207 protein-coding genes, 6 tRNA genes, 3 pseudogenes and 1 riboswitch (2 of these 217 cut by a window edge) are annotated in these 230686 nt (G+C 37.1%); of the genes and pseudogenes, 130 read left to right on the top strand and 86 right to left on the bottom strand.

What is annotated here, in order from left to right:
- Positions 1–658, bottom strand: partial view of an acyl-CoA dehydrogenase FadE gene (fadE, locus tag QUD79_RS10050; protein ID WP_184423164.1) — the 5' end (the start) only. It extends 1781 nt beyond the left edge of the window; 658 of the gene's 2439 nt are visible here — the first part of the coding sequence; its start codon is at positions 656–658; the stop codon falls past the left edge of the window.
- Between the two features lie 215 nt (positions 659–873).
- On the opposite strand from fadE, the gene QUD79_RS10045 reads away from it, so the two are divergent.
- Entirely contained in the window at positions 874–1656 is a 783-nt protein-coding gene (locus QUD79_RS10045) for a class II glutamine amidotransferase (RefSeq protein WP_184423166.1), read from the top strand.
- Between the two features lie 59 nt (positions 1657–1715).
- Here QUD79_RS10045 and QUD79_RS10040 read toward each other — a convergent pair whose 3' ends face one another.
- The 3 genes from QUD79_RS10040 to purM are packed head-to-tail and all read right to left on the bottom strand — an operon-like array spanning position 1716 to position 4160.
- A complete protein-coding gene (locus QUD79_RS10040) occupies positions 1716–2450 on the bottom strand; it encodes a DUF3108 domain-containing protein (RefSeq protein ID WP_184423168.1) in 735 nt (244 codons plus the stop codon).
- Positions 2451–2465: 15 nt separating this feature from the next.
- The gene (gene purN, locus QUD79_RS10035; RefSeq protein ID WP_184423170.1) at positions 2466–3107 is read right to left on the bottom strand and encodes a phosphoribosylglycinamide formyltransferase; all 642 of its coding nucleotides are present in this window, start codon (positions 3105–3107) and stop codon (positions 2466–2468) included.
- 6 nt (positions 3108–3113) lie between these two features.
- On the bottom strand, positions 3114–4160 hold the full coding sequence (gene purM, locus QUD79_RS10030) for a phosphoribosylformylglycinamidine cyclo-ligase (RefSeq protein WP_184423172.1): 1047 nt from the start codon (positions 4158–4160) through the stop codon (positions 3114–3116).
- Between the two features lie 470 nt (positions 4161–4630).
- On the opposite strand from purM, the gene QUD79_RS10025 reads away from it, so the two are divergent.
- Together QUD79_RS10025 and hda are read left to right on the top strand one after the other, a co-directional pair.
- Positions 4631–5728: a DUF2066 domain-containing protein gene (locus tag QUD79_RS10025; RefSeq protein WP_184423174.1), complete on the top strand. Its 1098-nt coding sequence runs from the start codon at positions 4631–4633 to the stop codon at positions 5726–5728.
- Complete coding sequence (gene hda, locus QUD79_RS10020; protein WP_184423176.1) at positions 5729–6448, top strand: DnaA regulatory inactivator Hda; 720 nt, start codon at positions 5729–5731, stop codon at positions 6446–6448.
- Positions 6449–6460: 12 nt separating this feature from the next.
- Here hda and QUD79_RS10015 read toward each other — a convergent pair whose 3' ends face one another.
- From QUD79_RS10015 to QUD79_RS09995, 5 genes are read right to left on the bottom strand one after another with little or no spacing between them, the layout of a single operon-like run.
- Positions 6461–8386, bottom strand: coding sequence for a hypothetical protein (locus QUD79_RS10015; protein WP_184423178.1), 1926 nt, complete (start codon positions 8384–8386; stop codon positions 6461–6463).
- A gap of 43 nt (positions 8387–8429) precedes the next feature.
- The gene (locus tag QUD79_RS10010; RefSeq protein ID WP_184423180.1) at positions 8430–8822 is read right to left on the bottom strand and encodes a DUF2069 domain-containing protein; all 393 of its coding nucleotides are present in this window, start codon (positions 8820–8822) and stop codon (positions 8430–8432) included.
- Between the two features lie 19 nt (positions 8823–8841).
- Positions 8842–9183, bottom strand: a complete 342-nt coding sequence (gene arsC / locus QUD79_RS10005; RefSeq protein WP_184423182.1) for an arsenate reductase (glutaredoxin) — start codon at positions 9181–9183, stop codon at positions 8842–8844.
- Between the two features lie 42 nt (positions 9184–9225).
- Positions 9226–10683, bottom strand: a complete 1458-nt coding sequence (gene bepA, locus QUD79_RS10000) for a beta-barrel assembly-enhancing protease (protein WP_246454892.1) — start codon at positions 10681–10683, stop codon at positions 9226–9228.
- 1 nt (position 10684) lies between these two features.
- The gene (locus QUD79_RS09995; RefSeq protein ID WP_184423184.1) at positions 10685–11323 is read right to left on the bottom strand and encodes a hypothetical protein; all 639 of its coding nucleotides are present in this window, start codon (positions 11321–11323) and stop codon (positions 10685–10687) included.
- A 160-nt stretch (positions 11324–11483) separates the two neighbouring features.
- On the opposite strand from QUD79_RS09995, the gene QUD79_RS09990 reads away from it, so the two are divergent.
- The gene (locus QUD79_RS09990) at positions 11484–11708 is read left to right on the top strand and encodes a sulfurtransferase TusA family protein (RefSeq protein ID WP_281401804.1); all 225 of its coding nucleotides are present in this window, start codon (positions 11484–11486) and stop codon (positions 11706–11708) included.
- Between the two features lie 4 nt (positions 11709–11712).
- Positions 11713–12792: an AI-2E family transporter gene (locus QUD79_RS09985; protein WP_184423187.1), complete on the top strand. Its 1080-nt coding sequence runs from the start codon at positions 11713–11715 to the stop codon at positions 12790–12792.
- Positions 12793–13191: 399 nt separating this feature from the next.
- On the opposite strand, the gene bcp is transcribed toward QUD79_RS09985, so the two are convergent.
- Positions 13192–13662, bottom strand: coding sequence for a thioredoxin-dependent thiol peroxidase (gene bcp / locus QUD79_RS09980; protein ID WP_184423189.1), 471 nt, complete (start codon positions 13660–13662; stop codon positions 13192–13194).
- Positions 13663–13685: 23 nt separating this feature from the next.
- Positions 13686–14225: a glycine cleavage system transcriptional repressor gene (locus QUD79_RS09975; protein WP_184423191.1), complete on the bottom strand. Its 540-nt coding sequence runs from the start codon at positions 14223–14225 to the stop codon at positions 13686–13688.
- A 257-nt stretch (positions 14226–14482) separates the two neighbouring features.
- On the opposite strand from QUD79_RS09975, the gene bamC reads away from it, so the two are divergent.
- Positions 14483–15565 (top strand): NlpB/DapX family lipoprotein, encoded by a 1083-nt coding sequence (gene bamC / locus QUD79_RS09970; RefSeq protein WP_184423193.1) that lies wholly within the window; start codon positions 14483–14485, stop codon positions 15563–15565.
- Between the two features lie 96 nt (positions 15566–15661).
- Here bamC and QUD79_RS09965 read toward each other — a convergent pair whose 3' ends face one another.
- The 6 genes from QUD79_RS09965 to QUD79_RS09940 all read right to left on the bottom strand — a co-directional run bounded on the left by QUD79_RS09965 (position 15662) and on the right by QUD79_RS09940 (position 22637).
- Positions 15662–16189 carry a DUF1697 domain-containing protein gene (locus tag QUD79_RS09965; RefSeq protein ID WP_184423195.1) on the bottom strand — a complete coding sequence of 176 codons (528 nt, stop codon included), beginning with the start codon at positions 16187–16189 and terminating at the stop codon, positions 15662–15664.
- Between the two features lie 17 nt (positions 16190–16206).
- Complete coding sequence (locus QUD79_RS09960) at positions 16207–17259, bottom strand: aldo/keto reductase (protein ID WP_184423197.1); 1053 nt, start codon at positions 17257–17259, stop codon at positions 16207–16209.
- Positions 17260–17278: 19 nt separating this feature from the next.
- Positions 17279–19582: an FdhF/YdeP family oxidoreductase gene (locus QUD79_RS09955; RefSeq protein ID WP_184423199.1), complete on the bottom strand. Its 2304-nt coding sequence runs from the start codon at positions 19580–19582 to the stop codon at positions 17279–17281.
- A 313-nt stretch (positions 19583–19895) separates the two neighbouring features.
- Positions 19896–20318, bottom strand: a complete 423-nt coding sequence (locus tag QUD79_RS09950) for a GNAT family N-acetyltransferase (RefSeq protein ID WP_184423201.1) — start codon at positions 20316–20318, stop codon at positions 19896–19898.
- Positions 20319–20415: 97 nt separating this feature from the next.
- Complete coding sequence (gene ilvN / locus QUD79_RS09945) at positions 20416–20913, bottom strand: acetolactate synthase small subunit (protein WP_184423209.1); 498 nt, start codon at positions 20911–20913, stop codon at positions 20416–20418.
- Positions 20913–22637, bottom strand: coding sequence for an acetolactate synthase 3 large subunit (locus QUD79_RS09940; protein WP_184423210.1), 1725 nt, complete (start codon positions 22635–22637; stop codon positions 20913–20915). Before QUD79_RS09940 ends, ilvN begins: the two co-directional genes overlap by 1 nt.
- Positions 22638–23063: 426 nt before the next feature.
- Here QUD79_RS09940 and QUD79_RS09935 point away from each other — a divergent pair, with 426 nt between their 5' ends.
- Positions 23064–23462, top strand: a complete 399-nt coding sequence (locus tag QUD79_RS09935; RefSeq protein WP_184423212.1) for a DNA-binding transcriptional response regulator — start codon at positions 23064–23066, stop codon at positions 23460–23462.
- 292 nt (positions 23463–23754) lie between these two features.
- Positions 23755–24870 (top strand): HD domain-containing phosphohydrolase, encoded by a 1116-nt coding sequence (locus QUD79_RS09925; protein ID WP_184423214.1) that lies wholly within the window; start codon positions 23755–23757, stop codon positions 24868–24870.
- An 84-nt stretch (positions 24871–24954) separates the two neighbouring features.
- Here the strand turns inward: QUD79_RS09925 and QUD79_RS09920 are convergent, their stop codons facing one another.
- The 3 genes from QUD79_RS09920 to QUD79_RS09910 form a co-directional block, all read right to left on the bottom strand.
- Entirely contained in the window at positions 24955–25335 is a 381-nt protein-coding gene (locus tag QUD79_RS09920; RefSeq protein WP_184423216.1) for a VOC family protein, read from the bottom strand.
- 356 nt (positions 25336–25691) lie between these two features.
- The gene (yfbR, locus tag QUD79_RS09915) at positions 25692–26300 is read right to left on the bottom strand and encodes a 5'-deoxynucleotidase (protein ID WP_184423218.1); all 609 of its coding nucleotides are present in this window, start codon (positions 26298–26300) and stop codon (positions 25692–25694) included.
- A 199-nt stretch (positions 26301–26499) separates the two neighbouring features.
- On the bottom strand, positions 26500–27714 hold the full coding sequence (locus tag QUD79_RS09910) for a pyridoxal phosphate-dependent aminotransferase (protein ID WP_184423220.1): 1215 nt from the start codon (positions 27712–27714) through the stop codon (positions 26500–26502).
- A gap of 185 nt (positions 27715–27899) precedes the next feature.
- Between QUD79_RS09910 and QUD79_RS09905 the strand changes: the two genes are divergently transcribed.
- Positions 27900–28496, top strand: a complete 597-nt coding sequence (locus QUD79_RS09905) for a C40 family peptidase (protein WP_184423228.1) — start codon at positions 27900–27902, stop codon at positions 28494–28496.
- 105 nt (positions 28497–28601) lie between these two features.
- Positions 28602–29921: a hypothetical protein gene (locus QUD79_RS09900; protein WP_184423230.1), complete on the top strand. Its 1320-nt coding sequence runs from the start codon at positions 28602–28604 to the stop codon at positions 29919–29921.
- Between the two features lie 270 nt (positions 29922–30191).
- Here QUD79_RS09900 and QUD79_RS09895 read toward each other — a convergent pair whose 3' ends face one another.
- Positions 30192–31895 (bottom strand): proline--tRNA ligase, encoded by a 1704-nt coding sequence (locus tag QUD79_RS09895; protein ID WP_184423232.1) that lies wholly within the window; start codon positions 31893–31895, stop codon positions 30192–30194.
- 533 nt (positions 31896–32428) lie between these two features.
- The gene (locus tag QUD79_RS09890; RefSeq protein WP_184423234.1) at positions 32429–32830 is read right to left on the bottom strand and encodes an RNA-binding S4 domain-containing protein; all 402 of its coding nucleotides are present in this window, start codon (positions 32828–32830) and stop codon (positions 32429–32431) included.
- Between the two features lie 204 nt (positions 32831–33034).
- Here QUD79_RS09890 and QUD79_RS09885 point away from each other — a divergent pair, with 204 nt between their 5' ends.
- The 8 genes from QUD79_RS09885 to QUD79_RS09850 all read left to right on the top strand — a co-directional run bounded on the left by QUD79_RS09885 (position 33035) and on the right by QUD79_RS09850 (position 42308).
- Positions 33035–33316: a YcgL domain-containing protein gene (locus QUD79_RS09885; RefSeq protein ID WP_184423236.1), complete on the top strand. Its 282-nt coding sequence runs from the start codon at positions 33035–33037 to the stop codon at positions 33314–33316.
- Positions 33317–33338: 22 nt separating this feature from the next.
- The gene (locus QUD79_RS09880; RefSeq protein ID WP_184423238.1) at positions 33339–34436 is read left to right on the top strand and encodes a lytic murein transglycosylase; all 1098 of its coding nucleotides are present in this window, start codon (positions 33339–33341) and stop codon (positions 34434–34436) included.
- Positions 34437–34588: 152 nt separating this feature from the next.
- On the top strand, positions 34589–35107 hold the full coding sequence (locus tag QUD79_RS09875; RefSeq protein ID WP_281401806.1) for a YcgN family cysteine cluster protein: 519 nt from the start codon (positions 34589–34591) through the stop codon (positions 35105–35107).
- A 320-nt stretch (positions 35108–35427) separates the two neighbouring features.
- Positions 35428–36963, top strand: coding sequence for a Re/Si-specific NAD(P)(+) transhydrogenase subunit alpha (locus QUD79_RS09870; RefSeq protein WP_184423240.1), 1536 nt, complete (start codon positions 35428–35430; stop codon positions 36961–36963).
- Between the two features lie 15 nt (positions 36964–36978).
- The gene (gene pntB / locus QUD79_RS09865; RefSeq protein WP_184423286.1) at positions 36979–38376 is read left to right on the top strand and encodes a Re/Si-specific NAD(P)(+) transhydrogenase subunit beta; all 1398 of its coding nucleotides are present in this window, start codon (positions 36979–36981) and stop codon (positions 38374–38376) included.
- Positions 38377–38509: 133 nt separating this feature from the next.
- Positions 38510–39928: an alanine/glycine:cation symporter family protein gene (locus tag QUD79_RS09860; RefSeq protein WP_184423242.1), complete on the top strand. Its 1419-nt coding sequence runs from the start codon at positions 38510–38512 to the stop codon at positions 39926–39928.
- 372 nt (positions 39929–40300) lie between these two features.
- The gene (locus QUD79_RS09855) at positions 40301–41620 is read left to right on the top strand and encodes a DEAD/DEAH box helicase (protein WP_184423245.1); all 1320 of its coding nucleotides are present in this window, start codon (positions 40301–40303) and stop codon (positions 41618–41620) included.
- A gap of 37 nt (positions 41621–41657) precedes the next feature.
- The gene (locus QUD79_RS09850) at positions 41658–42308 is read left to right on the top strand and encodes a hypothetical protein (RefSeq protein WP_184423247.1); all 651 of its coding nucleotides are present in this window, start codon (positions 41658–41660) and stop codon (positions 42306–42308) included.
- Positions 42309–42352: 44 nt separating this feature from the next.
- Here QUD79_RS09850 and QUD79_RS09845 read toward each other — a convergent pair whose 3' ends face one another.
- Entirely contained in the window at positions 42353–43243 is an 891-nt protein-coding gene (locus tag QUD79_RS09845; protein WP_246454894.1) for a GGDEF domain-containing protein, read from the bottom strand.
- A 365-nt stretch (positions 43244–43608) separates the two neighbouring features.
- On the opposite strand from QUD79_RS09845, the gene QUD79_RS09840 reads away from it, so the two are divergent.
- Positions 43609–45576 carry a monovalent cation:proton antiporter family protein gene (locus QUD79_RS09840; protein ID WP_286287925.1) on the top strand — a complete coding sequence of 656 codons (1968 nt, stop codon included), beginning with the start codon at positions 43609–43611 and terminating at the stop codon, positions 45574–45576.
- A gap of 3 nt (positions 45577–45579) precedes the next feature.
- The gene (locus tag QUD79_RS09835; RefSeq protein WP_184423250.1) at positions 45580–46413 is read left to right on the top strand and encodes a class I SAM-dependent methyltransferase; all 834 of its coding nucleotides are present in this window, start codon (positions 45580–45582) and stop codon (positions 46411–46413) included.
- On the opposite strand, the gene QUD79_RS09830 is transcribed toward QUD79_RS09835, so the two are convergent.
- Entirely contained in the window at positions 46414–47568 is a 1155-nt protein-coding gene (locus QUD79_RS09830; RefSeq protein WP_184423252.1) for a patatin-like phospholipase family protein, read from the bottom strand.
- A 213-nt stretch (positions 47569–47781) separates the two neighbouring features.
- A riboswitch (cyclic di-GMP riboswitch) is annotated at positions 47782–47865 on the top strand.
- Between the two features lie 94 nt (positions 47866–47959).
- Here QUD79_RS09830 and QUD79_RS09825 point away from each other — a divergent pair.
- From QUD79_RS09825 to QUD79_RS09810, 4 genes are all read left to right on the top strand, one after another.
- Positions 47960–48313, top strand: a complete 354-nt coding sequence (locus tag QUD79_RS09825) for a DUF3718 domain-containing protein (protein WP_184423254.1) — start codon at positions 47960–47962, stop codon at positions 48311–48313.
- Positions 48314–48626: 313 nt separating this feature from the next.
- Positions 48627–49313 (top strand): c-type cytochrome, encoded by a 687-nt coding sequence (locus QUD79_RS09820; protein WP_184423255.1) that lies wholly within the window; start codon positions 48627–48629, stop codon positions 49311–49313.
- A 6-nt stretch (positions 49314–49319) separates the two neighbouring features.
- Entirely contained in the window at positions 49320–50597 is a 1278-nt protein-coding gene (locus QUD79_RS09815; RefSeq protein ID WP_184423258.1) for a cytochrome-c peroxidase, read from the top strand.
- Between the two features lies 1 nt (position 50598).
- On the top strand, positions 50599–52122 hold the full coding sequence (locus tag QUD79_RS09810; protein ID WP_184423261.1) for a parallel beta-helix domain-containing protein: 1524 nt from the start codon (positions 50599–50601) through the stop codon (positions 52120–52122).
- Positions 52123–52622: 500 nt separating this feature from the next.
- Here QUD79_RS09810 and QUD79_RS09805 read toward each other — a convergent pair whose 3' ends face one another.
- On the bottom strand, positions 52623–52823 hold the full coding sequence (locus QUD79_RS09805; protein WP_184423263.1) for a hypothetical protein: 201 nt from the start codon (positions 52821–52823) through the stop codon (positions 52623–52625).
- Between the two features lie 1379 nt (positions 52824–54202).
- Positions 54203–55371, bottom strand: a protein-coding gene (locus tag QUD79_RS09800) for an IS3 family transposase (RefSeq protein WP_425506909.1) whose coding sequence is annotated in 2 segments (ribosomal slippage) — positions 54203–55122 and positions 55122–55371 — 1170 coding nt in all. Because the reading frame shifts where the segments join, the coding sequence is not laid out codon by codon here.
- Between the two features lie 159 nt (positions 55372–55530).
- Between QUD79_RS09800 and QUD79_RS17460 the strand changes: the two genes are divergently transcribed.
- From QUD79_RS17460 to QUD79_RS09785, 4 genes and pseudogenes are all read left to right on the top strand, one after another.
- Positions 55531–55779, top strand: a complete 249-nt coding sequence (locus QUD79_RS17460) for a DUF6868 family protein (RefSeq protein WP_350226568.1) — start codon at positions 55531–55533, stop codon at positions 55777–55779.
- 77 nt (positions 55780–55856) lie between these two features.
- Positions 55857–56160, top strand: a pseudogene (locus QUD79_RS17455) (DUF6404 family protein).
- 73 nt (positions 56161–56233) lie between these two features.
- Positions 56234–56587 (top strand): hypothetical protein, encoded by a 354-nt coding sequence (locus QUD79_RS09790; RefSeq protein ID WP_184422745.1) that lies wholly within the window; start codon positions 56234–56236, stop codon positions 56585–56587.
- 29 nt (positions 56588–56616) lie between these two features.
- Complete coding sequence (locus QUD79_RS09785; RefSeq protein WP_184422743.1) at positions 56617–57291, top strand: YoaK family protein; 675 nt, start codon at positions 56617–56619, stop codon at positions 57289–57291.
- 104 nt (positions 57292–57395) lie between these two features.
- Here QUD79_RS09785 and QUD79_RS09780 read toward each other — a convergent pair whose 3' ends face one another.
- A complete protein-coding gene (locus QUD79_RS09780; protein ID WP_184422741.1) occupies positions 57396–58850 on the bottom strand; it encodes an NAD-dependent succinate-semialdehyde dehydrogenase in 1455 nt (484 codons plus the stop codon).
- Between the two features lie 193 nt (positions 58851–59043).
- On the opposite strand from QUD79_RS09780, the gene QUD79_RS09775 reads away from it, so the two are divergent.
- The 3 genes from QUD79_RS09775 (at position 59044) to QUD79_RS09765 (ending at position 63952) form a co-directional block, all read left to right on the top strand.
- Positions 59044–60258, top strand: a complete 1215-nt coding sequence (locus tag QUD79_RS09775) for a CaiB/BaiF CoA transferase family protein (protein WP_184422739.1) — start codon at positions 59044–59046, stop codon at positions 60256–60258.
- 419 nt (positions 60259–60677) lie between these two features.
- The gene (locus QUD79_RS09770) at positions 60678–62396 is read left to right on the top strand and encodes a potassium/proton antiporter (protein ID WP_184422737.1); all 1719 of its coding nucleotides are present in this window, start codon (positions 60678–60680) and stop codon (positions 62394–62396) included.
- 74 nt (positions 62397–62470) lie between these two features.
- Entirely contained in the window at positions 62471–63952 is a 1482-nt protein-coding gene (locus tag QUD79_RS09765; protein ID WP_184422735.1) for an SLC13 family permease, read from the top strand.
- 34 nt (positions 63953–63986) lie between these two features.
- On the opposite strand, the gene QUD79_RS09760 is transcribed toward QUD79_RS09765, so the two are convergent.
- Together QUD79_RS09760 and QUD79_RS09755 are read right to left on the bottom strand one after the other, a co-directional pair.
- Positions 63987–65258 (bottom strand): alanine racemase, encoded by a 1272-nt coding sequence (locus QUD79_RS09760; protein WP_184422727.1) that lies wholly within the window; start codon positions 65256–65258, stop codon positions 63987–63989.
- 21 nt (positions 65259–65279) lie between these two features.
- The gene (locus QUD79_RS09755; RefSeq protein WP_184422725.1) at positions 65280–66713 is read right to left on the bottom strand and encodes a D-arabinono-1,4-lactone oxidase; all 1434 of its coding nucleotides are present in this window, start codon (positions 66711–66713) and stop codon (positions 65280–65282) included.
- Between the two features lie 153 nt (positions 66714–66866).
- On the opposite strand from QUD79_RS09755, the gene QUD79_RS09750 reads away from it, so the two are divergent.
- Positions 66867–67517, top strand: coding sequence for a TetR/AcrR family transcriptional regulator (locus QUD79_RS09750; RefSeq protein ID WP_184422723.1), 651 nt, complete (start codon positions 66867–66869; stop codon positions 67515–67517).
- 188 nt (positions 67518–67705) lie between these two features.
- On the opposite strand, the gene QUD79_RS09745 is transcribed toward QUD79_RS09750, so the two are convergent.
- The 3 genes from QUD79_RS09745 to QUD79_RS09735 form a co-directional block, all read right to left on the bottom strand.
- Positions 67706–67781, bottom strand: a tRNA-Val gene (locus tag QUD79_RS09745).
- A 40-nt stretch (positions 67782–67821) separates the two neighbouring features.
- Positions 67822–67897 (bottom strand) — tRNA-Val (locus QUD79_RS09740).
- A gap of 164 nt (positions 67898–68061) precedes the next feature.
- A tRNA-Val gene (locus QUD79_RS09735) sits at positions 68062–68137 on the bottom strand.
- A gap of 554 nt (positions 68138–68691) precedes the next feature.
- On the opposite strand from QUD79_RS09735, the gene gltX reads away from it, so the two are divergent.
- Positions 68692–70104, top strand: a complete 1413-nt coding sequence (gene gltX, locus QUD79_RS09730) for a glutamate--tRNA ligase (RefSeq protein ID WP_184422721.1) — start codon at positions 68692–68694, stop codon at positions 70102–70104.
- 348 nt (positions 70105–70452) lie between these two features.
- On the opposite strand, the gene cysZ is transcribed toward gltX, so the two are convergent.
- A complete protein-coding gene (cysZ, locus tag QUD79_RS09725) occupies positions 70453–71178 on the bottom strand; it encodes a sulfate transporter CysZ (protein WP_184422719.1) in 726 nt (241 codons plus the stop codon).
- Between the two features lie 211 nt (positions 71179–71389).
- Here cysZ and smc point away from each other — a divergent pair, with 211 nt between their 5' ends.
- The 4 genes from smc to QUD79_RS09705 all read left to right on the top strand — a co-directional run bounded on the left by smc (position 71390) and on the right by QUD79_RS09705 (position 78585).
- Entirely contained in the window at positions 71390–74935 is a 3546-nt protein-coding gene (smc, locus tag QUD79_RS09720; RefSeq protein WP_184422717.1) for a chromosome segregation protein SMC, read from the top strand.
- 29 nt (positions 74936–74964) lie between these two features.
- On the top strand, positions 74965–76134 hold the full coding sequence (gene zipA, locus QUD79_RS09715; protein WP_184422708.1) for a cell division protein ZipA: 1170 nt from the start codon (positions 74965–74967) through the stop codon (positions 76132–76134).
- A 79-nt stretch (positions 76135–76213) separates the two neighbouring features.
- Positions 76214–78262 (top strand): NAD-dependent DNA ligase LigA, encoded by a 2049-nt coding sequence (gene ligA / locus QUD79_RS09710; protein ID WP_184422705.1) that lies wholly within the window; start codon positions 76214–76216, stop codon positions 78260–78262.
- Positions 78262–78585, top strand: a complete 324-nt coding sequence (locus tag QUD79_RS09705; RefSeq protein WP_184422703.1) for a DUF3392 domain-containing protein — start codon at positions 78262–78264, stop codon at positions 78583–78585. The genes ligA and QUD79_RS09705 overlap by 1 nt, the downstream gene beginning before the upstream one ends.
- Here QUD79_RS09705 and QUD79_RS09700 read toward each other — a convergent pair.
- Both QUD79_RS09700 and QUD79_RS09695 read right to left on the bottom strand, forming a co-directional pair.
- Positions 78582–79286, bottom strand: a complete 705-nt coding sequence (locus tag QUD79_RS09700; RefSeq protein WP_184422701.1) for a Rossmann-fold NAD(P)-binding domain-containing protein — start codon at positions 79284–79286, stop codon at positions 78582–78584. The genes QUD79_RS09705 and QUD79_RS09700 overlap by 4 nt on opposite strands.
- A gap of 1 nt (position 79287) precedes the next feature.
- A complete protein-coding gene (locus QUD79_RS09695) occupies positions 79288–79650 on the bottom strand; it encodes a hypothetical protein (RefSeq protein WP_184422699.1) in 363 nt (120 codons plus the stop codon).
- Between the two features lie 106 nt (positions 79651–79756).
- Here QUD79_RS09695 and QUD79_RS09690 point away from each other — a divergent pair, with 106 nt between their 5' ends.
- On the top strand, positions 79757–80383 hold the full coding sequence (locus QUD79_RS09690) for a hypothetical protein (RefSeq protein WP_184422697.1): 627 nt from the start codon (positions 79757–79759) through the stop codon (positions 80381–80383).
- Between the two features lie 13 nt (positions 80384–80396).
- Here QUD79_RS09690 and QUD79_RS09685 read toward each other — a convergent pair whose 3' ends face one another.
- Positions 80397–80534 carry a hypothetical protein gene (locus QUD79_RS09685; RefSeq protein WP_184422695.1) on the bottom strand — a complete coding sequence of 46 codons (138 nt, stop codon included), beginning with the start codon at positions 80532–80534 and terminating at the stop codon, positions 80397–80399.
- 709 nt (positions 80535–81243) lie between these two features.
- Here QUD79_RS09685 and QUD79_RS09680 point away from each other — a divergent pair.
- Positions 81244–83172: a methyl-accepting chemotaxis protein gene (locus QUD79_RS09680; protein ID WP_281401794.1), complete on the top strand. Its 1929-nt coding sequence runs from the start codon at positions 81244–81246 to the stop codon at positions 83170–83172.
- Between the two features lie 194 nt (positions 83173–83366).
- Complete coding sequence (locus tag QUD79_RS09675; protein ID WP_286287883.1) at positions 83367–84161, top strand: M48 family metallopeptidase; 795 nt, start codon at positions 83367–83369, stop codon at positions 84159–84161.
- 11 nt (positions 84162–84172) lie between these two features.
- Here the strand turns inward: QUD79_RS09675 and QUD79_RS09670 are convergent, their stop codons facing one another.
- Positions 84173–85528, bottom strand: coding sequence for a Na+/H+ antiporter NhaC family protein (locus QUD79_RS09670; RefSeq protein ID WP_184422691.1), 1356 nt, complete (start codon positions 85526–85528; stop codon positions 84173–84175).
- Positions 85529–85632: 104 nt separating this feature from the next.
- Between QUD79_RS09670 and QUD79_RS09665 the strand changes: the two genes are divergently transcribed.
- The 8 genes from QUD79_RS09665 (at position 85633) to QUD79_RS09630 (ending at position 94150) form a co-directional block, all read left to right on the top strand.
- Complete coding sequence (locus tag QUD79_RS09665; RefSeq protein ID WP_184422689.1) at positions 85633–86598, top strand: ketopantoate reductase family protein; 966 nt, start codon at positions 85633–85635, stop codon at positions 86596–86598.
- A gap of 106 nt (positions 86599–86704) precedes the next feature.
- A complete protein-coding gene (gene bamJ / locus QUD79_RS09660) occupies positions 86705–87328 on the top strand; it encodes a BamJ family beta-barrel-assembly machinery protein (RefSeq protein ID WP_184422686.1) in 624 nt (207 codons plus the stop codon).
- Positions 87329–87410: 82 nt separating this feature from the next.
- Positions 87411–87899: a DUF6841 family protein gene (locus QUD79_RS09655; protein WP_184422684.1), complete on the top strand. Its 489-nt coding sequence runs from the start codon at positions 87411–87413 to the stop codon at positions 87897–87899.
- A gap of 1 nt (position 87900) precedes the next feature.
- Positions 87901–88707, top strand: coding sequence for a 4-hydroxy-tetrahydrodipicolinate reductase (dapB, locus tag QUD79_RS09650; protein ID WP_184422682.1), 807 nt, complete (start codon positions 87901–87903; stop codon positions 88705–88707).
- A gap of 240 nt (positions 88708–88947) precedes the next feature.
- Positions 88948–90093 (top strand): glutamine-hydrolyzing carbamoyl-phosphate synthase small subunit, encoded by a 1146-nt coding sequence (gene carA, locus QUD79_RS09645; protein WP_184422680.1) that lies wholly within the window; start codon positions 88948–88950, stop codon positions 90091–90093.
- Positions 90094–90121: 28 nt separating this feature from the next.
- Positions 90122–93340 (top strand): carbamoyl-phosphate synthase large subunit, encoded by a 3219-nt coding sequence (gene carB / locus QUD79_RS09640; RefSeq protein WP_184422670.1) that lies wholly within the window; start codon positions 90122–90124, stop codon positions 93338–93340.
- A 115-nt stretch (positions 93341–93455) separates the two neighbouring features.
- Positions 93456–93932: a transcription elongation factor GreA gene (gene greA, locus QUD79_RS09635; RefSeq protein ID WP_184422663.1), complete on the top strand. Its 477-nt coding sequence runs from the start codon at positions 93456–93458 to the stop codon at positions 93930–93932.
- A 95-nt stretch (positions 93933–94027) separates the two neighbouring features.
- Complete coding sequence (locus QUD79_RS09630; protein ID WP_281401792.1) at positions 94028–94150, top strand: hypothetical protein; 123 nt, start codon at positions 94028–94030, stop codon at positions 94148–94150.
- A 186-nt stretch (positions 94151–94336) separates the two neighbouring features.
- On the opposite strand, the gene QUD79_RS09625 is transcribed toward QUD79_RS09630, so the two are convergent.
- Both QUD79_RS09625 and yhbY read right to left on the bottom strand, forming a co-directional pair.
- The gene (locus tag QUD79_RS09625) at positions 94337–94690 is read right to left on the bottom strand and encodes a rhodanese-like domain-containing protein (protein WP_184422661.1); all 354 of its coding nucleotides are present in this window, start codon (positions 94688–94690) and stop codon (positions 94337–94339) included.
- A gap of 142 nt (positions 94691–94832) precedes the next feature.
- Positions 94833–95126 (bottom strand): ribosome assembly RNA-binding protein YhbY, encoded by a 294-nt coding sequence (gene yhbY, locus QUD79_RS09620; protein ID WP_184422659.1) that lies wholly within the window; start codon positions 95124–95126, stop codon positions 94833–94835.
- Positions 95127–95292: 166 nt separating this feature from the next.
- On the opposite strand from yhbY, the gene rlmE reads away from it, so the two are divergent.
- From rlmE to QUD79_RS09585, 7 genes are all read left to right on the top strand, one after another.
- Entirely contained in the window at positions 95293–95922 is a 630-nt protein-coding gene (gene rlmE, locus QUD79_RS09615; RefSeq protein WP_184422657.1) for a 23S rRNA (uridine(2552)-2'-O)-methyltransferase RlmE, read from the top strand.
- Between the two features lie 80 nt (positions 95923–96002).
- Positions 96003–97919, top strand: coding sequence for an ATP-dependent zinc metalloprotease FtsH (gene ftsH / locus QUD79_RS09610; protein ID WP_184422656.1), 1917 nt, complete (start codon positions 96003–96005; stop codon positions 97917–97919).
- Positions 97920–98034: 115 nt separating this feature from the next.
- Positions 98035–98883 (top strand): dihydropteroate synthase, encoded by an 849-nt coding sequence (gene folP / locus QUD79_RS09605; RefSeq protein WP_184422653.1) that lies wholly within the window; start codon positions 98035–98037, stop codon positions 98881–98883.
- 17 nt (positions 98884–98900) lie between these two features.
- Positions 98901–100238, top strand: a complete 1338-nt coding sequence (gene glmM, locus QUD79_RS09600; RefSeq protein ID WP_184422651.1) for a phosphoglucosamine mutase — start codon at positions 98901–98903, stop codon at positions 100236–100238.
- A gap of 125 nt (positions 100239–100363) precedes the next feature.
- The gene (gene tpiA, locus QUD79_RS09595; protein ID WP_184422649.1) at positions 100364–101134 is read left to right on the top strand and encodes a triose-phosphate isomerase; all 771 of its coding nucleotides are present in this window, start codon (positions 100364–100366) and stop codon (positions 101132–101134) included.
- Between the two features lie 4 nt (positions 101135–101138).
- Complete coding sequence (secG, locus tag QUD79_RS09590) at positions 101139–101528, top strand: preprotein translocase subunit SecG (RefSeq protein WP_184422767.1); 390 nt, start codon at positions 101139–101141, stop codon at positions 101526–101528.
- Positions 101529–101545: 17 nt separating this feature from the next.
- Positions 101546–101630: transfer RNA gene (locus QUD79_RS09585), tRNA-Leu, on the top strand.
- Positions 101631–102042: 412 nt separating this feature from the next.
- On the opposite strand, the gene QUD79_RS09580 is transcribed toward QUD79_RS09585, so the two are convergent.
- Positions 102043–103986, bottom strand: coding sequence for a methyl-accepting chemotaxis protein (locus tag QUD79_RS09580; protein WP_184422647.1), 1944 nt, complete (start codon positions 103984–103986; stop codon positions 102043–102045).
- A gap of 546 nt (positions 103987–104532) precedes the next feature.
- On the opposite strand from QUD79_RS09580, the gene QUD79_RS09575 reads away from it, so the two are divergent.
- From QUD79_RS09575 to lhpI, 4 genes are all read left to right on the top strand, one after another.
- The gene (locus QUD79_RS09575) at positions 104533–106311 is read left to right on the top strand and encodes an MFS transporter (protein WP_184422646.1); all 1779 of its coding nucleotides are present in this window, start codon (positions 104533–104535) and stop codon (positions 106309–106311) included.
- Between the two features lie 14 nt (positions 106312–106325).
- Positions 106326–107429: a proline racemase family protein gene (locus tag QUD79_RS09570; protein ID WP_184422643.1), complete on the top strand. Its 1104-nt coding sequence runs from the start codon at positions 106326–106328 to the stop codon at positions 107427–107429.
- Positions 107430–107507: 78 nt separating this feature from the next.
- A complete protein-coding gene (locus QUD79_RS09565) occupies positions 107508–108590 on the top strand; it encodes a M24 family metallopeptidase (RefSeq protein ID WP_184422641.1) in 1083 nt (360 codons plus the stop codon).
- Positions 108591–108626: 36 nt separating this feature from the next.
- Entirely contained in the window at positions 108627–109574 is a 948-nt protein-coding gene (lhpI, locus tag QUD79_RS09560; protein ID WP_184422638.1) for a bifunctional Delta(1)-pyrroline-2-carboxylate/Delta(1)-piperideine-2-carboxylate reductase, read from the top strand.
- 118 nt (positions 109575–109692) lie between these two features.
- Here the strand turns inward: lhpI and pgi are convergent, their stop codons facing one another.
- From pgi to QUD79_RS09535, 5 genes are all read right to left on the bottom strand, one after another.
- On the bottom strand, positions 109693–111336 hold the full coding sequence (gene pgi, locus QUD79_RS09555; protein WP_184422636.1) for a glucose-6-phosphate isomerase: 1644 nt from the start codon (positions 111334–111336) through the stop codon (positions 109693–109695).
- A gap of 403 nt (positions 111337–111739) precedes the next feature.
- The gene (locus QUD79_RS09550) at positions 111740–112270 is read right to left on the bottom strand and encodes a YgjV family protein (protein WP_184422634.1); all 531 of its coding nucleotides are present in this window, start codon (positions 112268–112270) and stop codon (positions 111740–111742) included.
- Positions 112271–112340: 70 nt separating this feature from the next.
- Entirely contained in the window at positions 112341–112748 is a 408-nt protein-coding gene (locus QUD79_RS09545; RefSeq protein WP_184422632.1) for a GFA family protein, read from the bottom strand.
- Positions 112749–112915: 167 nt separating this feature from the next.
- Positions 112916–113704, bottom strand: a complete 789-nt coding sequence (locus tag QUD79_RS09540) for a glutathione S-transferase family protein (protein ID WP_184422629.1) — start codon at positions 113702–113704, stop codon at positions 112916–112918.
- A 48-nt stretch (positions 113705–113752) separates the two neighbouring features.
- Positions 113753–113938: a hypothetical protein gene (locus tag QUD79_RS09535; protein ID WP_184422627.1), complete on the bottom strand. Its 186-nt coding sequence runs from the start codon at positions 113936–113938 to the stop codon at positions 113753–113755.
- Positions 113939–114406: 468 nt separating this feature from the next.
- Here QUD79_RS09535 and fdhD point away from each other — a divergent pair, with 468 nt between their 5' ends.
- The 7 genes from fdhD (at position 114407) to QUD79_RS09500 (ending at position 119795) form a co-directional block, all read left to right on the top strand.
- Positions 114407–115258 carry a formate dehydrogenase accessory sulfurtransferase FdhD gene (gene fdhD / locus QUD79_RS09530; RefSeq protein WP_184422625.1) on the top strand — a complete coding sequence of 284 codons (852 nt, stop codon included), beginning with the start codon at positions 114407–114409 and terminating at the stop codon, positions 115256–115258.
- A gap of 89 nt (positions 115259–115347) precedes the next feature.
- Positions 115348–116406 (top strand): zinc-binding dehydrogenase, encoded by a 1059-nt coding sequence (locus QUD79_RS09525; protein ID WP_184422623.1) that lies wholly within the window; start codon positions 115348–115350, stop codon positions 116404–116406.
- Between the two features lie 91 nt (positions 116407–116497).
- Positions 116498–117058, top strand: a complete 561-nt coding sequence (locus QUD79_RS09520; protein WP_246454873.1) for an EamA family transporter — start codon at positions 116498–116500, stop codon at positions 117056–117058.
- On the top strand, positions 117039–117323 hold the full coding sequence (locus tag QUD79_RS09515; RefSeq protein ID WP_246454872.1) for a hypothetical protein: 285 nt from the start codon (positions 117039–117041) through the stop codon (positions 117321–117323). The genes QUD79_RS09520 and QUD79_RS09515 overlap by 20 nt, the downstream gene beginning before the upstream one ends.
- A gap of 309 nt (positions 117324–117632) precedes the next feature.
- The gene (locus QUD79_RS09510) at positions 117633–118115 is read left to right on the top strand and encodes an FKBP-type peptidyl-prolyl cis-trans isomerase (protein ID WP_184422621.1); all 483 of its coding nucleotides are present in this window, start codon (positions 117633–117635) and stop codon (positions 118113–118115) included.
- A 103-nt stretch (positions 118116–118218) separates the two neighbouring features.
- Positions 118219–118371 (top strand): hypothetical protein, encoded by a 153-nt coding sequence (locus tag QUD79_RS09505; RefSeq protein ID WP_184422619.1) that lies wholly within the window; start codon positions 118219–118221, stop codon positions 118369–118371.
- Positions 118372–118484: 113 nt separating this feature from the next.
- Positions 118485–119795, top strand: coding sequence for an amidohydrolase family protein (locus QUD79_RS09500; RefSeq protein ID WP_184422617.1), 1311 nt, complete (start codon positions 118485–118487; stop codon positions 119793–119795).
- A gap of 55 nt (positions 119796–119850) precedes the next feature.
- On the opposite strand, the gene QUD79_RS09495 is transcribed toward QUD79_RS09500, so the two are convergent.
- Entirely contained in the window at positions 119851–120348 is a 498-nt protein-coding gene (locus tag QUD79_RS09495) for a helix-turn-helix transcriptional regulator (RefSeq protein ID WP_184422615.1), read from the bottom strand.
- A 105-nt stretch (positions 120349–120453) separates the two neighbouring features.
- Between QUD79_RS09495 and QUD79_RS09490 the strand changes: the two genes are divergently transcribed.
- Genes QUD79_RS09490 through QUD79_RS09480 form a run of 3 tightly spaced genes read left to right on the top strand, consistent with a single transcriptional unit; the run spans position 120454 to position 124945 of the window.
- Complete coding sequence (locus QUD79_RS09490) at positions 120454–121575, top strand: efflux RND transporter periplasmic adaptor subunit (RefSeq protein ID WP_189379410.1); 1122 nt, start codon at positions 120454–120456, stop codon at positions 121573–121575.
- Positions 121576–124653 (top strand): efflux RND transporter permease subunit, encoded by a 3078-nt coding sequence (locus QUD79_RS09485; RefSeq protein WP_184422612.1) that lies wholly within the window; start codon positions 121576–121578, stop codon positions 124651–124653.
- Positions 124643–124945 carry a DUF3240 family protein gene (locus tag QUD79_RS09480; RefSeq protein WP_184422610.1) on the top strand — a complete coding sequence of 101 codons (303 nt, stop codon included), beginning with the start codon at positions 124643–124645 and terminating at the stop codon, positions 124943–124945. Before QUD79_RS09485 ends, QUD79_RS09480 begins: the two co-directional genes overlap by 11 nt.
- Before the next feature lie 84 nt (positions 124946–125029).
- Here the strand turns inward: QUD79_RS09480 and tsaA are convergent, their stop codons facing one another.
- The 3 genes from tsaA to metG all read right to left on the bottom strand — a co-directional run bounded on the left by tsaA (position 125030) and on the right by metG (position 128335).
- Complete coding sequence (gene tsaA, locus QUD79_RS09475; RefSeq protein ID WP_184422608.1) at positions 125030–125749, bottom strand: tRNA (N6-threonylcarbamoyladenosine(37)-N6)-methyltransferase TrmO; 720 nt, start codon at positions 125747–125749, stop codon at positions 125030–125032.
- 16 nt (positions 125750–125765) lie between these two features.
- On the bottom strand, positions 125766–126140 hold the full coding sequence (rcsF, locus tag QUD79_RS09470; RefSeq protein ID WP_184422606.1) for an Rcs stress response system protein RcsF: 375 nt from the start codon (positions 126138–126140) through the stop codon (positions 125766–125768).
- A gap of 158 nt (positions 126141–126298) precedes the next feature.
- Entirely contained in the window at positions 126299–128335 is a 2037-nt protein-coding gene (metG, locus tag QUD79_RS09465) for a methionine--tRNA ligase (RefSeq protein ID WP_184422604.1), read from the bottom strand.
- Positions 128336–128474: 139 nt separating this feature from the next.
- On the opposite strand from metG, the gene apbC reads away from it, so the two are divergent.
- Together apbC and dcd are read left to right on the top strand one after the other, a co-directional pair.
- Complete coding sequence (gene apbC, locus QUD79_RS09460; RefSeq protein ID WP_184422594.1) at positions 128475–129575, top strand: iron-sulfur cluster carrier protein ApbC; 1101 nt, start codon at positions 128475–128477, stop codon at positions 129573–129575.
- A 70-nt stretch (positions 129576–129645) separates the two neighbouring features.
- Complete coding sequence (dcd, locus tag QUD79_RS09455; RefSeq protein WP_184422592.1) at positions 129646–130239, top strand: dCTP deaminase; 594 nt, start codon at positions 129646–129648, stop codon at positions 130237–130239.
- Between the two features lie 26 nt (positions 130240–130265).
- Here the strand turns inward: dcd and QUD79_RS09450 are convergent, their stop codons facing one another.
- From QUD79_RS09450 to QUD79_RS09440, 3 genes are all read right to left on the bottom strand, one after another.
- Positions 130266–130472 (bottom strand): SRPBCC family protein, encoded by a 207-nt coding sequence (locus tag QUD79_RS09450; protein ID WP_184422590.1) that lies wholly within the window; start codon positions 130470–130472, stop codon positions 130266–130268.
- 11 nt (positions 130473–130483) lie between these two features.
- Positions 130484–130783, bottom strand: a complete 300-nt coding sequence (locus QUD79_RS09445) for an SRPBCC family protein (RefSeq protein WP_184422588.1) — start codon at positions 130781–130783, stop codon at positions 130484–130486.
- A 133-nt stretch (positions 130784–130916) separates the two neighbouring features.
- Entirely contained in the window at positions 130917–131144 is a 228-nt protein-coding gene (locus tag QUD79_RS09440; protein WP_184422586.1) for a hypothetical protein, read from the bottom strand.
- A 197-nt stretch (positions 131145–131341) separates the two neighbouring features.
- Here QUD79_RS09440 and thrS point away from each other — a divergent pair, with 197 nt between their 5' ends.
- The 8 genes from thrS to QUD79_RS09400 all read left to right on the top strand — a co-directional run bounded on the left by thrS (position 131342) and on the right by QUD79_RS09400 (position 140201).
- Positions 131342–133252, top strand: a complete 1911-nt coding sequence (gene thrS, locus QUD79_RS09435; protein ID WP_184422584.1) for a threonine--tRNA ligase — start codon at positions 131342–131344, stop codon at positions 133250–133252.
- A gap of 39 nt (positions 133253–133291) precedes the next feature.
- Complete coding sequence (gene infC / locus QUD79_RS09430; RefSeq protein WP_221435127.1) at positions 133292–133855, top strand: translation initiation factor IF-3; 564 nt, start codon at positions 133292–133294, stop codon at positions 133853–133855.
- 189 nt (positions 133856–134044) lie between these two features.
- Positions 134045–134239: a 50S ribosomal protein L35 gene (rpmI, locus tag QUD79_RS09425; RefSeq protein ID WP_184422582.1), complete on the top strand. Its 195-nt coding sequence runs from the start codon at positions 134045–134047 to the stop codon at positions 134237–134239.
- 15 nt (positions 134240–134254) lie between these two features.
- On the top strand, positions 134255–134611 hold the full coding sequence (gene rplT, locus QUD79_RS09420; RefSeq protein ID WP_184422580.1) for a 50S ribosomal protein L20: 357 nt from the start codon (positions 134255–134257) through the stop codon (positions 134609–134611).
- 353 nt (positions 134612–134964) lie between these two features.
- Positions 134965–136068: a phosphoribosylaminoimidazolesuccinocarboxamide synthase gene (locus tag QUD79_RS09415; RefSeq protein ID WP_184422578.1), complete on the top strand. Its 1104-nt coding sequence runs from the start codon at positions 134965–134967 to the stop codon at positions 136066–136068.
- A 434-nt stretch (positions 136069–136502) separates the two neighbouring features.
- Positions 136503–137483, top strand: a complete 981-nt coding sequence (gene pheS / locus QUD79_RS09410) for a phenylalanine--tRNA ligase subunit alpha (protein ID WP_184422577.1) — start codon at positions 136503–136505, stop codon at positions 137481–137483.
- Between the two features lie 12 nt (positions 137484–137495).
- Positions 137496–139907 (top strand): phenylalanine--tRNA ligase subunit beta, encoded by a 2412-nt coding sequence (gene pheT / locus QUD79_RS09405; RefSeq protein WP_184422575.1) that lies wholly within the window; start codon positions 137496–137498, stop codon positions 139905–139907.
- Positions 139908–139910: 3 nt separating this feature from the next.
- Positions 139911–140201 (top strand): integration host factor subunit alpha, encoded by a 291-nt coding sequence (locus tag QUD79_RS09400; protein WP_184422572.1) that lies wholly within the window; start codon positions 139911–139913, stop codon positions 140199–140201.
- A 94-nt stretch (positions 140202–140295) separates the two neighbouring features.
- Here QUD79_RS09400 and QUD79_RS09395 read toward each other — a convergent pair whose 3' ends face one another.
- Both QUD79_RS09395 and QUD79_RS09390 read right to left on the bottom strand, forming a co-directional pair.
- The gene (locus tag QUD79_RS09395; protein WP_184422570.1) at positions 140296–140838 is read right to left on the bottom strand and encodes a DUF2937 family protein; all 543 of its coding nucleotides are present in this window, start codon (positions 140836–140838) and stop codon (positions 140296–140298) included.
- A gap of 230 nt (positions 140839–141068) precedes the next feature.
- Entirely contained in the window at positions 141069–142457 is a 1389-nt protein-coding gene (locus tag QUD79_RS09390) for a sensor domain-containing diguanylate cyclase (RefSeq protein ID WP_184422568.1), read from the bottom strand.
- A 518-nt stretch (positions 142458–142975) separates the two neighbouring features.
- On the opposite strand from QUD79_RS09390, the gene QUD79_RS09385 reads away from it, so the two are divergent.
- The 4 genes from QUD79_RS09385 (at position 142976) to QUD79_RS09370 (ending at position 147384) form a co-directional block, all read left to right on the top strand.
- Entirely contained in the window at positions 142976–144769 is a 1794-nt protein-coding gene (locus QUD79_RS09385; RefSeq protein WP_385957609.1) for an ABCB family ABC transporter ATP-binding protein/permease, read from the top strand.
- Complete coding sequence (locus QUD79_RS09380; protein ID WP_184422566.1) at positions 144762–145334, top strand: DUF1415 domain-containing protein; 573 nt, start codon at positions 144762–144764, stop codon at positions 145332–145334. Before QUD79_RS09385 ends, QUD79_RS09380 begins: the two co-directional genes overlap by 8 nt.
- Before the next feature lie 416 nt (positions 145335–145750).
- Positions 145751–146539 (top strand): hypothetical protein, encoded by a 789-nt coding sequence (locus tag QUD79_RS09375; protein WP_184422564.1) that lies wholly within the window; start codon positions 145751–145753, stop codon positions 146537–146539.
- Between the two features lie 17 nt (positions 146540–146556).
- Entirely contained in the window at positions 146557–147384 is an 828-nt protein-coding gene (locus QUD79_RS09370) for a glucosaminidase domain-containing protein (RefSeq protein ID WP_184422562.1), read from the top strand.
- 48 nt (positions 147385–147432) lie between these two features.
- Here QUD79_RS09370 and ttcA read toward each other — a convergent pair whose 3' ends face one another.
- The 4 genes from ttcA to QUD79_RS09350 all read right to left on the bottom strand — a co-directional run bounded on the left by ttcA (position 147433) and on the right by QUD79_RS09350 (position 151662).
- Positions 147433–148344: a tRNA 2-thiocytidine(32) synthetase TtcA gene (ttcA, locus tag QUD79_RS09365; protein WP_221435126.1), complete on the bottom strand. Its 912-nt coding sequence runs from the start codon at positions 148342–148344 to the stop codon at positions 147433–147435.
- 739 nt (positions 148345–149083) lie between these two features.
- Entirely contained in the window at positions 149084–150013 is a 930-nt protein-coding gene (uspE, locus tag QUD79_RS09360) for a universal stress protein UspE (protein ID WP_184422560.1), read from the bottom strand.
- Between the two features lie 209 nt (positions 150014–150222).
- A complete protein-coding gene (fnr, locus tag QUD79_RS09355) occupies positions 150223–150942 on the bottom strand; it encodes a fumarate/nitrate reduction transcriptional regulator Fnr (RefSeq protein ID WP_184422558.1) in 720 nt (239 codons plus the stop codon).
- Positions 150943–150987: 45 nt separating this feature from the next.
- The gene (locus QUD79_RS09350; protein ID WP_184422556.1) at positions 150988–151662 is read right to left on the bottom strand and encodes a sulfite exporter TauE/SafE family protein; all 675 of its coding nucleotides are present in this window, start codon (positions 151660–151662) and stop codon (positions 150988–150990) included.
- Positions 151663–151886: 224 nt separating this feature from the next.
- On the opposite strand from QUD79_RS09350, the gene QUD79_RS09345 reads away from it, so the two are divergent.
- Positions 151887–154094: a TonB-dependent hemoglobin/transferrin/lactoferrin family receptor gene (locus QUD79_RS09345; RefSeq protein ID WP_184422554.1), complete on the top strand. Its 2208-nt coding sequence runs from the start codon at positions 151887–151889 to the stop codon at positions 154092–154094.
- A gap of 350 nt (positions 154095–154444) precedes the next feature.
- Here the strand turns inward: QUD79_RS09345 and QUD79_RS09340 are convergent, their stop codons facing one another.
- Complete coding sequence (locus QUD79_RS09340) at positions 154445–155014, bottom strand: bacteriohemerythrin (protein WP_184422552.1); 570 nt, start codon at positions 155012–155014, stop codon at positions 154445–154447.
- Positions 155015–155386: 372 nt separating this feature from the next.
- Here QUD79_RS09340 and QUD79_RS09335 point away from each other — a divergent pair, with 372 nt between their 5' ends.
- From QUD79_RS09335 to QUD79_RS09280, 13 genes and pseudogenes are all read left to right on the top strand, one after another.
- Positions 155387–157015, top strand: a complete 1629-nt coding sequence (locus QUD79_RS09335) for a nitrite reductase (RefSeq protein WP_184422549.1) — start codon at positions 155387–155389, stop codon at positions 157013–157015.
- Positions 157016–157054: 39 nt separating this feature from the next.
- Positions 157055–157647: pseudogene (locus tag QUD79_RS17520) on the top strand (NapC/NirT family cytochrome c); the annotation flags it as partial.
- A gap of 3 nt (positions 157648–157650) precedes the next feature.
- Complete coding sequence (locus QUD79_RS09330; protein WP_385957667.1) at positions 157651–158883, top strand: ethylbenzene dehydrogenase-related protein; 1233 nt, start codon at positions 157651–157653, stop codon at positions 158881–158883.
- A gap of 217 nt (positions 158884–159100) precedes the next feature.
- Positions 159101–160075: a 4Fe-4S binding protein gene (locus QUD79_RS09325; RefSeq protein WP_184422545.1), complete on the top strand. Its 975-nt coding sequence runs from the start codon at positions 159101–159103 to the stop codon at positions 160073–160075.
- A 2-nt stretch (positions 160076–160077) separates the two neighbouring features.
- Positions 160078–160398: a cupredoxin domain-containing protein gene (locus QUD79_RS09320; RefSeq protein ID WP_184422543.1), complete on the top strand. Its 321-nt coding sequence runs from the start codon at positions 160078–160080 to the stop codon at positions 160396–160398.
- Positions 160399–160566: 168 nt separating this feature from the next.
- Positions 160567–161385, top strand: a complete 819-nt coding sequence (locus QUD79_RS09315) for a CbbQ/NirQ/NorQ/GpvN family protein (protein ID WP_184422541.1) — start codon at positions 160567–160569, stop codon at positions 161383–161385.
- A complete protein-coding gene (locus QUD79_RS09310; RefSeq protein ID WP_246454871.1) occupies positions 161354–161965 on the top strand; it encodes a cytochrome c oxidase subunit 3 family protein in 612 nt (203 codons plus the stop codon). The genes QUD79_RS09315 and QUD79_RS09310 overlap by 32 nt, the downstream gene beginning before the upstream one ends.
- A gap of 15 nt (positions 161966–161980) precedes the next feature.
- On the top strand, positions 161981–162232 hold the full coding sequence (locus tag QUD79_RS09305) for a cytochrome C oxidase subunit IV family protein (RefSeq protein WP_184422540.1): 252 nt from the start codon (positions 161981–161983) through the stop codon (positions 162230–162232).
- A gap of 56 nt (positions 162233–162288) precedes the next feature.
- Positions 162289–162642, top strand: coding sequence for a hypothetical protein (locus QUD79_RS09300; protein ID WP_184422539.1), 354 nt, complete (start codon positions 162289–162291; stop codon positions 162640–162642).
- 134 nt (positions 162643–162776) lie between these two features.
- Complete coding sequence (locus tag QUD79_RS09295) at positions 162777–163217, top strand: c-type cytochrome (protein ID WP_184422538.1); 441 nt, start codon at positions 162777–162779, stop codon at positions 163215–163217.
- Between the two features lie 4 nt (positions 163218–163221).
- The gene (locus QUD79_RS09290; protein WP_184422537.1) at positions 163222–164610 is read left to right on the top strand and encodes a cbb3-type cytochrome c oxidase subunit I; all 1389 of its coding nucleotides are present in this window, start codon (positions 163222–163224) and stop codon (positions 164608–164610) included.
- A gap of 70 nt (positions 164611–164680) precedes the next feature.
- The gene (locus QUD79_RS09285) at positions 164681–164917 is read left to right on the top strand and encodes a hypothetical protein (protein WP_184422536.1); all 237 of its coding nucleotides are present in this window, start codon (positions 164681–164683) and stop codon (positions 164915–164917) included.
- A 105-nt stretch (positions 164918–165022) separates the two neighbouring features.
- The gene (locus QUD79_RS09280; RefSeq protein ID WP_184422535.1) at positions 165023–166867 is read left to right on the top strand and encodes a nitric oxide reductase activation protein NorD; all 1845 of its coding nucleotides are present in this window, start codon (positions 165023–165025) and stop codon (positions 166865–166867) included.
- Positions 166868–167377: 510 nt separating this feature from the next.
- Here QUD79_RS09280 and ccoS read toward each other — a convergent pair.
- From ccoS to ccoN, 7 genes are all read right to left on the bottom strand, one after another.
- Positions 167378–167602: a cbb3-type cytochrome oxidase assembly protein CcoS gene (ccoS, locus tag QUD79_RS09275; RefSeq protein WP_184422534.1), complete on the bottom strand. Its 225-nt coding sequence runs from the start codon at positions 167600–167602 to the stop codon at positions 167378–167380.
- Between the two features lie 2 nt (positions 167603–167604).
- Positions 167605–169995 carry a heavy metal translocating P-type ATPase gene (locus QUD79_RS09270; protein ID WP_184422533.1) on the bottom strand — a complete coding sequence of 797 codons (2391 nt, stop codon included), beginning with the start codon at positions 169993–169995 and terminating at the stop codon, positions 167605–167607.
- Positions 169995–170489: a FixH family protein gene (locus QUD79_RS09265; protein ID WP_184422532.1), complete on the bottom strand. Its 495-nt coding sequence runs from the start codon at positions 170487–170489 to the stop codon at positions 169995–169997. Before QUD79_RS09265 ends, QUD79_RS09270 begins: the two co-directional genes overlap by 1 nt.
- A 232-nt stretch (positions 170490–170721) precedes the next feature.
- Positions 170722–171705 carry a cytochrome-c oxidase, cbb3-type subunit III gene (gene ccoP, locus QUD79_RS09260; RefSeq protein ID WP_184422531.1) on the bottom strand — a complete coding sequence of 328 codons (984 nt, stop codon included), beginning with the start codon at positions 171703–171705 and terminating at the stop codon, positions 170722–170724.
- Complete coding sequence (locus QUD79_RS09255) at positions 171698–171877, bottom strand: cbb3-type cytochrome oxidase subunit 3 (RefSeq protein WP_184422530.1); 180 nt, start codon at positions 171875–171877, stop codon at positions 171698–171700. Before QUD79_RS09255 ends, ccoP begins: the two co-directional genes overlap by 8 nt.
- A gap of 1 nt (position 171878) precedes the next feature.
- A complete protein-coding gene (gene ccoO / locus QUD79_RS09250) occupies positions 171879–172523 on the bottom strand; it encodes a cytochrome-c oxidase, cbb3-type subunit II (RefSeq protein ID WP_184422529.1) in 645 nt (214 codons plus the stop codon).
- A 12-nt stretch (positions 172524–172535) separates the two neighbouring features.
- Positions 172536–173960, bottom strand: a complete 1425-nt coding sequence (ccoN, locus tag QUD79_RS09245) for a cytochrome-c oxidase, cbb3-type subunit I (protein WP_184422528.1) — start codon at positions 173958–173960, stop codon at positions 172536–172538.
- Between the two features lie 248 nt (positions 173961–174208).
- Here ccoN and QUD79_RS09240 point away from each other — a divergent pair, with 248 nt between their 5' ends.
- Positions 174209–174670: a hypothetical protein gene (locus tag QUD79_RS09240; protein WP_184422527.1), complete on the top strand. Its 462-nt coding sequence runs from the start codon at positions 174209–174211 to the stop codon at positions 174668–174670.
- A 71-nt stretch (positions 174671–174741) separates the two neighbouring features.
- Here QUD79_RS09240 and QUD79_RS09235 read toward each other — a convergent pair whose 3' ends face one another.
- Positions 174742–175365, bottom strand: coding sequence for a LysE family translocator (locus QUD79_RS09235; protein ID WP_184422526.1), 624 nt, complete (start codon positions 175363–175365; stop codon positions 174742–174744).
- A gap of 270 nt (positions 175366–175635) precedes the next feature.
- Between QUD79_RS09235 and QUD79_RS09230 the strand changes: the two genes are divergently transcribed.
- A complete protein-coding gene (locus QUD79_RS09230) occupies positions 175636–177279 on the top strand; it encodes a M28 family metallopeptidase (RefSeq protein ID WP_184422525.1) in 1644 nt (547 codons plus the stop codon).
- 710 nt (positions 177280–177989) lie between these two features.
- On the opposite strand, the gene QUD79_RS09225 is transcribed toward QUD79_RS09230, so the two are convergent.
- Together QUD79_RS09225 and QUD79_RS09220 are read right to left on the bottom strand one after the other, a co-directional pair.
- Positions 177990–178065: transfer RNA gene (locus QUD79_RS09225), tRNA-Asn, on the bottom strand.
- Positions 178066–178139: 74 nt separating this feature from the next.
- Positions 178140–178215 (bottom strand) — tRNA-Asn (locus QUD79_RS09220).
- A 558-nt stretch (positions 178216–178773) separates the two neighbouring features.
- Between QUD79_RS09220 and QUD79_RS09215 the strand changes: the two genes are divergently transcribed.
- Both QUD79_RS09215 and uvrB read left to right on the top strand, forming a co-directional pair.
- On the top strand, positions 178774–180147 hold the full coding sequence (locus QUD79_RS09215) for an MATE family efflux transporter (protein WP_184422757.1): 1374 nt from the start codon (positions 178774–178776) through the stop codon (positions 180145–180147).
- The gene (gene uvrB, locus QUD79_RS09210) at positions 180147–182135 is read left to right on the top strand and encodes an excinuclease ABC subunit UvrB (RefSeq protein ID WP_184422522.1); all 1989 of its coding nucleotides are present in this window, start codon (positions 180147–180149) and stop codon (positions 182133–182135) included. Before QUD79_RS09215 ends, uvrB begins: the two co-directional genes overlap by 1 nt.
- 3 nt (positions 182136–182138) lie before the next feature.
- On the opposite strand, the gene QUD79_RS09205 is transcribed toward uvrB, so the two are convergent.
- The 3 genes from QUD79_RS09205 to QUD79_RS09195 all read right to left on the bottom strand — a co-directional run bounded on the left by QUD79_RS09205 (position 182139) and on the right by QUD79_RS09195 (position 183407).
- A complete protein-coding gene (locus tag QUD79_RS09205; protein ID WP_184422520.1) occupies positions 182139–182351 on the bottom strand; it encodes a hypothetical protein in 213 nt (70 codons plus the stop codon).
- Positions 182352–182487: 136 nt separating this feature from the next.
- The gene (locus tag QUD79_RS09200; protein ID WP_184422518.1) at positions 182488–182928 is read right to left on the bottom strand and encodes a MarR family winged helix-turn-helix transcriptional regulator; all 441 of its coding nucleotides are present in this window, start codon (positions 182926–182928) and stop codon (positions 182488–182490) included.
- Complete coding sequence (locus QUD79_RS09195) at positions 182925–183407, bottom strand: glutathione peroxidase (RefSeq protein WP_184422516.1); 483 nt, start codon at positions 183405–183407, stop codon at positions 182925–182927. Before QUD79_RS09195 ends, QUD79_RS09200 begins: the two co-directional genes overlap by 4 nt.
- A 98-nt stretch (positions 183408–183505) precedes the next feature.
- Between QUD79_RS09195 and QUD79_RS09190 the strand changes: the two genes are divergently transcribed.
- Complete coding sequence (locus tag QUD79_RS09190; RefSeq protein WP_286290790.1) at positions 183506–184387, top strand: NAD(P)-dependent oxidoreductase; 882 nt, start codon at positions 183506–183508, stop codon at positions 184385–184387.
- Positions 184388–184566: 179 nt separating this feature from the next.
- Here QUD79_RS09190 and sbcB read toward each other — a convergent pair whose 3' ends face one another.
- Positions 184567–186012 carry an exodeoxyribonuclease I gene (gene sbcB / locus QUD79_RS09185; RefSeq protein WP_184422512.1) on the bottom strand — a complete coding sequence of 482 codons (1446 nt, stop codon included), beginning with the start codon at positions 186010–186012 and terminating at the stop codon, positions 184567–184569.
- A gap of 434 nt (positions 186013–186446) precedes the next feature.
- On the opposite strand from sbcB, the pseudogene QUD79_RS17515 reads away from it, so the two are divergent.
- The 3 genes and pseudogenes from QUD79_RS17515 to QUD79_RS09175 all read left to right on the top strand — a co-directional run.
- Positions 186447–187202: pseudogene (locus tag QUD79_RS17515) on the top strand (PAS domain-containing protein); the annotation flags it as partial.
- A gap of 9 nt (positions 187203–187211) precedes the next feature.
- On the top strand, positions 187212–187751 hold the full coding sequence (locus tag QUD79_RS17510; RefSeq protein ID WP_385957663.1) for a methyl-accepting chemotaxis protein: 540 nt from the start codon (positions 187212–187214) through the stop codon (positions 187749–187751).
- A 26-nt stretch (positions 187752–187777) separates the two neighbouring features.
- A complete protein-coding gene (locus QUD79_RS09175; RefSeq protein WP_184422508.1) occupies positions 187778–188497 on the top strand; it encodes an SIMPL domain-containing protein in 720 nt (239 codons plus the stop codon).
- 293 nt (positions 188498–188790) lie between these two features.
- On the opposite strand, the gene ybaK is transcribed toward QUD79_RS09175, so the two are convergent.
- A complete protein-coding gene (gene ybaK, locus QUD79_RS09170) occupies positions 188791–189252 on the bottom strand; it encodes a Cys-tRNA(Pro) deacylase (RefSeq protein WP_184422506.1) in 462 nt (153 codons plus the stop codon).
- A 495-nt stretch (positions 189253–189747) separates the two neighbouring features.
- Between ybaK and sbcD the strand changes: the two genes are divergently transcribed.
- The 3 genes from sbcD to QUD79_RS09155 all read left to right on the top strand — a co-directional run bounded on the left by sbcD (position 189748) and on the right by QUD79_RS09155 (position 195373).
- Positions 189748–191016 carry an exonuclease subunit SbcD gene (gene sbcD, locus QUD79_RS09165; RefSeq protein ID WP_184422504.1) on the top strand — a complete coding sequence of 423 codons (1269 nt, stop codon included), beginning with the start codon at positions 189748–189750 and terminating at the stop codon, positions 191014–191016.
- On the top strand, positions 191013–194840 hold the full coding sequence (locus QUD79_RS09160) for an AAA family ATPase (RefSeq protein ID WP_184422502.1): 3828 nt from the start codon (positions 191013–191015) through the stop codon (positions 194838–194840). Before sbcD ends, QUD79_RS09160 begins: the two co-directional genes overlap by 4 nt.
- A gap of 251 nt (positions 194841–195091) precedes the next feature.
- On the top strand, positions 195092–195373 hold the full coding sequence (locus tag QUD79_RS09155; RefSeq protein ID WP_184422500.1) for a hypothetical protein: 282 nt from the start codon (positions 195092–195094) through the stop codon (positions 195371–195373).
- 466 nt (positions 195374–195839) lie between these two features.
- Here QUD79_RS09155 and QUD79_RS09150 read toward each other — a convergent pair whose 3' ends face one another.
- Positions 195840–196268, bottom strand: a complete 429-nt coding sequence (locus QUD79_RS09150; protein ID WP_184422498.1) for a hypothetical protein — start codon at positions 196266–196268, stop codon at positions 195840–195842.
- Positions 196269–196603: 335 nt separating this feature from the next.
- On the opposite strand from QUD79_RS09150, the gene QUD79_RS09145 reads away from it, so the two are divergent.
- Positions 196604–196993, top strand: coding sequence for an OsmC family protein (locus QUD79_RS09145; protein ID WP_184422496.1), 390 nt, complete (start codon positions 196604–196606; stop codon positions 196991–196993).
- A 56-nt stretch (positions 196994–197049) separates the two neighbouring features.
- Here the strand turns inward: QUD79_RS09145 and QUD79_RS09140 are convergent, their stop codons facing one another.
- The 4 genes from QUD79_RS09140 to QUD79_RS09125 form a co-directional block, all read right to left on the bottom strand.
- Positions 197050–197466, bottom strand: coding sequence for a lysozyme inhibitor LprI family protein (locus tag QUD79_RS09140; RefSeq protein WP_184422494.1), 417 nt, complete (start codon positions 197464–197466; stop codon positions 197050–197052).
- Positions 197463–197765, bottom strand: coding sequence for a YciI family protein (locus QUD79_RS09135; RefSeq protein ID WP_184422492.1), 303 nt, complete (start codon positions 197763–197765; stop codon positions 197463–197465). The genes QUD79_RS09140 and QUD79_RS09135 overlap by 4 nt, the downstream gene beginning before the upstream one ends.
- 10 nt (positions 197766–197775) lie before the next feature.
- Complete coding sequence (locus QUD79_RS09130; protein ID WP_184422490.1) at positions 197776–198351, bottom strand: septation protein A; 576 nt, start codon at positions 198349–198351, stop codon at positions 197776–197778.
- A gap of 133 nt (positions 198352–198484) precedes the next feature.
- Complete coding sequence (locus QUD79_RS09125; RefSeq protein ID WP_184422755.1) at positions 198485–199705, bottom strand: M24 family metallopeptidase; 1221 nt, start codon at positions 199703–199705, stop codon at positions 198485–198487.
- A gap of 407 nt (positions 199706–200112) precedes the next feature.
- Between QUD79_RS09125 and QUD79_RS09120 the strand changes: the two genes are divergently transcribed.
- Entirely contained in the window at positions 200113–201453 is a 1341-nt protein-coding gene (locus tag QUD79_RS09120) for a diguanylate cyclase (RefSeq protein WP_184422488.1), read from the top strand.
- 31 nt (positions 201454–201484) lie between these two features.
- Here QUD79_RS09120 and yfaE read toward each other — a convergent pair whose 3' ends face one another.
- The 5 genes from yfaE to ubiG form a co-directional block, all read right to left on the bottom strand.
- A complete protein-coding gene (gene yfaE / locus QUD79_RS09115) occupies positions 201485–201784 on the bottom strand; it encodes a class I ribonucleotide reductase maintenance protein YfaE (protein WP_184422480.1) in 300 nt (99 codons plus the stop codon).
- A 52-nt stretch (positions 201785–201836) separates the two neighbouring features.
- Positions 201837–202967, bottom strand: coding sequence for a class Ia ribonucleoside-diphosphate reductase subunit beta (gene nrdB / locus QUD79_RS09110; RefSeq protein WP_184422478.1), 1131 nt, complete (start codon positions 202965–202967; stop codon positions 201837–201839).
- Positions 202968–203093: 126 nt separating this feature from the next.
- Positions 203094–205367 (bottom strand): class 1a ribonucleoside-diphosphate reductase subunit alpha, encoded by a 2274-nt coding sequence (nrdA, locus tag QUD79_RS09105; RefSeq protein WP_184422476.1) that lies wholly within the window; start codon positions 205365–205367, stop codon positions 203094–203096.
- A gap of 390 nt (positions 205368–205757) precedes the next feature.
- Positions 205758–206423 carry an HAD family hydrolase gene (locus QUD79_RS09100; RefSeq protein WP_286287781.1) on the bottom strand — a complete coding sequence of 222 codons (666 nt, stop codon included), beginning with the start codon at positions 206421–206423 and terminating at the stop codon, positions 205758–205760.
- Positions 206424–206425: 2 nt separating this feature from the next.
- The gene (gene ubiG, locus QUD79_RS09095) at positions 206426–207133 is read right to left on the bottom strand and encodes a bifunctional 2-polyprenyl-6-hydroxyphenol methylase/3-demethylubiquinol 3-O-methyltransferase UbiG (RefSeq protein ID WP_184422471.1); all 708 of its coding nucleotides are present in this window, start codon (positions 207131–207133) and stop codon (positions 206426–206428) included.
- A 537-nt stretch (positions 207134–207670) separates the two neighbouring features.
- On the opposite strand from ubiG, the gene gyrA reads away from it, so the two are divergent.
- From gyrA to QUD79_RS09045, 10 genes are all read left to right on the top strand, one after another.
- Positions 207671–210379 (top strand): DNA topoisomerase (ATP-hydrolyzing) subunit A, encoded by a 2709-nt coding sequence (gene gyrA, locus QUD79_RS09090; RefSeq protein WP_184422469.1) that lies wholly within the window; start codon positions 207671–207673, stop codon positions 210377–210379.
- Positions 210380–210459: 80 nt separating this feature from the next.
- Positions 210460–211545 (top strand): 3-phosphoserine/phosphohydroxythreonine transaminase, encoded by a 1086-nt coding sequence (serC, locus tag QUD79_RS09085; protein WP_184422467.1) that lies wholly within the window; start codon positions 210460–210462, stop codon positions 211543–211545.
- Between the two features lies 1 nt (position 211546).
- Complete coding sequence (gene aroA / locus QUD79_RS09080) at positions 211547–212827, top strand: 3-phosphoshikimate 1-carboxyvinyltransferase (RefSeq protein WP_184422465.1); 1281 nt, start codon at positions 211547–211549, stop codon at positions 212825–212827.
- 85 nt (positions 212828–212912) lie between these two features.
- Positions 212913–213608 (top strand): (d)CMP kinase, encoded by a 696-nt coding sequence (cmk, locus tag QUD79_RS09075; protein ID WP_184422463.1) that lies wholly within the window; start codon positions 212913–212915, stop codon positions 213606–213608.
- Between the two features lie 115 nt (positions 213609–213723).
- Positions 213724–215385: a 30S ribosomal protein S1 gene (gene rpsA / locus QUD79_RS09070; RefSeq protein ID WP_184422461.1), complete on the top strand. Its 1662-nt coding sequence runs from the start codon at positions 213724–213726 to the stop codon at positions 215383–215385.
- A gap of 88 nt (positions 215386–215473) precedes the next feature.
- Positions 215474–215761 (top strand): integration host factor subunit beta, encoded by a 288-nt coding sequence (ihfB, locus tag QUD79_RS09065; RefSeq protein ID WP_184422459.1) that lies wholly within the window; start codon positions 215474–215476, stop codon positions 215759–215761.
- A gap of 71 nt (positions 215762–215832) precedes the next feature.
- Positions 215833–216069 (top strand): lipopolysaccharide assembly protein LapA domain-containing protein, encoded by a 237-nt coding sequence (locus tag QUD79_RS09060; RefSeq protein ID WP_286287772.1) that lies wholly within the window; start codon positions 215833–215835, stop codon positions 216067–216069.
- 15 nt (positions 216070–216084) lie between these two features.
- Positions 216085–217254 carry a lipopolysaccharide assembly protein LapB gene (lapB, locus tag QUD79_RS09055; protein WP_184422457.1) on the top strand — a complete coding sequence of 390 codons (1170 nt, stop codon included), beginning with the start codon at positions 216085–216087 and terminating at the stop codon, positions 217252–217254.
- 79 nt (positions 217255–217333) lie between these two features.
- A complete protein-coding gene (gene pyrF, locus QUD79_RS09050; protein WP_184422454.1) occupies positions 217334–218029 on the top strand; it encodes an orotidine-5'-phosphate decarboxylase in 696 nt (231 codons plus the stop codon).
- A 103-nt stretch (positions 218030–218132) separates the two neighbouring features.
- Positions 218133–218441 carry a ComEA family DNA-binding protein gene (locus QUD79_RS09045; RefSeq protein ID WP_184422452.1) on the top strand — a complete coding sequence of 103 codons (309 nt, stop codon included), beginning with the start codon at positions 218133–218135 and terminating at the stop codon, positions 218439–218441.
- Positions 218442–218529: 88 nt separating this feature from the next.
- On the opposite strand, the gene rne is transcribed toward QUD79_RS09045, so the two are convergent.
- A complete protein-coding gene (rne, locus tag QUD79_RS09040) occupies positions 218530–221559 on the bottom strand; it encodes a ribonuclease E (RefSeq protein ID WP_184422450.1) in 3030 nt (1009 codons plus the stop codon).
- A gap of 600 nt (positions 221560–222159) precedes the next feature.
- Between rne and rluC the strand changes: the two genes are divergently transcribed.
- Together rluC and QUD79_RS09030 are read left to right on the top strand one after the other, a co-directional pair.
- Positions 222160–223116, top strand: coding sequence for a 23S rRNA pseudouridine(955/2504/2580) synthase RluC (gene rluC / locus QUD79_RS09035; RefSeq protein ID WP_184422448.1), 957 nt, complete (start codon positions 222160–222162; stop codon positions 223114–223116).
- Positions 223117–223142: 26 nt separating this feature from the next.
- Positions 223143–223406, top strand: a complete 264-nt coding sequence (locus tag QUD79_RS09030) for an HAD hydrolase-like protein (protein ID WP_343043920.1) — start codon at positions 223143–223145, stop codon at positions 223404–223406.
- Between the two features lie 612 nt (positions 223407–224018).
- Here QUD79_RS09030 and QUD79_RS09025 read toward each other — a convergent pair.
- Positions 224019–224621 carry a Maf family protein gene (locus tag QUD79_RS09025; protein WP_184422444.1) on the bottom strand — a complete coding sequence of 201 codons (603 nt, stop codon included), beginning with the start codon at positions 224619–224621 and terminating at the stop codon, positions 224019–224021.
- Positions 224622–224740: 119 nt separating this feature from the next.
- Here QUD79_RS09025 and yceD point away from each other — a divergent pair, with 119 nt between their 5' ends.
- From yceD to pabC, 8 genes are all read left to right on the top strand, one after another.
- Positions 224741–225253: a 23S rRNA accumulation protein YceD gene (gene yceD / locus QUD79_RS09020; protein WP_184422442.1), complete on the top strand. Its 513-nt coding sequence runs from the start codon at positions 224741–224743 to the stop codon at positions 225251–225253.
- A gap of 24 nt (positions 225254–225277) precedes the next feature.
- Positions 225278–225448 (top strand): 50S ribosomal protein L32, encoded by a 171-nt coding sequence (gene rpmF, locus QUD79_RS09015; protein WP_184422440.1) that lies wholly within the window; start codon positions 225278–225280, stop codon positions 225446–225448.
- A 5-nt stretch (positions 225449–225453) separates the two neighbouring features.
- Entirely contained in the window at positions 225454–226497 is a 1044-nt protein-coding gene (gene plsX, locus QUD79_RS09010; RefSeq protein ID WP_184422751.1) for a phosphate acyltransferase PlsX, read from the top strand.
- Between the two features lie 80 nt (positions 226498–226577).
- Positions 226578–227516, top strand: a complete 939-nt coding sequence (gene fabD / locus QUD79_RS09005) for an ACP S-malonyltransferase (protein ID WP_184422438.1) — start codon at positions 226578–226580, stop codon at positions 227514–227516.
- Between the two features lie 2 nt (positions 227517–227518).
- Positions 227519–228253, top strand: coding sequence for a 3-oxoacyl-ACP reductase FabG (gene fabG, locus QUD79_RS09000; protein ID WP_184422435.1), 735 nt, complete (start codon positions 227519–227521; stop codon positions 228251–228253).
- A 169-nt stretch (positions 228254–228422) separates the two neighbouring features.
- Entirely contained in the window at positions 228423–228656 is a 234-nt protein-coding gene (gene acpP, locus QUD79_RS08995) for an acyl carrier protein (protein ID WP_184422433.1), read from the top strand.
- Between the two features lie 101 nt (positions 228657–228757).
- Positions 228758–229990 carry a beta-ketoacyl-ACP synthase II gene (gene fabF / locus QUD79_RS08990; RefSeq protein ID WP_184422431.1) on the top strand — a complete coding sequence of 411 codons (1233 nt, stop codon included), beginning with the start codon at positions 228758–228760 and terminating at the stop codon, positions 229988–229990.
- A gap of 104 nt (positions 229991–230094) precedes the next feature.
- On the top strand, positions 230095–230686 hold the 5' portion of the coding sequence (pabC, locus tag QUD79_RS08985) for an aminodeoxychorismate lyase (RefSeq protein WP_184422429.1). Its footprint extends 209 nt past the window's final position; the window shows 592 of its 801 coding nt (coding positions 1–592); the start codon lies at positions 230095–230097; its stop codon lies off the right edge, out of view.

Below are 230686 nucleotides of genomic sequence, written 5' to 3'. Positions count from 1 at the left end.
TAGTACCGTAATGTTGTAATAATTCACCAGGGCCTAACGAATTCGGCACACCTACAGTACTTGCTAGTACTGTGCTTGCACCCGATAGTTTTTGTAAAACACGAGATTGTGCAAAAGCAGTAAAGTCTAAGCCACCATATTGTTTCTTAATGATCATGGCAAAAAACTTATTGTCTTTTAAAAACTGCCAAACTTCTGGAGACATGTCTGTACGATCATGTGTGGTTTCCCAGTCATTAATCATTTTACAAACTTGCTCAACAGGGCCGTCAAGAAACGCTTGTTCCTCAACACTTAAGCTAGGCTGAGGGTAGCTATGGAGCTTGTTCCAATCTGGAGCTCCTCGAAACAGATCAGCTTCAAACCATGTTGTTCCTGCATCAATAGCTTCTTGTTCAGTGCGTGACATTTCAGGCATTATTTTTTTGAACATAGCCAATAATGGTTGGCTAATATATTTTTTACGAATATCACTAACGTTTAACGGAACAATGATCACCGCAAATAACAGCCAAGAAAAAAACGAAATAACATCTATGAAGGTGCCAAGTGCCATTATGGCAGTAAAGCCTAATGTAAAAGTAGATAGTGATGCACGGCTATAAGCAGTAAAACCACTAAATGCGATTGCAACTAGAATCCAAGTAAAAGCGTCCAAAGTAACTCCTTAAAGTGTAAAATACAGGTCAGACCACTAAGCTAAAGCTTAATTCTAAGTGTAAAAAATAGCAACGTGTTTTTAAAAATTTAGTATAGTACATTTCGCCTACTTAATTTCTACTTTAATCGTTATGATGCTAAATAAGTAAACAGGCTATAAATAGTGTAAAACGAATATCCCTAAATACAATCAGTGAAGTGGTAAATCTTTCTATGTGTGAATTACTTGCAATGAGCGCTAATGTGCCTACAGATATATGTTTTAGCTTTAGTGGACTCATGCAAAGAGGTGGTAACACTGGGCCACATAAAGACGGTTGGGGCATTACTTTTTACGAAGGAAAAGGATGCCGAAGCTTTAAAGATCCTTTGCCTAGCGCTAAATCAGCAATAGCAAAACTGGTCACAGAGTACCCTATTAAAAGTGAGGCGGTTATATGCCACATCAGACAGGCAAACTCTGGTGCGGTTTGCTTAGAAAATACTCACCCATTTATTCGGCAAATGTGGGGCAAAAACTGGACCTACGCACACAATGGGCAGCTGAAAGATTTTGCTGAAAACTTACCCGTAAAATTACATATTCCGATAGGAACTACTGATAGTGAGCATGCTTTTTGTTGGCTGTTAGATCAACTACAGAATAAGTTTGGCACTAAAGAGCCTGAGCCAATTGAGCTTTTTACTTATGTAGCAACGCTATCTTCACAAATTAATGTATTAGGTGTATTTAATTTATTATTAAGCAACGGAGATTGTTTGTTTGCATTTTGCTCAAATAATTTACATTGGATAACCCGAAAGGCACCTTTTGGTGAGGCTACGTTAATTGATGCAGAAGTGAAAATAAACTTTCATCATGAGACTACCGATAAAGATATTGTGACAGTGATAGCTACACAACCACTTACCCAAGACGAATGTTGGCATAAAATGACAAGTGGACAATGGCAACTTTTTTGTTTAGGCGAGTCACTAGCAAGTGGCGAGGCTTAATAATAATGATTTAGAACCTTATATTACTAAGGTCCTAAAAGAGGGCATGCTGCAACTTATTATTCAGTTACGGTTACTGTATTGAGTTGAGCTTCAAATTGTTCAACACCGCCTTTAGCTTGGTATAGTTTTACCAGTAAATAATCTAGCTCTGGAGCAAACCATGCATAGGTTACACGTTTTTTTTCTACTACTTCTCGTTTGAGCTTAATGGTTTTAACTAAGCCGTATGGTAGCATTAATTCTTCTTCACCATCATATTGATAAACATAGTTTTTGATTTGATCTTCATTTTTAATCACGGGATAAACAAAAAGCTTTTGCTCCGGATGTTTTATTAAGTTGAACCTATGCTGTAAATGATAACTCAAAGAGTCTTGCACGTTTGAAGGAAACTCAATAGTGAAACTTTTGTTCTTTTCTACATTAGTTGCAGTTGACGCATCAATATCAAATTGCCAGTGAGATGATTTATCTCTACCAGTGCCTTCCCGAGTATAGTGATAATCTACTGGTGTAACATGATCACCACTTATTTCGACTAATGAAGTTTCTTTGCGATCATCATTGAATATTAACCATTCAATGCTTGTTTGGTAGCTATATTCGAACAACCCGTTATCGAGCTTTTTTAACTCTCTAGTGGCAGTGCCTACGGACTTTGATTTATGAATAATTGTGTAGTTAGCAATAAAAGGTTTAACCATGATTGGAGCTGTTGTTTTTTCTTCGCCATGAACTGTTGTCACCAGTAGACCATAAAAAACACTTAAACAAAGTAACTTCTTCAACATAATCAACCTTTTTATTTAATCGCTAGCGTAGCCAGAAATAGGCAATATCTTACCGTCTAATACGGCTTTCTCGTTAATCATTTTTACTCGACCACTGCAAAACCACTTTACCACTAATGGGTAAATACGGTGTTCCTGATCATGAACTCTACTCGCTAACTCGTCAATGGTATCGCCTTCAAAGATAGGGACCTTAGCTTGTAAAATAACAGGGCCACCATCTAGTTCCTCTGTAACAAAATGAACACTTACACCATGTTCGTTGTCTTTTGCGTCAATGGCACGTTGATGGGTATTTAGTCCTTGATACTTAGGCAACAAAGATGGATGAATGTTCAATAACTTTCCAGAAAAATGTTGAACAAACTTAGGGGTTAATATTCTCATAAACCCTGCAAGAACAACTAAATCAGGTTTGAGGTGATCTATTTGCTTAATTAACGCTTGATCGTAGCTTTCTCTACTATCATAGTCTTTATGAGAGATTGCATGGGTTGCAATACTGTTTTCTTGGGCTCTAATTAAACCATAAGCGTCGGCTTTATTAGAAATAACACCAACAACTTCACCAGGATAGCTAGGTGTTTTGCAAGCATCAATTAATGCTTGCAAATTAGTACCACTGCCCGATATTAATACCACAATGCGGCTAGGCATAGATACTTATCCTTTGTTAATAATCACTTGCTCTTGATCCGCTGCTAATGGTTTGATTTCACCAATATGCCAAGCGTTTTCGCCATTTTTAGTTAAAATGTCAAGGCTTTGATCTACTTTGTCGGCGGGAACAACAAGGATCATTCCAACACCACAGTTAAATGTACGGTACATTTCATGTGTAGTGATATTACCTTTTTCTTGTAACCAGTTAAAAATAATTGGCCATTCCCAGCTCGATTCATTAACTACTGCTTGGGCATTGTCAGGTAATACGCGAGGGATATTTTCCCAAAAACCGCCACCAGTAATGTGTGATAACGCGTGTACATCCACTTCTTTAAGTAATGCTAATACTGATTTTACATAAATTTTAGTAGGTTCCATTAAGCGGTCAGCAATTGAATTCCCGTCAAGCATTTCTGAGGTATCTGTATTATTAACTTCTAGTACTTTACGAATTAAAGAATAACCGTTTGAATGTGCTCCAGATGAACCTAAAGCGATTAATTGATCGCCTGCTGCTACTTTACTACCGTCTAATAAACGAGATTTTTCTGCAACACCGACACAAAAGCCAGCAATATCATAGTCGCCTTTGTGATACATCCCCGGCATTTCTGCGGTTTCACCACCTACTAATGCACAACCGGCTTGAACACAACCTTCGGCAATACCTTCGACAACGGCAGAGGCTACTGCTACATCTAGCTTTGCAGTAGCATAATAGTCTAAGAAAAATAAAGGCTCAGCACCTTGTACGATTAAATCATTCACACACATCGCTACAAGATCAATACCAACGGTATCATGTTTAGCCAAGTCTATTGCTAAACGTAGTTTTGTGCCAACACCGTCAGTTCCTGCTACAAGTACTGGTTCTTTATACCCTGTGGGTAATTGACAAACTGAACCAAAGCCACCAAGGCCACCCATTACTTCAGGTCGAGTTGTGCGTTTTACCGCGCCTTTAATGTTTTCTACAAGTGCATTACCTGCATCTATATCTACACCAGCATCTTTGTAGCTTAAAGACTGTTTTTGTTCGCTCACAGGGGAAACCTCTATTTGTTGCCATTTAGTCGTAATTGCGCATATTCTATCAGCGCAAGCGCGCGGTGAAAATCTTTATGATAAATTATTTTTTCCATGAATTTTTTTCAATACTTTGTGATAAGATTAAACTTATGAAAATAGCCTACGTTGTTAAGCATAGTTACTCATTCGATTTAGCCACTATCTTAGTGCATTTCAATTAAATAAGCTGAAACAATGTAACTAGTTCGCTTTAATTAAAGTATGCCTAATAATGTGAGTTAAATGTGTACCTAAAATCAAAGTTACTTTATTAACAGCGACAGCGCTATAAACTCAAATTCAATTTGCTCTAACTACCCAAACATTTGACATTCAAAGGTAGCAGGGTGTAACAATGTTAGTTGTTTTTAACTGAAAATATAATGTATTAAATACCTCTTTTGCGTTTATTGAGATGCTACAGAGATAGAGATAAAAGACCCTATATGATTAGATATTTGTTATTGTTTTTTTTACTGAATTATAGTGCCTTAAGTGCTGCGATAGAAGTAACAGACTTGTATGTTGCTAAAATTGAAGTAAGCTCGCAAAATAATAAAGAACGAATACAGGCACTTAAAGCAGCTTTGACCTCAGTGTTTTTAAAAGTAGGTGGCCAAAAAGAAGTGTTATCGTTAACAGAGATTCGGTCTGCATTAACGCGCTACAATCAGTATCTTTCAAAATATCATTACGCAAAAAACGCTGGTAAAAATTACTTGGTTGCTACTTTCGATGAAGTAAAAGTTAATCAGCTTTTTATCAATGCTAATATTCCTATATGGGGTAGCTTACGACCACAAGTGCTGTTTTGGGTGGTAAATGAAGACGGTTTATCACGTGAAATTGTTTCTGGCTCATCAAATTCAGACATTGGGCAACAGTTATTTGAGTTTTCTGAGCAACGGGGCTTACCTATTTTAATGCCTTTGATGGATTTAACAGACGCTAGTATTGTGTCAATCTCAGATGTTTGGGGACGTTTTCCGCAACCTATTATACAAGCATCTAATCGATACTCAGCTGAAACTATTATCGCAATACGCGTTTCTAATAGAAGCTTACTTTCTGAACAAGAATTACAAACCTTAGAGTCTTGCCCTTTATGTAGGCCTTCGTTAGTACTTGACTGGCATCTAATCTCTGATGTTAATAACGTTGCAAGGTTTAATATTGGTAAGTCATATCAAGGATTAGATAAATTAGCATTACTAAAAGAAGCGCTTTCAGATATCACTGATGAGATATATAAAAACTACGCGTTCAGTAGTGATGAAAATAACGACTATATTATTGATATTGCCAACGTTAGCTCTTTGTCTATTTATTCAGAAGTAACTAACTTTTTAACGCAGCTCTCAGCGGTTCAATCTGTTCAATTGATTAATGCGCAGGGTGAAAATCGTCGTTTTAAGTTAAAACTAATAGGCTCTAAACAAGCATTGTTGTCATCATTAAAACTTAACCAGTTACTGAAACAAGAATATGATCCACTTGCTCCGGTTGTTGAAAATGCTGTCCCGGTTTTTTATTGGAGCAAGTAAGTGAGTAAACAAACCCAATTAGCTTTACAAGTTCAACTTCCTGATGACGAAACTTTTATAAGTTTTCGCGGAGAAAGTCATCAAGTACTAATTGATACATTAAAAGACTATATTTCAGCTAATGTTTCAAATGAGAGTGAAGATAAGACCATTCCTGGTTATTACTTGTTTGGTTTGTCTGGTGCAGGTAAATCTCATTTATTACATGCAAGCTGCAGTTACGCAGCAGAATTAAAATTAAGCTCTGTTTGTTTATCGTTAGGGGAAGTACAGCAATATCCTGTTAATATACTCGATGGACTCGAGCAGATGGATTTGGTCTGCTTAGATGATGTTCAGTTAATTTCAGAATCTACTATTTGGCAGCAAGCTGTTTTTGATTTGTATAATCGCATAGGTGAGCAAGGTAAAAAAATAATAATTTCTGGCGATAAAAGCATAAAAGCACTTAACTTAACTTTACCTGATCTCGCATCAAGATTGTCTTGGGGTTATGTTGAACAAGTAAAGTTATTAAGTGATGAAGAAAAACTATTAGCTCTTCAGTTTAGGGCACGACAAAGAGGGCTGGTTATCAGCTATGAAGTCGCCCACTTTTTAGTGACTCGGTTGTCGCGCGATATGAACAGTTTAACTCAGGCATTAGAAACACTAGACCAAGCTTCCATAAGGGAACAGCGTAAAATTACCATTCCCTTTATTAAAGATATCTTGTTATAACGTGTTCTGTTTTTATTTTAGGCTGTTAAGGACCGGTAGCTGAACAGTCGTATACTCTCGACCAATAACTGGGGTATAGCGTATATCTTCTTGTCGGCTTTGCTTTAGTAATTCATGAGCAATAGTGTGGTTAGCTGCGTCTGTATTAATAACTAAAGTATCTCTAAAGTTACTTCCAACAGGAAAGTTAACGGGTACGGGCATGGCTGCAAGTGCTGTTATTAAATCTTCAAACTCTGGTAACACGCGCTCTACAACAAACTCTATGCGGGGCATAATATTTGCTTCGCCTTCACGGCCTCTTTGGCCCCATGCGCTATTTTCAAGGGCCTGATCAGTTATCATTACATCACGTTGAACAGCATAACGAGTTTGCATCATAAAGCCGTCAAATAACATTGCATAGTCTTCTCTCGTGCTTGAGTAACTATAAAATTGTGGTGCTGTTTCGCTTTTAAAGAAGTAGGCAATATCTTCAGGAGTATAAGCTTTTTGAGTACTATTAGCCGGAGGATCATTATGAAACCTTACACGAGCAAGCTTCCACATTTCATCACCATTTAAAGGCATAACTCGTTGTAATTGATCTGATTGAATTGCTTGTTGAGTTATTCGCCCATACGCAATTGATTCTATTTTTTCAGATCGACTTACATTGTTCCAAACAGCACTTGGGAAGTAGTCATTTGCATGAGCAAGCTCATGGTAAAGCAATGAAGCAAAACTATAGAGGGTATCTTCAATATTGCGAGAAAGACGATATCTTATGTTTGGAAAGAAGCTCGCGTAATTATTATTTTTAACATAGCGCCAAGGCATTTCAAATTGTAAATCGCTGCCAAACGATGCACGGTAATCAGGGGCTTGGTTTATGGTATCTCGCTCTTCTGGTGTAAGCCATAAATCATCAGGATCTAAATAAATAGCCCCCGTATACGATTGATAAAAAGACGGGCGTATATCATAGGAAATTACTATGGCTGTTGTAGCACGTAATAAGTTTTTAAAATCGTTGTGTTCATTATCAAACCTTTCTAAGAATGCTTTAAAGCGATCACCCATCCACTGATGTGAAACGAGGACATGATCCATTATATCGTCTACGGTAGGTGTTCTGGTAACATGAGCAATTAACGGCGACTGTGTAAAATTACAGGCGTTATTGTTCACTTTTAATTTATTTGAATAAACACAATCAGCTAATACGTTAGCTACTGGAGAATTAGGGTTATAAGGGAAGACTGTTGCTAAACGGTTGTTTTTAAAATAAGCATCGTTTGTTGAAAGTACTGGTATTTCGCTACTTTCAACGAGCACGGCAACTTTATCTGAATAGTGCTGATTGTTATGCGTAAGAGTTACTTCAAACGTGAGTAGTGTGTCTTTATTTACCGCAGGAGCGTCAAAAAATACGGCATACTTACCTTGGGTATTAGCTTCAGTAAACGTTACTGTTGGTCCAGCAACTTGCGCCCACGTTATTGTGTCGGTATCAACATCTTCATCAAAATAAGTCCGTAATGACACTGAATTTTGCTCAACTACCGCATGGCTTAACCTTAATGACATCGGGCTTAATTCGCTAGTTACGGTAATGGTTTTGTCTAATGTGCGGTAGCTTCCATTGTTGTCTTTAAAAGTAACACTAAAACCATAGTCTCCGCTTAGTGTTGTGGAAAAAGAGACCACTTTGCTTTGTTTAGCTAATAATATAACGGGTTCGCCCGAAGTTTGCGCCCAAGAGATATCAGAAATACGCTCATTAGGTGTAAATAACACTAAATCTGCACTTTGACCAAGTTTAACCTGATCTTCCATAACCACAATCGCAGCGCTCGTATTATCGCCAGGCACAAGTGTAGTGGTATCTGTAGAGTTTTTGGAGCCTCCGCAGGCAGATAAAAAGCATGCAATTAATAATGCGTATACTCTATTCATATTAGTTTAAACTCCTTTTATAATATTTATTAAGATTTAACCTTTAAGACTTATCGCTTTTCTTTTTTAAACCCAAGCCTAATTCTTGACCACGATATTTTGCATAGTATGTGCCCGAAATAAACATAGCTGAAGCAAAAATCAGCTCTAAACTAGCCCATAGGTAGTCTTCTTTAGAAACCCATAAAGTAGTTAAACTATGCAAAAAGTACAACATTACGATAAAGTTAGACCACGCATAAGTATAAGGATTGCCTTGTACTAATCCTTTTAAAGGAAACAACAAGGGTAATGTAAACATTACTAAGGTTAGTATGGGTGATAACCCTTCAGACGGGTTAATTACTAACAACCATATTGGTAAATATATTAATAAAGAGAAATAAGCAGTTAAAGCTATCTTTTTATGTGTTTGTGTTGATATATAGCGTTTCATTCCTATTATTTGATCCCAACTAGTTTATAAGTGTAAGCACGTTTTCTGGTGGGCGGCCAATAATAGCTGCGTTGTCTTTTACTACAATAGGGCGCTCTATTAATTTTGGCGTATTAACCATGGCATTAATGAGGGTTTCGTCGCTTGCACCTTTCAAGTTTTGCTCACTAAATTCAGACTCTTTAACTCGCATAATTTCAATAGGCGTTTTGTTGAGCTTTGCCAGAAGTGATAGAATTTCTGGTGCGGTTAATGGGTTTTTTAAATACTCTACCACGGTAATATCAACATTATTTTCTTCTAAAAGAGCAAGGGTTTGTCTGCTCTTTGAACAGCGCGGGTTATGATAGATTGTGTACATGTTATTTCCTGTTTTTTTTAAATTGTTACAGTGTGCAAATGGTTAATTTAACCGTCTAAGCTTATCTTGCTGGTCTTGTAATTGTAATATTCTGCCCTTTATGCGTTTTCGCACAATGGGCAAATCATCAGCATAATTCATCGCTGTTTGTAATTCGTCAATTGCTTGAGGGTAGGCACCAACAAGCGCCATTACTTCAGCTTTGCTTACATGCATTAGGGCTTTTTTATCTTGCTTGCGGTAAACGGTTGTTAATAAGTCATAAGCAATAAAGCTATCGGGATGCATTAGGAGAAAGTCTTGTAGTACTTGAGCTGATTTATCTAACTTACCCATTTCAAGAAGTACATTAGCGTAGTTTAAGGCTGCCACTTGGTTGTTAGGCATTAACAAGTTGATATCGGCAAGCATTTTCTCTGCTTGTTCAAATTTTCTTAATTCAATTAGCACATCCGATAAGGCATCAATATAAAAGAGATTGTTCGCATCACTTTTTAGAAGAGTCATTAACAATGTATATGCTTTATCATACGATTTATCTTCAAAGTACGATAAAGCTAAGCCATATTGCGCTGCGGCTAAAAATGCATAACGATTTTTATTTATCGCATGAGTAAAGTGTTCGATATTATACTTTTTATCACCTTCATACCTTGCTTTGATACGAGCTTTTGCAAGTTCGAATTCGAGTTTAGGGGGCACGCTGCGTAACGGAAAGTTTTGCGCTCGTATTCTAGCCTCAGAAACACGTGATTCTGGTAAAGGGTGAGTAAGTAAAATAGCGGGTGGCTTACTAGAATAACGATACCTCTCTAACATTTTACCAAAAAAGTTAGGCGCTCCTAGCGGATCAAAACCACTATTAGCCAAAAGAGTTATGCCTACTCGGTCAGCCTCTTGTTCATTGCCTCGGGTATAATTTATGCCCATTTGTTGGCTTGCTGCCATACTTGTACTTAATGCGGCCATACCCACAGCAGGGTTTATCATTGTAAGCAAAATACCAGACACTATCCCGGCCATTGTTAATGGCTGATTTCTGCTTTGCGCTTCAATTCTACGAGCTAAGTGTCGTTGGGTAACATGCGATATTTCATGAGCTATAACCGAAGCCAGTTCACTCTCTGTATCAGCAGTAGTAATTAGACCACTATGAATACCAATATGCCCACCAAAAAAGGCAAATGCGTTAAGCTCCTGATTGTTAACGATAAAAAATTCAAAACGATAGTTTACATCTTGAGCGTTTTTAACAAGGGTGTTGCCTAAATCATTAATGTATTCAATGAGTACAGGATCGTTAACAATAGTGCCACTACCACGCACTTGTTGCATCATCGCTTGGCCTATTTGGCGTTCTTTATCAATTGATAATACGCTAAAGCCAGAGGTGCCAATTTGCGGTAATTTGTTTTTATCCGTTGTTGCCGCCCAACTATATGAGCTCGCAAGTAATAAGCCAATAATCAATGCACAGCTTAAGCTTTTAATTTTTAGCAAGTTAGTTTTCCAAGAGTCCGTTAGGGTCATCAAGCAATTGGTTAATTTCAAGTGCGCTTTTACTTTCATTAATTGCTTGGCAAAATTTTGCAATACTAAAACCTCTGACATCAATTATCTCGAAGGATTCACTTAAAGTTGTCATTAATTCGCTTACTCTTCGATTTGCGTATTTGATTAATGCCATATCTGCCTCATCACCGTTTCTAAACGCATAAACAATAAATGATACTAAATTACTTAATCTAAATAAAACGCGCATAGATTCTGGATGCCATTGTTTAAAAGCACAATGTTCATGATCAACTAGTGTTCTGTTAATACGTTCACCTTGAACAACAGGGAAACAATGCAATTCGTAATGTTGCTCACTATAAATGTGCCTTAACGCTATTTTAGGTTTATGGGTAATGTGAATGTCACCGGCGATATCTATATGGCCACCTAAGTGAGCTAAATTTAAGTTTGAACGATTAAAAATAGTTTTATAGCCACTTTCAAACCCGTCGGTGAGAATGCTGTCTAAGTCGCCGATTGAAATAGCCGCCATGTGATATATTGTTGGTATCTCACCCCAATTAAGCTTTTTTTTAAAACTGTTCACATCTTTAAGTGTTGGGTTTATTGGTAATTCTTTCATGTAATGATAATTTAAGTCCGAATGTAAAAAAAAGAACGGTAATCGTGTTAATAATCTACCGCTACCATAAAGATTTAACTGTTAAAAATCAAAAGTACTATTGTAATCAATTGTCGCAAATTAGATAATCAAGCGAAAGAGTATCAACAATAAATATCAGATGATTTATCAATATAACGGGGTAGAAGACAAATGTCCTTTGCCACTTGTTAAAATGCGTGTCATTTTGAACAAAATGAAAAAGGATGATATTTGTATTATGCAAATATCTGATAAAGGATCGTTAACTGATATTCCTAATTATTTAACACAAAAAGGTTATCATTTTTCTCAACAGCAATTAAGTAACTCAGTAATTGAGCTGCATATCAAACAGGTAAGCTAATTTTATGGTGTCTTTTTTCACTCAATGGTATAAGCGTAAATTTTCAGACCCCCACGCTGTAACCTTATTGGTTATTTTGTTATCAATATTTTTATTTATCTATTTCTTTAGTAGTTTACTTATGCCTGTTTTTGTTGCGATTGCTATTGCATTTTTATTGGACTTACCAGTAAATCGCTTAAGTAATATGGGCTTGTCGAGATCACTGTCTAGCACTATTGTTGTTATGTTGTTTGTGGGTATAACACTCATTGCAAGTTTTGGTTTAATGCCCGTTATGTGGCAGCAAGGCAGTAACTTAATTCAAGAAATACCTCATATGGTAACAGAAGGGCAAAGTTATTTATTAACCTTGCCTGAAAAGTACCCTGAAATGGTTAAGGCAGAGCAAATAGAGTCAGTACTAGGGTTTGTTAAAAGTAACTTTATCGAATGGGGACAACTCGTATTAAAGGCGTCGCTAAATTCAATTTCAGATATAGTAGCTTTGCTTATTTATTTAATTTTAGTGCCCTTGATGGTTTTCTTCTTCCTAAAAGATAAACAACAGTTTTTACAAAGCTTTGCTGCTTTGTTACCTAAAGATCGTGAAATGGCGGTGCAGGTCGGTAACGAAATGAACCAGCAGATCATGAACTATATTCGTGGCAAAGTAATTGAAATAATCATAATTGGTGCTGCATCTACCATTACTTTCGCGCTTTTAGGCTTAAATTACGCACTCTTACTAGGTGTTCTTGTTGGTTTATCTGTACTTGTACCTTACGTGGGCGCAACCATTGTCACATTACCTGTGTTATTAGTGGCTTTATTTCAGTGGGGGCCAGGTGCAGAGTTTGGCTATGTAATGTTAGCCTATGCAATTATTCAAGCATTAGACGGTAATTTACTCGTACCAATACTTTTTTCTGAAGCGGTTAACCTTCATCCTGTTGTTATTATTATCGCGGTAATTTTATTCGGTGGCTTGTGGGGATTTTGGGGAGTGTTTTTTGCCATTCCGTTAGCAACCTTAGTTAAAGCAGTTATTACTGCTTGGTCTAACCCTAAATTTCAATTGTCAGATATAACGCCCCCTGAATAAGGCAAGCTTAAAGTCTTTGTAAACGAGATGCATATATAAGTGGTATTAATAAAAAGCTCGGCTAATGCCGAGTTTTTATTTTTACTAAATAACCTGAGTTCTGGATAAGCTAAGCACGTCAATGTCACGATTTTTGAGCGTATCTGCGTTGCCTGCATGGACGTAGGTTCTTGGTTTTTGTCTGGAACTAAAAAACCGTTAATTTGCTACTAATAGCTGGCTATTAGGTACGCAAACTTGCCTTGATTCACTCAACACTTATAACATTGATATATAACTACATAAGCAATACGATTGTTCTATAATAAGCAATTGAAAAAATATAGCTTTATCGGTGTTGCTCGTACGTCCGTTATCCAGAACTCAGGTTAAATAAAGTCTGTTTTATTAATTTTTTGCTTAAATACTTTTTAGCACTTCTAACACAACTTCATGATGAGTTTTAGTTTTGAATTTGTTAAATACATGGCTAATTTTACCGTCTAGGCCAATTAAAAAGCTTAATCGATGAATGCCATCATATTCACGCCCCATAAATTTCTTTAATCCCCAAACACCAAAGTCATCAGCAACTTTATGATCAACATCAGATAATAATGTGAAGTTTAATTCATCACGTTGGCAAAACTTTAACAAGCGTTTAGGCTCATCAGGGCTGATCCCAAATACTACTGTGTTGTGCTCGGCTAATTGCTTTTGTACATCTCTTAACCCTTGTGCTTGAACCGTACAGCCAGGTGTCATTGCTTTTGGATAAAAGTAAACCAGCACTTGTTTTTTACCAATGTAATCAGCAAGGGACACTAACTGATTGTTTTCATCAGGTAGGCTAAATAGTGGTGCCGACTCACCGACAGTAATTGTTTTCATTTTGTTTTCCCTAATGTTGAAGGTTAATCTAACTCTGAAATTTGATTGGTAGCTACTGGTTTTATACAGCCTTGAACGTCGATTTGTTCACAAAGCTCAATGTATTCAGCCTCAAGCTTTTCAATACTACTCTCTTCAGGTAAAGCGATAAGAATAGTTGCTTTTGTTTGATGGTGTTGATGATTGTATTCAGATTTTAACGATGATATATCGATATTGCGTTTAGCAAAAAAAGCCGTTACTGCTTTTAACACACCTGATTGGTCTATACCTGCATATTCAACTTGAAAGTGCTGAGTGAAATCGCAGCGTTTATAGCCAGATGTTCGTTTCATCATGGTAATTAATTCAAGTTGATGAGCAATTTGCGGGAGCTTTAGTTCAAGTTGGTTAATGGCTTTAATCGTGCCACTTAGTAACATGATCATTGTAAACTCTAAACCAAACCTTGCCATGCGACTGTCAATAATATTACAACCACAATCACTAGCGAGTTTAGTTAATTCGCTTACACTGCCTGTTCGGTCAGCGCCCATGGCTGTTAATACAAGATACTGAGACATTTTAAACCTAGGTAAACTGAAAGGGCGGTATTGTAACGCAAATTAATTATTCGGGCTAATGTAAACTAGCGCTTGTGTTTGTTAAATCAGATAAGTACCATGGAACGCTTGAATTATATTTGGGGAACTTATTGAATAAAAGTGACTCAAAATCGCGTAATTTACAAATTTACTGGTGGTTGGTTATTACTTTTCTTGCCCCAAAACATAAATGAAGAGCATCCTCGTATAAAGGTTTATTTTCGTCAGGAGTTTTGATGAACCGAAACATAATTTCACTGTCTTTGATCTGCCTAGCAGTCACGGGTTGTAGTACTGTTAGTAAAAAAAGCGCAATGGGTGATTTTGACTACGCAAGTAAAGAAGAAGCCCCCGCGTTAGTTATTCCCGCCAATTTAAGTGAGCCACAGTACAAAAACGAATATCAGATCAATAATAAGATTAACCATAATGGGCCAATAGGTAAACAAGTTGATGTTAGGGCACCTTCACTGGTATTGCCCGTAGCAACTGCATCGCGTGTTGAAAACAGCAGTGGTCAAGCAAAAATTTGGTTTGATAAGGTACTTGAAGATAAGGACCTACAAGAATTTATTTATCAAGCTGTTGTTGATGAGTTAGCCTCTGAAGGCGTTACGTTATCAGAGTTAAATGCTGATAAGCTGCTCTATCAGTCAAGTTGGTTTGTTAACGACAAAGAAACAGGCTGGTTGTTTTCTTCAATTGAAGAAACCGTTCGCATGAAGTTTAATTACCAATTTGAAACCAAGCCCCATGGGCGAAGCGTTGCTATAGTTGTTGAGCTAACAGGCTTTGAAAAAGTTAATGAGTCAGGTCAAACGACAGAGATCGACTTAATCGATAAAGAACGTGTTGAAATGAAAATGCTTAACGAAATTGTTGCACAAGTTGATTTAAAATATCGACAATTACAGCGCGACAATCAATTGTTAAAAGCCAATCAACAACTCGTTTCTTTAGGGCAAAATAGTAAAGGTGAAGCCGCCTATATTGTTGAAATGGAAAATGACATGTTGTGGTCTAACATGCCTATTCTCTTTTCTAAATATGGTTTCACAGTTAATGACTTAAATGAGTCGAAGCAAACTTACTTTGTTACTTACACAAAGCCTGAAACAACCATTTGGGATAGTCTTTGGGGTAATACCGCACCTTCAGTTGACTTAGCTAATGGACGTTATCAGTTTAACTTAGAAGCAATAGAAAATAGTACAGCAGTTACTATTTTAGATGATAAAGCACAAGCACTTTCTAAAGATAAATTAGACAGTATGTTTGACGTTATGAACTTAGCGTTATCGTTTAGAGATTCTTTATAAAGCGATTATTAACAATGTTTTACTTATAAAAAATGCTGCTATCAGCGGCATTTTTTTTATTAAACTTTTATCGACTTTGTTTAATAGGAGCCTGTCCTAACCCTCTAAATTACTTGTTAACATAGCGCTAATTTTGTTAATCGTATTTAAATTTCGCCCTGTAGCAGGCGAGCCTAAACAAGATTCAATGTGTGTAACAAACTTCGAGCGGCCAATTCCTTCGGGTGCATGTAAATAGAATATATTATTGATGAAGGCATATTGCTCGCTTTCAGCCAAGTATTTATCTAGCTTATCAAGCACTAAGCTAGCCTGATGTTTACAAAAATAAAAGTGTATAAACTTACCGTTAGTGTCGCTGAAAGGGCTTTGCTGATGTGCTTTTAGAAAGTCTTCTGCTCTCAACGAGATTACTTCGGGTGTAAAGTTAAAGTGCTGTGTAACCAATGCTTGTACAGCGGCTGTTGGGTTCTCTTTACTCTGTAAAATAACATTTCCTGTTTGTAGGTAATGGTGTATTTGTGTAAAACCTTCTTTTGCTAATAATGGCACAAGCACTTTCATTGGTAATTTATTATTACCACCAACATTAATTGCTCTAAATAAAATTACAAAAGTTTGCATTAATTATCAATTGTCCTTTAAAAAGCGGCTGGATATTGCTTCATAATAACTTCAATCTGTGAAAATAGTTCATCAGATACTGGTTTTGTAAAAGCGTTAATATTTTCTTTAAGTTGTGCCATATTTGTTGCACCAATAATCGTTGAAGTAACACCATCTATTTTATTACACCAAGCCAACGCTAATTCAGCTGGCGTAAAGTTATGATCTTGTGCCAATTGACAATATTGTTTAATGGCTTGGTTGGCAATAGGCGTGTCTCTAAAAAGCCCGTTTCGTTGCATTAACGTCCATCGGCTTCCTTGTGGGCGGGCACCATTGATATATTTACCACTTAATGCTCCGCTTGCTAAAGGCGACCAAGGTAAGTAAGCAATGTCTTCATGTACGCAGTTTTCAATTAAATAAGGCCAGTCTTTACTGTGTAATAAATTAAACTCATTTTGAATAGATACCATTCTTGGTAAGTTGTGCTCTTGGGCGAGTTTAAGGTAGGTATTAATTCCCCAAGGTGTGTCGTCAGATAAACCACAGAAACGAATTTTTCCGTCGTTAACACATTGGCTTAACCCGCTTAATATGTCGTGCATTTGGTCAACTTGCTCTGCACTATTTACGTCAGTTAACGGGATTTGATTAGGCCATTGCTTACCAAAATGTGGTGATACTCGGTTGGGCCAATGTAATTGATATAAGTCTATATAGTCGGTCTGTAAACGTTTTAAGGAATTATTAACCGCTTGTATTACTGATGATCCGGTTATGTTGCTTCCTTCTCGTATCCATTGTAAACCTGGGCCTGCAACTTTAGTGGCTACCACTAAATCTTTACGTTTTTTATTATTTTCGCTTAACCAGTTTCCTAGAATAACTTCTGTTTGGCCTGAAGTCTCTTGGTTGGGAGGGATAGGATACATTTCTGCTGTATCAATAAAGTTAATACCTTGGTTAGTTGCGTAATCTAATTGCTGATCAGCTTCGCTTTGAGTGTTTTGAATCCCCCAAGTCATTGTGCCTAAACACACACGTGAAACAGATATCTTACTTGCTCCTAAAGGAGAAAATTCCATTATAAACCTACCTTAAATTTTATATTATTCTATTGCTAACCGATTTTTCTAGCATTACCGCGATTGCTTTAGATGTTGGCGTAAACGACCTATCACCGACACTATCTAACGGTACTAGCGGATTGGTTTCTGGATAGTAAGCCGCTAGGTTACCTTGTGGTATATCATAAAATTTTATTTTAAAACCATCTACCGAGCGTACGCGGTTATCTGACCAAATAGAGGTAATAGTGACTAGGTCATCTTCAAGAAGTTTTAACCTTCTCGCGTCTTTTATATTAATAAAAACGACATTGCGTTCATTTTTAATACCTCTATAGCGATCATTCATACCATAAACGGTGGTGTTGTATTGGTCGTGTGATCTCAACGTTTGTAGCGTAAATAATTTCACTTTTTGGTTTTCTTGAAAATGCTCAGCAACGAGTTTATCAGGTAGAGGATCAACCCCAAACGATGCTTTTTCTGGTTGATTTTTCCATTGTAGTTTTGCAGCGCTATTTCCTAAATAAAAACCACCAGGGGTTTTAAGCCGACTATTAAAATTTGAAAATTCGGGTAAGGCTTGAGCTATCATCTCTCTAATTAAGTCATAATTGTCGGTTAAGCTTTGCCAGTTTATCTGTTTATTACCCAGCGTAGCCTGTGCAATACCGGCAACAATGGCGATTTCAGATTTTTGTTCTGTCGATAAAGGTGGCACACTGCCTTGTGAAGCATGCACCATGCTAAAAGTGTCTTCTACAGTAATATACTGGGGTCCACTTGCTTGAAGGTCTACTTCAGTTCTTCCTAAACAAGGTAAAATTAGCGCATCTTTTCCTACCGCCAAATGGCTGCGATTTAGCTTTGTGCTTATTTGTACATTTAATTCACTATTGCAAAGCGCTTCAAACGTTTGCTGTGTATCAGGGGCTGCTGCGGCAATATTTCCACCTAAACAGATGATTACCTTACTTGATTTATCTAGTAGTGCTTTTATTGCGTAATAAACGTTATGCCCACCATCAAACGGTAAAGGCTTATTAACTAACTTTGTTAGCGCAGTAATAAATTCTGCACTTGGCTTCTCATTAATGCCAACGGTTCTATTACCTTGTACATTAGAATGTCCACGAACGGGGCATAACCCAGCGCCCGCTTTACCAATGTTGCCTTTAAGTAGCTGTAAGTTCACAATTTCTTGAATGGTGGCAACAGAGTGTTTATGTTGTGTAATTCCCATTGCCCAAGTACAAATAACACGGTTAGATTGTAAATAGATTTCTGCTACTTGGGTTAGTTCTGTTTGTGTTAAGCCCGATTGTTGTTCAATTTTATCCCAAGGGGTGGTTATAACTTGTTGTTGGTAGTCTTTAAAATTAACTGTGTGCTCAGCGATAAAGTTAATATCGATTATTGCGGGTTTACCTTGCTTAATCGCCGTTTCGTTTTTTTCTAAAATATATTTACAAATACCACGAACAGCAGCCATATCACCGCCTAGCTTTGGTGATAGATACAAATGGCTAATCGTTGTTGCGCTTGGAGTTAATAGCTCAACAGGGTCTTGTGGGCTTGCAAATCGCTCTAACGCCACTTCTTTTAGATTATTAAATGACACTATTTTGCAGCCTGCACGAGCAGACTTTCGCAAGGTGTTCATCATTCTTGGGTGGTTAGTGCCGGGGTTTTGACCAAAAACAAAAATAGCATCAGCATGCTCAAAGTCGGCTAATGTTACTGTGCCTTTACCGATACCTATACTTTCATTAAGGGCAACGCCACTTGCTTCATGGCACATGTTTGAGCAGTCGGGAAAATTATTAGTACCAAACATGCGGCCAAATAACTGATAGAGAAAAGCGGCTTCATTACTGGCTCTTCCTGAGGTATAAAATTCAGCTTGATCTGGCGAGGTTAACTGAGTTAAATGTGTTGAGATTAAACTGAATGCATCTTGCCAACTAATACGTTCATAATGGTCAGTAGCTGAATTATAGCGTAATGGTTCAGTTAAGCGTCCTTGATACTCTAACCAGTAATCACTTTGTTTTTTTAGGTAGCTAACGGAATGAGACTTGAAAAACCTAGCATCAGCCTTTTTGCTGGTTGACTCCCACGATATTGCTTTAGCACCATTTTCACAAAATTGTAATAAACCTTCTTTTTCGTCCCCCCATGCGCAACCGGGGCAGTCAAAACCTTTATCTTGATTAGCGTTAAGTAAATTTTTAATGTTTGTGTGTGGTTGTTGGCTGTCAATAATATGCTTAATAGTAGATTTAAGGGAAGAAATACCACCCGCTTTTAAGGGCTTATTAGTTAAAGATGATTTTGTCACAGCAACCTACTTTATAATTTAACTCAGTCTAGGGTCTTTAATATATAGGGTTTCAGTAAAAGGTAAAATGCCTTAATGGCTTATTTTTACAAAGCGCTTGTTAAAAATCATAAATATCCTGAACTCGGGATAATGGATGTACGTTTAACGCATATAAAAGTTATACTTTGCAATATTTTAGAGTATTTCTTCCTTAGTACTAAGTGCAAGTTTACTACCAATGCTATAAGTTTTGTGTGAATAAGGCTTATTTGTGTACTTAACTTATCCCGAATTTAGGTTAAATAATAAAGCTATTGCATTTAATCATGGCCTAATAATGGATAAAACAACGAAGTTTGTTATTTTTTTGATGATAAATGCGATAACGTTGTTGGAGCACTTGAGATATTTGTGTTTCTGGAATAAGTGAAAAAGAATTTTTAAAATAGAGTAATGCTAATGCATCTGTTGAAAAACAAACGAGGGCAGGGTGTTGGCTGATACAATGCTGTAACAGGGTTGTTGCCAGCTTTTGCCTTGAATATTGTTTATCGACCACAAGTGCATGAAGCAACATTTGAGGATTGCTTTCTACTATTTTAGAAAGGATAACAGATGCAATTATTTGAGCGTTTTTTTGAATATAGTAGGTATGATCAAACCCTAAAAAACCTGCTGAATAATGCTGTTGCTTATAAAATCGCAATATTGCTTTTTTATCGTTGTTGCTGGCTTTTACTACAGTTGTTGTCATCTGAGCACCATAAGGGTTAGTAAAGCTAAAACCAAGCACTTAGCTTAGTTTTAGTTTAATGTTCAAACGTTTATATTACAAAGTGGCTACTTTGCAGCTACACCCTTAAGGCTTTTTCACCACGGCCTATGCCAACGCAACCTGAACGTACCGATTCTATAATTTCAGTTTCATTGCCCATGGTTTCAATAAAGGCATTAAGCTTTTCAGCGTCCCCAGTAAGTTGAACCGTATAAATTTGTTTACCAATATCAACAATAGAGCCTCTAAAAATATCGGTAATACGTTTAACCTCGGTGCGCGACTTTTCATTCATCGCTAACACTTTAATTAATAACAACTCTCGTTCAATATGACTTCTCTCGGTTAAGTCTGTTATTTTAATTACATCTATCAGCTTGTTAACTTGCTTCACTATTTGCTCAAGCACTCTATCGTCGCCACTGGTGGCGATAGTAATACGTGATAAACTGGCATCTTCTGTAGGAGCCACGGTTAAGCTTTCAATGTTAAACGCTCGTTGTGAAAACAAGCCAACAATACGAGATAATGACCCTGGTTCGTTTTCCAATAAAATAGCTAAAATACGACGCATTATGCTTTCTCTCCTTTTCTGATCCACATATCATCAATAGCACCAAGGCGTATTTGCATAGGATAAACATGTTCAAGTTCGTCAACTAACACATCAACAAATACTAAACGGTTTTTAATTTCAAAAGCTTGTGTTAATTTTTCATCAAGCTCATCTAAGTTATTAATTTGCATACCTATATGGCCGTATGACTCGGCTAGTTTAACGAAATCTGGTAGCGACTCCATATAAGATGAAGCATGCCTGCCGCCATAAATCATATCTTGCCACTGGCGTACCATGCCTAAAGAGCGATTGTTTAGTGAGATAATAACCACAGACAAGTTATACTGTAAGCAAGTTGATAATTCTTGAATATTCATTTGAATAGAGCCATCACCAGTAATGCAGATAACATGGCTGTCTGGAAAAGCTAACTTAACCCCCATTGCGGCAGGCAAACCAAAACCCATTGTTCCTAAGCCGCCAGAGTTAATCCATTGACGAGGCTTAGCAAAAGGGTAATGTTGGGCCGCAAACATTTGATGTTGTCCAACATCAGAGCAAACATACGCTTTACCATTGGTGATTTTGTACATTGACTCTATTACTCGCTGAGGCTTTATTTTGCCATCATCTTGCACATAACTCGCACTATTTAGAGCCCGCCACGCATTAATTTGTTGCCACCAGCTATCATTGGCTTGTTGGTTTATATGGTAATTACTTTCTTTTAACTCATCTAATAGTTGTTGTAGAACGATATCAATTAAACCAACTACTGGGATATGCGCATTGATCGTTTTAGAAATAGACGTAGGGTCAATATCAACATGAATGATAGTGGCGTCAGGGCAAAACTTTTTAACATTGTTGGTAACGCGATCATCAAATCGAGCACCAAGCGCTAAAATAACATCGGCATTTGCCATGGTTTTGTTAGCTTCTACACTACCGTGCATACCTAACATACCAATAAAGTTTTTATGAGTGCCCGATATACCGCCTAAGCCCATTAATGTGTTTGTACAAGGTGCGTTTAATGTTTCAACCAACTCGGTTAGTAACTCTGCAGCATCAGCTAACACTATGCCGCCACCTGAATAAACCACAAGTCTTTTGGCTGAGTTAATCGTTTTTACTGCTTTGCGAATTTGCTTAGGGTGACCTTTTTTAGTGGGGTTGTATGAACGCATTTTAACATCAGTTTCAATGTGGAACTCCCCTTTGTTGTGCGGCATTAAAATGTCTTTGGGAAGCTCTACAACCACCGGGCCAGGGCGGCCTGTTTTCGCAATATAAAATGCTTTAGCAATAGTGTTTGGAATGTCTTCTAACGTTCTGCAATTAAAGCTATGTTTTACAATAGGGCGTGAGCAGCCAACAATATCAGTTTCTTGAAAAGCATCATCGCCAATTAAGTTGGTTGGTACTTGGCCTGCAAGTACTACCATAGGAATAGAGTCCATGTAAGCTGTTGCAATACCTGTAACACAGTTAGTTGCGCCAGGGCCAGAGGTTGCCAGTACAACACCTACTTTCCCTGTCGCACGTGAGTAACCATCAGCCATGTGAGTAGCTGCTTGTTCATGGCGTACAAGAATATGCTCAAAATCAGACTGCTGGAAAATTGCATCATAAATATCTAACACCGAACCACCAGGGTAACCAAAAATGTATTTTACTTCTAACGCTGCAAGTGCTTTTACCACCATTTCAGCGCCCGTGAACGCGTTTTTTTTCATGAGTTAACCCTTTAAAATTATTAGAAAAAATCTATAAAAAAACCCTCGGTCTTTTCAGAGCGAGGGTTCAGTATTTGTTAAATTACTTACATTATTTACACAATACACAATCCCCGCGCTGGTTTAATAACCACCACGACTAAGAGGACGACGTTGAGTAAATTTGAAAAATTCATTTGTTTATATTAAATACTATAAGTTTTGTGCCTATATTTTTAAGGGGTTTGTCTATCAGTGTCAACCTAAAATTACAATTTATTTGTTTTTAGATATAATTAATTGCTATGTAGGGGTTTGACTCTTAGAAAAAATCACCTTTTCTAATTACCTTTTAACTTTAATCTTGTTATGTTTTATCGATAGTTAGTAAAATTTTCTAACTGGTCTACACTCAAACTATTATGTGTATTTTTGAGGCTTAAGTGTATGTCTATGTTCGTTTTTAAGGATGAAGAATCAGTCGAACCTACAGATACAAATAAAAAAAATAAAAAAGTGTGGCGTATTCTCGTTGTTGATGACGATAAAGCCGTTCATGAAATTACTCAACTGGTATTGTCTGATGCGATTATTGAAAATCGTTCATTAGAGATTGTCTCAGTATTTTCTTCACAAGAAGCGCAAAAAATTTTAAAAAATGATGATACTTTCTGTATGGCATTCGTAGACGTAGTGATGGAAACTGACCATGCAGGACTTGAGTTAGTTGATTGGATAAGAAACGATCTTAAAAATCAATCAATACGATTAATATTGAGAACAGGGCAAGCGGGTTCTGCACCAGAAGCTAAAGTCATTAAAGAATTTGATATTAGGGCGTGTTGAACTTTGCTGTACATTTTTGCAGCGATTTATTTGGTGTTTATACAAGGCTGAACTTATGTAATGGGGTTGTTCCCCATAAATAAGTGAAAACGCCGTAGAAAAACCAAAGAGGCGCTGTCCTACGGATACGTTTAAACATGATTTACTTTTCGTTCTAGCGCATTTATGTAGAATACTACACTGTATTCGCTACGCCTCAATTAAATCATGTTTAATTCGTACAAAATTTGTACTCGAAAGATCAACACGCCCTAATGACTATAAAGAAAAAACAGACTTTACTGCGAATAAAATGATCACAACAGTATACGCAGCAATCAGAGCTTATCGCGATATTATGATCATCAAGAGAAGCTTAGACGCCTTTAAACAACTCATTAAATCTACGCATGATCTTCTTAAAATAAATCAATTTAAATCTTTTGGCTCGGCGGCATTAAATAATTTACTTACCCTAATGGATCTAGACAGCTCTGCACTTTATATTGCCCGAAATCAGATAGATTATGACCAAAAAAGTACCAACTATATTCTTGCATGCACCGGGAAGTACGTGAGTGAATCTGATGACTTAGACCGGTCAGAAATATCAGATGATATTAAACAGTTAATACGAGAAGCCTTTGATAATAAAGCGCACTATACGGATGACCATTGCTTTATTGGCTATTACGAAACAGCAAGTAACGTGTCTTCTGTGCTCTATATTGAATTTGAAGATGATAATGAGCATTTTCGCTCTAGTTTGGTTGAATTGTTCGCCACTAATATTGCTTTGATCTTAGAAAACTTAACTAAGCAACATGAGATAGAGAGGACACAAAAAGAGCTACTTTACATAGTTGGCGATGCTATCGAAGCGCGCTGTAAAGAAACCGGACAACATGTTCATCGTGTGGCGCTTGTTTGTGAACTGCTCGCACTTAAATTAGGCTTAGCTGATGACCATGCTCGAGCTATTCGTTTAGCGGCACCTTTGCACGATATTGGTAAAATTATCGTACCTGAATCAGTCATACAGAAAACTGGAAAGCTTAACGATGCTGAATGGTTGCTAATGAAACAGCATGCTGAGATAGGCAGTGAATTATTGTCAAAATCCCAAGCGAGTATTTCTAAGTTGGGTGCAAAAATGGCACTATCTCATCATGAAAACTGGGATGGAAGTGGTTACCCTGAAGGGTTAAAAGGCCTAGCTATACCGTTAGAAGCTCGTATCATGGCACTTGCTGATGTTTATGATAGTTTACGTTCAGCGAGAAGTTACAAAGCTGCATGGGATGATGAGCAGATAAAGGCATTTTTTATTCAGCAAAAAGGAATTAAATTTGATCCTGACTTAGTTGATGTTTTTCTTGAGCATTATGAAGAGTTAAGCGAAATAAAGGCCGATTGGGCTGCTCAATAAAGCAACCAGCCAATATGCCTTGATAGCTAAGGTAATTGAATCAAGCAGCGACTTGATTTCAATAACTGTAAAGTTACTTTAGTATTACTTTAAAGAGTGAAGCCCAAATAAATTACCTTCTGTATCTTCAGCTAGGCTAATAAAACCATACTCGCCAATAGACATTTTAGGCTTTTGAATAGCACCACCCGCTAAATTAACTCTAGACTCTTCTATCGAGCAATCTTCACAGGAAAAATAAATTAATGTACCGTTTCCACTAGTTGAATATCCATCCATTTTTACGAGTGCACCGGTCGCGCCGTATTTGTCCATATTTGCTGGGAATGCTAACATTTTGATACTGTCATCAGTGGGATCACCCAACGACTCTAGCTTTACCTCAAATACCGTTTGATAAAAAGTTTTTGCTCTTGAGAGGTCTGATACATATATTTCAAACCAGCCTACAGGGTTGTTAGTCATAAATTTTCTCCATGGTAACTTAGTGTTTTAGTGGTAAACGGTAATCAACTAATAAGGTATAGCTAACACGAGTGAAGAGCGCAAGTGTGGCACAATTTAATGAGGTAACAGTGGTGTTGGTTTTGTTAAAAGCCCATATTTGCACAGCAAACTTGATTGGATTCTTGCAATAACTTATTTATGTGACACTTCCACAATATTCAAGTTAGGAGCATTCAGTAAAGTGGGATATGAATTCAACTGTGTATATCAATTAAACTAGGCATATCAATTAAACTAGGCCAACTCACATTTATTACTTATTGTAAGTCAGCGCATTGCTTTGTCTGTTAATTGTGCTAGAGGTTTAAAAAAGATTAATTGTTACTTTTGGTTAAATGATCAACCGTGGATGAGCAAGAAGCTAAAAATATATCTAAAAAGTAGGCAACCTCAGGCATTTCTTCCTTCATGCTGTTAAGTTTTTTATCTAAACGTTCTTCTACGTGTGTAAACTCGTGGTTATTATGCGCGAGTTCGTCAATAGCTTTTATATAAGCAACGAGGATATCGGCAGCTTTTACAATTATTTTGTACTCTTCATCAACGTTATCTTGCACGATGATATCAGTAAATAATTCTTGAAACTCAACAGGTAATGATGCTAAACATTCTTTTTCTGCTAAGCTTTCAATCTTTTTAAATTCACGGGCTATTTCAGGGTTAGCATATTTTGTTGGGCTTACTATGTCCCCATAACGCGTCTCAGATGCTTCATGGTAAAGGGCAATTGTAGCAACACGATCGGCATTGATAGTGCCGCCAAATTTTTTATTACGAATAACAGCGAGTAAATGGGCAACAACGGCTACTTGATGTGAGTGCTCAGCAACATTTTCAGGTTTTACACAAAACATTAATGCCCAACGTTTAATTAACGGCATTCTAAACATCCATGCGAGAAAAGTGCTTTGAGATTCAGCCATTAATATATTCCTGTTTGTTGATGGTATTTAATAAGAGTGTGTTGTCGTTTACTGCATATTAGTTGCAACAAGCTGTATGTTAGTTATACAGACCATTTTACTGTGCCATTATACCTGATTTACCCTAAGGCATGTTGATCTTTTAGCTACAAATATTTGTGGTAAGATGAAGTGAAACTATCTGCAAAGATCACCATTTTTATTGTTTATAGCGGCTAAAAAAGTTTTTTAGCCTTTCTAGTGCTGGCCTTAGTTCATCAACATGAGGTAAGAATACTAACCTGAAGTAGTTGTACTCTTTAATATTGAATGCACGTCCATGAACTAATAGAATTTTCTCTTGTTTTAGCAGATCGAGGATCATTTTCTCGTCGTCTGTAATATTAAACTTTTCTTTGTCTACTTTTACAAAAAAGTAAAGGGCACCCATTGCTTGATTGCAAGATAAACCGTCTATTTCATTGATGAGTTTATGAGCTAAATTGCGTTGTTTTACTAGTCTACCGTCGCCACTGATCAGTGCATTAATACTTTGATAACCACCTAAAGCGGTTTGTATGGCATGTTGGCAAGGCACGTTAGAGCACAATCGCATAGAAGACAACATGACTAAGCCTTCTAGGTAATCTTCAGCATGTATTTTAGGGCCTGATATAACCATCCATCCGGCACGAAAACCTGCAATACGGTAATTTTTAGATAAACCGCCCATAGTGATCACCAATACATCGTTGGTAAGTCTAGCTGTGGGTATATGAACCGAATTGTCGTAAAGAATTTTGTCGTATATTTCGTCACTAAAAATAATTAAGTTGTGTTTTCGGGCTAAATCAATAATTCCTTGTAGCACCTCTTCTGTATAAACCGCGCCTGTTGGGTTGTTTGGGTTAATTAACACGATAGCTTTGGTTTTATTGCTAATGTTAGCTTCGATATTTTTAATATTTGGAAACCAGTTATTGTCTTCATCGCATTGGTAATGAACGGGGTTACCACCAGATAAAGATACAGCAGCAGTCCATAGGGGGTAGTCTGGAGCAGGTATAAGCACTTCATCGTCATTATTAAGTAGTGCCTGCATTGCCATTACAATTAATTCACTTACGCCATTACCAATAAAAATATCATCGACACAAATGTCTAAAATACCTTGCTGTTGAAAATACTGCATAACTGCAACGCGTGCCGAATAAATGCCCTGAGAGTCGCTATAGCCTTGCGAGCTTGGTAAGTTGTGAATAACATCTTTTAGTATGTCGTCTGGTGCTTCAAAACCAAAAGGGGCAGGGTTACCGATATTGAGTTTTAAAATTTTATGCCCTTCATCTTCTAAGCGCTTGGCCTCTGCTGCAATTTGTCCTCTAATTTCATAACAGACATTGTTGAGTTTGGTCGATTTTTTTACGCTTTTCATAACTTACTTCTTAATTGTTCGATGAGTGGTAGGCTTAGTTTTAGGTTTTACTAAATAATGATGTTACTTAAGCCATTAAAACGAATTATATTGAATAATGAAACAGTTACTTTCATTTTTTTTATAGCAAATATGTTAAAAGTAATTAATCTAGTTATTAAAGACTGACTTTATGGAGATTCACTATGCCTTTACCCTTGTTTTGGTTGGGTGCTGCATCACTGTCTGCTTTAACGGTAAAAGCCTTGGCTGATGACAGAAAGTTACAGCAACAAAAAAGACGTCGTTATGCGTCGGTACAAACATTAAAACATTTAGCGCGTTACGAGTCGCCTATTGCTACGTATCCGAGCGAGATGCTTTCAACCACTGAAAGGACCTCTCCTAAAGTGGGAGCTATTGTCTGCTGTGGTGTTGGTGGTGTGTTAGAGCATACTGGGATTTGGACCGAAGATAATATGATCATAGAGTTTGATGGTAATGGTTTAATAAAACCTATTTCGCCAACGCGTTTTATTAAAGAAAGATCAGGAAAAAATATTTTCATTGCCTGCGACTCTAATGCAGATCCACTATGTTGTGAAACGGCTGCTTCAAGAGCGACAGAGCAATTATTTACCAGTCGGCCATATCATTTAATTGATAATAACTGTCATCAATTTATTTGGCAGTGCTTTAAACCTAACGATACTCCATTATCAACTTTTAAAGCCCTTAACTTACGTTTAGCCCATTATTTTAATCGTAAAATTTATTGGGACTTATGTGATACACAAACATAGGTTAATAAAGGTAGCTATTTTTACTATACATTTTCTGTGAACTCGATAATATTGCGGCCATTAATTTTAATGTATTTCTGTATAACTAACCAAGACGAGTAACACTTGTTTAAACGTATTGTAAAATGGCTTTTATTGCTTATTCTTTTAGTGGTAATTTCTTTAGGTATTACGCTGTTTTTAGCAATAGACGCTCAGCCAAGTGTAATCCAAAATAATCAATTAGACAGCGCTTTAGCACAAAAAAGTAAGCAATTATTAAAACGCACTTTGTCCGTTTTAAAGCAACAGCAAGATGCCTCAATAATTACTATGTCGCAAGGTGAACTTAACGGTTTATCTGCTTTGCTGCATCGTGCTATTCCTAATGTAGCGAGTAACATAACGCTATCTAATAAGAATATGAATGTAGCCGTTAGTGTTAGTTTACCTATTATTAACCGCTACATAAATATTGAAACACAAATTTTACCCTCACAAGATAGGCTAGTGTTAAATACTATTAGTATCGGTAGTTTATCCCTCTCGGGTACCTTTACATTAAGAATGGTCCGTTGGGCGCTTAATAACCTTGTGCAAGTCAACTTGGGTGACTCGCTATTAACAATGATAGGTGAAGTTCGTATTAATAAAGCATATTGTACTTTTACGCTGTCTTTACCGAAAAACTTAGCAAGCCTCAACAAAGAGGGCTCTTTACTCTTTGCCTTAAGAGACGAGCTAAGTTTATTTGGTGACCCTGCGATTATTAGCGCATATTATCAAGAACTTGTTCATGTATCAGCGCTGGCGCCAAATAAAGCGTCTTTAGCCTATTACTTTCGTCATCTATTTCAGTTTGCTGAGCAGCGCACCTTAGCTTTTGGTCAAACTGCTGCTATTAATGAAAATAAAGCGGCTTTACTGGCCTTGGGGCTCTACTTTGGTGCAGATAAATTTGAATTATTAGTGGGAGATATCTCTCAACTTGATATGAACAATAAAAAATTGCGAAGGAAACTACAGAGTTACACGTTATTGCAAGGCCGCGCAGATTTACAAAAACATTTTATTTATTCTGTAGCATTACAGCTTTTTTCTTCAGTAAGTGCTAGTGATGCTATTGGTGAATTTAAAGAGTTTATCGACAGTAATAAAGGGGGCTCAGGCTTTTCTTTTGCTGATCTAATGGCTGACAGAGCAGGTACACGCCTAGCCGAGCTAGCGACAACTTCACAACCAAATGCGATTAAAGTACAAGGCTTATTGGCGCATATAACTGATGAAACCTTATTACCGAGTATTGATGGCTTGCCAGAAGGGCTATCATCAAAGCGATTTGAAGCTAAATATGAAGCCATTCATTCGCAGGCATACCAAGCGCTACTGTTAGATATTGATCAGCGCTTGAGTGAGCTAGCTTTGTATGATTTAAAGTCACTATAAAGAAAAAACTCAATGGCTAAACACCATTGAGCTTGTTTATATACCTTTGAGCATACGCCCTAGTGACTAATTAACCTTAGCTCGGGTTAAGAGATAAGTTAATGCCCTGAAATTACTAGACTTGTGGTTGTAGCAACTCACTAGCTTGATAGTTCTTCTTAATTCAAGGCAAACTCATTAAAAATAGTTATTCTATTGTTTATGAATTTAACACACAAGTAAGGAAAAATAGCTGCTAGAGAGCTATTTATTATCCCGAGTTGAGGTTAATTAACGGGCAAATAAGTTCATTATGTCGCTAATATCCATTAAAGACTTTTCACCGCTAATTCTATTTTTTACTTCAATTTGTTGATTATCTAAGTTTCTTTCACCAACAATTAGTAAAAATGGCGTGCCAATAAGCTCATGATCAGCAAACATAACCCCTGGACGTTCTTTTCTGTCGTCAAATATAACTTCTATACCGGCTTGCTGTAATTGAGAGTACAATTTCTCAGCAGTTTCTTTAACGCGTGCAGATTTAGCCATGTTCATAGGTACAATAGCTACTTGAAACGGTGCAATAGCACTTGGCCATTTAATACCATATTGGTCATGATTTTGCTCAATAGCTGCAGCAACAATACGAGACACACCAATACCGTAACATCCCATAGTTAATATTTGATTTTTTCCTGCTTCTGTTAGTACGCCGCAGTTCATTGCTTGTGCGTATTTGGCTCCTAATTGGAATATATGACCAACCTCGATACCACGCTTAATAACAATGTTTCCTTGGCCACAAGGGCTAGGGTCGCCTTCAACTACGTTGCGTATATCTTCAACGCTGTAGTTTTGAAAGTCTCTATCCCAGTTAGCACCAGTAAAGTGCATATCGTTAATATTCGCTCCACAAACAAAGTCAGCAAGGTGTGCTGCACTGCGATCAACAATCACGGGGATACTTAAATTAATAGGGCCAATTGAGCCTGCATTACAATTAACAGCAGTTTGAATTTCTTCATCGCTAGCAAAGGTTAATGGTGTGGCAATACCGCTAATCTTTTCGGCTTTTATATCATTTAATTGATGATCGCCACGAAGTACTAATGCAACTACAGGTGCTATTTCATCGTCACCTTTTACTAATAATGTTTTAACGGTTTGTTTTACATTAACAGATAAAAAAGCTGCGACTTCTTCAATGGTTTTTACATTTGGTGTAGCGACCTTAGTTAATTGCTCAGTTGCTTCTGGTTTAGTACCTTGAGGTGCTAACGCTTCAGCTTTTTCTATATTGGCTGCAAAATCGCTAGTGTCACTAAAGGCAATATCATCTTCACCAGAATCTGCCAAGACGTGAAATTCATGGGAAGCATCGCCACCAATTGACCCTGTATCTGCAATAACTGGCCTATAATCTAAACCTAGGCGTTCAAATATTCTGCAATAAGCGTCATACATTTTTTGATAAGTATTTTTTAAACAGCTTTCGTCTAAATGAAATGAGTAGGCATCTTTCATTAAGAATTCGCGACCACGCATTACGCCAAATCTCGGACGTATTTCATCTCTAAACTTGGTTTGTACTTGAAACACGTTTAACGGTAATTGTTTATAGCTACTTATTTCATTAGCAACTAATTTAGTAATCACTTCTTCATGTGTTGGGCCAAGTACAAACGGGCGGTTATGGCGATCGTTCAAACGTAGTAGCTCAGGACCGTAATCTTCCCATCTACCAGACTCTTCCCATAAATCTGCAGGCTGCACCATTGGCATTAGTACTTCAATAGCACCAGCTCTTTCCATTTCTTCACGAACGATGGCCTCTACTTTTCTCAGCACTTTTAAGCCAGTGGGTAACCAAGTATATAAGCCCGATGCAACGTTACGTACTAAACCTGCACGTAGCATTAATTGATGACTAATGACCTCTGCACTTGCAGGGGTTTCTTTTAGTGTTGATAGTAAATATTGGCTCGTGCGCATGAATGCAAAATTCCGTAAGTAACATGAGGTAAATTTTTAGTGTGTTTATTCTAGCAGGGCAATAGACTTGGCAAAAGCAGAAAGTGATCTCTACCACACAATAATTATTTATCACTAATGGGACATTTAACTTTTTAGTTATATTTCCTTTAGGGCGCGTTGAACTTTTAAGTACAAATTTTGTACGAATTAAACATAATTTAATTGAGGCGTAGCGAATAAAGTGTAGTTACTCTACATAAATGAGCTAGATAGCTTCCGCGTTCTGTTCACGCTAAGTACCTACTTCCGTGTAAGCAACGAAAAGTAAATCATCTTTAAACGTATCCGCAGGACAGCGCCTCTTTGGTTTTTCTACGGTGTTTTCACTTATTTATGGGCAACAACCCCATTACATAAGTTCAGCCTTGTATAAACACCAAATAAATCGCTGCAAAAATGTACAGCAAAGATCAACACGCCCTAATCGCTTTCCTAATTTTTTACTTCAAGACGTTAGTAAATTAGGATGAACAGCGCGTAACAGATAAAAGCTAGAAGTTAATGGGTTTTCTGTTACCGCTTATATCGGTAACTGGTTTATTTGTATTTTCTACGTTAGTGCTTTGGTTCTTGCGTGAAGCGTTTTTGTTTTTTGCGTTCGCCGCTTTTTTATTTTCAGATGCGCGTTTTTTAGTTTTTTCTATTTTTATTGGTTTTACATCAACAGGGGCATGACATATCACTATTATACATTCGCCATTAAACTCAATGCGGTCGTTATGGTAAATTTTTTTACGCTTTTGGGTTTCTAACACGCCATTAAGATAGACATAGCCTTCGCTGATCACCATTTTAGCTTCGCCGCCACCACTAACTAGGTCAACCGCTTTAAGTAATTTGCATAATTCAATGGGCTGGGTAGCTAATTCAATTTCTAGGGTTGGGTTATCCAAAGTTCAATCCATTAATATTGTTAGTAAAGGTAAGCGTATTGCTTAAGATAGTGCTGATTTTACCACGGAGAAAAGTAGAGTACACCTGTTAATAAAATGAATATTCATCGCGTTATAGGTTCAATAAAAAATAGGGCATGATATATTGTGTTATATCCAACATTGGTATCATCAATCTGTTATCTACAATCAAGGTTCTTATTTATGTTATGCGCGGTTTATAAAAGCCCCAAAAAAGCACAAACTTATCTTTTTGTTAAAAAACGCAATGACTTTACAGCAGTGCCTGAAGCGTTAAAAGAAATGTTTGGTACGCCAACACTAGTCACTATTATTAATTTAGCGACTAAAACAAAGCTGGGTTTAGCTGATCTTGACAAAGTACAAGAAAATTTACTTTCTCAAGGGTTTTATTTGCAGCTTCCACCTCCTGAAGAAGACTTATTAAAAACACATAGAGCAGAATTAAAGCTCGATCAGTTATAACGTTAATTAAACTAGTAAATATATGAATTCTATTAAAAACATTAAACTTATTTCATCACATTCATTCGTTGTAATATTACTGACTTTATTTAGTGGTATTTTTAGTGTGCAAGCGTTTGCACAAGCTGAGCCAGAAGGTAAGCCACCATTAAACGAGGCTAATTTTTTACTTTATGTGGAACAATTAAAAACTGAAGCTCAAGCGCAAGGCTTTACTGCTGAATTTATTGATCAAGCATTTGCTAATGCTAAATTTTATAAACGCGCAGTTAAAGCAGATAGAAGCCAGCCTGAAGTAGTAGAAACATTAGATACCTACCTACCCAAGCGTGTACCAGACTGGAAAATTAAACAGGCTAGACACCAATATAAAACTCATAAAATTTTACTTGATACCATTGCCGAAAAATACGGTGTTCAACCTCGCTTTATTGTTGCTTTGTGGGGATTAGAAACAAACTTTGGCAAGATCATGGGAAATTACAATGTAGTTTCTGCTTTAGCAACTTTGGCCTATGAAGGACGCAGAGAAGCTTTTTTCAAAAAACAGCTATGGGCAGCATTAACAATTGTAAATGAAGGGCATATTGACGTTGAAAATATGAAAGGCTCTTGGGCCGGAGCAATGGGCCAAAATCAGTTTATGCCAACGTCGTTTGTTGCTTATGCGGTAGACGGTGATGGCGATGGAAAGAAAGATATTTGGGGAAATCAAGCAGATGTCTTCGCTTCTATGGCGAATTATCTTAAAAAAGAAGGTTGGAATAGTGATATAACATGGGGCCGCCAAGTTAAATTACCTAAAGGTTTTGATAACTCTTTGGCTATTCCACAGAAAACAGGAGGGCGTAAGCAATGGTTGGCTGCTTGGAAAAATACCGAAAAAACACTAGCTCAGTGGCAAACACTTGGTGTTAGAAGAGTTGACGGTACAGACTTGCCAAAAGTTGATATTACAGCTGCGTTGGTTTTTCCAGACGGCGAAAAAGGCAGAGCGTATTTAGCTTATGATAATTATAAAAGCTTAATGCATTGGAATTTATCTTATTACTTTGTTAGCTCGGTAGGGCATTTGTCTGACCGAATTAAGTTTCCACCAATTAACTATTCTACTCATTAATTATTTAAGTGCTGTTTTCAAGCTAACAGCGCTTAAGCTAGTTAAAATGGAATACTACATAGTGCTACTTTTAACTTGTTATTGTAAGAAAAAGTCTATGTAGAGGCTAAAATCAAAGGTCAACACTCCCTATAAACCTTAGGAATAAAGCATTGAGTACAACTATAAAAGAAATACCTTTTTGGGAAAGTAAAAGCTTAGAGCAAATGTCGCGTAACGAATGGGAATCATTGTGCGATGGATGTGCTAAGTGCTGCTTACATAAGTTTATTGATGATGAAGACAATGATGATGACTCAGAGTTAATGCCAACAACGTACATTGAAGAAGGTGAGCAAATGAATTACAGCAATATTGCCTGTTATTTGCTTAATGATAAAACATGTCAATGTACCCAATACGATAAGCGTACAACACTAGTACCTGATTGTGTTCAGCTTACACAAGATAATATTGACAGTGTGTTTTTTATGCCACCTAGCTGCACTTATCGTCGTTTAAAAGAGGGGCGAGGTATACCGTCTTGGCATCCTTTGTTGCATAAAGGAAAAAAATCAGCAATGCATAAAGCGGGCATGTCGGTGCGCGGCAAAATTGTGAAAGATAACGAGGTCGATCTTGACTTTTTTGAAGATTACATTGTGCTCTGGCCGCTAAACGATATTGATTAACAGGTAATCTAGTTGATTAAATACGCGCCACTAAACCGTGATGTTGGCGCATTTCCCCCTCATAACTATAAAAATTTAAGTTAAGCAAAGCTTTTATCCCTCTAAAATATCTCAAACCTGTATCACTAAAATTTATAATCAATATATAGAGTATTTAACCTATTTAGCCTTCTTTTTTGTATGAATAATCATCAATTAATGATACAACAATCGATACTAATTAACGCACAGATAGCTTGCGCTACCTACCAATTGGTAAAGTTTACTGTTGAAATTACTGATAATTTCTTATTCATAATAATAAATAAAATAGGTGATTTATGATCATTGGAATCCCCAAGGAAACTCTCAAAGGTGAAAACCGTGTGGCTTGTGCACCTAGCGCAGTTACATCATTAATAAAACTTGGTTTTACGGTTCAAATACAAAAAGGTGCTGGTACCAAAGCGAGTTTTTATGATGATGAATTTATCGCTGCCCATGCTGAAGTTGTTGCTAAAAAAGCATGTTGGCAAGCAGATATCATCTTAAAGGTTAATCCGCCAACCCTAGATGAAGTTGAGCAAATGAAAGTAGGAGCAACATTGATCAGCTTTCTAGCACCTGCAACGAACCCTGACCTGCTTAACCTGTTAAAAGCTAAATCGATCACGAGTTTAGCAATGGAAATGGTGCCAAGAATGACACGCTCTCAGTCAATGGATGCATTAAGTTCAATGGCAAATATTGCAGGTTATCGTGCGGTAATTGAAGCAACTCATCAGTTTGGTCGTTTTTTAACAGGGCAAATTACAGCTGCAGGTAAAATGCCCCCTGCTAAAGTTATGATAATTGGTGCGGGTGTTGCAGGTTTAGCTGCAATAGGTACGGCAGGTAGTTTAGGTGCTATTGTACGCGCTTTTGATACAAGGCCTGAAGTAAAAGAGCAAATTGAAAGTATGGGAGCAGAATTTCTTGAACTTGATTATGAAGAGCCAGAAGATACAGGTGCTGGCGACGGTTATGCTAAAGAAATGAGTAAAGCCTTTATTGACGCTGAAATGGCATTATTTGCAGAGCAAGCTAAAGACGTTGATATTATTATTACCACCGCGATGATACCAGGCAAACCTGCACCTAAATTGATCACGGCTGAGATGGTTGCTTCAATGAAAACAGGCAGTGTAATTGTTGACTTAGCAGCAGCTGGCGGAGGTAATTGTGAGTTAACCGTTGCAGGCAAAGTAACGAATGCAAACGGCGTTCATATTATTGGTTATACCGACTTAGTGTCGCGCTTACCTAATCAATCATCACAACTTTATGCTAATAATTTAGTTAATTTATTAGCGTTACTTTGCAAAGACAAAAATGGTCAATTAATTATTGATTTTGATGATCAAGTTATACGTAATATGACGGTTGTTAAAGACGATGAAATTACTTTTCCACCGCCGCCTATTCAAGTAAGCGCCGCGCCAGTAAAATCAAAGGCAACAACTAAACCGGCAATAGTCGAGGAAGACACTGCCGCCCCAAGTAATAAGAAGTATGTGTTTATGGGCGCAGGTGCTTTACTTTTTGCATGGGTGGCAAGTGTTGCCCCAGCTGACTTTTTATCTCACTTTACAGTATTTGTATTGGCCTGCGTTATTGGTTATTACGTGGTGTGGAACGTTAGTCATTCACTTCATACCCCGTTAATGAGTGTCACTAATGCAATTTCTGGCATCATTATTGTGGGCGCACTACTGCAAATTGGAAGTAGTAATATTGTTATACAAGTATTGGCAGCAATAGCTGTTTTAATTGCAACCATTAACATCGTGGGTGGCTTTGTAGTCACTAAACGTATGTTAAAAATGTTTAGAAAGTAAGGGGCTGACATGGAAATTTCACAAGGTTTTATCTCGGCCGCATACATCATTGCCGCTTTATTATTTATTTTTTCATTATCTGGACTAAGTAAGCAAAAAACAGCTGAAACCGGTAACTGGTTTGGTATTGTCGGTATGGCTATTGCTTTACTGGCTACAATTGCAGACCCTCGTGTTGATAATGTATTAATGATTATTATTGCCATGATTATTGGTAGTGTTATTGGTTTACGCTTAGCAAATAAAGTAGAAATGACACAAATGCCAGAGCTTGTGGCTATTTTACATAGTTTTGTTGGTTTAGCCGCGGTGTTAGTGGGATTTAACAGCTATTTTGGTATTCACCCCGCCGCACAGATAATGCTAACCGATAGCCAAGAAGTCGCGCATAACATTCATTTAACCGAAGTGTTTTTAGGCGTCTTTATTGGTGCGGTTACTTTTACGGGCTCGATAGTTGCTTATGCAAAACTTAGTGGCTTACTCAGTTCGTCAGCGTTAATGTTACCGCATCGTCATAAACTTAATTTACTTGCTGGGGTTGTTTCGTTTGCACTGATGATAGCGTTTGTAAAAGCGGGGGGCTCAGATAATGCACTTTACTTTATGACGGCGATCGCCTTAGTGTTTGGTTGGCATTTAGTTGCCTCTATTGGTGGTGCAGATATGCCCGTAGTGGTTTCTATGCTTAACTCTTATTCTGGTTGGGCTGCAGCGGCAGCAGGTTTTATGCTAAGTAACGACTTATTAATAGTGACAGGTGCCCTTGTGGGATCATCTGGCGCAATTTTATCTTATATTATGTGTAAAGCGATGAATCGATCGTTTATCAGTGTTATCGCTGGTGGTTTTGGCACAGATGTGGTTATTGATACTGATACAGACTATGGTGAGCATGTTGAAGTACAAGCAGAAGCTGTTGCTGAAATGTTGACTAATGCTAAGTCTGTCATTATTACACCAGGTTATGGAATGGCAGTTGCTCAAGCACAATACCCCGTGTATGAATTAACTCAAAAATTAATTGAAAAAGGCATAAAAGTGCGTTTTGGAATTCATCCTGTAGCAGGGCGTTTACCAGGTCACATGAATGTGTTACTTGCTGAGGCAAAGGTCCCATATGATATTGTGTTAGGTATGGAAGAAATTAATGATGACTTTGCACAAACTGATGTCGTTCTAGTAATAGGAGCAAATGATACTGTTAACCCAGCTGCAACAGAAGACCCAACAAGTCCGATTGCTGGAATGCCTGTATTAGAGGTTTGGCATGCTAAAAATGTGGTTGTTTTTAAACGTTCTATGAGTACTGGTTATGCTGGTGTGCAGAATCCGTTATTTTTTAAAGACAATAGTCAGATGCTTTTTGGTGATGCGAAAGATTCAGTTGAAAAAATTTCAAAAGCACTTTAGATAAATTGTTAGTCGTTATAGACTCTTATACATAAAGGAATTAGACAAGTTATTTGGTATTTCATCAAATATAAACCAGTGGTTGCAATACCACTGGTTTTTTTATGTAAATAATTAACAACATGAGCATTTTATGACATTTATCGAGCAGTGGGTTGGTACAGTAAACGGATATTTATGGGGCAGTGTTTTAATTTATTTACTTACCGGTTGTGGTATTTGGTTTACCTTTCGCCTAAAAGCAATTCAGTTAACAAAGTTTTTCCATATGTTTACTTTGTTAAAGTCGAGTAGAAAGTCAAACGCACATGGTATTTCTTCATTTCAGGCGTTATGCACCTCGCTTGCGGCTCGTGTTGGCACAGGTAACTTGATGGGAGTTGCTGTTGCTATTTCGTTAGGTGGAGCAGGTGCTGTTTTTTGGATGTGGTTAATAGCGATAGTAGGAATGGCTACTGCATTTGCTGAAAGCACTCTTGGGCAATTGTATAAAGAGAAAGACAGTAATGGTAACTTTAGAGGTGGACCCGCTTACTACATGAGTAAGGGGTTAAAAAACCGTCATTTAGCGATGGTTTTCTCCTTATGTTTATTTTTTGGTTACGGTTTTGTTTTTAGTTCAGTGCAAGCAAACTCTATTACAGATGCCTTTAACGGCTCCTTTGGTATTAATCCTGTGATAACGGGCGTTATTATCACTTTAGCCACGGCCTATATTATTATGGGGGGCTTAAAAAATATTGCCCGCTTTGCTGAACTTACTGTTCCTTTTATGGGGTTAGCTTATTTTATTGTCTGTATTGTTGTTATTGGCCAAAACATTGAATTAATACCTGCAATTATTATGGATATTATTAATTCGGCATTAGGGTTAAAAGAAGCTGGAAGTGGCTTAGTTGGAGCCGCTATTGTGCAAGGGGTTAAGCGGGGTCTGTATTCCAATGAAGCCGGAATGGGCAGTGCACCTAATGCTGCAGCTGCGGCTGTACCGTATCCTCCACACCCTGTTTCTCAGGGGTATATTCAAATGTTAGCTGTGTTTTTCGACACAATAGTAATATGTTCATGCACCGCCTTTTTAATATTACTTTTTGATGGTCATGGTACCGAGATAAAAGGCATACAATTAACTCAGCAAGCGTTGGCATTTCAAGTGGGAGACTGGGGCAGTGATTTCATCACTGTGGCCATATTGCTCTTTGGTTTTACTTCGATAGTGGCTAACTTTGCATACGCAGAAAATAACTTGAAGTATTTAAATTTAGATAATTTACTTGGACATTGGTTTTTACGTGTTGGCTTTTTGGCAATGTTAGTGTTTGGTTCGGTGGCTAGCTTGCCTGAAGTTATTGCGTTGGCAGATCTTTCAACGGGTTTAATGACGGTAGTTAACGTTACCGCATTGTTTTTACTTACTAAAGTAGTAGTTGCTGTTACTAAAGATTATCATCAGCAATTGGCTAAAGGACAGTTACCAACATACAAACCTAATGCTCAGCAGCATAAATCATTACATTTAAGTAAGGATGTTTGGGGTGACAATGTTAAGTAACCTGAATTCGGGATAAGCTAAGTACACCAAAACTAAGATTTTTACGCGTATCTGCGTTACCTGCATGGACGTAGGTACTTGGCTTTTGTCTGAAACTAAAAAACCGTTAATTTGCTACTAGTAGCAGGCTATTAGGTAGAAAAATCAGCCTTGATTTACACAAAACTTATAGCATTGCTAGTAAAAATGCACTTAGAACTTGTGAAGAAACAACTTAAAGCATTGTGTAATATTACTTTTTCTGTTTTTTCGCACATTCATTATCCCGAGCTCAGGTTAAGTAAGGAGCAACAAGGCATAATTATTATGTCACCTGTAATGTGAATACTGTTATAATCGCTTTTTGTTATTGTTTTTAATAAAGGTAGTTGAATGAGTGTAGATGCCATTGGTTTGTCGGAAAATTTACTTAAAGCGGTAAAGAATTGCGGTTATAAAAACCTAACCCCGATACAACAACAAGCCATTCCTGCCATTCGTTCAGGTGTCGATATTCTTGCCAGTGCGCAAACAGGAACAGGTAAAACGGCCGCGTTTAGTTTGCCAATTCTTGATGCTGTTTCTGGTTCGAGTAATACCCTGCAAGCATTAATATTAACACCAACTCGTGAGCTTGCTCAGCAAGTAGGCGAAAATATTACGACGTATAGTGAGTTTTTATCAATCTCATCGGGCACCATTTATGGCGGTGTAAATATGCCGGCACAAACTAAAATGCTAAAAACAGGTGTGAATGTTTTAGTGGCAACACCGGGCAGGCTTTTAGAGCATATGGCTTTGCGTCATGTTGATTTATCACATGTTAAATTTTTAGTTCTTGATGAAGCTGATCGTATGCTTGATATGGGCTTTTTAACTGAACTTGAGCGTATTCTTGCCGCTATCAAGCAAAAACATCAAACTTTAATGTTTTCTGCCACGTTTTCTAACAAAGTAAAACTATTAGCCAAACAAGTACTTCATACACCTAAAACGATTGAAGTATCTAAGCAGAATGCTACATCAGGTAAAGTTAAACAGTCTGTATACTGGGTTGCCGAAGCAAGAAAACGAGAACTACTTTCAGAGCTAATAGGTGTAAATAACTGGAAACAAGTACTTGTTTTTGCTGGCACTAAAGAAAGTGCAAATATACTTGCTAAAGAACTTAAACTTGATGGGATTAAAGCAGCATTATGTCATGGAGATATCTCTCAAGGCGGAAGAAATAAAGCCCTAGAGCAGTTTTCTGAAGGTAAAATAAGGGTGTTGGTTGCTACTGATGTCGCTGCTCGAGGCCTAGATATTGAAGATCTTCCATATGTTATTAACTTTCATTTACCCTTTTTAGCTGAAGATTACGTTCACCGTATTGGCCGAACAGGTCGAGCGGGTAAATCAGGCACTGCAATTTCGTTGGTTAGTCCAAAAGACGAAAAGTTTTTAGACAACATTGAACAATTAATTGGGCGAACTTTTGAGCGTATTATTGTGCCCGGTTATGAGCTAAATAAGTCAACACCAATTATTCATCAACAAGAAGCACAGTCTGAAGTTGTGGAGAAGAAAAGTCGCTATCAAGTAACCCAAGATAAGAATCAAGCACTCGCTAAAAAACGTAGTGATAGTTCAAATACACCTAAAAAAGCTGCTAAAAAGCCATTAAGATCGCCGAAAAATGCTAAAGGTACTATAAAGCAAAAGCGAAGATAACACTGATAAATTACACTTTAGCTTGATTTGGTCTAACATGAATAACTCCCTAGAATATATTGTTGTAGAAGCCCCTTTTAAATACCGGCATTCGTGCTGGTTTTGTGGCGAACCGTCTGCAAGAGTTTTTGCATTTCCTCATCGTTATCATTTAGTGCTTAATTGCCAACACCCAAAATTAAAACTAAACGCGTGTAAAGAATGTGCCCAAGCTGGGCATAAGTCTAAAGCTGATGATATTTGGCAGGTTGCGCACGATGTAAAAGTGTTTTTACTTAATACTTACCGTAAAGATCTGGCGATAGGCTTAAATTGGACAAAGGATGAGTTAGAAAATAGTGAGTTTGAAGGTGGTAACTTTGAGTCATTTAAACGAAGTGCTTGGTTTATGTATGAAGTTGCTCAAGCTCGTGTAAATTTTATTCAATGGCCTTTAGTGATCAACGGTGTTGTTATTGATAGTAGCGAGTGCACACCAGAACCGTTTACTTTTGACGGTACGACTTACCCTTCTATCGAACAAGCTATAGAGCACTATAGTTTAGTGTTTAAATTAAATAGTGACTACTTAGCACAAGCAGTAGCTAGGGTAGGTAATAAGAGATTTTCTACAGCGATACGGTTCTGCCGAGTAATGGTGGACGCATCAACTCACGAGCGTAATATAGCGCTTAAAGAATTAACTTAACTTCTGGTTATCTTAATCTAGTGCTCATTTTACCTAGCACTAGTTTATACAACTGTTAATGTTTTTGGCATATTCATTTTACGCGTATAAAGCATATTATCTGCACGTTCAAATAGGCTTTTCTCATTATCGGCACGATTCATAAAAGTATAACCTAAGCTACAAGTTACTTTGTACTGATGAAGTAGCGCATTGTTGCTAATGGCTTGCTCAATTCTACGCTCAATAATGTGTAATGACTGCTCACTAGCATCTTCAACAATAATAGCAAACTCGTCACCACCGAAGCGAAATAAACTATCAGAGTCACGTGTACTTTTGCGTAATGCATTTGCAAACTCAACTAGCACATCATCACCTATGTTATGTCCATAGGTATCGTTGATAGCTTTGAACTTATTGAGATCACTCACAACAATACCTAAGCGAGACTTTTGACGGTTTGAATGGTGCATAGCTCGTTTTAATTGTTGATCAAAATAACGTCGATTACCTAAGCCTGTTAAGCCGTCTTCCATTGCTAGCTTTAATGCTTGTTGGTATTTAATCGCATTATTAATGGGGTGTACCAATAATTTATGCAACTGCTTTAGCACAGTATGATTAGTGATGCTAATTGGAGAATTAATCGCATAAGTTAATGTACCTAAATAGCGGTTATTGAGTTTAAGCTCAAAAATACGCTCTTTTTTACCAGCTTTACTCCCACGGGCAGATGCTCTTACATCAGCTTGTTTGAAGTACAATCCTGAAAAATCGACAAATTTTGCAGCTTCCATGGCAAAAATATTTAGTAAATGATCAAGCTCTAACGTAGTTTGAAGTTGTTCAGCTAACGCTAATTTACGATAGTTATTTTTATGATCTCGTGTATCAAATAGCTTAAACGCATTAAAATCAACATTACTATTTTCGACTAAGTTTAATGTTTGCATATGGTCACCTATCAACATGGATAGTTGTTAAATGCAATTAGCGTACCTATAATTTTTATTTTTTTAGATTTACATTTTACTTACTTTTCAGTTGCTTAATGTTTATTTTTTGTTTGGGAATATACTGTCATTAGCTTGACGGCAATATCTTGCCGACTACCTTTGCCATTCATGCCTTTCTTATTCGGGACATTACCAAGCTAAACCTATGGCTTATAACATAGTAAAAGAAGGAGAAAAAAAGAGATATATTTATAATGCTACAAAAAATAGCGTTATACTTATTACGCACTAGTATTATTAAGATCTTCTTCCTGCTTATTTTAATTAAGCATTTTCGTACCAAAATTTTAAAAAGGTGAATAGTGTCAAGTCATATTGAAATACTTGCAATTTTGATGAGTGCCGTTGTGATTGTTTGGCTATTTAGACGGTTACATTTGCCAGCTATTCTTGCTTATTTAGTAGCAGGGATGCTAGTGGGTGAGCATGGCTTTGCCTTTGCACATGAGCATGTTGACTATGACAAATTTGCTGAGCTTGGCATTGTATTTTTATTATTTACGCTTGGGTTAGAGTTTTCATTGCCTAAGCTACTTGCAATGCGAAACCTTGTAATTGCTGTTGGTAGTTTGCAAGTCGCTATTTCGTTAGTGGTGTTTATTATTATTGCATTATTAACTGGGCAGAGCTTTGCCAGTGCTTTTGTTATTGGTAGTGTTTTAGCATTATCTTCAACCGCTATTGTCATAAGGCAATTGAGTGAAACTGGCTCGATGAAGCGAAAATCGGGCCAAATATCTGTAGCTGTTTTGCTGTTTCAAGATGTTGCTGTTGTGCCGCTACTTATTATTATTCCAATGTTTGCACAAGATTCAGATACCTCAATGCTGTTAGCTTTACTCATTGCGCTGGTTAAAGGTGTTGTTGTTGTTACCGTTTTATTAATGACCGGCAAGTGGCTGTTACCAAAGTTGTTTACCTTAGTGGCGCAAGTACGAACTGATGAGCTTTTTGTTTTAACAACGCTGCTGGTTACGCTAGTAGCATCGGCATTAACACAGTGGTTTGGTTTGTCTATGGCGTTAGGGGCATTTCTTGCGGGTATTATGTTGGGTGAAAGTCAATATAAACATCAGTTAGAAGCTGATATTCGTCCATATAGAGACATTTTATTGGGTTTGTTTTTTGTTACTGTAGGTATGAAATTCAATATAGATGTGCTTATTGAGTCTCCTTTTCAAATATTAGCGATATTAGTTGGCTTTATGGCTGTTAAGGTTTTTGTTATTCAAAAACTTTCGGTCATGGCAGGCGCTCAGCAAAAAGATGCGTGGGCTTCAGGCCTAATGTTGGCACAAATGGGAGAATTTGGCTTTGTGTTAATTGCTTTAGCAAATCAAACACAGATATTACCAACAAATGTTTCTTCAATATTGCTTGGTGTTGGAATTATTAGTATGGCGATTACCCCGTTTATGATCGAACATGCACGTACATTAGGAGTGTGGCTAAGCAACGATAAAGTAGCTAATACTGAGCATCTAGAGCAGTTGCCTGAAAATACGCAATTAAAAGATCATGTGATAATTTGTGGCTTTGGGCGAATTGGACAAACAGTTAGCCGCTTTTTGAAACAAGAAAATATTGAATTTATTGCAATTGATATGGACCCCCTTAGAGCGAGTAAAGCTAGAGATGCGGGAGAGAACATTTTATTTGGCTCTTCACGTAAAAAAGAGCTATTGGAAGCGGCAAATTTAAGTGAGGCTAAATTAGTTGTTATTGCTTTTGGAGAAGACAAACAATCGTTAGAAGTTATTCGTAAAGTACGAACTTTATCACCAAATGTACCTATATTGGTTCGTACTCGAAACGATGATCAACTGGTTGCTTTGCAGTCTGCAGGGGCAAATCAAGTGGTTCCTGAAAGTTTAGAGGGCAGTTTAATGTTAGTCTCGCAGGTATTGTCGTTAACTGGTGTTCCATTTTCTAGAATTTATAGACGCGTGCAAACTGAACGTAAAAATCATTACAATCATTTACATGGTTTTTACCAAGGTGAAAATACCAACCTTAGCCCTGATGCTATTGACAGAATAGAGTTTGCTCATGCTATTCATTTGAATGATGACTCATTCGCCTGTGGTCAGTCGATAAAAGCATTAAACTTTGATCCGCGTAGAATTGTTATTGTTGCCTTACACCGCGGTGATACTGAAACTGAAAATCCAGATGACAATACAATACTTTGCTCACAGGACACTTTAATAGTAAGAGGTAAGCCTCGTAGAGTTGAGCTTATAGAACGTTTTTTACAGGAAGGGAGTTAACAAGTGATTAGTGAAGTTAACATTGCCAATCACTATACTCATGGTAACTTGTTAAATGCCATTAAAATAGCGTTAAGTAAAGCAGGACACACGCTCGATTCAGTTTCAGCTGAACAATTAACTGCAATAGATGAGTTTCATATTGGTGGAAGAGAAGCTACCACTCAACTATTGAATGGCATTACGTTTGCAGCTGAAGCACAGTTATTAGACATAGGCTGCGGGCTTGGTGGTACTACTCGTTACCTTGCGTCACACTATACTAGTTATGTTACAGGGATAGATTTAACTGCCGAATATATTAAGGTTGCTCAGGTACTTAATCAAAAACTTGGCATTGCTGAGCGTATCAACTTACTGCAAGCAAGTGCGACAAGCCTTCCTTTTGCTGATGATAGCTTTGATGGTGTGACTATGCTCCATGTCGGAATGAATGTTGCTGATAAACAGGCATTATTTGCGGATGTGTTTCGTTGTTTACGGGAAAATTCGTTATTTTTAATTTATGATGTAATGAAAACTAATAAAGATACAGTCAATTACCCTTTACCTTGGGCTTCAACTAGTGACACTAGCTATTTATCAAGTCTTGATTCATATCAAAGAAAGCTTAAAGCGGTAGGATTTAATGTTGTAGCAATTAACTCTCGTAAAGATTTTGCGCTTGATTACTTTAAGCGACAATCGGGAAAGATAGCAACTAACGGAGTAAAGCCCTTATTAAGTCTACACACTTTAATACAAGATAATGCTAAGCTAAAATTTAGCCATTTAATTGATCAAATTAGCAGTAACGCATTAACACCGATTGAAATTATTGTTAAAAAGCCAGGCTAATTATTTTAAATTAAGAAATTCGCGGATCTGAGTTTCTTGTTCCATGGCATCTTCAAAGCCTAATTTTATTAATCGCTTGCAGTAGTTTTTTTCAAATAATATATAGCTAATTAAACTTGATTCAGAGTCATTGCTTATACCTATACTACGTAATAGTATACGTAGTGAAAGCGGTAGTTCCGCAAAGTGCTCAACAGCCAGGGCGTTAAAATCTTGGCTAGGATTAATGAGCATTGAGTCAATATTTTTTAAGCCTTTGTTTTGGGTTCTAACTTCTTTTGGAATTAATGATACTGTTTTATTAATGCGCTTCATCCTTTCTAAGTCACTTTGAAGAGTGTCAGAAAAAATACCATCGAGTAAATGGCCTGCGATCGTAGCTGTTGTTGGAGGATGTGGATTGTTTTCTTTTGAATGTAGTGGTTCTTGGGGTTGCTCTACACCAACAATAAACAACTTTTCACCGCCAAGGTGAATAGCAGGGCTTAATGGCGAAAGCTGATGAATAGAGCCATCACCATAATGTTCTTTTTTAATTTTTATTGATGGAAAGACTAAGGGTATAGCTGCGGAAGCCATTAAATGCTCAGCACTCAATTGGGTAGGCTTTCCATATCGCTTTTCTCTATACCATGGCGCTATACTTGATTGTGACTGGTAAAAACTAACGGAATCACCACTTGAATAGCTTGAAGCTGTAACAGAAATCCCTTTTAGATAGCCTTTCATAATGTTGACATCAATTCGTCTGAAGTCGATAACTTCATCTAATAAATTTCGTAACGGGGTACTGTTTAATAAACTATGGGCTTTTTTATTAGCATAGTCGGCTTGAAAGTTCGCCAAAGCACCATTAATTAAATGGCCGAAAACGCGTACCGGATCGCTATAATAAATTCTATTGGTACTTAGGTTGTTCCATACCCATTCAAGCTTTTTTATTGCTAGATGAAAGCACGATGCATAACATGCTAATGCAGTACTATTAATTGCGCCAGCTGAAGTTCCGCAAATAATAGGGAAGGGGCTAGCATGATGGCGCGGTACATACTTTGCAATCGCACTTAATACGCCAACTTGATATGCAGCTCTTGCGCCACCACCGGTTAATACTAGGGCATTTTTAGACTGTTGGTAACTTGGTTTAGCAATCATACAACTTAAGTTTATATTCCGATGAGTACGCAAGCTAATTTATCTTCCTGTTTGTGTAACGTTTTGGATAAAAGAGCAATATTTACGTGTATTTTTATATTTATGGCTCAGTGTAATGACTTTTTTATCATTGCTCTAGTGAATTTATCATTAAATAAAAAAGCGTGTGAAATAAATGATTGACTCGTTATTTTTTAAACGTATAATGCGCGCAGCTAGAAACGGCAAGGTGCTTGAAAGAGTGCTACGCAAAACTACCGGTCTAAGGGCAAAGCCTACGACAGCGGAGTTACCTCGGCAAGTAACCACTTCTCTTTTGATGTGGGCACAGGTAAAAATTGTAACCGTTTCTTTTACTATATTTTATAGATTTATTTTAAAGGGTTATTTAATGAAAAACTTACTTGTTGCTACATTTATCGCTGCATTATCTTTAACTACTATCGTAACTGCTCCAAAAGCTTCTGCTTCTAACATTGCACAAACTATGTGCGACTATGTTGCAGCAGACGACAAGCAACGTTTACGTTCTTTCTTAAAAACAAACAAATTAAAAATTCGTTCAGTTTTTAGCGGTGTTCAGTGTAATGGCATGAACTTAGTTGCATTTGCAGCAAACCAAAATGCTAACGACACTGGTGCGATGATTATCAGTAAGTTACCTAAGCAAGTAGTTGCTGAAGTTATTTCTTCAATTACTTCATCTGAATTAACTGCAATTGCAGAAACTCGCGTTAATAGCTAATTTAAAAAAATTATACCAGTTTCATTTATTAAGTGACCAATTTTACCCAGTAGAAATGATCACATAGTTAGTGAGATTGGTATTACAATAAAACGAGCTTTTATAGCTCGTTTTTTTTTGCCCAAAACTTTGTGCTAATTTAATTTTCAACACAGTAATTATTTAAAATTATTTGATTTTATATTTTTTAATATACTTTAATGCCTTATTTATTAGGTTTTTAGCAGAATTCGTCAGCTATTTTTTATAATTCGTCAGCTATTTTACTTTTCTCTCTTTATAGTGGTTACTTCATTTATAGGGTGACTTCTGTATGAATAGCTATATTTTTTCTATTAATAATTCATTAATAAATATTTTGACTGGTAAAAAAAATAACAGGTATAACCGACACTTATCTCTCACTACAATAGTATTTATATTGAGTGCGCTCAGCCAAGTTGCAGTTGCTAATAAAATGCCAGAGTCTTATGGGCAATGTATAGCTTGTCACGGAGATAAAGCGCAAGGTAATGCACAGCTTAATTCACCTTCACTTGCTGGTAAGTCAGCAAGTTATATTACGCGTCAATTACACAATTTTGCTAATGGTCTTCGCGGCTCTCACAATAAAGATACTTTAGGTATGCAAATGGTAGCCATTAGTAAACAACTCAACTTTAACAAGGATGTTCCCGAACTTAGTGCTTATTTAGCGGCGCTACCTGCTATATCACAGGTACAGAATACTACAGGGGATTTAAAAAATGGTAGTCGATACTACCAAGGTAAATGCGGGGCATGTCATGGCGGGCAGGCGCAAGGTAATGAAATAATGAATGCGCCTAAGTTATCTGGCCAGAGTGTCGAGTATTTAAAGCGCCAAATGCTTAATTTTACTCAGGGTATTAGAGGAACTCACCCCGAGGATAAGTTCGGTCGTCAAATGGCGATGATGGCTAAAACAACGTCGGGCCAAGAACTTGAAGATATTTTGCATTATATTGCTAATCAAGAGTAGGTACTTATGAAGGTCATTAAAAGTCTAGTTATTGTTTTTACTATTCATGTATTACTGGCTAATAATGTTGTTAGTGCAAAGCAATGGCAGGGTGAAAATAATAACACCCTTAGCAAAAGTGAGTTTACTTTAGCCAAGCATTGCCCGCCGAGCTTTGAGTTAACCCCGCAAGGTGTATGTCGCTTGTTAACGCAATACCAATTCTATACCTCGGTTCAAAATAAAGGGTTAGGTGGCACCCAAACAAATTTACCGCCCCATAGAGATGGCTTTACTCCTGCACAAATTGATTTAGGAAGGTATTTGTTTTTTGATCCTGCACTGTCAAAAGATGGTTCTATTTCATGTGCTAGTTGTCATCAACCTGACAAAGGTTTTAGTGATAATTTAGATAGAAGCATTGGCATTACGGGCGAAAAAATAGCTCGCTCGGCCCCTACTTTATGGAACGTAGCTTTTGTCGACAAATTCTTTTGGGATGCTAGAGCTAAAAGTTTAGAAGAACAAGCCTTAGGGCCGCTTTATGACCCGCTTGAAATGGGTAATACTCCTGAAAAACTACTTGCTACAATTAGGTCAACGCCAACCTATGTGAAGCTGTTTGCACAAGCATATCCTGACATGCAAGAAATAGGACTTGAGCAAATCTATACCTCGCTAACTGCATTTCAAACATCATTAATCTCATTAAATAGCCGTTATGATCGCTATGCGCATGGTTATCATCAAGCACTAACTAAAGATGAAATTGCTGGTTTGAACGTATTTCGCTCGTTTGTTGCTCGGTGCGCCGAATGTCATCAACCGCCATTATTTACGAATAATGAAATTGCGGTTATAGGTAGTCCTGAACCAGAAGGTCGTAAATTAGATATAGGGGCAGAAAAAACCTATAACGCACCTAAATTAAAAGGGGCATTTAAAGTGCCTACACTGAGAAATATTACTCAATCAGGGCCTTATATGCACTCTGGACGTTATAAAGATCTTAGAGAGGCTGTTAAATTTTATAATGATGGTAGAGGTAACTCGATTCCTGAAGGCGAAGAAATGCTAATACATTGGCATATATCTGAGCCTAACCTAACAGATGATGAATTAGATTTAATCGTTACCTTTTTAGGCACGTTAACCGATGAAAGTTTAACACCACGCATACCTCAACAGGTTCCTTCAGGTTTACCTGTAATAGATGAAAAATATCAAGAAAGATCAAAAGCAGCACGTACACAACAAAAATTAAATCATAATAATGAAAATGCTATAACGCAAAGTGGGGAATAATATGAGCTCAGGAAAAATAATAGGTGCAATACTCGTCGCAGGTGCTTTTGCCGGCGGTATGTATTTTGGTAGTATCCAAAATTCAACCCCAGTGATCACAAGCAGTACAGGTGGAGCAAGCTATGAAGGTGGCTACGATAAGTCAGCTGATGCTGATGCACTGCAAGGTGTCAATAAAGGCGCTGCAGCCGAAAGAACCGTTGTTGGACAAGTGCATGTTGTAAATGACGGCGAGACGATTATGGATGCAGTGATTGCCGCAAAACCTGGAGATACTATTCAGGTTATGCCTGGCACGTACCATGAAACCGTATATGTTGATAAAGATGATATTAGAATTATTGGCGTAATCAAAGAAGGTAAACGTCCAACCCTTGATGGTGAAGGTATATTAAATGACGCATTTTTATATTCAGGTAATAACTTTGTCATAGAAAATTTTGTTATTACCAAATATAAAGGTAATGGCATTATGGGGCAGGCAGGTAATAATTTTGAGATCCGTAATAACATAATCGTTGATACTGGGGTGTATGGCATTTTCCCTCAACTTGGCAAAAATGGTATTGTCGAATTTAATATCATTTCTGGTATTGAAGACGCCGCTATTTATGTTGGCATGAGTGACAATATTCATGTTTCGCATAACGAGGTGTTTGCAAGTGTTGCTGGAATTGAAATTGAAAACTCTCGCCATGCCATCGTTGAAAATAACAATGTTTATAATAACACAGGTGGTATTTTAGCCTTTATTACACCAGGCTTACCGATTAAAACCACTTTTGATGTGATTATTCGTAACAATTTTATTTTAAATAATAATCATAAAAACTTTGGTGCGCCTGGTTCTACAGTTGGTGGTATCCCAGCAGGAACAGGTATTTTAATAATGGCTGCAGACGATGTTGTAGTTGAAAATAATATAATTTCTGGAAACAAAACAGCGGGTATACTGATTACTGATCATGGCAATGCGCCGAATGTAACGATTGATCCTGAATCTGATCCATCTCCAGATGGCGTTAAGTTATTAAATAACCTTATGTATAACAATGGTTACGATACTATTGATGAAGTTAAAGCGTTAATGTTAACTGAGTTTAAACGCGGTAATCCTGATATTGTTCGAGTAGGTAAAAGTACTGATAGTTGTATTATTAACCGCCATCAATATGTAAGTGTAGGGGTTAATAGTTGGAAAGAATGTGAATTTACTAATACAGATTCAATTGATACCTACTTGTTAGATGAGCCTGTTCCACCACGTATTATCGATCCATCTGAGCGAGGGAAAGTGGTTTATAACGGTGTTTGTGCTGGCTGTCATACTTATACAGGACGTATGATTGGTCCTCCAATTCAAATTATTCAAGCGCTATATATGGATAACCCACAAGGTATTTCAGACTTTATTGCTAGTCCAACCAAAAAACGAGAAGACTACCCTGAGATGCCACCACAAAACTATCTAGACGAAGAAACGCGTTTAGCAGTAGCTAAATATTTGCTAACGCTAACACGTTAATTGCTGTAAAGGAGGTATCAAGCTTTTGATGCCTCTTTTATTATGTTTATATCAAAGCTACCTCAAGATGCAGAGTTCAGCGTTTCAAAGGTACTTAATATCAAAGCATTACTTTGCAAGAATAGTCTCTTTTAAGAAATAATAACGATGAGAGTAACTGCTTGTGAAAAGCCCAAAGGGCTGGTTTAAAAGCGATTATACTGCGTTATAGATTTTAATAATAGAATCTCTATTACTTGCAATCAATGGCTTGCTTAAATTGCTTAAATTGCTTTTAATGCCAACTGAAATTCGCATTTTGAGGTGGTTTGGGTAAAATTTAAAATTATAGAATGCCGAGAACGACTAATATAACGGTAATAATACCAGTGTCATTAATTAAGTGATCTATTTTATACGCAGGGAAAACAGTCAAATACAAGGCATTTATTTTCATAACTAGTTATTCTAATTATAAAATAAATAACACAGTAGTTGATTGTTTTAACCAGTAGAAAAGATCACATAGTTAGTGGGATTGGTATAACAATAGCCCAAAAAATAAGAACGCCACTTTCAGCTTGATGCTTTTTATGCTCTTGCTTTGCATCTTTAGAGAAAACTGAAAATTTAGTGTCAGCCTTTTTATTGTGAGTATTTTGCTTATTTAGCAGATATAAAAATACCAAAATCACACCAAAAGCGATTATAAAGTAATTCATGTTTTCCTTTCAGACCTACCCATAACGATTACAGGCACTTTAGTTTTACCCTTTTGAAGTACAAGATAATGCCAAGTACCAATAATACTGTATAAGCAAAAATATTGATTTCGCTTTCTGGATAATTACTTTGAATAAGCATTAACAACAAGCCAGGCAGTATACATAAAAATGCTAACACTAGGGGGTGTTGAGCTTTCGAGTACATTTTTGCAGCGATTTATTTGGTGTTTATACTAGGCTGAACTTATGTAATGGGGTTGTTCCCCATAAATAAGTGAAAACGCCGTAGAAAAACCAAAGAGGCGCTGTCCTACGGATACGTTTAAACATGATTTACTTTTCGTTCTAGCTCATTTATGTAGAATACTACACTTTATTCGCTATGCCTCAATTAAATCATGTTTAATTCGTACAAAATTTGTACTCGAAAGCTCAACACGCCCTCGTTGTTTAGGGTGATCAAGAATTATAGTTGCGCTACAGACTTTACATACAATAGGAGATGTTCTGGATATTGTTATAATTTTTTTCCATTGGATAACCTGCTTACAATTGGGGCATAATCTCAATGTAACTTCCTTAATTTTTATTGATTGTTAGCATAAGCTAAAATATCACAATAGTAAGGGCTCCAATATACCTAATTATAATATAAAATGAACATTCAAATATTCTTCGTGTTAACTTGATACTAACCCGTATAATACCAGTTTCATTAAGTAAGTGATCTATTTTATACGCAGTGAAAACAGTCAAATACAAGGCATTTATTTTCATAACTAGTTGTTCTAATTATAAAATAAATAACGCAGTAGTTGATTGTTTTAACCAGTAGAAATGATCACATAATTAGTGAGATTGGTATAATAAAGTGTTCGCTTAGTGAGAGTTTAAAGGCTGATAGATAAGGCACAGATAAAGGAGTTAACAATGTCGGCAGGTATGAGCGCTGCTTGGAGAGCTAAGCAACAGAAACCAAAGCGCTGTCAGAGGTGTGAACTATACTACTCAGCATCATTAGATACCTGTGATCAATGTGCTACGTTAAGCGAAGCTCAATTAACCCTATTTAAAATTAAACGCCAGAAAATACTACAAAAAATGCGACTTTCGGTAAATATTTACTAGGTGGGGCGTTTATCATAGGCTTACTTTTACTGGTTAGTTTTTTATAGTATTGATTAACGGCTTTACTCTAATTAACCTGAATTTGGGATAAGCTAAGCACACAAATAAGCCTTATTCACACAAAACTTATAGCATTGGTAGCAAACTTGCACTTAGTACTAAGGTAGAGATAATTTACAATATTGCAAAGTATAACTTTTATATGCGTTAAACGTAATGACCTGGTCAACTAAATTCAGTCACCTCAGTTAAGCAACCATTTCTAAGTCTTCTGTCGCCCGTTCAAAATCACTCGGACTTTGGTAACCCAGGTAAGAATGCAAACGACGACTGTTGTACCACATCGTTATGTAATTCAAGACATCTTGCTGTGCACCATAGCGTGTTTCATAGTTACGCCAATGAACTCGCTCTTGCTTCAAACTGCCAAAGAAGCTTTCAGCAACAGCATTATCCCAACAGCACCCCTTTTTGCTCATACTGCCAATAAAGCTATGGTCCTTTAATAACCGCCGATATTGGTGGCTTGCATATTGAACGCCTTGATCTGAATGCACGATTAACCCAGCCTTCGGCTGACGTTGCCAAATGGCCATGGTCAATGCATCACAAACCAGCTGAGCCTTCATTCTCGACCCCATACTCCAGCCCACGACTTTACGAGAGTATAAATCAATGACAACCGCTAAATATAACCAGCCTTCAGATGTCCAAATATAGCTGATGTCTTGCACCCAAACTTGGTTCGGTGCTGCTACGGTAAAATCTTGTTGAAGCTCATTGTCGTAAACGGGCTTATTATGATCACTATTCGTTGTTACTTTGTATTTCTTTTTATAGCGAACCCACACGCCCGCTTCTTTCATAAGCTTCGCTGTTTTTTGTCGACTTACAGGATAGCTAAGCGCATTAAGCACTTTTTGAATACGACGTTCGCCATAAGTATTATCGCTGAACTTTGCTATATCTTTGACCCAATCAAGCATTTCTTCATGCGTCGGATCTTCCTGTTTGTCGAGGTTACGTTTTTGATAACTATAATAATTATTGCTTTTAACACCCAGTACGTGGCACATGAGCACCACTGGCCAGATCTTCTTATGTAGGGCGATAAACGAATATTTTACTTCGTTTCTTTGGCAAAGAAGACCGTCGCTTTTTTTAACACTTCTCGCTCCATTTCGAGGCGTTTTACTTGTGCTTTTAACTGACGAATTTCTTCTTGCTCAGGTGTTAATTTACCGTTTCCTCTGAAAGCCTGACCATCATCATTTTCAGCTTCCTTGATCCACCGGCCAAGCATGTTGGGATTAATGCCCAAATTTCTCGAAGCTTCCGCCTGACTATAGTTTTGTTCAATAACTAATGCGATAGCATCGAGTTTAAATTCTTTAGAATACTTTTTACGTTTTGTCATGTTGATCTCCAGTTAAGTTTATTATCTCTTAACTGGGGTAGTCGAATCCATTAAACCACGTCATACATCCATTATCCGACTTCAGGTTATTTATAGGCGAATAAATACTGATACAAGAGTAGGACTACTAAAATACTAATTAAATTTAAGAGGTAAACTATGATATCACTTGTTCAATTAACTGAAGTACTTGGATGGATTTCGATTATAAATATTGTTTTTTTAGTTGTCGCATCGCTATTAGTTATTACAATGAAGTCTTTCTTGATTTCAATCCACGGTAAAATGTTTGATATTTCAGAGAAGGATTTAACATTAATATATTTTAAATATATTGCACAACATAAAGCATTGTCTTTTGTTTTTATTTTTTCACCCTATATTGCACTTAAAATATTGGGATATTAATAAGCATTTTATTAAAAATAGGGAGCTACATAGTGTCATTTCAGGATAAATTAAATGCGGCCAACAAAGAGCTTAGCATGTCGAAAATGTCGAAATATAGTTACAACTCACCAATTTGCTTTTTACTTAACGCTATTGGTTTTAATGCACGCCCGCTGCATTACAATACTTTTTTAAGCAACTTCATTATATTGTCAGTTTGGTTTAGTTCGGCTTGGGGGGGGGATATTGTGGTTTACTCAATGGAGTGAACAAAATATGTCAATAGTAACTGCAATTGTATCCAGTCTAGTTTCAGGCATATTATTTGGACTTATTATGGCATGGTATTATCAATATAGTGCGAAGGAGAATAACTTGAGCGACTGGCAGCAGCTATAAATTTAAAGCTCAACAGAGGCTAATATATTATAAAATTTAATGCTTGTTTGATAATAATGATTGATGGAATCTTATGAATAGAAGCGATTTGGTTAAATTATTTACTAGTGTGCTTGTACTACCTGTTTCTTATTGGTTAATTGCTTATTATTTTGAAGAGAGTAGCTTATCACTCGCTAACTTATTTTTCTTTACATTATTGGCGTTAATTGGCGGTGCTGTCGGAGCGCTATACGCGTACTATGGATATACACTTTTCTTTAAAAACACTTGGCTTGCGGGTTTAATCCCATCAGTGAGTTTAATTTATATTACGATTAATATGGAATTAGATAATTTTCTGCCTCTTGGTGATTTATGCTTAGTTATTTCATGCTGGATGGTAGCATCTGAAGTTACTAAGATTAAAATTAAAAGGACTAACTAACCTTGTATATCGAGAGATAAAGAAAGCCTATGATTTCAAAGTTACCCCGTTGGGTAGAATATGGAGCGTTTGTGCTTGCTTTAGTCGCAGGCCTAGTTAACGCGATTGGGTTATTAGGTTTTAAGCATCAGTCTATTTCACATTTGTCAGGATTAGCCACCCAGCTAGGCACCAGTGTTATCAATTCAACCTTTAGTGATATTTCACACTTATCTATTATTATTTTAAGCTTCATGATGGGGGCAGCCATCTCAGGTTACTTTTTAAGAAGTGGGGCATTAAAGTTAGGGCGAAATTATAGTGGACTGCTGACAATAGAGTCGGTTTTTCTATTTGGGGCGATCTACTTTCTAACACAAGACTCTTTATACGGCCATTATTTAGCTTCAGCGGCGTGTGGATTACAAAATGCGTTAGCTACGACTTATAGTGGTGCTGTAGTACGAACAACACATTTAACAGGAATATTTACTGATTTAGGTATTATGTTAGGCGCTAAATTTAGAGGAGAACCCTTTGATAGCCGTAAAGCATTACTTTTTATGCTTATTGTCTTGGGGTTTGTTCTAGGTGGTACGTTAGGAGCCTATTTGTTTACGTTATATAGTATTTATGCTCTTTTTGTACCCGCCGCTATTTGCTTACTATTGGCACTTTCTTATTCGATTTATAATGCTAAATTTGCTCGGTTAACTCGTAGTTAGTTTGTAAGTGACTGGCTTCATCAAAGTAGCTGAATTAAGGTGTTTCACTGAACACCTTAACCTTGGTACATTAACCTTTTTATTTGGCTAATGCTTTGTGTTACTTATCTAATCCCCCCCATACATAAGTATTTTATTTCCAAGTAATCGTCTAGGCCATATTTAGAACCTTCTCGACCATTACCTGATTGTTTTACCCCACCGAACGGGGCGGCAGCATTTGAAATAATACCTTCATTTATACCTATCATGCCAAACTCTAAGCCTTCAGCAATGCGCCAAATAAGGCCAATATCGCGAGCATAAAAATAGGCTGCTAAGCCATATTCGGTGTCATTAGCTATCGCCAATGCTTCTTCTTCGTTTGCAAACGAAATTAGCGGCGACACTGGCCCAAAAATTTCATTGGCGGCAATCGGCATGTCGTTACTGACATTGGCTAAAATAGTGGGTTGATAAAAGCACGAGCCTTCCTGAACGATTTTTCCACCTAACACAAGCTTTGCTCCCATTTCAACGGAATCATCAACAAGCTTCTGTACATCGCTAACCGCTTGCTTGTTTATCATCGGGCCAACGGTTACTCCTTCAGTTAAGCCGTTACCTGTAGATAACTCACTAACAGCAGCAACAAATTTTTCGCTGAACTGCGCCATTACATCTTTGTGAACTAAAATTCGGTTAGTACACACACAAGTTTGGCCTGCATTACGATACTTTGATGCTAATGCACCTTGTACTGCCGCATCGATATCTGCATCAGAAAATACGATAAAAGGAGCGTTTCCACCTAATTCCATTGAAACTTTTTTCACCGTAGAGGCGCATTGACTAATAAGAGATTTGCCCACTGATGTTGAGCCAGTGAAAGTAAATTTAGCTACGTCAGGGTGTTCAGTTAACACTTTACCCATACCACGAGCATCATCTCCAACCACTACATTGAATACCCCAGCAGGAATACCAGCACGCTCAGCTAATTCTGCCATTGCGAGTGCTGATAAAGGCGTCTGGGTTGCAGGGCGCACAACAAAAGTACAGCCAGCGGCTAACGCGGCAGCCGCTTTACGAGCTATCATAGCGTTAGGAAAGTTCCATGGCGTAATAGCAGCAACAACACCTACAGGCTGTTTTATTACTACAATACGCTTATCGTTAGAAGGCGCAGGGATGGTATCACCATAAATACGTTTGCCTTCTTCAGCAAACCAATCAATAAACGCTGCACCGTAGGCTATTTCACCTTTTGCTTCAGCAAGTGGCTTACCCTGTTCTAAAGTGAGGATGCGACCTAAGTCATCTTGATGTTCCATCATTAAATTAAACCAATTACGCATTAACCCAGCGCGTTCATTGGCTGACTTTTTAGACCACATGGTAAACGCATCCTTAGCAGATTCTATAGCCAGTTCTACTTCTGCAATGCCAGCATTACTGACATTAGCGACTAATTCGCCAGTTGCAGGATTAGTAACAGCCAAACTTTTTACACTACTATGCCAACTACCATTAATATAAGAAGAGTGTTTAATTAATTGAATGTCTTTAAGTGCGTGCATAATAACCTCTTATAGATTTTTTGCGTTACTGTACAACTAAATAGGATTTGTTTTTTATTATTGGTAGAGTATCACAAAGAATTATCCTTATTATAGTAATCAAGGCGTACACTTTTAAGACGCCCTAAACTAGAAGAACAGAATATAAGACTGTTTACTATGTATAAAAGTAACCGAAAAGGGCGGTTTATCAATGGTTAGTGCATTAAATAATATTAAAGTGATTGACTTAAGCCGTATATTAGCCGGTCCTTGGGCTTCACAAATGCTGGCTGATATGGGGGCTGAAGTAATAAAAGTTGAGCGTCCAATAAAAGGGGATGATACTCGTTTCTGGGGACCTCCATTTGTTAAAGCCGCAACGGCAAATCAACCACCCCAAGCCGCTTATTTTCACTGTGTAAACCGAAATAAACAATCAATAGCCATTGATATCTCAAAAGCGCAAGGTCAGCAGGTGATCAAAGATTTAATTATGCAGGCTGATGTATTGATTGAAAACTATAAAGTGGGAGGGCTTAAACAATATGGACTTGATTATGAAAGTGTTAAAAAGCTAAACCCTCAGCTTGTGTATTGCTCTATTACAGGGTTTGGACAACATGGACCTAGTGCAAATAAACCTGGTTATGATGCTATGATTCAAGGGGAAGGTGGTTTGATGAGCATCACGGGAGAGCCTGAAGGTATGCCTATGAAAGTGGGTGTAGCTTTAGTGGACGTGATGACAGGTTTATATTGTTCTAATGCCATATTAGCGGCATTAATGGCACGGCATCATACTAATGAGGGGCAACACATCGATATTGCTTTACTTGATGTGCAAGTTGCAGCGTTAGCTAACCAAGGTATGAATTACCTTGCGACAGGTGAAAATCCAGACCGGTTAGGCAATGGTCATCCTAATATTGTGCCTTATCAAACCTTTGCTACTCAAAACGGCAGTATTATTTTGGCTGTAGGAAATGACAATCAATTTAGAAAGTTTTGTCAGGTAGCTCAATGCCCTGAAATTGCTGATGAACCAGAATTTGCGACCAACGAACAACGTGTAATTAATCGCAATACGCTTATTCCTATAATAGCGGGCAAACTTGTTTTACATACAACTCAATGGTGGGTTGAACAACTTGAGCATGTTGATGTGCCTTGTGGCCCTGTTAATACTCTAGATCAAGTATTTAATCACCCACAAGTTAAGCATCGCAAAATGGTAAGGCAAGTGAGCAATAAACAGGGTGATCTTATCGATACTGTTTCTTCGCCTATCAATCTTTCGGCAACGCCTTTGCAATATCACAGCGCATCACCTGATTTAGGGCAACATAGCAAACAAGTATTGTCACAATGGTTGAATTATAGTGATGAAAAAATTACGCAATTGTATTTAAGCTCTATTGTTAGCTAAAATTAATTAGTTAGAGAGCCTTGAAGCGTGTAAGAGAATATAGTTGTTCAATATGGCCGCAATAAATCTTTAACCTGATTTAATTACTCTTCATCTAGATGTCTGTTTTTCTGAGTGCAAAAGATTATTGCAGCTAGTTTAGCGCTACTTTAGTTATCTTTATTTCAGTTAACTCTTTTTGAATTAACACAGCACTCTGATTTTTATAAATTATATTTCAAGATTTGTGTATAATCAGTGGTATTGTAGTAGCTGCTGAGTTTTCAGTTACAGTAGTTAATGTAAATTTACTACTCTACTTATCTTATTGTAATTTATGAGGTTAATATTTAAGCCATGAAGTTAATAGTTTAGTTTATAAATTTTGGCTCGAAAAGCCAGTTAGCTAACCTCTGCTCGACTTTTAATGAGAATAATATATGTTTTTGATTGATCAAATAATATTGCTTGGAGCTGTACTTATTTTACTTGGGATTATTTCAAGTCAATTATCAGCTCGTTTAGGCCTACCTGTGTTAGTACTTTTTTTGCTTGTGGGGATGCTAGCAGGGGAAGATGGTCCTGGCGGAATATTTTTTGACAATGCCGAGGTTGCGCACTCATTAGGTACGTTAGCATTAGCGATGATCTTATTTGATGGTGGCTTACAAACGCCCTTTAAAGCCATCAAGCAAGTGTGGTTGCCGGCATCAACTTTAGCAACACTTGGTGTACTTATTACAGGTGCAGTAACAGGCCTTGCTGCTACATATATTCTTGATATACCGTTGTTACAAGGCATGTTACTTGGTGCTATTGTCGGCTCAACTGATGCCGCAGCAGTATTTGCATTATTACGTAATGCGGGTATTCATTTGAATAAAAAGCTAAAGGCGACATTAGAGATAGAAAGTGCTTCTAACGATCCAATGGCAATATTTCTTACTGTGGGTTTACTTGAAGTATTAGTTAACGACATGGAGCCAGGAACTGGTTTATTAATCATGTTCTTGTCCCAAATGGGCTTGGGGGCTGCAGTTGGTCTTGGTGTCGGTTGGTTGTCTGTTAAATTAATTAATCGCGTTCAACTTGTTGCTGCAGGGCTTTATCCTGTATTGGTAGCTGCATGCGGGCTGTTGTCTTTCGGTATAACCGCGAACATTGGCGGTAGTGGATTTTTAGCTGTGTTTATTACTGGTGTCGTCATTGGTAATAGTCGCTTTGTTTTTCAGCGTAGTACCTTCTTATTTCATGACGGTTTAGCATGGTTAAGTCAAATTACCATGTTCGTTGTATTAGGTTTGTTGATCACCCCGTCATCGTTATTAGATGTTTGGTTTGAAGGTCTTATTATCGCGCTAGTTTTAATTTTTGTTGCAAGACCTATCGCTGTAGCTCCTGTTTTAGCGCTGTTTGGCTTTAACATTCGTGAAATAACGTTAGTTTCTTGGGTCGGTTTACGTGGCTCTGTGCCAATTATTTTAGCTATTTTTCCATTAATTTTTGGTTTGCCTGGTGCAGCACTTATATTTAATGTTGTATTCTTTGTGGTGTTAATATCCGCTACGCTTCAAGGTTCCACTTTGTCTTGGATGGCAAGAAAGTTAAAACTTACCCTTCCGCCGCCTGTTACTCCCGCAGCTACGCTTGAAATTACCGCTTTAGCTGATGTTGATGCAGATATTGTTGAATACACACTCGGACGCACTTCACGCTCTATTGGCCGACGAATATCTCAACTAGCATTGCCTGAAAGCACTATAATGGCGATGATCAGTCGTGATAGTAATGTAATAGCTCCAAGAGGATCAACGCTATTACAAGCGAAAGATCAGTTGTTTATAATACTTAACCCCAATGCTAGAGAATTTGTTGACTGTGTTTTTTCTGGCACTATTGATGAAGAAAAAAACGAACTTTCAGCTAAAGAGCTTAGAGTAAAAGCCAATACAAAAATTGCTGATATAGCGCACTCATATGACATTTTTATTGCCGGACAGCCACAACATACATTAGAGGAGTTGATAAGTTCAACACTTAATTCTAAAGCTTATGTAAATGCTTACATTGAACTTGAAGGTGTACGGCTATATGTTCGTGAGATGGTTGAAGAGCGAATTATTACCGTTGGTATTATTTTCAAGGCCGATGACAGCTAATTGTGAAATCACTATAGCCATTAATAAATTTAATCTTGCCAATAGCGACTGATACAAGCGAAAGTTTCGGAGATATGATGGATAATGAACTAGAAGAAGAAAAACAATTATTACTGAGTTCATCTAATGATTTTCGCTTATTTGCGTTTATTTTAGGCCCACTTGTAGCTCTAGTGCTAATGTACTTACCTGTACCTAATGGCATGACAAAAGAAGCTTGGGCTTTAGTTGCATTAATTCTTTGGATGGCTATTTGGTGGTTATCTGAAGCGATACCAATTCCAGCTACCGCATTACTTCCTATTCCATTGATGCCAATATTAGGTATTGGCGAAATGACACCTGTTGCCAGTCAGTACGGTAATCCTATTATTTTTTTATTTTTGGGTGGGTTTTTAATGGCTGTCGCCATGCAAAGGTGGGGGCTGCATAAGCGAATAGCATTAAGAATAGTTTCTGTAGTTGGCACAAATCCGTCGAGTGTTATTGGCGGCTTTATGTTGGCAACCGCATTCTTATCGATGTGGATATCTAATACCTCATCCACTATTATGATGTATGCGGTAGCTTTATCTGTGATTGACTTTGTTGCTCGTAGAACAACTGATGAAAAGGTGTTACACAATTTTGGAGTAGCACTAATGTTAGGTATTGCCTATAGCGCAACAATTGGCGGTGTAGGTACTTTAATTGGTACGCCACCCAATGCACTTTTAGCAAGTTTTCTAACCAGTAGTTATAACATTCAAATAGACTTTTTTACTTGGATGCAATTTGGTCTTCCTATTGTTTTATTTATGTTACCTATTGCTTGGTTACTGTTAACCAAATTAATATTTCCAGCTAAAAGTATTCGAGTCGGAAATATTCAACAGCTCATTAAAGCAGAACTTGATGAATTAGGTCCAATAACTCAACCTGAGAAGGTGGTAGCGGGCGTATTTATTTGTGCTGCCTTAGGCTGGATATTTCGTACACCTTTGGTAAATTTAACGGGTTTACCCATTAACGATACCAGTATTGCATTAGTTGCTGCTTTGTTATTATTTGCTTGGCCTGCGTCTAAAAACAGTGGCCAATTTATATTAGACTGGAGTATGACAAGAGAATTACCGTGGGGCATACTTTTTCTTTTTGGTGGTGGTCTTGCGTTATCATTTGGCTTTAATAATACAGGGTTAGCGTTATGGATAGGAGAATTAGTTTCAGGTTTAGATGTTAGTACCTGGCTGCTAATAATTACGGTTGTAATTGCCGTGATTTATTTAACCGAAATAACGTCTAATACGGCTTCAACGGCAACATTTCTTCCTATTTTAGGTGCTGTAGCAATTGGGTTAGAGCTTGATCCTCGCACACTAGCAGTACCTGCAGCTGTTGCTGCGTCAATGGCATTTATGATGCCTATAGCAACACCACCCAATGCCATAGTATTTTCCTATGAAAAAATGCGCTTATTTGACATGATCAAAGCAGGCTTCTTACTCAATATAATCGCAGTTATCGTCACTTGTTTAATGATGTACCTTCTTTCAGGTTTAGTTTTTGGTATTTAGTGATAACTAGATTTAGCTGATGCCTTCTCTAGCGTTACTCCTGCTTTAAGATAGGCCATTGTTCATTCACTTTGTGGTCTCGCAGGGTAATTAAACTACCAAATTGTAGAAAAACAAACTCGCTCTGCTTTGGTCTCAAAAATATATGGTCATCAACAGCTAAATTAACATTATCAGCGGCATTCACTATTTCTTGGTTAGTACTTGTGCCAAATAGCGCATTACCTTGAAGTCCTTGAGGGGACTCAAAGTTAGCAAGCCACTTTCCACCATAAATAAAATAGGTCTCCTGCATATTAGGATCCCACAATGGAAATATATGTTGTGCAAACTCTACACCTGGTAGAAGAGTGCCTTTCATCTTTTTTAAGATTGGAGTGGCGATAAAAGCAGCTGGTGTAAATGATGCGAGCGAGGGAATATCAAAATCAACTGGTTTAACAAAACAAGAGCCAGCAGAAAGCTCGTTAGCTACTGTATTATTTTTATGTAGAGCAATACTTGGGCTACCCGCGCCATTAAAGCATAGCGGCTGAGCTTTGTATTTATTATTTAATGTATAAAGACGTTCAATAAAGCGTTGATAAATTGTTTGTGACTCTTGGTAAGCCTGCTCTGCAGACTTAATAATGCTTGGAATTTTAACTACATGTGGGTCATATCCCATAAAGCCAGAAAATGTTAAATATTCAGGGTTAGCGTCTATTATCTCTAACAGTGAATCTAGCTGCTCAGGCTGCTGCAAGCCACCACGGTGTAGCCCCACGTCGAGTTCAATATTGATTTTAAGTGACAACTCTAATGACTTTGCTAATGCCAAATATTGCTTAAGCCTAGCTTTAGTATCGATTAGCCATTGAAGCTGTATGCTTGGGTTAAATTGACTACTAGTATCTAAGTGTTGATAGAAAGTTTTAGCAGACTTTACCGGTAATGGTTTGCCCATTAGTACATCACTTGCTGGATAAGTATTAGCAATATGGTTGAGGAAGGGCTGATGAAAAACCATTAGTTTATTAGTTTGCGTTTTTTCCATTAAATACGCTAATAGTTTAGGGCTAGGAACCGACTTTGTTACTATGCGTAAGTCAACTTTAGGGTTCATTATGCTCGATAGTGCTTTAATATTATTATCAACAATATCAAGATCAACCAACATACTAGGTAAATAGGTACCAGAGTGTTTTAGCGATTGGTTGATTTGTGAAAAGTAATCGTTATAAGGCATCCCGTTATTCGTCGGTTTTAGCATGTAGCCTGAAACGCCTAAGGCTGCTCCGGCTAAAATAAATGTTCTTCTATCCATTTTAATCTCCAAAAAACATGATCAGCTTAAACCTAGCACTTTATTGATATGCTCGTTAGTAAAAATATTTTTAGGATCCATTGCTTTTCTAACCTTTAAGAATTGATCAAACATTGGGTATCTAGCACGTTGCTCTTTTGCAGCTAAAGTGTGTATTTTCCCCCAATGTGGTCGTCCATCATACTTCCAAAAAATTGGCTCAATAGCAGCGAAATATTTTTTGTAATCTTTATCGTGAAAATTATGACAGCTAATAGCGCAACTATCACGCTGATAAAAGGGGCTGAGCCAAATATCATCTGCTTTAATATAGCGATATTCCATTGGAAAAATTACATCAATATCAAGCTTTTTAATGGTTGATAATATTTCTCTTAAACAAGCAACGCCGTATTCAGCAGGAATTGAATATTCCATTTCGTTGAAACGAATATCGCGAACATTACCAAATACCTCATAATTTCGGCCGGTTCTTTCTTCTTTTTCAACCGTACTGGCGCCAGTGTTGATAATAAAACTTCTTAAGTAAGGTAGTGTGTCTATTACTTTTGACATTGTTTTGAATGTTTCATAAGCATCACCAGTATTAGGTGTACTTGAAAGTAACTCTTTGCGCTCAATCTTATCTAGTGTTATGCCTAAAATATAATCTGCGTGTGGTAGGGCATATAATTCAAAATGTCTGTGTTCATCTCTCAACTGTTCTGTTTTTGCCAAGCCTTCTTCAAGATCCATCATCCAGCTAGTTTCTTTTAAGTAATATTTGTCTTGGGCCTGAATTTTTAGGGTTGTTACGGCGCCAAGTGTGCCCAAGTTTGTTCTAGCAGCATTAAAAACCTCAGCATTTTCATCTACATTACAGTTTATTTCTTCGCCTAAACCATTAACCAATACAATATTTTTGACCGTTGAAGACATTGAACCATAATTGATGCCAGTACCGTGGGTTGATGTTGCAATTGAACCGCCAAATGTTTGGGTATTTATGTCAGGCATGTTTTCCAAGCTTAAACCATTTTGCCAAAGCTCTTCACCAACACCGGCTAAAAATGTATTACTGGCAACATCAAATTGCTTTTTTTCTTTATCAATATTAGAGATACCGTAAAAATATGCTAATGACATTAAGGTTTCATTTGTTGGAACAAGGCCAGAGAAAGAATGACCAGCACCTACCAATCTTATGCGTTGGTTAGTGTTTTTGATCATTGACGATAATTCATCTGTAGATTTTGGTACTAAACGTTCATTAGGCGTTGAAGTTTGATTTCCAGACCAATTAGTCCATGGTGTCACCTCATTCCCGTCTTTGTCATAGGCTCCTTTAAGTGCTTGAGTTGGGGCTGTACTTTCTTCTTTACTGCAAGCGGTTAAACCAAAGGTACTTGCAACACCAAATGCTGTCATCGTTTTTAACATAGTTCTGCGGTTTAAGTTAAGACGATTAACCTTCATAAATAGGACTCTCAAATTAGTAAATTTAATTTTATATTATGTAAAAAAACAATTACTGTACTATAGTACGACTATTTTTTGTCTGACGAAAGACCTTTTTTTATTAAGAGCTAGCGGTATAATTTAAAAATATTATTTATGGATTAAACTATAATGCCCAAAACTTCAAAAGCTAAGCAAAATGCTAAGGAACGAATATTACTTGCAACACTTGAAGTGATAAAAAAAAGTGGTATGAGAGGGGTAAGGCACAGAGCTGTAGCTGCGGAAGCTGTTGTTTCTTTAGGTTCGACTACTTATCACTTCAAAAGTATTGAAGATCTAATAAGTTCAACTTTTGTCTATTGGCACAAAAAAATAGATGTCAGAAAAAATCCACACTTTGCTTCAATTGAAGCTGATGTAGCACACTTTACAAAAGAAAAAATCCCCTCTAATGAACTCGCTAATAAACTATACCTAGACGCTGAAATTTACCTAAGAAATCAAATCTTTGATAACTCTGAAGATAGAAAAATTGAATTAGCTTTTCATAACGAGGCATTAAGAAGTCTGCAATTAAGTAGTTTGTTATTAAAAACTTGGCAAGATGAAGTAGACAAAATTGTCGAGTTGTTCGAGGCTATTGGTGCGCCAACACCGATAGAAAGTGCAGAACTTACTTTTGCACTAGTTTTACAGTTAGAAAAAAAAGCAATGCTGATACATGACAAGTCTGAGTTAGTGCTAGCGTTTGAACAAATGAAACGAGTATTAAAGCATCATATCTATTCAATCGTAGCAGGTATCTCTAATCCACTATAAAAGTGAGAGGTCGAAAGTTAAAGGGCAGAAGGTGCTCGACCTTATTAATTTAATTTTAAAATTTTTTATATGAATAAGGAGTGGTGGACGATACTGGGCTTGAAATAGTGATACGGCGCGGGTGGTAAAGGGTAGAAGGTGCTCGACCTTATTAATTTAATTTTAAAATTTTTTATATGAATAAGGAGTGGTGGACGATACTGGGCTTGAACCAGTGACCCCCGCCTTGTAAGGGCGGTGCTCTCCCAACTGAGCTAATCGTCCAATCATTGTGATAAATAATAATTTATAAAAAAACAAAAATTGGTGGACGATACTGGGCTTGAACCAGTGACCCCCGCCTTGTAAGGGCGGTGCTCTCCCAACTGAGCTAATCGTCCAATCATTTTGATAGAGAATAATTTTTAAAAAAATAAAAATTGGTGGACGATACTGGGCTTGAACCAGTGATTCGGCGTGGGTGGTAAAGAGTAGAAGGTATTCGACCTTTTATTCATTCCACAATCGCTAAATTGTCTACCTACACTTAAGTTATTAACAGAAGTGGTGGACGATACTGGGCTTGAACCAGTGACCCCCGCCTTGTAAGGGCGGTGCTCTCCCAACTGAGCTAATCGTCCGTCTCTATATCACTAAATATTCTCTGTAGTAGAGTGTTATTCAGTGGGGCGTATTATAGGGGGAACGAAAAAGCTGTCAACCAAAACAATGACTTTTTTGATGTTTTTTATCGTTATTATGTTCGACTGCTTTATTTTTCAACATCCTGATTGTTTTGTAATCTTTTTCTCTTATTAATTAATTCAAAGGATGTATTCAATTCGATAGCCTGATAAAATAGTGCGCAATTTTATTCCCTAATTTATTTGATCTGTTTCTAGGCGTTGTTGATCTTTCCTTTTAGGCTCTGTTATAGGTTATTTTTAAGATAACGAGGAAAAATAGTGAGGTGTAGTTATTTTACCTTAACTATTTTTAACGTAGTTAGGTTGAAAAATAGCCATAGACCTTTGGGTTGCCTTGAAAAGTGGCACTCTTTGTTGCTTAATGTGTATTTGGGCCAACCAAATATTACTTTAAGCGCTTCGATTGCCCCTTATTCTTGAGCAACAAAGCTATAAAATGAAAGAGCAACAGCCCCTAACAGGTCGCCTCTATTTATTGAGAGAGTTATATGAGTTTAACAACGCGATTTGCACCTAGCCCAACGGGATATTTACATGTAGGTGGTGCTCGCACCGCACTTTATAGTTGGTTATATGCACAGAAAAACAAAGGCCAATTTATTTTAAGAATTGAAGACACAGATATAGAGCGCTCTACCCAAGCGTCTGTAGATGCGATAATGGACGGTATGAACTGGTTAAACCTTGAATGGACACAAGGACCATTCTTTCAAACGGAACGATTCGACCGTTATAAAGAGGTTATTGCACAACTGGTTGAGTCAGGGCATGCTTATCGTTGTTACAGTACTGCTGAAGAAGTAGAGGCAATGCGTGAAGAAGCACGTGCTAAAGGCGAAAAAGAAAAATACAATGGTTATTGGCGTGATCGCACTGATTATCCGAGCGACAAACCTTATGTAATTCGCTTTAAAAACCCACTTGACGGCGATGTGGTTATTCACGATGTAGTTAAGGGTGACATTACTATTTCAAATGAAGAATTAGATGATTTAATTATTGCTCGCTCAGATGGCACACCAACTTATAATTTAACCGTAGTTGTTGATGACTGGGATATGGAAGTGACACATGTAGTGCGTGGTGATGACCATGTAAGTAACACCCCCAAGCAAATTAACATTTTAGCTGCACTAGGTGCAGAAATTCCGCAATATGCTCATATTCCAATGATTTTAGGTGATGATGGTAAGCGTTTGTCAAAACGTCATGGTGCGGTTAGTGTTATGCAGTATCGTGATGATGGTTATTTACCAGAAGCACTTCTAAATTATTTAGTACGTTTAGGTTGGTCACATGGCGATCAAGAAATTTTCTCTCGTGAAGAAATGATTGAGCTATTCGATTTAAAAGATTGCAATCGTGCACCATCAGGCTTTAATACTGAAAAATTAATCTGGGTAAACCAGCATTACATGAAAACATTAGCACCGAGTTACGTGGCTGAACATTTGGCGTGGCATATGGCTGAACAAGGTATTAATACTGAAACTGGCCCGTCGCTTGAAGCGATTGTGCAAGTACAGGCAGACCGCGTAAAAACATTAAAAGAAATGGCTGAAATATCACGCTACTTTTTTGAAGATTTTACTGAGTTTGACGCCAACGCACTGAAAAAACACTTACGTCCGGTGGCACAACAACCACTAGAAGTTGTTAAAGTTAAATTAGCTGAACTTACTGAATGGAAAGCAGAGGCTATTCACGCGGCAATTAATGCGACTGCTGAAGAGTTATCGCTTGGTATGGGTAAAGTAGGTATGCCATTACGAGTTGCTACAACTGGTGCTGGTAATTCTCCTTCACTCGATATAACACTTGAACTATTACCAAAAGAGAAAGTATTAGCTCGAATCGATATGGCACTTGCGGCTATCGCTGAACGTGTTGCTAATAGTTAACCTGAATTCGGGATAAGCTAAGTACACCAAAGCTATGATTTTTATGGGTATCTGCGTTGCCTGCATGGACGTAGGTACTTGGTTTTGTCTGAAACTAAAAACCGTTAATTTGCTACTAATAGCCGGCTATTAGGTACACAAATCAGCCTTGATTCACACAAAACTTATAGCCTTGGTAGTAAACATGCACTTAGTATTTATAAAGAAGCAATTTACAGTATTGTAACAAATGACATTTATATGTTTTTTACTTACATCCATTATCCAAAGTTCAGGTTAGTTAATTACACATCGCTTGAATAAACATTAAAGGGAGCTAGTTAAGCTCCCTTTTTTATCGTTAATAAATTAGCGATAATGACTTCGGTAGTGATCTACCCAAAGGGCAGTAGCGCCACAAATGGCAACAGGCATAACAACTAAGTTCACAATGGGTAACATTGAAAACAACGCAGTAATAATACCAAAACTATAACTTAAGCCTTTACGTTCTTGCAGCGCATTTTTCATTTCATCAAAGTTAACTTTATGATTATCAAAAGGGTAATCTTTATATTGAATAGCCATCATCCAGGCTAAAAATAAAAACCATAAAATTTGTCCAATGACAGGCAATATCCAATACAGCAGCAAAAAGCCAATTGCTCTAGGTATATAATAACGAAATTTACACCATTCTCTGCTTAAGGTTCTTGGAATATCTTTAACTATCTCAAATGCATTTCCTGATGGTGGTTGTTCATTTGTTAAGAGAGCTTCCATTTTTTCAGACAATAAACCGTTAAAAGGTGCTGCTAACCAGTTTGCAACGGAACTAAAAATAAATGAGAACATCACTAAGATAAATAATACGGCGACTGGCCATATCACTACACTTAACCAAGAAAGCCATTCTGGTAACCAAGCTTCAATAGCGTCCATGTAGGTTTGTAACTCTAAAAAGAGATAATAAAAAGCAACTGAAAATAACACTAAATTAATAATTAATGGAATAAACACAAAGCGTCTTATTCCTTTCATCCTTATTAGTTCAAAGCCTTTAAAAAAATAACCGGCACCACTGTTTGCAAGCATTGTTTACTATTTCTCCATGATAATCGTGATAAGCAAGGGTGTGTTGAATATTGATTGCAGTATCTAAGTTAGACAGCAATATCAACCTAACTTGATTATAAAAACATTGAGCGCTATTGAACAGCGACTTATTGTTACAAAGCCCTATTATTTCTGCTAGAGTGATGTTTCTTTTCACTATTTACCATTTAAGCGAGAGTTATCTAATTTTATGCGACTGAAGCATATTAAATTAGCGGGATTTAAATCATTTGTTGATCAAACTAAAGTATCGTTTGAACATGATATGACTGCTATTGTTGGCCCTAATGGTTGTGGAAAATCTAATATAATCGATGCTGTGCGGTGGGTGTTGGGCGAAAGCTCGGCTAAAAACTTGCGTGGCGATGCTATGACTGATGTTATATTTAATGGTGCTAATACACGTAAAGCTGTGGGCCAAGCAAGTGTTGAACTTGTTTTTGATAACATATCTGGCCGGCTAGATGGCAGTATGGCTGATCGCAATGAAGTTTCAATTAGACGAGTAGTTAATCGAGACAGCCAAAACACCTACTACCTCAATGGTACTAAATGTCGCCGTCGTGATATCACAGATATATTTTTAGGGACGGGTTTAGGACCTAGAAGCTATGCGATAATTGAACAAGGTACTATTTCTCGCTTAATTGAGTCAAAACCACACGAACTTCGAGTTTTTATTGAAGAAGCTGCGGGTATTTCCAAATATAAAGAACGACGAAGAGACACTGAAAATAGAATTCGACATACACGCGAAAACTTAGAAAGATTAACCGATATTCGTTTCGAATTAGGTCAACAAATTGAACATTTGCACCAGCAAGCAGAAGCAGCAACTCGATTTAAAACACTGAAAACGCAAGAGCGTAAATATAAAGCTGAATTAGCTTTTATAAAGTGGGAAAAGTTTAATCAACAATGCATAGACACTCAACAGGAGCATCAGAAAGTTGCAGAAAAAATTTGCCAAGTTGAGCAACATCAACAAGACCAACACTTTGGCTTAGTTGCTATTAAACAACAACTAAAGTCTGTTAATGAACAATTACAAAATTATCAACAAGAAAAACTTCATTTAGCACAAAAAGTTGCCGCGGCAGAGCAGCGTATTAAACACTTTCAGCAACAGCAACAAAAAATAAAAATTGATCAGGGGTTAAACCAGCAGCAGCTTACTAATGCGCAATCGGCATTAACGGCAGCGCAAAGTAATCTTGAGCAATACCGCGAGCAATTAAACCAAAACCAGCCAGAACATGCACAAATAATTGAAAAATTACAAGCAGCGCAAATCAACCTAGACATTGTCAGTAAAGAGCAGCAACAAGTTCAAACACAATGGCAATTAACACTAAGTGCTCAGCAAGTACATAATGAAAAGCGCTTGGCTGATAGTAAAAAACTGCAGCAGCATGAGTCTCGTATTGAGCATCTTCAAGCGCAAATAACGGTGTTAAATTCGCGTTTAACTAAACTTGAACAGCAAAATGTAAACTTAGACAGTTCAGAAGCTATAGAGTTATCCACTTTGCTAGATACTGCGCATTTATTACAAGAAAAAATCGAACAGCATAAACAAGAGCTCAGTGAACTGCAGCACAATACTCATTCAGGAAGTATTGAACACGGACAGTTGCAAGGTGTAATTGAGTTACTTAAACAGAATATTAACGAACTTGAAGTTCAACAAGCCCATAAACAACAATGGCAAAAAATACAACAGGATTGGTTGCAAGCGTTACAGCAAGGGCAACAGTCATTGAGTAGTCGTATTAGTGTAACAGCGGGTTGGGAACACGCGGTTGAAACAGTGTTAGCTGAAGCGTTAAAGGCCGATATGTTGATTGGCAACCTCAATGAATGGCCAATTAGCTTGGTTACCGAGAATACAGAAAGCACCCCTGAGATTATTAGGTTAATTAAGTACGCTGAACCAAAAAATGAAAGTAAAACTAATAGTGATGTTGGTAATACACTTGCGACGAAAGTTAGCCTTAAAAACGAAGATAATTCCGTTCTTTATTCAATTCTGAGTCAGGTCTATTTAGCAGAAAATTATAGTGAAGCAAAAGAACGTATAGCAAGCTTGAAACCGCACCAAAGTGTTGTTTGTTCAGATGGTACTTGGATAGGACACGACTTTTTATACAAAGGAGCGCTCTCAACAGAGCAGGGCTTCTTTCAACAGCAAGAAAAGCTTTTACAACTTAAAAAGAAGCTGTCAGAGCAAGAGTCGTCGCTTGAAGGACTATTGTTAATACAGCAAGTACAAACAGATACTATCACCCAAACGAAATCGACAATTACGAAAGATGAAGTAAAACTAAAATCTTTACAACAACAAATTACAGATCAAGAGCAGCAGCAGGCGTTAACACTTCAGCGTCAACAACAAGTAAGCAAACAACAAGATGAGTTAATACAAGAGCGTTTATCTTTAACGTTACTCTTAAATAAAGAACAACAGCTATTAGCAGAACATTTACAAGAACAAAGCCAGAGTGATCAATTTAATAACGCTAAATACGACGAAAGATTAACTGACGATAAAGCACTTGCAGAAAAAAATGAGCAGTTACAAATACAAGTAAAAGAGTTGCAGCAAACTGTGCAGTTGTTTCAACAAAAAAAACACGCATTAGAGCTGTTAATAGAACAATCTAAGCAACAGTATCAACATGGTCAAATTAACGTTGAACGCTACCACGACACTATTAATCAGCTTACTGAGCAACAGCAAGCTAATCATCAGTTATTAGAAGATAATACAGCGCCATTTATTGAAGATGAACATCAATTGCAATCTTGGTTAACAGAACTAGGAAGCGTTGAAGAAAAGATAACGGCACTGCATCAACAAGTGATAACGTTAGAGCAGCAACTGGAGCAGAATGAACAGCTACAACAACAAAAGTTAAAGCAACTAGAGCAATTGAATGTAGCATTAAATCAATTGAACTTAAATCATGAAAGTGCTCGATTAAAAGCTGAAAATGCACACGAGCAAATAATAGAAATGGGTCAGCATTTAGAGAGTGTAAAACAGAATATTCCGCAAAATGCTACAGAAAGTCAATGGCAGGCACAAATTATTCGCTTAGCAAAAGATATAGGGCAACTAGGACCGATTAATTTAGCAGCAATTGATGAATATAATAGCCAACTAACACGCAAAAATTACTTAGATCAGCAAGATGAGGATTTAAATCTTGCCATTTCAACGTTAGAATCAGCGATAGCAAAAATTGATCGAGAAAGCCGTCAGAAGTTTAAAGCAACCTTCGATCAAGTAAACATAGACTTACAGCAATTGTTTCCTAAGGTGTTTGGAGGAGGGCAAGCATATTTAACCCTCACCGGAGAAGACTTACTAGAAACAGGTGTAACAATAATGGCAAGACCTCCGGGTAAAAAAAATAGTACAATTCATTTATTATCTGGTGGAGAAAAAGCGTTAACCGCTTTATCATTGGTGTTTGCAATATTTCGTTTAAACCCTGCGCCCTTTTGCATGTTAGATGAAGTTGATGCACCACTCGATGATGCAAATGTGGGACGGTTTTGTAATCTAGTAAGAGAAATGTCACAAACAGTACAATTTGTTTATATTAGTCATAATAAGATTGCGATGGAAATGGCGAGTCACTTAACTGGCGTTACTATGTTTGAAGCGGGTGTATCGCGAATAGTGTCGGTGGACATAGACGAAGCTATTGCAATGGCAGAAGTATCATAGCAAAAAATATTATAATCATAGGCTAGGTAATGGAAGATAATTTCAGAAACGTATTAATTATTCTTAGTGCTGTCATCATAGCAGCTATTTTTATTCATGGATTTTGGACCATTAGAAAGAACAAAAATCCTTATAAGCTCAAAGCAAAAGTGGCAAAGGGTGAAAAGTTTGAGTCAGCCGAGCGTGGTTTTGATGGTGCAGGTTTTGATCAAGATGGCATAGGTCGTGTGCGTGTTGTTGGTGAAACCGTATTAAATCAAAATGAAATACCACAAGAAGCAGCACCAGCACCTACTTATGATGAAGAGCCTCTTCCGCAAGACATAGAAAAACGTTCACATAATAAACCAACACTCGAACCAACATTGGGTGACTTATCAGATATTACGGGGACTCCTCCACAAAATACGCCTCCGCCAGCTCAAATGCATACTGAATCGTGCAATGTCGAAGAAATATCTTTATCAACGGCCTCAATGCAAAGAGATAATGTATCGACACATTCAGTGCTTGATGAAAAAGTTCAAGATCATGTACAAGCTGCTAAGCCTGTTTATCAAGCGCCTGTTTCACAACCCAAGCAAACAACAATTAGAAATGAAGAGCCAAAAAAACGGTCAGAGCGCAAAGCTGCAATTAAGCGTAATCAAATGGAAATAAACTTTGGTGATGAATTGCCTGTAGAGCCAAATAATGAACCGGTACCAAGTGTATCTACAACTGATAATGCTGATCTTAACGCACAGAGAAAAGCAAACGTTGAAATTACGCCAGAAGTGATCGTTGTTTCTGTTGTTATGAATGAAGACAACACAATAAGCGGTGCCGCTTTACTACCTGCTTTATTAACATTAGGGTTGCGATATGGTGATATGGATATATTTCATCGCCATCAAGATAATGCCGGTAATGGTAAGGTTACTTTTAGTTTAGCTAATATGATGAATCCAGGTACATTTAACTTAGATGAAATAGAGAGCTTTACTACACAAGGCATTAGCTTATTCATGACACTGCCTAATGCCGGGGATCCATTTGAAGTATTTGAACAAATGATGTCTGCAGCAAAACAGCTCGCAATGGAATTTAACGGACAATTGCTTGATGATAAGCGCAGTGTTATGACTAAACAAACTGAACAACATTACACGAGTAAGATCCGAGAGTTTGAACGTAAAAGCCGAATTGCACAGGCGTAACTACAACTCCCTTATAAAGCGTGAGTTATTTTGAGATAACTTACGCCTTACACTACTAATTAAAAGCTAAAATACACTTATGTCTGAAACTTCAAGCCAAGATCGCATTATTCAACTTCATCAACTGCTTAATCAATATAACCACCAATATTACGTACTGGATCAGCCAACAGTGCCAGATGCAGAATATGATAGGTTAATGAGGGAGCTAATCGCGCTTGAAAATAAATACCCTAAACTGAAATCAATCGATTCACCTTCGCAACGTGTTGGCGGTGAAGCGTTAAAGGTGTTTTCGCAAGTCACTCATCAACTGCCAATGTTATCACTTGATAATGTGTTTTCAGCACAAGAATGGCAGTCGTTCGTTACTCGTATTTCAGATCGACTTGGTACTAGCAATAATATTGAGTTTTGTGCTGAGCCTAAACTTGATGGACTTGCAGTAAGCCTTCGTTATGAACAAGGTGTTTTTGTGCAGGCAGCCACTCGCGGTGATGGTAGCGTTGGAGAAAACATAACAGAAAATGTGCGAACAATTAAGTCAATACCTCTTAGACTTTCAGGTGAAGATTACCCTGAAGTGATTGAAGTTCGCGGCGAAGTTTTTATGCCTAAAGCGAGTTTTGAAAAACTTAATGCTACCGCAATCGCTAAAAATGAAAAAACTTTTGCAAATCCCCGCAATGCAGCAGCGGGTAGTTTACGACAGTTAGACTCTAAAATTACTGCAAAGCGTAATTTAGCTTTTTATGCTTATGGCTTAGGTTATGTAGAACATCAACAAAGCACTGAAAAAGCACAGCAATGGTTAGCAAAATCGCACTACCAACGCTTATGCCAATTAAAAACACTCGGCTTTGCGATGTGTCCTGAAGTTAAGCTGCTAAAAAGTACGGAGCAGGTCGATAGCTTTTATCGAGATATTTTAGCTAAACGTGATCAGCTTTCATACGAAATAGATGGCACCGTATTTAAAGTAGATAGTATTGAACAGCAAAAACGGTTGGGCTTTGTTGCTAGGGCACCTCGATGGGCTACTGCTTATAAATTTCCAGCACAAGAAGAGTTAACTTTGCTACAAGGTGTTGAGTTTCAAGTTGGGCGTACAGGAGCAATAACACCTGTTGCTCGTTTGCAGCCTGTATCCGTTGGAGGTGTTACTGTTAGTAATGCAACTTTGCATAATCAAGATGAAATTACCCGACTAGGAATAAAAGTCGGAGATACCGTTATTATTCGTCGTGCAGGTGATGTTATCCCCCAAATAGTGAGTGTCGTTCTTGAAAGACGACCAGAAGATGCTAAAGAGATTACTTTCCCTACAGAATGTCCCGTTTGTCAATCATCAGCTATTAAAGTTGAAGGTGAAGCTGTGCTGCGTTGTAGTGGTGGTCTGTTTTGCGGTGCACAGAGAAAAGAAGCGATAAAGCACTTTTCGTCACGTAAAGCACTCGATATTGACGGTTTGGGTGATAAACTTGTTGAACAGATGGTTGATGAAGGTTTAATACAGACACCAGCTGATTTATTCAGCTTAACAGAGTTAAGCATTAGCACTATGGAACGTATGGGGCAAAAATCAGCAAGTAATTTAATTAACGCTATCGAAAAGTCAAAAGAAACTACATTAGCTAAGTTTATTTATGCGCTAGGTATTCGAGAAGTGGGGGAAGCAACGGCAAATAATTTAGCCACACACTTTTTAACATTAGCTAAAATAAAGTCTGCTAATGAAGATGAATTACAAAAAGTGAGTGATGTTGGGGTAATTGTTGCTAAAAATATTTATAACTTCTTTAAACAACCTCACAATATAGAAGTAGTTGAGCAGCTTGAAAGTATTCTGACATGGCCTGAAATAAATAATAAATCAGCGGATGAACAACCTTTATTAGGCAAAACCTTTGTACTAACTGGCACATTAAACCAGATGGGGCGAAATGATGCCAAAGCAAAATTACAAACGTTAGGGGCAAAAGTGTCGGGGAGTGTTTCAGCTAATACCCATTACCTAGTTGCAGGCGAGAAAGCAGGATCTAAATTAACCAAAGCACAAGACCTTGGTATTAACATTATGACCGAAGACGATTTAGTCGCCTTATTAGCCAATCATGGGGTCAGCTAATGAGTGAATGGTTAATTGAGTTAGGGCAAGGGTTCCGTCAGTACCAATATCAAACAGCGTTGGCAATTATTGCAACGCTATTGGTGATTTTTGGTAACGATATTAATAATGCCCTGCGACAACTAGTAAGGAATCAACATTTTATTGTGCGAAGCTTAATTTTTGTTGTGGTGTGTGCTTTTGGTTACGGCTTATTAACGGTTTACTTAACCAGTTTGTTAAATCAGCAGCTAAATAAAATTCCGAGTTTGTATATTGTACCTAGTGTTATAAGTATATTTTTATTGTTAGGAATGTACGCTCAAAAACAACGCCATATTTAATGTTTTTTACTTAAATGATGCAAAGTTTGGTTGTTAATAAACATAACCTTATCGCTTGTTTGCCTTTGTGCAAGCACTATCATCCCTTTAGCTAACTGTTGTGCAGAGATCGGCTTAAAGCGTTTCATAAAACCATACCAAACAAAACTTAACAACTGACTTATTTGAGCGCTAAATGATTCTGCAGTTCGCTTTTCTTGCCGCTCACCTGTTAGCAGACTAGGCTGACAAAATAATACTTGCGTCTGGTTTGAAGCGCAAACTTCTATTACTTTGTTTTGCATTTCACCCTTACACTTATTATAAAAAAACCAAGAATTACTATTGGCACCTAAAGCGCTAACTACAATTAACTTACTGCTATTACCACTTGCTAATTGCGCACATTTTTTTACAAGATCGATATCTATCGCTTTGAAGTTTTCCTTAGTTTTCGCTTTGCGAAGGGTTGTGCCTAAGCAGCAAAATACCACATCACATTGAAACAAGTATTCAAATATTTGGATATTATTAAAGTCGATAATATGTTGATAAATATTATCGGCAGTTAGTGTTGGAAGCTTTTGTCGAAGCAGTAAGTGTATTTCTGTATTTGTTTGATCTACAGACAGCTCTTTAAGTAATGCTTGGCCAGTTAAACCACTAGCACCAATAATTAATACTTTTTTTAATGGGGTGAATTCTGCTACCAATGCTGTCATATTATATAACCCATAATGCGTAGATAAAGAGGAGTAATGGCAGAGGTAACAATAGTGCAAAAAGTAGCGCCTCACACCATTCAATTATTCGGTAAAATCGATGTAAACTATTATTTTGATTTATGTTTGAAGGTAATCGATGAAAAAAGAAGATAAAGGCAGAAATCACTAAAGACTGTAAAGCTAAAAACAATAAAAATAATGTTATAAATAGTAAAGACAATGGTGCTTTTGAGTGCAGTTGCTGTTGCAGCACAAAAGATAAAATAAAGGAGCAAATGCCCCAAATTAAAATTCGCCAGCGAAAATCAAATAAGGTGATAGCAAGGTTATTAAATAACTCAGGCGTAATAATAAATTTCATAAGTACAATGTATGTCTTTAGTAATAAAATGCATAATAACACACAAACATGCTATAGCTTTGGCAACATTTGCTGTTTTAAATCACTAGAAAGGAACTATATTAAATTGAAATTTACATTTTTTTACATGGGTATAATGTTCGGGTTGTGTGTATTACCACTCGAAGCTTTACTTGCTAAAAGCATAACACCAACTTTTGCCGAGTCTGTCATGAATACCTCAAAAAACCCTAAAATACTGCCACATCAAGCAAAAGCCCTTAAGCAAATTGTTCCTAGCGATAGCCTATCTAAAACGATAGAAATATCAGTAGTTGAATTAACTGATAATCAAGGTTTAGTTTATCTTGGCGGAGTTGTTAATAAAGCCACAGTAGCTATTTATTTAGCACAATTAAAAAACGTATTAAATGACGAGTTTGTTCATTATCGTCAAAATCAAATGTTAAGAGATCATGGTAAACTACATTTAACCTTAATCAACCCTTATGAATATCAAAATATTAATAAGGAACAGCTAGTGTTAGATCAACGCTTTACTGTGAACTTGCACGGTCTTGGGCGAGTAGAGAAAGATAAAAGCGCAACTTATTTTGTTGTGGCTAGCTCTGAACAGGGTCAACGTTTTAGGCAAGGATTTCTATTAAAGCAAAAAGATTTTCATATTACTTTAGGTTTTAAACCTTCGGATATCTATAGTGAAAGCAAAGACATAAATACCTTAATAAAGTGATAAAACGGACTGTTTAACCTAGCGTACATTGAGTAATACCAGTTTCATTAATTAAGTGATCTATTTTATACGCAGTAAAAACAGCCAAATACAAGGCGTTTATTTTCATAACTAGTTGTTCAGGGCAATTATGCTCCAGCATTGCCCACATAAGCTACATCCTTGTAGCGATAATTATAAAATAAATAACGCAGTAGTTGACTGTTTTAGCCAGTAGAAATGATCACATAGTTAGTGAGATTGGTATAGTATCAATAATGACTGTAAATACGCTTAATTATTAAGGCTATGCTGTAGAAGTAAGTGCTATTTACTAATCTTAACTAATGTTTACAAATTCAAAAAATTATTGAATTAATACGATTAATTCACTGCAGTCTAGTGTGTTATTTATACAGTTTGTAGCGATTTTAATACAGGTTAGTCACTATTTTACTCTCTAGTTATACTTTTTATGTGTTTTATCGTACTTAAAATCATTTTTGTCGTATGTTTACTGAATAGAGTGAAATTATAACGTATTGTTAAAAAAGAATTTAGTTGCACTGCATGTAACTGGACAGCCTAGTAATTACAAGTATTAGCTGGGTGGCTTTTTACAATTGTTATTGAAAGTAATTTAACGCCATAATACTATTTTCAACTTGCTAGTTGCGAATTTAGCTTACTAAGCTATTAACGCTCAGCCTAATAATAATAAATAACGCTTTTTATATTGATAACAGCGTTAAACAGCGGAGAATTAAGATGCGCTTTTTTAAACAAGCAACCATTAGACAGAAGCTACTCATCAGTATAGGCGGAGCAGTAGCAATACTTCTACTCTTAACGTCGCTCTTAGTTGTTAATCATTTAAAAAATTGACTCAAAATGAGGTCAATAATAATGTTGCATCGTTAATGCAACAAGAAGCTCAGGGTGTCAGTAGTTTTTTTGTGCAGTACGCTCAGGTTGCTCGAACATTTCTAGAAACACCTTACTTTATTGAGTGGTTTGAAAAATATCCAAGTCGAGGGGCAAACTTACAGCAAATTGAAGGTTATAACGCCGTTAATAATAGTTTGGTCACTGTGAGTAGCCGTGATCCTAATATTCTTTCAGCGTTTTTCGCTTTAAATCGTACAGGAGAGTACTTTAAAGAGAATGGCCGTACCGGTGTTGATACCTCAGGGGCTGATGCTGGTGTTGTTGATAAAGGTTATTTTGCCACTAAGCGCCCTTGGTATAACGCTGCTTTAAAGAAAAATCGTTATTTTGTAAACTCTCCGTCTGCAGATTTAAATACAGGCATTATTTCAACTGTTGTGCAAAGTCCAATTTATACCTCTGACGGAAGTTTATTAGGAATAGGTGGGATTGATTTACACATCAATAAAGTAGGGGATAAAATTGAAACTATACGCTATCAAGGCCAAGGTCTGCCGGTTTTATTAGATGAACAAGGCAATATTGTTCACTTTTCTAGTCAAGCGGGTTTGGCGTACGTGCCGAATGATCCGTTAACAAATTTTGATAATGCGAGCGATGGTAACAAAGGGTTTGCAGAGCTTGCTGAAGCGGCAAAGTCTAACCAAGCACAACGTATAGAAGTTCACCTAAATGGCGACGTTTATTACGCCTATACACAACCTGTTAGTTTAGAATTCCCTCAGATGAATTGGTTAGTGGCATTGTTAGTACCGGTTGAATTAATCGATGGGCCGGTACAAAGCGCGGTAAATTGGGCTGTGGCATTAACTGTTATTATTTTAGCCATTATTTTACTTGTTGTATGGTTAATGACTGCAATGATCATTCAGCCACTACAGCAACTAATAAATCGCATGCGCGACATCGCTAGCGGTAATGGTGACCTAACTCAAGAAATACATATAGACAGCCAAGACGAAGTAGGCGCTCTAGCTCAATACTTTAACCAGTTTACAGCTAAGCTTCGACATTTGTTTTTACAAATATCAGAGCAAGCGCATTCTGTTAATAATAGCAGTGAAACATTATCAAGTATTACCGAGTCAACCAACGAAGAAATTCAACAAGGGAATGTTCAATTAGAGAATGTATCTTCGGCAGTACATGAAATGACAGCCACTACTCAAGAAATTAGTAATAATGCTGCTCATGCAAGTAGTGCAGCTAATGATGCTGAAGAACACGCTTTGCATGGTCAAAAGTTATCAGTAGATGGGTTAAACGATATGCAGTTGCTCGCTGATAATATGGAACAAGCACTTTCTGTTGTAGTGGGTTTGGCAAAGGAGTCAGAGAATATAGGCGCTGTTGTTGATGTGATTAAAGCAATTGCAGACCAAACCAATTTTCTTGCACTGAATGCTGCAATAGAAGCGGCTCGTGCTGGTGAACAAGGGCGAGGCTTTGCGGTAGTTGCAGATGAAGTGCGATCTTTAGCTGCTAGAACTCAAGATAGTACTAAAGATATTCGAGACATGGTTGAAAAATTACAACTTATCGCGCGTGAAGCTGAAGCGAGCATGCAAAAAGGGCAAGCACAAACACAAACTAGTACTGAACGTGCTCAAACTATGCAAAATGCATTAGCTGATATTAGTACCGCAATTAACAATGTGAAGCAGCAAAATAACCAAATAGCTTCAGCGACAGGGCAGCAAACGACTACTACTGAAGAAATTAGCCATAATTTAATTTCAATTACCGAATTAATGAATCGTTCAGCAACACAAGCGGAAGAGTTAGCTAATGAAGCATCTACATTGAATAGTGCAGCTCAAGGGCTTAATACTGTTGTAGCTGAGTTCAAAATAAAGCAATAATTCATCAACCAGTCTTCGTCTTAAGTAAAGTGGCATCAGTCTTTTAAATTGCAACCGTTGATTTAATAGACTTTTGCCCTTATTTTTATAAGTACGAAACTTATTGCTTTGATACTTTAGTCATGTTTAATCTTAATTGTACATAAGCTATCAAACTACTCTCTCTAAGACATATAAGCTTTAAAGGATGCCTTGTGAAAATTAAACTATTATGTTGTTTGGCTGTATTAACACTTTCTGCATGCACAAAGTCGTCAACTGGTCGCAATCAAATTATGCTTTTCTCTGACAACGAGCTCAATAAAATGGGCGCACAGTCTTTTGATGAAATGAAGCAAAGTCAGAAAATATCGCAAGATACTTTACTGAATAACTATGTGTATTGTGTTGCGGATAAAATTACCGCTAATGTTCCAGCCGATGTACACAAAGGGGCTTGGGAAGTTATCGTTTTTGATTCTAAACAGGTGAATGCATTTGCTCTACCTGGCGGTAAAATTGGTGTTTATACGGGTATTTTGAATGTTGCTGAAAATCAACATCAATTAGCCGCAATTATTGGTCATGAAGTTGGGCATGTTATTGAACATCACTCGAATGAACGAATGTCGGCAAATTTTGCAAGTCAGATTGCAGTATCGAGTGCACAGGTTTTATTAGCCGCCAATAATGTTGAGAATAAAGGCTTATGGATGGCAGGTTTAGGCTTGGGTGTACAATATGGTTTGATTATGCCTTATAGCCGTTCACATGAAAGTGAAGCTGATATTATTGGACAAAACCTTATGGCTAAATCAGGCTTTTTACCTAAAGGAGCTATTACTCTGTGGGAAAATATGGCGAAAGTAAGTAAAGGTGCACCGCCTGAATTTCTGTCTACTCACCCATCAAATTCAACTAGAATTTCTGACTTAACGCGTAACTTACCTAAGGCTCAACAATATTATTCGTCTAGCAATACGCCAAATTGTGTTAAGCCTAACAAGTAGGCGTTTGATTTTTATATCATGGCTTTTTTAGGTTTTTTTGTTAATCGCCAGAATGTAAATGAAGCAACGAAAAGTAGGATCATCGGGTAAAAAGCACTTACCACTACTTCTACAGGTGATAACCCTAATGTAGCGCCAAGTAACAAAGCTTGCGCGCCATAGGGTAATAAACCTTGGTTAATACAAGCAAAAATATCAAGTAAACTTGCTGATTGAGCGGGTGTTATGTCACCATCGGTTGCTAAATCTTTAGCAGTATCACCAGTAATAATAATTGAAACAGTATTGTTAGCAGTAAAAAAGTTACAGCTAAAAGCAAGGGCGGCTATGCCTATTCCAGAGGCACGTTTATTGTTGTTAGGGCTAAGCTTTTTAGCTAGTCGTTTTACCAGATCTGTAAGTGCTGCAAGACCTCCTTGACGCCGTGCTAATTCACTTAAACCACCAATAAATAATGCAAGAATAAATATGTCCTGCATATTAGCAAAGCCTTGGTTAATATCATTCACCCAAGCACCTAATTGATAACCGTTCGCTAGCATACCAATAAAAGCGGCAAGTATAATACCAACAATTAATACCACAAATACATTCACTCCCATAAGCGCCAATACTAATATTGTAACGTATGGGATCAAGCCAACCACGGATACATCAGCGCTTAATTGGTGAGGAATGCTAGTGCCAATCAACCCATAAATTACAATACAAATAAGTGCTGCAGGAATAGCAAATTTGAAGTTAACTTTAAATTTATCCTTCATTTGCGCACCTTGACTGCGGGTAGAGGCAATGGTGGTGTCTGAAATAAACGATAAGTTATCGCCAAATATAGCGCCAGAAATTATACAGCCTGCAACTATACTTGCATCTAAATTCGCACTTTCGATAAAGCCCAAAGCAATAGGGGCAATTGCTGCAATGGTACCCATTGAGGTGCCCATCGCCGTTGATAAAAATGCAGCCACAATAAATAAGCCAGGTAAAAGTAAATAATCTGGAAAAATAGACAAGCCAAGTTGAACACTCGCATCAACGCTACCAGTAGCCTTAGCAACCGTAGCAAATGCCCCTGCCAATAAATAGATAATACACATGGTTATAATGTTTTGATGACCAGCACCTTCAATGAACTGCGCAACCTTGTCATTTAAACTTTCTTTACCTAAATATATTGCGAACAATACCGCAGGAATTATCGCAATACTGGCGGGTAATTGATAAAAGGCAAACTCTTCACCTTGTAATGTTAAAACAATGCCAGTACCTAAGAATAAAAGCAGAAAAAGTACAAACGGAAGTAAACTGGTTAAACGTTTTTCAATAAGAGGGGTAATTGCGATATTTTCAGCGTCTTCACTAGCCATTAAGGGTCTCATCTTGGTATTGTTATTTTTAGACAGCAGACTATAACAAAAAATTTAATTGATCGGCTAATTTTGTATTAGTTGTTTGGAATTAAGGGATTCTTGTGCGTTATTTAATATTTGGAACCGGTGCTATTGGTGGTTATTTTGGTGGTCGTTTACTTCAACATAAAACGCATCAACAGGTAGATTTTATTGCTAGGGGAAAACAACTGTCAGCAATTAAGAGTAATGGACTTGCGCTGAAAAGTATTAATGGCAATACATTATTAAGTACTATTAACGTTAGTGAAAAAATAAACGACAACATACAGTACGATGTTATTTTTATCGCTGTTAAGTCATATCAGCTAAAACAGGCTGTTGCAGAAATTATACGTGCATGCGGTAAAAAGACAGTGGTTATTCCGTTACTTAATGGTATAGATATTGACAATAAGTTAATTGCCTATGGTTTAACGTCGAAGCAAATTGTTAATGGTTTTGCCAATATTATTTGTAACGTAAATGATTACGGTATAATTGAACATATTGGTGGTGATCCTCATATTACGCTTGGTGTTAAAAAAGGTCTTCACAATCAACAAGCGATTAATCGGTTGACTCCTATCATTGAAAACGTTGCACAAGATTTAAAACGTGCACAAGTCAATGTGAGTATTAAAGACGATATAAGCGATGCTGTTTGGGCAAAATATTTGTTTGTTTCTCCTTGGGCTGCTATCTCTAGTTTAGTAGAGCAACCGTTAAGTCAAATTAGATCAAATCCCCAATGTTATTTACTTTTACAACAGTTGTTAGATGAATATGTATTAATTGCTAAAGCCGATGGTGTTACTGTAGCGCCACGTTTGCTTGAAAATATTAAGAAAGGACTTGAACACTTGCCCCCTGAAAGTACAACATCTATGCAAAACGATGTAGAGCAAGGTAGAGCAACTGAGTTTGACACTTTAGTTGCTAGTGCCTTTCACTTGTCGGAAAAACATAAACTCAGTAGCCCGATTTTAACTTGGTGTTATAGCTGTTTGGCGGTAAAAGTAAACGCGGGTTACAATAATTATAAATAATTCCTAAATTAAACAGTAAAACGTTTGTTTCACCCTACAGAATAGCTGAACTTTATGTTACTATTTCGCGAATTTTTTATCGCAAACTCAAACAAAAGTGAATTACATGTCTGAAAATACATTCGAAACTATTGAACAACGCGTAAGTTACGGCGTAGGTCGCCAACTAGGTGACCAATTACGTAATAACCCTTTTAAAGACTTTGACGTATCAGCAGTACAAGCTGGCCTAGCAGATGCTATTGCAAATGTTGCTAGTCAAGTTTCAGACGAAGATTTAAATGAAGCTTTTTCTGTTGTTTCTCAGAAGCTTCAAGAATTAGAACAAGCAGCAGCTAAAGAAAAATCAGCTGAAGGCGAAGCTTTCCTTGCAGAAAATGCAAAACGTGATGAAGTTACTGTAACTGAATCAGGTTTACAATATGAAGTACTAGCAACGGGTGAAGGTGCAACTCCTACTGCGCAAAGCACAGTACGTACGCATTACCACGGTACTTTCATTAACGGCGATGTATTTGATAGCTCTTATGATCGCGGTCAACCAGCCGAATTCCCTGTTGGTGGTGTTATTGCTGGTTGGACTGAAGCATTACAATTAATGACTGAAGGTTCAAAGTGGCGTTTATACGTACCTTATAACTTAGCTTACGGTGAGCGCGGTTCACAAGGTGCTATTCCTCCTTATGCAACCTTAGTATTTGACGTTGAGCTATTAGCCGTCGTCAGCTAATTGTTGAATATATTTGAAGCCCTCTATTGAGGGCTTTTTTATACGCGGATGTATTTGTTTTAACACAATATCGATTCTAGTAGTGAAACCTAATGAGATATTACAAGTGAACATTGAAGAGAAGTTAGCGGTGTTTTTTCAGGGTTATATTACCTGCTTTAAAGATTATGATATCGATAACCTTAAAAAATATTATCAATTACCTTGTACCTTAAGTACGCCAGACAAGTTAATACTAGTTCAATCTACTGAAGCGTTTATGCAAGAGTTCTCTGAAATATTCATGCAGTTAAAGAATGCTAATACCAATGACTTCAATTTTAGCCAAATTACCTATACCGAGGTTAATAATGCGCTAACTGTAGTAGGTGGGCAATGGACTTTTATAAATGACCAACAAGAGGTGTTTGCAGCATTTTTTGCTTGTTATCATATACTCGCAGAAAACAACAGCTTTAAAATAGTCAATGTAATGTCACATGAAGTTGAAAACAGCGTAACTTTTGCTGAAAAGCTAACGTTATCCGAAGAACAGAATAATCCGTTAAATTTGAACAAGAGTAACCAATAACATGAAAGTAAAAGTAGCAATACTCGGTTGCAGTGGCCGCATGGGGCGCAACTTAATACAAGCGGCACATGAGCATGAATCAATTGAACTCGTTGGAGGTAGTGTGCGAAATACCTCCTCGTTTGCTGGTTTTGACCTGGGCGAACTTGCTGGTATTGGTGGTATTGGAATAAAAGCGGTAACAGATAATGAGCAATTAACTGATGCTGATGTGTTTATTGACTTTACCTCAATAGAAACTACGCTTGAAAATTTAATTTGGTGCCAAACACATAATAAGGCGTTAGTTATTGGCACAACAGGTTTTAACGATGAACAGGTTGCTACGATAGAAAGTGCGGGTAAAAAAATGCCGGTACTATTAGCGCCTAATACTAGTGTTGGGGTTAATTTACTCTTTAAGTTATTGGAAATAACTGCAAAAGCAATTGGCGAGCATACCGATATAGAAATTTTTGAGGCTCATCATCGATTCAAAAAAGATGCTCCTTCGGGTACTGCGGTTAAAATGGGACAGGTAATTGCTGATACCCTTGGTAGAGACCTTGCAACATGTGCTGTTTATGGCCGAGAGGGTATAACGGATGAACGAGATAAAGACACCATTGGCTTTGCAACAGTTCGAGCTGGCGATATTGTTGGCGAGCACACTGCATTTTTTGCAGATATTGGTGAACGGTTAGAAATAACACATAAGGCCAGTTCGCGTATGACTTTTGCTTTAGGCGCAATGCGGGCAGCATTTTGGTTAAATAATGCGCCCAATGGATACTACGATATGCAAGACGTACTAGGGTTAAAAAACTAGTACTGGAAATATAACAAAATTACTTTTTATCAGCTTTTTTTAAGGTTGATATTACAACGCTTTTTACATTTTATACTAGACGAAAGAGCCGCTTTAGCGTAGAATAAGTGGATTTTGTCAAAAATTTACCAAGTGGTTGTTTTTGGCATTTTTTATGCGCTTTTATCGAAAGCTTTTGTACTGGGTGGGGGGGTTAGTTGTTCCTTTACTTTGTTTCTTTCTTCTTTACCGGAGGTTAAATTGACTAAATCTGCCATTTTAGTGCTTGAAGACGGCACTGTATTTAAGGGCACCGCTATTGGTGCAGAAGGGGCGGCTGTTGGTGAGGTAGTGTTTAATACTGCCATGACAGGTTACCAAGAAATTCTTACAGATCCTTCTTATGCAGAACAAATAGTAACCCTTACTTATCCTCATATAGGTAATACAGGAACAAACAGTGAAGACGAAGAATCGTCAACTGTTTGGGCAAAAGGTTTAGTTATTCGTGATTTACCTTTATTAGCAAGTAACTTTCGCAATGAACAAAGTTTAAGTGATTATTTAAAAAGTAAGAATATCTTAGGAATTGCAGATATTGATACGCGTAAATTAACACGAATATTGAGCGAAAAGGGCAGTCAAAACGGTTGTATTTTGGCCGGAAAAGCACTTGAAGGTACAAGTGATGATGAAACGGCAGCATTAGGACAAGCAAAAGCGTTTCCTGGCTTAAAAGGAATGGATCTAGCTAAAGTTGTATCAACGAAAGAAAGCTATCAGTGGACTGAAGGTAGTTGGGAGCTTGGTAAAGGCCATGTAACACCTACAACGTCTGAGTTTCATGTGGTCGCCTATGATTTTGGTGCCAAACGTAATATTTTACGTATGTTAGTTGACCGTGGTTGTAAGTTAACGGTAGTGCCAGCTCAAACTTCAGCAGCAGAAGTATTAGCCATGAATCCTGATGGTATATTTTTATCAAATGGCCCAGGTGACCCTGAACCATGCGACTATGCTATAAATGCAATTAAAGAATTTTTAACTACAGAGATACCTGTTTTTGGTATTTGTTTGGGCCATCAATTACTCGGTTTAGCCAGTGGCGCTAAAACAGTGAAAATGAAGTTTGGTCATCATGGTGCTAACCACCCAGTCAAAGACTTTGATCGTAATGTTGTGATGATTACTTCACAAAACCATGGTTTTGCAGTAGATGAAACTGATTTGCCGAATAATTTAAAGGTTACGCATAAATCATTATTTGATGGTTCACTTCAAGGTATTCACCGCACTGATAAGCCTGCATTTAGTTTTCAAGGCCACCCAGAAGCAAGTCCAGGTCCACATGATGCAGCGCCATTGTTTGACCATTTCATTGATTTAATAAAAGCCGCAAAAGCTTAAGCACTAGATAAGAGAGAGAATTGAAAAAATGCCAAAACGTTCCGATTTAAAAAGTATCTTGATCTTAGGCGCCGGCCCAATCGTTATTGGTCAAGCTTGTGAGTTTGATTATTCGGGTGCACAAGCCTGTAAAGCATTACGCGAAGAAGGTTATCGAGTTATATTAGTTAACTCAAACCCCGCAACAATTATGACTGACCCTGAAATGGCCGATGCAACGTATATTGAGCCAATTCACTGGGAAGTTGTACGTAAAATTATAGAAAAAGAACGCCCTTGTGCTGTATTGCCAACAATGGGTGGTCAAACTGCATTGAACTGTGCTTTAGAACTTGAAGCTAAAGGCGTTTTAAAAGAGTTTAATGTGGAAATGATTGGCGCAACGGCTGATGCAATCGATAAAGCTGAAAACCGTGAGCGTTTCGACCAAGCAATGAAAAATATTGGGCTTGAATGTCCACGAGCAGAAATTGTACACACTATTGAAGAAGCGCACGCTGCAAGTAAAAGTTTAGGCTTTCCATGTATCATCCGACCATCTTTTACAATGGGTGGCTCTGGTGGTGGTATTGCATACAACATTGAAGAATTTGATGAAATTTGCACACGCGGTTTAGATCTTTCTCCAACTTCAGAGTTATTGATTGATGAATCATTAATCGGTTGGAAAGAATACGAAATGGAAGTTGTTCGTGATAAAAATGACAACTGTATTATCATTTGTTCAATTGAGAACTTCGACCCTATGGGGATTCATACGGGAGACTCTATCACTGTTGCTCCTGCACAAACACTGACCGATAAAGAATATCAAATGATGCGTAATGCATCGATTGCCGTATTGCGTGAAATAGGTGTTGAAACGGGTGGTTCAAATGTTCAGTTTGGTATTTGCCCGAATACAGGCCGTATGGTTATTATCGAAATGAACCCACGAGTGTCACGTTCTTCAGCTTTAGCATCAAAAGCAACGGGTTTCCCTATTGCTAAAATTGCAGCAAAGCTTGCTGTAGGTTATACACTCGATGAATTAAGCAATGATATTACTGGTGGTGCTACTCCTGCATCGTTTGAACCAACTATTGATTATGTAGTTACAAAAATCCCACGTTTTAACTTTGAAAAATTTGCCGGTTCAGAGGATCGCTTAACGACACAAATGAAATCTGTTGGTGAAGTGATGGCTATTGGTCGTAATCAACAAGAATCTATGCAAAAAGCGTTACGTGGTTTAGAAGTTGGCGTGAATGGTTTCGACCCTAAAGTTGATGTGACTAAACCAGGTGCTAAAACAACCATTATGCATGAGTTACAAGAAGCTGGTGCAGAGCGTATTTGGTATGTAGCTGATGCGTTTCGATTAGGTTTAACACTTGATGATGTATTTAATGCAACCAAAATTGACCGTTGGTTTTTAGTACAAATTGAAGACTTGGTTAAAGAAGAAAAAACGGTTTCCGATGGCGGTATGGCAAGTTTAACCCCTGATTACCTCAGACAATTAAAGCGTAAAGGTTTTTCTGACGCACGTTTAGCCGATGTTATTGGTGTATCTGAGACTGAAATTCGTAAAAAACGCCATAATGCTGAAATTTTTCCTGTATTTAAACGTGTTGATACTTGTGCGGCAGAATTTAGTTCTGATACGGCTTATATGTACTCAACTTACGATGAAGAGTGTGAAGCTAACCCCACTGCAAACGATAAAATAATGATCTTAGGTGGCGGTCCAAACCGTATTGGCCAAGGGATTGAATTTGATTATTGTTGTGTACATGCCGCGTTAGCATTACGTGAAGATGGCTATGAAACCATCATGGTTAACTGTAATCCAGAAACTGTGTCAACAGATTACGATACCTCTGATCGTTTATATTTTGAATCAATTACCTTTGAAGACGTACTTGAAATTGTCCGAATTGAGAAGCCTAAGGGTGTTATTGTGCAATACGGTGGTCAAACACCTCTTAAGTTAGCGCGTGCTCTAGAAGCGGCTGGCGTACCGATTATAGGTACATCACCAGACGCTATTGATCGTGCAGAAGACAGAGAGCGTTTTCAACAAGCAGTAGAGCGTTTAGGTTTATTACAACCAGAAAATGCCACGGTAACTTCGTTAGATGAAGCGATGGCAAAAGCCGAAGCTATTGGTTTTCCATTGGTAGTACGACCCTCTTATGTACTTGGCGGTCGCGCAATGGAAATTGTATATGATTTGGAAGACTTACGTCGTTACATGACAGAAGCTGTTAGTGTATCGAATGACTCACCAGTATTACTTGATCACTTCTTAGATGATGCTATTGAAGTAGACATCGATGTTGTTTGTGACGGTACTGATGTAGTTGTTGGTGGCATAATGCAACATATCGAGCAAGCAGGTGTTCACTCTGGTGACTCTGCGTGCTCATTACCCGCTTATAGCTTGAGCCAAAGTGTACAAGATGTTATACGTCAGCAAGTAACAGACTTAGCGTTTGAGCTAGGAGTTGTAGGTTTGATGAATACACAAATGGCAGTGAAAGATGGCAAAGTGTATTTAATAGAAGTGAACCCAAGAGCAGCGCGTACAGTTCCGTTTGTTTCAAAAGCAACAGGTGTTCAATTAGCTAAAGTTGGGGCACGCGTAATGGCAGGAAAAACGTTAGCTGAACTTGGTATTACTAAAGAAATTATTCCTCCTTATTTCTCAGTTAAAGAAGTGGTTATTCCTTTTAATAAGTTTCATGGAAGTGACCCGCTGGTTGGCCCTGAAATGCGCTCTACTGGTGAAGTAATGGGAGTAGGTAAAACATTCGAAGAAGCTTATGCTAAAGCGAGTTTAGGTGCTGGCGTATCTGTACCTAAGTCAGGTAGGGCACTTATTTCTGTTCGAAATAGCGATAAAGTACGAGTGCTAGAGCTAGCTAAGAAAATGGTTGCATTAGGGTACGAACTTGATGCTACTCATGGTACTGAAATTATTTTACGCGAAGGCGGTGTGCCAGTACGTAGAGTAAATAAGGTACATGAAGGGCGACCACACATTCTTGATAGAATTAAAAATAGTGAATATAGTTACATTATAAACACTACCGAAGGTCGCAAAGCTATTGAAGACTCAAAAGTGTTAAGAGGTGGAGCATTACGTTATAAAGTTGCTTACACTACCACTATGAACGGCGCATTTGCTGTTTGCCAAGCGCATTCAGCTGATGATAGAAATACAGTAACCTCTATTCAAGAGCTTCACAAACTATGTAGTTAAGTTACAATAGAGTATTTAGATCAACACACTCTATGCATAAAGTGGTTTTTTCGCTTGAAAAAACCACTTTTTAATTAACGTATATGAAAAATTCATTGAAATAAGAAGATAAAGAATGACCCAATACCCAATGACAGTGCAAGGTGCAGATGCGCTTCGTGAAGAACTTAACCACCTTAAAACAGTTAAGCGCCCAAGAATAGTAAGTGATATTGCAGATGCTCGTGAACATGGCGATTTAAAAGAGAATGCTGAGTACCACGCAGCACGTGAAGAGCAAGGTTTCTGTGAAGGACGTATTCAAGAGATTGAAGGTAAACTTAGTAATGCTCAAATTATAGATGTTGCTTCTATACCTAACCGCGGTAAAGTAATATTTGGTGTGACGGTTACCTTATTAAATATTGCGACGGATGAAGAAGTAAAATATCAAATTGTTGGTGATGATGAAGCAGATATCAAAAATAATCGAATCTCTATTAGCTCACCAATTGCTAGAGGACTAATTGGTAAAGAAGTTGACTCTGAAATAGAGATAACAACACCAGGCGGTGTAGTTGAATATGAAATAATTGCGGTTGAGCATATATAATACCAATCTCACTAACTATGTGATCATTTCTACTGGCTAAAACAGTCAACTACTGCGTTATTTATTTTATAATTATCGCTACAAGGATGTAGCTTATGTGGGCAATGCTGGAGCATCATTACGCTGAACAACTAGTTATGAAAATAAACGCCTTATATTTGGCTGTTTTCACTGCGTATAAAATAAATCACTTAATTAATGAAACTGGTATAATTTGAATTAATTCAAATTAACCTATATTTAAAAGCCCTTTAATATTAAAGGGCTTTTTATTATTTATAGCACAGTATATAACGACTAATAATAAAGCTAACCTGAACTCGGGATAATGGATGTGCGTTTAAAGCATATAAAAATCGCAGCTTTGGGGTATTAGCTTATCCAGAATTCAGATTAACTAGGTGTTAGCACTGGTTAAAATGTTCACACATTTCTTGATGAGTGGCAGTTATTGCTTTAACGTTTTTATATCCCATCTTTAATAATTGCTCTGCAGCTAAGCAAGCACGGCCACCTGATTGACAATGCACTAAAATTTGCATTTGAGGATCATTGCATTTTGAAGTGATTTGCATTTCTAGCACACCACGAGGTATTGCTAGTGAGTCGCTGACAGCACTGCTCGCAACTTCAGATGCCTCGCGTACATCTAACAGTAAACATGGAGTTTCTTCCATTAATTGCTTTGCTTGCGCTACTGAAATAATATCGATGTTCTTTTTTGCTTCTTTTACAAGTTCGGTAATAGGGGAGATCATAATAGATAACCATTAGTAAATGATCTTTTTATATTAATGTTTACTAATATACTAAGCAAATAGTTTTTATTTAAGAGAGGAATAGATAATATAGCCGCAGTGTTAAACAGAGGTGATAACAGCAACGGCTATAAAATTATAATTATTTAGGTAAGCGAATTTTCTTTTCTGGAGATTCGCGGTAAAGTATCAGTGTTTTACCAATTACTTGTACCTTAGTGCCTTTGGTTTCACGTACAATAGCATCAATAATTAATGACTTATTTTCGCGATCATCCGTTGGAATTTTAATTTTAATCAATTCATGGTGATTTAGCGCGTAGTCGATTTCTGCAACAACAGCTTCGGTAAGACCGTTATTACCGAGTAAAACGACTGGTTTTAGCGAATGCGCTAAACCTTTTAAATGTTGAATTTGTTTATTATTTAGGCTCATTAACAATTTTCGTTACAAGTTAGCTTGAATTAAAGCTATTTTACCCTCATCTAGTTTGTAATACTAGGTCAACACGTCCTTATATTACTTCAATAAAGTGTGTGAGTTTTATTAGCCTGATCAATTAAACAGTTTTAGACTGATAAAATATTTATTTGAGAGTTAAATGAGTAAGAAAAAATTAACCAATAGCAGCCAACGTTGGATGCAAGAACATTTTGATGACGAATATGTAAAGAAAGCGCAAAAGTTAGGGCTGCGCTCTCGAGCATATTTTAAAATTGAAGAAATTAATAGCAAGGATAAGCTGATCAAGCCTAGTATGAAAGTGGTGGATCTTGGCGCAGCTCCTGGTGGTTGGTCGGAATATGCTGTTAAAGCAGTTGGAGATTCGGGGCAGGTAGTTGCTTGTGATATTTTACCGATTGACCCCATTGCTGGTGTAGACTTTCTTCAAGGTGACTTTCGTGAAGAAGTGGTATTAGATGCATTGTTAACAAAAATTAATGGTAAAAATATCGATGTTGTAATGTCTGATATGGCCGCTAATTTTACTGGTAATGACGCAGCAGATGCAGCAAGAAGTATGTATTTAGTAGAGCTTGCGTTAGATATGTGTCACCAAGTATTAAAGAAAAATGGCGCTTTTGTAGTTAAAGTATTTCAAGGCCAAGGCTTTGAACAGTTTATGAAAGAAGTTAAAAATGTCTTTAATACAGTTAAAACTCGTAAACCTGATTCGTCCAGAGCTCGCTCTCGTGAGGTATATATTGTGGCGACAGGGTTTAAATTGTAGTAAATTATTCTGAATTTTTCTGAATTATGTAGTTACATCAGTTAGAATACTGATGTTAATTTTATCAAGAGGTCATTAAGTTGAGCGATATGGCAAAAAATCTTATTTTGTGGTTAGTAATAGCCGTTGTATTAATGTCGGTGTTTCAGAGTTTCACGCCTAATAGTGGAAACGACGCACAAATTGACTACACCCGCTTTGTGCAAGATGTTCGTCAAGGGCAAGTACGTGAAGCAAGTGTCGATAGAAACGGTGTTGTTAAAGGAGTTAAACGTAGCGGTGAAAATTTCGTTACCGTAATTCCTGGTGGTTACGACCGAGACTTAATTAATGACCTAGTTAAGCAAGGTGTTAATGCGTCAGGTGAATTACCTGAAGAACCAAGTATGTTAACCACTATCTTTATTTCGTGGTTTCCAATGATCCTGCTAATTGGTGTTTGGATATTCTTCATGCGTCAAATGCAAGGCGGTGGTGGTAAAGGTGCCATGTCTTTTGGTAAAAGCAAGGCGCGTTTACTGAGTGAAGATCAAATAAAAACTACATTTGCTGATGTTGCTGGTTGTGACGAAGCTAAAGAAGAAGTGTCAGAGTTAGTTGATTACTTAAGAGAACCAACAAGATTCCAAAAGCTAGGTGGACGTATTCCTTCAGGTGTTTTAATGGTTGGTCAACCTGGTACAGGTAAAACGTTGTTAGCGAAAGCAATAGCGGGTGAAGCAAAAGTACCATTCTTTACTATTTCAGGCTCAGACTTTGTTGAAATGTTTGTTGGTGTTGGTGCATCGCGTGTTCGAGATATGTTTGAACAAGCGAAAAAATCGGCACCTTGTATTATCTTTATCGATGAAATCGATGCTGTAGGTCGCCAACGTGGCGCAGGTATGGGCGGTGGACACGATGAACGAGAGCAAACGCTTAACCAAATGCTGGTAGAAATGGATGGCTTTGAAGGTAATGAAGGTGTAATCGTTATTGCGGCAACTAACCGTCCTGACGTATTAGACCCTGCATTACTTAGACCAGGTCGTTTTGACCGTCAAGTTACGGTAGGTTTACCAGATATTCGTGGCCGTGAACAAATATTAAAAGTACATATGCGCAAAGTACCATTAGGTGACGATGTAAAAGCCTCGGTTATTGCTCGTGGTACACCTGGTTTCTCTGGTGCGGACTTAGCTAACTTAGTTAATGAAGCCGCGCTATTTGCAGCACGCTCAGACCGTCGTACAGTGTCAATGGATGAGTTTGAAAAAGCAAAAGATAAAATATTAATGGGTGCAGAGCGCCGTTCGATGGTGATGTCTGAAAGTGAAAAAGAAATGACAGCTTACCATGAAGCAGGGCACGCTATTGTTGGTCGATTAATGCCTGATCATGACCCTGTTTACAAAGTAAGTATTATTCCACGTGGCCGTGCGTTAGGTGTAACTATGTATTTACCTGAGCAAGATCGTTTCAGCCACAGCAAGCAACATTTAGAAAGTAATATTTCTTCTTTATATGGTGGCCGTATCGCTGAAGAAATGATTTACGGTTTTGACAAAGTATCGACTGGCGCTTCAAATGATATTGAGCGAGCAACTCAGTTAGCGCGTAAAATGGTAACTCAATGGGGCTTTTCAGAAAAAATGGGTCCGATGTTATTTGCTGAAGAAGAAGGTGAAGTTTTCTTAGGTCGTACTTCTGCTAAGTCATTACATATGTCAGATGAAACAGCAAAAGCGATTGATGCAGAAATTAAAGATTTCGTTAATCGTAACTATGCCCGTGCAGAAAAAGTACTTAAAGAAAACATCGATATTCTACATGCGATGAAAGATGCCTTAATGCATTATGAAACCATTGATGCAGGTCAAATAGATGACTTGATGGAACGCCGTGAAGTGCGTAAACCCGCAGCCGAGTGGGATGACCATTCAGACTCTGATGAGCCGCCGGTAGCTAAAAGCAAGGTTCAACCTGACTTAAATACCCCGTCAGACGCTCCTAGCTAAACGCAATTAGTATTAACAAAGCCTCGAATTTCGAGGCTTTGTTTTATTAAAACTAATACACTAGCCTTACTATTCAAAATCAAAAAAATCACAAAAATACAAACAACCAAACGCTATGACATTTTCCCAAACTAAAGTACTAACGTGTTCAACTTTTCAGCTTAACCTTGCTCAACCACAGGTGATGGGGATTGTTAACGTTACACCCGATTCTTTCTCTGATGGTGGCTTATTTAACCGTATCGATCTTGCCTTAAATCAAGTAGAGAAAATGGTTGAAGCTGGTGCTAAAATTATAGATGTTGGTGGTGAGTCAACCAGACCTGGTGCCGAAGAAGTTAACGAACAAGATGAGTTACAACGGACTATTCCATTACTAAAAGCAATCAAGTCACGCTTCAATATTTTAGTGTCAATTGATACGAGTAAAGCAAGTGTTATGGCAGAGGCGTTAACTTATGGTGTGGACATCATCAACGATGTTAGAGCCTTACAGAATAAAGGTTGTATTGAAGTTGCCGCACAGTCTGATATTCCTGTTTGCTTAATGCATATGCAGGGCAAACCAATAACGATGCAGTCAGCTCCTAATTACAACAATGTTATTGATGATATTAAAGCCTTCTTTACACATCGAATCACACAATGTGAGCAAGCGGGCATAAACAGAGAGCGAATAATTATAGATCCTGGTTTTGGTTTTGGTAAAACACTTGAACAAAATTATAAACTGTTAGCAAATCTGGAAGAATTTACTTGTTTTGATTTACCCATATTGTCGGGAACGTCAAGAAAGTCTATGATCGGCACTTTATTGAATTGCTCACCCCAACAAAGACTAGCGGGTAGTTTAGCTACCGCGCTTTTAGCCGCGCAGAACGGCGCTAATATTATTCGTGTGCATGATGTAAAAGAAACCGTTGATACATTACTTGTATTAGCCGCAGCACAAGACAACAAATAATGACACAGGAGACAAGTATGTCAGAAAGAAAATATTTTGGGACCGATGGGATCAGAGGGCTAGTTGGACAATATCCTATTACACCTGAATTTGTTATGAAGCTTGGTTATGCTGCAGGTAAAGTTATGGCGGCGCAAGGCACTAAAAAAGTATTAATTGGAAAAGATACCCGCATTTCAGGATATATGCTTGAGTCAGCTTTAGAAGCAGGATTTTCTGCAGCAGGCGTAGATATTGGTTTATTAGGTCCTATGCCTACACCAGGCATAGCGTATCTAACGAAAACTTTTCGTGCAGAAGCAGGTATAGTGATCAGTGCCTCACATAATCCATTTTACGATAACGGCATTAAGTTTTTCTCTCAAGATGGACAAAAACTTCCTGATGAAGTTGAATTAGCCATTGAAGCCGAACTTGATAAAGCTATGGTGTGTGTTGAATCTAGCCATTTGGGTAAAGCTAATCGAATTGATGATGCTGCAGGGCGTTATATTGAGTTTTGTAAAAGCAATTTCCCTAGTCACTATTCACTTTCAGGTATGAAAATTGTAGTAGATTGTGCCAATGGAGCTACCTATCATATTGCGCCAAATGTATTTAGAGAACTTGGAGCAGAAGTCGTTGTTATTGGTGCAACACCTAATGGTATTAATATTAATGACGGCTGTGGTGCAACGTCAATGGATGCAATTAGTGCCGCGGTAGTAGAGCATAAAGCTGACTTAGGAATAGCATTAGACGGTGATGGTGACCGCTTAATGATGGTAGATCATACTGGTTATGTTGTTGATGGAGATGAGTCTGTATTTGTTATTGCGTGTAATGATTTAAAATCAGGCAGTATTCAAGGTGGTGTTGTCGGAACTTTGATGAGCAATATGGGCTTAGAGTTAGCATTAGCTGAAATGGGAGTTCCCTTTGCGCGTAGTAATGTTGGTGACCGCCACGTTATGGAAATGTTAAAAGAAAACGGTTGGCAACTTGGTGCTGAAAATTCAGGTCATGTTATTAATTTAAAACATACTTCCACGGGTGATGGTATCATTGCAGCACTTAACGTATTAACAGCAATATGTAATAGCAAAAAGTCGCTTTATGAATTACGCCAAGGAATGACAAAGTTACCACAGGTTTTAGTGAATGTTCGCTTTGTGGGAGATAACGACCCGCTTACTGCTGATGGTGTAATGAGTGCGGTCCATACAGTAAATGAAAAACTCACTGGCCGAGGACGTGTATTATTAAGAAAGTCCGGTACAGAGCCGCTTATAAGAGTAATGGTTGAAGGGCCTGATCATGATGAAGTTACTCAACTAGCAAATGAAATTGCCGACGCTGTTAAAAAAGCATGTTAATGCTAAGGCGTATTAATTAGGCTAATGGGTTGAATTATGAGCAAATGAACAAGATATTAAGCTAAAAGCTTGTATCTTGAGGCGAGGTTAGTTAATATCTCGCCGCTTAAAATTAGGAAAGATAAATGACAAGACAAGCAATTGTAGCAGCCAATTGGAAAATGAATGGCAACCTTTCTTTGGTAAAAGAAATGGTTAGCGGATTAAAGCAAGTTACACTTGCCTCAAACGTAAATGTTGTAGTTTGTCCTAGCTTTCCTTATTTAGCGGCATTTTCTGCTGAAAGTGCAGAGCAGAGCTTATCTGCAACCATTTGTTTGGGGGCTCAAAATATGAGTGAACAACAAAGTGGTGCCTTTACAGGTGAAGTTTCTTCAGAAATGCTTACCGAAGTATCGGCAAAATATGTTATTTTAGGGCATTCTGAACGCAGAACGTTATACAAAGAATCAAGTACTCTAGTAGCAAGTAAAGTGACTAAAGCACTTGAAGCAGGCTTAATACCTATATTATGTATAGGTGAAAGTGAAGAAGAACGAATCTCAGATCAAACTGAAACAGTTTTAGCATCACAAATTCAGCCTGTTATTGATGCAATCGGTATAGAAAAATTTTCAGGAGTTGTTATAGCTTATGAACCTGTATGGGCAATAGGCACCGGAAAAACAGCTTCGCCAGAAATGGCACAAGAAACACATGCTTTTATTCGTCAATATCTAGCGAATGAAAGCCAAAAAATCGCACAAAAAGTACCTTTGTTATACGGTGGTAGTGTAAACAGAGGGAATTTTGAACAATTATTTGCACAAACTGATATTGACGGTGGTCTTATTGGTGGCGCTAGTTTAAACGTCGACGAATTCAGTGTAATTTGCTCGGCAGCTAAAGGACAATAACATGTTGTATCAAATTTTGATCGTAGTTTATCTAATCGTTGCACTTTGCTTAATTGGCTTAGTTCTAATCCAACAAGGTAAAGGCGCTGATATGGGCGCATCTTTTGGTGCTGGTTCATCAGCCACTATTTTTGGATCAAGTGGTTCAGGTAACTTTTTAACAAAAACAACTACATGGTTAGCCGTAGCATTCTTCATTATTAGTTTAGTGTTAGGTAACTTAACAGCTAACAGAGTAAAAGCGACAGATGAATGGGATGATCTTGCTAACCCTGCTGTAGAACAAACAGTTGACGGTATCCCTAGCTTAGAGCCACAAGTAGAAAACACAGATGTTCCAGCAGCTACACTAAATGCAGCAGATAAGAAAAAAGATAACGATATACCTGATTAGTCGTTAACAATTAATTTGCAGATATGGCGGAATTGGTAGACGCGCTACCTTGAGGGGGTAGTGTCTTAGGACGTGAGAGTTCGAGTCTCTCTATCTGCACCACATACAAAAAAGGCTTACAGTGAGGTAAGCCTTTTTTTTGCTTGTGGCTCCAATTATTTTTGAATGTAAATTTCAAATAGTTGAATGCAATGTGCCATTGGAAGAGGGAATTATACTAATCTCACATAGTTAGTGAGATTGGTATAACTTGTTAAAGTAAAATACGACGGATTACAAGTTAACTGTCATTTTGGTATTAGCCGTTAAGTGTTAACACCAAAGTGGATCAATAGTTTCAATAACTGATGGTAGTAGCCAGCGAAAGTAGGAATACAGTAGCTTGCTTAGAAGCATTGCTTATGCCTAACCGAGTCTATTTAATCAACTTTGTACTTAATAATAAAAAAGACCAGTAGTGAAGCTATTGGTCTTTTTAATATAAATTACTTTATTGTAGAGCAAACCTGGTCTATCAAACTTTAAATTGGCTGACGATCTGTTTCATATGTTCAGCTTGCTCTTGTAGATTCAAGATTTCTTGTTTTTCGTTTTCGGCATTGGTATGTACCATTGCTGCGGTATCAGCAATACTTTGAGCAGATTGATTAATATGCTCTACAACAGAAGATTGTTCTTCGGTTGCAGATGCTACCTGATGATTACCATCACTAATGCTATCAAACTTAGCTCTAATCGATGCTAATGCTTGTGTCGCGTCTTGTGCTCTTTTAGCAAGCTCCGTACTACTTTTTGCGCCTTCGCGAATAGCATTTAGTGACTGAGAAGCGGCTTCTTGTAATTGCTCAATTTGGCTTCTGATCTCTGTTGTGGAGTCTTGTGTTCTGCTAGCAAGGGTTCGAACTTCATCTGCTACAACTGCAAAGCCACGACCTTGCTCTCCAGCACGAGCTGCTTCAATAGCGGCATTAAGTGCTAATAAGTTTGTTTGTTGAGAAATACTACTAATAGCTTCAACAACAGAGTTGATGGACTCGGCCTGGCTGGCTAAGTCTGCGATAGCTTGTTCTGTTTGTCCCATAGAGCTGGCAAGTATCCCCATGGTGGTTGAAACCTGATCAATAACTTCATTAGTTTCGTGAGTGTCGGCCATAGCTGACTCGGTATCTGTTGCAGTTTTATGAGCAACGGAAGACACTTCGCTTATTGTATGCCCCATTTCAGTCATCGCAGTAGCAACTTGTTCAGTTTGTCCACGTTGGTTTTGTGCATATTCTACTGATTTACCCGAAAAACCATTTAATTGTATTACGCCCTGATTAATTGCTTGTTCAGCAGTTTTAATTTCAACTACCAAATCAGCAAAACGAGACATAATCGCATTAAACCCTGTAGCTAAATGGCCAACTTCGTTGTTGTAGCTGTCATCGAGTCGGCTTGTTAAGTCGCCGCCATTACCAGACATAGTTAATAATTTATCCCCAACATCTTGTACTGAGCGACTTACTTGTTTAGCCACCATAAAAGAAAGCCCAATAAATATCACTGCAATTAAAAGGCTTACACCTATTGATAGCCAAACTACACTACTCACTTTATTGTCAATTTCAGCTTTAGGTAAAATAGCCACTAGTTTCCAATCCATTTCAGATAATTCGGTGACAGCTACATACATATCCTTATTTTCTATTTTACTTTCTATCAAGTTAAAATCACCTTTGGCAGAGATAACTTGTTGAAGAATATTTTGATAAATTGAAATGCTGCTCATCTGCTTATCAATTAAACTGCTATCATGGTGAGCAGTGATATTGCCTTCATTGCCGACTAAAAACATATAACCAGTTTCACCGACTTTAGTACTTTTAACCAGCTCGGTAATCGTTGATACATCGTAGCCAAGGCCGGCCACTCCTAATGGTTCACCGGCAAGTGTTTTAGCTATTACATTAACAAATAATGTTAATTTACCACTTTTTTCATCAACATCGATAGACAGTCCAAGATCTTGTTTTTTTGCTAATATATCGAAAAACCAGTCATCTCTTGGCACGCTGGTTGAAACTGTTTTAAATAAGCCAGCTTCGGTATAGTACTTATTGGTTTTTGATGACACCCAAAATACTTGTAAAGCCCCATTCTCTTGGATGAAACGGTTAAAATAACCCGTTATATCGTTCAGTTGCTCAGTACTCTCGCCATTTTGTAGCCAACTTTGCAAAAGTGTATTTTGGGCAATTCCTTGTGACAGAGTGATAGGTACTTGTAGTTCGGCACGAATTTGCTCTTTTGCACGACTTACCACATTAGGGAGATGTTCGTTCTCTGTTACATCATAAAACATCGACGAAAATTGATTGATATTAATCATTGACGAAAATAAGGTGGTAAAAAATAGAGCTAAGACCATGGTACCGGCAACAGCGGTTTTAATTTGTAGTTTGGCTAAGTTAATCATTTAAATTTTTGATCCTAAGTATCTATTTAATATTTAATATAGTTTTCCTTTGTGATAATGCCAGATATAAAACACCTTTCATTGTGTGTTATTTAGACATGTTGCTGATTTATTTATCATTTATTTCAAAAGTTGATAAATTATCATATAAAGGCTTTTAGTATGAGACCCTTAACTTTATTGGGGTGTTGTATTCAGACTTAAGCTTATGAATGAATTACTTGGCTTGACAGGCTCTCAGCACATTATTGTACAACTTATAATGCCATCCGTTATAGTAGCTACTGTGACTACTATAAAGCCAACATAGTCTGAAATATATAGCACTAATGTGTATTAACGCATGCTGAGAGCATCTATCTAATTCTCGTAATAACATTTTCCTATTCTATACAGCAATTTTCTACAATACCGTTATTTTTCACTCATCTAAAATGGCTAAACCTCTCTTCAATACCTAAGTTTTCGTAACTTGTGATTGTCAGATATACTGTATACAATAGTCAATAATTGTTCAGTTAAAATAAAAATAAACAGCAGGCACTGATGAATAAAAATAGTATTACACCCTTTCCCGCAGCTTTTTATGTTGCCAATACAATGGAAATTTTTGAGCGCTTAGCTTGGTATGGCATGTATACATTACTTGCTAGCTATATTATGACGCCAAGTGCTCAAGGTGGCTTAGGTTTGGGTAATAGTGAGCGTGGCTTGATCATGGGCATAGTTCCATTTTTTCTTTACCTATTTCCAGTTGTTTCAGGTGCATTGGCGGATAGGTTTGGCTACCGAAAAATGTTTATGCTTTCTTTCGTTTTAATGGCTCCTAGCTATTACTTCTTAGGTTATGCAGAAAGTCTGACTAGTTTTATTGGTATATTCATGTTGATCGCCTTAGGAGCTGGCATATTTAAACCTGTAGTTATCGCTACAATTAGTCGTAGTACTGATAATTCCAACCGCGGTTTAGGTTTTGGTATTTTCTATATGATGGTTAATATAGGTGGTTTTTTAGGTCCATTACTCGCACCTATTATTCAGAAAAATTATGGTTGGGAATGGGTTTTTACCTTTGCAGCTCTTTGGATTTCAGTTAACTTTATTCCTTTATTACTTTTTTATAAAGAGCCTAAGCGCCATGCAAAAACAGGTGGCATGAAGCAGGTTTTTAAAGAAATGCAGGAGGTTTTAGGGAATACCCGTTTAGCGCTTTTAGTAGTGCCGTTACTAATACTGTTAGTTTCTTTTTATGCAGGTATTGTCCAAAGTGGTCAAGTGACGAGTTTGATAGCCGTTGCTTTAATTACTCTTTCTATTTTTTGGGATTTATGGGCTACTAAAGCTTCACGCCAAAATAACAATACAAGCAATACTCAAATACCTTGGTATAAACAAACTATGCAGGTTGGTAATAAAGCCTTTATGGTTTATTTGTTAATTCTTACTGGTTTTTGGGTTGTTTATTTACAAATATTTATTACTTTACCTGTGTTCATTCGCGATTTTGTTGATACTTCAGATCTAGTGCGTTTGTTATATCGTCTTAGCCCTTGGTTACACGATATGTTAACCACGGTTAATATTGATAGCTTAACCAGCGAAATAGTACGTTTGAGTACTAATTTTACGCATATAGACTTAAATAAAAACGCAATTAGCTTAAAAGAGATATCGGCAACATTAGCTTCGCTAGATGTGCGTGTGCCTAACAACGAACTTGTTCATGCCTTTGCGGTGTTAGCACAATCAGGTGACCAATTAGGTCAAAACAGTACTGAATTTGCAATAAAGTGGTCTGAAAATTACCGTCAGATCAACCCTGCTACTATTTTAAGTATTGACTTCTTAATGATTATTCTTTTTCAAATAGTGATCAGTCGCTTTATTCAAAGGTATAAAGCGCTGCCAACATTAATAGCAGGCACAGCCATTTTATCAATAGCCATGTTTGTAGGTGGCCTAGCGAGTGGAGTTGTTTTTGGTGGCTTAATGATAGCCGTGTCGATCGTTATATTTGCAGTTGGAGAAATGACAGCTTCGCCTAAAAGCCAAGAGTATGTTGCCTCTTTTGCTCCACCAGATAAAGCCGCCATGTTTATGGGCTATTACTTTGTTTCAATGGCATTGGGTAATCTCTTTGGTGGCTTGTTATCTGGTTGGTTATATCAGTCTCTTGCGGTAGATTTATCAAACCCGTTATTAATGTGGTTTATTATCGCTTTACTAGGTTTTTTAACTTGTATTGCCTTGTATATTTTTAACCGAACACTGGTCAATGACATTGAGAAACAACAAGACTTTCAATCAGCCCAAAGTAATGAGTAATTAGAGTTTTCCTTATGAATAGAATTAACAATGTATTAAAAACGCTAGAACAATGGCAGCCTAAGGCAAGCAATAACGATTTTTTAACAATCAACACCCTTGAGTGTCATACCGGTGGTGAACCGTTAAGAATTATTACTAGCGGCTTTCCTTTGCTTAAAGGCGATACTATTTTAGCCATGAGAAGAGACTGCCAAAAAAATTATGATGATTTACGTTGCGCATTAATGTTTGAACCTCGAGGCCATGCTGATATGTATGGCGCGATTATTACCAAAGCTGAGCGAGAAAATAGTCATCTTGGTGCAATTTTTATCCATAATGAAGGTTATAGCACCATGTGTGGTCATGCCGTAATTGCATTAGCTAAATGCGCGGTAGAGTCGGGTGCAGTAATACAGACAGGTAACACCACAAAAGTTATCATTGATGTGCCTTGTGGCCAAATACATGCAGAGGCTCATGCTCAAGGCTATCCACAAGATACAACTATTACCCAAGTGAGTTTTAATTCAGTTCCTTCATTTGTTTTTGCAAAAGGTCAATGCGTTGATGTTGAGGGGATCGGTAAAGTTGAGTTTGATATTGCTTTTGGTGGTGCTTTTTATGCGTATGTTCAAGCACAAAGCTTAGGGTTAATTTTAACACCAGAGCATCAAGGGAAAATTACTGACTATGGAAAAAGAATTAAAAAAGCGATTATCGACAAAGTTGCCGTAAAACATCCGTTTGAACCCGATTTAAGCTTTTTATATGGTATTATTTTTGTTCAAAATAATGAAGATAATACGTTTGATAATAATACAGTGCATAGCCGCAATGTATGTGTATTTGCTGATGGTGAGCTAGATAGAAGCCCTACAGGTAGTGGTGTTAGCGGCCGTATTGCGTTGCATGTTGCTAAAGGCGAAGTACCATTACAGCAAAACATTATTATTGAGAGTATTTTGGGTAGTCAGTTTGTTGTTAAAGCCATTGAAAGTATTAGTTATGGCAATAATGAACATTATTATGATGCAGTGATTGCAAATGTAACAGGCGAAGCCTTTGTAAGTGGAAAAGCACAATGGCTTTTTGACCCCAAAGATCCGCTTAAAAATGGTTTTTTATTGCGCTAAATACACACCGGTCTATTCATACAGTTAAAACCAGATTAAGGCTATTAAATAGCAGTACATAACAAATGAGATCTACACATGAAAATTAAAAAGTTACGCCAGCAATTGTTAACCGCTCCACAGTGTGGAGTACTTATATTTAGTGAAATTAATATTCGCTATATCTCTGGGTTTTCTGGGCATGCTGCAACACTATTAATCACTGAAGATACAAATTATTTAATTACTGATTATCGCTATTTCGAACAAGCAAAGCAGGAGGCTGTTGGCTTTAGTGTTATTTGTCGTGACCGTGCAAACCAAACACTTACAGCCCTAATTATCGAATTATTAAATCAGAATAAGTGCCAAACATTACTTTTTGAAAGTGCCCACATTAATGTCGAACAGTGGCAAGGTATGAATGCACAGATAATGCAACAAACGAAAGTATTAGCCATTAATGCTGTCGTTGGTGTGATTGAAAAATTGCGCATGATCAAAAGTGCTGATGAATTATCCTTTATAAAACAAGCAGCCAAAATTGCAGACCAAGCTTTAGCAAATATCCTTCCATTGGTGAAAGAAGGTATTACTGAGCGTGAATTGGCTATCGAGCTAGACTATCAAATGTCAGTATTGGGCTCAGAGGAAGTCTCTTTTGCGACTATTTTACTTTTTGGCGAGCGTAGTGCACTTCCTCATGGTATACCCTCGAATAGACAACTTAAAAGAGGAGATATCATTTTAATAGACTTTGGTGCTGTGATTAATGGGTATCGCTCTGATATGACCCGAACCTTTATTTTTGGTAAGGCTGATAATAAACAGAAACAGATATATCAATTAGTGCAAACGGCTCAACAAGCAGCACTTGATAAAATAATACCGGGTGTTAGTGGGAAAGCACTATACGAAGAATCTGACAACGTATTAGCCCGCAGTGAATATAAAGATTATGCAGGCGAGGGCTTAGGTCATGGCGTTGGCTTACAGTTGCACGAACAACCTTTTCTTGGACCTGATTGCACTATAAAAATCGAGCAGGGCTGTGTTATTACCATTGAACCAGGAATTTATATACCTAATTGGGGCGGTGTTCGTATTGAAGATGACGTGGTCTTAACTGAACAAGGCCTAGAAATAATTACACAAGCACCAAAACAATTACAGGAACTTTAAGCGCTGATAAATGCCTAATTTTAAAATGAGTAAAAAATGAAAGTTATTAGTACAGAGCAAGTACAACAAAGTTTAAACTTTGCTGAGTTGATCCCGCTACTTAAGCAAAGCTTTAGTAAGCCATTTCATATGCCGCAAAGACAAGTTTATTTGTTGGATCCTGAAGATCAAAACAATCATGATGGCTTTGCTTTACTGCCGTCGTGGAATGAGGACGTTATTGGCAATAAGATGTTTACTTATTTCCCAAATAATAATGCCAAGCATGACATTCCCGGTTTATTCTCGAAAATTATGCTATTTCGTCGTGAAACTGGTGAGCCATTAGCACTGGTCGACGGTACCAGTGTAACTTATTGGCGTACTGCGGCGATTTCAGCTTTAGCTAGCCAATTATTGTCTCGAGAAAACTCTCAACACTTTATGTTATTTGGAACTGGTAATTTAGCTGCTTATTTACTGCATGCGCATATCAGTGTTCGTGATCTTAAAAAAATTACTATCTGGGGCAGAAGTGCGAATAAAGTACAAAAGCTCATTAACGAATTTAGCCTGTTATATCCAAATATTAGTTTTCATACTAGCTTAGATGTTGAACAAGAAGTGCCCTATGTAGATATTATTTGTTGTGCGACAGGTTCAAAAACGCCACTGTTTGATGGTGAATTAGTTGCCAAAGGCTCACATATTGATTGTTTAGGCAATCACCTCGCTGAGGCTAGGGAAGTTGATAGTAAATTAATGATAAAGGCGCGGGTTTATGTTGACAGCTTAACCAATACTTTACATGAAGCAGGTGAGTTGCTTATACCTATTTCCGAAGGCACTTTTAAGGCTGAAAGTATTCAGGGAGAGTTAGCCGATATGTGTAAAAAACCAAATGTTCTGAGACAATCAGCCGAAGAAATAACGTTATTTAAGTCGGTTGGTACTGCGGTGAGTGATTTAATTGCTGCTTATCTGGTTTATCAAAAAGTAAGCTAAAACGCTTGGCTAAGCTAGTTGATACTAAAGCGAAGTACAAGTTGCAGTGTTCGTGCTTCGCTGTATTAGTAACCTAACCTAATACAGCGAATAATGCATAACAATTAATGACAGCTTATTAACTTAAATTTGCTTTATAAAAATTAATTAATCCAGCTGTAGAGCTATCTAATGAGGGATTAGTTTCAGTAGATTCTAATTCTTTTTCAATATCATGGGCTAGGCTTTTACCTAGTTCAACTCCCCATTGATCAAACGAACAGATCTGCAAAATAATGCCTTGCACAAATATTTTGTGCTCATAAAGGGCAATTAAACTACCGATAGAGCGAGGTGAAATACGTTTCATTAAAATACTGTTGGTCGGACGGTTACCCTTATGTACCTTATGGGGGGCAACATTATCAATATAATCTGGTTGACGTCCTTTTGCTTTTAGATCTGCTCGTACTTGTTCTTCATTTACCCCTTGCATTAATGCTTGGGTTTGAGCAAAGTAGTTGGCAATTAATGTTTGATGATGCCCTTGTACCGGCGTTACACTTTCTACTGAGCCGATAAAGTCGGCAGGTACCACATTATTACTTTGGTGTAAGTATTGATAAAATGCATGCTGGCCATTTATTCCAACCTCACCCCAAATTGTAGGTACAGTAGGGTAGTCAATTTCAATACCATCCCACGATACTGATTTACCGTTGCTTTCCATTTCGGCTTGTTGCATATAGGCTGACAGCATATGCAACGATTGATCGTAAGGTAAAATTGCTTGTGATTGCGCACCTAAAAAAGTGCAGTTCCAAACGCTAAGTAGCGCTAAAATTACTGGTGCATTATCTTCAAGCGGCGTATTAGTAAAATGCATATCCATTTCGTGTGCACCTTCAAGCAGCTCAATAAACTTCTCGAAGCCTAGGTCTAAGGCAATTGGTAAGCCTATAGCAGACCATAAAGAAAAACGTCCTCCAACCCAGTCCCACATATCGAAGATGTTTTCTTCATCAATACCAAATGCCATCGCATTTTCTTTGTTAGCGCTAACGGCTACAAAATGTTTAGCGATTGCTTTATCGTCAAACGATGCAGAAGTTAGCCATTTTACGGCTGTTCTAGCGTTGGTCATTGTTTCAGTTGTTGTAAATGTTTTACTTGAAATAATAAACATGACATTTTCGGGGTTTAATGGGCGGAGTACATTCGCTATTTGTGTACCATCAACATTTGATACGTAATGCACATTTAAGCTTTGATCACTGTACTGTTTTAACGCTTCTGTGACCATTTGCGGGCCTAAATTCGAACCACCAACACCAATACTAACAATATCGGTAATACGCTTGCCTGAATAGCCTAACCATTGTCCTTGTCGAACTTGTTCACTAAAGGCTTTCATCTTTATCAGTGCGCTTTCTACTTGCTCAGTCACATTTTTGCCTTCAACTACCATAGTGGTTAAGCTACGATTTCTTAACGCAGTATGAAGTACGGCTCTATCTTCAGTTCTATTAATATGTTCACCGCGAAGCATTTTCTCTCGCCATTGCTCAAGCTCACAATCTTTCGCAAGCGTAATTAATTTATTAAAGGTTTCTTCGGTGATTAAGTTTTTAGAATAGTCGAGTAAAAAAGCAGGCAGCGTTATCGAAAATTTATCAAAACGATGCTTGTCTGCGGCAAACAAGTCGTTCATATGTTGTTTTTTCATTTCTTTGGCGTGTTCAATTAATGCATGCCAACTAGAAAGTGTGGTTCTGGATGTCATAGTTAACCCTATTTCCTATGCTAATTCATACCAATCTCACTCACTATGTGATCATTCTTACTAGCTAAAACAACCAACTACTGCGTATTTTATTTAATAATTATCGCTACAAGGATGCAGCCTATGTGGACAACGCTGGAGCATAACTGCCCTGAATAACTCGTTATAAAAACACCTTGTATTTGACTGTTCTTCTTGCCTATAAAATAGATCACCTAGTTAATGAAACGGGAATTACTACCTTGCGCCGTAGCTTTTACAAGGTGTTGATAATAAAACAACTATACTCATATTTTACTCTGATTTGCAAAGAACAAATTAGTTATAAATGCTCGTAATTAGCATAAACAGTCAAATAATGAGGTGTCTGAAACTCTATTTTAAAATAATTACTGTATTTAGTTTAATTATCTTTATAGGTTGGAGGCAAAGGCTTAATTGGCTTGTTCGTTAAATAGTAGCGATAGTAACCAATAAAGCTACTACTGACAAAAATAGCCTCAACTAATATACCAACAGGTGTCCACAATATAAGGTTGTGGACAAACCATAATGTACCCCCAGCTATCATCATTAAACGCAAAAATTTATCGTTATGGCTAAAAGATCCAACAGTAACAAAAACGGTTGCAACAAAGCCGATAATGCTTAAAAGGCCAATATAGGTTGTAATAGTAATAACTAAGCTAATACATAGCGATGCTATAGATACCCATTGAAACTTCCACTTAATAGATACTAAAAAGCGAATACTCGAAAATAAAAAAATAAGACCTGCAGTAGGTTGGTCAAGCAATAAATAATGAATTCCATTAAAAAAACAACTAACAGAGAGTGCTGCCAAAATATAATTTTTATTTTTTAACTGCATTGCAAAGAACTCTATAATAAGAGTTATGGTAACTAAAATTTGAGATATTAAAAAATCAGACATATATAATTAACTAATGTATCGCTAAGTGTTTTAACAGTTGCTTTGTTAATTTATTGAGCAGTATAAATGCTTACTTTCGACTCGGTTCAAAGGTATCATACTTTGGTAAGTTTGCATCTAAGTCTTCCCAAGTCGCTTTCGATGCGACAAAATTATGAGAAAGCGGACGCTCACTAATCTTTGAATCAATTACGCCTAACCTAATTCTTAGGCGGGTGGGGTCTTGGTCATTCGAACTATAAATAGGAGAGCCACATGTACGACAAAAGTGTCTATTTCGACCAGGTTTGAAAGAAAATGTCGTTAAATTATCCTTGCCTGAGACAATAGTAAAGTCAGCGGTATTGATGAAACCATTTGTAGCAAAAGCAGTACCGCTATTTTTTCTACATAGCGAACAATGACAGTGAATAATATCACTGATCTTACCTTTGATGATGACGTTAACTTCGCCACACAAACATTTGCCATGGTACATAACGCTAAGTAACCCTATTTTATATGGTGTAATGCTAACAATGCTTTAAGTAACACCGAGTTGAACTGTGTGAATTATATTCTGAATATGCTCTTTATGCACGTGTTTAGTTTTATCTTTGTGGTTAATATTTAGGTTTTAGAGGGATTTGTTGTTTTAATATTAAATTAACTGCGTTTTAAGTTGAGTAGTTTTTCTTTGGCTATTTCACCATAACCTAACCAGCGTTGCTTAAAGCCAGGAGGATAGCTTTCATGAAAGCAAATTTGATAGCCTTTGAGTTTTGTCATTCTTTGATGCCATTGGCAAATTTCGGGATATTCCTGCCACATTGGCGTAAAAGATAGTAAAGTTAAACGCTCAATGTAAGGGAGAGTAACAATATCTAAGATACTAACGTTATCACTCAATATATAATTATTCTGCGCTAGAAGACGAGCCATTTTAGTTAAAAGTACTTTAAAGGTTGATAGTGCAGACGAAAGTTCGGGTAAGTTCAAACCAAGTTTAAGGGCTTTTGTTCTATCGTGCTGTTGTTTCTCACAAGGAATTGCATTTAAATGCTGCTTTATCTGAAGTTCAGTTTTCTTCAACATTTCAGGGCGAATTGCAATACACCAACTGAGTAAACTGCATGCGGTGTGTATTTCATGGTCAATAAAATGCAACCACTCTTTAGCTGTGTCGCTTTGGTGCTCGAGATCAGAGAAATGTGTCCTATTGTTAAATTTACTATCTAGGTATGTGCAAATTTCTGTTGATTCACATATTGGAAGATCGCCATCTAGTAGCACAGGAACTTGACCATTAGGATTGAGCTTTAAAAACCAAGCGCTATGTTGTTCACTGTCTCTTAAGTTAACTGGGTAAACCGTATATGCTAATGACAACTCATCGAGCATCAATTGTACTTTTTGACCACAAACGGCATTAAAATGTGTAAATAAAGTAAGCATTTTGCTAAGTAGAGATAAAATATAACACGATTATGCCATAAAATAACGCTAGATAAGAATAATTTCTATCGTTTTGTCTTTTAACTGCTCAATATATAAATGAGCTAATTCACTATTGCCAAAGTTTTGTTTAATATGCTTAGCAGCGAGTGCTTTTGACTTAGTTAATTTGGGGTCTTCACTTTTAATGAGAAATAACCAAGTATTGATTAATGAGGTTGGAATGTTTTTCATGATAGCTTCCTTGCGCTTACTATTGGTTGTTATTATAGCGCAAAGTCGAAATTAATATAAATAGTTAGGGCGTGTTGATCTTTGCTGTACATTTTTGCAGCGATTTATTTGGTGTTTATACAAGGCTGAACTTATGTAATGGGGTTGTTCCCCATAAATAAGTGAAAACGCCGTAGAAAAACCAAAGAGGAGCTGTCCTACGGATACGTTTAAACATGATTTACTTTTCGTTGCCTACACGGAAGTAGGTACTTAGCGTGAGCAGGACGCGGAAGCTGTGCCTACACGGAAGTAGGTACTTAGCGTGAGCAGGACGCGGAAGCTGTCTAGCTCATTTATGTAGAATACTACACTTTATTCGCTACGCCTCAATTAAATCATGTTTAATTCGTACAAAATTTGTACTCGAAAGATCAACACGCCCTAGTTAACTTTTATGTAATTATTTAACCCTTTAAAGAGTCTTTTTTGAAAAAAAACATTGAGCAAGTCAATAAAAAGGTACACACACTAAATTCCAACACTTTAGACAGTGATAAGGTGATCTGTGAGCAACCTTTGCAAATAAAACTGACATTTATATCTAAAGGAGTCATTTTAGACTCCTTAATTTATACAGTAACAATGAGAACGCCGGGTGATGAATCAGCACATATTACCGGATTGTTATTAGCAGATGGCGTTATTACAGATACAACTCAAATGATTAAGTTAATGCCAGAGAATGATGAAAACAATCAAAGCAATAGCTGGGAAGTTGAATTAGACAGCTCTCGCAAGGCAAGCTTAAAGTCAATTAATAAATACCAGCCAGCGTATAGTAGTTGTGGCCTCTGTGGTAACACATCGCTTCAATCACTTGAAATGAAAGTACTAACGCGACTACCTTCAAATAGACATTGGCTTAATAAGCGATTTATATTTACGGCTGAAAATGCTTTACTAAAAGAGCAATATTTACAAAAAATAACTGGAGGAGCACATAGTGCCGCGTTATTTGATCAAAACGGCCACATGATTGAAATTAAAGAAGATATAGGTCGTCATAATGCATTAGATAAATTAATTGGCCAAATAGCACTTACCAATACTGCTTTTAATTACAGTGAAAGTTACGTTGTTATTTCAAGCAGAGTAAGCTTTGAAATGATTCAAAAAGTATTAGTTGCGGGTATTCCTGTTCTTGTGGCTTTAGGTGCGCCTTCAGGGCTTGCAATAAAAGCAGCCAAACGTTTCAATTTAACCTTAATTGCTTTTTTAAAAGCTGATAGTTTTAATGTTTACCATGGAGAGTGGCGGCTAAAGTCTGACGATAAATAACTATTGCTGCTATCACGATGAAACCTAAATAAGCCGCTATTGTATTCATTATCAAGCAATACAACAAAACAATAATATGACCAAATAATATGACACAACAACAATTGACAGTTAACAATAAAGGCTTTGCGCTAGTACTTAGTGAAGATGAAAGTTTAACCTCTTCGCAGCGTCTTAATTTAATAGAGAAAGAAATACCGCCATTACAAATAGGCCAAGTATTGATAAAAATGTTAGCTAGCCCTGTAAACCCTTCGGATCTTGTTTATTTATTAGGTAAATATGGTTTAGCTCCACAAAACAATGCTTACTGTGGCTTTGAAGGGGTAGGAATTGTTATTGACGCTAATGCTGGTTTTTATGGTAAATGGTTAACAGGAAAGCGAGTTGCCATTTCTGCACAACCAGGTATAGATGGTGTCTGGGCAAAATATGCAATAACAAAAGCTAACTTTTGTTTACCAGTGAGAAAAGAAATTTCTGATGAGCAAGCTGCAACTTTAATTGTAAACCCTTGTACATCAGTATGTATGGTTGAACGAGCACAAGCGTTGGGCGCTAAGTCTATTGTTATAAATGCGGCAGCAAGCCAAGTAGGTAAAGGTGCTATTCGTTACGCAAAATTAGTGGGGATAAAAACAATTGCGACAGTAAGAAGCCAGACTAATGTTGATGTACTAACGGAGCTTGGTGCTGATCATGTGTTAAATACTGTTGATGAAGACTTCGACGAAAAACTTAACGCCTTAGCAACAGCGATTAATGCAACTGTTTTACTTGATGCCGTTGCAGCTGACGATACACCAAGAACGTTAAAAGGTATGCCAAAAGGTTCAACTGCAATAGTTTATGGTCGATTAACCGATACACATGATCCTATCGGTGGTCGATTTTCGGTTGCAGATGTTATTTTCAGAGATATTAAAATTGAAGGTTTTTGGTTAGCTACATACATAGGAAAAGCTAAACCTTGGCAGGTGCTAGCATTAAGCAATAAAGTTCAAAAGCTCTTTGCTTCTGGCGTGTTTAAAACTGATATTTATGCATCGGTTGGTTTTTCTGGTTTTGCAAAAGCGATAGATCATTACGCGGTTCACAAAAGTGATGGTAAAGTAATATTACGTCCTCATTTAGATGAAACAGTATAATCAAAAAATTTGGGGCGTAGTTTATTTAGCCCACAGTTAATAAACTAAAATATTATTCCCTATCGGCTCATTATTATTTAATAGCTGTTTAATGTTAACTGCACATACTAGACGCTCATTGGAAATTTGGATTGGATTTACCTTGCTTGCTGCTTTTATGCAGGCCGTACGTACCGCTGGTCAAAAAAAGTTATCAGTGCATTTAAATGCCATGGCAACAACGGGCGTACGTTATTTATATGCATTGCCTTTTGCAGTGCTCTATTTAGTATTTTTATTGGAGTATCGTCAACAATCTATTCCTGAACTTAATCCTCAATTTTTACAATATGCGCTAATTGCCTGTGTTATGCAGATTATAGGCATAGCGTGTTTAGTGGCAGCGTTTAAATATGGAAACTTTGCGGTGGCAACAAGTTTAGCGAAAACAGAAGCAATTCAAGTGGCAATTGTGGCGGCTTTAGTTTTTTCAGTTTCAATGAGCTTTTTAGGCTGGTTGTCGGTTGTCGGTTGTTATTGGCGTTGTCGGCGTTATTATTTTATCAAAGGTCAAGTTTACTACAAAAGATTTATTGCAAAACCCAGGTGCTGGTTTTGGCTTAGTCTCTGGTTTAGCATTAGCAATAACAACATTGCTTATTCGACAGTCTAGCTTAGCGCTTAATATCGACTTAATGGTTAGTGCTGCGGTAACTTTAGTTTTTATGATCACCGTACAATCTTTAATTTCAGTGGTTTATGTTTGGTTTCAAGACAAAAAACAATTATTACTGATGTTCATCCATTGGCGTTTGTGCTTATTTATTGGTATTACGAGTGTGCTGGGGTCAATTGGTTGGTTTACAGGGGCAAGTTATCAAAATGCGGCTTGCGTTAAAGCGCTTGGTCAAATTGAGTTTTTTTCACCTTGTTTTTAACCGATCGAATTTTTAAAGAAAAAATTACTGCGATGGAATATGTTAGGTATGGCGTTAATTATTGCGAGTGTCGTTATTTTATTACTTTAGGCGTAATTCTACTAGGGCGTGTTGTTCTTTTCTGTACGTTTTTGCAGCGATTTATTGGGTGATTATACAAGGCTGAACTTATGTAATGGGGTTATTCCCCATAAATAAGTGAAAATGCCGTAGAAAAACGCACAGTAGCCATTAATTACTTTGGCAGTGATAACATCTTTGCTAAACTTGCCGCATTAACCACTTATAGACAAGTAAATTGGATATTTAATGAAAATTACAGATAACAAAGTAGTGCAATTTCATTACAGGCTAAAAGATGAAGCAGGTACAGAAATAGAAAATTCCTACGAAAGTGAGCCATTAGCATATTTGCATGGTCATAAAAATATGATTGTTGGTGTAGAAAAAGCCTTAGCAGAAAAAGCTGCCGGCGATAAATTTTCGGTAACATTACAACCTGAAGATGCTTATGGTGAACGCCAAGAAGATGCAGTTCAACGTGTACCTGTTAAACATTTAATGGGCGCAACTAAGTGGAAACCGGGTATGACTGCGGTAATTAATACAGAGCAAGGCCAGCGCCAAGTAACCATTATTAAAGCGGGACGCTTTATGGTAACTGTTGATATCAACCCACCTTTGGCAGGAAAAGTGTTAACGTTTGACTTAGATGTTGTTGATGTTAGAGATGCCACAGAAGAAGAAATAGAGCATGGTCACGCACATGGCGTTGGTGGTCATCATCACTAAAAGTTTTATGTGGTAAAACCAATCTCACTAATTATGTGATCATTTCTACTGGTTAAAACAATCAACTACTGCGTTATTTATTTTATAATTAGAGCAGCTAGTTATGAAAATAAATGCCTTGTATTTGACTGTTTTCACTGCGTATAAAATAGATCACTTATTTAATGAAACTGGTATAACACTTATTTTCAAAGGCCAGTTTTTACTGGCCTTTTTTGTTTCTGCATCTGCTTCAATCGATAGCTTTTACCGTTAATTTATCTTCAATTGCTTAATAACTTTGATAGTGCATCAGTAATTGCTACTGTATTGTAAGTGGAATCGATACTGTGCAGATCAACAGACCCTAATAATAAAAAGTGAGGTTATATGAAGTTACTAAAGAATAATAAATTAAAAATTTCAGCTGCGTTAACATTAATGGCGTTAGCGGTTAATGCGTGGGCTGATACAAAAGTGATTCATGCGGGGGAGTTACTAACAGTTCCCGGCAGTAAGGCACTCTCAAAGCAAACATTAGTGATAAAAGATGGAAAAATATTACAAGTAAAGTCAGGCTTTATTAACCCGAAAGAAATAGCTGAAGATGCAACACTCATTGATTTATCTTCAAGTTTTGTTATGCCAGGCTTAATGGATATGCATGTGCATTTGCAAGGTGAACTTGGCCCAAGAAATGATAGTGAAACGTTAAAAATGTCATCGCAATTGATGCAAATGCGATCGCATATGTTTGCTATGCGTACACTCAATGCGGGCTTTACAACGGTACGTGATGTTGGTTCAAGTCCTCAAGAAATGTATGCTATGCGCGATGCAATAGATAATGGTTGGATGCAAGGGCCAACCATTATTGCAGCTGGTGGTGTTGGTATTACGGGAGGCCATGCAGATGTAAGTGGTGTAAGCCCTGAGTTGATGGAATTTCATGATGAAAGTAATAAAACAATTTGTAATGGGCCTTTTGATTGTCGCCGTGCCGCTCGTCATTCAATTAAGTATGGCGCAGACTTAATTAAAATTACTTCTACTGGCGGTGTATTAACAGATCGAGCAACGGGTACGGGCCAGCAAATGGAAATGGACGAGCTCAAAGAAGTTGTTTTAGCGGCTAAACGCATGGGAAGTAAGGTTGCAAGTCATGCACATCAGGAAGATGGTATTATTGCAGCACTTGAAGCAGGTGTAGCAAGCATTGAACATGGCACTTATGCTGGCAAAAAAGCCTATAAGCTTTTTAAAGAAACAGGCGCCTACCTTGTTCCTACCTTACTTGCTGGCGAAACAGTGCTACAAATGGCAAAAAATACCAATGTGTTATCTGAGTCACAAAAAGTAAAAGCGATTAAAGTTGGTACGGATATGAAAGGTAACTTTGCTAAAGCATATAAAGCCGGTGTTAAAATAGCGTTTGGCACCGACAGTGGCGTGTCTCAACATGGCACAAATGCACAAGAAGCCGTACTGATGTTTAACGCTGGCATGCCGGCAGCCGATATTATTAAATCAGCGACGGTAAATGCTGCTGATTTAATCGATAGAAGTAGTAGCCTAGGTACACTTGAGGTAGGGAAAATGGCTGATATTATTGCCACACATGGTAGCCCACTTAACAATATTGAAGAATTACTTGATGTTGATTTTGTAATGAAAGCTGGTGAGGTTATTAAGAGCAAATAAGTCTACTTTGACTTTAAAGGGTAGTAAAAACTATCTAAGCTTTATTTGCTGCCCTTTAATTTGTCACCATAAAATCTTCTAAAAACCAAGCTGCAAATTCATGACGACCTTGAACACTGGCTTTACTGTAAATAAGAGAAGCTTGTTGGCGAACTGTTTTTTCTTTAGTATTTCGTAAACCGCTTATTTCTTTAAAACTTAAGCCTTTCAATAATAGCATAGCCACTTCTTGTTCGCTTTTAGTTAATCCCCAACGTTCAAATTGCGAGTGAATTACTTCTGCATATTGAGTACGTGCATTGATCATTTCTGTTGAAATATTTTTAAGCTTGTCGTCTGAGATCATCAATTCATTTTTTAATTTGGCAACATTCGATGATTTTGCATAGATATCTTTAATTAAAAAGATAGCGCCAATACCAGAGACAATAACAATCAAGCTTTCAGAAAAAATATGCCAGGCAGGAACACCTAATGATATATCTGTTAATACATCAAAAAAATTAAGTACCATAATTATCATTAATATGGCAGCGATTACTCTGTCGTTCATTTTATTCTCTTTATTTCAAATGCTTATAATTACAATGGGCAAATGTACCATAGCAAAAATATTGACACATGTCTGATGAATTACCAAAAATAAAGGGTAAGATGGATGCATCTACCGTTAAAAGTTATCGATGTATTAACTATGTTAAATCTTATATTTAGTTGGAAATTTGTCACTACTACTCTTAGCACTACTGTCAATACGGCTTTATTAATTGTGTTATCACTTTTATTGAGTGTACATAATGTTAAAGCTAACGAAAATATACCTACAGTTTCTCTGTCCAGTCTTGGAGACTTTCAAACAGAGTTTACAACTATTGAGCCTGCAAATTTTCTTAACGGTCAAAGTTTAACAGGAAAAGTAACTTTTAGAACCGGTGAAAATTATTCAGTATCACTTCCTTTTGGCATACAAAAAATTAGTTATTTAGTAAAAAATGGTTCAACTGTCGGTAGAGGAGAAAAAATTGCCAAAATTGAAGGATATGAGGTACATCATTTCCTTGATGAATATGAATCTGTTAAAGCTATCTTCTCAGCATCAGAGTTGCATTATTTAACGAATAAACGTCATTTTAATGATAAAACTCTTAAAAGTTCAGAATGGCTAGCTATATCTCAAAGCTACTTTGATGCTAAACTCCAACTAGAGCACTTTAACCATCAATTGTCATTTTTAACAGTTGATGAAAATGAAAATGTGTATTTTATTAGCCCTGAAAATGGCATTGTTAGTTTAAAAAATGTAGAAAATAGTAAGTCTGTAAATGATTTAGCATTTGAAATTATTAATCCTGAATCTGTTAAGGTAGAAATACTTATCCCAATAAGCCAACAACAAAACCTTTCGCATTTTGTTGTGTCTTCAAATTGCCAATTAGTGATTAAAAACGTTGAGATGTTGGCCAATAAATACCACAGCAGGGTATGGGCAAGCCCAGCAACAAATAACTGTAATTTCAGGTTAGGACAAACGCTTACAGTATCACCCGTCTATCACTTTGCTGGATACAAAGTTCCTTCGTCATCAATATTCGAGTTTGAAAACCGTGATTTTATTGCGGTAAAAATAGTGGACAAATTACGCTTTTATCCACTAACTATTGCCAGCACTGATCAAGAAAATACGTATATTATTACTAATGAAGATATCAGCAATAAAGAAGTGCTAGCAAGCTCAGTAAGCATAGTTCAGGGCATTTTGCTCAAGTTAGGAGCAGAGTAAATGTTGAATCTCTTAATTAAGTTCTCCCTTACTCAGCGACTTTTTGTCAGCATATTTCTATTCATTGCTTTGTTTTTTGGTGCTAAGGCATGGTTGAGTATTCCAGTAGATGCATTTCCTGAAATTTCGCCTACTCAGGTTAAAATTGTACTGAAATTACCCGGAATGAATGCGGTAGAAATAGAGTCACAAGTTACTAGAATTATAGAAACCGAACTACTCGGTATTCCCTCGCAGGAAATGCTGCGCTCTACCACAAAATACTCGATTACTGATATTACCATTGACTTTAAAGAAGGCACTGATATTTATTGGGCTCGACAACAGGTTAATGAACGTTTAATGAGTGTGATGCCACTTTTACCTGCGAATATCAGTGGCGGAATCGCACCTATGAGCACGCCATTAAGTGAAGTATTTATGTTTACCGTTGATAACGATGATTTATCGTTAACAGCTAAGCGCGAAATACTTGATTGGCATATTCGCCCATTATTAAGGACTGTTGAGGGCGTTGCAGACGTTAATAGCTTAGGTGGCTTTGTGAAAACGTATGAGATAAAACCTGACGTGTTAGCAATGCAACAATACGGAATTAGTTTTGAAGAGATTGAGACCGCGGTTATTCAATCTAATAAAAATGGGGGGATAGGGCGCTTAATTAAAGGTAATGATGCCTTGATACTTCGTACTCAAGGTAAGTTTGAAAACATAGAATCAATTGGGCAAACCGTTATTAAAAGCGTTGATGGCAAGTTCATACAATTAAAAGATATTGCCTCTGTAGGTATTGGTGCTTTAACGCGTTATGGCGCTGTAACTAAAAACTCAGAAGAAGCAACTCAAGGGCTTATTATTGCGCTTAAAAACAGTAATACGGCTCAAGTTATTGACGATGTAAAAGTAAAATTAAAAGAAATTGAGTTATCTTTACCTGCGGGTACCACTATCAATGTATTTTATGACCGTTCAACATTAATTGACACTGCTATAACAACCATTACTAGTGCATTAGCACAAGCGGTAATTTTAGTGATTGTTTTACTGGCAATATTTTTAGGAGATATTCGTTCATCGCTTGTTGTGTCGCTGTCTTTACCTATGTCAGCGCTACTGACTTTTATTTTGATGAAGTACTTTAACCTGTCAGCCAATTTAATGAGTTTAGGAGGCTTAGTTATCGCAATAGGTATGTTAGTTGACGCTTCAGTTGTTATTGTTGAAAATATTTTAAATCGACTTGCCTTAAATCAAAATTCGCCTCGTTTGCATGTAATTTATCGTGCTTGTAAAGAGGTTGCTACACCTGTATTTTCAGGTACGCTAATTATTATTATTGTATTTTCTCCTTTACTTACCTTGTCAGGTTTAGAAGGTAAATTATTTACCCCTGTCGCATTAACGATTGTTTTTGCAATGATCAGTGCTTTGTTATTGTCGTTAACAATTATACCTATACTCGCCTCATTTTTATTAAAAGCGGGTCCGGTAGCACAGCCCCGACTCGTGCTATTTCTTCAGAAAATTTACGGTAAAACGCTCGAAAGTGCGATACAAAAACCTAAAATGTTAATCATGGTTGGGGTTTTGTTTCTTGTTGTTAGTATTTTTCTGGTTCAGCAATTAGGCAAAAGTTTCATGCCGGTTCTAGATGAGGGCGATATTATTGTGCAGCTTGAAAAGTCACCTAGTATTTCATTGCCTGCATCTATCGATATCGATAAACAAATTGAAAAAGCTTTATTAGCTCAAACACCAGAACTTGTTCAGATTGTTGCACGAACGGGTTCTGATGAACTTGGACTTGACCCTATGGGATTAAACGAAACAGATGTTTTTATGGAACTCGCTCCGAAAGAGCAGTGGCGATTTAATACTAAAGCAGAGTTAATTGAAGATATTCGTCAAACCTTAAAGCGCTTCCCAGGGATAAATGTTGGTTTTACACAACCCATACAGATGCGAGTTTCTGAAATGCTAACAGGAGGTACAGGTGATATATCAATAAAAATTATCGGTAACGATATCAGTGTACTAGCGGACCTTGCGAAGAAGGTGTCAGCACTAGCTGAAAAAACTAGGGGCGGCACTGATGTACAAATGGCAATTATTGAAGGCGGTAAATTTGTTAATATAACGCTTATTCCGGAAGTGGCTAGCCAATTTGGTTTAACTATCGAGACATTAAGTCATTACTTAACGTCACAAATTGAAGGGTTACAAGTATCAAGCTTACTCGAAGGCAATAAATCAATACCTATTATGTTCAATGGCCTTAAGCAGAGTACTGAAAATACTAATACAATTAACTCTATAAATGCGTTGAAGTCGCAGTTAATTTTAATGCCTAACAATCAATTAATACCACTTGAAGAAGTTGCACAAGTAAGCTTTCAAACGGGGCCTTTATTAATAGAACGAGAGAAAGGAAATAGATTCGCCTCCGTGAGTGTTAACGTGATTAATCGTGACGTGGTGGGTTACGTTGAAGATCTTAGTAACCAAATTAAAAATACAATTAACTTACCCACCGGTTATTCGCTTTCATTTGGTGGAGAGTTTGAAAGCCAGCAAAGAGCCACTAATAACCTATTATTACTGATACCTATCGCGTTAGGGCTGATTTTTATTATTCTATTTACTACCTTCAATTCAATAGCTAAGTCAGGTTTGATTATAGCTAATATTCCTTTTGCTTTAGTTGGCGGTATTATTGGTTTATACATTACAGATGAATATTTATCAGTACCTGCCTCTGTTGGTTTTATTGCGCTATTGGGAATTGCTGTTCTTAACGGTATTGTAATGATAAGTTACTTTGAACAAACTAAAATGTTTGCCACTGACATTACACGTCGAGTAATTGATGGAGCCATACGTCGCTTAAGGCCTGTACTGATGACTGCCACAACTGCAATGTTTGGCTTATTACCTCTCGTTTTTGCAACTGGCCCAGGTGCAGAAATTCAAAAGCCATTGGCCATTGTTGTGATCGGTGGCTTAGTCACCTCTACGTTTACCACACTGTACTTATTACCAATTTTTTATTGTTGGTTGGAGCAAAGAAATGCCAGATAATATAATTTTTTTTCTTAATGCACCTAAAAGCCTAGAAGATGAGGTTATTGATATACTTATGAGCTTTTCAGATATATCAGGCTTCAATTTGAAGGAAATTAATGGCTATAGTAAAAAACATAGCCTGTTTGATATTGCTGAGCAAGTTGAAGGCTTTCGCTCATTTTGCCAATTTGAAGTTTTGCTCCCTAGTCACCTATTACCAGAATTAAAAAGGCTACTTACTCCTATTTGCCAACCTGCGAGGTTAAAATATTGGACCACAGCTGTGGTTGAAAAAGGTCATTTTTAGTATTGTTAACTGCCACTAGTACATTATTAATGTGCTTTATTAAATGAACTATTTTATACACAGAAAAAGCAGCTATATAGCCTGTTAGATTGGAATGATATCAGTTACTTGAATTTGGTTGTTAGAATCTACATGCCACAAAATATTAAACTGATACAGTGCAATACCATACACTTTACTGTCTATTTGTTGTTTTTTATAAGCTGGGCGAGGATCTTGAGCTAACACTTGGCTAATTAACAGCTCAAGCTGAGGATACAAGCTTTGCTGTTGCTCAATTACCTGTTGTGCTTGCTCGCTAAAGCGTACATTTAACAACTCTGTAGGCGCGGTGTGAGCAAAGCCAGCATCTGCTGAACTTATAGCGTCTGAGTAGGGGATATAGGGTTTTATATCGAGTATTGGTGTTTGATCTAATAAGTCTAAGCCCGAAATATGTAGTATTACTTGTTGCTGCTTAACGGTTATTTCGTTTAAAGCAACCACCGACATACCAATAGGGTTAGGCCTGAAGGTGGATCGAGTTGCCAACACCCCCATTTTTTTATTACCGCCTAGCCTTGGTGGTCTAACTAAGGGCTTCCACCCTTGAGTTTGTGTACCGTGAAACACGAAAATCAGCCAAATATGACTAAACTGCGCTAAACCTCTCACTAAGTCTTGGTGGTTGGCATCGTTGAGTAAGGTTATAGTACCTTGAGCAGCACTTACTAGCCCTGGCTGGCGAGGAATGGCAAACTTTTCTTTATAGGGTGAATTGACTAATCCAATTGGTGCAAAATTGAAAGAAGATGGCTCTGTCATTATCAGTTGCTACTAACTACTTAGGCTGTTGAATAATGTAAGCTTTTGCATAACAAACTCTTGTTGCGATACATTGCTTATCTGCTTCGTTATTGGTGATCAAAGTGCAAGAAGTGAAAAGTACGGCATTAGCATTCATTGTTATAGCATTCTTTCTGGTATCTGTTCTCGCGTCTATTTCATTAGGGAGTTCATGGTGAGCTTTTAGTTGGCAAGACTGACCTTCAACAAGACCAATATATTTATAAGGCTTTGGCAACTCAGACTCATCTTTTATAATGCTAACTTTACCTACTGAAAAATACTCTCGAAAGTTTTCAGGATCAAGATTGCTATTAACGGTTATATTTTGAGAACAACTACTAATGGCTAAAATTAATAGCCCAATCATGGTTAGTTTCTTTGTGATGCACATTATCATTAATTAGTACCAAACTTATTGTTAAGATAAAAAAGGCAATGAATATCATTGCCTTTTTTAATTGTTAATGACAGTAGGGCATGTTGACCCTAATCGTTAAATATAATGAAGCTTAACCAGAATTCAGGTTATTTAACTCGCATACCAGGCTGTGCGCCTTCATCAGGATTGAGTATCCACAAGTCTTTACCGCCAGGTCCAGCAGCTAATACCATACCTTCTGACATACCAAAGCGCATTTTACGAGGGGCAAGGTTAGCTACCATTACCGTATGCTTACCAATTAAGTCTTCAGGTTGATAGGCCGATTTTATACCAGCAAATACTTGGCGAGTTTCTCCACCAAGGTCTAATTCAAGTCTTAATAGTTTGTCGGCTTTTTCAACATGCTCAGCATTAATGATTTTGGCAATGCGTAAATCAATTTTAGCAAAATCATCAAACTGAATTTCTTCGCTGATAGGATCGTCAGCCAATGGTCCTGTTGCGACTGTTTTACTGTCAGTTTCTAACAAGTTTTCTTTTGAGTCTTCGATCATCGCATTTACTTTATCCATGTCAACTCGTTGTAATAATGCTTTAAACTTATTAATTTTATGGTTGGTTAATAGTGTTTTATGGCCATCCCATAATAACTCATCGTTAAGAAATTCTTCTGTACTCTTTGCTAGCTGAGGAATAACTGGCTTTAAGTAAATCATGATTATACGAAATAAATTAATACCAAGAGAGCAAATATCTTGTACTTCTTGCTGCTTAGTTTCATCTTTTACTAATTGCCATGGTTCTTTCACTGCAATGTATTCATTTACTTTATCAGCAAGCGCCATTACTTCACGCATTGCGCGAGAAAACTCGCGGGCTTCGTAATATGATGCAATGGTGTCACCCGCATTCATTACTTCATCAGCTAATGCTTGATTTTCAATGGTTGTTGATAACATGCCATCAAAACGTTTGGTAATAAAACTGGCACAACGTGAAGCAATATTAACAACCTTACCAACAAGATCAGAGTTTACGCGTTGCGCAAAATCCTCTAGGTTTAAATCTAGATCGTCAATACGGCTTGTTAACTTAGCGGCGTAGTAGTAACGTAAATATTCAGGGTTTAGATGATCTAAGTAGGTACGCCCTTTTATAAACGTTCCTTTAGACTTAGACATTTTCGCACCATTAACGGTAACAAAGCCGTGAGCGAAAACAGATGTTGGTTTTCTAAAACCTGCGCCTTCAAGCACTGCTGGCCAAAACAAGCTATGGAAATAAATAATGTCTTTACCAATAAAGTGATAAAGCTCAGCGTCAGAGTTTTCATTCCAAAAACTGTCAAAATCTATGCTACTGTTTTTATTGCATAGGTTTTTAAAACTACCAATGTAACCAATAGGAGCATCTAACCAAACATAGAAAAATTTGCCAGGAGCACCTGGAATTTCAAAACCAAAATAAGGCGCGTCTCGGCTAATATCCCACTGTTTTAAACCTTGCTCAAACCATTCTGAAAGCTTATTTGCCATTTCTTCTTGTAATGCGCCACTGCGTATCCAGTCTTTTAGCATGCCTTCAAAGGCCGGAAGGTCAAAAAAGTAATGCTCTGAATCTTTAAGTATTGGTGTGGCACCTGAAACTACTGAACGAGGGTTAATCACTTCTGTTGGCGAATAAGTAGCACCACAATTGTCACAGCTATCACCATTTTCGTCTTCACTTTTACATTTTGGACAAGTGCCTTTTACGAAGCGGTCGGGTAGAAACATACCTTTTTCAGGATCATAAAGCTGAGAAATGGTACGTGTTTTAATATGCCCTTTGTCATGTAAACGCTTGTATATCTCTTCTGAAAACGCTTTGTTCTCTTCGCTGTGTGTAGAATGATAGTTATCAAAGCTGATGAGAAAGTCACTAAAGTCAGCCATGTGCTCTTCACGTACACCCGCGATCATATCTTCGGGTGTTACACCTAGCTCTTGTGCTTTAAGCATAATTGGCGTGCCATGTGCGTCATCAGCACAAACGAAGTAGGTTTCATGGCCACGCATTCGCTGAAAGCGTACCCAAATATCTGTTTGAATATGCTCTAATAAATGACCCAAATGAATTGAACCATTGGCATAAGGAAGGGCGCATGTAACTAAGATTTTACGTTTATCTACTGATTGCATACAAGTCTCTAACGCTGACTAAAAATTAAGGTGGTAATTATGGGGGGAATGGTACAGAATTTATGATAACTTTTCATTAATAATTGTTGGCTTTTAGTGGCAATTAGTAATTTAACTCGATAACCGATGTTTTAAAATTATGTTTTCCAAATTATTTTCAAGTAAATCTCCATCTGACGAGCACAGCAAAACAATTCGCGACTTTTATCAAACGTATCAAAGCGACATTTTTCCTAAGGGTATTGCTGCAGTAACTGAATTAACCAAATTATCCGTTAAAAATAGTAATATTGTTTTATCAATTACAGTACCTTTTCCTTGTTTGGGCGAGTTAGCTATTTTTGCAGAGCAACTTTTAGCAAAGCATGAAATCTCGGTATTGATTGATGCAGAAGTAAAAATGATAAAAGTAAAAGAGCATGCAATTGAAGGTATTACCAATATAATTGCTATTTCTTCTGGAAAAGGAGGTGTAGGCAAGTCAACAACTGCGGTTAATCTTGCTTATGCATTACAAGAAGAAGGCGCGAATGTTGGTATTTTAGATGCCGATATTTACGGCCCATCTATCCCTAAAATGCTTGGTCTTGCAGGGCAGCGACTATCATCAATCGACGGTAAAAAAATGCAACCACTTGAGTCTGGTGGCCTAGCGGCTATGTCGATAGGTTTTTTAACCGATGAAAATGACGCTACCATTTGGCGAGGCCCTATGGCTAGTCGTGCATTTGGACAGTTATTAAATGAAACTGCATGGCCTGATCTTGATTATTTAATTGTTGATATGCCTCCAGGCACAGGTGATATTCAATTAACCTTAGCCCAACAAGTACCTGTTGCAGCAGCAATAGTGATAACTACGCCGCAAGATATTGCATTAAACGATGCAGTAAAAGGCTTAGCCATGTTTAAAGAAGTTAACGTACCTGTATTAGGTATTATTGAAAATATGAGCTATCACATTTGTAAAAATTGCGGAGATAAAAGCCATTTATTTGGCCAAAATGGCGGTGAAAAAATTGCAAATCAATTTAACAGTCAGTTACTAGGACAGTTACCGCTCGATATTAGTATTTGCGAGAGCGCGGAGCAGGGCAATTCACAAGTACTAGAAAATAGCACTGGCGAAGTAGCACTTCAATACCGTAGAATAGCTGCAAAAGTAGCCTCGGGGTTATTTCATCAGTTTGATAAACGCAGCCCTTTAACCAGTGAAATATTGATAAAAACTGTCGATTAGTCGCTAGGACTGTTTTAGCAATAACTTTATTAAAAAAGTTATTAGTAATAATGAGATAAGAAGAACAACAATGAGATTGTGTGATAAAGACATTGAGAGTTTACTTGAACAGGGTAAAATAATTATTGACCCAAAGCCTGATAGCTCAATGATTTCAGGGGTTAGTGTTGATATTCGTTTAGGTAACGAATTTCGAGTATTTCAAGACCATACAGCACCCTATATAGATCTTAGTGGCCCTAAAGAAGAGATGCAAAAAGCGATGGACTCAGTAATGAGTGATGAAATAGTCATTCCTGATGGCGAAGCATTCTTTTTACACCCTGGGGAGTTAGCATTAGCTGTTACTTATGAGTCTGTTACTTTGCCCGACGATATTGTTGGCTGGTTAGACGGTCGTTCATCTTTAGCGCGCTTAGGCTTAATGGTACACGTTACCGCTCATAGAATAGATCCAGGTTGGTCAGGACAAATTGTTTTAGAATTTTATAACAGTGGTAAATTACCACTTGCACTAAGGCCTAAAATGAAAATAGCAGCGCTTAACTTTGAAACAATGTCTTCAAGTGCTTTACGCCCATATAACAAACGTAACGACGCAAAATACAAAGGACAAATGGGAGCGGTTGCAAGTCGTATTAGTGAAGACGATAGGTCTAATTAACCTAAACTGCTAGAACAGCATAACGCTTAATGTGGTTTGTCTAAGACACCCGAAAATTTAGCATTAATATTTTGTAATGTGTTTAACGTGCTTTTTAATAAATATTTATTGGCTAACCACATAGGGAAACGACTTTTAGGATCAATAACAAATTGATAAGTCACATTGATTTTATCGTTGGTATTATCGTCGGTAGTATTCTCTATTAACCAGTGGGCTTTATGTACATTCATTAATGTTGTGTTTAAAACAATAAAGTTGGGTCAAGTTGCTCTCCTTGATCAATAATGGTGATCAGTGTTTTATCAGCATTTAGTTTTATTGTTTTATACTTAACCACCATTTGTCTTCTTTTACTAATAAAAACTGATTTAAACTGAAACATAATAATAGCATCGCCTTTCGAACTCGTACTCTGTTTAATCTGCTGAGTATTATCAAACCAGCTCGTCATCTGCTGTGTATCATTTAAAAAAGCTAAAAACTCTTTATCGGTTGTGTTAACAGAAATTTCCGCTTTAACCTCAATTAATACCAGTTTCATTAATTAAGTGATCTATTTTATGCGCAGAGAAAACAGTCAAATACAAGGCATTTATTTTTATAACTAGTTGTTCTAATTATAAAATAAATAACGCAGTAGTTGATTGTTTTAACCAGTAGAAATGATCACATAGTTAGTGAGATTGGTATAAATCCTTAAACATAGCAGGTCGTTGGCTAACTTTGATAGTTGGTGTTTCATACCAAGTTTGCCATTGCGCTTGATTGAAAGATTTTTCATACAAATGCTTTTCTTTTAATGCTTGTTCAGCAGTTACTGTTTGAGCATTAGCACTGGCGGTCACGCCTAAAATTAATGAAAAGAAAATAGCTGATAAAGTTAATGCTAATATAGTTGTCATAATTCTCTAGTTGATAATAAATAATGCAAGTTAGTTGATTGCAATTTTACTGATTTTACCCTATATTCTCTCGCCATTATATTATTTGATAAGTTACTTTGTTTTCCCTTTAGTAATCATTATTAAAATCTGACTCAATAAACGAAAAAATAACAAGCGTCGCTTGGTATGCGCTGCCACTGTTTAAAGGAAAAATCATGCCTGTAATTACTCTCCCTGACGGAAGTCAACGTTCTTTTGAAAATGCCATTTCTGTGATGGATGTTGCGCTAGACATAGGTCCAGGCTTAGCCAAGGCGACCATCGCTGGTCGTATTAATGGCGAGCTTGTTGATGCCTGTGAACTAATCACTGCTGATGCTAATTTGCAATTAATTACAAGTAAAGACAGTGAAGGCTTAGAAATTATTCGTCATTCTTGTGCGCATTTATTAGGGCATGCGATTAAGCAACTTTACCCCAATGTGAAAATGGCAATTGGTCCAACGATTGAAAATGGTTTTTATTATGACGTTGATCTAGACGAAGCTATTTCAGAAGATGACTTAGTTAAACTTGAAAAACGCATGACAGAGTTAGCACGTACAGGATACGAAGTTGTTAAGAAAACAGGCTCTTGGCAAGATGCTTACGACGCTTTTAGTGAACGTGGCGAAACCTACAAATTAGAGATTCTTGACCAAAACATAGAAAAATCTGATACCCCAGCGTTGTATCATCATCAAGAATATATTGATATGTGTCGTGGGCCTCATGTACCGAGCATGAGACATTGCCACCATTTTAAATTAATGAAAGTAGCTGGCGCTTATTGGCGTGGTAAATCAGATAATAAAATGTTGCAGCGTATTTACGGCACAGCATGGGCTGATAAAAAGCAACTTAAAGCCTATATCGTTCGCTTAGCAGAAGCTGAAAAGCGCGATCATCGTAAAATTGGAAAAACATTAGACTTGTTTCATTGGCAAGAAGAAGCACCCGGTATGGTGTTTTGGCATAACGATGGCTGGACAATTTATACTGAATTAGAAAAGTTCGTTCGTGAAAAATTGCGTGAATATGATTACGACGAAGTTAAAGCGCCAATGATGATGGATAGAACGCTTTGGGAAAAATCAGGACATTGGGACAAATATGCAGACGGCATGTTTACCACTGAATCTGAAAAGCGTGAATACGCAATAAAACCAATGAACTGTCCAGGCCATGTACAAATATTTAACCAAGGCTTAAAATCGTACCGCGATTTACCCCTACGTATTGCTGAATTTGGTTGTTGTCATCGTAATGAGCCGTCAGGTTCATTACATGGCTTAATGCGTGTACGTGGTTTTACCCAAGATGATGCACATATTTTCTGCATGGAATCACAAGTGCAGGCGGAAGTAACCAAATGCATTGAAATGGTTTACGACGTATATGGCTCATTTGGTTTTGAAGATATTATTGTTAAGCTTTCAACACGCCCAGAAAATCGCATTGGTAGTGACGAAATATGGGATAAAGCCGAAGCTGGGCTTGCTCAGGCGCTAACTGACAGCGACATTAAATTTGAATATCTTCCAGGTGAAGGCGCTTTCTATGGTCCTAAAATTGAATTTACTTTAATGGATTGTTTAGGAAGAGCGTGGCAATGTGGTACAGTACAACTAGATTTTGCATTACCAGAGCGTTTAGGTGCAACTTATGTTGGTGAAGATAACGAACGTTACATTCCAGTAATGATCCATAGAGCCATTTTAGGTTCACTTGAACGTTTTATCGGCATTTTGATTGAAGAATATTCAGGGAAATTTCCAACTTGGTTGTCACCAGTTCAAGCAACGGTAATGAATATTACTGATAAACAGGGTGAATATTGTGAAAAAGTTGTTAAAAAACTAAAAGAAAATGGATTTAGAGCAAAACTAGACTTGAGAAATGAGAAAATAGGCTTTAAAATCCGCGAGCACACATTAAAGCGTGTTCCATATTTGTTAGTTGTAGGCGACAAAGAAATGGAAAGTGGTGAAATTGCAGTTCGCACACGCGGTGGTGAAGATTTAGGTAAAATGTCGGTTGAAGACTTTATCGCGAAATTAGGCGAAGAGGTTAGCTCTCGTAGCTAAGTTCTTGTTCAAGTAACGGGCGTTAGTAATTTTAGTTCTTTGGAGGAACAGACTATTAAGAATGGTCAAAAAGGCGGGCAATCAGAGCCAGCACATCGTTTAAATGAGTTAATCACAGGAATTCCTGGTAACGAAGTACGTTTAATTAAGTTTGACGGCGAACCAGGTGGTGTAGTTACATTAAATGAAGCTATGGACCAAGCAGAGGAAGCAGGAGTTGATCTTGTAGAAATTAGCCCAACAGCTAAGCCTCCTGTTTGTCGTGTTATGGACTATGGCAAGTTTCTTTACGAAAAAAGTAAAGAACAAAAAGAACAACGCAAAAAGCAGAAACAAATACAGGTCAAGGAAATAAAATTCCGTCCTGGTACAGATGAAGGCGATTATCAAGTGAAATTACGTAGCTTGAAACGCTTTTTAGAGGATGGCGATAAAGTTAAAGTGACTTTACGCTTCCGTGGTCGCGAAATGGCCCACCAAGAACTCGGTTTAGAGCTTTTGACTCGTGTTAAAAACGATTTAGAAGAACTAACAGTAGTTGAGTTTTTCCCTCGTAGAGCGGAAGGGCGTCAAATGGTGATGGTTTTAGCGCCAAAAAAATAATCAATAATTGGTATATGCAAGTAGTTAACAGCTTAGGCTGTTAACTCACCATTATTGTTTTTAACCGGTAATTTTAGGCTTGAAAGTAAAATCTCTTTATTATTAAGCTGATTTTCGCCTAAATTGCTAAATTTCAATGGCAACACTCAACTAATTTATTAGTTAAGTGTGAATGTGGAGTAATATTCAATGCCTAAAATGAAAACTAACAAAGGTGCTGCAAAGCGCTTTAAAAAGACAGCCTCTGGCTACAAATATAAACAAGCTGGCCTTCGTCATATTTTGACTAAGCGCCGTACTAAAGTTAAGCGTCATCTTCGTGCTAAAAGCATGATCGCCGCAGCTGACATTAAGTCAGTTAAAAAACTTTTACGTCACGGTTAATAGGAGAGATATACAATGGCAAGAGTAAAACGCGGTGTTGTAGCACGCGCACGTCATAAAAAAGTTCTAAAGCAAGCTAAAGGTTACTACGGTGCCCGTAGTCGCGTTTATCGCGTTGCTTTTCAAGCTGTAACTAAAGCTGGCCAATATGCTTACCGTGACCGTCGTCAACGTAAGCGTCAATTCCGTCAACTTTGGATTGCTCGTATAAATGCGGCAGCTCGTCAAAATGGTTTATCTTACAGCCGTTTCATTAATGGTCTTAAAAAGGCTTCTATTGAAATCGATCGTAAGATCCTAGCTGATATCGCAGTATATGATAAAGCAGCTTTCTCTGTATTAGTTGAAAAAGCGCAAGCTTCTTTAGCATAATCGAGATGACTAATTGAGAAAAGGACGCCTAGGCGTCCTTTTCTGCTTTAATTTTTAATTAAAGTCGCTTTAAAAAGTGATTTTAGTTAAATAACCTGAGTTCTGGATAACGGATGTACGAGTAACACCGGAAAAACTATATTTTTCAATTGCTTGTTATAAATTAATCGTATTGCTTATGTAGTTATATATCAATGTTATAAGTTTTGAGTGAATCAAGGCAAGTTTGCGTACCTAATAGCGAGCTATTAGTAGCAAATTTAACGCAGATACGCGCAAAAATCGTGACATTGACGTGTATAGCTTATCCAGAATTCAGGTTAAATAATAAACTTAACTATAGAGTATAACTTATGAGCCTTGCTGATAAAGTGCTTGCAGTAAATAATGATCTTCCAATCCGTACAAATAAACCTGTACACAGTGGTAAAGTTCGCTCTGTCTATTGGCTAACTGAAGAAGATAGTCGTCGCTTAATTGAAGAAAAAAAATACAATGTACCTACGAACACGCCATTAGCAATTATGGTGATAAGTGATCGTATTTCTGCTTTCGATTGTATTTGGAAAGGCGAAGGCGGTATGCGTGGTGTGCCAGGGAAAGGGGCAGCACTTAATGCTATTTCTAACCACTGGTTTAAGCTCTTTAAAGCGCAAGGATTAGCTGATAGTCATATTCTTGACATCCCACATCCATTTGTTTGGATAGTTCAAAAAGCTCAACCGGTAATGATCGAAGCAATTTGTCGGCAATATATTACGGGATCAATGTGGCGTTCTTATGTGAAAGGTGAAAGAAACTTTTGTGGAATAGAGTTACCAGAAGGACTTAAGAAAGATAGTAAGTTGCCTCAATTACTGCAAACACCTTCCACTAAAGGTATTTTAGAGGGTATTCCTGGCGTGCCAGCAGTTGATGATGTAAATATTACTCGTAAAAACATAGAAGATAATTATCAAGCATTTAATTTTAAGGCAAAAGACGACATAGCCTTATATGAAAAGCTATTAACAGAAGGCTTTAATGTTATTGCTAATGCGCTGGACCAGTTAGATCAAATTTTTGTTGATACTAAGTTTGAGTTTGGTTACGTAAAAGATAAAGCCGGAAACGACAAACTTATTTATATGGATGAAGTGGGTACGCCAGATTCATCGCGTATTTGGGACGGCGAACAATACCGTAATGGTAACGTTGTAGAAAATTCTAAAGAAGGTTTCCGTCAGTTATTACTTAATCATTTTCCTGATCCAGATATTCTGTTAAATAAAGACAGAATGGATGAGCGTAATGCCTTAGCTACCAATAATGAATTGCCATCGGAAGTATTAATGCAAGTGTCTAAAACTTACATTAATATAGCGGAAAAAATTACCGGTGAAAAAATTGTGTTAAGCGAAAACCCTAAAGCTGAAATTATAGAAATACTTAAAACACAATTCCAATTAATAAAGTAAATATTACAGCGACAGTTAATTTTTAGGTTATTTACTGTATTTTTTGCTTAGCAGTTGTATTTAAGGCTAATAGATAAGCCTTAAAACTAATATTGCCCAAATAAACCCTGCTTAAAAGCGGGGTTTGTTATGTTAAGGTCCCCAGTGTTAATCGGTAATTTCATCACGTAGTAGATCATCGCTTCGCCAGTAAAAATTAGCATCTAGTGAGTAATATTAATATTACATTGTTTGTAAAATTGGTTTAAAAGTTCAAAGTACGCCTACTTTCATCTAAATTGATACTTACAGTAGTATTAATAGCACTAACCCCTTAAAAAATCGCAATTTAACCCTACTTTTTATCCTCGTTTTTGTGTAGAATCAGTGTCCATTTTTGTTGATAGATAAGTCTACCCAAAGCGTTGACATAAACGATCGCTTCAGAGGAACTCATGAATTTAGACGATATAATTTTGCAGGCAGAAAAAGACATAGCTGCTGCAACCGATCCTGCTGAGCTTGATCAAGTTCGCATTAATTATTTAGGTAAAAAAGGTTTGTTCACAGAACAAATGAAAGGCTTAAGCCAATTACCTAAGGAAGAAAAGCCAAAAGCTGGCCAAGTGATTAATATTGCCAAGCAGCAAGTGCAAAAATTGTTAACCGCTCGTGGTGAATTATTGCGTGCTGAAGTAGTAAAAAAACAATTAGCTGCTGAATCTATCGATGTGACTTTACCGGGTAGAGCAAGCGATATGGGCGGCTTACACCCTGTAACTCGTACTATAGAGCGTATCGAAAGCTTTTTTGGTGACTTAGGCTTTTCTGTAAAACAAGGTCCTGAAGTTGAAGATGACTTTCATAACTTCGATGCGTTAAACATTCCTGAACATCACCCTGCACGTCAAGATCACGATACGTTTTACTTTAATCCAAAGCTGGTATTGCGCACGCAAACTTCAGGCGTACAAATTCGTACGATGGAAAAAGAACAGCCGCCGCTGCGAATTATTTCGCCGGGTAAAGTTTATCGTAACGACTACGATCAAACCCACACGCCAATGTTTCATCAGGTTGAAGGCTTAATGGTAGATAAAGAGGTAAGTTTCACCCATCTAAAAGGCATTTTGCATGACTTCTTACATCACTTTTTTGAAGAAGAAGTAGAAATCCGTTTCCGTCCTTCATATTTCCCATTTACTGAACCATCAGCTGAAGTTGATATTATGGGTAAAAATGGTAAATGGCTTGAAGTACTAGGCTGTGGCATGGTGCATCCTAACGTACTTAAATCAGTGGGCATTGATCCGGAAGTTTATACGGGTTTTGCTTTTGGTATGGGAGTAGAGCGTTTAACAATGTTGCGCTACGGGGTGAATGACTTACGTGCATTCTTTGAAAATGATCTTCGCTTCTTAAAACAATTTAAGTAGGAAAGCCAAATAATGAAATTTAGTGAATCTTGGTTAAGAGAGTGGGTTAATCCTGCAATATCTTCAGATGAGTTAGCTCATCAAATTACAATGGCCGGCCTAGAAGTTGATGCAGTAGAACCTGTAGCAGGTGAATTTACAGGGGTTTTAATTGGTGAAGTTGTAGAATGCGGGCCTCATCCTGATGCTGACAAATTACAAGTTACAAAAATCAATTTAGGACCTAATTACAATAACGGTGAATTAGCCGATATTGTATGTGGTGCAAAAAACTGCCGTTTAGGGTTAAAAGTAGCTGTTGCTACTGTTGGCGCAATATTACCCGGTAACTTTAAAATTAAAAAAGCAAAGTTACGAGGTGTACCTTCACACGGCATGTTGTGCAGCGAATCAGAAATTGGTTTAGCTGAAAATTCAGATGGCATAATGGAACTTGCACAAGATGCACCAATTGGCATGTGTGTGAGAGAATACTTAGACTTAAACGACGTTACCATTGATGTTGACTTAACGGCGAATCGTGGCGACTGTTTAGGATTAAAAGGGCTAGCACGAGAAGTAGGTGTATTAAATAGTCTTTCAGTGACAGAGCCTACGATCACAGTTGTTAAGCCAACTATTGACGATAGCCTTGACATTACCATTACGGCGGCCGAAGCTTGTCCGCGTTACTTAGGTCGAGTAATTAAAAATATTAATGCGAATGCACAAACACCGTTATGGATGGTAGAAAAATTACGCCGCTGTGGCACGCGTTCAATTGACCCCGTTGTCGATGTGACCAACTTTGTGTTATTGGAGCAAGGTCACCCAATGCACGCTTTCGATTTATCTAAAATTGAAGGTGGCATTAATGTACGTTTTGCAAAAGAAGGTGAAAAACTGGTATTGCTTGATGAAAATGAAGTAAGCCTTACACCTCAAACATTAGTTATTGCTGATGGTGATACTAACAATGGCAAAGCTTTAGCAATGGCAGGTATTTTTGGTGGGTTAACTTCAGGTGTAACTACTGAGACTAAAGATATCTTTTTAGAAAGCGCATTTTTTGCGCCATTAGCTATTTTAGGTAAAGCGCGCCAGTACGGCTTACATACAGATGCCTCTCACCGTTACGAGCGTGGTGTAGACCCACAAATGCAACGTGATGCAATGGAGCGCGCTACACAGCTACTACTTGATATAGTTGGTGGCGAAGCAGGGCCAATTGTTGAAGCAGTACATGAACAACATATTCCACAAGCGAAAAAAGTTACACTACGTCGTGAAAAACTAGACAGTCGAATTGGTCATCATATTGAAGATAACAATGTGAATGATATTTTAACGCGTTTAGGCTTTACTGTTAGCTTTAACGATAACGTATGGAGCGTAAATGTTCCTGCTTATCGTTTTGATATTTCGATTGAAGTTGATTTAATTGAAGAAGTCGCACGCATTTACGGATATAACAATATTCCTAATGTGTCGCCAAAAGCAACATTAGCCATGCGCGAACAAAAAGAAGCGATATTGCCGTTATCTCAAATGCGCCAAACGTTGGTTAATTGTGGCTATCAAGAAGCAATTACTTACAGCTTTGTTGATCCTAAAATACAACGTTTAATTCATCCTGACCAAGAGGTAATGACATTACCACACCCAATTTCATCAGAAATGTCAGAGATGCGCGTGAGTTTATGGACAGGTTTATTACAGTCGGTAGTTTATAACCAAAATCGCCAACAATCTCGTGTACGTTTATTTGAAACAGGTTTGCGCTTTATTCCTGACGCTAGCGCTGAAAATGGTGTACGCCAAGAAGCTTTATTATCAGGTGTAATTAGTGGCTCTCGTAATGATGAACACTGGTCTATGGAAAAAGCAGCAGCTGACTTTTATGATATTAAAGCAGATGTTGAAGCTCTCTTATCTTTAACAAGTAATGTTGAAGCATTTGAGTTTTCAGCAGCTGAAATATCAGCACTTCATCCTGGCCAAACCGCCGAAATTAGCAAAAATGGCAAGGTAGTAGGTTATGTTGGTAGCTTACACCCTGAATTAGAAAGAAAATTAGGGCTTAATGGTCGAACATTAGTTTTTGAACTGTTATTGTCTGAAATTTCTACAAGAAACATCCCTGAAGCTACTGTTGTATCTCGCTTCCCGTCGAATAGACGAGACATTGCTGTGATAGTTGATGACAAAATAGATGCAAAAAAAGTGTTACAACTCATTGAAAAGGTTGGCGGAAATTTTCTAATTGATCTAAACTTGTTCGATGTATACCAAGGTAACGGTATCGAACCTGGCTTTAAGAGTTTAGCAATAGCGATGATTTTGCAAGATCAAGATAAAACACTTGAAGAAAAAGACATTACTGATGTAGTGAATCGTGTGGTCGATACATTAAAAGATGAACTAAACGCATCACTGAGGGATTAAGCAATGGCGCTAACCAAAGCAGAAGTAGCAGAACATTTATTTGAAAAAGTCGGGCTAAGCAAGCGAGACGCGAAAGAAATGGTTGAAATGTTTTTTGAAGAAATTCGTGAAACATTAGAAAGCGGAGAGCAGGTTAAACTGTCTGGCTTTGGCAACTTTGATCTTCGTGAGAAAAGTGAGCGCCCAGGGCGTAACCCTAAAACCGGTGAAGATATTCCTATTTCAGCCCGTAAAGTAGTTACATTTAGACCCGGTCAAAAGCTCAAAAGCCGCGTTGAAGATGGAAATGGCTAATACAAGCTACCTAGTTGAAACACAATACAGCTAGGTATAAACGTATTATATAAGCTGAATTTAGTTTTATGTCGCTATATTAAAAGCATAAGAGTTACTCTTGTGCTTTTTTTGTGGACTGAATTTGAGTGGCTTTCTTTTTCACGGTTAATTTTTTACCGCCGATGAAAATTAAGTTTAGTAAACCTGAGAGCAGTAAACTTAAAATTACGCCTGTAATTATAGCGTTTAGCTCTAAAGGAATAGCCGGAACAAAGCGATCTAAAGTTTCTAACGCTTTTTCAACGTCCATTTGAGTAATAAAGTAAAAAACTCTTTGTAAGTAATTTGCATTTTCCAAGTTAAAAAGCTGCTGTTGATAGGTGTTAACGCTTTCCACGCTATTGGCTATAACATTAGACATTTGCTGTATAGCATTGTCACTGTTACTTTTAAAGGCAACGATAAGTTTGTCTATACTACCTTGATATTGCATATCAGCAATTGCTTGGTACTGTGTTAATTGCTCTTGCGCTTCATTTAAATGACCAGATAAGCGTTGTCTATAGGCATTAATAAACGCAGGTAATTGAACCCCAACAAGAAACATTACCGTAAATAAAGCTTTATCAATTAATTGAAAGAAAAATTTAAACATTTAACTATATTAACATAAGTATTTTTAATCACTATTGTAGTAGGTGATCTGCTATACCGCACTGACCAACTATACTAACATTACCATGGCGTTTTCACTTATTTATGGGGAAAAACTCCATAACATAAGCTCAGCCTTGTATAAATACCAAGCAAACGGTTACAAAAAAAACGTTAAAGATCAACAGATGTATGGACTTCAGGCTCCCTCGGGAGTAACGTAATAAGTCCCTAGTTTGGGTACACAATAATAGCTTTGTTCTTCCCTGACGCTTTTGCTTGATATAATGCCTTATCTGCATGTTTCATCTCTTTCTCAAAATTTACCTGTTGACTGGTGTCACATAATTTACAACCTAAGCTTACGGTAATCGAAAAGTTAACCGTATCGGCTTTAATCAAAAGTGACTGAACCCCTCGGATTAAGCGTTGTGTTAAATTCTCTAAGTCTATTGGCTGTTCAACAACAATCGCGAACGCAAACTCTTCGCCACCATACCGACTAAAAATATCATCGGCTCTAAAAAAACTATTGAGATAGTCGCCTAAAGCAATAAGAACAGAATCTCCCAAGCTATGGCCATAGGTATCATTGATCTTTTTAAAGTTATCAATATCAAAAATACCAAAAGCAAGCATAAGTCCTCTTCTGTTACAGGACTTTATAAGTGTGTCTATTTGGTTTGTAAAATATCGTCTATTAGGTACATTGGTTAAAGGGTCGATATAAGCAAGTTTTTCTAATTTTGCTTTAGCTTTTTGTAATTCATGAGTTCTATCTTCTACAATTTTAACAAGATCACGCTTGAGTTCTCTCAAGTCTTTATTGCGTTTTTCCAGTTGTTCTAGGTGAAATTTTCGTTCAGAGATATCTCGTTCAATTGCAGCGAAATGAGTGACTTTACCGTATTTGTTTTTTAACGGAATAATATTCATTTCAATCCAGTAAGGGCGACCACATATATCGTAATTAAGTAGCGTTTCGTTTATTGCTTGGTTATTATCAAGAGCTGTTCTAATTCTTAAGGTTGAGTCTTTGTCGGTTAAAGTACCTTGAAGGATTCGAGGCGTTTCCCCAATGACGTCTTCTTTTTTATAACCGGTAAGGTTTTCAAAAGCGCGATTAACATAAATAATTTTCGGGCCTAAAGGCGCCTCAATACTCTCGGCTTCAGTAACGATAACAATATCTTGTGCGCTTTCTACTATATCTTCGAACGAAAAAAGTTTTTTTGAGTCAGAAATATCATTAAACGTTATTACAATGAAGCTATTAGTTTCGCTAGGCTCACCTTCATAGTACGCATTAACTAAAAACCAGCTAACCTCATCTTGAAAACGATTTATTACGCCTAATATTTCGTTAGAAAGTCGTTCTTTCGATTTTTTAACTTTATTGACAGGGTAATCTTCTACTAACAGCTTTTGACCTGTTTCGTCGATAAAGCACCAACTAGAGTCAGTTGACCTTTTTTCAAGGATTTCTTCATAAGATAACTGTAATAAATTGAGTGCAGCAGGGTTTGCATACACTATAGAGGTATCCCACCGATGAATTACAATACCAATATGAGCTTGCTCAAGTAGTTTTTTAAAATTTAAACCATCAATCTCATTCATAGTAAAACTATTAATTAACATTAAACTAATTAAATAACTATAGTATAAGAATATAAAAAAAGTTAACTAATCTAATAACTTGTTTAACATGAGTTGGCTATTAACTTTATTCAGCTGTAATTAGGACGTGTTGGTCTTTCGGGTACAAATTTTGTACGAATTAAACATGGTTTAATTGAGGCGTAGTGATTAACGTGTAGTTATTCTACATAAATGAGCTACACAGCTACCGTGTCCTGCTCACGCTAAGTACCTACTTCTATGCAGGCAACAAAAAGTAAATCATGTTTAAACGTATCCGAAGGAAAGCGTCCCTTTAGGTTTTCTACGGCGCTTTCACTTATTTATGGGGAATAACCACACGAAACAGACGTCGCCTTGTATAAATATCAAATAAATCGCTGAAAAAATGTACAGAGAAGTTCAACACACCCAATAATAAATACTTAACCGCTAGTTATGTTGTTGATAGAAAGTGTTAATATTACCGTTACTTTTCCTTAAATTTAGAGACTGCTTTGCGCCGTAATTCTTATCCTGAACGAGAAGTTGATACCATTAACTGGCGTATGCTATCAACATTAATCCCTTACCTGTTAGAGTTTAAAGCGCGGATATTTTTGGCGCTTTCCTGTTTAGTATTAACTAAAGTTGCTAGCGTATATTTACCATTTGTTATTAAAGATATTGTTGACACCTTAGATAATCAACTCGATCAAAATATACTGATAGTGCCGTTTGCCTTAGTTGTTACTTATGGTTTTGTGCGTTTATCTATTGTAATGCTTGCTGAAATTCGTGATACGCTATTTGGGCGCGTAACTGAACGGGCTATTAGACGCATCGGACTAAAAGTATTTAGGCACTTACATCAGCTAGATTTAGACTTTCATCTTGATCGCCAAACAGGTGGATTATCACGCGATATTGATCGTGGTACCTCTGGTATAAGTTTTTTAATGCGCTTTATGGTGTTTAATATTGTTCCAACACTATTAGAAATTATTATGGTAATTGGCATACTTTGGTATAACTATGGTATTTGGTTTGCCATTATTACAGGAGTATCAATTACCGCTTATATCTTCTTTTCTATTTATGCCACCGAATGGCGTACTGGGTTTATAAGAGCAGCAAATAAAGCAGACTCATCAAGTAATACCCGTGCTATTGACAGTTTATTAAACTATGAAACAGTTAAGTATTTTTCAAATGAAGAATATGAAGCCCAAGCATACGATCAGCAATTAGCTGATTGGGAAAAAGCAAAAATCCAAAACCGTTTATCACTCTTTGCGCTCAATGGCGGCCAAGCATTAATTGTTTCATTAGCAATGACCGCTATGCTTGCCTTGGCTGCGTATCAAGTAACGCATCAAGAAATGACCATAGGTGACTTTGTACTGATTAACGCCTTTATGATGCAACTGTTTATTCCATTAAACTTTTTAGGCTTTGTTTACCGAGAAATTAAAGGCTCGTTAGCCAATATTGAACACATGTTTTCATTAATGGCGCGAACGCCTAAAGTAGTTGATCATGCCGATGCTACTGATCTTAACATTAGCGATGCTGTGGTAACGTTTAATCAAGTATCTTTTGGTTATAGTGATAAACGAAATATTTTAAAAAATGTGTCATTTAGCGTAAATAAAGGACAAAAAGTTGCAGTAGTTGGTGAAAGTGGCTCTGGAAAATCTACCTTAGTAAAATTATTATTTCGTTTTTATGACTGCGACCAAGGCGACATTTCTATTGATGGTCAAAATATTCGGTTGGCGACCCAAAGCAGTGTGCGACAACATATAGGAATTGTTCCTCAAGATACTGTGTTGTTTAACGATACAATATTTGAAAATGTAAAATATGGTAATCCAAATGCCAGCGATGAAAGCGTTAAACACGCGATAAAGCTAGCGCATTTAGAAGCATTTATTAACGCATTACCAGATAAAGCACATACCATGGTAGGAGAGCGAGGCTTAAAGCTTTCAGGCGGAGAAAAACAACGTGTGGCCATTGCTCGCACTATTTTAAAATCCCCTGAAATTTTAGTGTTTGACGAAGCTACATCATCACTAGACAGTCGCTCCGAGCAAGCTATTTTACACGCAATTAAAGAAGTTGCCAAAGGACACTCTAGCTTAGTTATTGCACATAGACTTTCAACTATCATCGATGCCGACAATATTGTAGTGCTTCATCAGGGGGAAGTTGTTGAGCAGGGCAGTCATGAAATATTACTCGCCAAAAAAGGGCGCTATTTCACCATGTGGCAATTACAACAATCAAATAACAATACTCATGAATAATAATTTATTAACTAATACAGCAGTGGGCCAAGACGCGTATCAAATTGCTTATCAAACGAAAGAATGGATAAGCCAAATAATCGTTGGCTTAAATTTTTGTCCTTTTGCGAAAAAAGAATTAGTGAACAACAGTATTTATTACTATGTTGCTCATCAGCCAAAATTAAAAAAATTGGTCCAAGAGTTTAATGAACAATGCCTGTTTTTATATAACCACCCGGAAATAGAAACTAGCTTACTTATATTTCCAACTGGCTTTGCTGACTTTCAACGCTATCTTGAACTAGTAGATTATTGCAACGACTTAATTGTCAGTGAAGGATATGAAGGCGTTTTTCAAGTAGCAAGTTTTCACCCAATGTACTGTTTTGAAGGTGAAGACTACGATGACGCGGCTAACTATACTAATCGTTCGCCTTACCCCACAATTCATTTAATTAGAGAAAAAAGTATGGAAAAGGTATTGGCAGTGTATAAACAACCAGAAAAAATCCCTGAAAATAATATACGTTTAGCGCGCCAAAAAGGACATCAGTTTTTTGAAAATATCCTTAACAAACGTTAACAAAAGTTGTTGTGTATACATTAAATACCGTTAAGCCCTGTTTTAATGTAAGTTCATTGTTATTAGCATGAATATGACAATTGCTGACATAATCACATTTTATTAAGTATATACCCAAGCCACCTCAAGATGCAGAATTCAGCGCTTTACAGGTACTTATTATCAATGCGTTACTTTACAATAAAGGCAGTCCCGAAGTAACAACGATGAGAGTAAGTGTCTGTGAAACGCCTAGAAGTTTGGTTTAAAAGCGTTTTATACGGCGTTATTAATTTTAGTAATAGAACCACTATTACTTGCAATCAATGCCTTGCCTAAATCGCTTTTAATTCCAACTGAAACTCGCATCTTGAGGTGGTTTGGGTATAATAACCGGTCGGTTTATATCAAGAACAACAAAGAGGTTGCTTTAACTCGTGGAAAAAGACGCGCTAATACAAGTAGGTGGTGACATAGAAGAGTCGCTAAAAGGTAATTATACAATTAATGTTAAAGCGATAATTAATGAGGCGTGGGCATTAACAAAACAATCCCGAGTTTCAATTAACTTAGGTGTACTCTTTTGCTTGTTTTTATCAGGAATGTTATTTTTTTTAGTGGCTAATTACTTTGGCGACGTGAAAGCAACGGTTGAAAACCCACAAGCCAATTTTGCGGTTAATATTTTAATTACTTTGCTAGTATCGCCTTTTCTTGTGGCCATTGAAATGATGGGAATATTTCATGCGGTTGGTATTAAAACTCAGCCTAAAACTCTCTTTGCATTTTTAAAAAAGGGCAGCTTAGTTGCTGTTTGTGCATTATTATCATCGATGTTAATTTCATTAGGGTTTAGTTTACTTGTTTTCCCAGGGCTTTATTTATTAGTGGCATTGTCGCTAGTACTACCACTTGTGGTTGAGAAAGGCTTTACTCCATTTAAAGCTATTACTGTTTCAATTAAAGTAACCCGCTTTAAGTGGCTATCTATATTTTCTGTTTACTCAATTTTATTTATTGGATTGGTAATATCGTTTATCCCGTTAATTTTATTAGCAAATACGTCTTTTCAAATTATTGGAGGTATGTTCTTTTTCCTTTCGATGAGCTATTTAGCGCCAATGTTTTATAATGTAAAAGGTATTCTATATCGTGAAATGTTTGGAATGAAGCTTGCCATTAAGGCTAGTGATACTATCAGCCAAGATAATATATTTTCGGCATAAAGGAATAGGTAATTTATATGGCAGTTAATCCTCGTATTGTATTAGTAGTAGTCGTTGGTATTGTTTTTACGTATTCGTTAATTTATCCATTTATACAGCAAGATGAGCAAGATGCTGATATAGACAAATTAGAGCCAACATTGCCTGAAGTAGTAATAGAACAACCCTTGCATAATGTTAACTTGCCTGACTTTGGTGCAATAAAAAATGTAAAAACTAAGAAAAAACAGTTTTTTAATTTTATTAAGCCGGCAGTAGTAAAAGAAAATAACTATATTATGTCGTTAAGAAAACGATTATTAGCGATTGAAACTAAAAAGCTCAATTCAGAGGCATTAACTGAAAACGAAATTGAATTTATTAGCCAGTTAAGTAAAGACTATAAGGTAAAAGCAAAGGACACCAGTAACCAATTAAAATCGTTATTAATTAAAGTCGATGTAATACCCAACGCATTAGTATTAGTACAAGCAGCTAATGAGTCAGCGTGGGGCACATCACGTTTTGCTCGTATCGGATTAAACTTTTTTGGCGTTTGGTGTTTTAGTGAAGGCTGTGGCATGGTACCCAATGGTAGAAACGAGGGTGCCGACCACGAAGTTGCAGCGTATAGTTCAGTAAGGCACGCAGTGAAGCGTTATTTGCATAATATCAACACCCATAGCGCTTATGCTGTTTTTCGTACGATAAGGCATCAGTTAAGAGAAAATGAACTTCCCCTAACCGCAGAAGTACTAGCAACGGGTTTATTGCCGTATTCTGAAAGAGGTAGCGAATATGTTGAAGAAATATCAGACATGATCCGCCACAACAAGCGTTATTTTGTTAGTAAAGACACTGAGTAATTAATGATTCAGGCTGTTATTAACAGCCTGCATTCAATTATTAAAAGCCTACGCTTGGTATGAAATATCAATGATCAAAGACTCATCAATATTGGTTGAGGAAACTACCTCTTTAGAAAATTCATATTCATCTTTTTCAACGGTTCTATCAATGGGCAAGTTTTTAAAATCGAATAAGTCGGTATCAGCTAATTGGCTAGGACTAACATTCTTAATTGATTTAAATACATTCTCCACTCTGCCTGGGCTAGTCGTATCCCACTGAGTTAACATTGCTTTTATATGCTGTCTTTGTAAGTTTTCTTGCGAACCACATAAGTTACACGGAATAATAGGGTATTGCTTATAATCAGCCCATTTTATTAAATCAGATTCTCGGCAATAACTTAGCGGTCTAATTACTGTATTTCTCTTATCATCAGAACGTAATTTGGGCGGCATCGCTTTTAATTTAGCACCAAAAAATATATTTAAAAATAACGTTTCAACAATATCATCCATGTGATGACCTAAAGCAATTTTGGTAGCCCCAATTTCTTCAGCAAACGAATACAAAGTACCGCGACGTAATCGCGAGCACAAACCACAAGTGGTTCTCCCTTCTGGTACTTTGGCTTTGACCACAGAATAGGTATCTTTATCAACAATATAATAAGGAATATTAAGCGATTCAAAGTAAGTAGGTAATATATGCTCAGGAAACCCCGGCTGTTTTTGATCTAAATTCACTGCAATTACTTTAAAGTTAACAGGGGCAGACTTTTGTAAGGCAAGTAAAATATCAAGCATGGCAAATGAGTCTTTACCACCACTAATAGCTGCCATTATAACATCGCCATCTTCTATCATATTATAATCGGCAATCGCTTTACCGACTTTAGAGCGAAGTTTCTTAGTTAATTTTTTTGTGTCTAAAGCAATTTCTTGCTCATTGGTCAATGCGATTGTGTCTTCAATCATAGTAATAATCAGTGTTTGATACTGTCGATAAAATTTTGAGCCGTATTATATACCGATACTAGCACTAACCCAAAAGATTAAGTATAAAAACTAAAGTAGAGAATGAATGGAACTGTAGGTTGGTATTTATGCCGTCAAATGGCTGCCTTTTACGAATAAGGGTAATTGATGTGCTTATCAGTTATAGCTCCTTGCATTACCTTACTACCGCCGTCCTTGGCGGTAAAGCACAACCTACAAATGGCAATATTATTTGTTAAAACTAAAGCTATGAAAATGAGCTAATGGTTAGTATGAGCGTCCACTGAGGTGGAAATGAAACACTTGATGAGCATAATTTCTTAATTGTAGGTCGGCATTTATGCCGTCAAATGGCTGCCTTTTACGAATAAGGGTAATTGATGTGCTTATCAGTTATAGCTCCTTGCATTACCTTACTACCGCCGTCCTTGGCGGTAAAGCACAACCTACAAATGGCAATATTATTTGTTAAAACTAAAGCTATGAAAATGAGCTAATGGTTAGTATGAGCGTCCACTGAGGTGGAAATGAAACACTTGATGAGCATAATTTCTTAATTGTAGGTCGCATTTATGCCGTCACATAGCTGCCTTTTACGAATAAGGATAACTGATGTGCTTATCGGTAATAGCTCCTGCATTACCCTACTACCGCCGTCCTTGGCGGTAAAGCACAGCCTACAAAAGACAATATTACTTTGCAGAGTTCAACTTATACATTAGTTTTGTAATGGTGATTGGTAGCCTTCAGGTTTAAGCGCTAATACATCGCAGTTTAGCCCGTCGATTACATGTTCGGCAGTATTACCAATTAATGCAGCTGAAAGGCCTGTTCTGCCAATGGTACCTAATACTACCAGTTCTGCGTCTAATGATAGTGCTTTGTCTTGAATTATGTCTTCAGGTAAACCTTCACCTATGTGTGTGTTTTCAAGAGCGATATTGAATTTTTTTGCTAGTGTAGTCATTGCTGCTTTATGATGATTGAGCATAGATTCGTTGTATTCGTTAGCGTTGAATTCAGGTATTTCAATAGCGATATTAACGGGTGTACCGGGGTATGAGTTTACTAGGTGAACATTTGCTTGAATTAAATTACCTAAGTTTAATGCTTCTTCTGCAATTTTGTTGTTAAGCGATATATGTTCATCTTCGTCGCTACCTACATTAACTGCAGCTAAGATATTGCCATTTTTTGGCCATGAATGTGATTTAACTAGTAATACTGGACACGGACATTTACGGAGTATATGCCAATCGGTTGGTGTGAATATTACTGACTTAAGTTTGTCGTGTTCATGGGTACCTTTAATGACAATGTCGTAGCCTTCGTTTAGCACTTGGTCAATAATGGGCTCGAAAGGGCGGTTATGCCAAATGACTTTGCTGTCAATTTTTATATCGTGTTGAGCGACAGATGCAATTTTTTCGTTTAGCCAAACTTCTTTGTCTTTGATCACTGAATTTCGCATTACTTCACGCTCATCACTTGAGAGCATAGTAGTCATTTCGTATGAAAAATCATAAATACTTAAAAAGGCAGTAATGGTTGCGTTGGTTTTTGTTGCTAACTCAATTGAACGTTCAAGTGCTTTTTGATCTTCAGTGGTAGGGTCAATAACAGTTAGTATTTTTTTATATTTTTCCATGGTTAGCCTCATAAGTTATTCATAATTATGACTACACAGACTTAATATCTTGTAAGTTGTGCCTTTCGATTAAAAATAATCAATTGATAATCAGTGTAGCCTTAATAAGATGATGCATCAAAGACGTAATTTATAAGTTGTTCTAAATCAATTAAATACCAACAAGCCCAGAGATGTTAACTATAGTGTTTAACGGCAAATAAGTGCGGTTAAATGCCCGCACATTCTTTTAATTTTTCTGCATCAAGTATTGTGATCAATTTACCTTCGACTTGAATTAAGCCACTTTTATGAAAGCGGTTAAGTAAACGGCTGATTGTTTCTACAGTTAAACCAATGTAATTACCAATATCACTTCGGGTCATAGTTAGTCTGAATTCTGTAGCAGATAGGCCTCGAGCATGGTACCTAATACTAAGTGCACTAATAAAGGTTGCTAAACGTTGCTCTGCATTTTTACGGTTTAATAGTGTTAGCATTTCTTGATCGGCACGAATTTCTGTACTCATCATTCGCAAAATTTGCTTTTTAAGCTTTGGTACTGTGTTTGAAAGCGTGTCTAAGGTGTCGTAGGGAATTTCACACACCATAGAGGTTTCTAAAGCTTTTGCAAAGCTAGGATGTGTTGACTCAGCAATTGCATCAAATCCTAATAAGTCGCCAGCTAAATGAAAGCCTGTAATTTGTTCTTCGCCATGTTCATCAACAGTAAAAGTTTTAAACGTGCCAGAACGAATAGCAAAAAGCGATTGCATTTTGTCGCCATCTTGAAATATTTGCTCGCCTTTATGAATAGGGCGTTTACGATCAATTATATTATCAAGATCTTCTAATTCTTTATCATTTAAAGAGTATGGCAAGCATAATTCACTAATACTACAATTTTGGCAGTGAATATGTTGTTGGCCTGAGCATTGACGATTTTCCATTTTATCCTTGAATTTACGCGAATAAATTATTTACTACTGATGGTATTAGAACATCATGTCAGATGCAAATTTTAACGTATAAATTCCATAAATTATTAGCATTATTGCCATAGATTTTCGAAAAGTATTATTAAGCAACAATGTCTTTAAAGAAAGCGCGCCAACCGAAACAGTAATTAGTGCAGGTAAGGTACCTAGGCCGAAGAAAAACATAATAGTTGCGCCAGATACTAATGACCCACTGGCTAATGACCAAGTTAAGGTTGAATAGACGAGCCCACAGGGCAACCATCCCCAAATGGCTCCTAATGCTAATGCTTGTTTGGCACTATTTACCGGTATAAATTTTTTACTTAACGGCGACAGTAGTTTCCATAGGCCTTTGCCTAATTGCTCTACTTTATTTAGTACCATAAACCAACGGCCAATATATAGCCCAAGTAAAATAAGAAAAACACCTGCGATCATTCTTAATATAGTGACGGGAAAACCAATGTTTTTTGCGGCGAGTGAACCTGTAAATCCAGCAATAGCACCAATAAGCGAGTAGGTGGCAATTCTACCAAAGTTATATGCCATCACTATACTTAACTTACTGCTTTGCTGTTGGCTTTTATTAATAGCAGAAGACAGCATGGTAGTTATACCACCACACATTACGATGCAATGTCCTGAGCCTAATATGCCAATAATAAAGGCTGCAAAAAAGTCTATTTCCATAATTGAACCTGAAAGTGTATGTGCTTCATATTTGTAAAAGAAAGCAAGAATATCATGAATTACTTGCGCTCAATCAACTTAATCGTAATTGAGTTAATTGGTGCTTAATACAATTGACTCAGATCATCTTTTTCTAGCACTAACTATTGTATAAGTACGTTAATTTTAACACTTAACACGTATAACTCGATCAATAAGAGTTTCATCTTTCTGCGGAGTAATTTATGTTTAGCAAATCTTTGGTTAGCTTAGCCGTTGCCAGTTTCTTTATACCTACTAGTTCAATTTTAGCAAATGATATGCCTGAAGTATCGTCAAAAGATGATACAGAAGTGATTGTTGTTATTGGTAAAACACCACGTAAAGTGCAAGATGTTGTTGGCGCTGTATCTGTTATTAATAGTGATGAAATTGATAAAATGCTAGTACATGACATGGCAACTCTATTTCGTTATCAAGCGGGGATTAATGTAATTAATTCTGGTAGCCGCTTTGGCGATTCGAGTATTGCTATTCGAGGCATTGCGGGTAATAGAGTCACTACAGAAATTGACGGTATTCCGGTTGCTGATCAGTTTAGTGTAGGGAGTTATTCAAACTCTGGCCGTAATACTATTGACCCCGATCTTATTAAGCAAGTAGAGATATTAAGAGGGCCTGCTTCAAGTACATATGGAAGTGATGCTATTGGTGGTGTTGTGTCGTTTATTACTAAAAAGCCGGTAGACCTGCTTAGCCAAACTGATCGCGATGTCTACCTTGACATTAAAACAGGGTTTAACTCGGTTGATAACAGCAAGTCTGCATCTTTGAACACAGCCTTTGCTTTCGATAAATCTAGTGTATTGTTATCGGGGTCGTTACGAAAAGGTCACGAGCTTGATAAAAAGCTTACAGGTAACCTTGCTAAAGACACCCAAGATAATAAAACGCAGTCATTTCTTGCTAAGTACTATTATGAAATTTCAGATACTCAAGAAGTTAGCTTCAGCTATGACTACTTTAAACGTAGTAGTGAGTCAGATACTCAGTCTTTCTTGGGCTTAGATAGATTTGCATCAACCACTTTGTTATTAGGTGATGATGAAACACAACGCACTAATATTTCGATAAACTATGAGTTTGTTACAGATCTTGATTGGTTAGCGGGTGGCTTTGTTCGTCTTTATGATCAAAAAACTGAAACTGTACAACTTACCGAAGAAGAGAGAACCTCAAGAGGTAAAAATTACTTATATAACCGTGATTTCTTTTATGATCAAGAGGTGCAAGGCTTAAGGTTTAATTTGTATACCACCGCAGAGTCGAGTAATTTTTCTCACTTAATAGGTTACGGTGTAGAAGTCAGCCAAAATAAAACAATAGAATCACGTAACGGTTTGCAAACGAATATTGCAACAGGTGTTTCTACTAGTACTATTCTTTCAGAAACTTTTCCTGTTAGAGATTTTCCAATCTCAGAGGTCGAAGAGCTAGGGATATATTTTAATGATGAAATAAGCATAGCTAATACAGCAATAACTTTGATACCCGCTATACGATACGACAAATATAAGTTAACACCTAAACCTGATGATATTTATTTAGAAGATAACCCTGCGACAACAATTGTACATATTAATGAAGATCGTGTTTCACCTAAGCTGAGTGTGCTTTATCAACTTAATGATACCAGTAAAGTTTATATGCAGTATGTGAAGGGGTTTAGAGCACCACCTTTTGAAGATGCAAATATTGGTTTAGACATACCTATGATGAAGATGAGAGCGATACCAAATCCTGATCTTAAGTCGGAAACTTCAGATGGTTATGAAATAGGCTTTAACTATCAAAGTGAACAGCACCAGTTTGATCTTGTTGCTTTTTATAATGACTACAAAGACTTTATTCAAACTAAGGTTAATTTAGGTTTCGACCCAAGCGTTGGGAGAATCATATTTCAATCGCAAAATATTGATAATACCGAAATTTATGGCGCTGAACTTAGCTATAAAGGCCAATATACCAATGTGTTTTCTAATAACGGCAGCGTAAATACTTACGCAAGTGTATTTTGGAGTAAAGGTGAAAACAAAGATACTGATCAGCCTATTAATGAAATTGATCCTAATACCATTTTATTAGGAGCACAGTGGTTAAATGCTAATGAGAATATAGCGATTTCAATAAATGCTAATATTGTTGAAGGCAAGTCTGATATAGATGATCCTGATGGGGTATTGGCCACAACTGCTGGATATGCAACGTTTGATTTAGTTGCTAACTATTATGTAGACGAGCAGTTAACGGTGTCTGCAGGTGTTTATAATATAACTGACCGTCAATATTGGAAATGGTCTAGTGTAAACGGATTTGATGCAACAGACCCACTGCTAGAGTCTTTAGTGTCACCAGGTATAAACGGTTCGGTTCAGTTGAAGTATTTGTGGTAATAACACAAGCATAGCTTGGCTTAATTTAGCATATCCCGAACCGGTGCAAATTGTTTAGATTGATAAATAAAAGGTTTAAAGCTCTCGTTTTAAACCTTTTTTTATTGCCTCAAGTATAGCTGTATAGAGTTACTTTATTGAGAGCAGAGCGCCTTTTAGTGTTTTGTTTTACCATCAAAATAAAAGCTTAATGATGCTGGTATTGCGTTTAATTTTTTTCGGTAATAAGCGGTAGGGGAACAGGCATTTATATTAGATTTTTAAAGGGAAAAAATTGATTGGCGATAAATAAAATGGGGCTATAAAGCCCCATTGATAATTTTAGTACTTAATTATTCGATATTAAGCGATTAGTAAACGCCTTTACTGTGTAGGTGTTTACTGTAAGCTTTATCCGTTCCATTGATATGGTTAATGAGCCATTGGGTTAAGAAGTCACTAATTTCATCTAAGCATTCGTGTCCTTCTTTATCATAACGTTCAACATAATGATTGACTTGAGCGATCATGTTTTTGTGCTGTAATTTGTGTGCTTCTAAGTCAGGGTAATCATGTTCAGCCATCATTTGCTCTTCACGGTCAAAGTGGTACTTTGTGTAGTCAACTAAATCATTTAACGCTGCTTTCTCATAACTTTCGCTCATCGCATAGTCGTATGCGGTATTCATTTGGTTAAGAAGATTGAGCAATTTTTTGTGATCGTTATCTATTACTTCAATACCAACACTATATTCGTCTTTCCATTCAATTAAGCCTTTGTTAACTGATTTTTTGTTATAAAGCATAGGTATTATCAATAACACAATGATCAATATCCATGATACAGGGTTAGTTAAGCTTGTTAAAAAACCTAAAAATATTGCAACAATAATGAGTCCAATTATGGCTGCGTAAATAAGGGATTTAGTTCGATTTTTCATGTTAGTACCCAACAAATAAAAAGATTAAAGGTGTATACATATTTAAGTATGAACTGATAGTAAGCGTAAACCTTGATAAAAGCTGTTTAAAAACGCATTTCTTTGACCTTGATCAAGTTAAATTTTGTTATTTATCAAAAGATTTTAAAGCTTGATCTGCATCAGATACTTTACCGCAAAATTCAATAATAGTAACACTTAGTTGCTAAAGTTCGTTTTGTCTATCAATAGTATTTCAAGCTTTAGTATTAAATTTAACCAGTGCTGATTGTTTTATAGCATTGAAATTTTTGTAATTAGGTTAGTGTTTCACAGGGAAGCAGCTCGTTATCTAATTATCTTGGTATGTAAAGTAACATCTGGAGAAAACTGATGAAAACAATAAAATATGGTCTTTCAGCACTAAGTTTAGCCGTTGGAATAGCTACTAGTAGTTTTAGCTTTTCTGCACTAGCAAATGAACCAACTTTATCTGAAGCCGATTATGAAACTGCAAAGCTACAATACTTTCAACGTTGTGCAGGTTGTCACGGCACATTACGTAAAGGCGCTACAGGTAAAAGCCTAGAGCCAGAAGGAATGTTGAAAAAAGGCCAACAACGCTTAGAAAAAATTATCGCGTTGGGTACTGAAGGCGGTATGAATAACTTTGATGATTTATTCAGCGAAGAAGAAATTGCTAATTTAGCCACATTTATTCAAATGGAACCACCAGTACCACCAGAAATGTCGCTTGAACAAATGCGTTCACATACAAAAGAGTATGTTGCGCCAAAAGATTATCCCACTAAACCAATGCATGGTTTGAACTGGGAAAACTTCTTTGTTGTCATTGAACGTGATGCAGGTAAAGCCGCTATTATTGACGGCGATACTAAAAAGATTATTACGCATATTGATACAGGTTATGCGGTACATGTAATTAAAGGTACTGAGCACCATAAAAAAGATACGGCGAAAGATGTTGGTCGCTTCTGGTATACCATTGGACGTGACGGCAAAGTTAACAAAATCGATTTATGGCAAACACCTGATAAAATGTTAGTTGCTGAAACTAAAATGGCTTATGACGCTCGTGATATCGCAGTGTCTGGCGACGGGAAATATGTAATTGCCGGTGGATATTGGCCAGCACACTTTGTCATTATGGATGCTGTAACATTAAATCCATTGAAAGTTGTTTCAACAAGAGGTTACAACACAAAAGGTGAATTTATTAATGAAGCACGAGTTGCTGCAATATATACAGCACCTAATGAATCAGCATTTATTGTTGCTGTTAAAGAAACAGGTCAAATGTTACAAGTTGATTACACTGATCTAGATAATTTAACAATTACTAGCATAGCTTCATCTGAGTTTTTACATGATGGTTTCTTTGACCCATCAGGTCGTTACTTCCAAATTGCGGCTAACGCATCGAACAAAATGGTTGTAGTAGACACTAAAGAACGTAAGTTAGAAGCGATGATTGATGTTGACTCTTTACCACACCCAGGCCCTGGTGCTAACTGGGTTGATAAGAAATGTGGTCCGGTTGCTGGTACAACTCACTTAGGTGTTGGTTTGGTATCAGTTTGGGGTAATGACCCCATTGGTCACCCTGACCAAGCATGGAAGTTATGTTATGAAGTTGAAACAGATGGTGCTGGTACGTTCATTCGTACACACGAAACATCGCAATATGTTTGGGCAGATCAACTTAAACACCCTGAGCCAGAGGTTCAACAATCAGTACAAGTATTTGACAAAAATACACATGAGATTGTTAAAACGATTCGTGTAACAACAGATCCAGGTAAAGCGGCTCTGCACATGGAATTTAATAGCGATGGTACAGAGGTTTGGGTTTCTGTTTGGAACCGTAAAGATGCGAAAAATCCTACAGGTGAGATTGTAGTTTATGATGCAAAAACACTTGAAGAAAAAACTCGTATTAAAGGGTTAACAACTCCAACAGGTAAGTTCAACGTATTTATCCGAGCAAACCACAAAACTTAAAAATTACTTTTAAGTATGGATGTGAACATGGCTTATGCCATGTTCACTGTTTTAATTTTTAAAAGTCACACGAGTATATTATGGCAAATTCTAAATTTAATAAGCCTAGCTTTTGGTCTCGCAGACTAATGCTTGGTACTACAGTTGCCGGAGCAGTCATATTTTTTGTAGTGGGAATAGTTTTCTGGGGTGGTTTTAACACTGCAATGGAAGCAACTAATACCATGGAGTTTTGTACTTCTTGCCATGAAATGGAAGATAACGTATATCAAGAGTACAAGCCTACAATTCACTTTTCCAATAGAACGGGCGTTCGTGCAGAATGTTCTGACTGTCATGTACCTGACCCATGGATTCATAAAATGGTTCGTAAGGTACAAGCATCAAGAGAGGTTTTTTACTGGTTAACGGGTAAAATTGATACCAGAGAAAAGTTTGAAGAGCATCGATTATCATTAGCTAAAAGTGTTTGGAAAGCCATGAAAGACACTGATTCTCGTGAGTGTCGGAACTGTCATAATCTTGAATCAATGAACCCAGAGTTTCAAAAGCCTCGTGCGCGTAAGCAGCATTTAAATGCAATGGAAACAGGGCAAACTTGTATCGATTGTCATAAAGGTATTGCTCACCATGATGTGAGGGATAAACTTACTGATGAAGAATTAGAAGCGCTTGAAGCACCTAATCCTAAATTTGTTCGAGAAATTCCTGAAATTTATACTGTGGGTTTAGCTAAAGTTGAAGCATTAGAGGCTGAACAAGCGGCTATTGCAAAAGCAGATAAAGAAGCCCAGAAAGCAGCTGAGCAAGAAAGAATTGATGCAGCCGTTGCAAAAGCGTTAGCTACTGTAGGTGCACCTAAAGCAGGCGCATTACCTGAAGCTGAAGATACGACAAGTGCAAGTGCTATTAATGTTGATTGGTCTAAAGCAAACAGTGTTGATTTACAGGTGTTCTACCCTGGTACTGCTTCTATGGAGTGGATATTAGGTAGAAATCATGGTGGTAAACGTGCCTTTACCAAAGGAGACCGTTGTGTTGAGTGTCATTCTGAAGAAATCGCAGATATTGGCAATCTAATAGTTACAGGTGAAAGTGATAAAGAGCTTGAGCCAAACTTAATACCGGGTAAACGTGGTAGTTTTCCAGTAGCGATTAATGCAACTCATGACAATGAATACCTTTATTTACGATTTAGCTGGGCAGAAGGGCAACATGCGCCTGTACCTTTCGTAGATGGTGGTAAAATGGACCCTGAAAACCCAATGAAATTAGCCTTTATGCTGGCAACTGATGATGTTGAGTATGCTGACAGAGCAGGTTGTTGGGCCTCGTGTCACGCTGATGCTAACTCGATGCCAGATGCGCCTGAAAAAGACGTTTTATTAGGCTCGGATCTAGCAAGTCGACTTGACCTAAACAGTGGTGTAACTAAGTATTTAGCAGAAACGCGCACTGACATAGAGTTAAAAGGTCGTGGTGGTAAACCATTAGGTGGTTGGGACAAGCTTAAAGATCAAAGTGAAATTGATAAGTCGATGGCAAGCAATCAGTACCTAGATTTATTACGCTATAAATCTGGTACTAAAGCATTTGAAGACGGTGATATTTTAGCACAACGAAATATGCACGGTGGACAAGGTGCTGAAGTTGAAGCTTCGCTTAAAGCAGGCACTTGGTCTGTTATTATTAAGCGTAAGCTAATGTCAGATAAAGCAGGTGATATCTCAATAGAACCAGGTAAAGTATATAACTTTGGTTTTGCTATTCATGATGATTACTCAAGTGCACGTTATCATCATGTATCATTTGGCTATAAATTAGCTTTAGATAATGATACTGCCGAAATTAACGCTAAAGCTCAATAACGTTAAGCGTAAAAGCTAAAGGTTAATACTTTGTTTATTAAGGGTCTCTCTAGTAGAGACTCTTTTTTTTGTATAACGATTAACGCATTGAGATTTGGTGCTAGCGTTAAGGGAGCGCAATGTTGTGAGGAGAAAACACTAAGATCATGATCTAGGATAAACGATTTGTAAATTCGATACGCTATAATGCAAAAGTAACTAATTAATTGGCTTAGACATGACATTACAACAATCTCGCGTATTGGCTAAAACTCTTTTCTTTTTGTTGTTTCTTTTTGCGCCTTTATTAAATATTTTTAGATTCGATTTAGCGCTTGGCCATTTTATTATTTTTGGGCAAGCATGGACGATTAGCATTGACTCAATTTTATATGATGGCGGTGATAGCGTCGACGCGGCTATTAAAATATTTAGTCGTGTACTACTACCAGGTATGGCTTTTGTTGCAATTAGCGCGGTATTAATATGGAAGTATGGCCGTATATATTGTGGATGGCTGTGCCCGCATTTTTCGGTTGTTGAATTAATTAATGATTTAATGTTAAAACAGCTGAATCGAGTAACCGTTTGGGAGAAAGCAAGTAAAGCGAGTAAAGGTGTTCTACCAAAGCTTGTGGTTAGTATGGCAGCTATTTCAATGGCGTTTATTTGGGCATTAGGTTTACTCAGTTATTTGTTAAATCCGCAACAGCTACTTTTAGATTTAATTAATGCTAATTTAGGATTTGGCGCTTCCATATTTATAATTGTCGCTACTACTGTTTTTACGTTAGATTTCTTATTTGCACGGCATTTATTTTGTAAATATGGTTGTGCTTTAGGACTATTTCAAAGTCTTATTTGGATGGCGAATAAACGTGCAATGGTAGTTAAGTTTGATCGTAAACGTGCAAAGGCATGTCGAGAATGTAGTTTGAATCAAGATAATAAGCCATGCGACCAAGCTTGCCCAATGCGATTGCCAACGCGAAATATGAAAAGAGCTAAGTTTACTTGTACGCAATGTGCGCAGTGTATTTCAGCGTGTGAACAAGTACAAAAAGATAATCCTGAAGGGAGCTTATTAACTTGGGTAAGTGGTGCAGAGGCTGTTGAAGTTGATAGGCCTGCTGGACAATTTAAGCGAAGCCATGGTGAGCTTTCTCGCTTAAATGCTAAAATAATTGATGTTAACGTGATAGAAAAGGAGTAAATATGAAGTTTAAAATTTTTTTGGTAATGGCATTATTTCATTTTAATATTGGCGCGATCGCCAAGGAAGTGACTGTTGATATTTTCAAAAAAGAATTTATTCCCGCAAATATTACCGTTGATGTCGGGGATACTGTAATTTGGAAAAATATCGAAAAACGACAATATCATAACGTTTGGTTCAAGCAATTAACTGAAGAAGAGCCTGATTATTTTTTCCCGGGAGAAACCTTTCAGGTCACATTTTCTGAACCAGGTATTTATAATTATCTTTGTGGTCCTCATCCCCAAATGACAGGAACAGTAACTGTGGTCGTTCCATAGTTAGCTGATAAGTGTGTTTTGTTTTTAAAATTTATGTCATTTTTCTACGTTGTATAAGCTGTGTTTACTCGATAGCTTGATCTTTATCAAGTAAGTGTCAGTCTAGTTTGCTCACCAAAGAATTAAGGCGTATCTTAAGCCCCATGTTTAGTTAGGTTCTTATCTTATATGACAACTGTAAATTTAAAATCTTCAAACGACACTCAAAATGAGTTGTTTTATCAGCAACAAAGTAACGAAGTATCTTTATTCGAGTATGCTTATTCTCATCAGTTACCGGTATTAATTAAAGGCCCAACGGGTTGTGGTAAAACGCGCTTTATTGCTCATATGGCACAAAAACTCAATAAGCCACTTTATACTGTTGCATGCCATGATGATTTAACCGCTGCCGACCTAGTAGGGCGACATTTGATAGGTCCTAATGGCACTTATTGGCAAGACGGCCCTCTAACTAAAGCGGTTAGAGAAGGGGGAATTTGTTATTTAGATGAAGTCGTAGAAGCACGTAAGGATACTACTGTTGTTTTGCACCCGCTGGCCGACGATCGCAGAGTGTTACCTTTAGAAAGAACGGGTGAGCTTATTGAAGCGGCACCTGGCTTTATGCTTGTTGTGTCCTATAATCCCGGTTATCAAAACTTATTAAAAGGCATGAAGCCAAGTACCCGTCAACGCTTTGTTGCTTTAAGGTTTGATTACCCTACAGCTGAACTTGAACAAGAAATTATTATAAAAGAAACGGGTGCTGATCCTCATATTGCCTTTAAACTCGTTGAATTAGCGCAAGCGCTAAGGCGTTTAGAGCAAAGCGATTTAGATGAAGTAGCTTCTACGCGTTTATTAATTTATGCAGCAAAAATGATGTCTAGTGGTATGAACCCTATGGATGTATGTCGTTGCTGTTTAGCTGAACCTTTAACGGACGATCCAGATACCATTAAAGCATTAATGGATGTGGCTAGTATTTATTTCGATGAACAGTAATCAATTAAACTTTACTCAGATAAGCCTAAGTGAAAAAAAACTACCTGGTGATCTTGCCATGTGGATTTTTATTTTAGTTGAATTAACTGCATTTGCCTTGTTTTTTATCGGCTTTGCGGTGACAGAGCAGTTTAATCAACAAATTTTTACTGAAGGTAAAGCAAAACTTCATACGGTAAGTGGTGTAATAAATACTATTGCATTAATTACTAGTAGCTTGTTTGTTGCATTTTCGGTTAATGCATTACACCGTAATAAAATGAAGCAAGTCGCTATTCATTTATGTTTTGCTTTAATCTTTGCGTTTGTTTATTTATTTGTAAAAGGATGGGAATATCAATCACTCTTTTCTATAGGTATTGATATTGAAACCAACACCTTTTTTACCCTTTACTTTTTAATTACTGCTTTTCATTTCTTACATGTTGTTTTAGGTATGGTTATTTTAGGGTTTATGTTGGTTAGAACATTCAAAAATGCTTACCAAAATAATTACTCGGGTTTTGAATCAGGCGCATGTTACTGGCACATGGTTGATATGCTTTGGATTATATTATTCCCATTAATTTATGTTATTTAATGAAGGCCTTTGATAATGAGTAAAGTACAAGCAACAATCAGTTGGTTATTACTAATTATACTAACAGTAGTATCTGTATACTTGAGTAAAGTGATGGAGACTTCTACACTGTTTATTGTATTAATTTTTGCAATAGTTTTTGTTAAAGGTCAGCAGATTACTGATATTTTTATGGAGTTGAAGCATGCTCCTACAAAATGGCGTATGCTGTTATTAGGCTATGTATTAATTGTGCCACTAATTATAGGCTTTATTTACATAATTTAGGATCTATTAATAAATAGCCAAGGCTTTAAGCTAAACTTTTAAATTAAGGAGAGATTATGAAAAATAATAATGAGCAAAAAAAACGTTCTGCTATAATTTATCAATCTCTCTATTTAATGAATTTATTATTAATTCCTGGTATTGCCTTTTTTATTTTATTGTGGAAATTTATAAAGCATAATAAAGAAAAAGGCTGGCAACGCATTCACCTTTATCGATCCCTTCAGTTGTCATTAGTTTCAGGTGTTTGCTTGATCTTGGTGCCTGTTCTTGCCGTTGTGTTTAGCAGCAACTTTAATTCCTCCTTAGCTATGATGCTTGTTTATTTTGTAACCGCTCACGCATTATTCGTGCTTATTGGCATGCTTAACCTTTCTCGTGCAATGGCTAAAAAACTCCCTTTATTTTGATTTAATTTAAATTTGAACTACTTTTAGTTATAAATAGTTACACATTGCAATAAAGTTGATTTCTATCAAGTAATTGATCCTACATTAACATGTAATATTACCTTGGTTTTATTACTTTTCTTAAGGGAAATACCATGTCAGAAAAATTTACAAAAGGTATGGCTCGGAATATTTACTATGGGGGAAGCATGTTCTTCATATTAATATTTTTGGGTTTAACCTTTCATACAACCAAAGAGATGCCCAAACGGGACCATCGACATAATATTACTGAGTCTGTAGAGCGTGGAAAACACCTCTGGGAGCAGAATAACTGTATCGGTTGTCATTCATTAATTGGTGAAGGGGCTTACTTCGCGCCTGAACTTGCTAATGTTTATAATCGTCGAGGTGGTGAAGCAGGATTTAAATCATTTTTAAATGGTTGGATGAATGCGCAGCCATTAAATATTCCAGGTCGTCGTCAAATGCCTAATTTCCATTTAACTGATGAAGAAATTAATGATTTAGCTGAGTTTTTGAAGTGGACTTCAGAAATGGATGTTAATGGCTGGCCACCGAACATTGAGGGTTAATGTGATGAATACATTGAAATATCAATCACAAGCGGTTGCAAAGCCTTATTTTGTCTTTGCTCTTATCCTCTTTGTGGGCCAAATACTCTTTGGTTTAATAATGGGGTTACAATACGTTGTTGGTGATTTTTTAGCTGAGGCTATTCCATTTAACGTAGCACGTATGGTTCACACAAATTTACTTATTGTGTGGTTACTGTTTGGCTTTATGGGGGCTGCTTATTATTTAGTACCCGAAGAAGCTGAAACCGAGCTCTATAGCCCTAAGCTAGCTATTATCCTTTTTTGGGTATTTGCAGTGGCGGGTGTGTTAACTATTTTAGGTTATCTTCTTGTACCTTATTCTACGCTAGCAGAAATTACCCTTAACCATTTATGGCCAACTATGGGACGAGAGTTTCTTGAGCAACCCACGATAACCAAACTCGGGATAGTCGTTGTTTGTTTAGGTTTCTTATTTAACCTTGGCATGACCATGTTAAAAGGACGTAAAACTGCAATTAACATGATCATGATGACCGGTTTAATCGGCCTTGCTGTTATGTTCTTATTCTCATTTTATAATCCAGTAAACTTAGCACTTGATAAATACTTCTGGTGGTTTGTTGTTCATTTATGGGTTGAAGGTGTTTGGGAACTTATCATGGGTGCTATTCTTGCCTTTATTTTGATAAAGGTAACGGGTGTTGACCGTGAAGTGATTGAAAAGTGGCTGTATGTGATTGTTGCAATGGCATTAATCAGTGGTATTTTAGGTACTGGCCATCATTTCTTTTGGTTAGCTACGCCTGAGTACTGGCAGTGGGTTGGTTCAATATTCTCAGCGTTAGAACCTTTACCTTTCTTTGCTATGGTATTATTTGCCTTTAACATGGTTAACAGACGTCGTAGAGAGCATCCAAATAAAGCGGCAACGCTTTGGGCTTTAGGCACAGCTGTTATGGCCTTCTTAGGTGCAGGTGTTTGGGGGTTCTTACATACCTTATCTCCTGTAAACTTCTATACTCATGGCTCACAAATAACCGCTGCTCATGGTCATATGGCCTTTTACGGTGCTTATGCAATGATTGTTATGACAATTATTTCTTATGCGATGCCTAAAATTAGAGGTATTGGTGAGAGTAACTGTAATAAAGCACAAGTATGGGAAATGTGGGGCTTTTGGTTAATGACGGTTGCAATGGTATTTATTACCTTGTTCTTAACTGGAGCAGGCGTATTACAAGTATGGTTACAACGTATACCTGAATCAGGGGAAGCATTAAGCTTTATGGTAACACAAGAGAAACTTTCTATTTTCTTCTGGTTACGTGAAGTCGCTGGTGTTATTTTCTTACTTGGTTTAATTGTTTATTTGTATAGCTTCTTTGTTAAAGAAAAAGCTAGCGCATAAATAAACGTATTGATTATAAGTATTATTAAAGCCGTGATAGTAATATCACGGCTTTTTATTGGAGGATCACTTGGAACAAAAAAAACACTTTTTACAGAGGATTGCTAGAGTTATTGGGATAGGGTGCACGGTTATTGCAATAGGTTGCGGTATTTATTTACTAACCATCTTAGACTCAGAAAATAAAGTGCTAAAAGGAAGCGTTGGCGCAACTACATTTTTCTTCTTTACGGTTGGTATTGTTTTGAACACTATTAGCAGTACTAATTTACCTAACCTAAAAGTAGGTAATGAGGAAGATAAGTGACTTGAATTCAATTGAATTGTACTTTCTTGATTCATATCACAACCTTATGAGTAGGTATTTGCTAGTATTATTCAATACAAGATTAGATAACACGTTTGGTGAGTAATGGAAGAATGGGTTGGTGGTATTTGGCATAAATACATTACAAAAAAGTCGCGCACAGATTTCACCCAAGCTGAAGTAGCGTTTGCAGAAGTAAACAAATCTGTTGGTGTAGTTTTTCGTGCTATGGGTGGCCACGGTGTTAAGCGGGTTGAAGCTGCTAGCGCGCGTGACTATTTAGTAAGAAGGACGTGGCTGCAGAAAATATCGGGCGAGAATCAGCAAGTGAGTCTCGCTTGGCAAGACGAAGAAAGCTTACGTTTACCTGAAAAACTCGCTGTTTTTCCAACTAAAAAATTAAACCGAGAACTTTATATATGGTTAGCTATTTTAGCCGCTCACCATAAGCAAGGCTTTAAACATTGGGCAATTGACAATCAACAATTAGTTGTTGATGTATTGGCTAAATACCCCATGTTAAAACCACGCTACCAAAAGTTAGCTCAAGCATTCGTGCAAACACGCGCTGACTTTAGCAAACGGCCAATTCCAGAGCAAACAATGGAGCAGGCAATTATCCAAGCGATACTTAAACCTGGTTCGGTTGAAGAGTTTCCCACTGTTAATTATGCGCCTCAAGCTGTTTTTTTATGGCTTTATCCCTCTGCTCAGCTAAATCCTCAAATTATGCCAAGTTTTGATGAAACAGAGCAAGAGAATGAAGATGAGGCTCATAGCACATCAACCAAAAGTAAATCAACCCGCAAAAAAGGTGAAAGAATAGAAGATGGAGAAAGCCGCGACGGTATGATGATATTTCGTTTAGAAAGCTTATTTTCTTGGAGTGAATTTAGCCAACTAGATCGTGGAAGCGATGACAGTGATGATGATGAAGAAGAAACGCTTAAAGTAGCGGAAGACCTTGATAAAATTACCTTATCTAAACAACAACAACAAAAATCAGCCAGTATAAAAATTGATATGGATTTACCGTCAGCAATGGAAGATGATATTCCATTAGGTGATGGTTTAAAATTGCCAGAATGGGATTATAAAAAAGAGCAGTTAGTGGGTGACCGTTGTTTGTTGTTACCTATGTTACCTAAAAATAGTGAAGCGGCAAAATTGCCGCTACGTTTACAAAAGATTGCCAAGATTATACAAGCGCAGTTTGAACAATTACAAAGCGTACGTTATTGGCTAAAAGGGCAAGTACAAGGAGAGGAACTTGATTTAAGTGCGTGGTTAGATTTTTATGTAGAGCAACAAATCTCACCAACTCAGGAACGAGGATTATTTCAAAGCTTTCGTGGTAATAATCGAGATATTTCAACATTACTCCTTGCTGACCTTTCGATGTCAACTGATGCGCATTTAGATAACGATAACCGAGTGATAGATGTAGTAAAAGATAGTATGTTACTGTTTGGTGAAGCACTAAACAGTGTTGGTGATAACTTCTCAATGTATGGATTTTCGTCAATTAGACGTTCTAATGTGCGTTTTACTGTGCTTAAAAACTTTAATGAGCGCTACAGTGATGAAATTAGAGGTCGTTTACAAGCGGTAAAGCCAGGTTATTACACCCGAATGGGTGCAGCAATTCGCCAAGCTACAAAAATACTCACAGAGCAAAAAAGTACTCAAAAGCTATTATTGATATTAACTGATGGCAAGCCAAATGATATAGATTACTATGAGGGGCGCTTTGGAATTGAAGATACACGCCATGCGATATCTGAAGCGCAAAAATTAGGGATTAAACCTTTTTGTATTACTATAGATCAAGAAGCAGAAGACTACTTGCCTTACTTATTTGGTATTGATGGTTATACTGTTATTCATAAACCATCACAATTACCTATTCGACTACCACAACTTTATTATCAATTGACGAGTCATCAATAATGTCTAAAGAAGAAGTTAAGTGTTTGTATTGTCAAACAACCAATTTGTTAAGTGATGTTAATTGTAAACAGTGCGGTATGCCATTGGCAAAAAACCACCCGAATAGCGCTACCACCCGACAAAAAGTTTTTAAGCCAATTTTTATAGGCATAGCTATTTTTTGTTTTGTAATGATGTTCTTTTTGCCTAGGTAACCTGAGTTCTGGATAACGGATGTACGAGCAAAACCGATAAAGCTATATTTTTCAATTACTTATTATAGAGTAATCGCATTGCTTATGTAGTTATATATCAATGTTATAAGTGTTGAGTGAATCAAGGCAAGTTTGCGTACCTAATAGCGAGATATTAGTAGCAAATTAACGGTTTTTTAGTCCGGACAAAAACCAAGTACCTACGTCCATGCAGGCAACGCAGATACGCGCAAAAATCGTGATATTGACGTGCTTAGCTTATCCAGAACTCAGGTTAAGTAATAATACTACGCTGAGAAGGATTATCTCAAGGCGGCTAGGGCTTTTTAGTACCAGACTGATCAGGTTCTACCTGCTCTTCACTTTCAGGCTTTTGAGTTGTTGAGGTATTATTTTCATTTGTATCTTCATCGAATAAAATACTCAAGCCTTGTTTTTCTAAATCATCAAATTGATCTGTTTTTACTGCCCAGAAGAATAAATAAATTCCTAATCCGGTTAACAAAATAGCGATTGGAATTAGTGCATAAATTACACCCATGATTACTTATCCTTTTTCAAAAGTCTTAGTGAGTTTGTGACTACTAAGATTGAGCTTAACGACATACCAATGACGGCTACATAAGGAGTAACATGACCAGACATAGCAAGAGGTAAGATAATAGCATTATAGCCAAAGGCCCAGCTATAGTTCTGCAAGATAATTCGTTTTGTTTTAAGTGCCATTTGGCGTAGTGCATACACTGAAGAGAGTTTATTGTTTAATAAAATTACATCTGCGCCACTCTTAGCAATGTCGGTACCGCTTCCCATAGCAAACGATACGTGAGCAGCGCCAAACACAGGAGAGTCGTTAACACCATCTCCCACCATTGCAACTGTTTTAGTTTGTTGATTTGCTTGTAATATTGTCATTTTGTCAGTAGCAGATAAACCAAAATGTACATGATCTATATTCAGTTGTTGCTGAACCTTATTGCAGCCTACTTCGTTATCTCCAGATAGCATTAATGTTTCAATGTTCTGGTTTTTTAACAAAGAAATTAATGAGTGCGCATCATCCCTTACTTTATCTTCAACGTTAAATGTTGCAATAATCGTTTCGTGAGATATTAATACGCAGGGCAGGTGACCATATTCTGCTAACTGCTCTTTAGGTAATAGCCATTGAGGTTTACCAATTTTATAATCTATGTTATTGACAATGCCCTTAACACCTGAGCCAGATACCACAGTGGCATTTGTTACTTTATAATTGAAGTCCCTAAAAGGGAGGAATGCTTTTGCAATAGGATGCTCTGAATAGCTTTCTAATGAAGCTGCAATGGCTAATACAGCCGATTTATCAAAACTAGTGTCTACAATGGAGCATTGAGATATTTCAAAATCTCCAGTGGTTAGCGTACCTGTTTTGTCAAAGGCTATGCAATCAACCTTTGGAACTGTTTCCATTACATGACCAGACTTAATCATTATGCCATCTTTATTGAGCCTAGTAGTCGCACAAGTTAATGCTGTTGGTGTTGCCAGTGATAATGCACATGGACAAGTGGCAACTAAAACCGATAGGGTGATCCAAAAAGCTTCCTCTGGCAAGTGCTGGTGCCAGTAAAGTGCAGTACCAATGGCACAAAGCAAAATAAGCGCGATAAAATATTGAGCAATTTTATCTGATAACTTGGCTAGTTTAGGTTTATGAGCCTGTGAGGATTCACTTAAACGAATGAGTTGACTTAAAAATGAATGTTGAGCGTTATGCTTCACTTCAATAGTAACATTACCGTCACCATTCACTGTACCAGCGAAAACACTGTCACCCACTTTTTTATAAACAGGTAGTTGTTCGCCTGAAAGCATAGACTCGTTAATTTGGCTAAGGCCAAAAACAATCGTACCGTCGGCTGGAATTGTTTCGCCAGGTTTAACAATAACTAGGTCTTTGGCCTGAAGTTTTTTGGCGGCAATAAACACTTCTTGTTCATTAACTAACTTAGTGGCGGTCATTGGCATTAGTTTCAATAAATTGGCTGAAACTTCAGCGGCACGCGTTCGGGCTCTAAACTCAAGAAATTTACCAATAAGCAGCAGAAAGGTAAACATTGATACTGATTCAAAATATACTTCGCCTTGTTGGCTGATGGTTGCCCAAGCACTTGCACTAAAAGCTAAAATAATAGCAATGGAAACGGGTACGTCCATCGACAAGCGCCTAATTCTTAGGGCATTAAAGGCGCCTACATAAAAAGGAAATGCACCATAAGTAACTACAGGGAAAGCCAGTAGAAAACTGACCCATCGAAGGTATACGAGGTGGTGATCAGCCATATCAGAAAAGGCACCAAAATATAATCCTACAGCTATCATCATCACTTGCATCATTAAAATACCAGATATGCCCAAGCGTTTAATGAATGTTTTTGATTGTAAGGTGTTACTTTGCTCAATTGTGCTGGCTTTAAAGGGGAGAGCTTTGTAGCCAATTTTATTGATAGCAATAAGAATATCACTAAAATTAATTGTACCATCTACCCATCTTACGGTTGCTCGTTGGGTAGAAGCATTAACATTAATAGAGAGAATACCGCTTAATTTTTCTATTTGCATTTCAATTAACCATGAACAAGCAGCGCAATTCATGCCTTCGATGGTTAAAATGCTTTCTTTATAGTTATCAGTTTTATAGGTGAACTCGTCTTGTAATGCATCGTCATCAAGTAGTCTTTTTTTCATGAGCTCTTCTGGGATCAAAGACTCTCCCTTAGGGGCTACTTCTGTACGAAACCTATAATATTCAGTTAAATCGTTGCTAACAATAGTTTCAGCAATGGCTTGACAACCAATGCAACACATTGGTTGTGAAGTGTTATCAATAACAACGAAAAGAGCGATACCTTTAGGGATTAGTTCCCCACAATGATAACAACAGTTTGACATTAATATGCTTCTATTGGCTTAGGAGACACCTCAATAAATTGCGATTGAGGTAATGATATATTATTTTTAATTGCCCAATTATTTTCAAATGACGTAATTGTAATGCGCCACTTTCCACTAACACTCTTGTCAAAGTGATGCCTAAAGTAACCACTACCGTCTGGGGTTAATGCGAGGTAAAAGTCTTTTTCAGCTTGAGTAGGGTGATAAAAGTTAACATTGAGTAATGGGAATACTTTCTCGATGCCTGTTGGTTTAATAATAAGTTGATTGTTATGCAACTGTAGTTCGAATTTCATGCCTAGCTTTTGTGCTAGTTTAATCTTAGAAAGTTCTAAGTTAATGGCTTTACCTTTTTTATAATAGTCACCGACAACAAGACTGTCAGCATCAGTGTTTGCTATTATGTAAGTAGCAATACCAGCAACAACTGCGGTAAAGGGTAAGAAAAATACTAGCCATGCCCATGGCTCTTTATACCAAGATGTTTTCATTGTTCAACAAATATCAATTAACGTGTCGCTATTATACTTTTTTTCAGTCAGCTTTTGCCAATGATTAATGGCTAATTTAATTTCTTTTTGTTAGCAAAGGTTAATACGGTGTAATTGATCAAAATAATAGTGATGGCTATAAGTAAAATAGCGGGCTTTTAATAAATTGTATTCAATAAAAAAGCCTTGTAGTTTCCTACAAGGCTTAAACTGTAATTAGTATGAGTAATAATTACTCTTGCGATAGGCTATACACAAAAGCACTAATGACATGTACTTTTTTAGGACCTAAAATTTCATCCCAAGCAGGCATAACACCAGCACGACCATTACGAATAGACTCTTGGATAACGCGCTCTGAACCACCATACAGCCAGGTGTTATCAGTTAAATTAGGCGCACCAAGCGGTAAGTTCATCGCAACACTACCTTGGCCTTCATCACCATGACAAGCAGCACACATTGCAAATTGTGCTTTACCTTCTGAGACTGAACCTTCTTTAGCTTCACGACCGCTTAAGCTTAGTACATAAGCCGTAACATCTTTTACGCCTTTATCACCGCCAAGCATTGTTTCCCAGCCGATCATACCTTGACCTACACGACCGTGCATAATGCTATGCTTGATATCGTAAGGCTTACCGCCATACAACCAGTCTTTGTCAGCAAGGTTAGGAAAACCAGTGGTACCACGTGCATCTGAGCCATGACACTGTGAACAGTTTTGCAAAAACAAGCGTTGACCTACTTTACGAGCTGCGATGGCTTCTTCGTCACCAGCTGTTGCTAAGTCTTTAATATCGCGTTTAGCAAATGCATCAAATATAGGGCCGTATCTCGCGTCAGCAGCTTTAACTTCCATATCGTACTGAACAATTAAGTTGTTCTCTTTTGCATACTCAGCTTTAGCTCTAGACTCTTCAAGGTTAAGTATTCCTTGGTTTGAGCTTGTCCAACCAAATAAACCTTCCCAGTTACCGAGTCCTGGATATACAATTAAGTAACCAAAGCCCCAGATAATCGTTAATAAGAAAAATGTACTCCACCATTTTGGTAGTGGGTTGTTTAATTCCTCAATGCCGTCGAAAGTGTGTCCCATTGACTCACCTTCTTCAACGCCTGCAAAATTCTTTAAACACATGCGCAATAACAGGTAACAACCTATTAAGGTACCCAGTGAAAGAACTGATATCCAAATACTCCAGAAGCTAGACATTATTATTAGTCTCCTGTTTGTTAGTGTCTTCTTTGTGGTCTTCTTCAAAGATTGAATTTGCCGCATCGTCAAACGAAGATTTACGTTTTTTACTATACGACCAAACCACAATGATGATGAAAAGTGCCAAAATTATGAGCGCTACTACGCCTCTTAGCGTCCCGTAGTCCATCTTATTTCAACGCATGCCCAAGAGATTGCAAATAAGCAATCAGGGCTTCCATTTCAGTTTTACCCGCTACGTCAGATTTTGCATTAGCAATATCTTCAGCAGAATAAAGAGGAATAGGGTTACCTTGCTCATCTTTATGGCTTCTGTTGCGCGTTAAAAAGTTAAATGTTTCTAATTTTTTAGCGGTTAACTTACCATCAAGAAGATCTTCGTCTAACCATTTAAATGAAGGCATGTTCGACTCAGGTACAACTGAACGAGGGTCAATTAAATGTGCTCTATGCCAATCATCACTGTATCGGCCACCAACACGGGCCAAATCTGGACCTGTACGTTTAGAGCCCCATAAATGTGGATGCTCCCATACTTGTTCACCCGCTACAGAGTAATGGCCATAGCGTTCTGTTTCCGCTCTAAATGGGCGGATCATTTGGCTATGACAAGCAGAACAACCTTCACGAATATAAATGTCACGACCTTCCATTTCTAATGCAGTGTAAGGTCGCAAATTATCAACAGGTGTTGTTGTTTCTTTTTGGAAAAATAAAGGGGTGATCTCTACTAAGCCACCAACACTAATTGCTAAAATAGTAAATATGAAGAATAAGCCAACGCTTTTTTCGACTTTTTCATGTTTATTTGTCATGCTTTCGTCTCCTTAGGCTACTTCAACAGGCTTAAGACTGTTGTCTTTAGCGTAAATTGTTTTAAACATGTTATAAGCCATTAATAAGAAGCCAATAACCACCATTACACCACCTAAGAAACGGATGAAGTAGAATGGGTAAGAAGCTTGTAAGCTTTCAACGAAACTATAAGTAAGAGTGCCGTCGGTATTTACAGCGCGCCACATTAACCCTTGCATAACACCAGAGATCCACATTGCTACGATGTATAAAACAACACCAGCTGTATGCATCCAGAAGTGAACGTTGATTAATCGAATACTGTACATACGTCCTTGGTTAAATAACACTGGAATTAAGTGATACAAAGCACCAATTGATACCATAGCAACCCAGCCTAGCGCACCAGAGTGAACATGACCTACTGTCCAGTCTGTATAATGAGACAATGCGTTCACTGATTTAATCGCCATCATAGGTCCTTCAAAGGTAGACATACCGTAGAAAGAGAGAGAAACAATTAAGAAACGAAGAATAGGGTCATGGCGAAGTTTATGCCATGCGCCAGAAAGCGTCATAATACCATTAATCATACCACCCCAAGACGGTAAGAAAAGTACGATAGACATAACCATACCAACAGATTGAGCCCAGTCAGGAAGCGCTGTGTAATGTAAGTGGTGAGGGCCAGCCCATATATATAATGAGATTAGCGCCCAGAAATGCACAATAGAAAGTCTGTAAGAATAAACAGGACGTTCTGCTTGCTTAGGTACAAAGTAATACATCATACCTAAAAAGCCTGCTGTAAGAAGGAAGCCTACGGCATTGTGTCCATACCACCACTGCATCATTGCATCTATTGCGCCAGGGTAAATGGAGTAGGACTTAGTCAACGAAATTGGTATAACCATACTATTACCAATGTGTAACACTGCAATAGTTAATATAAAACCACCAAAAAACCAGTTAGCTACGTAAATATGCGAGGTTTTACGTTTAACTAACGTGCCAAAAAACACAATGGCATAACTCACCCAAACAACAGCAATTAAGATGTCAATTGGCCATTCAAGTTCAGCATATTCTTTCGTTGAGGTTAAACCTAACGGTAGAGTAATAATGGCTGAAACGATAACTGCTTGCCATCCCCAGAAAGTGAAGGAAGCTAGCTTGCCACCAAATAACGTAGTTTTACACGTTCGTTGGACGACATAATAAGAAGTTGCAAATAGCGCACTGGTACCAAATGCGAAAATTACCGCACTAGTATGAAGTGGACGAAGACGGGAGTAAGTTAACCATGGAGTGTCAAAGTTTAATGCAGGCCAAATTAATTGAGCCGCAATAAGAACACCCACAAGTGTGCCTACAATTCCCCATATTACAGTCATGACAGTAAACTGACGTACAACATCAAAGTTGTAGTTTACTGCTGACGCATCATTTTGAGTCATGTTAAGGTTTCCGCAGTTATAATTATTAATTAATAGACGAGGCAGTTATTATAAGTACCCATACCTTAGTTATAGACTAAATTGATGAGTTTGCACTTTGCTTCCATACCCCGCGTGAATAATAGTGTTTTATGGCTAAAATGTCACCCGTCAATATGGTAATATTTGTTTTAAATCAAAAAAAAACATGTAACAGCCTAAAAAATAGTCTAAATGGCGTGGAGATGTTAATTATCAAGGATTATCTCATGAATATTAAACCTGTTTTACTATTCACAATTATCATATTATTTTCTCTTTTTTCTTGTTCTAAACAAGAAAAAACTATAACTACTTTAAAAGTGCCAACCTGTTTAGAAAGCCAATCGTTATGCCAAATAAATACGCAAGTTGGTAAATTATCAATATTATTTGATCATAGTACAATAAGGCCTGAGGCAGAATTTACTATTTTTATTGGTAATAACGCTCTCACGCAAAATTTTACAGTGACTGGTTTTATGGAGGGTAAAAGTATGTACATGGGTAAAATACCGTTATTTTTCTCAACAAAAATCAATAACGGATATAAAGAAGCTAAAACCATGCTAGGTAGTTGTTCAGAAAAAGAAATGATTTGGCTGTTACAGTTAACGATTACACCAGTTTCAAATGCGACTAATATCGAACCAGAACATTTTAGTATTGAATTTACCAGTATGAGAAATTGAATCCTTTAAATTATATCGCCATCTTTTACTATTTTAGTTAGGCGCCATTCAGGTAATTTTATTGGTGATTGTTAGCTTACTAAAAGCCATAGCGCAATGAAAACCATCAGACTTCCTGAAAGCTTATTAAGTATTTTTACATTATCTTTTTTTGTTAACAGCTTACCTATAGACTTGCCGCCAGTAGCATAAATTAACATACAAATAAATTCAGAAATTAAAATAATAGCCACTAAAACAAATAGTTGGGGCGGTAACGCGTAATTACTGTTAATAAATGGTGGTAGTAAGGCGACCATAAATGCCCAACCCTTAGGGTTGGCGATTGCGGTAAAGTAACCTTGAGTAAATAGAACTTTTTTACTAACTTCTTCAGGAGAACTTGATTGCTCTGCTAAAGCAAGTTTACCCTTTGAACGCCACATATTTATACCTATGTAAGTAAGATAAAGCGCTCCAAATAATTTAAGCCCTGTAAATAATTTAGGCTCTGTGAGCAATAATGCGGATACACCTAAAACTGCAGCTATTGCGACAGTTGCCACACCAAGTAATTCTCCGTACATCATCCACAATGTTCTTCTAATACCGATAGACATGCCCAAAGACATCGCAAGTGTCATACACATACCTGGGGTAATACTGACAAGAAAAAAGGTAGGAATAAATAATGAAATTAAAGATAAGTCGATCACAGCGTAATTGAGCCTTAGTAGTAAAGTTAGGGTACTTGTTAATACGAGTTGGTTAATCTTACCCAAGTTATTGGTGCGTAAACAGCTATTTATTATCGTTGATAATTTTATCGTTATAAACATTTTAAGTTTTAATTATTATAATAAAAATTTGTCACATCTTGTTTACTGAATTAGTAAATGGTTTCAATTAAAAATAGTTTAATTACTGGCTAAATAATATTGATATCGTTAATCTGTTGGCAAAATACTTACAATAAGGAGAATATTTTGAAAAAAATCTCAAAAATTAATGTGGGCTTATTATTTACAATAAGCACATTGTTAAGTGGTTTCAGTCTCGCCAGTGATTTTGAAAATGCCTATAAATCGTTTGATAGTGACAAAATTAAAGCGGATATTAAATTATTATCGTCTGATGAGTTTGGTGGTAGAGAGCCTTCAACAGAAGGCGAAACTTTAACAACAAATTTATTAATTAAAGAGTTTAAGCGTTTAGGATTAGTACCGGGTAATGGTGATAGCTATACGCAAGCAGTACCTTTGGTTAGCATTACAAGCACAACCACTGAAAACTTAACTATTGGTGATATAGCATTTGAATTTCCAAAGAACTTTGTAGCAAGTTCTAGAAAAATGGATAAACGCTCTTCACTTAAGTCTTCAGAGTTAGTGTTTGTTGGTTACGGTATTAACGCACCAGAATACCAATGGAACGATTATGCGGGTGTTGATGTAAAAGGTAAAACCGTTGTTATTTTAGTTAACGATCCCGGTTTTGCCACTCAAGATAGCGAGCTATTTGACGGTAATACAATGACGTATTATGGACGCTGGACTTATAAGTATGAAGAAGCAGCTCGCCAAGGTGCAGCAGGCGCCATTATAGTGCATGAAACAAAACCAGCTAGTTATGGTTGGAATGTGATTGAAAGCAGCTGGACTGGTGCGCAATATCACTTACCAGCGAGTGAAGTAAATGAAGCTACTGTTGATGTAGAAATGTGGATCAGCAAAGATAAAGCCATTGAATTATTTAAAAAATCTAATCAAGACTTCGCACAATTAAAGCAAGCCGCTGCACAACGCAACTTTAAAGCAGTTCCTTTAGACTTAACAGTGAGTGTAGCTGTTGAAAATAAATTTGACCGATCTAACTCTAACAATGTTATTGCAACAATCAAAGGCTCAGAAAAACCAGATGAACATGTTGTTTATATGGCTCATTGGGACCATTTAGGTAGCACTATAGTTGATGGTAAACGTGAAATTTATAATGGAGCACATGATAATGCAACCGGAACAGCGGGGATAATGCATATTGCTAAAGCGTATCAACTTCTGAAAAAAGCACCTAAACGATCAGTTACTATTATTGCTGTAACGGCAGAAGAGCAAGGCCGCTTAGGTTCTCGTTACTTTGCTAATCATCCAACAATGCCATTAAATAAAATTGTTGGGTTAGTTAATATGGACTCGCTTGACATTACAGGGCTTAAAACAGATGTGACGGTAGTGGGTTATGGTAAATCTAATTTAGAAAACTACCTTGCTAAAGCAGCAAAACGTCAAGGCCGAGTGTTAACACCAGAGCTTAACCCAGAGCGCGGCTATTATTATCGTTCTGATCATTTCAGCTTAGCAAAAAAAGGAGTACCAGCATTAAGTGCCGGTGGTGGTTCTGCTTGGATAAATGAAGAGCAAAAAGCAATAGGTGAACGAGTAGGTGCAATGGTAGCAAAGTGCTATCATCAAACATGCGATGAATTTGATGAAAACTTTGGCTGGGAAGGTGTAGTTGCTGAACTGCAATTGTTTTTCGAGACAGGTTACTTACTTGCTAATTCTGATGAGTGGCCAAATTGGAATGAAGGTACAGAATTTAAAGCATCACGAGATGCTATGATGAAATAAAGGATTTGGCAGGTGCCAGTCGCTAGTTAAGCATTTTGCAGCACTAGACCTTATCAATTCAAAGCCCGCTAAAAATAGTGGGCTTTTTTTATTGGCTTCCAGTTTTTATCGTCAATTAAAGACGTGAACCAGTGACAAACGCTGGGTTTATAAAGAGTACAGTTCGTCGCTCTACCAACTGAGCTGTTGGGAGTAAACTTATTTATTAATATCGACGGCGTAAACGCCGACCTACAGAAATAATTAACATTGTAGAAAGCAAAAAGCCCGCTAAAAATAGTGGGCTTTTTTTATTGGCTTCCAGTTTTTATCGTCAATTAAAGACGTGAACCAGTGACAAACGCTGGGTTTATAAAGAGTACAGTTCGTCGCTCTACCAACTGAGCTGTTGGGAGTAAACTTATTTATTAATATCGACGGCGTAAACGCCGACCTACAGAAATAATTAACATTGTAGAAAACAAAAAGCCCGCTAAAAATAGCGGGCTTTTTTTATTGGCTCCCAGTTTTATCGTCAATTAAAGACTTAAACCAGTGATAAACGCTGGGTTTATAAAGAGTACAGTCCGTCGCTCTACCAACTGAGCTGTTGGGGAGTAAACTTATTTATTAATATTGACGACGCAATCGACGGCGTAAACGTCGACCTACAGAAATAATTAACATTGTAGAAAGCAAAAAGCCCGCTAAAGATAGCGGGCTTTTTTTATTGGCTCCCCAAACTGGACTTGAACCAGTGACAAACGGATTAACAGTCCGTCGCTCTACCAACTGAGCTATTGGGGAATAAACTTGTTTTACTTCTTAATATTGAAGAAGGGCTTTCGCCGAGTAACCGTTTAAAAACCGTTACTAAAATGTGGCTCCCCAAACTGGACTTGAACCAGTGACAAACGGATTAACAGTCCGTCGCTCTACCAACTGAGCTATTGGGGAATTAAGTTTTCACTTACGTGTTAGCAACTGGCTAACGGGGCGGAATATTAAAGGGAGCGCGCGTTACTGTCAACACTAAATTTAGAAAAAAACACTTAATTTGTTTGTTTGCCTATTTTACGGCCAGCATGGCGGAGAAAACACCTATTTTTGGTGCCTAACTGTTCAAGCTTTTGGTAATGTTTATATTTTTATAGTTATCCACTATAACTGTGGATAACATTGTGAATGAATATGTAACAAATGTCATCAATTGCGGTGTAGTAAGGGATACAGTGAAATGAATGAATAATAGACTCTTTTGGTTAATTTCTTTTAAAACAAAGGTTTAGCCTGTTGTTGTTGGGTTGTCGGGCAGGTGTGTTTGAAAAGTGTTCACTGAAATGTTTTGTAATTACTGCTTGTGAATGTAAATACTAACAGGTCGCCCACTTTCTCTAATTTTTGGTATAACCTTTCAAAATGAATACGCTTAAACTTAATATTTACATGGCGACACTGAACACTATCTTTTACAATAGTTTAGCTTTTCGTTTTATCACAGAAGAAACACATTTAATGACACAAAATGTACAGAAAAAACCAATTGATTTATTAGTAGACCCAGTCGCAGAAACGTTAAAGCGCATGACTATACCTATGATTTACGGTATGGCTTTACTAATGACATTTAACTTGGTTGATACATTTTTTGTAAGCTTATTAGGCACTAAACCGCTCGCTGCAATCAGTTTTACTTTTCCTATTACCTTTACTGTTATAAGTTTAACTATAGGCTTAGGTATTGGTACATCTGCCGTAATCGCTAGATCATTAGGTAAAGGTGATGAAAAAACAGCCAAGTGCGCAGGCACTTCAGCATTTATTCTTACGGCTATTATTGTAGGGGGGTTATCTTTACTTGGTTTTTTGTTTGCAGATGAAATATTTAGACTTTTGGGTGCTACAGATGCATTAATGCCTTTAATACATGATTATATGGACTATTGGTTTCTTGGCAGTGTGTTCTTAATAGGACCAATGATTGGTAATTCAATTTTACGCTCTTCGGGTGATACTAAAACGCCAAGTATAATAATGGGAGTAGGAGGTATTATAAATGCCATTTTAGATCCTATTCTGATTTTTGGCTTTGGTCCCGTTCCAGGGATGGGAATTAAAGGGGCCGCTATCGCAACATTAATTTCCTGGGCAGTTGGTTTAGCTTATATTCTCTATGTAGTGGCATATAAAAAACGTTTAATTCACACCACCTTTATTTTTGTTAAAACTTTTCTTGTTTCAAGTAAGTCAATTTTACATATTGGTTTGCCGGCAGCTGGCGCTAACATGTTAACGCCTATAGCAGCAGGAGTTTTAACAGCCATTGTTTCTGATTATGGTGCAGCAGCGGTAGCCGCATTTGGTGTGGGCTCTCGAATAGAATCTATTGCTTGCTTGGTACTACTTGCAATGACAATGACGCTTCCGCCATTTATCAGTCAAAATTTTGGTGCGGGCAATATGAAACGAGTAGAGCAGAGCTACATGACTTCAATTAAGTTTGTTCTTATTTGGCAAGTATTTGTTTACTTAGTGTTATTGTTGTTAGCTCCTTGGATAGCGAGTATATTTTCACAAGAAAAGGCGGTTGCCGATTTAATTAAATTATTTATTTGGATTTTGCCACTTGGTTACGGTTTGCAGGGGGTTGTTATTTTAACCAACTCTTCATTTAATGCACTTCATAAGCCTATGATATCACTTGTATTAAGTGTTGTTAGGCTATTCGTGTGTTATGTGCCGTTAGCTTATTTAGGTAGCCGGTTTTTTGGCCTTGAAGGCTTTTTTATTGGTGCGCTATTGGGGAATGTGATTATGGCAGTAATATCTTATAAGACGTTTATGAAACAATTTTGTATTGAAGCTACTAAAGCTGAGGCTATATCTTAATGAAAGCAATGGACTTACAGTCTGAATATATTCCTAGTGGTGATCAGCCTAAAGCGATAAAGCAATTACTCTCTGGTATTGAAGATGGTTTAGCCCATCAAACGTTATTAGGGGTAACGGGCTCAGGTAAAACCTTTACCATAGCAAATGTCATTGAAAAACTGAACCGTCCTACTATGATGCTGGCACCAAATAAAACCCTAGCGGCTCAGCTTTACGGTGAAATGAAAGAGTTTTTTCCTAACAATGCTGTTGAGTACTTTGTCTCATATTATGACTATTATCAGCCAGAAGCTTATGTACCAACAACAGATACTTTTATTGAAAAAGATGCTTCGATAAATGAACATATTGAGCAAATGCGTTTATCTGCTACAAAAGCGCTACTAGAACGAAGAGACGTTATTATTATTGCGTCAGTATCTGCTATTTATGGTTTGGGTGATCCTGATTCATATTTGAAAATGATGTTACATTTACGTCAAGGTGACATAGTTAACCAGCGCGACATTTTAAGGCGTTTAGCTGAGTTGCAATACAAGCGTAATGATGTTGCTTTTCAGCGTGCTACTTACCGCGTTAGAGGCGATGTGATCGATGTTTTTCCAGCAGAGTCTGATCGGCTTGCCCTCAGAATTGAGCTTTTTGATGAAGAGTTAGAGCGTATAAGTGAATTTGATCCTTTAACTGGGCAAGTAGAGCGCCAATTAGCACGTGTAACTGTTTACCCTAAAACACATTATGCGACTCCGCGTGAAAAAATTCTTGCCGCCGTTGAAAATATTAAAATTGAGCTAAAAGAGCGATCTCAACAATTAAAAGATAATAATAAACTGATTGAAGAGCAGCGTATTGTGCAACGTACTCAATTTGATATAGAAATGATGACTGAATTGGGTTATTGCTCAGGCATAGAAAACTACTCGCGTTATTTGTCAGGGCGTAAACCTGGCGAAGCACCACCCACATTATTTGACTATTTACCAGACGACGGTTTATTAATTATTGATGAGTCGCATGTAACTGTGCCACAAATAGGTGCTATGTATAAAGGCGACCGTTCGAGAAAAGAGAATTTAGTTGAGTATGGTTTTAGATTGCCATCGGCTTTAGACAACCGGCCAATGAAGTTTGACGAATTTGAGTCGTTAGCGCCACAAACCATTTATGTTTCGGCAACGCCAAGTCAATATGAAATTGAAAAGTGTGCTGGTGAAATCGCAGAACAAGTTGTACGTCCAACTGGCTTGCTTGATCCTATTATTGAAGTACGGCCAGTAGAGACACAAGTTGACGATCTCCTTTCTGAGATAAGAAAGCGAATAGCAATTGGTGACAGGGTGTTAGCAACAACATTAACAAAAAGAATGGCTGAAGACCTTACTGATTACTTAGATGAGCATAGCGTTAAAGCGCGTTACTTGCATTCAGATATAGATACAGTGGAACGTGTTGAAATTATCAGGGATTTTCGTTTAGGAAAATTTGATGTATTAGTAGGGATCAACCTGCTAAGAGAGGGCTTAGATATGCCAGAAGTTTCTTTAGTTGCCATTCTCGATGCTGATAAAGAAGGTTTTTTACGCTCTGAACGTTCATTAATTCAAACTATTGGGCGAGCGGCGAGGAATATTAATGGTAGAGCGATTTTATATGCGGCAAGAATAACTGGCTCTATGCGAAAAGCTATTGACGAGACTGAACGTCGCAGAGAAAAACAGCATCAATATAATATTGAAAACAACATTACTCCAATAGGTGTTAAGCGTAAAATAACCGATGTGATGGATGTTGGTGGTGAAGTGCCAATGAAAAAAGTGGCAGAGCAGCGTGGTGAATATCAATTATTAACAACTGCAGAAATTGATAAAAAAGTAAAAGAATTAGAAAAAACTATGATGGACTATGCACAAAACCTTGAATTTGAACAAGCTGCTGCAACAAGAGATAAAATAGCTAAATTACGACAACAACAGCTTACAACCTAAAAATTAATGTAATTCAAACATAGTATATCTTTGCATTACTTCTGCAATGGCTTCACAGTTACAATGAGGTAAGTTGCTTATGTCATTAATAATTTTGTCTTGAATATCGACAGGAAATAACATTAACTGCTCAAGATATACTTGGGCTTGAGCAGTGTTATCGTCTTTTAAATACTGATGTAAGCGGCTAGCGTGGTTTTTCCAAATTGCACTCATACTATTACTACTATAAATGAGAAGTGTTATCTTAAGTATAGTGCAAATGCTCATAAGCAATAGATCTAAAAGTAATTAAAATGACGTATGTTAATACATTATAAATATAGTAAAGTTAACTTTAGCAGTAAATTGCTTATGTTAAATGTTTCGCTGTATTATCAAGTAGTTCATCTAAACTAGTTTTTAATGCGATCAACTCATTTTTTGATAGTGCTGTTAACGTAAATAGTTTAGCCGGGATTAGCTTTGCCTTTGCCTTAATATGTTTGCCATGACTCGTAAGTGCTATAAAAACGGCGCGCTCATCTAATTCGCTTCGGGTTCGCTTTACTAAATCAAGTTTTTCCATACGTTTAAGTAACGGTGATAGCGTTCCTGTATCTAGCTCAAGCTCTCGACCTATTTCTTTCACTAATTTAGCGGTGCTATCTTTCCATAATACTAACATCACCAAATATTGTGGGTAGGTTAACCCTATCTCTTTAAGTAAGGGCGCATAAAGCTTGGTTAAATTTTTGTTTAATTTATATAACCTAAAACACAGTTGATTTTCTAAGTGTAGTTGTTCACTCATAACAGGGCTTTTATATCAGACTCTATCGCGTTAGGTTTTGTGATCGGTGAGAATCGTTTGACAACTTGACCCTCTTTATTAACTAAAAATTTGGTAAAATTCCACTTAACGCTTTCAGAGCCTAAAATGCCAGGAGCTTGTTTTTTGAGAAATTTATAAACTGGGTGTGCAGTCTCACCATTTACGTCGATCTTGCCAAATAGATCAAATGTAATATTAAAATGTAAATCACAAAATGCTTTTATTTCATTATTGTTTCCTTTTTCTTGCTGTTTAAACTGATTACAGGGGAAGGCAAGTATTTCAAAACCTTGATCATTATATTTCTTATAAATTTCTTCAAGCCCTTCATATTGTGGTGTAAACCCACAGTTACTTGCAGTATTAACAACAAGTAAGACTTTGTTTTTATATTTAGCTAATTCAATGGACTCACCGCGATAATCTTCCGCTGAAAATTGATAGATATTTGTATTCATTATTTTATGTTATCCGCTATTAAATTGTGTGCAATATAAAATAAATATTAAAGTTATGCAAATGAATTATAAGAGTGCGTAGAATATAAATATCAGAGATTAGGAGAGTAAGAATGAAGAAAGTCGCATTTATCGGGCTTGGTGTTATGGGGTATCCAATGGCTGGCCACTTAGCTAACGCTGGTTATAACGTTACCGTTTATAACCGTACTCATGAAAAAGCCATTGCATGGCAAAAGGAACATCAAGGTAATATTGCATTAACGCCTAAAGAGGCCGCCAATAATTGTGATGTGGTTTTTATTTGTGTTGGAAATGACGACGATGTAAGAGCTGTTACTTTAGGCGGTAATGGCGCATTAGCGAGTATGGCTAAACATGCTGTACTGGTTGATCATACAACGGCCTCAGCTGAACTAGCTCGGGAGCTAAGTAAACACTGCCAACAGCAACACATAAGCTTTATTGATGCGCCAGTTTCAGGTGGTCAAGCGGGTGCAGAAAACGGTGTACTTACCATTATGTGTGGTGGTGAACAGCACATATTTGATCAAGTAAAGCCTATAATGGATGCGTACGCACGTTTTAGTCAATTAATGGGCGATGTTGGCAGCGGACAATTAGCCAAAATGGTTAATCAAATTTGTTTCACTAATGTTGTACAAGGATTAGCTGAAGGATTTAATTTTGCGCAAAAGGCAGGATTAGATACGGATAAACTGATAGATACCATCTCAAAAGGTGCAGCGGGTTCATGGCAAATGGATAACCGTGGTAAAACAATGTGTGCTGGCGAGTTTGACTTTGGTTTTGCTGTAGATTGGGTAAGAAAAGACTTGGCCATTGCATTTGCTGAAGCAGAGAAAATTGGCGCCGAATTACCTAACACTAAAATTCTTGATCAGTATTATAAAGAAGTTCAAGAAATGGGCGGTAACCGGTGGGACACTTCTAGCTTAATTACGAGGTTTCAAAAGTAAAAAATCGGTTATACCCATTTTACTAACGATAAGAACATATCTACTATCTAACTGGTTTTCCTGTGTATCAAGAAAATTATAAAGTTAATGAAACGGGTAGTATTTACAAGCAATGTATTGCAATAAAGCACTTTAACGCGATTGCAATGCATTGTTTTATAGTAACTTTTTCAATCTAGTTATTGCTGAATATATTGGTACAAGCCTTTTAAAATTGCCATTTTACTGGCATCATTTTCATGATCATGGGCAAGGTTTTCAAGTTTAAGCATATACTCTTCTGCACTAAGTAAACCTTTACCGCCTGATTGAATTTTATCTCGACAAAATTGCTGCCACTTCATTTGTTCTTCATTGGTTAGTGTATATGGATAATTTCTTGCTCGAAAACGAAATAGTAAGGTAGTTAAACGCTCATCTTGAAACTTAAATGGGTGTGAACCAAGCTGCTCTGGCGATAATTGGTGTAGAATTTCCATTTGTGCTTTATCAGCATGAGAAAAAAACTTACCTCCATATAAGCTATATTCGGCATCTTGTGGCTCAAAGTTATTCTCATCTAAAGCAAATACTTCTACTAACTTATCCCTAATTTCAAGGTGTTGTTTTAACTTGGCTAAGTTAGCCAAACAGGTTTCTCTTGGTATCGCTAAACGCTCTGCGTTTTCTGGTAATAATGTTTTAGCTGGCGAAATAGCAGGACATTTGTTTATATGTATTAGCTTAACAGGAATTGGCAGTTCGTCAGGAGCTAAATCATCTCTACGTGTATATAAACGCGCCTTTAATTCATCACTAGTTAACTCTATTAAAGGTTGTGGATCTTGTGCTAAATCTACCGCAATCACTGCATTTTTATTACTAGGGTGATAGGAAACTGGCGCAAACCAGCTGGTACAGCCATGCTTCGACGATATTTTACTTGAGGTGTGTACCACGGGGGTCATGTTGTAAACATCGAGCAATTCAGCCACTTTTTTCTTATTACGTAATTCAAATAAGTAGTGATAAAGTTTTGGCTGTTTTTCTTTGATTAATTTTGCCATAGCAATTGTTGCATAAACATCGCTCATAGCATCGTGAGCAGCTTCATGACTTATGCCATTTGCTTGAGTTAACAGCTCTAGCCTAAAACTTACCACTTGTTCACCGTCACGTTCAACGGTTGGCCAATTAATACCTTCAGGGCGAAGTGCATAACACGCACGCACCATATCAATAATGTCCCAACGGCTATTACCATTTTGCCATTCACGCGCATAAGGGTCGTAAAAATTTCTATAAAAAAGGTAACGGGAAACTTCATCATCAAAGCGAATACTGTTATACCCTGCAACGCAGGTATTGGGCGTGGTAAACAAACCTTGAATACGAGCCGCAAATTCGGCTTCAGACAAACCTTCTTTTAGTGCTTTTTGTGGCGTAATACCAGTAATAAGAGCGGCCTCAGGGTTTGGTAAGTAATCTTGTGGTGGTTGACAATAAAACATCTCTGGCTTACCAATGATATTTAAATCATAGTCAGTTCTAATACCAGCAAACTGGGAAGGTTTATCGTATTTAGGCGATACACCCCAAGTTTCATAATCGTGCCACAAAATAGTTGGTTGTTCATTGTTGCTCATGCTTTATTGCCTAGTGTTGTATAAGACATATCAGTTTGAATATACTTATTTTACAAACAAGGGTATATTCAATGTTATCGGTTTATACGTCTTTATACCTGATAGAAATCCATTTTATTAATCATAACATTAACAAGAAATACTTCGTAATTTATTAAACGTTTAGGTTGTTATATATACCGTTTTAACTTTCAGTAACATGTGATCTGCAATAAATGACTCTATCCAAATTGCAGTTGATTAAGTTAATAGCTCTGCGTTATCACCTAATTATTGTTTTTTTAATGTAAAGACTTCGTGTGTCAACTTTAAAAAAATAGTGTAGCTAGATTTTTATTCTACAATTAATAAATATATCAATTTATAGGTTTAAGGAATATTTATCGCAGTATTGATACAAATTTGAGTCTAACAATAATTAATAAGGTGGTTATATGCTATTTGGCAAAAAAAAGTTAGTACAAAAAATAGAGCAATTAGAGGGTGAATTAGCCATATTTCATGATATACAAAAAGATCTCAGGGATGAATTAGCATTTTTTTTGTTAGACCGTGAAGGAAAGTTCCTTGAAGTTAATTCATTATTCTTAATAACGTGCGAATATAAAGAAAATGAAGTAATTAATAAACATATAAAAGATTTCATCTTTGAGAAAACGTTAAAGCAAGATAATTGCCAGGCTATGCTGAATGCAATAAATAATGGTGTGCATTGGCATGGCACAATGCAGCTACAAAGTAAAAGTGGTAAAGAAATATGGTATAGAACGGTAATACAACCCAAAAATAATGCCGCAGAGCTTGCCGTTTACTCTAGTGAACAAACACAAACTATTGCAGAATCTAGAGAGCATAAAGATATGATGGGGGCTTTAACGCGCTCTTCAGCTGTTATTGAGTTCAATTTAGATGGCATAATACTTAATGCTAATGAAAATTTTTTAAAAGGTATGAATTATAGCCTTAACCAAATTATAGGTAAGCATCATCGTATTTTTTGTACACAAGACGAGGTTAATTCACAACGCTACCAAGACTTTTGGCAATCTCTTTGTGAGGGTAAATTTGTATCTGACCGTTTTAAACGAATTGACAGTTTAGGCAATGTAGTCTGGCTAGAAGCCTCGTATAACCCTATTCATGATGATAATGGCGACTTATATAAAGTGGTTAAATTTGCTACTGTGATCACAGAGCAAATGGCCCGTGAGGCGTCAATGGCTGAAACGTCAGAAATTGCTTACGATATATCTAAAAAAACTGATGAAGATACATTGAATGCTATCCAGGTAATTGAATCTACAATTGACACAATGGGTCAACTATCGACACAGATGAATGGCGCAAGTAAAGGTATATTTGAATTAGACACTCAGTCTCAAAAGGTGGCACAACTAGTTGATAGTATAAGGGGAATTGCGGATCAAACTAACTTATTGGCACTCAATGCTGCAATAGAAGCGGCTAGAGCAGGAGAACAAGGAAGAGGATTTGCCGTAGTTGCTGATGAAGTAAGACAACTAGCCTCTAGAACTAGCGTGGCAACAGAAGAAATTATAGGTGTCGTTAGTGAGAATAAAAAATTAACAGAAAATGCAGTCTCCTTGATTGAAGGCAGTATGAAAGAAGCTGACAAAGCTTTACAGCTTTCAACACAAGCGGGTGATGTTATGAATGAAATTCAAATCGGTGCAAGGCAGGTTGTTGACGCTGTCGCACAGTTTAATAAAAATCTATAAAAGTTTAAAAAGGCGTTGGTGATTTAATGCAGCAAGAAAATAAAGTAAGTGCTTTTACCTTAGGAGTGTTCATTTTTTTAGGGTTAACTATGCTGGGCTATTTATTAGCTAGTGCAGCGATAGAATATAAACAATACGATCGCACGATTAAGGTGAAAGGGCTTTCTGAACAAGAATATAATGCTGATATTGTGTTATGGCCTATCCAATTTATTGCAGCGGGCAATGATTTAGAAAGTTTGTATATATCGATTGAAAAAAACACCACTAAAATTAAGGACTTTCTCACAGATAGAGGTATTACGATTGAAGAGATTAGTTTTTCTGCTCCTGCTATATCCGATAAATCTGCTCAACAATATGGAAATTCAGGACAATATGAGTATCGTTATAGTGCAACACAAACAGTAACAGTTTACTCAACACAAATAGCTAGTATAAGAAAAATTATGGCTGCGTTATCTGAGCTTGGTAAACAAGGTATTGTATTTGTTGGAGATAATTACCAAACACAAACGGAATATATTTTTACACGTTTAAACGATATAAAGCCGGCGATGATTGAAGAGGCAACACGCAAAGCAAGAGAAGTAGCTGAAAAATTTGCTTTAGATTCAGACAGTAAATTAGGGAAAATTAAAAAAGCATCTCAAGGGCAGTTCAGCATTCGTTCTAGAGATAAAAACAACCCTCATATTAAACTGGTACGTGTTGTTTCAACGATTGAATATTACTTATCAGATTAAGAGTGATTCATCAAAGCTTGTTCATCAAAGTTACCAGTACTTGCTTCAAGCAATAACAATTTAAATATGTGAAAAGAAAGTTAGGCTATAAGTATGAGTGTTGGATTATCCGAATCCCGCTAATCTATTAGGGCATTTCTATTGGCTAACACAAACAATTACTGCGTTATTAAGTTAGTAGTTGTCTGAACAACAAGTGATTGTAGTAAATGCCTTGTTATTGTCTATTTTTATTGGGTATAAATTAGGGCCTTAATGCTACTTAAATTATACGATTGTAAGTAAGTTGCTTTTTAGCTTAATGTGCAAAACTCAGCATTGGTTAATTTTAGTAGAGCATCGGGAGCTAGTTCTATTTCTAAACCGCGCTTGCCACCACTAATAAATATGGTGTCAAAGCTTGATGCTGTAGTATCTATTAACGTGGGTAGTTGTTTTTTTTGGCCTAATGGACTTACACCTCCCAAAACATAGCCTGTTGTCTTTTCAACCTTTTGTGCAACTGCCATTTGTGCTTTTTTAGCCTTCAACGCTTTTGCAGCTAATTTCAATGATAGTTGTTGTTCAACAGGCACTATGCACACCGCTAATTTATCATCGTACTCAATAACTAAGGTTTTAAAGATGCGATTAGCACTTACCGACATTTTCTCAGCTGCTTCTAATCCATAAGACTTTGCACTATCACTGTGTTGATAATGGTGAATAAAATGTGGTGTTTTATTTTGTTCCAGTAGCTTTACTGCGGGTGTCATAAAAAGAATATCCTTTTGGAAATACCAGTAAAAAACTATTTAAGTTCAATTAGGGCGTGTTGATCTTTGCTATACATTTTTGCAGCGATTTATTTGGTGTTTATACAAGGCTGAACTTATGTAATGGGGTTGTTCCCCATCAATAAGTGAAAACGCCGTAGAAAAACCAAAGAGGCGCTGTCCTACGGATACGTTTAAACATGATTTACTTTTCGTTGCTTACACGGAAGTAGGTACTTAGCGTGAGCAGGACGCGGAAGCTGTCTAGCTCATTTATGTAGTATATTACACGTTATTCTCTACGCCTCAATTAAATTATGTTTAATTCGTACAAAATTTGTACTCGTAAGATCAACACGCCCTAATGCTAATTGTAGTACTTTAGGCGATTAGTTTCTGTAACTTCATTAGAAATTATAATGCTAGTCGTAGATATTGCTTACTGTAACGCGTTAAACTCTCCTTAGTAAATATACTACTTAAAAATAATAATTTATGACATTTCGTGTACTACATACTTCCGATTGGCATTTGGGCCAATATTTTTATGGTAAGAGCCGATTCAAAGAGCACCAAGCATTTATTAGCTGGTTGGTCGAGCAAGTTATCGTAAACCAAATTGACGCGGTGATTGTTGCCGGTGATATATTTGATACCGGTACGCCACCAAGTTATGCCCGTGAGCTTTATTTTGAAGTTATCGCTAAGTTACAGAAAGTAAATTGTCAGTTAGTGTTGTTAGCTGGTAATCACGACTCTGTTGCTATGTTAAGCGAAGCAAAAAATTTATTGTCACAAATGTCTTGTACAGTTATTGCTAGCGCTAATAGCATCACCAACGATCAATTAATTGAACTTTACAATAATGAAGGTGAGTTAGGAGCCGTAGTATGTGCAGTACCTTTTATTCGCCCGCGCGATATAGTTGTTAGTCGAGCTGGGCAGTCAGCACAAGAAAAACAAATGTCATTGCAGCAAGCTATCGCTGAGCATTATCAAACGCTATTTAATGATGCCAAATTACTCGCTGATGGCAAAGTGCCTATCATTGCAACGGGGCATTTAACCACAGTAGGTGTTACAAGTAGTGATTCTGTTCGTGATATCTATATTGGTACCTTAGAAGCTTTTAATGCCAATGCCTTTCCACCGGCAGACTATATTGCCTTAGGCCATATACATAAAAGTCAGAAGGTGGCAAAGTCTGAGCATATTCGTTACTGCGGTTCACCCATTCCTTTAAGCTTTGACGAAGCGAGCCAGACTAAAAGTGTATTAATGGTTGAATTTAATCAGGCAGAATTAACGCAGGTAACACCTATAACTATTCCTTGTTTTCAACCATTGGTAATGATTAAAACAAGTATTGATGAGCTTGAGGAACAAATAAATAAAGTTGCGGACAACACCCCTCGAATAAATGAAGAGCAAACTATTTGGCTAGATATCGAAGTGAATAGTGCAGAGTATTTACAAGATCTCACCGTGAGAATTGAAGAGATTATTAGCACATTACCCATCGAAGTATTGTTAGTACGAAGGGCAAAAGCATCACGTGAAAAAATGCCAAGTAATAATGAAAAAGTTACGTTAAATGAATTGAGCTTAACTGACGTGTTTGAGACACGTTTAGCGGAAGAGGATTGGCAAACAGCAGATGAGATAGCGCGCAAACAACGACTACAAAACTTATTTTTGAAGGTTGTTGAACAAGTAGAACATTCAGATCAAACATCTAAACATAATAGTGGAGACACGTTATGAAAATTTTAAGTTTGCGCTTTGAAAATATTAATTCGTTAAAAGGTGAATGGAAAATAGATTTCACTAAAAACCCGTTTGACAGTAGCGGGTTATTTGCGATTACCGGGCCTACTGGCGCAGGAAAAACGACTATTTTAGATGCTATTTGTTTAGCACTTTATCATCAAACTCCCCGATTAACTGTTTCCGATAAACAAAATCAATTAATGACACGCCATACTAGTAGCTGTTTGGCTGAAGTGGAGTTTTATGTAAAAGGGCAAGGTTATCGTGCTTTTTGGAGTCAACGTCGAGCTAAAAATAGTTTACAAGGTAATTTACAAAAGCCAGTAGCAGAGCTTTCAACGCTTGAAGGTAAAATTATTGCAACTAAAGTGTCTCAAGTACGAAGCGAAATTGCACGAATAACTGGCTTAGACTTTAGCCGGTTTACTAAGTCGATGATGTTATCGCAGGGACAATTTGCTGCATTCTTAAACGCACCTGCAAATGAAAGGGCTGAATTACTTGAAGAATTAACGGGAACCGAAATATACGGGGTAATTTCACAACAAGTCTTTCAAAATCACAAGTCTGCGAATGAACAACTAAATTTATTAAGAGCTAAGAGCCAGGGCGTAAATTTACTTGACGAACAACAGTTAGAAGATATTGAAAAAGAGCTTGCAAGCCTTTCACAGCAAGAAAACACCGTTATAAAAAAGCAACTGTTATTCCAGAAAGCGCTAAATTGGCACAATAATAGTGAAGAAAATGACAAACATATTTTAAACACTAAGACCCAACTAGATAATATTACCCAAAAAAAAATAGCGGCTACTGATGACTTAACAAAGTTAGCACTGTCTGAACCCGCTGAAAAAATTCGCCCTATTTATGATGCTTATAATGATAAAAATGCCCAACATAATGAGCTAGTTAACGATCAGATAGCGTTGAATCAATCATATAATGAAAATAATAAAGTACTTGATCAACTTTCAAAGGAGTTAAGCGACTTTGATACACAATTAAAAGTTAAGCAGCAAAAAGATGCAGAAGTAGAAAATTTAATTATTGAAAAAATAATTCCACTTGATGGAAAAATTAACGCACTTGAACTTCAATCAGCACCACTCATTGAAAAGCAACAGAAATTGCAAGATAGCCTAAACACAACGGATAAAAAAATTGAACAATTACAAGAGACACAAGGTTTACTTAGCGAAATAACAAGCAAGCAGGCTCAATATTTAGGGCTTCATCAATTTATCAAATCATTACCTGAAAAGTTGCCGTTATGGAAAAATCAATATTATTACTTATTACAGCAAGAGGGTGAGCTAGCAAAGCTTACACGCGAACAACTTGAATATAAACAACAAGTTGACGTGTATAATGAACAATTAAAGCAGCAACAAGAACAGCAAGTAGAACTAGCAAATGTAAAAGTATATGCATCAGAGCAGTTGCTAGCATTAAATACAAAAAAGTCATTAGTATTGCAAAATATTGATTTACCAACCGAAGAAGCTGTTAGTGAACAGTTAAACCAGTTACAACGTCAATCCGCGCTGCAAGTTCAGGCGTTAGATTGTGCACAACGTTATCAGCAATTAACCACTGAAATTAATCAACTTAATTTACAAATAGCAGAACAAACGCAGCAACTGAAAAGCGTTGATATCAATATTATAAAATTGCGAGACCAATATCGTATACAGCAACAGCAATGCGACGACGTAGCCTTAATTGTTGCGCAACAGAAGGTTATTCTATCTCTGTCTGAGCATAGAGAACAATTAAAACCCGAAGAAGCTTGTCCTTTGTGTGGTTCTTTTGATCATCCTGCTATTGAGGATTATCAAGAGTTATCAGGCAACGGTGTAAATGAACAGCAGCTACGTTTGAAAGCTTTAAATGAAGGACTAAGCAAATTAGAGCATCAAGGTAAAGCGGCCAGTGTGTTGCAAGCTCAATTAACTACAGAATTAAAGCAATGGAAGAAACAGCTGCATGATAAAAAAATAGAGCAGCAAAACATACAGGTTAAATGGCAGGAATATGACGGACAATTAACGATTAACTTACCGATTGAACAATTAGCTGAAATCGAAACTTTGCTTTCTAATCGTAAATATCGCTATGAAAAACTCTGTCTTGCCGTAGAACAGCTTCAAAAGCTTAACCAAACAATTGCATTAGAACAACAGAAAATAGTAGAACAGGATAAAACATTAGTTTTTCATGATAACCAAATCAATCAAATTCGATTATCCTTAGAAAATATTGCTCAAAATATACAAACAGTTATTTATCAACAGGAGCAAATAAAACATAGTATTTCAGAGCAAAGCAAGCATCTTAAAGCTGAAATTGATTTAGTTTTTCATCTTGAACCATCGCAAGTTGAAGCATTTATTACCGATAATGAAATAAACGATAATTTAATAAATACTAGCGTAATAAACACGAGTGCAATGAGTGAGTTGTTATTTAAAGAAAATACTCAATTAGCCTCAGCTGAAGAATTTGAGCATTGGTGGTCTTCATTGCAAGATAAAATTACTGAGTATCAACAAACTCAGCAAGAGCATGAGCAAAACAACATAAATTTAAAAGCAAAAGCGCAAGAAATTACCTTTGAGCTAAAACAACAGCAGCTAAACCAGCAAGCGTTAACTGAGGTATCGGATCAGGTAGTTAATATACAGGAACAAGTTAGCACACTGAAAAAACAACGTTACGATTTATTTGGCGATAAACTTATCCAAAATGTACGAAACGAAATACTAATAGCGCAAAATAGTTCGGCTACTGAACGTTCGAACATACAAAGTAAGCACCAAGCTATATTAGAAACTGTACAACAACAACGCGGACTGATTTCTAGTGTAGAGAAGCAGCTTAAAAATTTAACGCCATTACGAGCAACTGCACAAAAAGCTTGGAAGGTTGCTTTATCAAACAGTTGTTTTGAGCAAGAGCATAAATTTATACAGGCGTTAATGTCGACAGAAGAGCGAGAAAGAATTCAAGTATTTGCACAAGCTATTGCACGAGAGAAAGATAAAGCGGACACGTTGCTAGAACAATATAGTCAACAAGCAAGTCAATTATTACTGCAACAACAGCAATTACTAAAAGAGGGTGTTGACAGTTTTGAGTCAGAAGCCTTAAAAGTTAATCTAAATGATATTAATGAGCAGTTAAAACAATGTCAGATTCAGCAAGGGCAGTTATCTCAATCGTTAAAACATGATCAACAACAAAAAGCTCAACAGCAATCATTAATAACTGACATTAATGAGCAACAAATTATTGTTGATGATTTGGCTCATCTTACAGGTTTAATTGGCTCTGCCGACGGAGCAAAATTTAGAAAGTTTGCCCAAGGGCTGACATTGTCGCACTTAGTGCATTTAGCCAATAAACATCTAGAACGCTTATATGGCCGTTATCAATTACAAAGTCAACAATCAGATGCTTTAGCGTTAGAAGTGTTAGATACTTGGCAGGCTGATGCCGTTCGTGATACAAAAACTTTGTCAGGAGGGGAAAGCTTCCTAGTAAGTTTAGCGTTAGCTTTAGCGCTTTCTGATCTTGTTAGTGCTAAAACAAGTATAGATTCATTATTTTTAGACGAAGGGTTTGGAACGTTAGATAACGATACTTTAGAGATCGCACTAGATGCATTAGATAACTTGAATGCAACCGGAAAAATGATTGGTATTATTAGCCATGTAGAAACCTTAAAAGATCGAATTGCGGTGCAAATAAAAGTTAAAAAGCGAAGTGGGCTTGGTGTAAGTGAGTTAGACCATTGTTTTAAAGTTGAAAAATAATATTTAAAGTCAGCTTAGACTGCCTGTTAACAAACACTGCATCTTATTTCTCATGCAGTGGTGAGGCTTTAATATTTTGTACCTAAATTTTAATTGCCTTCGAAAGTATTGGGAAAATGAAGGCAATAAAGTTTTTGTTTTTAATAGTCACTTCTATGTTATTGTGTATTGATTGGGCAATCATAATTTTGAGTTGTGTTATATGTCCTTTAGTACATGACAGGATGTGTTTTTACAGGGAGTATCAAATATTGTTTAATAAATTAATACCAGCGTCAATCATCGTGGCTTTATCATCTTGTGGAACTACGCAACCCCAAGCTTATCAAAAAGAGAGGACGCCAGAAGATAGAAATCAATATGTTGGGGCTGAAGGTTTGTCTCAATACCAAAAAGATCAAAACTATTTACTTAGCAAAGCATTATCTGATAAATGTACAAAAGCAAAAGTTGATTTGGCAATAGCAAGGACAAATGATCAAGCGAGCGAAATTAAAAAGCAAAAAGCATTAATTGCGCGAACCTGTGTTTAATTGGCTCAATATATACATAAATAAGGAATAAAAATGGGGATTAAATTCTGGGTTGTAAGATCGATTAAAGTGTTTCTTTCAATATTTGTAATATTAATTATTATTGAACAATTAAAAGGACATGATATCCAAAACGCTGTTATGTTTTCATTACTCTGGTCATTTCTTTCAACGTTGGTTTTTATCTCTTCAAGAGTATATCAATCTCGCAAGGGAGTAGTTTGCACCCTTTGCAATGATACACCTGAGCAAAAAACTAAAACAAAAAACTAAACTTAATCGGTAAAAAACCTTATAACAAAATCTATGTAATTGTCTTTATTATTTTATTCACAATGTAAAATTTGCTTATTATAGTTAATTAAGCCCGTTATTATATGGCTATAATTTGACTGTAAAAAACCATCATTTAATGTTTCTGAAATGTTCAGAGCAACAATCGAATTTGTAATACATTAAATAATGCCTAATGTACTTGTCTGTTATTTCTAATAACAATGCATGAAGTTTTCCCAAATTCAGCCCATTTGCTCAGCTGGGTAATTTCTTCATTACTTAATAGGGGATTACAAATTACAATGGCTGAACAGTTACCTTTACACAACGCCTTTTCAATATTTGCTAGTACTAAATTATGTTTATTAGCATGTACTTTTAATATTTTAGATGTATCTATTTCATTATAATTTGTTAACTGCTCTAGTGGTTCTTCGTCAGGATTAATCATTAATATCCACTTATTTTCAATACTGTATTGACGACAAATCTCAGCATATTGTTGTGAGAGGTTTAACTCATTATCTATATCAATAATACTTAAACTATTACGTTTTATTGAATGTAAGCTACAACCTAATTCATCTAACTCATTGTTTGTAATGTTAATGTTCATCATTTTTGTTAAATCCACCGTATACTGTATAAATCTACAGTATATGATAATTATTCGATGATCAACTCTTTTTTTTAACTTTAATCATTGGGTTAATATCAATCATCATTTTTAATCGGTATTATTGTGGCGAGTAGAAATTTTCTGCACGCATTTGCAGCAGAGCTTTTGCTATCAATAAAAGCTTGAGATGGTGTAATAGGGCTTACTCTCTAAAAAATGACAAAACAATTAAAATATCTAAAGGTCTGATATTCTTTAGTTACTTTCAATCGGTATAAAAGTCATACCTTAAAGGTAAGCACAATTTGAATTTTACTAACTATTTAGGGAGTCGTATGGAAATTAAAGTTGAGTTGCTAGAAGGTCAAAAGCTTAAAGCAAAGTTTGGTAAGCATGAAGTGATCAGTGATCAAAATATCAGTTTAGATCAGTTAGGCGATTATCCTGAGCCTTATGATTATTTTTTAGTGAGCATGGTGTTATGCGCAGCTTTTTATGTTCGTCAGTTTTGTACTTCAAGAGACATTCCAACTGAAGGGCTTATATTATCACAAGAAAATAGTCGCTCAGAAGAAGACAAATATAAGCAAACGTTTAATATTGTGGTTAAATTACCTGATAATTTTCCACAAAAATATCGTAAAGCTGTTTTAGCCGCAGCAAGTTCATGTACGGTTAAAAAAGTAATACAAGCACTACCAGAGTTTGAAGTTTCTATTTCTTAAGACTCGGGCGTGTTGATCTTAGAGACTGAGTGTATTAGGGGATACTTTTAGGTTATCTATTGATTGATACTACTCAGCTCTTCAATACGATGTTGCGTGGTGTTGATGTAACACTTTTTATAAGCAGGGGCTGCTGTTATTTCAGGTGATATATGCAGGTATTGCCAGCGGCAGTTATTTTCACGGTAGGTAATGAAATTAAGCTGAGCGCGATTAAACATTTCTAATGCTGATTTTCGGCCTGTTTTTAAAGCAAATTCTTCTAAAATAAATATTTGATTATTAATCCAAGTTTGTAGCTCACGATCTACAGACTCTTTTACTTGATCAAAACACATAGAGAGTGCTTTGGGTGCAGTAAATTTACTTTCACAAGCTTTTACCGTTTTTAGTACCGCAGCATGTGCAGGAGTGCTAAACAGAGTCGCCATTGTCGTGCTAATAATGAGTAGTGATATAAATTGCTTTATCATGCTGGTAGTACTTTTTTATAGGGCTTAACAATTACATTGGCGTAAACACCAGCGTCGATATAAGGGTCTTGGTCTGCCCAATGTTGCGCATCAATTAACGAATCAAACTCAGCAATTATGACAGAGCCGGTAAAGCCTGCATCGCTAGGGTTTTCACTGTCAATAGCAGGGCAAGGACCTGCAACGAGTAATCTACCCTGTGCTTGTAGGTCTTTTAATCGTTCTAAGTGTTTATCTCTTACAGATAATCTCTTTTGTAAACTGTTTTCGGTATCTTGGCTGAAAATTACGTAATACATTGGGCTCACTTTATTCTGGTTTATTATCTATTTTAGCAGAGACGTCGCTATTTTCTTCTTCTTTTGGTAAATACTTATACAGGGCTAAAATTGAGCCTATGGCAAAGACAAAAGTCATTGCCATTAAACCAAAGACTTTAAAGTTAACCCACGTTTCTAATGAAAAGTTATAGGCGATATAAATATTAAGTAAGCTACACAGTAAAAAGAATAATGCCCAAGCTAAATTGAGTTTAGTCCATATATTATCGGGGAGAGGTAAGCCTTCAGATAACATTTCTTTTATTAGGTTTTTCTTAAAAACAACTTGGCTAACAATAAGTACAACAGCAAACAATGCATTGATTATTGTTACTTTCCACTTTAGAAAAGCATCGTCGTGAAAGAATATAGTTAATCCGCCAAAGATAAGAATTAGGCCGAAAAATATAAGGTTTCGTTTGGGAATAGGCTCTTTTTTGAGTAAGTAATAGCCAATTTGAATTGCCGATGTGACGATTAAAGAGCCTGTTGCCCAATATATGTCTGCAAATTTATAAAAGATAAAAAATACGATCAGAGGTATATATTCAAAAATAGCGTGCATAATACTACAAAATAGTTTTTAACAAGTGTTTGATTCTATAGAAAGCTAAGAAGAGATCCAAATTTTTATCGAGGATAAAGCTGATTAATTGTTTTACATCAGTTTTATCCTCGATTATGCAGGGGGAGAGCGGTTAGTTTTTATTGTAACCAAAAGGATCATCAATAGAATGTGACGGCTCAGTAAACCATTTAGGCCCTTGTTCTGTCATATAAAAATGATCTTCAAGTCGAATACCAAATTCGTCAGGTATAACTAGCATTGGCTCGTTTGAAAAACACATGCCCTTAGTCAATAGCGTTTGGTCGCTGCTGACCAAGTATGGCCATTCATGTATGTCTAAGCCAATTCCATGACCTGTACGGTGAGGACAACCAGGTGTTTGGTATTCAGGCCCCATACCTTGTGATGCTATATACTCACGTGCAGCATCATCAACTTTTCCGCAGGGCTGACCAAGTTGTGCGGCATCAAATGCAGCTTTTTGTGCCATTTTCTCAACATTCCACATGGTGCGCTGACGCTCATTTGCCTGACCAAATACATATGTTCGAGTGATGTCAGAGTTATAACCTTCTACTTGGCAGCCAGTGTCAATTAACACAATATCATTTTCTTCTAAATTCTTAGGGTTTTTAACACCGTGCGGAAAAGAAGAATCTTTACCAAATAAAACTATACAAAAATATGAACCGGCAGGAGCACCTACCTTTATATGCGCTTGATGTATAAATTGAGTAACTTCAGCCGTTGAAATACCCACATGTAATATTTTAGCAACAGCTTTATGTACTTCTATGGTCATGTTTTTAGCTGTTTGTAGAAGTGATATTTCATGAGCCGATTTTTCAGTTCTACAGCCTGCCGTAATTGGCTTGGCATCTACTAATTCAATATTACTAACGGCTTCTTTTATTCCATTAGCGATAAAAAAAGCAGTAGCCTCATCAATTGCCAATTTCCCCTTACTTATTCCCATTGCAGTTAACACGTTTGCACACAAAGCATAAGGGCACTCATGCTCCTGCCATCCGTGAATTTTACCTTTGATTACCATGTATTGATTTAAGGTATTAATTTCGAAGAAAGGTGTGATGTATTCAATATCGCCTTCAGCGGGTAAAATAGCACCTACCATACGTTCACTTGCATACCAGCGTGTACCGGTAAAATAGTATAAGTTTGTACCAGCGTTTAAATAAGTTGCAGCAATGCCTTGTGCTTTCATTAATCGCTGGGCTTTTTCAATTCGTTGTTGATATTCCTGTTCACTAACCGCGGCGACGCCGCTTGTCATATTACTGAGTTTACTTAGTTCAATCTGAGCGGTTGAACCGCCAACGCCTATAGTCATACTTTCTCTCTTCATTATGATCCAATAAAGTGATTTTAAAGCAAATATCGCTAGTTGTATACAATATGTAATGCTTTGTGTGATAGATTTTCCTGATAGAAAATCAAATACTAAATTTAATAACTTAATAAAGTGATTATAAGCTAATATTTTATTATAGTATTATAAAGGCTTTAAAATAATGTATGATTAATTTATGTACCACATTGTATATGATGTGGCTTTAGCTTTAATGTTGCATTGATATCACTCAACGCTTTAAATATAAAATTATTATGTAGTCTTTATGTTTTACGAATTGAAACAAAAAACAGGGCTTACAGATGTTTACGAATTTACTTCGTTTTATTACAAAACGAAATACTATTTGTAAGCATACTTAAACAAACTCTTAGGATGGTCGTAACGTGAACAGTACAATCTTAGTTATTGATGACGCTAAAGATACATTAATGTTACTTGAGTTTGATCTCATCGAAGCCGGTTATAAAGTGTTAACTGCAAATGGAGGAGAGCAAGCATTAGAGATACTTAATAGGCAAGCGGTTGATCTTGTTTTACTTGATTTACATATGCCCAAAATGTCTGGTATGGAAGTGTTAGCTAATATAACCGCACTTGAAACTGCACCGCCTGTTATTATGTTATCTGCCTCAGATGACGAAAATGATGTAGTAAAAACACTCGATGTTGGCGCTGAAGATTATGTCACTAAACCTTATGTTGCAAAAGTACTATACGCACGCATTCGAAACGCACTGCGTTTGAAAGAAAAAACACAAGAATTAGAAGCTTTATTACGTACCGACAGCCTTACCCATATTAATAATCGTGTTGGTTATGAAGAGCTAGCAACAAAAGTTATCAGCCATGCTAAACGTAATAAACATCGAACAGCGATAGCAATGTTAGACATTGATCACTTTAAAGCTGTTAATGATACGCATGGGCATGATGGCGGTGATGTTGTATTAGTAGAGTTTGCTAAGCTGTTGATTTCATGTTTTCGTGATTACGATGTTATAGGACGAATTGGTGGTGAAGAGTTTGCTGTCTGTATGCCTAATGTGCGATTAGAGACAGCTTTAGCTGCTTGTGAAAGATTTCGAGAATCTTTAGCTCAGTTAACTATCTCTCTACCAGATGATCCTGATGCAACAATAAATATTACAGTGAGTATTGGTCTTATTGTTTCAAATGATCCTGATAGCATGCTAGATGACTTAATGAGAGAGGCTGATAAGCTAATGTATAGGGCTAAATCAGCTGGCAGAAACCAAACAGTTACGGAGAAAAACAAATCAGAAAACGCAGCAAACAATAATAAAGATAATGAACTGGTCACATCAAAGGATAATAACAATTTGAATACTAACACTCCAAAGCAACCCGAATCTGAAAAGTATGCAGGTATTGATTTTGATATTGGCGTTAATAATGTGTTGGGTGATGAAGGATTATTCGAAGAAATTTTAGTTATGTTTTATCAAGATCATAAACAAGATAAAGATAAAATAGCACAAGCGATAAATGACAATGACTTACTCACACTGAAATCTTTAACACACACTTTAAAAGGTGTTGCTTGTTCAATTGGGGCAATGGAATTGTTTAATCATACTAAAGCGCTCGATAACGCGGCTAACGATCAGAAATTACAAGAGTTTGATTATTTATTCAAACCGGTGGCATTAGCCATAAACAAAGTTATTAATGGCATTGAAACCACCCTAGGGGATAAGCTTTAACCAGGGAAAAGGGTAGATTAACGCAGATAATCTACTCTAAGTTAATGTCGATATTTGTGGTTGGAATACAGCAGCAGGTCAAAATTTCGTTTTCACCCACAAATGCTAAAGGCTCTCCGTTAGGATATAACACTTGCCCTTGCTTTAATGTGACACGGCAAGCGCCACAAAAGCCATCTCTACAGTGATAGTGAGCTTCTATACCGTTTCTTTCTAAACAATTTAATAAGTTTTTATCTTCACTCGTGAATGTTACCTTGTGATCATCGACAATGATCACAAGGTCAGATTCAGACGAATTATCGGATAGTTTACTATTAGTGTGCCCCATAACTAAGTACTAAGTAGAACAACAAACTAATAGTAAACAGGCTGCCATAACGTTATAGATCAAAACCATCAAAATCGTCACTTGAAACTGACGAATCAACTTGTCCAACTAAATAGCTTGAAATTTCAGACTCTTGTGGAGCCACTTGCACGTTGTCGCTCACTAAATAAGCATTCATCCAAGGCAATGGGTTGCTTTTAATATCAAATGGCGCTTCATAGCCAATTGCGGCTAAGCGTTGGTTGCAAATATATTCAATATATTGATTTAGTATCTCAGCATTTAGGCCAATCATTGAACCATCTTTAAACAAATATTGTGCCCATTCTTTTTCTTGCTCAACCACGTCAAGAAATATTTGTAGGCCTTCATCACGTAACTGCTCTGACACTTCTTTCATTTCAGGGTCGTCTTTACCTAAAAGCCAATTATTAAGTATATGTTGTGTACCTGTTAAGTGTAGCGCCTCATCTCGTGCAATTAATTTAATAATTTTAGCGTTACCTTCAAGTAACTCTCGTTCAGCAAAAGCGAAAGAACAGGCAAAGCTTACATAAAATCTAATCGCTTCAAGAGCGTTAACAGAGCATATAGCAAGGTATAAACGTTCTTTAAGCTTACGCTCACTAACCTCAAGAGTTTCACCATTAACTTGATAAGATCCAGGACCTTGTGATTGAAGTAACTGAGTGGTAATTATTACTGAGTCAAAATATTTAGCAATACTTGTTGCACGCTTTAAAATAGCTGGGTTAACAACGATATCATCGAAAACTTCACTTGGATCAGAGAATAAGTTTCGTAAAATGTGAGTGTATGAGCGTGAGTGAATAGTTTCGCTAAATGCCCAAGTTTCTACCCAAGTTTCTACTTCTGGTAATGAAACTAACGGAAGTAGTACCGCATTAACAGAGCGTGCAGCCATACTGTCTAAAAGAGTTTGATACTTTAGGTTTGAAATAAAGATGTGTTTTTCTGAATTAGTTAAACTCTGCCAATCTGCACGATCTTTAGAAACATCGATTTCTTCAGGGCGCCAAAAGAAAGATAGTTGTTTTTCAATGAGCTTTTCAAACGCAATAAATCGTTGTTGGTCATAACGGGCAACATTTACACTGTTCCCCATAAACATTGGTTCTAGCAATGCGTTATTTGGGGTTTGGTTAAATGTAGTATAAGTCATTTCTTACTCCTTGAAGCACCAATTTGACGTTTATTGGTGCTCCATCAACAGATTATTATTATTTTATAAAACATCGCAAGCATCAGCGTCTGCGATATTTAATTTGGTTATCAGATATACACGAGCTTAAATTTTACACGCACCGCCTTCACAGTCAGCATCTTCTTGTTCTATATGACTGTCTGCTGCACCGTCGCGAGTGTTGTGGTAATACAAGGTTTTTATGCCCAGTTTATAAGCCGTTAATATATCCTGTAGTATTTGTTTTACAGGTACTTTGCCACCATCATATTTATTTGGATCATAATTGGTATTTGCAGAGATAGTTTGGTCAACAAATTTTTGCATAATACCAACAAGCTGCAAATAGCCTTCATTGCTTGGTATATTCCAAAGTAACTCGTAATTGTCTTTTAACGCTTCATACTCTGGAACTACTTGCTTTAATGTTCCGTCTTTACTTGCTTTTACGCTGATAAGACCACGAGGTGGCTCAATACCGTTAGTTGCATTTGAGATTTGTGAAGATGTTTCTGAAGGCATTAATGCAGAAACGGTTGAGTTTCTTACCCCGTGCTCTTTAATGCTGGCTCTTAAGGTTTCCCAATCAAGGTGCAATGGCTCTGCTGTAATTTTATCGACTTCGCGCTTGTAGGTATCAATTGGTAAAATACCTTGTGATAAACGAGTTTCATTAAATTTAGGGCAAGCACCTTGCTCTTTTGCTAACTCATTTGAAGCTTTTAATAAATAATACTGAATTGCTTCAAAGGTTCTATGGGTTAAGTTGTTCGCACTACCATTTGAGTAAAACACACCATTTTTAGCAAGGTAATAGGCGTAATTAATCACACCTATACCTAATGTTCTGCGGCCCATTGTAGCATTATGAGCGGCTGGTACAGGGTAGTCTTGGTAATCTAATAAACTATCTAAAGCACGAATTGCTAAATCTGCAAGACCTTCTAATTCATCTAAGCTTTTGATTGCACCTAGGTTGAATGCAGACAAGGTACACAATGCAATTTCACCATTTGGATCATTTACATCATTCATTGGCTTTGTAGGTAGTGCTATTTCTAAACATAAGTTACTTTGACGAATAGGCGCTAACGAAGGGATAAATGGACTATGAGTGTTACAGTGGTCAACGTTTTGCAAGTAAATACGACCTGTACTTGCACGCTCTTGTGCAAATAATGTAAATAGCTCTATCGCTTTTATACGCTTCTTACGGATGCTATCGTCTGCTTCATATTGTAAATACAGTTGTTCAAACTTATCTTGATCTTCAAAGAATGCGTCATACAACCCAGGAACATCACTTGGACTAAATAGGGTGATTGCTTCACCTTTGATTAAGCGTTGGTACATAACTTTATTAAACTGAACGCCGTAATCTAAATGACGCACGCGGTTTTCTTCTACCCCGCGGTTATTTTTCAGTACAAGCAGACTTTCTACTTCTAAATGCCATAAAGGATAGAAAAGTGTAGCTGCACCGCCTCTTACACCACCTTGAGAGCAACTTTTGACAGCCGTTTGAAAGTGCTTATAAAAGGGTATACAACCTGTATGAAATGCTTCGCCATTTCGGATAGTACTGCCAAGCGCACGAATACGTCCAGCGTTAATACCAATCCCAGCGCGTTGCGAGACATATTTTACAATAGAGCTTGATGTTGCATTTATTGAGTCTAAACTGTCACCACATTCAATTAATACACAAGATGAAAACTGTCTAGTTGGTGTGCGTACACCTGCCATAATTGGAGTAGGCAAAGAAATTTTAAATGTTGAAATTGCGTTATAAAAGCCTTCAACATAAGATAAGCGTGTTTCAGCCGGATATTTAGCAAATAAACAAGCAGAAACTAGCAAGTAAAGAAACTGTGCACTTTCGTAAATTTCACCCGTAACACGGTTCTGAACTAAATACTTCCCTTCAAGCTGCTTTACAGCAGCATAACTGAAAGTAAGATCGCGACTATGATCCAGAAAAGTTTCCATTTGTTCTATTTCAGCTTGAGTATAATCTTGTAATAAGTGTTCATCATACTTACCGGCTTCAACAAGCTTTACTATATGAGAATAAAGTGAAGGAGGCTCGAATTGACCGTATGCTTTTTTGCGTAGGTGAAATATCGCTAAACGCGCTGATAAAAACTGATAATCAGGAGTTTCTTCAGAAATAAGATCGGCAGCTGATTTAATAATTGTTTCATGAATATCTTCGGTTTTAATGCCATCATAAAATTGAATGTGTGACTTTAACTCAACCTGAGAAACCGATACGTTATTTAAACCTTGGGCGGCCCATGCAATAACTTTATGAATTTTTTCTAAATCGATCAGTTCTCTATTGCCATTGCGTTTAGTTACAAAAAGATTGCTATTCATGAAAATCCTGTAAATCTGATTATTATTTTAGTTATTCGGCGTATATATTACTCCCTTGAGCTGTTTGATTGAAAAAACACCAAAACACTATATCTGGGGGGTAATGCAAATTGTGATCACAAGATAATGAGGTTTGGGTACGAATGCAAGTGGTATTAGGGTTTAATTTATTATCTCTTTGGTAGATAAAAATTTGTGTTAGTAGTGGCTAACTGAGTACCACGTTTTAATTTTGATTTTACAAAAACGCAATGGTTATTTACTATTTTTTTAGCCTTACAAACTCTTTTATTGAATTTGGTTATATCTATATAGCTAAAACTAATATTAAAAATTAACTCATTTAATATCAATAGTTTAGTGTTTTTGTGTAATAAAGTGGCAGCTTGTCTATTTAATCAACGCTTTAATTTCTAATGGCGATTTACAGCTGAAATCACTTAACCAATTATTACAATCAGAAAGATTATTTATATAACCCCATTGTGCAATAACGGTTGTCATATTTGCAGCATTACCAGCTTCTATGTCTCTAGGCGCATCACCTACATAAAGTGTGTGCTTCGGATCAACATTCATTTCTTTACAGGCATGAAGCAAAGGTTCGGGATCGGGTTTTCTTTTGGCTAAGGTATCTCCACCGATAATAACTTGGCAATCATTAAACTCTGGGAAGTTTGGCAGTAGCTTTAAGGTTAGATCTTCGGGCTTGTTTGTTACAATACCCCAAGTAATATTATGCTGTTTAAGGTATTCAATGAGTTCTATAACACCTGAATATATCGATGTATGCGTTGCGATATTATTTTCGTAGTAGGATAAAAATTGTTGACGTAACTCTTGAAAATTAAACGCGCTAAGCTTGTCTTTGAACCCTAGTTCAAGCAACCCTTTAGCGCCGTCAGAAGCTACAGGGCGATATGCTGAACGCTCAACCAAAGGTAAGTTGTTTTGTAAAAGCAGATGATTTAGCGCCGCGCCTAAATCGTTAGCTGTATCGAGTAACGTTCCGTCTAAGTCAAACAACACCGCTTGAGTAGCACTTGGTAAAGACACCTTTATACCTTCTGACAACATAAAATATAATTAACGCCCAAATCACTATTGAGCTTATGATTTTCTGTTATCGGGTTGTAATGTAAACCAGCGGCATCAATACATTTTAAACCATACTGCTCAGCCCAACCGATAAGTTGAGAAGGGCGAATAAATTTGTCATGTTCATGCGTACCGTCAGGCACAATTTTTAATATTTTTTCTGCAGCTAAAATAGCAAGTAAATATGATTTTAACGTTTTGTTTAACGTTGAAAAAAACACAAAACCACCTGGTTTAACCATGTCAGCACAGGCTTTTACTATTGATGAAGGGTCTGGAACATGCTCTAACATTTCCATACAGGTTACCGCATCAAAATTTTCAAGGTGCTTTAAGGCAAACTCTTCAGCAGGTATTTTTTCATAGGTTAAAGTTACGCCAGTCTCAAGTGCATGTAACTTAGCGACATTTAAAGGTTCATCGCCCATATCTATTCCGGTAACTTGAGCTCCAAGCTTTGCTAAACTTTCAGCTAAAATCCCACCTCCACAACCGACATCTACTATTTTTTTATCGAAAATGTCACCTAAGTACTGAATAATAAATTGACGACGAATCGGGTTAATTTGATGCAGAGGTTTGAAGTCACCATCTAAATCCCACCATTGGTGAGCTACCTTTTCGAATTTGGCAATTTCATCTGGGTTTACATTAAGAGTATCTGTCATTAGGTTTATTGGTAATAACTAAAGTTTAACAAGATTTTATATGATTCTGCTTTCCTAGCAAGCACTAATATTCTTTCTGAGCTTTTACTTCTGTAATCCCTGTGCTTTTGTATCTTCCAAAACGTTGCTTTTGAACATTCAAATGGTAAGGGATGTTTTACTTTGAATGATGGGGTGTATTCCGACTTTAATGTTTATCTACGCTTTATCGATATTTACTGATAAATAAACAGTATTTTTGAGTGTTTAATGACCAATGTTTGCTTGATGTTTTTATTATACACAAAGAAGGTGATTGTTTAATGTTCAATTAATTCTTTTTACAGGGTAAAGACATTATTTAGAACAATTAATTATCAATATAAACAAATATTTAGTATTGGTTGACAGTTAAGGTATTTTTCACTTGAAAAGTAGGCGTAAGCAGCGCAAAATGTCAGGTCATAAAGAGTAAGGCATATTGACGGTTTTGTGTTAGTATACGCGCCTTATTAACAATAATAATGTTAAAATTTATTTTAGGGATACCGCCGTTTTATGACTGATCTGGCTAAAGAAATTCTTCCTGTCAATATTGAGGATGAGCTGAAAAGTTCCTACTTAGATTATGCAATGAGTGTAATTGTAGGACGAGCATTACCTGATGTTCGCGATGGATTAAAGCCTGTACATCGTCGTGTTTTATTTGCGATGAACGTATTGGGTAATGATTATAATAAACCTTATAAAAAGTCAGCCCGTGTGGTTGGTGATGTAATAGGTAAGTATCACCCACATGGTGACACCGCAGTTTACGACACGATTGTTCGTATGGCTCAGCCTTTCTCACTTCGTTATATGTTAGTTGACGGACAAGGTAACTTCGGTTCTGTTGATGGTGACTCAGCTGCAGCAATGCGTTATACCGAAATTCGCATGGCGAAGATATCGCACTCAATTCTCGCAGACCTTGATAAAGAAACGGTAGACTTTGTACCTAACTATGATGGGACTGAGCATATACCCGCTGTAATGCCAACACGTATTCCTAACTTACTAGTTAATGGTACGTCGGGGATTGCTGTAGGTATGGCAACGAATATACCACCGCATAACTTAACTGAAGTGATCAATGGTTGTTTAGCTTATATCGAAAATAACGATATCACTATTGATGAACTAATTGATTACATACCTGGCCCTGACTTTCCAACTGCAGGTATTATCAGTGGTAGAGCAGGCATTGAAGAGGCCTATAAAACAGGCCGTGGTAAAATAAAAATTCGTGCACTTGCTGACATCGAAGTTGATGATAAGTCGGGCAAAGAAACCATTATTGTTCATGAACTTCCATACCAAGTAAACAAAGCTCGCTTAATAGAAAAAATGGCTGAGCTTGTTAAAGAAAAACGTCTTGAAGGTATTTCTGCTTTACGTGATGAATCTGATAAAGATGGTATGCGTATGGTGATAGAAATTAAACGTGGAGAAGTAGGTGAAGTTGTTTTAAATAACTTATATAAACTTACTCAAATGCAAGTCTCGTTTGGTTTAAATATGGTTGCGTTAACCAATGGTCAACCTAAGTTATTTAACCTTAAAGAAATGCTTGAAGCGTTTGTTCTTCATCGTCGTGAAGTTGTTACACGTCGAACCATATTTGAATTACGTAAAGCTCGTGAGCGTGCCCATATTCTTGAAGGCCTTTCAATTGCACTCGCAAATATAGATCCAATCATTAAGTTGATAAAGGAATCGAGTAATAGAAAAGAAGCTGAAGAGAAATTAATTCTTCAAGGATGGGAGCTTGGTAACGTAAGTCATATGTTAGAAAGTGCTGGCACCGACGCTGCTCGTCCTGAATGGTTAGAGCCTGAATACGGCATTCGTGATGGTTTGTATTACCTTACTGCCGAACAAGCTAAAGCAATTGTTGACTTACAGTTATATAAATTGTCTGGCATGGAACACGAAAAAATTCTAAGTGAGTACAAAGCGTTATTAGACCTTATTGCTGAATTAATGCATATTTTGGCAAGTCCTGAGCGCTTAATGGAAGTTATTCGTGAAGAGTTAGAAGTCATTAGAGACGAATTTGGCGACGAACGTCGTACAGAAATCACCAATGCTTCACATGATCTTTCTTTAGAAGATTTAATTAGTGAAGAAGATGTTGTTGTTACTTTATCGAATGAAGGTTATGTGAAGTACCAAATACTTTCTGATTATCAGTCTCAACGCAGAGGTGGTAAAGGTAAAGCAGCGACTAAGATGAAGGAAGAAGACTTCATTGAACGTTTATTGGTCGCTAATACTCACGATACCATTTTATGCTTCTCGAACCGTGGCAAGTTGTATTGGTTAAAAGTGTATCAATTACCATTAGCAAGCCGTACTGCTCGAGGCCGACCAATCGTCAATTTACTACCATTAGGCGATGATGAAAAAATTACAGCTATCTTACCCGTACGTGAGTATGAAGAAGATAAGTTTATTATTATGGCTACAGCCTCTGGCACAGTGAAGAAAACGCCTTTAACTGCGTATTCGAATCAAAGAGCCAATGGTATTATTGCATTGAACCTTCGTGATGATGACACACTTATTGGTGTAGACATTACCAATGGTGAAAACGATATTATGCTGTTTTCAGATGCTGGTAAAGTAGTCCGTTTTAATGAAAAAGCACGTGATAGCGAAACCGGTGAAGTGAAAAGAGACCCTGAAACAGGTGAAGAAATTCATGCATTGCGTGCAATGGGACGTACTGCTACAGGTGTTCGTGGTATCAGACTTGAAGGTGATCAGAAAGTTGTTTCACTTATCGTACCTAAATCTGATGGCGCAGTCTTAACTATCACACAAAACGGTTATGGTAAGCGTACCGAGTTAGCTGAGTATCCAGCGAAAAGCCGAGCAACCAAAGGTGTTGTTTCTATTAAAGTAAGTGATAGAAATGGCCCTGTTGTTGGCGCAGTTCAGGTTGAACATGAAGATGAAATCATGTTGATCACTGATAACGGCACACTGGTTCGCACACGAGTTAATGAGGTTAGTATTATAGGCCGTAATACTCAGGGTGTTCGTATTATTCGAACAGCTGAAGAAGAACATGTAGTTGCTTTGCAGCGCATTGATGAAATTGAAGTGAATGAGTCGCTTGTTGATGGTGAAGAACAATCAACAGACGAAGAGACAATTATTTCGTCGAGTGATGCAACACTGACTGATGTAAGTGATGAAACCAGCGAAGGCGATAACGAATAGTTACCGTTTCGTAAATGAAAATAGGCGGTATTGACCGCCTATTTTTTTGACTTAAATATATAAGAAGGAAGTTAATGCGTATGTCTGCTGTCTATAATTTTTGTGCCGGCCCAGCTATGCTGCCAGTACCTGTGATGGTAAAAGCACAATCTGAATTTCTCAATTGGAATAACACCGGTTGTTCAGTAATGGAGCTTAGCCATCGTAGTAAAGAGTTTATGGCGGTAGCAACAAAAGCAGAAGCAGACTTACGTCAATTAATGTCAATTCCAGACAATTATAAAGTGCTTTTTTGTCATGGCGGCGGACGTGGTCAATTTTCAGCGGTTCCTCTTAATTTACTTCCGGCTAACAAAAGTGCTGACTATATTATTACTGGTTCATGGTCTAAAGCTGCCGCTAATGAGGCTGAAAACTTTGGCCTAATCAATAAAATAAATGTTGTTGAAAAGGTTAATGGACAACGTCAAATCAAAGATTCTAGCCAGTGGCCATTAGATAAAAATGCGGCATATGTACATTATTGCCCTAATGAAACAGTTGATGGATTAGAGTTGTTTGATATCCCTGAAACCCATGGTGTGCCTTTGGTTGCTGATTTGTCATCTACCATATTATCAAGAGAAATCGACGTTTCAAAATTTGCTTTAATATATGCAGGAGCTCAAAAAAATATTGGGCCGTCAGGGTTAACTATCGTTATTGTGCGAGAAGATCTTTTAGGAAGCGCTGATGTTAAAACACCTTGTATATTTAATTACCAAACTGAAGCAGATAATAGTTCTATGTACAATACACCTCCTACATACGCATGGTATTTAGCCGGCTTAGTTTTTGAATGGTTAATTGACTCTGGCGGTGTTAAAGCGATTTCATCAATCAACAAAGAAAAAGCCCAATTATTATATCAATTTGTAGATAACAGCAAATTTTACCGTAACGATATTGCAAGTCAGCACCGTAGTTTAATGAATGTGCCTTTTTGGTTAGTAGACGAATCTCTTAACAATGCATTTCTTGAACAAGCAAAAAGTGCAGGGCTGTTAGCGCTTGAAGGTCATAGAATGGTTGGTGGAATGCGCGCTAGTATTTACAATGCGATGCCTATTGAAGGTGTGCAAAAGCTCGTTAACTTTATGCGCGAATTTGAAAAAGGAAATAGTTAGTATGGAACAGTTAACATTAAATCCAATTGATAAAATAAATGGTGAGGTGTTTTTACCAGGGTCTAAAAGTTTATCAAACCGTGCTTTATTAATTGCTGCATTAGCTAATGGTACAACTAAAATAACAAACTTACTGGTGAGTGACGATATTAAACACATGCTAAATGCGTTAACTGCACTGGGGATACAATATCATTTAAGTGACTGTGGTACTGAATGTACTATTGTTGGCAATAATGGCTTTTTTAAAGTTAATGAGCCTACTGAATTATATTTAGGGAACGCTGGCACTGCAATGCGCCCTTTATGTGCAGCACTTGCGGCTAGTGAAGGAACGTTTGTATTAACAGGCGAGCCAAGAATGAAAGAAAGACCTATCGGGCATTTGGTCGATGCGTTACAGCAACTAAGCGCTAATATTATATATCTTGAAAACTCAGATTATCCTCCCGTAAAAATTACCGGTAAAAGTCTATCGGCAAATACCATTAAGATTGATGGGTCGATTTCTAGCCAATTCCTAACCGCTATACTTATGATAGCACCTCTTTTAACTACTGATATTAATATAGATATTGTAGGAGAGTTGGTTTCTAAGCCTTATATTGATATTACGTTAAATATTATGAGTCGGTTTGGTATTAATGTACAAAATGACAGTTATCAGTCATTTAAAGTAAAAGGCAATCAATCCTATCAATCTGTTGAACGTTATATGGTTGAAGGTGATGCATCTTCAGCGTCATATTTTTTAGCAGCTGGTGCTATTAAAGGTGGACAAATTACCGTTCATGGTGTTGGTAAACTGAGCGTTCAAGGAGATAAACACTTTGCAGATGTGCTAGAAAAAATGGGTGCAAAAGTGATATGGAATGATGAATCTATTACGGTGGTAGGTAAACCACTTACAGCGGTAGATATGGATATGAACCATATCCCTGATGCCGCAATGACAATAGCCACAACCGCACTTTTTGCTAAGGGTACAACAACAATTCGTAATATATATAATTGGCGAGTTAAAGAAACCGACCGTTTATTTGCAATGGCAATTGAGCTTCGTAAAGTTGGTGCTGAAGTTATTGAAGGTGAAGATTTTATTTCTATTACACCACCAAGAACACTTAAACATGCACAAATTGATACCTATGACGATCACAGAGTAGCAATGTGTTTTTCACTTGTTGCCTTGAGTGATACACCTGTTACCATTAATGATCCAAAATGTACGGCTAAAACGTTTCCTGATTATTTCGTCAAATTAGCTCAGGTGTCGTGCTGATTCATTAGAGAATTAATTTTTACGCGATTTTGAAATATAATTGCCGTATAATTTCGCCGATTTGCGACATTAGGAGAATAAATATATGCAGGAAAACATTCCAGTTATCGCGATAGATGGCCCAAGTGGTGCGGGTAAAGGTACAGCTGCACGATTAGTCGCAGAAAAACTAGGTTGGCACTTACTTGATAGTGGTGCTATTTATCGTGTACTTGCAGTGGCAAGCCAGCATCATCATTTAGGTGTTGAAGAAGAAGAGCCACTTATTCCAATTGCAGCGCATCTCGATGTCCAGTTTACTATTAGTTCATCAGGTGAAGGAAAAGTTATTTTAGAAGGCGAAAATGTTACCGACATCATTCGCACCGAAGAAATTGGGGAGCTAGCGTCCAAAGTAGCGGCTTTTCCTCGTGTGCGAGAAGCTTTGTTACGTAGACAGCGTGCGTTTAAAAACACTCCTGGGCTTGTTGCAGACGGCCGAGATATGGGGACAGTTGTTTTTACTACGGCACCTGTAAAAGTATTTTTAACCGCAAGTGCAGAAGAACGCGCGCAGCGACGATATAATCAGTTGAAAGCGAAGGGGTTTGATGTTAAAATCGGGCGCCTTTTGGATGACATACGTCAACGAGATGAGCGAGATCAAAACCGAAAGGTGGCCCCGCTTGTACCTGCAGAAGGTGCGTTAATCCTTGATTCTACAGACCTTTCTATCGATGAAGTGGTGGAAAGAATCTTAACATTTACGAATGAAAAATTAACGCAAAAAACGACTATATAGTTAGAATAAGTTTAACTATTACTAAATAACCTAGCGTACGGATGCAATAGGTTTTATTAACAACCCCATGATACAAGTACGTAGATTGGATTAAAAACTGAGTTCATATACACTTATGACTGAAAATTTTGCACAACTTTTTGAAGAAAGTTTAAAAGAAATCGAAACACGTCCAGGTTCTATTATTAAAGGAACTGTGGTAGCCATCAACAAAGACAACGTTTTAGTTGACGCCGGCTTAAAATCTGAAAGCGTTATCTCTATTGATCAGTTCAAAAATACAGCTGGTGAAGTAGAAATTAATGTTGGTGACGAAATTGATGTTGCATTAGATGCAACTGATGATGGTTTCGGTGAAACAATTCTTTCTCGTGAAAAAGCAAAACGTCATGAAGCATGGCAAGTGCTTGAAAAAGCATACGAAGAAAAAGAAACTGTTATCGGTGTTATCAACGGTAAAGTTAAAGGTGGTTTCACGGTTGAAGTTAGCAATATTCGTGCTTTCTTACCGGGTTCATTAGTTGATGTTCGTCCTATTCGTGACACAGCTCACCTTGAAGGTAAAGATTTAGAATTCAAAGTTATTAAGCTTGACCAAAAGCGTAATAACGTAGTTGTTTCTCGTCGCGCAGTTATCGAATCAGAAAGCAGCGTTGAACGTGATCAATTATTAGAGTCACTAGCAGAAGGCATGGAAGTTAAAGGTATCGTTAAGAACCTTACTGACTACGGTGCATTCGTTGACTTAGGTGGTATTGACGGTTTATTACATATCACAGATATGGCTTGGAAGCGTGTTAAGCACCCAAGTGAAATCGTAAACGTTGGCGATGAAATTCAAGTTAAAGTATTGAAATTCGACCGTGATCGTACTCGTGTTTCATTAGGTATGAAGCAATTAGGTGAAGATCCATGGGTTGCTATTGCTAAGCGTTACCCAGAAGGTGCTAAACTTTCTGGTCGTGTAACTAACTTAACTGATTATGGTTGTTTTGTTGAAATCCAAGAAGGCGTTGAAGGTTTAGTTCACGTTTCTGAAATGGATTGGACAAACAAAAACATCCACCCATCTAAAGTTGTTAACTTAGGTGATACTGTTGAAGTAATGGTACTTGAAATTGACGAAGAACGTCGTCGTATTTCACTAGGCCTTAAACAATGCATCCCGAACCCTTGGGAAGAGTTTGCTAAAAACTTCAACAAAGGTGATAAAGTTTCAGGTAAGATCAAATCAATTACAGATTTTGGTATCTTTATCGGTCTTGACGGTGGCATTGATGGTCTTGTTCACTTATCTGATATTTCATGGGCTGGCGGTGAAGAAGCTGTTCGTGAATATAAGAAAGGTGACGAAATCTCAGCTGTTGTACTACAAGTTGACCCAGAGCGTGAGCGAATTTCATTAGGCGTTAAGCAAACTGAAGATGATCCGTTCAACATGTATCTGACAGATAACAAAAAAGGTGCTATTGTTACTGGTAAGGTAGTTGAAGTTGACGCAAAAGGCGCTAAAATTGAATTAGCAGATGGCGTTGAAGGATACTTACGTGTATCAGACATTTCACGTGACCGCATCGAAGATGCTACTACTGAATTATCTGTTGGTGATAGCGTTGAGACTAAGTTCATGGGCGTAGATCGTAAGAATCGTGCTATTAGCTTATCAATCAAAGCGAAAGACCAAGCAGAAGAGCGCGATGCTATGGACAACTTAAACCAGCCTGAAGAGTCTAGTTTAAGTGCAATGGCTGAAGCGTTTAAAAACGCTAAAAGTTAATTTTAGCCAGGAAGCAGAGAAGTACTAAGTAGAGTACTTCTCTTATTTAAAACCATTGGCGTGATGCTAAATGACACTGGGAGGTCAAATGACCAAGTCAGAACTCATTGAAAGATTGGCGGATAAATTTAATCATTTGTCTGCGAAAGATGTAGAGCAAGCGATTAAAGAAATTCTAGAGATGATGGTGCAAACCTTATCGAAGGGAGATCGCATTGAAATTCGTGGATTTGGCAGTTTTTCATTGCATTATCGAGCCCCACGCGTTGGGCGTAACCCTAAAACCGGTGAGTCAGTGAACTTATCTGGTAAGTATGTTCCGCATTTTAAACCTGGTAAAGAGTTACGTGAACGAGTTAATCTCTCGTTGTCGTAATTGAAAAACTTATTAATAAACGGCATGCTTCGCATGCCGTTTTTTTTCACTTAGGTTAAAGGAATATCACCGTGAGACTATATCTTACGTTATTTATTATAATTATATTGCTAATTGTTGCATTCATTTTCGGCAGTCAAAATGATCAATCATTAACACTAAACTACCTTATTGCTCGCACTGAAATGACAGTTGCAGCAGCTGTAAGTCTATTTACCACTCTTGGTTTTTTTCTTGGTTTATTGTTTGCTCTGCTATGGAAACTAGTAAGGCGCATAAAACCTAAAAAAATGCTCTCTGATAAATAAGGTACTGCATTTACTATGCTTGGGTTATTGTTTTTGCTTTTACCTGTTGCAATGGCTTATGGTTGGTTTATGGGGCGCAATAGTGTCAAACAAAACACCCATAGCGCTAAACAAGATCTTTCTATTAAATACTCCACCGGATTAAACTATTTATTATCGAATCAACAAGATAAGGCGATTGAGTACCTTATAGACGCTTTTCAAGTTGAAGATGATACTGTTGAAGCACACTTTGCCATGGCAAATTTGTTCAGAAAACGAGGTGAGCTAGATAGAGCACTAAAAATCCATGAACACCTTGTTAGGCAGAAACATTTACCAAATAAAGCAAAGCAACAAGCTGCATATGAGTTAGGTAAAGATTTTTTAAGTGCAGGTTTATTTGATCGCGCTGAAGCGATGTTTCAGAAATTACTCAAATCTAAAATTTATAGTATAAAGTCTATTACTTCCCTGATGAAAATTTATCAATCGACTAAGGATTGGAAACAGGGAATACTACTATCGAAAGCTATCGTAAAATCAAAAGATAAAAATTTGTTAAATAGCTTAGCTAATTTCTACTGTGAGTTAGCAACTACAGCTTTAAACGAAGACAAATTTATTGAAGTAATTGAATTACTTGAAAATGCCTTAAAATATGATCCAGATTCGTGTCGTGCCAATTGGTTACTTGCAAAAGTTTATGAAAATCATAAACAATATAATGAAGCTTGTTTAAGTTATCAGGCCATTTATCTGCAAGATAGTGAGTTTTTTCCTGATGTTATTGACAACATGGAACGGTGTTATCAACAAATTGATGCGATTGATGAATTTCAGAAATTTATCAAGAAAGTTTATAGCGAGACTGGCAGCTCTTCAGCACTTATCAAAAATGTTGGGTATATTGAACAAAAACAAGGTGCTGTAAAGGCTCTAGAATTTACTTTAACCGCATTAAGGCGCAGACCAACTATTCGAGGCTTTAACCATTTTATTAAAATGCAAATGGCTACCGATAGCAGTCAAACTAATTTGACTAATTTAGATATGATTAATGAGCTTATCTCTACGTATTTGAGTGTTAAACATCGTTATAATTGCCGAAACTGTGGGTTTAATAGCAGTACACATTATTGGTCTTGTCCTTCTTGTCATGACTGGGAACAAATGAAACCTATTCGTGGATTAGAGGGAGAGTAAATAAGTAGAGTGCTTTAAATAAAAGACTACTCGATACTATTTAAAGAATTAAAGAATTAAAGAATTAAAGGAAACTATAATGAATGATCCTAAAGTGGTGGTTGCTTTAGATTTTAATAAAAAATCAGATGCTTTATCCTTTGTTGATAAAATTCAACCTAGCGATTGCCGGCTTAAAGTAGGCAAAGAGATGTTTACTTATTTTGGTCCCGACTTTGTCAAACAACTAACAAATAAAGGCTTCGATGTTTTTTTGGATCTGAAATTTCATGATATTCCCAATACTGTAGCAAAAGCTGTAACTGCTGCAGCTGATCTTGGTGTATGGATGGTAAATGTACATGCAAGTGGCGGCACAGAGATGATGATAAAGTCTAAGCAAGCGCTTGAGTCTTATGGTAATAATTCACCTTTATTGATCGCTGTTACCGTATTAACGAGTATGGGACAAGAAGATTTGACTGGCTTAGGTATAAATAAAACACCAGAGCAGCAAGTATTAGCACTTGCAACACTTACTAAAAACTCAGGTTTAGATGGTGTAGTTTGCTCTGCCTGGGAAGCCAAGTCGCTAAAAGCGCAATTAGGCAATGACTTTAAACTCATTACGCCGGGTATTAGGCCATCAGGCTCAAATAGTGACGATCAAAAAAGAATTATGACACCAGAGCAAGCAATAGCAGTTGGTGTGGATTATTTAGTTATAGGGCGACCGATCACTGGCGCTTCAGATCCTCTTAATGTTTTACAACAAATTAATGCAACATTAATTTAAAATAAAATTTATATTTACTTGACATATCAAATATTCAGTTCTAAACCTAAAGTGTTATTAAATGATTAATAACACTTTAGGTTACTAACAAGGAACGAATATTATGACAAAATCTAAACTCTTACCCCTATCTATTCTTTTATTCTCTGCTACTTTATTTAATGCTTCTGCAGTAGAAAACCCGAGTGATGTTCAAGCGAAAACTGAACAAGTTCAGCAAGCTATAATTGACCTCAATAATGCAGATGCCACACAATTAGCAACCCTTAAAGGAGTCGGGGCAAAGCGTGCTCAAGCGATAATTGATTATCGTGAACAACATGGAAAGTTTACTTCGTTACAAGAGTTACTCGAAGTTAAAGGTGTTGGTAATGCTGTTTTACAAGCTAACCAAGGGTTAATAAAAATTTAAATTGCTTATTTTTTATTAATCGAAAATAAAAAACGCCAGTATAATTACTGGCGTTTTAATAAAAATTGCTTACCTACAAACTAGAGCCTTATGGCTTAGTTGGTCCACAAGCAGCTCTACTTTTAGCGTCGGCAATCATTGCCACTCTACCTGATAACGAGTGAGTTAATCGCTCGTTGCTTTCAGCAAAAGCGGTAGGTAACTCAGAAATAGTATTAATCGTTTCAGTTTTAACCATTCCTGAAGAAGCATGGCTTTGTTTACGCTGTGTAGGCTTACTACTTGGTAACTTAGCTTTAACTTTCTTTACAGGTTTGTTTTTAGGCGTTAAAGCTTTGGCCTCAATTGATACTTCATCAACGCTTTTTATAGTTTCAACTTCGTCGCTTGCTACATTGTTAGTCACTTGCTCAGACGCTGCTGATAGCTCAGTATTAGCTTCATGAGTATCTGAAGTATTAACCGGCGCATTATCAGAAGAAGTTTCTTTACTCACTTTTTCTGTTTTTTTCGCGCTTCGCTTTTTAGCAGGAGCTTTAACTGCTTTAGGAGCCTTCTCAACTGGCTTCGCTTGTTCAGTGGTCTTTTCTGCTGATTTTTGCGTTGCTTCAGGTTCAATGTGTTTAACATTTTCGCTAGCTATACTTTCATCAGAATTAGCTGTTTCAGCTTCTTTATTTGAAGGCTGTTCGAATAAGTCTTGTTGTACTTCAGCTTTTGCTTCGGCTTTTACTTCTGTACTAGTTTCAGAACTTGTCAATTCATCATCTTTAGCAGCATTAGGGTAGCGCGCTTGAACAGGATCAGAGTTTAACTCATTAAGTCTATTTTCTTCTTCAGCCTTAGCTTGATCAAACTCAGGTTTAATTTCAGCTTTGTTTTCATTGTTGTCATTGCTTTGACGACGTCTTTGGCCATGATTACGTAAATGGCGAGGTGAACGTCGGTTACGAGGACGTTGTTCATCTTGCGATTTGTTATCATCTATACTTTCAACGGCTTCTGTAACAGAAACGTTTTGTTTAGCCTCTACTACTTTTGCTGGTTTAGTAGGCTTAGTTTCAGTTGCCGGATTTACAGCAGGTGAAGTTGTCGTTTCATTTACTGTTTTTGAATCGTCAGTTCTTCTAACTTTCTTACGGCTTGTTCTGCGCTGACGACGCTCTGCAACTTTTTCCTCTTTAGGCTTCTGATTACGCTCGCTAGTAGGTTTACGAGCTGGTTTACTTTGTTGCTCTTTATTATCTACTTCTTTAGTGTTATTGCGGGTATCATTTTTGTTATCGTTTCTATTATCGTTTTTACGATTATTTCTGCGTGGATTTTGACGGCCACGAGACTGACGATTATCACTTCGTTCTGGTCGCGTGTTAGTTGGTTTAGGCGTTGGCTTAACTTCTACCACTTCTTCAGTAGCAAATAACCCTTTTACCCAAGAAGTTAAGCTCGTAAATAAGCTGGCTTCTTTTTTAACTTCTTCAACCTTTGTAGGTGCTTTTTGCGCTGCTTTAGGTTTTTGTGGTGAAGACATCCCTTGAAGAATAGGCTCGTCCTTTTTAACCGCTTCTTTAGCGAACTTAGGCATTACTGTTTCTTCAGGTGCACTTTCTATTGCAGGGATATGGTAACTTGCTTCGGCGATACTTTCATCTTGGCGCACACGTAACACTTCATATTGCGGTGTATCCATATTTGGGTTTGGTATTATTAATACTCTTACACCATGATGTTTTTCAACATGAAATACTGAGCGACGTTTTTCATTCAATAAGTAGGTTGCAACAGGCACTGGTACTTGCGCTTGTACTTGTTGAGTGTTGTCTTTAATGGCTTCTTCTTCCATTAAACGTAATATAGACAGTGCTAACGATTCAACACCTCGTACATGGCCTGTGCCATTACAACGAGGACAAACACCTTGGCTAGTTTCACCTATTGATGGGCGTAAACGTTGACGCGACATTTCTAGCAAGCCAAAACGTGAAATACGACCTAACTGTATGCGAGCACGATCTTGTTTGACCGCATCACGCATGCGATTCTCAACTTCACGTTGATGACGAACAGGTGTCATATCGATAAAGTCGATTACAACTAACCCACCTAAATCACGTAAACGTAACTGACGGGCTATTTCATCAGCAGCTTCTAAGTTTGTTGTAAAAGCGGTTTCTTCAATATCGCCGCCTTTAGTTGAGCGTGAAGAGTTTATATCAATTGAAGTCATCGCTTCTGTTGGATCGATAACTATTGAGCCACCAGATGGTAGCCTTACTTCACGTTGAAATGCAGACTCTATTTGGCTTTCTATCTGATAATGCGTGAATAAAGGTACGTCGTTTGTATAAAGTTTAACTTTACTTGCAAAGTCTGGACGAACAACTTCAATATGCTTTTTGACACTTTCAAATGTTTTCGGGCGATCAATTAACACCTCGCCAATATCGCGGCGCAAGTAATCACGAATCGCGCGTAAAATTACGTTAGTTTCTTGATGAATAAGGAAAGGGGCAGGGCGACTAGCTGCAGCTTCTTCGATAGCCTTCCAATGATGAAGTAATACGCTTAAATCCCATTCAAGCTCATCATAGTCTTTACCAACACCCGCTGTTCGAACAATTAACCCCATGCCTTTAGGTAAGTCTAACTTACTTAAAGATGTTTTTAAGTCAGTGCGCTCATCACCTTCAATACGACGAGAAATACCACCTGCACGAGGGTTGTTAGGCATAAGTACTAAATAACTTCCCGCAAGGCTAATAAATGTTGTTAAGGCGGCGCCTTTTTGGCCTCGTTCTTCTTTATCGATTTGTACGATAACTTCTTGGCCTTCAGATAACACATCTTTAATGTTAGGACGACCTTGAAATGAATAACCTTTGGGGAAGTATTCACGAGCAATTTCTTTCATCGGCAAGAAACCGTGGCGGTCTGCGCCATAGTCAACAAATGCCGCTTCTAATGAAGGCTCTATACGAGTGATTTTAGCTTTATAAATATTTGATTTTTTTTGTTCATGCCCTGGGCTTTCGATATCTAAATCGTAAAGTTGTTGGCCATCAACAAGTGCTACACGTAATTCTTCCGACTGTGTAGCATTAATTAACATACGTTTCATAGTTCTTGTGACTCATTATTTTAGTCACAACACACCATATGCGTAGAACACAAAGCAATCTGTTGCTAAGGTAACAGCGTTTTGTCAGCCTCTCGGGTGTCAATCTTACTACGCCATATTACGTAATAAGCTGTTAAAAAATCTGATTGTATCGTTTACTTTACTGTTATTACAATAAAGAGAATTTTGTCTTTATGTGCTCAGCTAGCGTGCTGCGCTATCTCGATAAGTTTTCTAATAATACTACTGATTTCATTCAGTATTTGCCTGTAGGGGCCTTTGACTTATCGATATTTTTAATATAAATAAACTTTATTTGGCTGGGGGAAATGTTTATGCCGTTTCATTGACAAGATACACACATCAACTATCGCAATAGGCTTTTCTCTTAACAAGTCATTTTGTTTTATATGCTTGAAAAGGTAGCCGCATTTTTCCTCTTACGCTTCTTATAAAGCTTGCGTTTTTTGTTACATTTATAGGATAAATTATGTAACCTTTCTATTATCTCACTTTTTATTAGAAAAAGGCAATTAAATAAAGATGTTAATTAGATAAATTCTCGATATCTTGATAAAAAGTTATGATAAACTCTACACCATGAATGATACTACTAAACCACAAGTCCGCTTTATTACCGTTGATAGTGAAGACGAAGGACAACGAATAGATAATTACCTTTTAAAAACCTTAAAAGGTGTTCCTAAAAGCATGATTTATCGCCTGTTAAGAAAAGGGGAGATCCGTGTTAATAAAAAAAGAACTAAACCCGAATATAAGCTAGTAAATGAAGATATATTACGTATTGCGCCAATTAGGGTTTCTGAAGAGGCAGATCCGGTTTCAACGCAATTAAATGTAGTTGCTAACCTTGAGAAGCAAATTTTATTCGAAGATGACCGCTTAATTGTAATTAACAAACCTTCAGGAATGGCCGTTCATGGTGGCAGTGGCATGAGCTTTGGGCTTATCGAGGCATTACGAGCATTAAGGCCTGATGCAAGAATGCTTGAATTAGTTCACCGCCTTGATCGTGACACATCAGGATGTTTAGTTGTTGCTAAAAAACGTTCAGCATTAAGAAATTTACATGAACAATTACGCAATAAAACTGTTCAAAAGTTTTATCATGCATTAGTCAAAGGGCGTTGGTCAGCTAAATTAACTAAGGTGTCTGAAGGGCTGAGAAAAAATGACTTAAAATCTGGTGAGCGTGTCGTTATTGTTGATAATGTTAACGGTAAAGAGTCGGAAACACGTTTTAAAGTGTTGCAACACTTCCAAGATGCAACCCTCATAAGAGCATTTCCTGTTACTGGTCGAACGCACCAAATTAGAGTTCATTGCCAAGTCAAAGGTCATCCTATCGCCTGTGACAGTAAATACGGACATACAGACTTTGATGCACACATGAAAAGTTTGGGTTTAAAACGGCTCTTTTTACATGCAGCTAGTATTGAATTTACGCATCCGCTTACAGAACAACGAATGAAGATAGAAGCTCCGTTAGAGCCTTCTTTAGAAAAATGCTTAAAACAATTAACTAAAGCAAAATGATACGAGTAAGCAAAAACAAATAATCGATGAAAAACTATAAATTAATTATATTTGATGGGGATGGAACCCTAATGGACTCAATCGTTCGTAGCGACTCTTCAGTGCAATCTGCAGCATTAAGTGTGAATGTTGAACCTCCTTCTGAATTAACTACAAAAAACATTATTGGTAAAAGTTTAGATGATGCAATGGCTGAGCTTTTTTCTACACTACCGCCAGAGATTTGTTACAAGATTCAGTTTGCTTATAAAGAGCAGTACATCCTATTAACTAACCTGAATTCGGGATAAGGTAAGCACACCAAAGCTACGATTTTTGCTCGTATCTGCGTTTAATTTGCTACTAATAGCCGGCTATTAGGTACACAAATCAGCCTTGTTCCGCACAAAACTTATAGCATTGGTATTAAAATTGCAAATAGAACTTTTGAAGAAATAATTTAACGCATTTAAAGTATTACTTTTTCTGTTTTTTTCGCACATCCATTATCCCGAACTTAGGTTAAATAATACGCCGACAAAGTTGTTTGACCATACGATATCCTTACTGACAAAGTTGAGCCATCAAAACAAAGTTTTAGCTGTTGTAACAGGTAAAGGGTGAGAGGGACTTGAGCGTGTGTGGCAAGCTACAGATACAAGACACTTTTTTCGAACATCACGTTGTGCTGTTGAGTGTCAATCTAAACCACCCCTTGGGTAAGACTATGCAAATCATATCCTGCGTTGCATTTCTTTTTAAGGGAATAAGCATTAGTAAAAAATGCGCCTTGGTTATGAATTGCTCAGTCTTCCTGAAACGAGCATCTTCAAGTGGAACGGGTATAAACCTAAAGCAATCGTTGATACATTAGAAGAGTTAGAAAGACTGCTATTACTTTAGCAGTCTTTAATGCGATCAACTTATCGATGTTTTTTTTCTTGAAGTGCTAATACATCCATCCCAAATTGTGAAAGTAATTCAGTAAGCTTAATTAGCGGCAAACCAATTAAACTGTTTGGATCGTCGCCTTCCAAACGTTCAAACAAACAAATGCCAAGTCCCTCACTTTTGAAACTTCCCGCACAATTAAGTGGCATTTCGGCATTGATGTAGTTGTTAATTGCTTTTTTGCTTAATGTTTTAAAATGAACATGAAAAGGTTCAACTAATGATTTTACTTCGTTAGTATTGCTATCAAAGACACACAGGCCAGTATAAAAAGTAACACATTTGTTACTGAATTTAGTGAGTTGTGCAACTGCATTTACCACAGTATGAGGTCTACCTAATACTTCACCTTCACAAACAGCGACTTGATCAGAACCAATAATTAATGCATTTGGATGCTCTGATGCGACTGCCTGCGCCTTTTCTATTGCTAATCGTTCGACTAAGGCTATTGGCGATTCATTTTCTAATGCAGTTTCATCAATATTGGGTTTAGCCGTAACAAATGGTAAATTTAGTTTTGATAATAAGGATTGGCGAAAAGTGGAGGTAGAACCTAAAACAAGTGTTTTCATGTAAATGACTCAATATTTAAACAGATACATGCTAATATATGGCTTATATTGCATTTTTAAACAATTTTAGCTAATTTTCTTTTGACTCTTGGCTTGATGGGCATTATTATGCGCGCCTTATGCAGAATCTTAAACTTCCGATTACGATAAATCCGATTAAAAGCGCACAGCAACGCTCTGTGTGTAACGGCAGATATTTGTCGTCGGAAATGAACAGGTTGCTTGCGGCGTGCGAAAGCTGCTGTGAGCATGTGCATGTTAGTGTAAAGTTTGATGTGGATGAGCTTGGCTTGGTAGTAATATCAGGAAAAGGATCGGCAACAGTTTCATTAGCGTGTCAGCGGTGTACTGAAGCATTTGAGCATAAATTGGAGTTGGATTTTAAATTCAGTCCGGTAAAGGATGCAGAAGCTGCTGAAAACTTGCCGTCATATTATGACGCAATTGAATTAGATGAAAATGGTGAAGTTAACTTGCGAGAGTTAGTGGAAGACGAGTTGTTACTTGCTATTCCATTAATACCTAGGCACGAACTTGAACAATGTCAGTCTCCGGCTGATAGCGTTTGGGGGAAATTGCCTGAAGAACTTGATAAGCCGAATCCATTTGACGTATTGAAAAAACTTAAGTAATTAACCGATTTTAGGAGTTAGACAATGGCAGTTCAAAAGAGCAAAAAGTCTCGTTCTAGACGTGGCATGCGTCGTTCACATGACGCATTAACAACAGAAAACTTATCAGTAGATCCAGTATCTGGTGAAACACACCGTCGTCATCACATTACAGCTGATGGCTTTTATAAAGGTGTTAAAGTAATCGCTAAATAAGCGAAATTACTTTGAATAGTCTAACCATAGCGTTAGATGTTATGGGGGGCGATAAAGGCCCCCATATAACTATAAATGCTGCAATTTTGGCGATCAATAAAGAGCCACGATTGCATCTTTTTCTTTGTGGTGATAAATCTATCATTACAAAGTATCTGCTCGAACATCATATCCGTGAACACCCTCAATTAACGATTATTCCAACAACTGAAACTGTTGCAATGGATGAAAAACCTTCAAGCGCGCTGCGAAATAAGCGTGATTCATCTATGCGTAAAGCTTTAGATTTAGTTGAGCAGGGAAAAGCACAAGCCTGTGTAAGCGCCGGTAATACAGGGGCATTATTCGCTATGGCGTATTGTGTTTTAAAAACGTTACCTGGTGTTGAACGTCCAGCACTTATCTCCGCACTACCTACACATAAAGAAAATAAGAATGTTTTTATGCTTGATTTGGGCGCAAATGTGTTTTGTGAAGCGAATATTCTTTATCAATTTGGTCTGATGGGATCTGTAATAGCAGAGCAAGTAGATGGCATTACTAAACCAAGAGTTGCTTTGTTGAATATGGGCGAGGAAGATATTAAAGGTAGTGATCACATAAAGCTTGCTGCAACTAAGTTAAGTGCAAATAAGTATATAAATTACGTTGGCTTTATAGAAGGAAACGACATTTTTACTAATAAAACTGATGTGATAGTTTGCGATGGTTTTGTAGGTAATGTTGCGTTAAAAACCTGTGAAGGTGTGGCCCAATTAGTCTATCGAAAGTTAGATAGGTTCTTATCGGAACACTTTTTTGCTCGAATTATAGGCAAAATGCTAGCGCCGGCATTAAAAAAACTCTTTAAGTCAATGAACCCCGACCAGTATAACGGTGCAAGTCTGATAGGATTGCGCGGCATTGTGGTTAAAAGCCATGGTAATGCGAGCGCTAAGGCATTTGAAGCAGCTATTTTTGAAGCAATAAAAGAAGTTGAACAACAAGTGCCAGAAAAAATAACAATAGCGTTAGAGCAAGGATTAATTGAAGAAACACATACTGAATAATTTTAAACGATGTAAATACATAATAGAAATGACAGTTCAGTCTATTATCGTTATTTAGTCATCTGCGATTAGGTCTAAAAATGCAAAAAAAATTAGCTTTTATATTTCCAGGGCAAGGCTCACAAACAGTAGCAATGCTAAGTGATTTTGAAAACAATGAGATCGTACAGAATACTTTTAAAGAGGCTTCTCAAGCCCTAGGTTATGATGTATGGCAATTAGTAAGTCAGGGACCTGCTGAAAAGCTCAATCAAACCAATTACACCCAACCTGCATTACTGACAGCAAGTGTCGCCTTGTGGCGCCTTTGGGTATCAATATCTACCATTAAGCCTAGTATTATTGCAGGGCATAGCCTAGGTGAATATTCCGCATTGGTATGCGCTAATGTTTTAAGCTTATCAGACGCTGTGCAACTTGTTGAAAAACGTGGTGAGTTTATGCAAACTTCAGTACCTGAAGGTATTGGTGCTATGGCGGCAGTTATTGGTTTAGCTGATGACGCGATTATTAGTGCCTGTAATGATGCAGCACAGGGCCAAGTTGTTTCTGCTGTAAACTTTAACTCGCCAGGCCAGGTAGTGATTGCAGGACATAAAGAAGCTGTTACTCGTGCCGGAGAGCTTTGCAAAGCTGCAGGTGCAAAACGCGTATTACCATTACCTGTTAGTGTGCCTTCTCATTGTGCTTTAATGAAAGATGCGGCAGATAAGCTTGCAATTGAGTTCGAAAAAATTAATTTTAGTACGCCTGACTTGCTTGTTGTAAATAATGTTGATGTTATTGCACAAGCAGAAGTATCTGAAATTAAAAAAGCGTTAATTAAACAGCTTTACAGTCCAGTTAGATGGACTGAAATAGTTGAAAGTTTTGCTGCTCAAGGCGTTACTCAAATAGTTGAGGTTGGCCCAGGTAAAGTATTACAAGGGTTAATTAAGCGAATTGATAAGTCAATAAATTGTGTATCTTTAAATGATAATCTGTCATTAGAGAAGGCACAAGAATTAGTGAAGGAATAAATATGTTTTCATTAGAAGGTAAAGTAGCACTAGTTACAGGAGCAAGCAGAGGGATAGGTAAGGCTATTGCCGTTCAGTTACAAGCACTTGGTGCTACTGTAATTGGTACAGCAACATCAGAGCATGGAGCAGAGAAAATTAGTGATTATTTAGGTAACGCTAATGGGATGGTATTAAATGTTACTGATGATACCTCTATAGATGCTATGTTTGCAGCAATAAAAGAAAAGCATGGTGCAATAGACATTTTAATTAACAATGCTGGTATTACACGTGATAACTTGTTTATGCGTATGAAAGAAGCTGAATGGCAAGATATCATAGATACGAACCTTACATCTGCATTTAAAATCAGTAAAGCTGTAATGCGTCCAATGATGAAAAAACGTTATGGACGAATTATAAATATAGGCTCAGTTGTAGGTACAATGGGCAATGCAGGACAGGTTAACTATGCAACTGCTAAAGCGGGATTGATAGGATTTACAAAATCTTTAGCAAGAGAAGTTGCATCTCGAGGCATAACAGTAAATACTGTTGCACCGGGTTTTATAGATACGGATATGACACAAACGCTAAGTGATGAGCAAAAAGAAGGTATTTTTTCTCAAGTTCCAGCTAACCGTTTAGGTAAGCCTGAGGAAATTGCTAATGCCGTTGCCTTTTTAGCGTCTGATGCCGCATCATATATCACTGGCGAGACACTACATGTGAATGGTGGCATGTACATGGTTTAGTTAACTGACTCAATGTTCGTTGATTAAATTTAAAAATATTTGCATAATAAAAAACTGTAGACAGGTTAGACCAGAGCAAAAAGCAAAGTTAGATGCTTGCAAGGTGAGCTGTAGACGAATACACTACACGCAATTTTGAAAAATTGTATTTTCTAGTAAAGGAAAAAAAATGAGTACTATCGAAGAACGCGTAAAAAAAATTACTGTAGAGCAACTTGGTGTTAGCGAAGACGAAGTTAAAAATGAAGCTTCATTTGTTGATGATTTAGGTGCTGACTCTTTAGATACAGTAGAATTAGTAATGGCGTTAGAGGAAGAGTTTGATACTGAAATCCCTGATGAAGAAGCAGAAAAAATCACAACTGTGCAAGCAGCTATTGATTACGTTACTGCCAATCAGTAATTTCAATAATCAGGCGGTTCTAACCGCCTGATTTATTTCTAACACGTGTTTACAATAATACGTACCCATCATTTTCACTTCTATCGGAGGCAACTCATCCTATGCGGCGTGTTGTAGTTACCGGTCTTGGTATGTTAAGCCCTTTGGGTAATTCACCTGAAACTACTTGGCAAAATCTATTGTTAGGTAAAAGTGGTATTAGCAATATCGAGCATTTTGATACTTCAGAGTACACCACTAAATTTGCGGGTCTAGTTAAAGGTTTTGATGCCGAAGACTATATGGCTAAGAAAGAAGCCAAAAAAATGGACCTATTCATTCAGTACGGTGTAGCAGCTGGTGTACAAGCAATAAAAGACTCAGGCTTAGAGATTAATGAGGACAATGCTCATCGTATTGGTGCAGCTGTTGGTGCTGGAATTGGTGGCTTAGGACTAATTGAACAAAACTTTGAGAAAATGTTGAAATCGAGTCCTCGTAAATTATCTCCATTTTTTGTCCCATCTACCATTATCAATATGATCGCAGGTCATCTATCAATCTTATACGGTCTAAAAGGTCCTAATATATCTATTGTTACTGCTTGTACTAGTGGCGTTCATAATATTGGTCATGCGGCGCGCATGATTGCCTACGGTGATGCTGATGTAATGATCGCTGGTGGTGCTGAAAAAGCATCTACACAGATGGGAATGGGGGGCTTTGGTGCAGCACGTGCACTTTCTACTCGTAATGACGCTCCAGAGTTGGCATCTCGACCATGGGACAAAGACCGAGATGGCTTTGTCTTGGGTGATGGTGCAGGTGTATTAGTACTTGAAGAATATGAGACAGCTAAAGCAAGAGGCGCTAAAATTTACGCTGAGCTTGTTGGCTTTGGTATGAGTGGTGACGCTTATCATATGACCTCTCCACCAGCTGATGGTGACGGTGCTGCTCGCTCGATGCAAAATGCCATAAACGATGCAAAAGTTGATATAACTCAGATCGGTTATATTAATGCACATGGTACTTCAACACCTGCAGGTGATATAGCAGAAACAAACGCTGTTAAAACTGTATTTGGTGATCATGCATATAAAACATTAGTAGGTTCGACAAAGTCGATGACAGGTCACTTACTTGGTGCTGCAGGCTCTGTAGAAGCGATTTTTACCATACAAGCGTTAGTTAATGGCCAAGTACCACCAACAATTAATTTAGATAACCCTGATGTAGGCTGTGATCTTGACTATATTCGAGGTGAAGCACGTGATGTTAAGCTGGAATACGGTTTATGTAATTCGTTTGGCTTCGGTGGTACTAATGGGTCATTATTATTTAAGCGGATGTAAATTGAGCAAAAAGCTGGTTTTTAATGCTTAATTATAAAAGCTACTTGAATAACAATGAATAAGCTTGAATACTGTACTTAGTGTTCAAGCTTTTTTTATGACTTATGCTTTATTTTTCAGTAAATGGTATTCAAACAACTGATCTTTCTATTAATGATCGTGGCCTTTCTTATGGTGATGGCTTTTTTACTACGGCTAAAATTTTTAATGGCAGAATAGAATTTCAACAATGTCACATTGAACGGTTAAAAAAAGCGAGTAAAGTTCTGTCGATAGCACCGTTGAACTTTGACAAAATTAATAAAGATATTACTGAGCTTGCACTGTCATATTCCCTTGCTGTTATCAAAATTGTTATTACAGCAGGTAAGGGAGGTAGAGGCTATGCTCGTCCTGAAAGCTTAACACCAAGTATCATAATATCTATTTTTGACTTTCCCTCTCATTATAAACAATGGCAGCAACAAGGTATCTCTTTAGGCATTGCACAAGCAAAGTTAGGTTTAAACCCATTACTGCAAGGAATTAAGCACTTAAATAGACTTGAACAAGTGCTCATTAGAGCAGAGCTTGATCAATCAATATTTGATGAATTACTCGTCTGCGATTTTAATAACAATATTATAGAGGTGTCGAGTGCGAATATATTCTGGAAAATTGACAGTTGTTGGTTTACTGCTAATGTGGGATCTGCAG

Source organism: Thalassotalea piscium, from assembly GCF_030295935.1.
Lineage (GTDB): Bacteria > Pseudomonadota > Gammaproteobacteria > Enterobacterales > Alteromonadaceae > Thalassotalea_B > Thalassotalea_B piscium.
This window is presented reverse-complemented; position numbering and strand designations above follow the sequence as displayed.

What these genes read in the sequence shown, in the direction of transcription:
- QUD79_RS09525 (WP_184422623.1), top strand. Translation starts at nt 115,348, where the DNA reads ATGACACAACAACAATTGACAGTTAACAATAAAGGCTTTGCGCTAGTA.
- ccoN (WP_184422528.1), bottom strand. Translation starts at nt 173,960, where the DNA reads ATGACTCAAAATGATGCGTCAGCAGTAAACTACAACTTTGATGTTGTA.
- QUD79_RS09215 (WP_184422757.1), top strand. Translation starts at nt 178,774, where the DNA reads ATGACACAAAATGTACAGAAAAAACCAATTGATTTATTAGTAGACCCA.
- QUD79_RS09910 (WP_184423220.1), bottom strand. Translation starts at nt 27,714, where the DNA reads ATGAAAAGCGTAAAAAAATCGACCAAACTCAACAATGTCTGTTATGAA.
- purN (WP_184423170.1), bottom strand. Translation starts at nt 3,107, where the DNA reads ATGCCTAGCCGCATTGTGGTATTAATATCGGGCAGTGGTACTAATTTG.
- QUD79_RS09830 (WP_184423252.1), bottom strand. Translation starts at nt 47,568, where the DNA reads ATGATTGCTAAACCAAGTTACCAACAGTCTAAAAATGCCCTAGTATTA.
- QUD79_RS09445 (WP_184422588.1), bottom strand. Translation starts at nt 130,783, where the DNA reads ATGAAACTGGTATTAATTGAGGTTAAAGCGGAAATTTCTGTTAACACA.
- nrdB (WP_184422478.1), bottom strand. Translation starts at nt 202,967, where the DNA reads ATGACTTATACTACATTTAACCAAACCCCAAATAACGCATTGCTAGAA.
- QUD79_RS09985 (WP_184423187.1), top strand. Translation starts at nt 11,713, where the DNA reads ATGGTGTCTTTTTTCACTCAATGGTATAAGCGTAAATTTTCAGACCCC.
- QUD79_RS09960 (WP_184423197.1), bottom strand. Translation starts at nt 17,259, where the DNA reads ATGGAATTTTCTCCTTTAGGAGCAAGTAAGATATCTGTTTCACGTGTG.
- QUD79_RS09630 (WP_281401792.1), top strand. Translation starts at nt 94,028, where the DNA reads ATGTGGGCAATGCTGGAGCATCATTACGCTGAACAACTAGTTATGAAA.
- uspE (WP_184422560.1), bottom strand. Translation starts at nt 150,013, where the DNA reads ATGGAAAAATATAAAAAAATACTAACTGTTATTGACCCTACCACTGAA.
- ccoO (WP_184422529.1), bottom strand. Translation starts at nt 172,523, where the DNA reads ATGACAAATAAACATGAAAAAGTCGAAAAAAGCGTTGGCTTATTCTTC.
- pgi (WP_184422636.1), bottom strand. Translation starts at nt 111,336, where the DNA reads ATGACATCCAGAACCACACTTTCTAGTTGGCATGCATTAATTGAACAC.
- rpsA (WP_184422461.1), top strand. Translation starts at nt 213,724, where the DNA reads ATGACTGAAAATTTTGCACAACTTTTTGAAGAAAGTTTAAAAGAAATC.
- sbcB (WP_184422512.1), bottom strand. Translation starts at nt 186,012, where the DNA reads ATGAGCAACAATGAACAACCAACTATTTTGTGGCACGATTATGAAACT.
- QUD79_RS09770 (WP_184422737.1), top strand. Translation starts at nt 60,678, where the DNA reads ATGTTTTTGATTGATCAAATAATATTGCTTGGAGCTGTACTTATTTTA.
- QUD79_RS09300 (WP_184422539.1), top strand. Translation starts at nt 162,289, where the DNA reads ATGAAAAATAATAATGAGCAAAAAAAACGTTCTGCTATAATTTATCAA.
- QUD79_RS09450 (WP_184422590.1), bottom strand. Translation starts at nt 130,472, where the DNA reads ATGAATGTACATAAAGCCCACTGGTTAATAGAGAATACTACCGACGAT.
- QUD79_RS09440 (WP_184422586.1), bottom strand. Translation starts at nt 131,144, where the DNA reads ATGACAACTATATTAGCATTAACTTTATCAGCTATTTTCTTTTCATTA.
- QUD79_RS09175 (WP_184422508.1), top strand. Translation starts at nt 187,778, where the DNA reads ATGCAGCAAGAAAATAAAGTAAGTGCTTTTACCTTAGGAGTGTTCATT.
- gltX (WP_184422721.1), top strand. Translation starts at nt 68,692, where the DNA reads ATGAGTTTAACAACGCGATTTGCACCTAGCCCAACGGGATATTTACAT.
- QUD79_RS09345 (WP_184422554.1), top strand. Translation starts at nt 151,887, where the DNA reads ATGTTTAGCAAATCTTTGGTTAGCTTAGCCGTTGCCAGTTTCTTTATA.
- ccoP (WP_184422531.1), bottom strand. Translation starts at nt 171,705, where the DNA reads ATGTCTAGCTTCTGGAGTATTTGGATATCAGTTCTTTCACTGGGTACC.
- QUD79_RS09855 (WP_184423245.1), top strand. Translation starts at nt 40,301, where the DNA reads ATGAGTGTAGATGCCATTGGTTTGTCGGAAAATTTACTTAAAGCGGTA.
- QUD79_RS09390 (WP_184422568.1), bottom strand. Translation starts at nt 142,457, where the DNA reads ATGAATGAGATTGATGGTTTAAATTTTAAAAAACTACTTGAGCAAGCT.
- serC (WP_184422467.1), top strand. Translation starts at nt 210,460, where the DNA reads ATGTCTGCTGTCTATAATTTTTGTGCCGGCCCAGCTATGCTGCCAGTA.
- gyrA (WP_184422469.1), top strand. Translation starts at nt 207,671, where the DNA reads ATGACTGATCTGGCTAAAGAAATTCTTCCTGTCAATATTGAGGATGAG.
- QUD79_RS10010 (WP_184423180.1), bottom strand. Translation starts at nt 8,822, where the DNA reads ATGAAACGCTATATATCAACACAAACACATAAAAAGATAGCTTTAACT.
- QUD79_RS09265 (WP_184422532.1), bottom strand. Translation starts at nt 170,489, where the DNA reads ATGAAAACATCTTGGTATAAAGAGCCATGGGCATGGCTAGTATTTTTC.
- QUD79_RS09870 (WP_184423240.1), top strand. Translation starts at nt 35,428, where the DNA reads ATGATCATTGGAATCCCCAAGGAAACTCTCAAAGGTGAAAACCGTGTG.
- QUD79_RS09670 (WP_184422691.1), bottom strand. Translation starts at nt 85,528, where the DNA reads ATGGCTAGTGAAGACGCTGAAAATATCGCAATTACCCCTCTTATTGAA.
- QUD79_RS09820 (WP_184423255.1), top strand. Translation starts at nt 48,627, where the DNA reads ATGAATAGCTATATTTTTTCTATTAATAATTCATTAATAAATATTTTG.
- carB (WP_184422670.1), top strand. Translation starts at nt 90,122, where the DNA reads ATGCCAAAACGTTCCGATTTAAAAAGTATCTTGATCTTAGGCGCCGGC.
- QUD79_RS09885 (WP_184423236.1), top strand. Translation starts at nt 33,035, where the DNA reads ATGTTATGCGCGGTTTATAAAAGCCCCAAAAAAGCACAAACTTATCTT.
- uvrB (WP_184422522.1), top strand. Translation starts at nt 180,147, where the DNA reads ATGAAAGCAATGGACTTACAGTCTGAATATATTCCTAGTGGTGATCAG.
- lhpI (WP_184422638.1), top strand. Translation starts at nt 108,627, where the DNA reads ATGAAAGTTATTAGTACAGAGCAAGTACAACAAAGTTTAAACTTTGCT.
- QUD79_RS10040 (WP_184423168.1), bottom strand. Translation starts at nt 2,450, where the DNA reads ATGTTGAAGAAGTTACTTTGTTTAAGTGTTTTTTATGGTCTACTGGTG.
- aroA (WP_184422465.1), top strand. Translation starts at nt 211,547, where the DNA reads ATGGAACAGTTAACATTAAATCCAATTGATAAAATAAATGGTGAGGTG.
- sbcD (WP_184422504.1), top strand. Translation starts at nt 189,748, where the DNA reads ATGACATTTCGTGTACTACATACTTCCGATTGGCATTTGGGCCAATAT.
- QUD79_RS09940 (WP_184423210.1), bottom strand. Translation starts at nt 22,637, where the DNA reads ATGAAAAAAAACGCGTTCACGGGCGCTGAAATGGTGGTAAAAGCACTT.
- rplT (WP_184422580.1), top strand. Translation starts at nt 134,255, where the DNA reads ATGGCAAGAGTAAAACGCGGTGTTGTAGCACGCGCACGTCATAAAAAA.
- greA (WP_184422663.1), top strand. Translation starts at nt 93,456, where the DNA reads ATGACCCAATACCCAATGACAGTGCAAGGTGCAGATGCGCTTCGTGAA.
- QUD79_RS09545 (WP_184422632.1), bottom strand. Translation starts at nt 112,748, where the DNA reads ATGTACCATGGCAAATGTTTGTGTGGCGAAGTTAACGTCATCATCAAA.
- ccoS (WP_184422534.1), bottom strand. Translation starts at nt 167,602, where the DNA reads ATGGGTGTAATTTATGCACTAATTCCAATCGCTATTTTGTTAACCGGA.
- QUD79_RS09160 (WP_184422502.1), top strand. Translation starts at nt 191,013, where the DNA reads ATGAAAATTTTAAGTTTGCGCTTTGAAAATATTAATTCGTTAAAAGGT.
- rne (WP_184422450.1), bottom strand. Translation starts at nt 221,559, where the DNA reads ATGAAACGTATGTTAATTAATGCTACACAGTCGGAAGAATTACGTGTA.
- QUD79_RS09785 (WP_184422743.1), top strand. Translation starts at nt 56,617, where the DNA reads ATGATTTCAAAGTTACCCCGTTGGGTAGAATATGGAGCGTTTGTGCTT.
- QUD79_RS09625 (WP_184422661.1), bottom strand. Translation starts at nt 94,690, where the DNA reads ATGATCTCCCCTATTACCGAACTTGTAAAAGAAGCAAAAAAGAACATC.
- QUD79_RS09540 (WP_184422629.1), bottom strand. Translation starts at nt 113,704, where the DNA reads ATGCTTACTTTATTTACACATTTTAATGCCGTTTGTGGTCAAAAAGTA.
- QUD79_RS09750 (WP_184422723.1), top strand. Translation starts at nt 66,867, where the DNA reads ATGCCCAAAACTTCAAAAGCTAAGCAAAATGCTAAGGAACGAATATTA.
- ybaK (WP_184422506.1), bottom strand. Translation starts at nt 189,252, where the DNA reads ATGACACCCGCAGTAAAGCTACTGGAACAAAATAAAACACCACATTTT.
- QUD79_RS09700 (WP_184422701.1), bottom strand. Translation starts at nt 79,286, where the DNA reads ATGACAGCATTGGTAGCAGAATTCACCCCATTAAAAAAAGTATTAATT.
- arsC (WP_184423182.1), bottom strand. Translation starts at nt 9,183, where the DNA reads ATGTACACAATCTATCATAACCCGCGCTGTTCAAAGAGCAGACAAACC.
- QUD79_RS09825 (WP_184423254.1), top strand. Translation starts at nt 47,960, where the DNA reads ATGAAAAACTTACTTGTTGCTACATTTATCGCTGCATTATCTTTAACT.
- glmM (WP_184422651.1), top strand. Translation starts at nt 98,901, where the DNA reads ATGTCAGAAAGAAAATATTTTGGGACCGATGGGATCAGAGGGCTAGTT.
- QUD79_RS09310 (WP_246454871.1), top strand. Translation starts at nt 161,354, where the DNA reads ATGTGGCTAGTATTTATTTCGATGAACAGTAATCAATTAAACTTTACT.
- fabD (WP_184422438.1), top strand. Translation starts at nt 226,578, where the DNA reads ATGCAAAAAAAATTAGCTTTTATATTTCCAGGGCAAGGCTCACAAACA.
- QUD79_RS09490 (WP_189379410.1), top strand. Translation starts at nt 120,454, where the DNA reads ATGCATCTACCGTTAAAAGTTATCGATGTATTAACTATGTTAAATCTT.
- QUD79_RS09780 (WP_184422741.1), bottom strand. Translation starts at nt 58,850, where the DNA reads ATGCACGCACTTAAAGACATTCAATTAATTAAACACTCTTCTTATATT.
- QUD79_RS09495 (WP_184422615.1), bottom strand. Translation starts at nt 120,348, where the DNA reads ATGAACGACAGAGTAATCGCTGCCATATTAATGATAATTATGGTACTT.
- QUD79_RS09200 (WP_184422518.1), bottom strand. Translation starts at nt 182,928, where the DNA reads ATGAGTGAACAACTACACTTAGAAAATCAACTGTGTTTTAGGTTATAT.
- QUD79_RS09370 (WP_184422562.1), top strand. Translation starts at nt 146,557, where the DNA reads ATGGCAGTTAATCCTCGTATTGTATTAGTAGTAGTCGTTGGTATTGTT.
- QUD79_RS09935 (WP_184423212.1), top strand. Translation starts at nt 23,064, where the DNA reads ATGTCTATGTTCGTTTTTAAGGATGAAGAATCAGTCGAACCTACAGAT.
- QUD79_RS09045 (WP_184422452.1), top strand. Translation starts at nt 218,133, where the DNA reads ATGACAAAATCTAAACTCTTACCCCTATCTATTCTTTTATTCTCTGCT.
- cmk (WP_184422463.1), top strand. Translation starts at nt 212,913, where the DNA reads ATGCAGGAAAACATTCCAGTTATCGCGATAGATGGCCCAAGTGGTGCG.
- QUD79_RS09760 (WP_184422727.1), bottom strand. Translation starts at nt 65,258, where the DNA reads ATGGATAGAAGAACATTTATTTTAGCCGGAGCAGCCTTAGGCGTTTCA.
- QUD79_RS09295 (WP_184422538.1), top strand. Translation starts at nt 162,777, where the DNA reads ATGTCAGAAAAATTTACAAAAGGTATGGCTCGGAATATTTACTATGGG.
- QUD79_RS09920 (WP_184423216.1), bottom strand. Translation starts at nt 25,335, where the DNA reads ATGACTAACAACCCTGTAGGCTGGTTTGAAATATATGTATCAGACCTC.
- dcd (WP_184422592.1), top strand. Translation starts at nt 129,646, where the DNA reads ATGAGATTGTGTGATAAAGACATTGAGAGTTTACTTGAACAGGGTAAA.
- cysZ (WP_184422719.1), bottom strand. Translation starts at nt 71,178, where the DNA reads ATGCTTGCAAACAGTGGTGCCGGTTATTTTTTTAAAGGCTTTGAACTA.
- QUD79_RS09335 (WP_184422549.1), top strand. Translation starts at nt 155,387, where the DNA reads ATGAAAACAATAAAATATGGTCTTTCAGCACTAAGTTTAGCCGTTGGA.
- QUD79_RS09480 (WP_184422610.1), top strand. Translation starts at nt 124,643, where the DNA reads ATGCCAGATAATATAATTTTTTTTCTTAATGCACCTAAAAGCCTAGAA.
- QUD79_RS09135 (WP_184422492.1), bottom strand. Translation starts at nt 197,765, where the DNA reads ATGTATTACGTAATTTTCAGCCAAGATACCGAAAACAGTTTACAAAAG.
- QUD79_RS09705 (WP_184422703.1), top strand. Translation starts at nt 78,262, where the DNA reads ATGAGTGAATGGTTAATTGAGTTAGGGCAAGGGTTCCGTCAGTACCAA.
- QUD79_RS09925 (WP_184423214.1), top strand. Translation starts at nt 23,755, where the DNA reads ATGATCACAACAGTATACGCAGCAATCAGAGCTTATCGCGATATTATG.
- ttcA (WP_221435126.1), bottom strand. Translation starts at nt 148,344, where the DNA reads ATGATTGAAGACACAATCGCATTGACCAATGAGCAAGAAATTGCTTTA.
- nrdA (WP_184422476.1), bottom strand. Translation starts at nt 205,367, where the DNA reads ATGAATAGCAATCTTTTTGTAACTAAACGCAATGGCAATAGAGAACTG.
- yfbR (WP_184423218.1), bottom strand. Translation starts at nt 26,300, where the DNA reads ATGGCTGAATCTCAAAGCACTTTTCTCGCATGGATGTTTAGAATGCCG.
- QUD79_RS09580 (WP_184422647.1), bottom strand. Translation starts at nt 103,986, where the DNA reads ATGATTAACTTAGCCAAACTACAAATTAAAACCGCTGTTGCCGGTACC.
- QUD79_RS09880 (WP_184423238.1), top strand. Translation starts at nt 33,339, where the DNA reads ATGAATTCTATTAAAAACATTAAACTTATTTCATCACATTCATTCGTT.
- QUD79_RS09340 (WP_184422552.1), bottom strand. Translation starts at nt 155,014, where the DNA reads ATGAAAAATCGAACTAAATCCCTTATTTACGCAGCCATAATTGGACTC.
- QUD79_RS10045 (WP_184423166.1), top strand. Translation starts at nt 874, where the DNA reads ATGTGTGAATTACTTGCAATGAGCGCTAATGTGCCTACAGATATATGT.
- QUD79_RS09255 (WP_184422530.1), bottom strand. Translation starts at nt 171,877, where the DNA reads ATGGACTACGGGACGCTAAGAGGCGTAGTAGCGCTCATAATTTTGGCA.
- bamJ (WP_184422686.1), top strand. Translation starts at nt 86,705, where the DNA reads ATGTCTGAAAATACATTCGAAACTATTGAACAACGCGTAAGTTACGGC.
- QUD79_RS09860 (WP_184423242.1), top strand. Translation starts at nt 38,510, where the DNA reads ATGACATTTATCGAGCAGTGGGTTGGTACAGTAAACGGATATTTATGG.
- QUD79_RS09505 (WP_184422619.1), top strand. Translation starts at nt 118,219, where the DNA reads ATGAAAATAAATGCCTTGTATTTGACTGTTTTCACTGCGTATAAAATA.
- QUD79_RS10015 (WP_184423178.1), bottom strand. Translation starts at nt 8,386, where the DNA reads ATGAATAGAGTATACGCATTATTAATTGCATGCTTTTTATCTGCCTGC.
- apbC (WP_184422594.1), top strand. Translation starts at nt 128,475, where the DNA reads ATGTTTTCCAAATTATTTTCAAGTAAATCTCCATCTGACGAGCACAGC.
- QUD79_RS09400 (WP_184422572.1), top strand. Translation starts at nt 139,911, where the DNA reads ATGGCGCTAACCAAAGCAGAAGTAGCAGAACATTTATTTGAAAAAGTC.
- QUD79_RS09350 (WP_184422556.1), bottom strand. Translation starts at nt 151,662, where the DNA reads ATGGAAATAGACTTTTTTGCAGCCTTTATTATTGGCATATTAGGCTCA.
- ligA (WP_184422705.1), top strand. Translation starts at nt 76,214, where the DNA reads ATGTCTGAAACTTCAAGCCAAGATCGCATTATTCAACTTCATCAACTG.
- fabF (WP_184422431.1), top strand. Translation starts at nt 228,758, where the DNA reads ATGCGGCGTGTTGTAGTTACCGGTCTTGGTATGTTAAGCCCTTTGGGT.
- pheT (WP_184422575.1), top strand. Translation starts at nt 137,496, where the DNA reads ATGAAATTTAGTGAATCTTGGTTAAGAGAGTGGGTTAATCCTGCAATA.
- QUD79_RS09320 (WP_184422543.1), top strand. Translation starts at nt 160,078, where the DNA reads ATGAAGTTTAAAATTTTTTTGGTAATGGCATTATTTCATTTTAATATT.
- QUD79_RS09570 (WP_184422643.1), top strand. Translation starts at nt 106,326, where the DNA reads ATGAATAGAATTAACAATGTATTAAAAACGCTAGAACAATGGCAGCCT.
- QUD79_RS09550 (WP_184422634.1), bottom strand. Translation starts at nt 112,270, where the DNA reads ATGTCTGATTTTTTAATATCTCAAATTTTAGTTACCATAACTCTTATT.
- QUD79_RS09195 (WP_184422516.1), bottom strand. Translation starts at nt 183,407, where the DNA reads ATGAATACAAATATCTATCAATTTTCAGCGGAAGATTATCGCGGTGAG.
- QUD79_RS09315 (WP_184422541.1), top strand. Translation starts at nt 160,567, where the DNA reads ATGACAACTGTAAATTTAAAATCTTCAAACGACACTCAAAATGAGTTG.
- QUD79_RS09975 (WP_184423191.1), bottom strand. Translation starts at nt 14,225, where the DNA reads ATGTCTCAGTATCTTGTATTAACAGCCATGGGCGCTGACCGAACAGGC.
- bcp (WP_184423189.1), bottom strand. Translation starts at nt 13,662, where the DNA reads ATGAAAACAATTACTGTCGGTGAGTCGGCACCACTATTTAGCCTACCT.
- yfaE (WP_184422480.1), bottom strand. Translation starts at nt 201,784, where the DNA reads ATGGGGCACACTAATAGTAAACTATCCGATAATTCGTCTGAATCTGAC.
- tpiA (WP_184422649.1), top strand. Translation starts at nt 100,364, where the DNA reads ATGACAAGACAAGCAATTGTAGCAGCCAATTGGAAAATGAATGGCAAC.
- fabG (WP_184422435.1), top strand. Translation starts at nt 227,519, where the DNA reads ATGTTTTCATTAGAAGGTAAAGTAGCACTAGTTACAGGAGCAAGCAGA.
- thrS (WP_184422584.1), top strand. Translation starts at nt 131,342, where the DNA reads ATGCCTGTAATTACTCTCCCTGACGGAAGTCAACGTTCTTTTGAAAAT.
- rpmI (WP_184422582.1), top strand. Translation starts at nt 134,045, where the DNA reads ATGCCTAAAATGAAAACTAACAAAGGTGCTGCAAAGCGCTTTAAAAAG.
- metG (WP_184422604.1), bottom strand. Translation starts at nt 128,335, where the DNA reads ATGCAATCAGTAGATAAACGTAAAATCTTAGTTACATGCGCCCTTCCT.
- yhbY (WP_184422659.1), bottom strand. Translation starts at nt 95,126, where the DNA reads ATGAGCCTAAATAATAAACAAATTCAACATTTAAAAGGTTTAGCGCAT.
- QUD79_RS09845 (WP_246454894.1), bottom strand. Translation starts at nt 43,243, where the DNA reads ATGCAAACATTAAACTTAGTCGAAAATAGTAATGTTGATTTTAATGCG.
- QUD79_RS09565 (WP_184422641.1), top strand. Translation starts at nt 107,508, where the DNA reads ATGAAAATTAAAAAGTTACGCCAGCAATTGTTAACCGCTCCACAGTGT.
- QUD79_RS09790 (WP_184422745.1), top strand. Translation starts at nt 56,234, where the DNA reads ATGAATAGAAGCGATTTGGTTAAATTATTTACTAGTGTGCTTGTACTA.
- ihfB (WP_184422459.1), top strand. Translation starts at nt 215,474, where the DNA reads ATGACCAAGTCAGAACTCATTGAAAGATTGGCGGATAAATTTAATCAT.
- QUD79_RS09520 (WP_246454873.1), top strand. Translation starts at nt 116,498, where the DNA reads ATGTTAACTGCACATACTAGACGCTCATTGGAAATTTGGATTGGATTT.
- lapB (WP_184422457.1), top strand. Translation starts at nt 216,085, where the DNA reads ATGCTTGGGTTATTGTTTTTGCTTTTACCTGTTGCAATGGCTTATGGT.
- QUD79_RS09145 (WP_184422496.1), top strand. Translation starts at nt 196,604, where the DNA reads ATGGAAATTAAAGTTGAGTTGCTAGAAGGTCAAAAGCTTAAAGCAAAG.
- pyrF (WP_184422454.1), top strand. Translation starts at nt 217,334, where the DNA reads ATGAATGATCCTAAAGTGGTGGTTGCTTTAGATTTTAATAAAAAATCA.
- ubiG (WP_184422471.1), bottom strand. Translation starts at nt 207,133, where the DNA reads ATGACAGATACTCTTAATGTAAACCCAGATGAAATTGCCAAATTCGAA.
- QUD79_RS17460 (WP_350226568.1), top strand. Translation starts at nt 55,531, where the DNA reads ATGATATCACTTGTTCAATTAACTGAAGTACTTGGATGGATTTCGATT.
- QUD79_RS09755 (WP_184422725.1), bottom strand. Translation starts at nt 66,713, where the DNA reads ATGAAGGTTAATCGTCTTAACTTAAACCGCAGAACTATGTTAAAAACG.
- QUD79_RS09535 (WP_184422627.1), bottom strand. Translation starts at nt 113,938, where the DNA reads ATGAAAAACATTCCAACCTCATTAATCAATACTTGGTTATTTCTCATT.
- QUD79_RS09140 (WP_184422494.1), bottom strand. Translation starts at nt 197,466, where the DNA reads ATGATAAAGCAATTTATATCACTACTCATTATTAGCACGACAATGGCG.
- rluC (WP_184422448.1), top strand. Translation starts at nt 222,160, where the DNA reads ATGAATGATACTACTAAACCACAAGTCCGCTTTATTACCGTTGATAGT.
- fnr (WP_184422558.1), bottom strand. Translation starts at nt 150,942, where the DNA reads ATGGAAAATCGTCAATGCTCAGGCCAACAACATATTCACTGCCAAAAT.
- QUD79_RS10025 (WP_184423174.1), top strand. Translation starts at nt 4,631, where the DNA reads ATGATTAGATATTTGTTATTGTTTTTTTTACTGAATTATAGTGCCTTA.
- QUD79_RS09290 (WP_184422537.1), top strand. Translation starts at nt 163,222, where the DNA reads ATGAATACATTGAAATATCAATCACAAGCGGTTGCAAAGCCTTATTTT.
- rpmF (WP_184422440.1), top strand. Translation starts at nt 225,278, where the DNA reads ATGGCAGTTCAAAAGAGCAAAAAGTCTCGTTCTAGACGTGGCATGCGT.
- QUD79_RS09685 (WP_184422695.1), bottom strand. Translation starts at nt 80,534, where the DNA reads ATGTGGGCAATGCTGGAGCATAATTGCCCTGAACAACTAGTTATGAAA.
- QUD79_RS09030 (WP_343043920.1), top strand. Translation starts at nt 223,143, where the DNA reads ATGAAAAACTATAAATTAATTATATTTGATGGGGATGGAACCCTAATG.
- QUD79_RS09815 (WP_184423258.1), top strand. Translation starts at nt 49,320, where the DNA reads ATGAAGGTCATTAAAAGTCTAGTTATTGTTTTTACTATTCATGTATTA.
- QUD79_RS09270 (WP_184422533.1), bottom strand. Translation starts at nt 169,995, where the DNA reads ATGTCAAACTGTTGTTATCATTGTGGGGAACTAATCCCTAAAGGTATC.
- QUD79_RS09850 (WP_184423247.1), top strand. Translation starts at nt 41,658, where the DNA reads ATGAATAACTCCCTAGAATATATTGTTGTAGAAGCCCCTTTTAAATAC.
- QUD79_RS09765 (WP_184422735.1), top strand. Translation starts at nt 62,471, where the DNA reads ATGATGGATAATGAACTAGAAGAAGAAAAACAATTATTACTGAGTTCA.
- dapB (WP_184422682.1), top strand. Translation starts at nt 87,901, where the DNA reads ATGAAAGTAAAAGTAGCAATACTCGGTTGCAGTGGCCGCATGGGGCGC.
- QUD79_RS09150 (WP_184422498.1), bottom strand. Translation starts at nt 196,268, where the DNA reads ATGATGAACATTAACATTACAAACAATGAGTTAGATGAATTAGGTTGT.
- QUD79_RS09950 (WP_184423201.1), bottom strand. Translation starts at nt 20,318, where the DNA reads ATGACAACAACTGTAGTAAAAGCCAGCAACAACGATAAAAAAGCAATA.
- QUD79_RS09130 (WP_184422490.1), bottom strand. Translation starts at nt 198,351, where the DNA reads ATGCACGCTATTTTTGAATATATACCTCTGATCGTATTTTTTATCTTT.
- QUD79_RS09805 (WP_184423263.1), bottom strand. Translation starts at nt 52,823, where the DNA reads ATGAATTACTTTATAATCGCTTTTGGTGTGATTTTGGTATTTTTATAT.
- QUD79_RS09415 (WP_184422578.1), top strand. Translation starts at nt 134,965, where the DNA reads ATGAGCCTTGCTGATAAAGTGCTTGCAGTAAATAATGATCTTCCAATC.
- pheS (WP_184422577.1), top strand. Translation starts at nt 136,503, where the DNA reads ATGAATTTAGACGATATAATTTTGCAGGCAGAAAAAGACATAGCTGCT.
- QUD79_RS09510 (WP_184422621.1), top strand. Translation starts at nt 117,633, where the DNA reads ATGAAAATTACAGATAACAAAGTAGTGCAATTTCATTACAGGCTAAAA.
- QUD79_RS09575 (WP_184422646.1), top strand. Translation starts at nt 104,533, where the DNA reads ATGAATAAAAATAGTATTACACCCTTTCCCGCAGCTTTTTATGTTGCC.
- QUD79_RS09305 (WP_184422540.1), top strand. Translation starts at nt 161,981, where the DNA reads ATGAGTAAAGTACAAGCAACAATCAGTTGGTTATTACTAATTATACTA.
- yceD (WP_184422442.1), top strand. Translation starts at nt 224,741, where the DNA reads ATGCAGAATCTTAAACTTCCGATTACGATAAATCCGATTAAAAGCGCA.
- QUD79_RS09125 (WP_184422755.1), bottom strand. Translation starts at nt 199,705, where the DNA reads ATGACTATAGGCGTTGGCGGTTCAACCGCTCAGATTGAACTAAGTAAA.
- QUD79_RS09500 (WP_184422617.1), top strand. Translation starts at nt 118,485, where the DNA reads ATGAAGTTACTAAAGAATAATAAATTAAAAATTTCAGCTGCGTTAACA.
- folP (WP_184422653.1), top strand. Translation starts at nt 98,035, where the DNA reads ATGACATTTTCCCAAACTAAAGTACTAACGTGTTCAACTTTTCAGCTT.
- QUD79_RS09025 (WP_184422444.1), bottom strand. Translation starts at nt 224,621, where the DNA reads ATGAAAACACTTGTTTTAGGTTCTACCTCCACTTTTCGCCAATCCTTA.
- QUD79_RS09990 (WP_281401804.1), top strand. Translation starts at nt 11,484, where the DNA reads ATGATTTATCAATATAACGGGGTAGAAGACAAATGTCCTTTGCCACTT.
- QUD79_RS09325 (WP_184422545.1), top strand. Translation starts at nt 159,101, where the DNA reads ATGACATTACAACAATCTCGCGTATTGGCTAAAACTCTTTTCTTTTTG.
- QUD79_RS09995 (WP_184423184.1), bottom strand. Translation starts at nt 11,323, where the DNA reads ATGAAAGAATTACCAATAAACCCAACACTTAAAGATGTGAACAGTTTT.
- QUD79_RS09380 (WP_184422566.1), top strand. Translation starts at nt 144,762, where the DNA reads ATGAATAATAATTTATTAACTAATACAGCAGTGGGCCAAGACGCGTAT.
- bamC (WP_184423193.1), top strand. Translation starts at nt 14,483, where the DNA reads ATGAACCGAAACATAATTTCACTGTCTTTGATCTGCCTAGCAGTCACG.
- QUD79_RS17510 (WP_385957663.1), top strand. Translation starts at nt 187,212, where the DNA reads ATGGCCCGTGAGGCGTCAATGGCTGAAACGTCAGAAATTGCTTACGAT.
- QUD79_RS09775 (WP_184422739.1), top strand. Translation starts at nt 59,044, where the DNA reads ATGGTTAGTGCATTAAATAATATTAAAGTGATTGACTTAAGCCGTATA.
- zipA (WP_184422708.1), top strand. Translation starts at nt 74,965, where the DNA reads ATGGAAGATAATTTCAGAAACGTATTAATTATTCTTAGTGCTGTCATC.
- QUD79_RS09895 (WP_184423232.1), bottom strand. Translation starts at nt 31,895, where the DNA reads ATGCGCACGAGCCAATATTTACTATCAACACTAAAAGAAACCCCTGCA.
- QUD79_RS09905 (WP_184423228.1), top strand. Translation starts at nt 27,900, where the DNA reads ATGCCTTTACCCTTGTTTTGGTTGGGTGCTGCATCACTGTCTGCTTTA.
- rlmE (WP_184422657.1), top strand. Translation starts at nt 95,293, where the DNA reads ATGAGTAAGAAAAAATTAACCAATAGCAGCCAACGTTGGATGCAAGAA.
- acpP (WP_184422433.1), top strand. Translation starts at nt 228,423, where the DNA reads ATGAGTACTATCGAAGAACGCGTAAAAAAAATTACTGTAGAGCAACTT.
- tsaA (WP_184422608.1), bottom strand. Translation starts at nt 125,749, where the DNA reads ATGACAGAGCCATCTTCTTTCAATTTTGCACCAATTGGATTAGTCAAT.
- QUD79_RS09965 (WP_184423195.1), bottom strand. Translation starts at nt 16,189, where the DNA reads ATGCAAACTTTTGTAATTTTATTTAGAGCAATTAATGTTGGTGGTAAT.
- QUD79_RS09810 (WP_184423261.1), top strand. Translation starts at nt 50,599, where the DNA reads ATGAGCTCAGGAAAAATAATAGGTGCAATACTCGTCGCAGGTGCTTTT.
- QUD79_RS09695 (WP_184422699.1), bottom strand. Translation starts at nt 79,650, where the DNA reads ATGAAATTTATTATTACGCCTGAGTTATTTAATAACCTTGCTATCACC.
- QUD79_RS09395 (WP_184422570.1), bottom strand. Translation starts at nt 140,838, where the DNA reads ATGTTTAAATTTTTCTTTCAATTAATTGATAAAGCTTTATTTACGGTA.
- QUD79_RS09205 (WP_184422520.1), bottom strand. Translation starts at nt 182,351, where the DNA reads ATGAGTGCAATTTGGAAAAACCACGCTAGCCGCTTACATCAGTATTTA.
- QUD79_RS09240 (WP_184422527.1), top strand. Translation starts at nt 174,209, where the DNA reads ATGAATATTAAACCTGTTTTACTATTCACAATTATCATATTATTTTCT.
- rcsF (WP_184422606.1), bottom strand. Translation starts at nt 126,140, where the DNA reads ATGATTGGGCTATTAATTTTAGCCATTAGTAGTTGTTCTCAAAATATA.
- QUD79_RS09485 (WP_184422612.1), top strand. Translation starts at nt 121,576, where the DNA reads ATGTTGAATCTCTTAATTAAGTTCTCCCTTACTCAGCGACTTTTTGTC.
- ilvN (WP_184423209.1), bottom strand. Translation starts at nt 20,913, where the DNA reads ATGCGTCGTATTTTAGCTATTTTATTGGAAAACGAACCAGGGTCATTA.
- QUD79_RS09280 (WP_184422535.1), top strand. Translation starts at nt 165,023, where the DNA reads ATGGAAGAATGGGTTGGTGGTATTTGGCATAAATACATTACAAAAAAG.
- smc (WP_184422717.1), top strand. Translation starts at nt 71,390, where the DNA reads ATGCGACTGAAGCATATTAAATTAGCGGGATTTAAATCATTTGTTGAT.